Origin of the sequence: Leadbetterella sp. DM7 (assembly GCF_040829825.2) — a bacterium.
In the GTDB taxonomy this organism is placed as follows: Bacteria; Bacteroidota; Bacteroidia; order Cytophagales; family Spirosomataceae; genus Leadbetterella.
In genome coordinates this window covers 1-230,686 of sequence record NZ_JBFOLH020000006.1, presented here as the reverse complement: position 1 = coordinate 230,686, position 230,686 = coordinate 1, and the positions used below count along the sequence as shown (strand labels likewise).

The window sequence follows — 230,686 nt, the reverse complement described above, 5'->3', positions numbered from 1 at the left end:
AGGCCTGCCCCAGAATCCGAAAATCACCTATTTAAGCTGGTCACCTGACGAAACAAAGATCTCCTTTACCCATACCGCCGCCGGTGGCGTGGAGCTGTGGATCCTGGACCTGGCCACCGCCACTGCCAGGAAGATCGGTACAGGTTACCTGAACGGCAACATGGGCAATCCCGTGAGCTGGTACAGAGACAGCAAAAACCTCCTGGTAAAATACCTGCCCGCAAAAAGAAAGGCGCTGATCGATACCCGGGTAAGCCTGCCCACCGGACCGATCGTTTCTACAGCGGAAGGGAAAGCATCGCAAAACCGTACCTACCAGGATCTGCTGAAAAACCCGGCCGATGAAGCCAACTTTGAAACCCTTATCACATCAGAGATCTACAAGGTAGACCTGACCGGGAAAAAAACACCTTTCCTGCCTGCCGGTCTTTATACCGATGAATCTTTTTCTCCTGACGGAAACTACGTGATGATCTCCGTACTCGGAAAACCGTTCTCCTACGTGGTTCCTTACAACCGTTTCCCAAGCAAATCAATTGTTTATGATAAAAACGGGAAGCAGGTTAAAGTCGTTAACGACGAGCCCCTGAACGAGGTTCTGCCGAAAGGTTTCATGGCCGTAAAAGCCGGAAAAAGAAACATGAACTGGCGGGCCGACGAACCGGCTACCCTGGTCTATGTGGAAGCCCTTGACGGCGGCGACCCGGCGAAAAAAGTGGACTACCGCGATGAAGTGTTTACCTGGAAAGCCCCCTTTAGCCAGCCTGCCGTTTCGCTTGTAAAAACGCAGCAACGTTATTCGGGCATCCTCTGGGGGAATGAGAAGCTGGCCATACTGAACGACCAGTGGTACGATACCCGCAGCACCCGCCGGTTTGTTTTTGACCCTTCTTCCAAAGCAGAACCCCGGCTCATTTCTGACCGGAACTCCCAGGATATCTATTCCAACCCGGGTAGCTTTGAAACCATCCGGAACCCGTACGGCCGGTATGTGCTGGCTATAGAAAACGGGAAAAGCTTCCTGGTCGGACCGGGACACACCAAAGAAGGACAATTCCCCTTCATTGATGAACTGGATTGGTCTACCCTGAAAACCAACCGTCTTTACCAGTCTTCGTACACCGATAAGCTGGAAGACATCCAGTCTATCCAGGATTTCAAAACCGGCGAGGTGCTGGTCATGATCCAGTCGGCTACCGATTACCCGAATTATTTCCTGCGTAATATTAAAACCAAGACAGAGCCGGTTCAGATCACGCATTTCAAAAATCCTTTTGAAAGCATCAGTAAGCTGCAGAAAGAAGTGATCAGGTACAAAAGAAAAGACGGTGTGGATCTCTCGGGAACCCTGTACCTGCCCGCCAATTACGACAAAACCAAAAAGGAGAAATTACCTTTGCTGATCTGGGCATATCCGCAGGAGTTTGTGGATAAAAACAGCGCCGGGCAAACGGCTCTTAACCCTAACCAGTTCACGTTCCCTTCTTACGGTTCATTTGTATTCTGGGCCACGAAAGGATATGCCGTACTGAATGACGCCGCCTTCCCTATTGTGGGTGAAAACGGTAAAGAGCCCAACGATACCTTCGTGGAGCAGCTGGTAGCCAACGCCGAAGCAGCCATCAAAGCGGTAGATGACCTGGGTTATATTGATACCAAACGCGTAGCCGTGGGCGGTCACTCGTACGGAGCATTTATGACGGCTAACCTCTTAACCCATTCCAAACTTTTCGCAGCAGGTATAGCCCGGAGCGGTGCCTATAACCGTACGCTTACCCCGTTCGGATTCCAGCGCGAGCAACGCAATTACTGGGACGTTCCCGGGGTGTATAACACCATGTCGCCGTTTATGAACGCCGAAAAAATGAAAACACCGATCCTGCTGGTTCACGGTGAGGCCGATAACAACCCGGGAACCTTCACGCTGCAAACCGAAAGGTACTTCCAGGCATTGAAAGGGCTGGGCGCACCTGCCCGCATGGTGATCCTTCCTAAAGAAAGCCATGGCTATGCCGCCAAAGAGAATATTCTTCACCTGCTGTGGGAACAGGATCAGTTCCTGGAGAAATATTTGAAAAAATAAGGTGATCTTTTAAGAATATGTTTAAATTTTGTTCCGGGAATTTATTTCGCTTAAAAAAATTCGCAAAATAAAGCCAAACGACAAGATTTAAACATATTCTTACTAGATTTGGACATGAAACAGAAAAAAATGCAGGAAGAAAACCAGATCAATATCGAACTTACGGAAGATGTTGCTGAGGGTGTCTATGCTAATCTGGCCATGATTGCCCACTCCAACAGTGAGTTTGTGGTAGACTTTATCCGGCTTATGCCGGGCATTCCGAAAGCCAAGGTAAAGTCGAGGATCATTCTTACCCCGGAACATGCCCAGCGCCTGTTACATGCCCTGGAAGATAACATCCGGAAGTACGAGGATACTTTCGGAGAAATCCGCCAGTCAGGTGAACCGGTGCCGTTTCCCATGAATTTCGGGGGGCCTATCGGAGAAGCATGAAACTTTTAACACTACAGATTGCCTGTACTACCGAACGGGCAATCTGTCTTTTATAGCCTTATGACCCGGTTCTTTCAAAAAGAAATAAAGCTGAAGCCTCAGAAAAGAGGTTTTCACCTGATCACTGACCAGGTGCTGAATGCCATACCCGAGCTATCGGAGATCACGATCGGCATTCTGCATGTCTTTATTAAACATACTTCTGCCAGCATCACCATTAACGAAAATTTTGACCCTACAGTAAGAGGAGATTTCGAAAGGCATTTTAACGCCACCGTTCCTGAAAATGCCCCTTATTACCAGCACAATTACGAAGGGGCAGATGACATGCCCGGCCACTTAAAATCATCTCTGCTTGGAAACAGCCTGCAGATTCCTGTAACGGCCGGTAAGCTTAACCTCGGGAAATGGCAGGGCATTTACCTGGGTGAGCACCGCAATTACGACACAGGCAGGAAGCTGGTGATTACGGCCTGGGGAGAATGCTGAATACACTTTCTCAGAACAAAGAAATATCTTTTACACACCGGAAGCCTACATGAACCAGGCTGGTTTCAGGCGAAGAAGAGGCTATTCCACCGATCTTAAAACCGTGGCAGACCATCGGGTCGCATAAAAAAGAGCCTCCGCGCTGGTTTTTCTCTCCGGGCCGGCTCTGCGAGTCGTCGCTGCACCACTGCCACACATTTCCGCCCATATCGGTAAGCCCCAACGCATTTTTCCCGAAATAGCCTACCGGAGAGGTGGCCAGGAACCCGTCTTCTACTGTATTGTGTACGGGGAATGTCCCCTGCCAGAAATTGGCTTTAAAAACACCGTCTTCCAGGAAATCGTCGCCCCAGGTATAGGTGTTTGCATATTCTTTATGGCCGTTTTTTTCGGCCAGGATGAACTCTTCACTGGTGGGCAGCCGTTTACCGGCCCAGCGGCAGTAGGCCTGCGCATCGTTCCACGAAACCTGGGTTACGGGGTGATCGTCTGCCGCTTTGCCGGCCCCAGGTCCGAACGGGTATTCCCAGTACGCGCCCTTCACCAGGTGCCACTGGCCCGTTGTAAAATCAAAGACCCCTCCGTCTCCGAACTTCTCAGCCTCTGTGGTATACGAAGTAGCCTGTACAAACTTCCGGAAGTCTGCCACCGTAACCGGTGAAACATCCATCCGGAAGCTGTCATTGACCCGTACCATGCCTTCTTCTTCCTGCGGTTTACACGCAGCCGTTAAAAGAAGCACGAACAGCAGGGCTGTATTTCGTTTCAAAAAAATCACCGGTATTATAGCTCCCTGATCCGGATATTCTTAAACCATACCGAATCTCCGTGGCCCTGAAGCGAGATTTTGCCTTTATTGTGCGGAGTGGCATAAGGCCAGCTCTTGAACTTACTTTTGGCAATATCTTCTTTCCATTTATCGCCGGCATACTCGTAATCGGCCACTTTCTTACCGTTCAGCCAGTGCTCTACCCTGTTGTTCTGTATTTTGATCTTTCCTTTATTCCATTCCCCGGCCGGTTTTACCGCTGTCAGGTCCAGTGGCGCATATACGTCGTAATTTCCGCCCGTTTTATGCACATCTTTGGGTGTTCCGGGGTAATTCACATCGTCTATGATCTGGTATTCCGGTCCGTATATGTACGGTTGCTCTTTTTCGTTTTTCTTATCGAGCACCTTGTAGATAATACCACTGTTTCCTTTAGGAGCCACTTTAAATTCAAATTCCAGCTCAAAATTACCGTATTCTTTTTTCGTCACCAGGTCACCCTCCTTACCGTCGGTGGTAAGCTCACCATTCACAATATTCCAGCCGGCTGTACTGTTACCGTCATTGATCTTCCACGAGTACCACTGGTTGAGGTCTTTCCCGTCAAAGAGTTTGACCCATTTGTTTTTTTGTGAAAACCCCGTATTTGCGGCTAGCATAGCCAATAAAAACATTACAATTCTCATAGTTTTTTGGTTTTTTATTCTTCAAATTTAAACGTAATCGCAGGTTTATGCATGAGTTTCTCCAAAGATTTTTTAGGCAGGGTGACCGTAGTGGTCTGGCCTTCTGTTTTCCATTTCACAGGCAAATTGCCGTCCAGGATGTACATTTTACTGCCCTGGCGCGGGGCATTTCCTTCCCATTGTACGGTTTCGGTTAACGGTTCTTTATTGAGCCGGATGGCATATCGGCGCTGATCTTCTTTTGCCCGTGTAAAATAAAAATTGCCCGAGCGGTAGGTATTCACCGTTCTTGTGGCATAAATAGCTTCTCCGTTTGTTTCCAGCCATTTCCCGATCTCCTGCAGCCTCTCAACCTGTACGGGTAAAAACTCTCCTTCAGCGGTTGGCCCTACTCCCAACAGGAGGTTCCCACCTTTGGCCACAATTTCTACCAGGGTGTGAATAACCCGTTCCGAAGATTTGAACCGGTCGTTCGGCACATAGCTCCAGGCGCCTCCGAGCGTAATGCAGCTCTCCCAGGGATCGTCCTGCTTTTCAGCGGGTATCCCCTGTTCGGGGGTACGGTAATTTTCATACTCACCGTGTACGGTGCGGTCTACAATCAGTATGCCTTCCTGGTTTTTGCGGGCTATTTCCGCTACTTGGGGCATATCTATTTCCTGGTCAAACTCGGGAATGGGCGCCCCCCAGCTTAACACTTCGGCATTAACCGTGCTTCTGGGCCGCACCCAGCCGCCGTCCAGCCACAGGATATCCACTTTCCCGTATTCCGAGGTCAGCTCATTGATCTGGTTATGGGTAAATTCCCTGAACTTATTCCACCGCCACGGATTTTTGCGTATATCGTAATTCACATTCCGGTCAGGTGTGGCGTACTTATCCCACCAGAAATACTGCGAATGCCAGTCGGGCTTCGAAAAGTAAGCCCCTATCAGCATACCCTCTTTCCGGAAAGCGTCAAAAACGTACCGGGCTACATTGGCCCGCGGATCTCCTTTAAACGGCCCGGCCGTGATCTTATAATCGCTGTATTTGGTGTCAAACATATTGAAGCCGTCGTGGTGCTTGGTGGTGAAAACCAGGTATTTCATCCCCGCGGCTTTAGCGGCAGTGGCCCATTGTTCCGGGTTAAATTTTACCGGGTTGAACTTCTCGCTCAAACCCCAGTACCATCGCTTATAATCATCGTACCGCACGGTGCTGTCGCGGTTTATCCAGTCTTCGTTGCAGATACTCCAGCTCTCAATAATGCCCGGCACAGCGTAAATGCCCCAGTGAATGATCATGCCGAACTTCTGGTCCCGCCAGTTTTCCAGGTTAGCGGCTACTTTGGGGTCTGTAGGGTAATGGTATTCGGCAGAGGTAGGGTGTAAGGTATTCTGTGCGAATACCGGTACTGATAAAAGAAAGAATAAAAAGAATCGGTTGGTTAATTTCATCGGTTATCCGGCTGGTACTTTATTAAAACATAATAATAACAGAATTTTTTATGATTCAGTACCTTATACAATGATTTTCTGACAGGATAAGCACCGCGATTTAAAATTTTGCGCCGTTGTCTATTAAATAATATTGGCTATATTGCGTTGATTAATACGTGCTGTTGTTAATTATTACCTGATTATCCCTTTTTAAGTGAGAATTCTTTTCTTTTCTTTTCTTCTGTTTCCGGCAGTAGCATTTTCGCAATGGAACTATAAAAGCCGGTATACACAGGGATATTATGCCGAATTCGGTGGTCCCAGCCGGGGTGCTTCATTCAATTACAGCCGGGTGTTGTACGAACAGCCGAAGGGCTTCCTGGCTTCGTCTGCCGGCCTGGCCTATATCTGGGGTTACGCCACCATACGGGGGCAGTCTAACCCCGGGGGCTTCCAGAACAGCGGACTGGGCATACCCCTTTCCCTTACGTATAATTACAGCCTGGGCAACATCGATGAACGGTTGAAAAACCGCATCACCCGGAAATGCATTACCCGGCCGCCCCGGTATTATTTTGACTGGTTTGCAGAGGCCGGCGGCGCACTTACCCCTTCTTTTTTCAATAAGGCTTCCAATGAAAAAAACCGGATCGTTTATTCGGGTATCCTGGGCTTACGCATACAGCTGAAGATCAGCCGGCCGTACAAAGACAACGACCTCGTTATTTTTGCAAGGGGAGGGATATCTCCTTTTTACGATAAAAAAACCTTTCATTTTACCCAGTTGGGATCACTTTACGGGTCACTGGGCATAGGCATTTAAGACCGGATTATATTTTCATCGGGAATCACGTTTTTACCGGTAAGCTTCAGGTAAAGCTGTGCCAGCACCACCACATCTTCGCGGCAATATTCGATGATCTTTTCCGTGTTTTTATGTACATAATACTGCGTATTCACTTCTGAGCCGTTCATGGTGCTTTTGCTGCCCGGAATACCCAATACCGCGGCCAGGAGATCCAGCGAAGTATAGTGCTTATAATCGCCGAATTTCCACATTTCCAGGGTATCCAGGTGGGGAATTTCCCAGGGTTTCTTGCCTGAAATATTCAAAACCCGGGGTAACGGAATACCATTGATCAGCATTCGCCGGCACAAAAAAGGAAAATCAAACTCTTTTCCGTTATGGGCACATACGATAAGATTTTTCCCGGCCGGGTGCTTTTCTACCAGGTCGCTGAACGCAGCAAGCAGGTCTTTTTCCTGCTCTGCATACAGCGATTTCACTTTCAATTTTGTTCCGTTTTCATAGAAGCCGCCCACCCCTATGCAAAGCACTTTGCCGAATTCAGCGTAAATGGCTGCCCGCTCAAAATACAGGTCTTCGTACGGCTCATCACGCCTGAAAAAAGAAGATTTCTTTTCCCAGTGGGCTTTGAGCCGCTCAGGTAACGACTCAAAGTCTGCCGTAAGAGAAACGGTCTCAATATCCAGGAATAAGATGTTTACCATAGCGAAGCGTGGAAAAATAACCTGTTCTTACAGGCCGTGGCGGGCTGAAATCTCCAGCATCCGGTCAATAGACTGCCGGGCAGCCCGGATGGTCTCTTCCGGCAGAATAATCTCCGGGGTTTCGTCTTTCATGCACCAGTACAGCTTTTCAAGGGTATTCAGCTTCATGTACGGGCAGTCAGCACAAGAGGTACACTGGGTTCCGTTACGTTCTGTAGCCGCCACATGGAAGATCTTATCCGGCGATGCCTTCTGCATCTGGTGCAGAATACCGGTTTCTGTAGCCACTATAAACTCCTTCTCCGGGCTGTTTATCGTATATTTCAGTAAGCCTGTGGTTGAGCCCACGTAATCTGCATGCTCCAGAACCGCGTTAACGCTCTCCGGGTGGGCGATCAGCTTGGCATTGGGGTGTTGGTCTATCATCTCCTGTATAAGCCGCGCAGAGAAGGTTTCATGCACTATACAGGCCCCGTCCCAGAGAATCATGTTCCGGCCGGTTACCTTGTTCAGGTAAGCTCCCAGGTTTTTATCCGGGGCAAAAATGATCTGCTGGTCTTTCGGGATGCTCTCCACAATTTTTACGGCGTTTGTGCTGGTACAAACAATATCGGTAAGGGTTTTGAGCTCTGCCGAACAGTTCACATACGAAATCACAAGGGCATCAGGGTACTGCTCTTTAAAGGCTTTAAATTTATCGGCAGGTGCCGATTGTTCCAGCGAGCAGCCCGCATGTATATCCGGCAGCACCACCTTCTTTTGCGGGGAAAGTATCTTGGCGGTTTCAGCCATAAACCGCACCCCGGCAAATACAATCATATCGGCCTCTGTTTTTGCCGCTTCCTGCGATAACCCCAGGCTGTCACCGATATAATCGGCTATGTCCTGTATATCAGCTGTCTGATAATAATGTGCAAGAATAACCGCATTCTTTTCTTTCTTTAAACGTTGTATTTCTTCTACCAGCTCGTTCTCTTTCATAACTACTTTCTTTAAATAATTCTGCCCTTACCTGTTTGATCCTTTTTTTCAGCTATAGTTTATATTCTGACGTTTTTATTCTGCCAGGTCACATACAGACCCGTTCATTATTGCCTTGCACAAGCCCTTTAAAACCCTGCTCACCTACCCCACCCTCAACTTTTCACTAAAGTTATCTACTCGCCACTCTTTACCCGGAACTCTCCACTCAAAACTACCCTACCCCAGCTAGCTACCCTTAACTCTCCTGCCCCGAACTCTTCCCCGGGAACTAGCTCCCTAATTCACATAATCCCCCCTCAGCTCCCTGAACCGTATCCTTGCCTGGGCATTGAATATGCTTCCCGGAAATTCCGTCAGAACCCGCCGGTAAAGCTCCATGGCTTTCTGCTTGTCTTTCAGGTTTTCATCGGTAACCCTCGCCAGCAAAAACAGCGCATCATCGGCCAGGATATCCCCGGCATACTTTTCCACAATGGTATTCAGGTCATTCACCGCTTCCGGTATCCGGTTTACCTTCAGCAGGGTATTGGCCCTTAGCCATAAGATTTCGTCGGCCAGGGCATGTGCATTGTACTCTTTATACAGCGTATCCAGCACCCGGATGCTCTCTTCGTACTTGTTCTGAAAGATCAGCAGGTCTACTTTTGAAAAACGGGCCAGGGCCGTTTCTGAAGTATCCAGGCCCGTGTTATCTTCAATCAGCAGGCTGAGCTGCATGGCATCGTTGGAAATCTCTTTTGACGTAGCTTTTTTCAGGATATCCAGGATGTCTTTTGAAAGCGCAAACTGCCCGGTATAATACTGAAGCTTGGCATTTTTCAGGCGCGCAATTTCTCCCAGGTTGTCTTCTTTCTGCGATTTTTCCACCTGCATATACAGCAGGGTGGATTCCCAGGGCTCGTCTTTGAGCAAATAAATATCGCCCATGTCCAGCTTGCACTGGTCTCTGAACCGCGGATTGTTATTCATAGACCGGATGGCCATTTCCAGCGTACTTATCGCCCCGCTGTAATCATGAAGATAGAAAGCCTGCAGCAGGGCCATATTCCGCATGGCTTCTGCCGTTTTAATGTTATTGCCCAGGTCGGCTATCAAACGTTTGTATTGTTCAATCAGGTCTGTTATTGCTTCATCTTCAATAGGATATGAATTTTTAACAACTTCTTCCTTGCTCTTGATCATCCAGGTTCTTGCATACGGATACAATTCACCGTCAGGGTATTCATCCATAATATACTGGTACATCCTGGCTGAGTTTTTATAGTCTTTCGACTGGTAGCTCTGGTAAGCCAGCTCAAACACTTTACTGCCTCCCTGGTTCAGTCTCTTATCCAGTGAGCGGGCCTGGATAAACGCCCGTGAGAAATCGCCTTTCTGGGCAAACCACCAGATCAGGATCTCCGAATAAAAGGTTTCATTGGGTTCATTCTGTATCCTGGTAAAAAGAAGGGTCTCTATGAATTTTATTTCATCTTCTGTTACAAAGGCATCCTGGATAGTCGCCTTCACATAATCCGGGTTACCGTTTCTCCGGCCGTAACTCAGCACCTCCTCTATCATCTTATCCTTCATATTCAGCAGGTTATACGTTCTGGCCAGCCAGGTATCCAGCTTATACGGGTTCTTTGTTACCTCACGGTCTTTCAGGATCAGCTTAACCAGCAGCTCCAGCTTCTGGTTCCTGTAAAAGAAATTCATCAGCTCCAGAACCTTCATTTCCGAACCGGCAGCTTCATCAATAAGCTTGTCAAATTCACGCATGGCCTGCTCTTTTCGTCCGCTGTTCTCATACACCTCGGCCAGGTCTGCACGGTAAGAAATGGTATTTCCATAGCGGCTGATCTGTGTCTTGATAAACTTTTCAGCAGTGTCGTAATCCCGAAGCTTAAAAAGAACAGCCACATAGTCCATGTGGATCAGCGAAGCATATTTCTTATCGTCGCTGAGCTTTTTATATATTTCTGCCGCCTTATCATATTCTCCCTGCTTATAATAGGTATAAGCCAGCTCAAGGTCCTGCGCGCTGCAGAAATGGAAACCCAGGAGCAGGATGATCACCGGTTTTATTATTTGCCTGAGCATGATAATATTAATAATTTAATCTATTTAATTTTAATCTATTGTTTTATACTATAGGTGTTGATTTGTGGAAACTTTTCAGGCATGTGGTTAAAAGGGTGAACGTGTGTATAAGTTTTAACGATATTAACATTTAATTGTTTGAAATTCAATCTTTGCTCTCTTTTTGTGGATTAATTTTATTCCTGTTTCAGATGTTCACTTGCTTCTGAATAATTCGACTGCTTTCTGTGTATTTGGCTGAGTTATTCAGACAGGTCCGGGAGATGACCACAAGCTACCCGGCCAATTGTGGATTCGCGGGCATTATCCCCGGTCTTTTACACAAGAAAAACACAGGGTTGTCCACAGGCTTATTCAATTTTTAATGTTCTGAATTCATAATTGGCTCTTACCCGGAGCGGCTCTTTGGTGGTCACTATTTTTTCAGGCAGGATGAGCTTTTCCAGGTCACCGGGATCCCATATGCCGTTATCGTTGGTATCGTAAATAACGGTTATATGGTATGTGCCGGGCACTATGTTTTCGAAGAGAAAACGACCTGTGAAACGTTGCCGGGCGAATTCTTTATTTCGCTGTTCACTTTGCAATATGGCTATTTTCGGAAGTTCCGAGTCTCCCGTTTCGCCTTCCAGCAAACCGGTCTGATCGGGCTGCAGAACGGGGTTTTTGAATATCGTTACCGTGTTGATATCGCCCAGGTAGTTTTCAAATATATTGGCAGGGAGAGTGAGCTCGGTTTCTCGCTGTGCCTGGGTCTTTACTTTTATATTAATATGTTGATTATCAATTAATTGTATGTTTATTTTTTCTTTTTCCAGGGTGTCTGTCAGGAAACGGATACGGCCGGTATCCACCCTTACCAGGGGTTTATCGAAGAAGAGCTCATAGCTGATACTGGAGGTAAGTTCCTGCCCGTTTTTAATGTTGCTGCCAACGGCTAAGGTAGCCGGCTTCCTTTTTTTGTTTCTTTCTTCCTTGAAATATATTTTCTGGCGTAGGGTATCGGTTACCAGTAACGAATCCTGAAGTAAAATAACCGTTTTGACCGTATCCGGGAGGGTTTCTTTCAGTTTGTAAAAGTCAAGATGATTCCCGGCCAGCTGGTAAGACAAGGCGGTGGTATCGTCCAGGTTTTCGTAGCTTACCCTGGCTTTAAAAGCATTTTTATCCAGCTGAACCACAAACTCGTTTTCTCTTGAAATAGCTCTTTTGATTTTGTTGCGGGAATGGTCTGCCGGGTATACTTCTATTTCCGGGAGGTTGACGTTTGACTCCAGATGAAGACTATCAGGCAGGAAGCCCAGGAATTCTTCTTTCTGATCATAACGCAGGTTGTTGTTTTTGTCGGTAAAGGCCAGCAGGAAATATTTGTTGTTTTTCACGTTCTCCAGCATGAATTTTCCTGACGAGTCTGTTTTGACAAAGTACAATGGTTTTTTCTTGGAAAATGGCAGGGTATCAGCAGGGTACAGGCCTACGGTTACGTCAAGCTTAGGCTCTTTTGTAAACAGGTCGGTTACCAGGCCGGTGAGCTGTAAAGAATCCAGTTCATTTCCTGTACTGATAACCAGCTTCAGATTTCTGGCCGGGTTTCTTTCGGTGAGATCTTTTATCCCGTTTCTGAAGTTGAGTGTATAGGTGGTGTTCTCGGCGAGTGGCTTGTCAAATTTCAGGGTTACTGTATTATTTTTTACTTTGGTTTCATAGGCACTTCCCGGATCAGGTACAATAAATAGTTCATTTTGCAGGGAGGAAGCATCCACCAGCTCATCGAAGGTCAGCTTGAACTCCTGGCCTTTGAAATTCCGGGTTTTATTTTCAGGGAAAGAAGAAACCAGCTCGGGTGGTGTTTTATCGTTCTGACCTCCGGTGGGAGGTACAATTTGTGCACACGAAAGCACAATAAAGCTTAGCAACAGAAAGCAGGTCAATTTCATCAGGTCATGAGAAGTGCTGATGGGTTTTAACCGGCTTGTCCTGGAAGTTTTCATATAGATCGTATATGGGTTTAAATTTAAATGAGTTTTAACGGCCAAGGTATAACATCAGTACTGAAATATCCGCCGGTGATACTCCGCTAATGCGGGAGGCCTGACCCAGGTTCATGGGCTTCACCGACGATAATTTCTGCCTTGCTTCAATAGAAAGCGACTTTAGAGCTGTATAGTTGAAATCGGGATTTAATTTGATTTCATCCAGTCGCGACATTTTTTCGGCCAGCAGCAATTCTTTTTCTATGTATTTTTCATATTTGATTTTGATTTCCGCCTGCTCTTTCTGGTCTTTTGTATACCCCGTAATAACAGAATCAAAGATTTCATCGTTACCCGATAACGCGGCAATGCTTAATTCAGGGCGTTTAAGGAGGTTATAGAAAGTACTTTTTTCTTTGATTGGGGCAGAGCTTATCCGGGTTAAATACGGGTTGATTTCTTCAGGAGCTACCTTGGTTTGCTCCATTTTCCGGATCAGTTCTTCTGATTTTTTAATCTTCTCTTCTACCTTTTTCAGCCTTTCATCTGAAGCCAGGCCTATTTCATATCCTTTTGGAGTCAAACGTATATCGGCGTTATCCTGCCGTAAGATCGTTCTGAATTCAGCACGGGAGGTAAACATCCGGTACGGTTCATCTGTTCCTTTATTTACCAGGTCGTCAATGAGAACACCAATGTAGGCTTCATCTCTTTTAAGGTAAAATTCACTTAGCTCATGGGCTTTTCTGTGGGCATTTATACCTGCTATTAGCCCCTGGGCGCCGGCTTCTTCGTACCCGGTAGTACCGTTAATTTGCCCGGCAAAGAACAGGTTTTCTACCAAACGGGTTTCAAGGGTAAGCTTTAATTGGGTGGGCGGAAAGTAATCGTACTCAATGGCATATCCGGGGCGTAGCATTTTTACATTTTCAAAACCCGGTATTTTGGTGATGGCCGCATATTGAATATCCTCTGGCAAAGAGGTTGAAAAGCCGTTTACATACATTTCTATAGTAGTACGCCCCTCGGGCTCCAGGAAGATCTGGTGGTTGTCTTTCTCGGCAAAGCGGTTGATTTTATCTTCTACCGATGGACAATACCGTGGGCCCAGGCCTTTAATTCTCCCGTTAAACATGGGTGATTTATCAAAGCCTTTACGGAGCTCTTCGTGTACAGCCGTATTGGTGTAACTGATCCAGCAGGAATTTTGTTTTATTAAATGAGGAGTATCGGTATACGAGAACTTTTCAGGGTTTTCATCGCCCAACTGCTCCTGCATGGCCTCATAATTGATGGTTCTTCCATCTACCCGGGGGGGTGTTCCGGTTTTCATTCTACCCGATTCAAAGCCCAGGGATACCAGCTTTTCGGTTATTCCAAAAGCAGCTGACTCCCCTGTCCTGCCCCCGCCGAAGTTCTTTTCACCAATATGTATACGCCCGTTAAGAAATGTACCGTTGGTCAATACTACGGTTTTAGCTTTTATTTCTAACCCGAGCGATGTTTTAATGCCTGTGGCCTGTCCGTTTTCAACCAGGATATCGGTTACCATTTCCTGCCAGAATGAAACATTTGAATTTTTCTCAAGCTTATCCCGCCAATTAAGGGCAAACTCCATCCGGTCTGACTGGCACCTGGGCGACCACATGGCAGGACCTTTCGAGCGGTTCAGCATTCGAAACTGGATCATGGTTTCATCGGAAACGATACCCGACATACCACCGAGGGCATCTATTTCACGCACAATTTGTCCTTTAGCCACGCCGCCCATTGCCGGGTTACACGACATTTGAGCAATGGTTTGAAGATTCATGGTAACCAAAAGAACCTGTGAACCCATTACAGCCGCCGCATGAGCAGCTTCACACCCGGCATGGCCGGCCCCTACCACAATTACATCGTATTTACTAAACATACACTTTGATGTTTCACGTGAAACATAAGTCTGAATGTTTCACGTGAAACTTTTAATTTATCCTTTTAAAATAGTTATCCGTTTGGTTTTTATAGAAAGGAGTAAAATTGGGCGGGGTAGTCCGGAGTAGCTCTACCTGCTTTTCTTTCTCCTTTTTGAATTTTTCCAGGTCCGGCGGACTGGGTTTATTAAATTTAGTGGCCGTACGCGATTGTCGTGTAGGGTCCATCTCCTGTTCTTTTATAGCTTTATCGGCTTCCAGCAGCCGCGTTTCTATACCGCGTTGGCGGCGTTTTAATTCAGGGCTGATCCGCTTATTGACCAGGTCTTCCTCCGATTTTTCCATCTCTTTTTGGATATCCTTCAGTTCATTTCCGAGCTTTTTACCGGCTTCGGTACCGTTCATCTTTTCCTGCATTTCCTGGAGTTGTTTCCTGAGTTTGGCCTGCTCGTTAACAATCTTCGCAATCTCCTCTGATATTTCTTTTTGGGTTTTTCCTTCGCTCCCTATCCCCTGCAAGCGCTCGTTGATCATTTTTTGTTTCTTGCCAAACTCACCCGATTCGTTGCCCGGCTTCTCCCCTTCTCCTGATCCTGATGAAGACATTTGCTGCTGCATTTGCTTGAATACATCACTCAACATAAGCGCCAGGTTATTCATAGAGGTCATGCTCGACTGTTGTTTGGAGGCTGCATTCGGAAGCTTACGTTCACGGATCAGCTTAACCGATTCATCAATATTGTTCTTCATAGAGGTAACTTCCTTGGTAACCATAGCCTCCAGCTGCATTACCCTGCCGGCCAGGGCAAAAAGAGAATCCTCAATAATCTTGGCATCATTTGAGATATTCAGCTGCTCTTGGGAGAGCGGTATGAACCGGGGGTCTGATACGGCTATCGTGCGGAAGTTCTTCATGATCCGCTCCTGATCATGAGATATTTTTATCAGGTTTTCCAGTATTTCACGCAGTGCATTCATATCTACATGTGCCTGCTGCATTTCAGCTGACTGCATTTGCTCTTCGAGTGCATCTGCCATTTTCTTCATTTTCTGCGCTGCATTCTTTTGCGATTTTGCCGCTGAATCGTTTTTCTTCTGTTGCAGGTTAGATTTAGCGCTTTTCTGTTCCTGGCTGATATCTTTTTGTTCTTCTTCGCGGGCATCAAATGATTTGTTCAGCTCGTTACTTTGCTTTTCAATATCTTCCAGTTTTTTAGAAAGATTTTCAAATTCTTTGTTCAGCTGGTCCTGCTCTTTTTCGAGGTTCTGGCTTTCTTCTTTCCCGGCTTTTTCGGAAAGCTCTTCCTGTTTTTCGCTCATATCGCGAAGATTTTTTACGGTTTCCTCTATTTTCTGCTTGCGTTGAAGATCTTTAAACAGGTTAAGCGTTCTGTCGAGCTCTTTGTCCAGGTTGCGTTGCTGACGGTTATACTTTTCCAGCTGATCGAGCGATTTTTCGTCCAGGCTCTTCTCCAGCATTCTTTTTAGCTCTTCCAGCACTTTGGAGTCTTCGTTCTTCATCAGCTCATTGAGCATCTTTTGAAGCATTTCCATTTTATCGGTCAGCTTCGGATCCAGCCGGTCAAAACGATTTTGTTTTTCCAGCAGCTCCTGTAGCTGATCTTTTAAAGACTGTAATTCTTTGTTTAATTCTTCTTTCTTGTTTAAGAGGCGTTCCAGGTCTTTTTTATCCTGAAAGTCGGTTTCTTTCTTTTTCTTTAATTCGTTTTCAAGGGTATTCAGGTCTTTTTTAAAGTCTTTCGACTTTTTCACCAGCTCTTCAAATTTGTCGTGGGTTTTATTCACTTCTTTTTCCACATCCTGTGCATATTCTTCTACAGTAGGCATACGGAAGGTTAAAAGAGAAGATTTGGTCGATTTTTTTCCGTTAACCCCGTCATTGTCGGTAACGATGAGGTAGTATTCCAGCTGATCGTTTTTCTGAAGGCCAAGTACATCGAGGTCAACCTGGTAAAAGAAGGTTTGCGATAAAGAAGTTTTATTAAAGGGTATAGGGATAAGCTTAAAGTTTTTCTCATTGGTTTTCCGGTAAGCAAACCGGAAATCAGAAATACCGTAGTCGTCAGAGATGGTCCCACCTATCCCGATATAGTTATACAGGGAAGAATCAGAAATCTGTTCAAAGTTGATTTGTGGATATCTGTCGGGGATAACGTTAATAAAGTAATTGATAGGGTCGGCATTGCTGGAGTTGGCATTCTTCAATACGATCTCATACGCCGTAGTTCCGGATATTTTTTTCTGATAGTTGTAATCAGAGAATAAACCTTTTTCCACATTAATCTTTTCAGTGCTGTCAAAGACCATCTCGAAGCTGTCGGTTTCATTGGTTTTGAAAACCCAACGGATCAGTGTGCCTTCCGGAACCACCAGGTTACCCACATTGTCAAACTCTTCTGATGGTTTACCCAGGTAAGGCGGGTATTTGAGCGAAACGCTGAACGACAAAAGATTGGGCCGTGAAACCAGGTTTATCCGGAAAGAATTAGAAGTATACCCGCCGGCAAGGAAATGGAAATCGGTGCTTTCCTGGATGTGGCTGAACGTATAGTCGAACGTACGCTCGTCAGAAATATTCATCTTGTATTTACGGCCATTGGAGACCAGGAAAACTTCTTCGGGAAGCGAGTTACCGATCAGGCGGAGATCCAGCTTGAAATCTTCGTGCTGAATAGCATCCAGGTTTTTATTGAGTATTTCAAATTGGAAAGGGGCCGGCTCGGCAAAAGTTTTATTGAATTTTACGATCCGTTCGGTACTGCTGAAAAATTTGGGGGCGATAGCTGAAATCAGGAGCACCAGTGCTAGAGGCGGAATAGCATATTTCAGGTACTTCCGGTTCTCCCGAAGGTTAATGGCATCTGCGAAGCGAACCAGGCGAAGCTCTTCTGTTTTTTGGGCAATACCCGCTTCTAACAGCGCGTTTTCTGTAGAAGACAACCGTGAGAGCTGCAGAGTATTCAAGAGTTTGTCTTTTACATCCGGAAAGAACCGTCCGATCTGTACAGCGGCTTCTTCATCACTGATAGGTTGATTAATATGGAACAGGTGAAACGCCGGTTTCAGGATATATTGTGTAAGAGTATACGCCGATACGCCGATAAAGCCCAGTAATAGAACCAGGCGGAAGGCCGTTCCGAAACGACCGAAGTATTCCAGTGAATTCACTACAAGAAATGCACCTATAATGAGAGCCATGCTGATCAATAACCCTTTAATCAGCTGGTTCTTGTACAATTTTCTCTTATAATCGGCTATTTTATCCAGTATCGATAGTACGGCGCTGTTCATAACATTTAAAGGTTTAAATCAAGCGATACCGGGCAGTGGTCAGACAGGAATACATCCGCATGTATCTGAACGTTTTGCAGGGCATCGGCCTCCATATTTGCTGCAAATATATAATCTATCCGCCAACCCAGGTTTTTTGCACGTGAACCTGCACGGTACGACCACCAGGTGTAATGATGCGGATCTTTCACCTTATGCCGGAAAGTGTCTACAAAGCCGGCTTCAATGAATTTGCCTACCCATGCCCGCTCTTCAGGCAGAAACCCGGAAGTTCTGGCATTGGATTTCGGATTGTGAATATCGATATCGGTATGACAGATATTCACATCTCCGCAGATCAGGAGAGGCAACCCTTCTTTTTTCAACTCTCCGGCATAGGTATAAAAGTCGTCGAGGAAATTGTATTTTACACCCTGGCGTACGTCACCGGTGGTGCCGGAAGGGAAATAGGCCGAAACCAGCTGGAAATGATCATAGCGGGCCAGGAGAATCCGGCCTTCAGCATCGTATAGCTCCTTACCAGATCCTGTAACTATCTGATTAGCAGGTTTCTTTGATAAAATAGCTACGCCAGAGTACCCCCTTTTTACGGCCGGATACCAGTAACAATGAAAGCCCAGTTCGTCAAAAACAGGTTCAACAAGCTGAGTTTCAGCCAGTTTAATTTCCTGCAGACATAGGATATCCGGGTTTTCGCGGATCAGCCATTCCCTCAAACCCTTATTGAGGGCAGAACGAACTCCGTTCACATTGAACGTTATAATTTTCATACGTATAAAATAATCCCGGTCTTATTGTTCCGTTGCTTACAGGTGTACCCCCACCTCTTCCCTGAAATAACGGATCACATAATGCTTTAAAAGGGTCTCCTGGCTCATCAGGTCTATCGGGGGTATTTCACGGATTTGTTTCCAATGCGGCCAGCCCTCTTCATCTTTGCCTTCCAGCGTATAAAAACCACCGAGGCTCAGCACCTTGCAAATGGCAATATGCATGAGGTCCTGCTTTTGCTCCTTATCAAACCGTAACGCACCTTTGCCCAGCTCCTGTACTCCTATCAGGAAAAGAACTCCGTTCAGATCTTTGGGCTTTTTACCGGTAGTTTGTTCTAGAAAACGAACTAAATTGCCCCATATTTCCTTATCATCTAACGACATACGACTTATGAAAAAATTATTAATTACCTTTTGCAGGTATCTGCTCGACTTCGCGTATCCCCGCATCTGTGTTGCCTGCGAAAAGCAGATCAGCGACACGGAGACAGTTCTCTGTTTTGAATGCCAATGGACTTTACCGCGAAATACTAACCTACTGATACATAACGAATCTCCCGAAAATAAGTTCTGGGGAAGGCTGAAAACCGGTGGTATCTACTCATTTCTTAGCTTTACCAAGGGCGGAAAAGTGCAGAATATCCTGCACGCCCTGAAATACCGGAACCAGCCCGACCTGGGGGTTTTCCTGGGAAAACTGTGTGGAAAAGCCCTCCAGGAGCAGCAATTGTTTACAGATGCCCATTACCTTATCCCGGTGCCCTTGCACCGCTCACGGCAAAGAGAACGGGGCTATAACCAGGCAGAACGTATAGCTGCAGGTATCGGTGAAATACTTCAGATACCCGTTTGGCACGACCTGCTGATCAGGAACAGGTCTACCCGTACCCAAACCAAAACCGGGGGCCGCCTGAACCGCTACAGGAACCTTCAGGGGGTGTTCGGTATGGTTCCGGGAGCACCTGAACTGCTGAAGAACAAAACCGTGATCCTGGTAGACGATGTGCTCACCACCGGTGCCACGCTGGAGGTAGCTGCTACCGCCCTGCAGGAAGCCGGGATAAAAGAACTGTTTATCGTTACGCTTGCGGCCGTTAAAAGAAACGGCTGAAGAAGTACCGGCTACGGTTGCAGACCCATACTTTTGCTCAGAATAAAAATTCCTATATTTGAAAAAAATATAAAATTTGAAGCCTTTTTATACCGAAACCCGGGTGCGCTGGTCTGACCTGGATGCCAACCGGCACCTGGCCAACGCCTCTTACATGAATTTTACCTCCTATGCCCGTATGGCTTACCTGCGTCAACTAGGCATCAGCATAGCCGATTTAGCCCGGTATAACCTCGGCCCGGCCGTTCTGAGAGAAGAATTTTCCTTCTTCAGGGAAGGCTACGATAACGAAGAAGTGATCATTACCGCAGAACAGACCGCTATATCGGAAAGGGGCGAAATATTTGAATTTACGCATAACCTGTACAAAAAGGCCGACGGTACCCACATGGCGTATTCCCGTATCCTGGGCGTATGGTTCTCTATGGACAAGCGTAAAATCACACCTCCCCCGGCTGAAATGCTCGATAAGCTGAAGGCAGGTACAGACATTACGCGGCTGAGAGCCTTATCGGCAGATGATTTAAAAGCTCTCCCCGTGAAACCTCAGAATATAGTTATTTCCGACCTTCTTTAAACGGCAGATGGAAAACGACCGGGAACTCCAGGAAGAAATTTCAAAAGCGCTTCACGTGCTGTCCGGGAAGTTTGGCAATTCGTATGCTGCGGGGGTGAAATTGTTTAAATCCGGCCAGGTCCAGCTTCTTTCACAGGGGAAAGGATTCTTTGAAGTAGAGGTCAGGGATACGTTTGATGATTTCGTGGTTTCGTACCGGTCAGGCACAAAACCGGAGTGCTCCTGCAAGGCCGTGGAAGGGTGTTCTCACCGGGTGGCGGGTCTTATGCAGATCGAAGAGAAATTAAACGCCCTGAAGCCCCATTATAACGAGGAAGGGAAAGCCTATACCCGGGAAGGAATGATCAAACGGGTGCTGGCAGAAAGAAGGGAACGGGCCTCAAAAGCAAAATACAGGCTGGTTCCGGCCGATAACCGGTACGGCGAGCACCGGCTGATAACACCCCAGGGGGCATCGTATAAGATAACTTTCCGCGATTTTGAACGGCAGGAAGGTTATTGCAATTGCTCAGATTTTGCTACCAATAAGCTGGGCACCTGCAAGCACCTGATGTATGCTTTTGCCCACTTTAAGGCTGAAAATACGCAGCAGCCCTACCCTTTTGTAGAGATCTTCACAGATCCGCTTAACGATTACCTCATTACCTGGTACTATCCGCATGCCTTACCTGAGCCGGTGCGGGCCCTTATACGGCTTTATTTCGGCCCGGAGAAGCATATTTCACCCCAAAGAACCCTCATGTTCTTCGGGTTTGTGAAAGAGGCGGCAAAATACAAGCAGATCCTGGTGCGACAGGAGGTGCTGGATAAAATAGAACGTGAATTTGACCGGCATGTGCTTGAACAAAAGCAGGAAAATACCCGGCTTAATTATTCCCTGATCAAAGCAGATCTCTACCCCTACCAGAAGGAAGGAATAGCCTTTGCTACTTTCCGGAAAGGCGTTATCATAGCCGATGAGATGGGCCTCGGGAAAACCCTGCAGGCCATTGGAACGGCCCTGTTCAAGAAAAAAATATTCGGGTTCAAAAAAACACTGGTGATCTGCCCGGCTTCGCTGAAAGCGCAGTGGAAAGAGGAAATAGAAAAATTTACGAAGGAAAAGGCAGAGCTGATAGAAGGCCCGCCGGCCCAACGGGCAAAAAGCTACACCGGATCAGAAGCCTTTTTCCTGATTATAACCTACGAGACCGTACTGCGCGATACGGAGGCCATTGATAAAGCCGGGGTGGATTTTATTATCCTCGACGAAGCCCAGCGCATCAAAAACTTTGAAACACTCACAGCAAATGCCATTAAATCATTACGGAAAAACCATAGCCTGGTCATTACCGGAACCCCGATTGAAAATAAGCTGGCCGATATTTACTCCATTGCCGGCTTCATAGATCCCGGCTTGCTGGCACCCCTGTGGGAGTTTTCGTACCAGCATTGCTATTTTGACCTGCAGAACGAAAACCGGATCACCGGCTATTATAACCTGCAGCTCCTGAAAGAAAAGCTGAAGCCCGTGCTGATCCGGAGGGAAAAGAAAGAGGTGCTTGACCAGCTGAATAAGCTCACAGTTATTGATATTCCGGTAGAAATGCATCCTGTTCAGGCCGATTATCATGCCTCCTTTGCCCGGGCCGTTTCCTCCCTCTTATCCAAAAAGTTTAAAACACCCTTTGACTGGCAGATGCTTACCCACCACCTGCAGAATATGCGCATGGTGTGCGATTCCACTTTTCTGGTGGATAAAGATTCTGAACATTCTCCTAAACTGACCGAACTGGAAGAAATATTGCTTGAAAAGCTGGATATTCATCATAACCGGCGAAAAATTATTATTTTCTCGGAGTGGACAACCATGCTGGCCATCATCGGCCGTATGTTAGCAAGAAACGGGATAGGTTTTACCGAACTTACAGGAAATGTGCCGGTAAAAGAGCGGAAAAGGGTGATTCGGGAGTTTGAAGAAAACCCGGATTGCAGGATATTTTTATCGTCAGAGGCAGGCGGCACAGGCCTGAACCTCCAGGTAGCCGATACCATCATTAATTTTGAATTGCCGTGGAATCCTTCGAAGAAAAACCAGCGCATAGGCCGGATAGATCGCCTGGGGCAGAAAAGCGCTAATCTTACGGTGATTAACCTGATGATGCGCAATTCCATAGAAATGAAAGTAGCTTCGGGGTTACTGGTAAAGCAGGACCTGTTTGACAGTGTGCTGAATGCCGGCAGCTTTACCGATGAGGTTGATTTTTCAGAAAAAGGCCGGGCGCATTTTTTACAGATGCTCGAAGAATCGATGGGCGAATTTACGGCCGGACCGCCCCCACCGGATACACCGGAGCCCGTTGCCGCACCGGACGTTCTGCCGCCTCAGCCACCCGATGAGACCCGCCTGACCGAGCTGGAAGCGGTCATGAACAAGGGCATGGAGTTTCTTTCCGGGCTCTATAAATTAAGTACAGGCAAAGACCTTAACCCGGAGGGAAACCGGATAGCCATCGACAAAGAAACGGGAGAAGTGGTAATGCGGTTCCGGGTAAATGGGTAGCCTGCTCTTTAAAACAGGTTCAGCTGCCCGTTCCGGATAAACCCGCTGGTGTCAAAATCGGGTAGTTTCCGGTCTTTGAGGTAGCGTTGAACCGACAGCTGGTGGAGATTACGGATGTGTTCGGCAAACCGGCCCTCTCCCCGCATACGGACACCAAAACGCGAGTCGTTCAGCTGTCCGCCGTGACAATCGGCAATCTGGTGCAACACCTTGTCTGCTTTTTCAGGAAAAGCCTTGCGTATCCAATCCTCAAAAATACCGGCAATGGCCCCGTTCAGGCGAACTACCGTATACCCGGCAGCCAGCACACCGGCATGGGCAGCCGCCTCGATCAGCCGGGGGATCTCGTGATCGTTCAGCCCGGGGATAATGGGTGCCGTCATTACTCCGGTAGGGATACCTGCGTTGGAGAGGGTTTCCAGTGTGCGGAGCCGTTTGGCCCCGGTAGCTGTACGCGGTTCCAATGCCAGGCGCAGCTTTTCATTAAGGGTGGTGACCGAAAGAAACACATGCACCAGGCCGTGGCGGTGGAGCTCCTGCAGGAGGTCGAGATCGCGCAGGACCAGTGCGTTTTTGGTGAGTATGCCTACCGGATTTCTGTAACGGAGGCAGGTTTCCAGTATTTTCCGGGTAATCCCGTACTTCTTTTCACCGGGTTGGTAGCAATCGGTATTTCCGGATAAATGGATGGGCTGGCAGACCCAGTTCTTCGATTTGAACTTTGCTTCCAGCAGGTCAGCTGCATTTTTTTTGACCATGATCCGGCTTTCAAAATCTATGCCTGCAGAAAAACCCCAGTACTCGTGTGAATTGCGGGCATAGCAGTAAATGCAGCCGTGCTCACAGCCCTGGTAAGGATTCATGTACTGTACGCCGTACATATCCGGGCTTTTGGTGAAATTGACCACCTTCCGGGCATTTTCTTCGTAAAAAATAGTTTTTATCCGGGCCGGGGGGAAATCTTCGTCGTAATAATCCTCCGCTTCATACCGGTTGGCCATGAATTTATTGTGCGTGTTGATCTGGGCTCCCCTACCCTCGGTTTTGGTTTTTGACAAGTTCATGGTATGTATTTTTCTGAACGAAATTACAGTACCTGCACGGTTGTCAGCCCAAAAACACGGATAAGAATTGTAGCAAAATTTTACACCGGTTAAAAGCGGCGCACACGCGGATGGGAACGGCGTTGTGACGAAGAGGATTGTACGGGGGAAGCCTGCACAGGCTTTTTGATCTGGAGGTATTTAAATTCCATATAGATACTTTCGTAATCGGCTAAAATCCCTCCTACCCGTCCCATTTCCCGGGTATATTCATTACGACTATCCATATCCTTAAGATACCCGTTTCGGGTAGCATAACTTTCTAAATCATCCAGGTAGGCCACAACATCGTCATACGTTTTGCGATCAGTGATTTCCGTTAGGTTTTCAAATTTCTTTTCCATATTTCAAATATGCTTTATATCTCTTATTTTGGTATATTCTGAATGGGTGCCACAGAATTTTATTCTGAAATAATGGTCAGCAAAAACAATGACAACGATGATCCGGTACCGGTTTCCCTTAATATTAAACACATAACGGCCGTTTCCTACATAATCAGCTGACGGGAAAACCCGTTTAAGCGCATTGTGGTTTCTGAAGGTGTTGTTTTCTATCTGCCTCACCCATTTATTGACAGGAGCCTGAGTATCTGCATGCCTGGCCACAAAGGCGTCTAAGACATATTTGCCGGTTATTTTCATCGTTGTGTGTAGAATGCCGTACCTCCCGTTTTGCGAAGTACATTTCAATTTATATCCCTGTGGAATCGGGTATACGCAACAAAAGTAAAGAATACTTCCGGGTTACGCCGCAGGTCCGGAAATTTCTTATCTGCAGGCAAGAAATGCAACCGGGAGCGTGTAAAAGAAACCGGCCTTCATGTTTCCCTCTTCAGGCGTATAATTATTCCCCTGAAATCATGTAAATTTGAAAATTGCATTGAACCTACTCAGGAATACGTTTTAAAATGGCAGCCATGCGAAAATACCTGGTCTTGATTTTACTCTTCAGCAGCTTTTGTTCCTTTGCGCAGCAAAAAACCTACTGTAATCCCATGAACCTGGATTACGGGTATACGCCCATTCCCAATTTCAGCGAATGGGGCCGGCACCGGGCCACTGCTGACCCGGTCATTGTCAATTACAAAAATGACTATTACCTGTTCAGCACCAACCAATGGGGCTACTGGTGGAGCCCCGACCTGCTCAACTGGAACTTCATTTCCCGGAAATTCCTGCGTCCCTGGAACGGCGATGTGTACGATGAGCTGTGTGCGCCCGCCGTGGGTATCCTGGGAGACACCATGATTGTGATGGGCTCTACCTACACCGATAATTTTACCATCTGGATGAGCACCGATCCCAAAAGCAACAACTGGAAACCGCTGGTCGACTCCTTTTCGCTGGGAGGCTGGGATCCCTCCTTCTTTACCGATGACGACGGCCGGGTTTACATGTACAACGGCTCAAGCAACCGTTTCCCCATGTACGGGATAGAATTGACCCGGAACGGGCTGAAACCCATAGGGACCCGTAAAGAAATGTACCTGCTGGAACCCTGGCGCTATGGCTGGCAGCGATTTGGGGAGCACCTCGACAATACCTTTCTCGACCCCTTCATTGAGGGTTCGCACATGACCCGGCACAACGGGAAATACTACCTGCAATACGGAGCGCCGGGAACCGAATTCAGCGGCTATGCCGACGGCCTGCTGGTAGGTGATCACCCGCTGGGGCCTTTCCAGGCCCAGTCTGACCCCTTAAGCTACAAGCTGGGCGGTTTTGTGCGCGGCGCCGGGCATGGCGCTACTTTCCGGGATAACGATCAGAACTACTGGCACGTCAGCACCATGGTGATATCGGTAAAAAATACCTTTGAACGCCGACTGGGCCTGTGGCCTACCGGCTTTGACCACGACGGCGTGATGTGGTGCAACACCGCATACGGCGATTACCCGACTTACCTGCCCTCTGCCCCCGAACGGAAAACCGCCCTTCAGCCCCGCTGGATGCTCCTGAACTACCAGAAGCCCGTGCAGGTATCGTCTACCCTGGGTGGCTACCTGCCCAACAATGCAGTAGATGAAAACATAAAAACCTATTGGAGCGCCACGTCAGGCAATAAGGGCGAATGGATTCAGACCGACCTCGGCAATGTGTCGGTGGTGAATGCCGTACAGATCAATTATGCCGACCAGGACGTAGACCAGGATCGGCTCGGCAAACGTACCGGCCAGTACCACCGGTATATCCTCTACTATTCGGCAGACGGCAAAAAATGGAAAATACTGGTCGATAAAAGCAAAAACACCACTGACGTACCCCATGATTACGTAGAGCTGCCCGAACCGGTGGAAGCACGCTACCTGAAGCTGGAGAACATACACATGCCCACCGGGAAATTTGCCATCAGCGGTTTCCGGGTATTTGGGAATGGAAAAGGCGCAAAACCGGAAAAAGTGAAACAATTTATGGTTTTGCGTACGGAAAAAGACAAGCGTTCGGCGTTTATAAAATGGAGCCCGGCGGAAGGAGCCTATGCCTATACGATCTATTACGGAACCCACCCGGATAAACTCTATAATTCGGTTATGGTGCACAGTAACAATGAATATTGGTTTAAGTCGATGGACAGCCGGAAGGCCTATTATTTTACGATAGAAGCCGTCAACGAAAACGGGATTTCAGATCCGTACGAAATCCTGAAAGTAGAATAAATACGGCCAAACCCCGGAACCAGCGCCCTGGCACTGATCACTCGGCACTCGGCACTAATCACTCGGAACTCGGAACTGATCACTCGGAACTAAAATATGAATTTGTCAGGCAGGAAAGTATCACTGGTTTTAGGCTCAGGCGGCGCCCGGGGCCTCACGCACATCGGGGCCATCCGGGCGCTCGAAGAAAAAGGAGCCGTTATTGATGAGATCGTAGGATCTTCCATTGGCGCCCTCATAGGCGGGATCTACGCCAAAGGAGAGCTTAAGGCATTTGAAGACTGGGTAACCACCCTTAGCAATTACGATGTGCTGGGCCTCCTGGATTTCACTTTGCAAAGCACTGGCTGGGTAAAAGGCGAAAGAATCCTGAACAAGGTGAAAAAGCTGATACCCGATATACACATTGAAGAATTACCCGTTCCTTTTACGGCCGTGACCACCAACCTTACCCGCGAGTGTGATTGCTGCATCAGCTCAGGCAGCATGTATGAGGCAATACGGGCTTCTATCGCCATTCCGGGCGTTCTGACGGCCGTTCACCAGCAGGAAGATAAAATGGTAGACGGAGGGGTTTTAAACCCGCTACCGTTAAAATATGTGCGAAAAAAGAACAATATTATGGTGGCCGTTAACCTCGAAGGACCGCCGGAGCGGGGAACTGAAATTTTTAAGGATAATTCCATGATTTCGGTTCTTCAGCACTCGTATTACGTAATGCGAAATCAGATCACTCTCCTGACCATTGATTTGTATCAGCCGGATTTTGTAGTGAATATTCCGAAAGACATCAGTGGAATATGGGACTATGACAAGGCCACCTATCTCATCGAAAAGGGGAAAGAGCTGACCCTGAAAACCCTGGATAGCGTTTAAGCGGCAAAAGAGAAAAATTCGTAGATTTGAAACACTAACCTGCTGGCAACTATGCACCTTACTCCTGTTGAGATCGTGGAAAACATCAGCCGCGAAGATTTTGTTAAGAACTACTATCATCCGCAAAAGCCCGTATTGCTGAAAGGGCTTACAGACCACTGGAATAAAAAATGGACTTTCGATCATATCAAAACCCTGGCCGGTAACCAGGTGGTTCCGCTGTACAGCAACGCCCGCACCAAAGGCAATAAAAGCACCTATGAGCCGGTAACCACCATGAATTTCGGCGAATACATTGACCTGATGCGGCAGGGGCCCACAGATCTGCGCATTTTCTTTTATACCATCAAAGACCACTGCCCCGCGCTGCTCAACGACTTTGAATATCCCGGTATAGGGCTGAAATATTTCAAACGCCTGCCTGCCCTGTTTTTCGGCGGGAGCAACAGCAAGGTCTTTGCCCATTACGACATTGACCTGCCCGATAACCTGCATATCCATTTTGAAGGGCACAAGCGGGTGCTTCTCTTTGGGCCGGAGCAGAGCACAGCCCTCTACAAGGTGCCTTTTTCCATCCATAACGCAGAAGGAATAGACTTGGATCAGCCCGACTACGTAAAATTCCCGGCCCTGAAACAGGTCAGGGGCTTTGAAGCATGCATGGAGCACGGCGATGCCCTGTACATGCCCAGCCGGTGGTGGCACTATATTGTGTACCGCGACCCCGGCTTTTCCATGACGCTCCGCTCGTTTCCGCAGACGGCCGGAGGAAAGCTCGGCATGATGTACAATGTATTTTTTATGCGGCTGATCGATAACTTTATGCGAAGAATACAGGGCCAGAAATGGATTGATTATAAAAATGAGTGGGCACTGAGAAGAACAAACAAAAAACTGGGCTTAACCTGAAACCGGGATGCATAAAAATACATTTTTCGTAAAAATATTCTTTTTACTTCTTTTAGGGAATGTGCCTGTCTTGGCACAAAACCCGGTCGACTGGCTCGTACAGCCGGTACTGCAAAAAGCAGAAATCGTAAAAAATCACCGCGATATCATTATCCGGAACGGCCTGGCCGAGCGGGCATTCCGGCTCTCCCCCAATGTGGCCTGTTACGATTACAAAAACCTATCTTCCGGCCAGCAGCTGCTCAGAGCCGTAAAGCCGGAAGCAAAAATTACGGTAAACGGGAAAGAATACGCTGTGGGCGGGCTTCGGGGCCAAAAAGAAAATGCCTATCTTTTGCCGGCCTGGTTAGATTCTATGACGGCCGGCCCGGAAGATTTTATCTATGACAGCTATTCGGTTTCTGACGTGGCACCGTTCCTCCACTGGAAAGCCACTACCTGGATCTCAGAAAAAAAACAGCCCTCCGGGAAAGTATTGACCCTCAAATTCAGACCGGGTGCCGGCGAGCTGGAAGGCCTGCAGGTAGCCGTCCATTATGAGATTTATGACGGCCTTCCGCTGATCGTAAAATGGGTATCGGTAGAGAATACCTCTTCGAAACGTTTTCTGCTTAACCGGGTCGTTAACGAGGTGCTGGGCACCGTAGAAGAAGAAAGCGCTGTGGTAGGCAAACCTGAAGATATGCTGAAGCAGCACGGTTTGTATATCGAGACCAACTATGCCTTTAACAATGCCATGAAGTACCGGCTGAGCGATCAGACCACCCATTGGAAAACCGACTCCGCCTATACTTCCCAGGTCAACTACAACTACGAAACACCCTGCCTGCTGGAAGTGTACCCCAACCAGGATCCGAACGAAATGCTTGAACCCGGTGAAATTTTTAAATCGGTCCGTACCCATGAGCTCCTGATGGACAGCTACGACCGGCAGCGCCGGGGCCTGATGATCAAAAAAATGTACCGTACGGTAGCACCCTGGACCATGCAAAATCCCATTTTCATGCATCTCGTCAGTAAAAATGATCGGGAGGTCATACAGGCCGTTGACCAGTGTGCCGCTACCGGCTATGAGGCTATTATACTGAGCTTTGGTTCGCATCTGGATATGGAAGACAGTTCAAAAGCGAACATTTCAAAATGGAAGGCCCTGGCCGATTACGCCCATAAGAAAAATATTCTGCTGGGCGGGTACTCGCTGTTCAGCAGCCGCAGGATCAGCGATGAGCACGATGTGATTGACCCTCAGACCGGTAAGCCCGGAGGCGCGCTCTTTGGAAATGCCCCCTGCTTTGGCAGCCAGTGGGGACTGGAATACCGCGATAAAATCAAATACTTCTTTGAAAAAACAGGCTTTGATATCTGGGAAAACGACGGTCCCTACCCCGGCGATGTCTGCGCTTCGGTCACTCATCCCGGTCACCACGGCCCGGGCGATTCGCAATGGAAACAGATGGAAATCCAGAAAGAGCTTTACCACTGGTTAAACGAGCGCGGCGTTTACATCAATGCGCCCGACTGGTATTTTTTAGACGGAACACATAAAATTGCGATCGGTTACCGGGAAGTCAACTTTTCGCTCTCCCGTGAGCAGCAGCGCATCCTGAACCGCCAGAACATTTATGACGGCACCCAGGAGAAGTCAGCCTCCATGAGCTGGGGCTTTGTGCCGCTCACCCGCTACCAGGGCGGAGGCCCGGAGGCCATCCTGGAACCCCTGAGCGGGCACCTGAAAGATTATGAACAGCTCATGGTGCAATATTACGGTGCCGGAGTGCAGGCCTGTTACCGCGGGCCCAGGCTGTACGATACCGAAGAAACCCGGAAAATGGTGGCCCATACCCTTGACTGGTACAAGCAATACCGCCACATCCTGAATTCAGATATGATCCACCTACGGCGGGCAGACGGCCGCGACTGGGACGGGTTCATTCATGTAAACCCCGCCTTAAAAGAAAAAGGGTTGCTGATGCTGTACAATCCCCTGAAAGAAAAAATAACAAGAACCATCAGGGTTCCGCTTTACTACACGGGTCTGACCGGCCAGGCCGTTTTTAAAGAAAAAGGCCAAAACCCCAGGGTGCTGCAGCTGGACCGGAAGTTTGAAGTGGAGCTGACGTTTACCATAGAACCCGAAGACTATACCTGGTTTTTGGTCATGTAGGAATACACCCGTGCAGGGAGTGCTGAAGCATAAGGGTTTTACCGCTGCAGCTGTTCAATTCTTTCCAGGAGCTGGCAGATCACCTCCAGCCCCGGAATGTTTATCTCCAGGTCATAATGCCAGGTAACCAGCTTCTCAAAATGAGCCAGCTTATCGTAATGCAGGTACACGGTATTTTCTTCGATGACGGTTTCAATCAGCCCCGAGTCAACCAGGTCGTCAAAAAACGCCCTGTCAATCTTGTAAACCCGTACACACTCTTCTCTTGAAATACGCTCCATCTTACTGCATATTTTTAAGTTGTTCGAACAATTTCTTCTGCTCATCGGTCAGTGACTCGGGGAGCTGCACCTTGTAGGTGATCAGGAGATTACCGTATTTATCCTTCTCTTTGTATACCGGCAGGCCCTTATCTTTCACCCGCACCGTGGTACCGTTCTGGGTCAGCGGGTTTACCGTTAGCCGGATATCACCGTAAGGAGTAGAAACGGTTTTTTGTCCGCCCAGTATAGCCGTATACAGGTCAAGCTCTGCCTCGGCCTTCAGGTCGTGGCCGCTGACCTGGTAAGGCGTATTGTTGGTGATGCCGAAGGTGATGTACAGGTCGCCTTTAGGCCCGCCGTTATAGCCCTCGCCACCGTAACCCGCCAGCTTAATCTGCAGGCCGTCATAGGCGCCCGCCGGCACGGTGATCCGGATTTTCTTCCCGTTAACTTCAAATGTCTGCTTATGTTCGGTAAGAACATCGGTGAGCGAGAGGTTCAGCGTGGCATGAATATCCTGCCCTTTGAACTTCCCGCCAGCCCGGCCCTGCCGGTAAGAGCCGAAATCAAAGCCTTCATCGCCGCCGAACATAGAGCCGAAGAAATCAGAATAATCAGATGCATTGCCGCCGGAATAAGTGCTTTTGCCTCTTGAGCCGGCAGACTGCTGCCGGGTCCGCTGGGCTTCTTCGTATGCCTCACCGTTCTTCCAGTTTTCGCCGTATTTGTCGTACTTTGCCCGGGTCTCGGGGTTGCTCAGCACCTCGTTGGCCTCATTGATGGCCTTGAATTTTTTCTCGGCTTCCTTGTCATTAGGGTTCAGGTCAGGGTGGTATTTCCGCGCCAGCTTCCGGTAGGCTTTTTTGATGTCTTCCGTGCCTGCAGTCTTACTTACCCCTAACAGCTCATAATAATCTGTAAAAGGCATGTGTTCTGGTTTTTTATTAAAGAACGAAATTAAAGAAAAAAGAGATCAATTTAAAGCAGAAGATTTTTTACGGGAGCAGGAAAAAAAATTTCAGAAAAAATGACAGGTAATGTGGGGTAAAAGCGCTCAACTTTGTCTCATACGTATAACAACCTTAACTGCCGGATAAATGTACGAAAAGTACAGTAGGAAAAGCGGGGAAGAGAACCCGTCGGAAAAGCTGAGAATATCTTCGGAAAACGAGGAGGATTCCGGCAAGGGGATTGTCCTGGACGAAGAAAGTTATTTAAGGAGGCTGTTTAAAATGTCTCCCGAAAAAGGATTTGACCTGCTGTTCCGGAAATACTACGGACAGCTGTGCAGCCACTGCGTGCGTTTTGTTCATTCCAAAGCTTTTGCAGAAGATATTGTATCAGAGATCTTTGTGAACTTCTGGCAGAAAAAAGTATATGAGCATATCGACACCTCCTTTAAAGCGTATTTGTATAAAAGTGTCCGGTTCCGGTCGTATAACTTCCTGAAAAAAGAATTTTTAAGGGAAACCAATGAGATCCGGGACGTTGACTTTGCCCGCAAAAGCCCTGTAGACAAGCCTGATGATATCCTGTTCTATCATGAGCTTGCCAACCGCCTGGACAAAATCATCAGGAGCCTTCCCGCTCAATCCAGAAAAGCCTTCCAGATGTCCAGGCTGGAAGGAATGAAATACAGTGAAATAGCCCGTGAAATGAACATTACCATCAGTGCCGTTGAAAGATTGATAAGCCGGGCACTCGATAAGATAAGAACAGAGCTGCGATCTGATTCCACACAAAACCAGTGACCATGAACAGAACTTTTGATTAATAATAAACGCATCGTGAACAAAAAATTAGTTTTTGATTACCTGAATGACAACCTGACGTCTATTCAGCAGAAAAGCCTGGAGCAGTGGCTGAAAGACCCCGCTAACGAAGAGGAGTTTTACAGCTACCTCAATGAGTATGAAAATGAGAACATGCAGTATAATGTGGATGTGGAGGAGAAGCTCCGGGAAGTAAAGGAAAGGTTAAGCAGCACCTCCCCGGAAGAGGAGGAAACATTGAAATCAAAACGGCTTGCCGGCAGAAGGCGGGTGATCTCATTTACCGCCGCGGCCAGCCTGCTGCTGGTGCTGGGCCTCCTGTGGGCCCGGAAAAAATTTAGTGCCGAACAGGTTTATGCACAAGCCGGAGCGCTTGCCGCTGCCGTGGAAGACCCCATAGAGAAAGTGAACACCACCGGGTTCCCGTATACCGTGGTGCTGCCGGATAACAGCTCGGTGATCCTGCAGCCCGAGGGGAAAATAAGCTACTCGCCGGAAGATTTCAAAAACGGTAAGCGGGTGGTTTACTTTGAAGGAACAGGGTTCTTTGAAGTGTCTAAAAACCCGGAGTCTCCCTTTACCGTCAATACAAACGACTTCAGCACCCGGGTGCTGGGCACCAGCTTCACCTTAAAAACCGCCAAAAATTCACAGGAAAACGAAATTGTGGTGAAAACCGGCAAAGTGGCCGTCTTTAAGGCCGATAAGGGTAACGGCACAGCGCCCGGGGAGCCGGTGATGCTTTCGGCCAACCAGAAGCTGCAGTTCTCCAGGGGCTCTACCCTGGTACCGGTGATGATCAGTAAAAAGGATCTGGAGCAACCGGCTGAATCGCTGTCTTTTGAGTTTGACGAAAGACCGGTAAGCGAGGTATTCGAGATCCTGTCTTCAGCCTATCATGTGGAAATAGATTTTGAAATGGAAGAAATGAAAAACTGCAAATTAACCGCATTTCTTTCCGATGAGCCCCTCTATGAAAAGATCAGGCTGATTTGTTTTGCCCTGGACGCACGATTTGAAATTAATAACAAAGTGATAATAATAACCTCAAACGGATGCTGATGGAAAGACTCTAACTTGCAAACCAAAAAAGAAGCCCGCCCCGGCAAGGACAGGCTTCCGTTCAGGCTCAATGGAAATTGGCGTTTCTGGGATTGAGCCCGGCTTTAATTAAAACCAAGTGTTAATTAAAAACTATGTAAAATTATGAAGAAAAAACTACAATCGCGTAGTCTAATACGATGTCTCATGCGAGTAACACTAATTCAATTTATTTTATCTGTTACCGTGATAAGCTTAAGCTTTGCGGAAGAGGCCCATTCCCAAAAGCTTTTAATGAAGCGCCTCGACTTTAAAGTGCAGGAGCAAAGCCTGAAAAACACTATCCGGGAGCTGGAAAAAATATCGGATTCAAGGTTTATTTACAGTAACAGCCTGATCAATACAGATAAGAAAATATCGCTGGAATTGTCGGGTGTGCTGTTTAAAGATGTTCTCAATAAAATTTTCGATCCCCTGGATATCACCTATACCATCTCGGGTAACCAGGTGGTGCTTCAGAAAAAGAAAGGGGTTTTCAAATCGTTAAAAGGGAAATTCGGCGACAATCTTTTACTGGAACGGGAAGACATAAAAATAACCGGGACGGTCAAAGATGAAAAAGGAGACCCCTTAGCCGGGGTAAGCGTAGTGCTGAAAGGTACGGCAAAAGGGTTGATTACAGACATGAACGGGAGCTTCGAGATGGCAGTACCCGGTCCGGAATCAGTACTGCAGTTCAGGATAATAGGATATAACAACTATGAGCTGACGGTAGGAAACAGAACCCACCTGGAGGTGGTCATGGAGCTGGATTCCAAGAGCCTTGAAGAACTGGTGGTGGTGGGTTACGGTACCGTAAAAAAACGTGACCTGACAGGTTCAGTGGCCCAGGTCAAGGGAGCTGACATTACCGCTTTCCCTGTATCTGATCCCGTGCAGGCCCTACAGGGCCGTACACCCGGTGTACAGATCATCACCAATACCGGTGCTCCTGACGGCGACTTCCAGGTGCGTATCCGGGGTGTTAACTCCATCCGGGGCGGTAACGGCCCGCTGTATATCGTTGACGGTATTCCTTTCAGCAATTACACCGTTAACCAGTACGATATCGAATCCATAGAAATATTGAAAGATGCATCGGCTACTGCCATCTATGGATCGCGTGGAGCTAACGGGGTGATCCTGATTACCACCAAACGGGGGAAAGAGGGGAAAGCCAACATCAATTACAGCATTGATTACGGTATCCAGAAACCCATTAAAAAGCTGGATCTCATGGACGCCCAGCAGTGGGCCCGGTTCTACAACGAATACCTGGTGAATGCCAAAATCCTGACCGAAGCGCCTTTCAGCGATGCCGATATTGCGGCCATGGGCAAAGGAGTGGACTGGCAAAACGAAGTATTCCAGCCCGCGCCCATCCAGAACCATAACCTGTCGGTATCCGGCGGTACCGATAAAATCAAATACCATATAGCGGGTTCGGCATTTAAACGCGACGGGCTGGTGCACAACAGCATGATGGACAAATACAACCTTCGTACTACGCTCGATGTAAAAGCACATGAAATGCTGGACATTTCCATGCAGATGGGCTACACGTTTGTAGACCGCATGAACCAGGCCGACGGCGGAGGTAACGGGGGTTCTTCCATGCTGGCAGCCGCTTACTCGGCTCCTCCTACGTTTTCTCCGTACAATGAGCAGGGAAAATACCGTGACCTCCGCTCTCTCTATACCTGGTCTTCCCACGAGCTGAAAAACCCCCTGATGATGGCCTATGAATCAAAATACAAAACGGCCCAGAACCTGAGCAATATCAACGCTTCGGCCAATTTCAAACCGTTTAAAGGGCTTTCGTTGAGGTCATCGGTAGGTCTGGAAAACTCGGATTCCCGGTATGACGGGTACACCAATTCCAACTACATCTACCAGAGCAACAGTGCTTCGGTGAGCAACAACCGGTATACCAACTTCACGAACGAAAACATCCTCAGCTACCAGGCCGATATCGCCAGGGTGCACAGCCTGAACGTGATGGCCGGGTATACCATTCAGTCCAGCACCAGCAAGTCAATTGCCGCTTCGGGCAATACTTTCCTGTCAGACGTGCCCGAAACCAATGCCTTGCAAACAGCGGGGATCATCAACACGCCTACTACCGGGTTTAGCCGGTGGGTGCTGATGTCTTACCTGGGGCGTTTGAACTACTCCTTCAAAGACAGGTATCTGCTCACTACCAGCATTCGTGCCGATGGTTCGAGCCGTTATTCGCCGGGTCAGCGCTGGGGATATTTCCCGTCGGCAGCCATAGCCTGGCGGGTGTCGTCCGAGCCGTTCATGGAAGATGTTTCGAAAATATCGGATCTGAAGATCCGGGCCAGCTATGGTGAAACCGGCTCAACCGCCATCAGCCCTTACGGTACGCAAAACCTTCTGTCGGCAGGGAAAGCCGCCACAGGCGCGGGCAATTACACGTATTTTGCGCCGGGCACCACGTATCCGGGCTCGCTGAAGTGGGAAACAACCACGCAGATCGACGGGGGTATTGACCTGGCCATGTTTAAGAACCGTATCCGTTTCACCGCTGACTATTATTATAAATATACAACGGACCTGCTGAATGCGGTTTATCTGCCTACCTCATCCGGTTATACCTCATCGGTACGGAACATTGGCCGTATGGATAACAAAGGAATTGAGCTGATGATTGAAGGAGATATCATCAGGGGTAATGATGTTCAGCTGAGCGCCTCATTTAATATCTCGCACAACAAAAACACGGTAGTCAAGCTGGAGGGCGGCGAGGATATCCTGGGTACTGTATACAACAACTACGGTTCGGGAACCATCACCGTCATCCGGGAAGGACAGCCCCTGGGCGCATTCTACCTCTTTAAAGATGCAGGCATTAATGAGACCGGCCAGTTGTCGTATGTTAACCTGGACGGAAGCGTGGATGCCAACGGAAATGCTACATATACCGATGCCGACCGTTACATTGCGGGCAATCCTTTCCCTGATTTCTTCTACGGGTTTACCGTAGACCTGCGATACAAAAAGTGGGCGCTGAATATGCTGTGGCAGGGAACCCAGGGGAACGACGTCTTCAACCTGAGCGAAATGCGTAACCTGTCGTATTCGCAGGGCATGAACGTTTCCAGCGAGGTGTACGGAAACAGCTGGAGAGAAGGCCAGGACAACTCCCATGTGAAATATCCTAAAATTCAGCAAACGGGAACCCTGCGTTTTTCAGACCGTTTCCTGGAAGACGGATCGTATCTCCGGTTGAAAAACATCAGTATTGCGTACCACATCCCGGTGCCGAAAAGCATGAACTGGTTAAAAGCGGCAAGTGTTTATGTGGCGGCCCAGAACTACCTGACGTTCACCAAATACACCGGTGTTGATCCGGAAGTAAGTTCAAAAGGAGGAGATATTGACGGGGCAATAGACCACCTGTCTTATCCGAACAGTAAAACGCTTACCATAGGCTCCAGAATTCAGTTCTGATGAAGTACTCTATTTAAAAGTTAACAAGATGAAATACACGAAAATATTTACTATCGCGATTTTATGCGGACTGTTGGGCAGCTGCACGGATATGCTGGAAGAAAGAGACTTCACTTATGCCGTAGCCAGCTCCACGTTCTACAATACGGTAGATGAAGCCAATGCTGCGGTAATGGCGCCGCTTGACATCATGCGCACCGCTTATGGCGACGACTGGTTTGCTACCCAGGAGATCAATACCGAATACGTCTATCCGAAAGGAGTGTATGCAAATTATGCCTACAGGGAATATAACGGGTTCATTAATGCAACGCATGTCAGCCGGTCGGCAACCAACTGGCAGAGGATCTGGCGTGCCATCATGTTTTGCAATACGGCCATCGGCCGGCTGCCTGAAGCCAATGCCATGACCATCGAACAGATCTCCGCCTACCTGGCCGAATTGCGCTTCTTACGCGCATACAACTATTTTAACCTTGTTCGCAGCTGGGGCGGGGTGCCGCTGCGTACCGAAGCGAATCTTACCGAATGGGACCTGCCGAAATCAACCCCGGCCGAAATCTATACATTCCTGGTGAATGACCTGAAATTTGCGGTAGAAAATTGTCCGGCTACGCCGCGGATCATCGGCACACCCGGGAAAAATGCAGCAAAGGCCCTGTTAGCAGAGGTATATATGTATACCAAGGAGTATGCGGAGGCGCTGAGATTATCAGGGGAAGTAATGAACACCAATGCATATAGCCTGGTGGCCGTAACCGGCTCGCGTGATTTTGACAAGGTATTCGGGTATGACCTGGTAACTTCTGCAGAAGAAGTGTTTTACCTCAAAACCTCGCGTACCGACGGTAAAATGTGGACTTACCTGGGCTACACTGCCCATCCGAACTATACCATTGAAGGCAAGAAAATGCTGAACGGTAACGGTTACTGGACACACTATACCGATGTGCGCAATACGTTTATTGCCGGGTGGGATCCCAAAGATTTCCGTAAAGGGCTTAACGTGGGGGTCTTTGACCTGGGCGCAGCCTACGGAGGCACAAACGGGGCCCTGCTGACAAAGTACTGGGATCCCAACGCTTCGGGTTATGCAGGTAATGTGTCCATTCCCCTCATCCGTTATACCGATGTGCTCTTCACCTTCGCAGAAGCCAGTGCACGTGTGGCCGGTGCGCCAACGGCAGAATCGATCGAAGCCATAAACAAGATGCGCAGACGGGCTTACGGCAAGCCTGCCAACGGGGCAGATGCTACGCTGGATTATAAGCTTTCCGATTACAGCACGCTTCCGTCGTTTATTGACCTGCTGATCAAAGAATCGAGATACGAACGCATGAACGAAGCCAAGCAGTGGAACTTCACTGTTCGGTTAGGAAGAGACAAAGTGCAGGCGCTGATCAACCAGAAGAGACTGGACGGAGCCCCGCTTCCCATCAATGAAAAGCACTGGTTGTTCAACATTCCCGATAGCGAATTTGCGTATAACAAGGCCCTGAACCAGGCAACGGACCAGAACCCTGGCTATTCAAACTGAGATATAAGAACCGGTCTGTCTGAAGACCGGTTCTCTTCCTGAACCTAAATAAAAAATACAATGAAATTAACGATAAAATCAGTACTCTGTTTGTTGATTCTGCTTTCCGTTGTGCAAGCCTATGCGCAGGAAAAGCAACCCATACGGCTGAAAGTAGGGACCTATAATGTAGGGCATTTTAACCAGGGGGTTACCGGAGGTTTCCAGGGGCGCCATTTTAAGGCCGAAGCACTGAAATGGAGGGCCTGGGTAAGCAGCCAGAGCCTGGATATCTTGGGGGTGAACGAGTGGAACAAAGGCTTTGATAAAGACAGCACGCTCAATGCCGAAGATGAAATACTGAAGCCGTTTTATAATTACCGGTACTTCGGAGAGGCCCATACCTGGATTTTTAACGGCATCAACAGCCATTACAAGCTGAAAAATATCCGCCAGAAAAACTGGTTTGGAGAATACTACGCCATCGTAGGCGACCTGGTCATTGACGGTACCACCATCACGATTCTGTCTACCCATATGCCCTGGCAGCAGCAATGGCATAAGGAGTCGCTGGAGCTGCTGATAAAAGAGCTCAAAAATTACGAGTATTTTATATGCATGGGTGACATTAATGCCATAGATGAAGAGCAGCTCCGGTTTATGTCAGAGGGCTTTAACATCGCCAACGGCGGCAACCAGGGCTGGTTCCTGACCGCGCCCTCGGGCAAGCTGAACGGGAAGAAAGACGGGCTGAGCATAGACAACATCATCACCAGCAAAAACATCAAGATTATGAACGTCTCTGCGCCGTATACGGGCCTGAATGACCAGGATCACCTGCCCATCACCGCTGACCTGATCATTACACGATAAACGGTATACAGGATGCGGTACGCTCTGATCTTCCTGGTATTGCTGCTGGCGACAGAAACGGCCCGGTCGCAAAAAAGCGATAAGCGGCCTAATATAATCGTCATTTTAGCCGATGACATGGGGTATGGCGACCTGGGGTGCTACGGGCACCCCACCATCTCTACCCCCGAGCTGGACAAAATGGCCGCCGAAGGAATGCGGCTTACCCAATGCTATGCCGGAGCCGCCGTTTGTACACCCAGCCGGGCAGCCCTGCTGACCGGGCGTTTCCCGGTCCGGACCGGTGTTTACGGCAAAGGAGATGTATTTCGCCAGAACTCGGCTACTGGGCTTCCCCATAAGGAAATTACCATAGCCGAGATGCTGAAGGAAAAAGGATACGCCACGGCCATCATCGGCAAATGGCACCTGGGCAGTGTGAAAGAATACCTGCCCGTGAGGCAGGGGTTTGATTACTGGTTCGGAACGCCGTACTCTAACGATATGGGACGGGTCTTTACGACCCGGATCGACCCTGACCAGCCTTTTCCGGCCGGGCCCAGGGCCGGTGCGCCTGAGCTTCCGCTGTTCAGAAACGATGAAATAATAGAATATGAACCCGATCAGAGATACCTCACCAAACGGTACACCGAAGAAGTAATAAAGTTCATCAGGGATCATAAAAACCAACCGTTTTTTACCTACTACGCCAGTAACTTTCCCCATACACCTTTGTACGCGTCCCCTGATTTTGAAGGCAAAAGCAAAAGAGGAATTTACGGCGATGTGGTATCTGAGCTGGACTGGAGCGTGGGGCAGATCATACAGGAGCTGAAAAACCAGGGAATTGAGGACAACACGCTGGTGATCTTCACCAGCGATAACGGGCCCTGGTTAACGCAAAAAGACCACGGGGGCTCTGCCGGCCTGCTTTTTGAAGGCAAAAATTCAACCTATGAAGGCGGCATGAGAGTACCCGGCATTGCCTGGTGGCCGGGCAGGATAAAGGCTAACGTCACCAGCACGGCCCTGTTCAGTGCCCTGGATATTTTCCCGACAATAGCCCGGATCACCGGTTCAAAAATACCCGGGAACCTGGAGCTGGACGGAATGGATCAGAGTGAGCTCCTGCTGGGTACCCGCACAAGCATAAGAACGGAGATATTTTACTATATCAATGAAACCCTGCAGGCCGTCAGGCAGGGCCGGTGGAAGGCGCATTTCGTTACGCATGCGTCTTACTCTCCCGAGCCTCCCAGGGTGCTGGATGTGCCCCTGCTTTACGACATCGAGGCAGACCCCGGTGAAAAGTATGACCTGGCCCGGCACAAGCCCGAAATCGTCAAAGCGCTTACGGAGCTGTACAATCAGGCAAAAAATGCAATTCCGCTGCCTGAGCCCGAGATAGAGAAAAAGCTTCCGGGCCGGTAAGAAGCCGGCGAAGTACAAACTGCGCAACTTCCTTTTCCTAATTTCAGCATCGGCGGGAAAAATAACGTATCTTTGCAGGGAAATGAACGCGCGCGATTTCCTAAAAATTTATACACAAGACAGTTTTGTGCAAAACCTGGCCATTGCACTAAACAGGGAGTCGCATGTCCGTACGGAAGGGTTGACCGGAAGCCTCAGCAGCATTCTTACCGCCGCAGTTTTTGAAAATGCACCCCGTTATACCCTGATCGTAAGAGAAGACCGGGAGGAGGCGCTGTATTTCTTCAATGATCTTCAGAATATTTACGGTTTTGATGCGCCGCAGATCGCGTATTTTCCGGCATCGTTTAAACGGGAAGCCGGAGAAGTGGAAAATGCCAATGTTATTCAGCGTTCCTCGCTCCTGACCCGCTTCCAGAATCCCGATCCGCTTCTTATCGTTACCTACCCGGAAGCGCTTTCCGAAAAAGTGGTCAGCCGGAAAACGCTGGTAGCCCATACGCTGAAAGTAAAGGTGGGTGACACGCTTGACCTGAATTTTGTGACCGAGCTGCTGGTCTCCTATAATTTTGAAAAAACCGACTTTGTATACGAGCCGGGGCAATTTGCGGTGCGCGGAGGTATCCTGGATGTCTTCTCGTATTCGGCAGATGTGCCCTACCGGATAGAGCTCTTCGGCGATGAGGTGGAAAGCATCCGGGCCTTTGAGGCCGAATCGCAGCTCTCTACCCAGAAAACCGGGCAGATCAGCATTACCCCGAACCTGCAGGAGCGGCTGGCGGTAGAAGAAACCGTTCCGTTTTTTCACTTCCTTCCGCAAGACTCCCTCGTGGTTTTCAGCGACCTGAGCTTTATTCTTGACCGCGTGCAAAGCCACTACCGGCGTATAGAGCGGGCCTATGAAGAAAGCGGCAGCGGAGACATTAACCTCTCGCTGCGGCCCGAAGACTCCCACCTCGATGAAAAGGGAGTAAAAAAAGGGGTGCTGAGCTACAAAACCCTTGAGCTGGGCAAAAAAGGATACTTTAAGGATACACAGGTATTTTCCTTTGAATCCAAACCCCAGCCCTCGTTCAACAAAGACTTTAACCTGCTTAACCAAGACCTGACCGAGAACCAGGCCCTGGGATATACGGTTTTCATTGCCTCTGACTCGTTGAAGCAGCTGAACCGCCTCGAAACCATTTTTGCGGAGATCAACCCGCGCTTTAAATTCAACCCGCTTTCGGCCAACCTGCGAGACGGCTTCATCGATGTGCAGAACAAGCTGCTGGTATATACCGACCACCAGATTTTTGAACGGCTGAACCGTTACCGGGAAAAAGACCACTTCTCCAAATCCAAAGCCCTCACGCTGAAAGAGCTCAAATCGCTGCAGCCCGGCGACTACGTAACCCATGTGGATTACGGTATAGGCCGCTTTGCGGGTATGGAGACCATTGATGTTAACGGGAAAAAGCAGGAAGCCGTACGGCTCGTGTACCGCGATAACGACCTGCTCTATGTGAACATTCACAGCCTGCACAAGATAGCCCGGTATTCGGGGAAAGAAGGCGATCCGCCTGCCATGAGCAAGCTGGGATCGGGCGAGTGGGAAACCCGGAAATCAAAAGTCAAGCGCCAGGTAAAAGACATTGCCAAAGAGCTGATCGCCCTGTATGCCAAGCGGCGCGAAGCCCCCGGCTTTGCATTTTCGAAAGACAACTACATGCAGATAGAGCTGGAGTCGTCATTCATGTACGAAGATACCCCGGACCAGGCCACCGCCACCGGCAAGGTGAAAGACGACATGGAGAAGCCGTATCCTATGGACCGCCTGGTATGCGGAGATGTGGGCTTCGGGAAAACCGAAGTGGCCATCCGCGCAGCCTTTAAAGCAGCGGCAGACGGCAAGCAGGTGGCCGTGCTGGTGCCTACCACCATCCTGGCCCTGCAGCACTACAGGACCTTTTCAGAACGCCTCGCACAGATGCCGGTGACCGTAGACTACCTGAACCGCTTCAAATCGGCCAAAGATACCACCCAAACCCTCAAAGAAGTAAAAGAAGGCAAAACAGATATCCTGATCGGAACCCAGAAGCTGCTGAGCAAATCGCTGGTATTCAAAGACCTGGGCCTGCTGATCATTGACGAAGAGCAGAAATTCGGGGTGAAGGCCAAAGACCGGATCAAAGAGCTGAAGCTGAATGTGGATGTGCTGACGCTTACGGCCACGCCTATTCCGCGTACGCTGCACTTCTCGCTCATGGGCGCGCGTGACCTTTCGGTGATTGCCACACCACCGCCTAACCGCCAGCCCGTGGAAACGCGTGTGGATACCTTCAAAGAAGAGCTGATCCGTGATGCCATCAGCTACGAGCTGGGCAGGGGCGGACAGGTATTTTTTGTCCATAACCGGGTAAGTGATATCGATACAATAGCTAATATTATCTATCGCCTGGTGCCCGAAGCCCGGATAGGCGTGGCCCACGGCCAGATGGAGGGCGAGAAGCTGGAGAAAGTAATGATCCGTTTCATTGAAAACGAAACCAACATCCTGATCTCTACCAACATCATTGAATCAGGCCTGGATATTCCCAACGCCAATACCATCATCATCAACCAGGCCCACATGTTCGGCCTCTCTGACCTGCACCAGATGCGGGGCAGGGTAGGGCGGTCCAACAAAAAAGCCTTTTGCTACCTGCTGACCCCGCCGCTCTCAGGGCTCACCACCGATGCCCGGAAGAGAATGCAGACCATCGAGCAGTTTTCAGACCTGGGCGACGGCTTTAAAGTGGCTATGCGCGACCTCGACATCCGGGGAGCGGGTAACCTGCTGGGCTCGGAGCAAAGCGGCTTTATCAATGACCTGGGCTATGACATGTACCACAAAATACTGGATGAAGCCGTTTCAGAGCTCAAAGAAAACGAATTCCGCAGCCTGTTTGAAGAAGAGCTGAGCCAGAAAGTATATAAAATAGAAGACTGCCAGATTGAAACCGACCTGCAGATCCTGATCCCGGAAACGTACATCAGCAACATCTCCGAACGGCTTTCGGTATACAATACCATTGATACCCTGAAAACCGAAGCAGAGCTGGAAAACCTGCAGTCTTCGCTGACCGACCGCTTCGGACCGCTGCCACAGGAGGTGGAAGAGTTATTTAAAATAGTCAGAATCAGGTGGAAAGCCGAATTTATCGGTTTTGAAAAATTAGTTCTGAAAAATAATAAACTCAAAGGCTATTTCGTTTCAGAAAAGCATCAGGAATACTACCAGACCGATAAGTTTGGCAAAATTCTTGATTTCATAAAATTGTATCCGAAGCAGGCCGGCCTGAAACAGGTCAAAGACCGCCTGGTTTTCGAAGTGAGTGAAGTGAAGGCCATTCAGCAGATAGATGCCTTATTTGACAGGATCAGGGCGCATATTGAAAGCTGACAGCTTTTGTTTCAGATATTTGGTTTATTTTTGCGAATTCGTGTATTAAAAATAATTTATAATGAAGAGAATAACTTTAAGTGTAGCTTTCCTGGCACTTACTCTTTTTGTTGCATCCTCGTGCAGCAGCGGTAAAAAATCTTCGAATGATCCGGGTAAAAGAAGCCGGACCACCGGTGCGGCGTATGCCAAAAAAGAAGGCGAGGGCTTCAAGGTTGCTGACTTTAAAGGCCAGCCTGCAGGTCCCAATATGGTATTTATTGAAGGCGGCCGCTTTGTGATGGGTACCCTGGAAGAAGACGTTACCTATGCACGTGACAATATTGACCGTACCGTTACCGTGGGGTCTTTCTATATGGACGAAACGGAAATCTCCAACCTCGATTACCTGGAATACCTGTACGCCATCAGCAAAGACTCTACCCGTGAATTCTATGCATCGGCGCTTCCCGATACTACCGTATGGGCCAATGAAATGTCGTTTAACGACCAGTATGTAGACCAGTATCTCCGTTATCCCGGGTTCAGAAGCTACCCGGTGGTAGGGGTGTCATGGGTGCAGGCCAACGACTACTGCAAGTGGAGATCAGCTGTGGTAAATAACGAGATGTATGCCAAATACGGGGACAAAGGCAGCAAGAAAGGACTTTCTTTCGGCAAAAAGAAAAAAGAAGATGCCGCTACCGCCGAAGCTGCGCCTAAAGTAACCGGAAGGGTGCCGATAGAAACCGGCATTAACCTGCCTGACTTCCGCCTGCCTACTGAAGCCGAATGGGAATACGCTGCCAAAGCAACGATCGGTACGCAAACGGTGGATGAAAACTACGATAACCGTATTTATCCGTGGGACGGCTCTTCCATGAGACGTTCAAAAGGAAAAGCAAGAGGAGAAATGATGGCCAACTACAAAAGAGGCCGGGGTGACTACGCCGGTGTGGCCGGACGCCTGAACGACAAATACCAGATCACCGCTCCGGTATACGAATATTACCCGAACGACTTCGGGCTGTACCACATGGCAGGAAACGTGAACGAATGGGTCTATGACCTGTACCGTCCGAACTCCTACCGTGACTTCAACGATCTTAACCCGATCAGGAGAAGCGACTACCAGGATGAAGAGAAAAACTATGACTCTAAAAACAATAACTCCCTCATCGATAACCGCGTCAGGGTATACAAAGGCGGTTCATGGAATGATGTGGCGTACTGGCTTTCGCCGGGAACACGTCGCTTCCTGGATCAGGATTCCTCTACGGCAACCATCGGTTTCCGTTGCGCCATGATCTCTGTGGGAGAGCCGGGTAAGAGAAAGTTATAAGCCGGAGTTTTAATACACAAAAAAGGCTTGCGTATGCATTACGCAAGCCTTTTTTATGGCAATGACACGTTCCCGGAACAATCATCTACTGCTTATCCGTACTCCTGAAATGCATTTTTTCTATCCCGAAACTCCGTTCAACCACCTCTTTCTCCAGGTCCAGGATTCCCTTCAGCGATACGTAATCGATCTTGTGGGCATCATCACCCGGTTTATGGTAATCGTCGTGCCCGCCGGTATGGAAAAACAAAACCGGGATGTCTTTCTCGTAAAAAGAAGTCTGGTCTGACCCGCCCCGGCCTTCGTAGCCGGTATAATGACGGATGTGCCGCGACGTATCGATCTGCTTAAAAATGGTTTCAAACTCGGGAGCCGTTCCGTAGCCGATGATCGCCACGCCGTTATCTGGATTGAACCGTCCGATCATATCCATATTCAGCATAAAATGTACGGTGCTCAGCGGAAGGGTAGGGTGGGCGGCAAAATAACGCGAGCCCACCAGCCCAAGCTCTTCTGCCCCGAAAGCAATGAAAAGAAAATTCACCGGCTCCTTTGCCTTATTTTGAGAAAAAACCCGGGCCAGCTCCAACAGGCCCGCTACGCCTGAAGCATTGTCGTCGGCTCCGTTATGAATCCGGCCGTAACCGGTAGAATCTTTTGAACTACCTTGCTTTCCTTCTCCCAGGTGATCGTAATGTGCGCCGATGATAACGGTTTTATCTGCCCCGTTATCCAGGAATCCGATCACATTACGCGATGGCCGGATACTATCCTGAACCACCACCCGCCTGACCTTCGCTTCGAAATCCTGGTAATACCCCTGTGTACCCAGGGGCTTCAGGCCGTAAGATTTAAATGCCTTCTGAACATACTTTGCGGCTTTATCCGCTTCTTTGCTTCCCGTGCCGCGGCCCTTCATTTTATCATCGGCCAGGTAATAAATATGTTTTTTGAGACGGGGTATTTCTATCTCCTGGGCAAACGATGGAAGGCTTAATACCAGAAACAGGATAAGGGCGGCGGGTTTCGTCATTTGTACTTGATTTGATGGCGAAAGATAAAAATGCAGGCGCAATAATGAAAATATATCGGTAGCCGGATTTTTATTTACAGGCTGGGATAACGTTTTGTTTTTGACCTCCGCAAACGATACCGGACTATATTTTATTTAGTTTTTCGACATATTTATATATAAAATCGAATAAATGACTAAATAAATATTCTGTATTTTAGTGATTTGCAGAATAAAATTTAGTTGTATAGGTGTTATTTACACGTTGCTTTATTATATATTCGCCCCTGAATTATTAAACCGAACCTCTTTAACGATGAAATCTTTGGAAGAAAAAATTGCGGATATTTTCCCGGAAGACGGCAGGATACCCGAACAGTTTCAGCTGGAACCCCTGCATCAGAAAGAATACCTGATGGGAGGACAGATGATTCAGTGGTCAGGCCCCGTCCAGGAAGTCCATTCCCCTATTTATGTTAAAAAAGGCGATTCTTTTGAAAGCCTCCTGATCGGAAGCTACCCCATTGCTACGGAAAAAGAAGCCATGGAAGCGCTGGAGGCAGCCCTGAAAGCCTACGATAACGGCCGGGGCGAATGGCCCACCATGAGCGTGAGCGAAAGAATCACCTGCATGGAGAATTTTGTACGGAAAATGCTGGAAAAGAAATCGCAGATCGTCACCCTTCTGATGTACGAGATCGGTAAGTCGCTGGGCGATTCCATAAAAGAATTTGACCGTACGGTAGAATATATTTACGATACCATTGACTGTCTCAAAGATATTGACCGTAATTCCTCGCGCTTTAAAATAGAGCAGGGGATCATCGGGCAGATCCGTCGCTCGCCCTTCGGTGTGGTGCTGTGCATGGGCCCGTTCAACTACCCGTTAAACGAAACCTACACCATGCTGATTCCGGCCATTCTCATGGGCAATACCATTCTCTTCAAGCCGCCCAAGCACGGTACGCTCCTGCATTATCCTATGCTGGAAGCCTTCAGGGAGTGTTTTCCGAAAGGCGTGGTGAATACCATTTACGGAAGGGGCGCTAACGTGGTGCCTCCGCTGATGCATACCGGTAAGATCAATGTGCTCACATTGATCGGTTCCAGTAAAGTGGCCAGTGACCTGAAAAAGATGCATCCTAAGCTGAACCGCCTGCGTGCCGTGCTGGGGCTGGATGCCAAAAATGCGGGGATTGTACTCAAAAACGCCGATGTGGAACTGGCGGTGAAAGAATGTATCCTGGGGTCGCTTTCTTTCAACGGCCAGCGCTGTACGGCCATTAAGATCATCTGGGTGCACCGTTCCATCGCGAAGCGCTTCCTGAACCTGTTTACGGAAGAGCTGGAAAAACTGAAATACGGCATGCCGTGGGATGCCGGCGTGCAGCTGACGCCCCTTCCGGAACCCGGAAAGCCGGCCTACCTGGCCGAATGCATCCGCGATGCCCGGGCTAACGGGGCGGAAGTGATGAACAAAGGTGGCGGAACCACCGTCAACTCTTTCGTTTACCCGGCGGTGCTTTACCCGGTAAACAGCAAAATGAAAGTGTACAGCGAGGAGCAGTTTGGCCCGTTGATCCCCATAGTGCCCTTTGATGATATGGAAGAGCCCATTCAATATATCATTGACTCTTCTCACGGCCAGCAGGTGAGCATTTTCGGCTCTAACCCGGACCAGATTGCCAACCTGATTGACCCGCTGGTGAACCAGGTCAGCCGGGTGAACATCAATGCCCAGTGCCAGCGCGGACCGGACACTTTCCCGTTCACCGGGCGCAAGGATTCGGCCGAAGGAACCCTCTCGGTGGAAGACGCGCTACGCGCCTTCTCCATCCGTACCGTAGTAGCCACCAAAGATACGGAGGTGAATAAAGCTATTTTCAACTGGATCGTAGAAGGGCACAGCTCGCATTTCCTGTCTACGAAGTACGTATTTTGATTTTTCAGGGCGCAGATGACGCAGATTATAAGCTGTGTCATCTGCCTGTACTATTTGACTTTGGCCCGGATTTGCTTATACGTCTCCTGCGCGTACCAGATCACGTACCGCGAAGTATCTTTTTCAACCGTATTCACATAGGTCCGGAAAGCAGCGGGCGTGGATAGTTCCAGGGGATACTTGTACAAGTATGCCGTTCTGAAAGACAAATCATCGGCCTTCCATCAGGTAAAGAGGGAAAAGAGTACTTTCGGCGTGCGCTTCTTCTATATATTTCTGAAGCTTTTTGTACACAGAGCTCTTTTTGTTTATCAGGTTTCGCGTTTCACCGGGATCTGTTTCCAGGTTGTATAACTCGTAAGTGGTTTTTTCAGTAGTTTTGACCTGGAGCTTCACCAGTTTCCATTTCCCGGAGCGCACGGCCTGCCGTCCGCCGCCTTCGTGAAACTCCCAGTACAGGTACGTATGGCGGGCCTGGCGGCCTTTCCCGGTAAGCGTGGGCAGAAGCGAAAGCCCGTCGGTATAACGGGCTGAAGGAGCCCTGGCCAGGTCGGTAAAAGTGGGGAGGAGATCCCAGAAAGCCGCAATGTGGTCAGTTACGCGTGCCTGCCGGATTTGCTTCGGCCAGTGTGCAATGAAAGGAGCCCGCACACCGCCCTCATACAGGTCTCTTTTCTGGCCGCGGAAACCGGCCGTGCTGTTAAAAAAGGCCGGATCAGCCCCGCCTTCCGAATGCGCACCGTTATCACTGGTGAAAATAATGAGCGTATTGTCCAGCAGGTTCAGCTCCGTTAGCTTCTGTACCACTTCTCCTACATAATGATCCATTCGCTCTACCATAGCCGCATACGTAGCGCGTGGCTTCGGAACGGAAGCGTACCCCGGTACGGTGGCCTCTGGCCCGTAATCGTTCCCCTTGTACACGGTTTCCTCAAAGCGATTCTCATACTTGCGGTAAAATTCATCTTCCGGCCCGGTCAGCTCTGCATGGGGCAGAACGGTTGGAATAAACAGGAAAAAAGGTTTGTTTTGGTTCTTTTCCACAAATTCCAGCGTTTTTTCCTGGATCAGCGCCGGGGCATAGAGAACCTTATTGGTCAGGTCGTTGCCTTCCAGTGGCACTTCCCGGTTATTGTGCCAGAGATGGGTAGGGTAGTACCGATGCGACTGCCGCTGGCAGTTGTACCCGAAAAACTCATCAAATCCTTTGCGGTTAGGGTCACCCGTGGTGCCCGTCATTCCTAGCCCCCATTTCCCGAAAGCACCGGTGGTGTAACCGGCGCTTTTCAAAAGCATAGCCAGTGTCTGAACGGAATCAGCCAGCGGTTCCTGGCCCTCCGGCATGATCTCCTTATTGCCCCGTATATACGTGTGCCCGGTATGCTGGCCCGTCAGCAGGGCCGAACGCGATGGTGCACACACCGAAGTACCCGAATAAAACTGCGTGAACTTTAAGCCGCCTGCAGCCAGCCGGTCGATGTTCGGTGTTTGGATGATCTTCTGTCCGTACGTGCCGATATCGCCGATTCCGAGGTCATCGGCCAGGATAAGAACAATATTGGGTTTCTTCTGCTGCGCGGAGGCAGGAAAAGAGAGAAGGAGGCAGAGTCCGGCAAAAATGAATCGCATAAACGGGCAGAAATGATACTGTAAATATGCCGGAAGAGGGGCACATTTGCAAAAAAAGGAGGGCGGTTTGATGGATGGGGTAGATTTGAAAACTATTCATCACTGCCGCCCCAGCAGCACCCCGCTCACATTCCAGAAGCTGAAGCTGCTTCCTTCTCTCGGGCCCTGCGGAATCTTCACCCGGATGCTGTGCTTACCGGCCTTCAGATCACCCAGGTCAATGAACACCGGGTTGGTTACTGTAGCCGGGCACCAGTTGGAGCGGCTCAGATCGGAAGAAGAAAGCCCCGAAGCAAAATTTCCCGATACCGGGTTGGATAGCCGGTAAGAGCCGCAGTCCTGCCGCCAGGGTGTAAAGCTGTGCACCTGCAGGTTATCCAGGAAGATCCGGTTGACCTTCGGCACAAACTCATCACCGTTTCCCCAGCCACCGTGGCCGGTGGTGATGTAACGCAGTTTGGCATCTTTCAAATCGCGATCCAGGGTAAATTCAACCCGGAGACCTTTTTCATCCGCAAAAAAAGTAGCGTAATTCTGCCCGCCCATTTCCATCACATTAACGGTATTGAATACCGGCAGCGCATAATTGAAATTCCCGTAAGGCGAGCTTCCGTTATGCACCGTAATTTCCAGGCTCACCTCGTGGCCGCCTTTATCGTAATTGCCGATATACGTACCTACATACACTTCCTTATTGCTTAGCTCGCTTCGCAAATCGGATATTTCCTGGCGAAAAGGCGTAAATTCAAGCCATTCCTTCCCTTTGATCGTATTGTAATTAAAATGGTGGATGCCGAAAGAAGTAAAAAACCGCATCAGCTCTATGTTCGGCAGGTAGTTTTCAGTAAGGGTCATGCCCTGGTACTCAGCCCCCGAAGTATCCTTCAGCAGGGGCAGGGTCCGGATCCCATCCCTGAGCCCGTCAAAAAAATTCTTTTCCCGGCCTTCCGGGATCACAAATACGGAGCCGGTTCGGTCATAGGCGTCACCGTTTGAACGCTGCTTCAACTCCACAAACACCTGTTGCCGGTCTCCTATTTCCGGGAACTTCACCTTTTTAACAATAAGCGTTCCGTTCGCAAAACGCAGCACACCTTCTTTAGACCGGGTTTCTTCGTTCCAGTTGATCAGCTCATGATCAAAAACCGGGATGGTGGTAAAACGGCTTTTCCAGATCAGGTCGCGATAGGAGAGGAGGTCATAATTTTCTGCGGCTATTATTTTAGGAAAAGCGGCATTTTTCTCGATTTTTTGTGCCCGGACTATCGTATTCCCGTTGCGTATGGTTTCCAGCACCGTTCCCAGGTCAATGCCTAAGGCAGAAGGTGCGGCGTAGTACGGCAGCGCAGTAGTGTACCAGATTTCAATGGTATTTGAGTTAATAACGGTTTTGGCTTTCCGGCAGGAATAGCCCAGGATTTCCCGCCTATCGGGTAACAATTCATACCGGGCGCTGAGGGTATCTTCGGCCGACAGGGCCTGGCTGTCTGACAGGTAGGAGAAATAGATAAGCTTCCGGTTTTCAGGGTTAAAAAACGTTTGCTCTGCCGGGAAAGGCGCCGTGCCCCGGAGAATATTTTCTGTAGTGATCAATGTAGCGTTGTTACGGGCAAAAACCACAGTAGCGTTCCGGTCATCGGCAGGCTGATCGTTGAATATCCGGGCATACGTGATTTTTACGGTTTCAGCGTTTTTCTGCGCCAGGGCCCACGGGCCTGCAGCAAATGAAAACAGGATACAGAAAAATAACTTCATGGTAAAGTGATAGGTGTTTCAAAGTATAAAGGTAGTTTTTTGCCGCAGTATTGAACAGGAGTGACAGAACAAAATTACCTTTGTGAATGAATTAGAAGATTTCTTTCTTCATTTGGGCAGGTTTTCTATCTTGCCCCTTTAACAGGATATACAGGTTCAATACTATGATCAACAATTCAGAAACACGATTTTTGGAAGGCCCGCGGGCCCGATGGAAAGAGTTCCGGTACGCGCTAGACGTATTCGTGGAATTTATCAGGGGGTTCAGAACCCTGCACTTTGTAGGGCCCTGCGTTACGGTTTTCGGTTCGGCCCGTTTTGACGAAAACAACATTCACTACCAGGAAGCCCGCCAGCTGGCAGCCAAGGTCTCTACCCTTGGCTTCACCATCATGACAGGCGGCGGGCCCGGCATCATGGAGGCCGCCAACCGCGGGGCCAAAGATGCCGGTGGTGCATCTGTGGCATGCAACATCGAGCTGCCGCACGAGCAGCGGGCCAACCCCTACCTGGACAAATATGTGGATTTCAAATATTTCTTTGTCAGGAAAACCCTGCTGATCAAATATTCGTATGCCTTTATCATTTGCGCAGGCGGCTTCGGTACCCTGGATGAATTCTTTGAGGCGCTGACCCTCATCCAGACCGGGAAAATTGAGCAGTTTCCGGTAGTGGTGTTCGGTTCGGAATACCATCATCACATCATTGAGCATGTTCGGATGATGGTTAGGGAAAAGACCATCTCCCTGAAAGACCCCGATCTTTTCCTGGTAACCGACTCCATAGACGAGGCGGTAGAATTTATCCGCAACAAAACCGACGGTAACTTCGGGCTGCGTTTACGCCCGAGAATTCTCCTGGGCGAAACGGCGATACCGTAGATAAGGGCACGAAGGAGCCCCCTTGTCAGGCTCAGCCTGGCTGGGCGGCCCCGTCGAAGCCCAAGTGATTAAATGGAAGAATGTGACTAAGGCCGAATTCCGAAAACAACACAGCCGTTGGTACCCTTTAAGCCCCGTTATAAGCTGGTGTAGCCGCCGTCGACGGTGTAATAGCTGCCTGTGACGAAAGAAGATCGTTCGCTGGCCAGGAAGAGGAACACCTCGGCCACTTCTTCGGGTTCACCCAGTCGACCGATGGGGTGCAGGGCTACCAGTCCGTCGAGGGCCTCCTGCGGCAATGCGCTTTGTACCAAGGGGGTTTTTATAAATCCGGGCCCTACTGAATTGATGCGTATGCCTTTGGCCGAATACTCAATAGCCGCTGTTTTGGTCAGGCCCACCACACCGTGCTTGGCCGCCACGTAAGCGGCGCTATGGGCGAAACCCACCGATCCCAAAATTGAAGCCACGTTAATGATCGAGCCCTTCCCGGAAGTTTTTTCAATAGCGGGTATCTGGTAGCGCATACCGTAAAATACGCCGTTCAGGTTAATATTGATCACCTTTTGCCATTCCTGTACATCGTACTCACCTACTGTGGCTATTGCTCCGCCAATGCCGGCGTTGTTCACGGCAATATCCAACCGGCCGTAGACCTCCAGGGCAATATCGGCAATCTCTTTGTTATCTTCGGCCTTAGACGAATCGGCCGTTACACCCACGGCTTCTGCCCCCAGCGCCTTCACCTCTCCCACCACCTGCACCAGGTGATCTTCATTGATGTCGGTTAAAACCAGCTTTGCTCCGTTGCGGGCAAACAGCAGCGCGGTGCTCTTCCCGATGCCCGAACCGGCGCCGGTAATGATGGCTACTTTGTTTTCTAATTCTTTCATGTTTCTCTGAGATTTGTACGCTGCAAAGAAATAGCTATTTTCAGGGAAGAAATATGATAATACACAGGAGAGAAACTGACTTTTCTTAGTATAATAACTTCAATAAATCACAGACAACAAAAATATTGTCAACACAGTTTGACAATGAAAACATTGTTTTTTACCTTTGACAATAAAATCCTTGTCAAAGATGAGCTGGAAAAGAGCAAACACAATTACCGGGCCTACAGCAGAGGGCTCGAAATACTTCAAAAGAGATAAAGTAGAAAGGAGAATATGGCGGAAAATCATGGATAATCACCATGTGCTTTTTCTGGCCCCAAGAAGAGTGGGCAAAAGTTCGATCGTAATCGAAATGGCTCGTACAGCTCCTGAAGGTTATGCATGTATATGGCAGAATATCCAATCCGATAACTCTATCCCCATTTTTTATAAAAGAATGTGCGATATGATTAAAGAGTCTCTGGATATTTATTCAAAAACAACAAGTTCGTTGAGGGAGTTTGTGAAGGGAATCAAAATCACGAAAGTATCTAAAGACGGAGTTTCTATTGATACGGTAGAGATTGATTATAGAGAACAATTTTTCAACCTGCTGGAAAAAGTAAAGGAGACCGAAGTAAAGGTGGTTTTGTTTCTGGATGAGTTTCCCGATGTGGTTTGGAATATATTTAAGCATGAGGGAGAAGCCGCAGCAGAAAAGCTCCTGGCAGATATAAGGTCTTTGGACGATGAAAAATTTAAGAGGAATTTTATTTTGGTGCTATTAGGGTCCGTGGGGCTTTCTCACATTGTTAAGAAAATCACCGGGAGAGATGATAGGGTCAATAATCTGCATAAAGAATATCTCTATGCATTAAATGACCAAGAGGCAAAAGAGCTTTTGAGGCAACTTACTAAAGGTGCCACCATGCAGGTGGATGCGCAGGCTGAGGCCTACTTGTTAAACAAAATGGGACATCATATTCCTTATTTTATTCAATTATTGGTGGAGGAGTGCGATGAACTTTTAGAAGAAGATGAAATCCCGCACCTGGATAGTCGTACAATAGATAAAGCGTATAGCAGGCTTTTGCAAAAAAACGAACGTTTTACCGATTGGGATTCCAGGTTATCGAAGTATTTCCCGGAAAAATATCCCTTTTTACTGGAGGTATTGAGAGAATGTGCTTATCAAAACACGTTAACCATCCAGGAGATTTTTAATATTTCGAAAAAGCATCAAAACGACTTAGAGTTTAAAAAAGACCTGGATGATATACTTGTAGCAGACGGCTATCTTTTTGAAGAAGGCGGAAGATACAGATTTAATTCCCCGTTACTAAGAGATTGGTGGAAAAACAGACACCCGAAATTACTATGAAAGATTACGTGATCAGATATCAAAATGCTAACCAGTCGATGGACGAAGTGGTTGAAAACTTTATAGTCCGTAAAAAAGAATATGAAGATACAATCAATTCTATCCAATCTGCGAAAGAAGGAGATTCGTTTTCGCACTTGGTTTTTGTAGGGAGGAGAGGAAGTGGAAAGTCCACGTTGTTAAGACGTATTCAGGCGGGTATTCTTCATAGCGACTCACTTTCTTTGCGCTATGAGGTAGTAAACCTCAGTGAGGAGCAGTCGGGGGTTTACCGCTTTTTTGACCTTTGGGACTATGTTATCCGTGACCTCAACTCACAAGGCTACTCTATACAAGAGCCGGATTTTCGGCTATATAAAGAAAATCTGAAAACCTATAGTAAAGACCTGCACGCGCTTATCATAAACGCATTAAGAAGCCGGAACAAAAGGCTGATTCTTTTAATAGATAATATTGACCGTATTTTTGATAATATCGGAGAAGATGTGGCTCTGTTTAGAGAGTTGCTCATGAACTTCAAAGAAATCAGGATTATAGGTGGTAGTACGGTAATGTCAGAACATTTTTGGCGATACGACATGCCGTTTTATGAGTATTTTACTATTAAAAGGCTGGAACCCCTGTCTCTTCCCGAAATAGAATTGCTTTTACAGTTTTGGAGTGAAAAAAAAGGGCTTTCTGAAATAAAAGACTACCTGAAACTATATCCGGGCAAAATACAAAGTATTCGTATGCTAACAGACGGGTTACCCCGCACTATGCTTATTTTTATCGATATGCTTCTGGATAGAAAAGAACAAAACGGCTATCAATATTTACAGAGAGTAGTGGACAATGCTACACCAATTTATCAGGAAAGGTTATCGGGTTTATCTCCTTCTCAAAGGAAAGTGGTAACCGAGTTAGCCTTCAATTGGGATGCGGCTTCCGTAGAAGAATTGGTGGATAAATGTAAAATGGAAAGCAAACTTATTTCTGCCATTTTAAATCAACTGGTAGGTCTTAGGTTTGTGGAGAAAATAAAAGGTGAAACTAAAAACCTGTATTATAGACTAGAAGAACGATTTTTTAACCTTTGGTTAAACATGACCCAAGGAGGGCTACAACAGAGATATGAGGCTAAAGCTTTATGTAGTTTTCTGGAAAGCTGGTATGATAAAACAGAACTGGAAGGGCTGACAAAAGAGTTTTCGGGTTTGTTGTTAAAAAAGCAATTGAACTCTGACTTTGCAGAGTCTTTAGGCTATGCCTTACTCAAAAGCAAAGTAATAGAATCAGAAAGCAAGCAGGATTTGGTATTGGGGTTAAGAAAATACGAGGCTAAAATCACGAACGAAGATTTGGCAATTATCTTTGAAGATTTTGACAAAAGTATTGGAATTGCCTTTGAAAATAAAGATTATGAGAGAGCGATAGAATTGTTAAAAATATCAGACATTGATGAAGGCGAAAAGTTTTTTTTGTTAGGTAATTGTTATTTTAATCAAGAACAATTTGATGTATCACAAAAATATTACCTATTAGCCATTGAAATAGGGCATGTAGGTGCTGTAAATAACCTTGCTATTCTTTACAGAGAACAAGGGAAATTTGACTTGTCAGAAAAATATTTTTTATCAACGATTGAAAAAGGAGAGATAAAGGGGTTATTTAATTTGGCGGTTCTTTATTATGCCCAAGGGAAGTATGATTTATCAGAAAAGTATTATCTGTCTGCCATCGAAAAAGGTGATGTGCAGGCTTTGTTTAATTTGGCTAATCTTTACAGTGAACTAGGGGAATACGATTTAACAGAAAAGTATTATCTATTAGCTATTAATAAAGGAGAGGTGAAAGCATTAAATAATCTAGCGATTCACTATTATGTCCAAGGGGAATGCAATTTATGTGAGAAATATTTTTTGAAGGCTATCGAGAAAGGGGATATAGATGCTTTGGACAATCTAGCTAAGTTTTATTACATGATAAATGATACTATGTCATTACAAAAGCACTTAGACAGCTATGATGTTTCCATTTTTAAAGATGATATTTTAGTTTATTATTTGTATCTCGGGAAAATAGAACAGTTCAAAGAAAAATATAATGAACTTCAAGACCAATGGATTTCTCATTATATACTGGTTCATTTACTAGTTCACCATCAAAGCGTGCTTGTCCATGAGTACTTTGAGGGTAATACAGAAGCCAAAGAAAAGTACAAACCCCTGTTTTATACTGTGCTATATCTATTAAATGATAAAAATACGATCAAAATGCCGCCGGAAATAGAAGAGAATGTAAAAGACATCCTTAAAGAGATTAGCAAAAAACAAGAGTACTATTATCCGAAAGGGTAAGTCCATAATAAATTTCTCAAAATCATTTGTTTATAAAAAAGTAACTCCCTACCTTTGCAGTCCATTTTAGGCGATGAGTCTGCTTTGGCGAAGTTTTTCTTGTCCTCTTGACCTGTTTTCAGCAGGTTACGCTTCCCCTGAGAGTGCAGGATAAACTTTGGAGAATCGAATGATCATCCTGATGACGCTTTCTGATTGTGACTTAGGAAGGGCCTGCGCGGGACTGAGTTCGTTAGTTCGTATTTCTCAAATCTTAAAATTTCAAGAAAAATGGCGAAAGAAATCGCAGGCTACTTAAAACTTCAGGCCAAAGGCGGACAGGCAAACCCTGCACCTCCTATCGGTCCTGCTTTAGGTTCTAAGGGTATTAACATCATGGAGTTCTGCAAGCAGTTTAATGCCAGAACCCAGGATAAAATGGGACAGGTGGTTCCTGTGTTGATTACATACTACACAGACAAATCATTTGATTTCGTTATCAAAACCCCTCCTACTGCAGTACTTTTATTGGATGCATCAAAAGCAAAGAAAGGATCAGACCAGCCTAACCGGAACAAGGTAGGTTCGGTTAGCTGGGACCAGGTAAAAACAATTGCCGAAACCAAAATGCCTGACCTGAACTGCTTTACCGTTGAGGCTGCCATGAGAATGGTAGAAGGTACAGCCAATAACATGGGTCTGAACATTACAGGAGACAGGCCGTTTTAATTTAAACAAATCAATGGGAGTTTCGGTCTTGAATCGGAACGTTAATTACCAAATTTATGGCTAGAATAAGCAAAAAAAGAAAAGAGGCCCTTACCAAGTTTGACAGCGAGAAATCGTACAGCCTGGAAGAAGCCGCAGGTATTCTGAAACAAATCTCGTATACCAAATTTGACGCTTCGATTGATATCGACGTAAGATTAGGTGTAGACCCCCGTAAAGCGGACCAGATGGTTCGTGGTGTTGTAGCATTGCCGCACGGTACCGGTAAGCAGGTAAGAGTACTCGTACTTTGTACGCCTGATAAAGCCGAAGAAGCCAAAGCAGCAGGTGCTGACCACGTAGGTCTGGACGATTACATTCAGAAGATCGAAAAAGAAGGATGGACCGACATTGACGTGATCATTACCATGCCTACCGTAATGGCGAAGCTGGGTAGACTGGGTAAAGTACTGGGCCCCCGTGGTCTGATGCCTAACCCTAAGTCAGGAACAGTAACGCTTGACGTGGCAAAAGCGGTGCAGGAAGTGAAAGCCGGTAAAATCGACTTTAAAGTAGATAAAACGGGGATCATTCACGCCGGTATCGGTAAAGTATCTTTCGATGCCAAGAAAATCGCTGAAAATGCTAACGAGCTGGTTCAGACTTTGATCAAACTTAAGCCTTCATCGGCGAAAGGTACGTACGTAAAGGGTATTTCATTGTCCAGTACAATGAGTCCTGGTATTCAGATTGATAAATCAACAATTATAGGACTGTAATCATGACAAGAGAAGAGAAAGCACTTATCATTCAGGAGCTGAGCGAAAAGTTTGCTGCCAACCCTTACTTCTATATTACAGACGCTAGCGGTCTTTCGGTGGCCAAAACCAACCAGTTAAGACGCAAGTGTTTTGAAAACGGTATAGAGTATGTGGTAGTAAAAAATACGCTGATTGAGAAAGCTCTTGCAAGCCTCGACACAGATTACACGTCGTTCAACGAGTCGGTTCTGAAAGGATTCTCAGGGATCATGTTCCATCCGGAAAGCGGAAAGGCAGCAGCTACCCTGATCAAAGAGTTCCTGAAGGACAACAAAGAGTCGATTAAGCTGAAAGGAGCGTCGGTAGACGGCGGGCTGTTTATTGGTCACGACCAGCTGGAAGCCCTCTCGAAACTGAAGTCGAAAGCCGAAATGGTTGGCGAAGTAATCGGACTGCTGCAGTCTCCTGCGAAAAATGTACTGGGTGCATTGCAGAGCGGTGGTCAAAACCTGGCAGGTATTCTTAAAACTCTTTCAGAGAAAGAAGCCGCCTGAAATTAATTTTTTAACCGGGGTAAGCCCCAATTTATTCATTTTAAACTATCTAAATTTTTATAAAAATGGCAGATATTAAAGCGTTCGCCGAGCAATTAGTAAACTTAACAGTTAAAGAAGTAAATGAACTGGCTGCTATCCTTAAGGATGAGTACGGTATCGAGCCTGCTGCTGCAGGTGCAGTAATGGTAGCTGGTCCTGCTGCTGGCGGGGAAGCTCCTGCTGCAGAAGAAAAAACTTCATTTGATGTGATCCTGAAATCAGGTGGTGCTAACAAACTTCAGGTAGTGAAACTGGTTAAAGACCTGACCGGTCTTGGCCTGAAAGAAGCGAAAGAAGTAGTTGATTCAGCTCCGAAGCCTCTGAAAGAAGGTATCGCTAAAGATGAGGCTGATGCCCTTAAAAAGCAACTGGAAGAAGCCGGTGCTGAAGTGGAAATCAAATAATTGGCGCTTAGCGAAGACAAAAGGCACCGTCCGGAAGGGCGGTGCTTTTTTTGTGGTCGTAATCCTGCAATTGATTTCAGGCAAACGAGATAGCCATGACGGGTGAGTTCACAGCTAAAATAAAAAAACAGGAGAATGATTTGATTATTCGAAAATAATAGTATAAATTTGCTTATGTAAAAGTAAAAAAGTATACTCATATGAAAACGCCTAAACCCTACAACATCCCTTCTGCAGATCCATACGGTGGCTTCGTGGGTGAAGCCCCCACCATGTATATGGCCGCCGGCCGGCCGCTGTCCCTGAGCGGTATGACACCTCTGCAAAAGATGCAGATCAGTAAAAAAGGGGTGTCTAAAAACTACCTGGAGCAGTTCAAGAAAGCTACCGCCCTGGGTTATGATGACCTGGCCGGGGCTTTGGCCGTTACCCGGGCCACCCTCATTAATAAGAAAGGAGAGGAGAAGTTTAACACGCCGCTGAGTGAAAGGATCGTCTCCCTGGCAGACCTGTACGCCTACGGGTATGAGGTATTTGAAGACACAGAAGCCTTTAACCAATGGATGCAGGCCCCTAACCAGGCCCTGGGCGGGCTTACCCCGCTGAGCATCACCGATAGCCTTTACGGTCGCGAAGAGGTCAAGAGCCTCATCGGGCGTATTGCCTACGGTGTATATTCATAACGTTCACTAACCTTTTAATTAACGGTGTCAGGCAGATGGCTATGGATAAATTTTGGAAGAATATAAAATTATACAGCTAATCCGGAATCCGAAGGATTCGAATATTTATAGCCATACGGATTACAAAAGACCCATTCGACCCCGAAGGGGTCGCATAGGAAACGTAATGATATCACGGGCTATAAACATTTGACCCCTTCGGGGCCTGTTTCATCTATGAAAGTTTACCGCATCAGTAAAACCGAATACGCCCATGATCTCACCGGTACAGGCGCCAGGCTTTTTGGCGGCCGCTGGAATCACATCAACGTACCTTGTATTTATACGGCTGGCAGCGCCTCGCTGGCCGTGCTCGAATATTCGGTCAATGTAAATGTGGCGTTTGTGCCCCGCCACCTGAGCCTGGCGGTTTTTGAAATAGAAGATCAGTCTGTTTATCACCCCCGGGAGCTTCCGGCCGACTGGGCGGCAGTTCCTGCACCGCTTTCTGCCAAAGACCTGGGCAGCGGGCTCCTGCACGATAACATTTCCGTGATCCGGGTACCTTCTGTGGTCATTCCTGCAGAATACAACTACCTGCTGAACCCTTCTGCCGCAGGAAAGGCCTTCCGGCTGCTGGAAGTACAGGAGTTCTGTTACGATATGCGCATCAAAAGCTGATCCCGTAAACCAGGGCCCCGCCATTGTTCTGCCGGCCGCTCAGACAAAAAGATGCCCCCTGCTGATATTCTAATCCCATTTTAATGCGAAATACCCCCTTTTAAACGTTTATAAGATGATGCAGGAAAAAATTCTGTGTCTGTTTAGAAATTTAGGCCCATAATTTGCATATCTACGAAAATTTTATTAATTTTGCACTCTTTTGGTGCAAAGTAAGAAGACAACAGCCTGGTAGCGTACCCAACAACTTCAGAGTCAGCAGCAAACTGTTCACCGTTTTAGTTGTTTACCAGTAACTGTTCACTTTTCACTTTCACTGACTTGCCCGAGACACTTCCGCCTTTCGTAGGGGCAGATGAAAAGGGGTCCTCACTGCGATTTTTTTCGGGTAGTTTCTGACTGCCGACAAGTTCTTTAATCACTTAAAACAATTTAAAACCTTGAAATTGACAGAAACCGGAAGGAAGTCCTTTGCAAGTGTTCAGCCCGCGTTGGAATATCCCGATTTCCTGGATATCCAGTTGCAATCATTCACCGAGTTTTTCCAGATCGATACACCCGCTGAAAGCCGCAGGGCAGAAGGCCTGTATCAGACCTTTATGGATAACTTCCCGATTGCCGACTCGCGCGAGAACTATGTGCTTGAGTTTGTGGATTACACCATAGACCAGCCCAAGTACTCTGTAGATGAATGTATCGACAGAGGTTTAACGTATTCAGTGCCATTAAAAGCCAAATTGAAGCTGACCTGTAATGACGCTGACAATGAAGATTTCGAAACTATAGAGCAGGAAGTATTCTTAGGAAACATTCCTTATATGACCTCCAGGGGGTCTTTCGTGATCAACGGAGCAGAAAGGGTGATCGTATCCCAGCTGCACCGTTCTCCGGGTGTTTTCTTCTCCATGAGCAAGCATACCAACGGCACGAAGCTTTATTCGGCCCGGGTGATCCCGATGAAAGGATCCTGGATCGAGTTCTCTACCGACGTCAATAACGTGATGTATGCGTACATCGACCGGAAGAAGAAATTCCCCGTAACCACGCTGCTGCGTTCTATTGGTTTCGGTACCGATAAAGAAATCCTTGACCTGTTCGGTCTTTCCGAAGAAATCCAGGCTACCCGCGAAAACCTGAAAAAGGTAGTGGGCAGAAGACTGGCCGCAAGGGTGCTGAAAACCTGGACGGAAGACTTCGTGGACGAAGATACCGGCGAGGTAGTATCCATTGACCGGAACGAAGTACTGCTGGAAAGAGATTCCCTGATTACGGAAAATGATATTGAGCTGATTCTCGAAACCGAATTGAAATCGGTAATTCTTCACCGGGAAGACGCCAACGTATCCGAATACAACATTATCTATAACACGCTGCAGAAAGACAGCTCTAACTCGGAAAAAGAAGCCGTAGAGCAGATCTACCGTCAGCTTCGTAACACCGAGGCGCCGGATGAAGCTACCGCACGGGAGATCATCCAGGGGCTGTTCTTCTCCGATAAGCGTTATGACCTCGGAGAAGTGGGCCGTTACCGGGTGAACACCAAGCTGAACCTGGATACGCCGCTCGAAACCCGCGTACTTTCGAAAGAAGACATTATCTCTATCGTGAAGTACCTGATCGGGCTGATCAACTCCAAGGCTGTGGTGGATGATATTGACCACCTGTCGAACCGTCGTGTGCGTACCGTAGGCGAGCAGCTCTCCGGCCAGTTCGGCGTGGGTCTGGCCCGTATGGCCCGGACCATCAAAGAAAGAATGAACGTTCGCGATAACGAAGACTTCAAGCCGGTAGACCTCATCAACGCCCGTACGCTGTCTTCGGTGATCAACTCGTTCTTCGGAACCAACCAGCTTTCGCAGTTCATGGACCAGACCAACCCGCTGGCAGAGATCACGCACAAGCGTCGTCTTTCGGCCCTGGGACCCGGCGGTCTTTCCCGCGAGAGAGCCGGTTTTGAGGTGCGTGACGTTCACTACACCCACTACGGTCGTCTGTGTACCATTGAAACACCTGAAGGTCCGAACATCGGTCTGATTTCCTCGCTGTGTACCTATGCGAAGATCAACTCGATGGGCTTTATCGAAACACCGTACAATAAAATTGAAAACGGTAAGCTGACCGGCGACATCGAATACCTGACCGCGGAAGAAGAAGACGGCAAGAACATTGCCATGGCTACTGCTGACGTGAAAGATAACGGAACCTTCACCGTAGACCTGCTGAAATGCCGTTACGAAGGCGACTTCCCGATGAAGGCGCCGGATGAGATCGAATATATGGATATTGCTCCTAACCAGATCGTATCCATTGCCGCTTCCATGATTCCGTTCCTGGAGCACGATGATGCCAACCGGGCCCTGATGGGATCAAACATGCAGCGCCAGGCCGTGCCTCTGCTGCGCCCCGAAGCGCCTATTGTAGGTACCGGGCTGGAAGGTAAGCTGGCCCGTGATTCCAGAACGCTGATCGTGGCCGAAGGAGACGGGGTGATCGACTACGTGGATGCCGAGAAGATCGTGGTGAACTACGACTGGACAGACAACCAGAAGCTGGTAAGCTTTGATACCAACTTCACCACCTATAACCTGATCAAGTTCCGCAGAACCAACCAGGATACCTGCATTAACCTGCGCCCGATTGTTCTGAAAGGACAGCGTGTGAAAAAAGGACAGATCCTGGTGGAAGGTTACGCTACACAAGGTGGCGAGCTGGCCCTGGGACGTAACCTGCAGGTGGCCTTCATGCCATGGCAGGGATATAACTTTGAGGATGCCATCGTGATCTCTGAGCGTGTGGTACGCGAAGATATCTTTACGTCTATCCACATTGAGGAGTTTGACCTGGAAGTTCGCGATACCAAGCGCGGGGAAGAAGAGCTGACCTCTGAAATCCCGAACGTATCGGAAGAAGCCGTGAAAAACCTGGATGAGAACGGTATCGTAAGAACCGGTACCCACATCAAGGAAGGCGACATCCTGATCGGTAAGATCACACCTAAAGGAGAATCCGATCCTACGCCGGAAGAAAAGCTGCTGCGGGCCATCTTCGGTGACAAAGCCGGTGATGTGAAAGATGCTTCCAAAAAAGCACCGCCGTCGTTAAGAGGGGTAATCATTGACACCAAGCTGTTCTCCCGTCCTTCGAAAGAAGAAAGAGTGAAGCACAAGGAAGAAGTGAAGCGCCTGATGGTGAAGCACAGTAAAGATCTTTCTGCGCTGAAAGAAGTGATGATCGACAAGATGGTGACGCTTCTCGATGGTAAAACATCGAACGGTGTAAAACATAAGTTTGGTGAAGAGCTGATCTCGAAAGGAGTGAAGTTCAACAAATCCAATATCTCGAATAACCTTTTCCCGGACAAGAACCCGTTTGTGGACGAAAGTACCTATAACGTACCGGAAGAAGCCAACCTGCTTGGCGATATCATCCTGGAAGGCTGGACCAATGATGCGGAGACCAACAGCATGCTGGTATCTCTGGTGAAAAACTACCTCACCCGTCGTTCTGAAATCATCGGGGTTTTCAAGAGAGAGAAATTTGTACTGGAAGTGGGCGATGAGCTGCCTGCCGGTATCGTGAAGCTGGCCAAAGTGTATATCGCCAAGAAGCGTAAGCTGAAAGTGGGTGATAAGATGGCGGGTCGTCACGGTAACAAAGGGGTGGTAGCCCGGATCGTAAGAGACGAAGACATGCCGTTCCTGGAAGACGGTAGCACCATGGACATCGTGCTGAACCCACTGGGGGTACCTTCCCGGATGAACATCGGGCAGCTGTACGAGGTATGTCTTGGCTGGGCCGGTAAAAAGCTGGGCCGCAAGTATGCTACTCCCATCTTTGACGGTGCTTCAAGTGCAGAAGTGGATGCCGAGCTGAAAGAAGCCGGCCTGGCAGAATTTGGCCGTACTTACCTGTACAACGGTCTGACCGGTGAGCGTTTTGACCAGCCGACTACCGTGGGTATCATGTACATGCTGAAGCTGGGTCACCTGGTAGACGACAAAATGCACGCCCGTTCTATCGGACCTTACTCGCTCATTACACAGCAGCCGCTGGGTGGTAAAGCGCAGTTCGGTGGTCAGCGTTTCGGAGAAATGGAGGTGTGGGCACTGGAAGCCTTCGGTGCATCGCATGTGCTTCGTGAGATCCTGACCCTGAAGTCGGATGACGTACTGGGAAGAGCCAAAGCATACGAGGCCATCGTGAAAGGCGAGAACCTGCCGAAAGCCAGCATCCCGGAATCGTTTAACGTACTGGTGCATGAACTGAGAGGACTTGCATTGGAGATCACTCTTAATTAATTATAATCATTTTCAAACAGAGCATAGAAAATGTCATTAAAGAAAAATAAAAAGCTGAACAGTGACTTTAACAGCATAACCATAAGCCTGGCCTCTCCGGAATCCATCCTGGAGGGCTCTTATGGGGAGGTTACCCAGCCCGAAACCATCAACTACAGAACCTACAAGCCCGAAATGGGCGGCCTGTTCTGTGAGCGGATCTTCGGGCCGGTAAAAGACTGGGAATGTCACTGCGGTAAGTATAAAAGAATCCGGTACAAAGGCATCATCTGCGACCGTTGCGGTGTGGAAGTGACCGAGAAGAAAGTTCGCCGGGAGCGTATGGGCCACATTGAGCTGGTGGTACCCGTGGCGCATATCTGGTACTTCAAGTCGCTTCCCAACAAAATAGGTTACCTGCTCGGTCTGTCTTCCAAAAAGCTGGACCAGGTGATCTACTACGAACGCTACGTGGTAATCCAGCCGGGAATCAAAGCCGATGACGGACTGGCCCAGATGGACTTCCTGACAGAAGAAGAATACCTGGATGTATTGGATAAGCTGCCAAGAGAAAACCAGATGCTTCCGGATGAAGATCCGCAGAAATTCATCGCTAAAATGGGAGCCGAGGCGCTCTATATGCTGTTGTCAAGGCTGAAGCTGGATGAGCTCTCGTATGAGCTGCGTCACCAGGCCGCTACCGATAACTCGCAGCAGAGAAAAGCCGAAGCCCTCAAGCGCCTGAAAGTAGTGGAATCTTTCCGCGATGCCAAAACCCGTATCGAGAACAATCCGGAATGGATGGTGATCCGTATGGTACCGGTGATCCCGCCTGAGCTTCGTCCTTTGGTTCCGTTGGATGGCGGCCGTTTTGCTACCTCTGACCTGAACGACCTGTACAGAAGAGTGATCATCCGGAACAACCGTCTGAAAAGACTGCTGGAGATCAAGGCACCTGAGGTGATCCTGAGAAACGAGAAGCGGATGCTCCAGGAAGCGGTAGACTCGCTGTTTGATAACTCAAGAAAAGTGAACGCGGTAAGATCAGACGGTAACCGCGCCCTGAAATCGCTTTCCGATATGCTGAAAGGAAAGCAGGGACGTTTCCGTCAGAACCTGCTGGGTAAAAGGGTAGACTACTCCGGCCGTTCGGTGATCGTGGTAGGCCCTGAGCTGAAGCTGCACGAATGTGGTCTGCCAAAAGATATGGCCGCCGAGCTCTTCAAGCCGTTTATTATCCGTAAGCTGATCGAAAGAGGTATTGTTAAAACTGTAAAATCAGCCAAGAAAATAGTAGACCGGAAAGACGCCGTGATCTGGGATATCCTGGAAAACGTACTGAAAGGCCACCCTGTGCTGCTTAACCGGGCTCCTACACTCCACCGTCTGGGTATCCAGGCGTTCCAGCCCAAGCTGGTGGAAGGGAAAGCCATTCAGCTTCACCCGCTGGTGTGTACGGCCTTTAACGCTGACTTTGACGGTGACCAGATGGCCGTTCACGTGCCGCTTGGTCAGGAAGCCATCATGGAGGCGTCTATCCTGATGCTTTCATCGCATAACATCCTGAACCCGGCTAACGGGGCGCCTATTACCGTACCTTCTCAGGACATGGTGCTGGGTCTGTACTATGTGACCAAAGGCAAGCGTTCTACGCCGGAAGAGCCAATCGCCGGTGAAGATAAAGTATTCTACAACGCCGAAGAGGTGATCATTGCCCTGAACGAAGGCCGCCTTTCCAAGCACGCCTTTATCAAGGTGAAAACCAAAGTGAAAGATGAAAACGGCGAGCTGGTAGAGAAAATGATCGATACCGTAGCCGGTAGGGTGCTGTTCAACCAGTTCGTACCGGAGAAAGTAGGTTATATCAACGAGCTGCTGACCAAGAAAAAGCTTCAGGGCATCATCGGTAAGGTATTTAAGGAAGTATCCTTTGCCCGTACCGCGCAGTTCCTGGACGATATCAAGGAGCTTGGATTCCAGTCGGCCTTCCGTGGTGGTCTGTCCATCGGTCTGGGTGATATCATGATTCCTGAAGAAAAGCAGGGACTGATTGATAACGCCCGTGAAGAAGTGGAAGAAGTACAGAACAACTACATGTTCGGTATCATTACCGAGCGGGAACGTTATAACCAGATCATCGACATCTGGACCCGGGTGAACACCCGCCTGAGAGAAACGCTGCTTCGTCAGCTGGAAAACGATCGCCAGGGCTTTAACCCGGTTTACATGATGATGCACTCCGGTGCAAGGGGTTCTCAGGAGCAGATCCGTCAGCTGGGCGGTATGCGGGGTCTGATGGCCAAACCACAGAAAAACATTGCAGGTTCTGTGGGTGAGATCATCGAAAACCCGATCCTTTCCAACTTTAAAGAAGGTCTGGATGTGCTGGAATACTTCATCTCTACCCACGGTGCCCGGAAAGGTCTTGCCGATACCGCCCTTAAAACGGCCGATGCCGGTTACCTGACCCGTCGTCTTCACGATGTGGCCCAGGATGTGGTGGTGAACGAAGAAGACTGCGGTACCCTGAGAGGAATTAACGTATCTGCCCTGAAAGAAAACGATGACATCATCGAGCCGCTTTCAGAGCGTATCCTGGGTAGAACTTCCGTGCACGACATCATTGATCCGCTGACCAAAGAGCTGATCATTGCCGCCGGAGAAGAGATCACCGAGGAAATTGCAGAAAGAATAGACAATACGTCAATAGAAACCATCGAGATCCGTTCAGCGCTGACCTGCGAAACCAAAGTAGGGGTTTGTGCCAAGTGTTACGGACGTAACCTGGCCTCCGGCCGGATGGTGGATGTAGGTGAAGCCGTAGGTGTGATTGCATCGCAGTCGATCGGTGAGCCGGGTACACAGCTGACCCTGCGTACGTTCCACACCGGTGGTACAGCCATGAACGTATCGGTAGAAGCGAACCTGAAGGCGAAATTTGCCGGTAAGATCAGCTTTGAAGATGTACGGACAGTGCCGTTTACTAACAAGGAAGGCGAAGAGAGCACGATTGTGATCGGTCGTAGAGGGGAAATCCGGATCGTTGACCCGGCTACTAACCAGCTGCTGATTGCCAATAATATCCCTTACGGTTCTACCCTGTTGGTAAAAGACGGAGAGATCGTGGAAAAAGGAGCGCCGCTGTGTAACTGGGATCAGTTTAACGCCGTGATCATGACCGAATTTGACGGGGTAGTGGAATACGACTCCATCGAAGAAGGTATCACGTATCGCGAAGAAGCCGATGAGCAAACCGGTTTCCGCGATAAGGTGATCACCGACTCCAAAGACCGGGCGAAAAACCCTGCCCTGATCATCAAGTCGCTGGAAGATGAAACCAAGGAATATAACCTGCCTGTAAGTGCCCGTCTGATGGTGGAAAACGGACAGGAGGTGAAAGCCGGACAGATCCTGGCCAAGATACCGAGAGCGATCAACATGAACCGCGACATCACCGGTGGTCTTCCAAGGGTAACCGAGCTGTTCGAAGCCCGGAACCCGTCGAACCCGGCCGTGGTTTCGGAGATCGACGGTGTGGTTTCTTACGGTAGCATCAAGCGGGGTAACCGTGAGATTTTCGTGGAGGCCAAAGACGGTACCAAAATGAAATACATGGTATCCCTGTCGAAGCTGATCCTGGTGCAGGAAGGTGACTTTATCCGTGCGGGTGAGCCGCTTTCAGACGGTGCCATCACACCGGCCGATATCCTGCGTATCAAAGGACCTACCGCGGTGCAGGAATACCTGGTGAACGAAACCCAGGCCGTGTATCGTCAGCAGGGTGTGAAGATCTCCGACAAGCACATTGAGGTGATCGTACGCCAGATGATGCAGAAAGTAGACGTGATCGATGCCGGAGATACCATGTTCCTGGAAATGCAGGCGGTTGACAAGTGGCTGTTCCGTGAAGAAAACGACAAGATATTTGACAAGAAGGTGGTAGTAGATGCCGGTGCATCTGAAAACTACAAACCAGGTCAGATCATCTCTACCCGTGAATTCAAGGACGAAAACGGCCGCCTGAAGCGCGAAGACAAGAAACAAATGACCGTACGGGATGCACAGTCTGCGGTATCGCAGGTGATCCTGCAGGGGATTACCACGGCGTCACTGGGTACCGAGTCGTTCGTTTCTGCCGCATCGTTCCAGGAAACTACCAAGGTACTGTCTGAAGCTGCCGTTAAAGGTAAGCGCGACGACCTGGCCGGTCTGAAGGAAAACGTGATCGTAGGTCACCTGATCCCTGCCGGTACCGGGCGCAGAAAATACCAGAATATCCAGGTGAATTCTATCGAGGAGCTCCAGGCCGCCAGCGCTGCCCGGATTTCTGAGCCCAGAAAACGCGAATACGTGGATTAAATTTCGCGCACGTACGGGCGCAAATTTTGCGCCCCACGAACGCATATCCCTAAACGCCCGGCCTTAGGCCGGGCGTTTTTTAAAGATATAAATGCAGTACGGGACTTTACATAAAACCGTGCTGTTTTCACCAAACGCCAAAAGAGTTTCGGCAAAAATAGTCCAATGATGCCCTCCGTCGTTTAAATTTGTCCTATGGCAGCACGTCGGATATCGGTAGATGAATTCTTCAGGCTGGGATTGCACTACCCGGTTATTGATGTACGGAGTCCGTCAGAATACCTTCAGGCGCATTATCCCGGCGCGGTCTCTGTTCCTCTTTTTACCGATGAGGAAAGGAAGATAGTGGGTACTACCTATAAGCAGCAAAGCCGGGAGCTGGCCATCAAGGCCGGGCTTGATTTTTTCGGACCCAAAATGAGACCCATGGTAGAGCAGGTGGAGAACCTCCCGGACGAAAAAGGAACCCGGCAGGTAATAGTGCATTGCTGGAGAGGCGGCATGCGAAGCGAGGCTGTTTCCTGGCTGCTGGGGCTTTACGGCTTTGACGTGCTGACCTTAGACGGCGGCTACAAAGCCTACCGGAACCGGGTGCTGGACATCCTGGCGCGGCCGCATTCATTACGGATTTTAAGCGGCTACACCGGCAGCGGGAAAACAGGAATCTTAAAAGAGCTGGAGCGGTCAGGCCAGCCGGTGCTTGACCTGGAAGCTCTTGCCGGTCACCGGGGCTCGGCCTTTGGAGGCCTGGGAATGGCCCCGCAATGCAGCAACGAGCAATTTGAGAACCGCCTGGCCGGGGCACTTTTTGAGCTTTCCGGGAAAACCTTTGAAGACCCGGCCATCTGGGTGGAAAGCGAGAGCAGCCGTATAGGAAATGTAGATATCCATTATAGCTTCTTCAGGCAAATGAAAGCGGCACCGCGGGTGGATATCGGTATTTCTTCTGAAAACCGGCTGTCGTATATTGAGCAGGAATACGGGAAGTACGACACCGGGCAGCTGATCAAAGGAGTAGAAAGGATCCGGAAACGTCTGGGAGGCCTGGAAGCACAGAGAGCTGTGGCCTTTCTGCAGAATAACGATATCCGCAACGCATTCTCTATTCTTTTAACCTATTACGACCGGTGGTACGACAAAGGCATGGCCGTATTTCAACCCGAAAGCCTTCATATTGAACTGCCCGGTACCGATGCCGAAACCAACGCCCGGATAATCCTGGAAAAAATACAATGCACGAAGAAATAAAACTTACCCAATATGCCCATGGAGCCGGATGCGGATGCAAAATAGCACCGCAGGTCCTGGATGAAATACTTAAAAGTAATTCTGTACAAAATACATTTGATGAGCTGATGGTAGGCAACGGCACCCGCGATGATGCCGCCGTATACCGGCTTAGCCCTACCGATGCGCTCATTGCCACTACCGATTTTTTTACGCCTATTGTTAATGATCCGGTTATTTTCGGAAAAGTAGCCGCCGCCAACGCCATCAGCGATGTCTATGCAATGGGCGGCAGGCCGCTGCTGGCGCTGGCTATTCTGGGCTGGCCGGTAGACAAGCTCCCGGCGGCTCTGGCACAGCAGGTGCTGGAGGGCGCAAGAAGCATATGCAGTGAAGCGGGCATTCCCCTGGCCGGCGGCCACAGCATTGACAGCCCCGAGCCCATTTTCGGGTTATCGGTGAATGGTATGGTGAAGACGAAACACCTCAAGCAAAATAACCGGGCACAGGAAGGTGACCTCCTGCTGCTGACCAAACCCCTGGGAGTGGGAGTATTGGCCACCGCTGCCAAACGCGACCTGATCACGGCCGAAGACGAAGAGCTGCTTTACCGGCAACTGATACAGCTAAACAGCATTGGGGCTGACCTCGGCCTTTCCGACGCCGTTCATGCCATGACCGACGTCACGGGCTTCGGCCTCAGCGGACACCTCATTGAAATGGCCGAAGGCTCGGGCCTTTCGGCTGTGCTGGAATATACCAGGATTCCTAAGCTGGAAGCAGCAAAGAAATACCTCCGGCAGAATGTTATTCCCGATGCTACTTACCGGAACTGGAAAAGCTATCATCAGAAGATAGCCTTTGAGGCGTCAGTGGATGCCATGGAATCTTTCCAGCTTTTGCAGGATCCTCAGACGAATGGCGGGCTGCTCATAGCCGTGAGTCCGGACGGCCTGGCGGAAGTCCGGCAGATACTGGAAGAAAAAGAATATTCTGCCTTCACGGAGCCTATAGGAAAGCTGGTGCCTGCTGCAGAAAAAACCGTTATATACCTGTAGAAAACCAATTGTATACTATGAAAGGAAAAATACTCCTCCTTATAGCGCTGAGCGGCCTGACCTTTTGGGCCTTCAGAACCCGGCCCGACTCCCGCCCCAACATCGTCTTCATCATGTCGGATGATCACGCGTACCAGGCCATATCGGCCTACAATCCGCGACTGACCCATACGCCGAACATTGACCGGATTGCCCAAAACGGGATGCTCTTTACCAATGCCTGTGTCACCAACTCCATCTGCTCGCCTTCGCGCGCGGTGATCCTGACCGGCAAGCACTCCCATATTAACGGGAAGATCGACAATTACTTCCCTTTTGATACCACCAACATTACTTTTCCGCAGATTCTGCAGGCCAACGGCTACCAGACGGCCATGTTTGGAAAGCTCCATTTTGGCAATAACCCCAAAGGCTTTGATGAATTCAAGATTCTCCCTGATCAGGGAGACTATTACAACCCCGACTTTATTACCAAAAAGCAGGGCAACCAGAAATTTACCGGTTATGTAACCGACCTGATCACTGAATTTACCCTGAACTGGCTCAAAAAAGAACGCGATCCGGAAAAACCCTTCTTCCTGGCCTACCTGCACAAGGCACCGCACCGCGAATGGCTGCCTGCGGAAAGGCATTACGAAGAATACCTGAAAAAAGAATTTCCCGAACCCGAAACCCTCTTTGATGACTACGAAGGCCGGGGCCGGGCCAGCAAAGAGGCCGAAATGAACCTGCTTACCCATATGAACTGGGCTGGCGACTCCAAGATTTTCCCGGAGAATATGGATAAGCTGGGCATCAAAGAGAGCCATCCGTACGACAAAGGCAATTACAACTACGTAGTGGGGAGAATGAACCCCGAACAACGGAAAAAATGGGACGCCGCCTACGGGAAAATGAACGAGCAGTTTATCAAAGATTTTCCCAAAATGACCGAAAGAGATAAAATGAAATGGCGCTATCAACGCTACATGCAGGACTACCTGGGTACCATTGCAGCGGTAGATGAAGGAGTAGGGAAGGTGCTCGACTTTCTCAAAGAAAACGGGCTGGATAAAAACACGATCATTGTGTACACCTCTGACCAGGGCTTTTACCTGGGTGAGCACGGCTGGTACGACAAACGGTTTATTTTTGACGAATCATTCAAAACCCCGCTGCTGGTACAATGGAACGGCGTGATCCGGCCCGGATCAAAAAACTCAAACATGGTACAGAACCTCGATTTCGCCCAGACGTTCCTGGATGCCGCCGGCATAAAAGCCCCCGCCGATATGCAGGGCGAAAGCCTGGTGCCCCTTTTTAAAGGAAAAGGAAAGAACTTCAGGGATGCCGCCTACTACCATTATTACGAATACCCCAGCGTGCACATGGTCAAGCGGCATTACGGTATCGTTACCGAGAAATATAAGCTGGTGCATTTTTACTACGATATTGACGAATGGGAGCTCTACGACCGTACCCTCGATAAAAACGAAATGAAAAACGTATACAACGATCCGGCGTATGCGCAGGTCAGGGAGGAATTGCATAAAAAGCTGGATGCCCTGCGGAAGAAATACAAAGATTCGGAAGAGCTGGATAAGATGTATATCCAGAAGTACCGGGATAAAGGATACATTAAAGAATAAGGTGTTGGCCCTTGCCGGATAAAGGCGTATCTTCGCGGCTTTTACAAATGGCAGCAATGAATCGCGACAAAGTGAATAAGGGAGTCCTGATGACCGTATTGGGAGTGGTGTTTATGGCTATCAACATGAGAGCGCCGCTCACCTCCATAAGCCCGGTAGTGAATGAGATCATCAGTCGCTTAAGCCTGAATAACCTGGAAGCCGGGCTGATCACCACGCTGCCTCTGCTGGCCTTTGGCTGTCTTTCTATTTTTATTCCCCGGCTGGCCTCCGGCCTTGGGCTTGAACGGGTGCTTTGGTATTCCATGCCCGTGCTCGTGATAGGGCTGCTGGCCCGTGCTTCGGGAAACGTGGGCCTGCTGTTTGTGGGAGCCGCACTCATCGGTGTAGCCATTACCGTAGGCAATGTGCTGATGCCGGCTTTTATCAAGCTTCGCTTCCCGGAAAAAATGGGTTTAATGACAGGTATAAACGCCCTTTCCATGAATGTTGCAGGGGTGCTGGCCTCCGGGTTCAGTGTACAGATCGGCCTATTGACCGGTCTGGGGTGGAAAGGCTCCATCGGGGTATGGGTTATCCCGGCCATTATCGGCTTCGTAGTGTGGATACCCCAGCTCCGGCCCCGTGATAAAGCGGTCCAGGCAGCTGCCGGAGGATTCTCTGAGCTGTTAAGATCACCCCTGGCCTGGTACATTACCATTTTTATGGGCCTGCAATCGTGCCTGTTCTATGTATTTGTGGCGTGGCTTCCGGTAGTACTGCAGGAGTGGGGGATGACCGAAGAGCAGGCCGGGTGGACGTTCTCCTACATCCAGATGACCCAGCTGCCCATTACCCTCCTGGGGCCGGTGATCACCGCCAGGATAAAAAAGCACACCAACCTTATCCTGTTTACCACGGCCGTAATGCTTATCGGTGTTTTGGGGCTGGTCTTTTTCAAAACCACTTATGTGATTCCTTCGGTGATTTGCATCGGTATAGGCACCGGGCTGGCCTTCAGTATTGTACTGATGTTCTTTGTACTGAAAACGCAAACCCCTCAGAAAGCCGCCCAGCTGTCGGGTATGGCCCAGTCGTTCGGTTACCTGATTGCCGCTGCCTCACCCCCGCTTTTTGGATGGATATACGACCAGACCTCCGACTGGACCTACTCTTTGCTGTTGCTGATACCGATCACCCTGGGCATGTGCCTGGTGGCACTTTTAAGCGCGAAAATCAGGCCGTTTCCTACAGCCCCAGGCTCCTGAGAAATGCTTCCCGATAATTCTGGCCTATCGGTACTTCGTGCCTGTCCAGGAATACACGGTTGCCTTCGATATGGGTGATCCTGCTCCGGTTAATGATAAAGGAGCGGTGCGTTCTTTCAAAGCCGGTATCGGGTAAAAGGGCTTCAAAGGCCGAAAAGGTAACCGGCGATTTTAAGGTTTGATCTCCCGTACAAACCAGGGTATAATTCCCGTTGGCCTCGGCATAAATAATATCGCTGAACCTGACCTGGAAAATTTTACCTTCTGATTTCAGAAATACGCCCGGATCCTCCTCTGCAACGGGCCGGACCACCGGGTTCTCCCTCACTTTGTCGAGCGCCAGGATAAAACGTTCCAGTGAAAAGGGCTTGACAAGGTAGTCGGTCACTTCCAGGTCAAACGCATCTACCGCATATTCCTTATAGGCAGTGGTCAGGATCACCCGGGGTTTTGACCGCAGCGTTTTCAGGAAAGATATGCCGTCAAGCAAGGGCATGTTGATATCCAGGAAAAGAAGGTCTATCTTTTCGGTCTCCAGCAGGCGCCTGGCCTCTAACGCATTGCTGCAGCTTCCGGCTATCTGCAGGTCGGGGAAATGTGAACAATACGTCTTCAGTATTTCCCGGGCAATGGGTTCATCATCTACGATCAAACACTTCATTTCAGGATGTTTTTAACTGTAAAAGCACTTTATAGGTACGGGCTGTTTCTTCGATGCTCAATTCGTGGCGATCAGTATAGAGCAGGTTTAACCTTCTTTTGGCATTTTCCAGCCCCAGGCCGCTGTTTTTGTTCAGGTCATTCTGTTTGACCTGTGAAACGTCAAATGTATTAAATATGGAAAACAGGATGTTATTTTCCCATACTTTGAGATTAATATCGATCTGTATAACCGGATCTGCCGTGTTTTTGGAATGCTTGAAGGCGTTTTCCACAAATACAATCAATAACATGGGTGCAATGTTCACCTGGGTAGACTCTTCCAGCGTTACGGACAGCTGAAGACGCCCTTCCAGGCGTATTTTTTCGAACTCTATGTAATTTTTGATGTAATTTATCTCTTCATTCAACGGAACAAATGTACTGCCGCTCTGGTAAACCGAATGCCGGAGCAGCTCCGACAGCTTGAGCAACAAGCCCGGCAGCTTTTCGTCTTTTGCCAGCGAAAGCCCGTACAGGTTGTTCAGGGTATTAAATAAGAAATGCGGACTGAGCTGCGATTGCAGAAGCTGAAGCTCACTCTGGCTGACCAGGGCCATTGACTCGGTATCCTTTACTTTATTTTCAGAAACCAGCCGGAAGGCCGTGCCTGCCAGCGCCAGGGAAATAGCCAGGATAAAGGCCATGAAAATGATCAGGAAGGCATTGGCCGTTTCAAAGGGAGAATGCCGGCTGTAGCGGATCAGGCCGATCCAGGCCATCACCACCGCTACCAGGGCCAGTGCCCCGCGCACAGCGGTTTGCTGCGGAATTTCCCGCGCATCTTTAAAATACAGAACCCCTATGCTATGCCCGATATACAGCCCCAGGTAAAATAAAATAACCGTACCCGTAGCCACCGACTCCTCCTCTGCAATACCCAGGGGGACAAAGATCATATTGAAGATGTTCCAGAGCGGGATGCTCAGGAGCACAAGCCATAACCCGTATTTTTTTAAAAGCCTTACCATATTTCCTGTTTTACGTACAAAGTTCAGCCCGGCGTACACTTACAGAAAACAAAGATGATGAAAACCGGGAAAAGACGGGCAGAAATCCGTTTTTTAATGACGGGCGCAGCATTTGGGTGGCCGGTTAAGCAGGTAAACCCCCCTTTGCCGTAGCTCCCGGCTCCCCGTCATTAAATTTCTGTTATTGGTCATTCATTCCCGGGTGTCTGTCAGGTGAATTTTCCCGTAAATCTTCATCAACGGAGATTTGAAGAAAAATTCAAACCAATGAAAAAGATAATACTGCTATTATTGTTTACAGGAAACGTTTTCGCCCAGACCATCTCCGGGAATGTGATTAACCGGCAAAATGAACCCGTCACCGGGGCAACGGTGACGCTGTACGCCGACAGCCTGCTGGTGCAGGGAAAATTTACCGATTCTTCAGGCCTGTTTCGCTTTGATCAGCTGAATGCGGACCGGAAATACATCGTAAAAATAACGTACATAGGATACAAGCCCTACCGCTCCGGGCCGGTTGAAGCGTCCTATACTTTCAATAACCTGGTGCTTGAAGAGTCGGGAGAAACTGCTTTAAATGAAGTGGTGGTGCAGGGCCGGAAGCCCATGATCGAAAACGAAATAGACCGCACCATCGTGAATGTGGAGGCCATGCCCGGCGGAAATACAGGCAGCGCCTACAGCCTCCTGGAGAAAACGCCGGGGGTAAACGTGCGGGACAACTCCGTTTCGCTGAACGGAAAATCAGGAGTAGCCGTATTTATTAACGGCCGGCCTACCAACCTGGCCGGCCGCGACCTGGAAAACTACCTGAAGTCGCTGGCGGCCGCCGATATTGAAAAAATTGAGCTGATCGATAACCCGCCGGCCCGGTATGACGCCGCCGGAGGCGCCATCATTAACCTGAAGCTGCGGCAAAACCGGAATATCGGGTGGGCCGGAAGCCTGAATGCCTCGCACGGAACCGGGAAATACTGGCGGAATTTTGACGGCGTAAGCCTGAATTACAACCAGGGCAAAATATATACGTATGTTTCCGGCGGATACTTCAACGAGACGTATGAAGAGAAAGAGTGGAGAGACACCCGCTTCCTGGATGAAAACGTAACGGTAAGCACAGCGATAAGAAACCTTAGCCAAAGCAGGGGGTTTAACGTTCATGGAGGCCTCGATTATTTCCTGTCAGACAAAACCACAGTAGGAGTTTTCTACAGGAACAGCCGGCCGTTTTCGCCCTCTGAAAGAACGATTGTCAACCGTGAAGCAGCCTTGGCATATAGTGTGATCAACCCGAACGAAGAAAACAAAACCTTTGACGGGGCATCGGCCTACATCAGTCAGAAATTCAACGGCAAAGGCCGTGAGCTGTCGCTGGAAGTAAACCAGGTGCGCTACCTGATGGACGGCACCCAGCGCTTTAACAGCAGCGAGCCGTTTGAATATGTGCTGGATACCCGCATCAGGACCCGCTCTGTCAATATCGACTACGTGCATCCCATAAAAGGAGGAAACCTGGAAGCCGGCATGAAGAGCAGCTTTATGAACAACAATAACAATAACCGGTATTTTGATATTGCGGAGAGCGGGCCGGTTATTGACTGGCCGAAGACCAACCATTTCCTCTACAAAGAAAACATCAATGCAGCCTATGTAAGCGGCAGCAAAAGATTCAGGCGCTGGGACCTGAAAGCCGGTATCCGGGTAGAAACCACCCGGGCCGAGGGCCTGCAGCTGGGCAATGAAGCGGTAGAGCGCTCGGGCTTTGAGCGTTCATACGTGAATGTATTTCATAACTTCATCCTGAGCTATAAGCTCGATTCTGCCGGCACCCGGGTGCTTACCTTCCTGACCCAGAAACGGCTGGTGCGCCCGTATTACCTCTACCTCAACCCGTTTATGCAATACCGCGACCCGTACAACTATGCTACGGGGAATCCTGAGCTCAACCCACAGCTGCAGAACCGGTACGAGATCAATTTCAGAACCGGGGGAAAATACGAGATCGCGGCCCATTACAATCCGTTTACAGACGTTATTCTGCCCACAACCGAAACCATTGATAACAAATTTTACACCAAATACGACAACATCGCCAAAGGGTATATGTATATGACCAGCGTAGGCCTGCACAGCAGGCTGGCTAAATGGTGGAACGTAAATTATACCGTTCGGGCGACCCACATGGGCTTAAGAGGAAAAATATACGTGGAAAACCTGGATTACAGCATAAATGTGGCCCGTATAGAGCTCAATAACCACTTTACCCTGGCCAGGAACCTGACCGCCTCTTCCTATATCAACTACGCCAGCAAAGACCTGAACGGCCAGGTGGTTACCAAAGCCCGGTATATGGTAAACCTCGGTTTCCAATATAAATTCCTGAAAGAAAAAGCCAGCCTGAACGTATCGGTAGATGATCTCTTCCATTCCTGGAAAAACCGTAGCTGGAGCACCAATGTCACCAATGCCTACATCACCTCCCTGAGCTATTTCGATTCACGGCGGGTAGGCGTATCGTTAAATTACCGGTTGGGTAACAACAAGGAAATGAAGAAAGGGAAATCAAGCAATGCCAATGATGACCGTATATAAAAGAGACCTGTTCAGGTAACTAACTTATACCCGAGACCCCGGATGTTCAGAATAGAAACAGCGGGGTCTTTTTTGAATTTCTTTCTCAGCCGGGAAATGTAGGCATCCATATTCCGGGTGCTGAAGAAATCATCATCTCCCCAGAGCCGGAGCAGCACCTTTTTCCGGTCCAGCACCTCGCCCCGGCTCCTTACCAGCTCTTTCAGCAGCTCGTTTTCTTTATACGATAGGTTTTCGGTTTCGTTTTGGAAAGAAAGCTCCTGCCTGACAGGGTTAAAGATGTAGCGGCCTACCTGTATATTCTCAGAAACCGCAGGTTCGGGAACCCGGTTCAGGAGCTCTTTTATCCGGAGCAGCAATTCCTCGAAATGGAAGGGCTTCCGGAGATAATCGTTGCCTCCGGCTCCATATCCTTTGATAAGATCTTCTTTCCCGGTTTTGGCGGTCAGGAACAGGATCGGCGTATCGGGGTCATGTTTCCTGATTTCCCCGGCTACATCCCATCCGCTAAGTTTGGGCATCATCACATCCAGGATATACAGGTCAAAAGCTTCCGTATGGACCTGCTTTATGGCTTCCAGTCCGTTTTCGGCTGTTTTAACGGCAAAGCCTTTGCGTTTCAGGCTGTCGGCAATAACCCCGGCAAGCGAAAGCTCGTCTTCGGCGATCAGGATTTTTTTCATTTCGGAAAAATCAATGTAAAAATGCTTCCGTGCGGTAAATTATCTTTTAACTCCACCTTTCCACCCAGTAGCTTCATGGCCTGTTTCACATAGCTCAGTCCTATACCGTAACCCCGCTGGTCATGGATATCGTGCGTAGGAACGCGGAAAAAACGTTCAAAGACCTTTTCTTTATAGGCATCCGGTATGCCCGGCCCGTTATCTGCCACCGAGATTTTCAGGATCTGCTTCTCCTGAACGGCAGAAATAATTACCTGCTTGCCGGTGCCGGTATGGTACCGGGCGGCGTTATCGGTTAAGTTCCGGAGAACCTTTCCCAGCAGCTTTGGATCGGTAGGCAGGGTTAATGACGGACCCACTTCGTTTATAATCTCGAGGTCACCGCTGCTGTTCTTCCGGGTTTCGTCTATCAACGCCCGCAGCGGGGTAGGCTGTATTTGCGGAGAGAGCTGCCCCACCCGCGCTTCGGTAAGTATCTCGGTCGTGAGCATATCCAGCGACTCCGTATTCCGGAGTATAATATCCAGGTAGCTTTGCCGCTCTTCCCGGCCCAGGTCAAACGCTTTCATGGCTTCTGCGGTTAGCTGGATGGTAGCCAGCGGCGTTTTCAGCTCATGGGTGATGTTGGTCACCAGCTGGTCTTTCTGCTCGTTCAGCTTTTGCTGGGAAAGCAGGATTTTCAGCATATAGCCCAGGGTAAGAACCGATATCACCACCAGCAGAAAAGACCCCGTCAATGCCACGGCCTGCCTGCGCATGATGTATGAATACGGGCTTTTAAAGAAGGCCTGTACATACCGGGGCTCAGCTGCCCTGTTAAGAGTTATGTTTATTTTCTGGGTAGAAATACGGTTGGGTTCCGGTTGGGCAGGATTTAGCTCAAAGGGTTCATAAATGTAATTTTCGGCCAGGTACCTGCGGTATATTCTCTCGGCTTCCGACAACGGAACCGGTGTTTTTAAGTATCGCTCATGAAGAAAATTGCCGATATTGATGGTGTAATACCATACCGACCCTTTCTTCAATTCGCGTTCCACGTCACCGGTAAATACCCGGATGAACCGTTGTTTAGCTTCCGGGGTGATCGAGTCTATTCTTTCGGAAATGCTTTCCTTGCTGAAGCTGGTGCGGTGATTCCCGTACATAGAAGTATCTATGTCTGCAATCGTAAAAATGGTCATTTTGTTTTTCTCGCTCCACCTGCACGTTATCTTTACCCGGGACTCGTCATTCATGTAGGCCGTCAGCTCCTTAATGACCGCGGCTCTTTTCCATTCAAAAGACTGCTCTACCGACTGCTTCAGTCCTTCATTGATCTTTCGCCGGAAAATCTCCTCCTCTGCCCTGTACCCCGAAATAAGCGAATACAGCTGCAGCCCCACAATGGCCAGCAGGGTAAGGCAAAGAAGGACGATGGCCGTAAGAATGCTCTTTTTCACGGGTAAAATAATTAATCAAAAATAGGACTTTGAAAATGCATTAACCCCATTCTTTCACACTAATTCACACTAATTTCTGCTGTTTAACCCATTGGCGGCTCCCCCTGGCATAAGTTTGCCTGAAAAAAAAGAAATGAAAAAAAGTATCATGTATTTAACCGTTTGGTGCCTGGGCTTAGGCCTCTCCCGGGCCCAGCAAATAAAGATGACGGCAGATTTCGGGGCACAGAACAAAATTATCAACCAGCTGCTCGATTTTCAGAACATTGCTATTGAAAACTTTAAGTTTAAAGGAGAAGCCTTAAAAGGGAAAGTGCCGGTGATTGTTTTAAAGGAGTTTGAAAAAGGCGAGCCGGTAAAAACGGATACTCTTCTTAACGGGTTTAACAACAGGGAGTACATGGAAATCGACAGCTCAGTGTATACGTTTCGCTTTTTTGCCGAGCTGGATAACGAGAACCGGAAATTCCGTACCTGGATCCGCCATTACAGTTACGGCGCGGGAAAAAGGCAATACGTACTGCGCAAAGACCGGTTCGGATATGCAATGAAAGATTTTTTCGGAAACAAAAAAGAGCTGACCTGGGATGTCAGCGAGCCTATCCCGTTACTGGCCATGATCACACCGCATGAGCAGGCCAATGGCTGGGGCTCTTATTGCGAAGTAGTGCAGGCCGATGTGAAGCCGGAAGACCTCGGCAGGCATTTCGGAATTCCGCACTACTATTTGATCACCCTTTGGTTTTTATAAACCATACAGCGCCCTGAAGCCGGTTTTCAGGGCGCTGTTCTGAGATTTTTGCCGTCAGAAACATGCAGCCTCCTGAAGAGCAGCCCGGAAATAATGGTGGTCACCCCCATCACCAGGAAGGTATAGCGGAATGCCGTATGAATGCTCTGCCCGTGGAGGGCTCCCTCGAAAGACCGCAATACGATCAGCCCGAATGAAATACCGAAGCCGATGGCCAGCTGCTGGTTAACCGAGATCAGTGAATTTCCGCTGCTGTTCTGGTATTCACGCAGGTCGGCAATAGAAATGGTGTTCATGGAAGTAAACTGGATTGAGTTGAAGAAACCCAGTAGCGCTACAATAGGTAAAAACCATATAATGGGCGTGTTTTCTCCCGGAATAGCGAATAAACAAATGATTACCCCGATAATGGCCGTATTGGCCATAAGCGTGGTGCGGTAGCCGAACCGGTTTAAAATGGCAATGACAAATGACTTTCCGAAAATGGCCGTCAGCGCCATGGGTGCAATCAGCCAGCCTGAAACCACGGCCGATTTTCCGTAAGCCACCTGGATCAGCAGCGGGACCAGCAGGCCGATAGAGCTGATGCCCAGCCGGGTGGCCAGGTTGCCTAAGATACCCAGCCGGAAGGTCCGCACCTGGAACAGGCTGAAAGGAAAAATAGGGTTATTGTCGGTATGCGAATGTTTGAAATAGAAAAACACCAGCACAAAGCCCAGGATGACCATCAGGAGCACGGGCGTCACATTATGCGCATCGGTAAACAATTCGGCAGAGATAGATAGGAGCAATGACGCAGCTGCAAAGATCAGGAACCCCTTAAAGTCAAAATCAATGACCTGCGAACGGTAATCGGGCATATACTTTAAACCCATGGCCAGTCCCACCAGGCTGATGGGCACATTGATCAGGAAAATCCAGTGCCAGGAGAGGTAGTCTACCATATAACCGCCTACCAGGGGCCCCAAAATAGGCCCGATCAGGGCGGGGATGATGGCAAAGTTCATGGCTTTGACCAACTCATTTTTGGGAAAAGCCTTGATCAGCGCCAGCTTGGCCACGGGCGTCATCAGGCTGCCCCCAACCCCCTGAACCACCCGCGCAATGACCAGCTGGGTAAGGTTGGAAGAGAAGCCGCAGAAAACCGACCCGGAGGCAAAAAGCACCAGGGCAAAAATAAAAATACGGCGGGTGCCGTATTTGTCTGCCAGGAAACCGCTTACCGGCATAAACAAGGCCAACGTAAGCACATAGGCAATGATGGCGTTTTGCATGTTCAGTGAAGACTCGCCGAAATCACGGGCAATGGCCGGTAACGAGGTATTTAAAATGGTGGAGTCCAGCATCTGCATAAAGATGGCAATAGACAACACCATAGGGAGATATCTTTTTACGGTTTCTTTTTCTGTCATGTTTTGCGTCAGGGGGTTTATTTCCGGTACTCAGCTCCTGAACTTATCGTATACCCGCCGGTTGAACTCGGTACATACCTTGGTCTTTTCCAGCTTTTCCTCCAGCAGGCGGCGCCCGTTTTCAGGAAGCCGGTTGTACAGGTCGGGGTCGTTCATGACCTTCAGCACGCCTTGTGCGTAGGCATGGGCATCTAGGGCGGTTACTTCGGCAGCGCCGTAGTCTTCCAGCAGGGGCGAAAGGCCGGTCTGGTCAGAGACCACGGCCGGCAGTCCGTACATCAGGGTTTCCAGCACCGCCAGCGAGAAGCCCTCAGAATAAGTGGGGAGCACAAAAATACCGGCTTTGCTGAAAAGATCTTTTTTGGCTTCGCCGGTGACAGTTCCCAATATCTTCACGTGATTTTCCAGTCCGTTTTGCGCGGTGAACTCCCGGATATAATCCAGCATGCCGTCATCGGGGCCGGCAATCAGCAGCCGGGCATCCGGCCGGGCTTTCACAATTTTTTTAAAGGCAGGCATCAGGATATCAAATCCCTTCTTATGGTGCAGCCGCCCGATATACAGCAGCTCGTTGCGGTTTCTTTTATCAGGCGGGGTAGGAATCACTTCATGAATGTCGGTTCCGTTGGGAATGACCTCCAGGTTATCCGGGCGATGCCCCAGGTAATCGGCTACATCTTTTACCTCACCGGCATGATTCACATGAATCAGCCTTACATTATGCAGGAAATTCTTCTGAAACCATTTGGAGTACACCAGCCGCTTGTAGTATACCAGGCCTTTAAAGGTGTAGGGGTGGAGGCTTCCGTGGATAGTGACCACCGTTTTATGGTGCAAATGCAGCTTATCTACCAGCATTTCGCCGTAATTCCACAGGCAGTGCAGGTGGTAAACGTCAATGTCTTTATCGTGAGCCTGCACATAATTATACAGGTCAGAGCTGTATAGCGGAATCACCCGGGTTACCATCTCGGGCTTAAAAGTAACCAGCTCCACACCCGGCGGAACCGGGTAACGGGAGTGCCCCTGCAATTCGGTAGACAAAATCCTTACTTCATCGCCCTTTTCGGTCTGAAAAGAAGCCAGGTCGGAAACAAACTTCGAAGTACCGCCGTTTTCGTAAGAATAGGTGAGAATATGGCAGATGGTCATCAGTAAAACGTTTATGCCGTAAAATTACAACTAATTTTCAATACCGTTTAGCGTAACTTACGGTGAAGGTACCGGAGGAGCCCCGTTAACCGGAGCCCGTTGCAGGCCCCTCTTCTTATTTAACGCTCCGATGCCCCGAAACGTATATCAGAACTGGAATCCCAGCCTGAGCTGCAGCCTCTTTATATTCCGTGTTTCTTCCGTGAAATTTTCCTTGTCATAGGCGGTGGTAATGCGGTAATACTGGTATTTGTACCCGAAATTCAGCAGGAAGGCAGAGCCCGAGCGGGTTGGAAATACAAAACCTACGGCCGGGTTGACCATCAGTCCGCCTTTTTTCGATACCCCCTCTTCGCCGTCGAGCCACAACGTACCCGTGCCCAGGTCAAGAGAGGCCTGGAATTTGGAAAGGGTGGGCCCCTTCTCAAACAGGATCTGGCGGATTCCGGCTGCCACCGGCATAATAAGCGCACCCTGGTACGCATCCAGGCCGGTGGTCAGTCCCAGGGCTGTACGGGGCTTTACACGCCAGCCGTTAAAGGTCTGAACGCTTAAAGTGCCTGTGTTGCCCCGGGTGTACGTGGGAATATAGGTAGTCGGGTAATAGCTCGACAGATAAGAAGGCCAGTAATTGCCCGGCCCCGTATAGCTTCTGCCGGCCAGTAACGCTATTTCGGTCTGGTTGACAAACTTTGAAGTCTTTACTTCCCGTTCCTGCGCGCTGGCAGAAAACGCCAGGAAAAGCAATATCACATATATCTTCTTCATTTTTTAGCAATTTTACTTAAGAGTTGTAACTGGGAAGGGTTGGCATTGCTGTACTGGTAGAAACCGTCGTCGCCAATGACCAGGAGGATGTCCCCGCTCAGCTGGATCACATCAAAAGCGTGGTGATCGGTGATGTGCTGCAGCTCTTTGATGGAATTCTCATTGGTAATGTCAAATGATTTCAACCCGTAAGTTCCTTCGCAGAGGGTGAGGGTCTTCCCGCTTACGGAAAGGCCGTGGGGCTGCTGCATCGGGTAGGCCTTGACCAGGAAAGGAGCCTGCAGATTGGTGATATTGATGATCTGAAGCTGGTTCTGAGCTGCACCGCAGGGACCTGAGCGCAGCGTTACGTAGGCGCGGTCGTTCTCGGCCACTACCGGGTCACAGGCGCGGGCATGGGAGAAGATGCTCATGCGTTCCGGCTTTTCGGGGTTTTGATTGTCATAGATATACATGCCCGTATTTGAGCCGATGAACAGCAGGTCACGATACGGGAAAATGGTTTCTATACCGGAGCCCAGGTTGATCTTGCCGGTAGAATCAGGCATAGCCGGGTTGCTGATATCAAAAACCATCAGGTCAGTATCGGTTACAGTGTACAGGAAATGATCATACAGCGTAAACCGGGCCATAGAGCCGCCCTGGCCGGCCACATCTCCGCCCGGAGAACCCTGCGAACCGGAAGACCCGGAATTGAGGCTCAGCTGGTCATAGCTGCCTCCCATGCCAATGAACCGGGGCTCGTCATTGCCGCAGTTGGTTTTGTAGCTTTCGGTTCGTACTTCTTTGGTGTAATCGGTGATGGTTTGGGTGCGGGAGTCATAATACCACGATCGCCCGTTCCAGATTCCCCGGTTGAACATCCCGGTTTTCCGGCCGGTTTCTTTTATATGCAGGGGATCGCTCAGGTCCAGCGACACCAGGTCCATGTAGCTGTCGGCATACAGCATCTCGTTCTTCACCACAAAATCCAGCACCCCTGGGATTTTAATGAACGACACCGGCCGGGGAGATCGGGGATCGGAATTATCAATCACGTGTATACCCTTTTTCACTTCACCGATCAGCAGGTACTGCTTATAGGCATAAATCTTACCGGGTTCTTTGAGGTCTTGCGGCTCAGCGCTGGCAATGCCGTTCCTGACCGTTTCGTACCCCACTGTAAAAGGTATCCACACGGTGTAGGTCCGCGTTTGCGTACATTCATCTGAACAGCTCCACTGCAGAGCGGCCAGTATCAGAAAAGGTAAAATTTTTCGCAACATAGTTATATCGGGATTACAGATCGTATCGGAAAGACCCCTTTTCAGCGGGAAAGGTTGGAATGCCGTCAAAAATTTCTTCCTCTCCCTCCAAAATGTTCGTATTTTTAATGCCGAAAACGGGAAGAGAGCAATGGCTTTACACTGGGCAGACCTGGAGAAGAATTTTAAGGGGGAGATCCGTACCGATAAGGTAACCAAAATACTGTACGCTACAGACGCGTCGGCTTACCGCGAAATTCCGCTGGGAGTGGTTTTCCCGGCGGATGAGAAAGACGTGGAGGCGCTGATCCGTTTTGCGCACGGCTACCGCGTTACCCTGATTCCCCGTACGGCCGGAACCTCCCTGGCCGGCCAGGTGGTAGGAAGGGGGATCGTGGTGGATGTTTCCCGTACGTTTACCCGTATCCTGGAAGTCAACCCCGAAGCATCGTGGGTACGCCTGCAGCCGGCGGTGGTCAGAGATGAGCTGAACATGTACCTGAAGCCTTATGGGCTGTATTACGGGCCGGAAACGTCTACGGCCAACCGGGCCATGATCGGCGGTATGGTGGGCAATAACTCGTGCGGGTCCAATTCGGTTGTATACGGGAGTGCCCGTGAACACCTCCTGGAGGTCAGCGGCTATCTTAGCGACGGCAGCTTTGTTACCTTTAAAGACCTTCCCAAAGCAGAATTTATTCAGAAGATCAGGAGCATTCACGAAAAGAAGCAAAGCGCCTGGTCACTCGAAGACCGGATATATGTCCATATATTCCGGACACTCAATAACCTGGACAACCAGGACAGCATCCGGTCGGAGTTTCCCAAGCGCACCATCACCCGGCGAAATACGGGGTACGCCATTGACGAGCTCCTGGAAACCGAGGTATTTACCGAAGGCAGCCGTGAAACATTCAACTTCTGCAAGCTGATAGCCGGTTCAGAGGGCACGCTTATGTTTATTACCGAGCTGAAGATCCACGTGAACGCCCTGCCTCCGAAGTACAGTGGGGTGGTAGCCGTTCATTGTCATACGGTAGATGAGTCGCTGCGGGCCAATCTTATTGCTTTGAAATACCGGCCCGGTGCGGTAGAGCTGATCGACCATTATATCCTGGAATGTACGAAATCCAACAGGGAGCAGTCGGCCAACCGCTTCTTTGTGAACGGCGATCCCGGTGCTATTCTCTGCGTGGAGCTGACAGGAGATAACGAAGAGGAAATCTACAGCGTAGCCGCAGCATTGGAAGCAGAAATGAGAGAATCGGGCTTCGGCTATGATTTCCCGCTGATCCTTGGTGACGATGTGAAAAGGATCTGGTCGCTGCGCAAAGCCGGCCTGGGGCTGCTCTCTAACCTGCCGGGCGACGAAAAGGCCGTAGCCGTTATTGAAGATACAGCCGTAGATGTACACGACCTTCCTGAATTCATCATTGAATTTAACCGTATTCTGGATAAAAACGGAATGTTTTGCGTACATTATGCACATGCCGCCACCGGCGAGCTCCACCTGCGCCCTATTATTAACCTGAAAACCCATGAAGGCAAAGCGCAGTTCCGGCTCATTGCGGAGGAGATTTCGGCCCTGGTGAAAAAATACAGGGGGTCGCTCTCGGGCGAGCACGGCGACGGCCGCCTGCGGGGAGAGTTTATCAAAGAACAGATAGGGGAGCATAACTACGGGCTTATTAAAGAGCTCAAAGACGTATGGGATAAGGAAAACATATTCAATGCCGGGAAAATAGTAGATACTCCGCCCATGGACGAGTTCCTGCGTTATTTCCCGGGTCAGAAAACACCGGAATTCAAAACGGCGTTCCGTTTTAAAGACCAGGATATCCTGCAGCACGCTGAACAGTGTAACGGTTCGGGCGACTGCCGGAAAAGTCACCTGAGCGGGGGCACCATGTGTCCGTCGTATATGGCCACCAAAAATGAAAGGGATACCACCCGCGCCCGGGCCAATATTCTGCGCGAAACCCTGACCCGCTCAGATAAGATGAACCGTTTTGACTCGGAAGAGGTCAAAGAGGTGCTGGATCTTTGCCTGGCCTGCAAGGCCTGTAAGGCCGAATGCCCCTCGAACGTGGATATGGCCAAGCTGAAAATGGAATTCCTGCACCAATACTATAAAGATAACGGGGTGCCCCTCCGTTCGTGGCTTGTGGGAAACTACCCCCGGTTGAATAAGCTGGCGGCCCTGCTGCCCGGCGCCTACAATTTTATCTTTAAAAATACAGGGTTGCGAAAAATGGCTAACCGCCTGGTGGGTTTCCACCCTGAACGAACCATGCCTCTGCTGTCAGATACTACGCTGAAAGCCTGGTTCAAAAAAGAATACGGCAGGCAGGCAGGCCATACTGACCGGCAGGTATACCTCTTTATAGACGAGTTTACCAACTATAACGATGTGGAGATCGGCAAAAAGGCCGTACAGCTGCTGGTGAAGCTCGGGTTCTCCGTAAGGGTGGAAGAGCATGCCGACTCGGGCCGCTCGTACCTTTCCAAAGGGTTGCTGACAAAGGCCAGGGAGCTGGCAGATGCCAATGTGCAGCTGTTTGGAGATAGAGTTGGAGCCGTTGAGCCATTGGATACAATGCCCCGCCCGCTAATCGGAATAGAGCCCAGCGCCATTCTCACCTTCCGCGATGAATACCCCGACCTGGTGAGCGGGCACCTGGCCGGGCGTGCGGCTGAGCTGGCTAAGCATGTATTTACCTTTGAAGAATTCATTGGCGGGCTGGTAGACCGGAAAGAGCTTGACGCCTCGCTGTTCACCGATGAAAAACGATTGATAAAGCTGCACGGACACTGTCAGCAGAAGGCGGTGAGCTCCATGATTCCCGCAAAAAAAATGCTGGGGCTCCCCAAAAACTATGAAGTACAACTGATTCCCAGCGGATGCTGCGGTATGGCCGGTTCTTTCGGGTATGAAAAAGAGCATTACGACCTGTCGATGAAAATAGGAGAGCTGGTGCTGTTCCCCACCGTACGCCAGCAACCCGAAGACGTGATCATTGCTGCTGCGGGAACTTCCTGCCGCCACCAGATTCACGACGGCACCCATCGCCGCGCCCTCCATCCCGTCGAAATTTTATGGGATGCCCTGAAATAACCGGGGCTTTTTTGCATGTAAAATACAGCTGATTTCTGAGTTCCGGCCGCCCGGCCGGACCGTTCCTGCGTTTTGAATAGCCTGACCCCGTGAAAACACCCCCTTTTTAATAGGAGAATAAAAAGAAAACGTATAAACTTTCGAATAAAAATAGGAAATTCGGCCAATATTGAAAATTTGGCACATGCTTTGTAATGGACATACACATCCTGACGAACAGGATATATAAAAAAACAAGTTAAAACAATAAATGGGTAAAACCAAATAAGATCGATGAAAAAGACAATTTTAGCCGCCGTAACACTAATTTCTGTAGTTTTTGTAGGAACCGCAAATGCGCAGACAACAGCCGATGTGACTGTAAACATTAAACTTCAACCTGTTTATACGTTAGTAGTAAACCCAGGACAAAATACAATTAATTTGGTTTATACCACAAAAAATGATTATGCTAATGGGGTTAGTTCGCTAGCACAAGCGAACCACTTAACTGTCTTTAGCACGGGAGGTTTTGTTATAAATGCAAAGACCGGGGGTGATTTTACAAACGCTAAAGACGCTGAAGTAATCGAAGCCTCAACGGTTTCTGTTGTAGCAACTGATGGGTCAGCAGCACCAGTAGGAGGCGATCTCACTTATACAAAGCAAAACCTTTCCAATAGTGATAAACAGATTATCAAAAGTACAAAAGGAGGTAGAGATAAAAACTTTAACATTACATATGAGGGTGCAGGTGATGACGCATACATTAATATGTTCAGTAAAGGACGTGACGCAAGTGAAAATGTCTACAAGGCTACAGTTACCTATACTATCGTAGCTGATTAATAAAATAATTTTCGTAGTTTTGTAAGATAAGGGTGTTGTGGGCTGGGCTTGCAGCACCCTTTTATCTTAAAAACAGCAATGAAAACGAGCTTTTTAACATTTTGTCTCCTATGGGGAAGTGTTATTTTCTGTAATGCACAAACCGGTATTTCGGTCTCTCCTCCGCGTGTTTATTTTGAAACAGCCCCGGGCCAGACGGCTGTTGAAAAGGTGAGTATAACCAATGCCAGCAAGAGTACGGTATTAGACTTGTCGATAAGCCTGGCCGATTGGGCTTATAACGAAAACGGTGATAATCTTATCCTCCCGGCTGACTCTCTGTCAAATTCTTTTGCTAAATGGGTAACTATCAGTGAAGGATCTTATTTTTCACTAAAGCCAGAAGAGACACGGGATCTGACGATAAATGTCAATATCCCGGCTATAGTAGACCCGAAGACAACTGTCTATACGGCATTACTTTTTGTAACTCAAATGAATCCTGTAGACGATGTGAACGCTCAAGGGTCGCAGATTAAACTCAGCGTGCGCTCTGGTATCAAATTGTACTGCCGACCTACCGGTCTGGCTAAAGTCAAAAAGCTGGAGATTACGGACCTGAAATTTGACTCTAAGGAAGGTGGACTAGCATTAGCATTTCAAAACCAGGGTAATGTATGGACCGATGGCGTAATTTATACAGATCTGCTGAATACAGGTACCGGGAAATCAGTAAAAATAGAGGAAGCTGGTTTCAGAACCCTGCCCGGTGATAAACGGGTAGTAAAAATTCCTCTTCCCAAAGATTTGGCGAAAGGAAATTATACGGCCACCATTATGATGGACTTTGGAAGTGATTCAGAAATGGAAGCAGCCGAATTGAAATTTACGTATGAATAAGCGTTGGATAGTGTTATTTGGTTTTTTGGCATTAACAGTAACAGTTAAAGCACAAAGGCTCACTGGAGACAGGCAAGGGTATATTACAATTAGTAATTATAGTGGTAATAGCAGACAGGCTGTAATATGGCTTGTTTTGGATGGGCAGAATGTGGTTAATATGCCTAATTGGAGAATTACAGCAAAGATAACCAGCCAGATACCCATTGACGGAAAAGTTTTCCCGGCTGACAAAGTAAGCTTACAACCAAGCTATACTTCAGGGACTGCAAACCCACCTCCGGTACCAAGTGTATCTCAAATTGGTTTTTACCCTAATGTTATTCTTAATACATATGAGCAGGATTTGGTAACTCAGTCTTCTGCGCCATTATATAATGATACACAGAACAAATACTATCAATGGTATTTTTATTTTGATTGGACTATTCTGGGGGGAAGTTATTTGGGAACACTTAAAAAATGGGGCGAGTACAAGTTCACTATTGAATTCCGCTTTTATAACAATAATAATCAGTTGGTGGGCACCTTACCTTTAGAACACACCGTACAAATTGCTGAGCTCTCCGGCACGCCTCCGAACCAGAATAACTTTAGTCTTACCGTGAACGGGGGAGCCCGTAACGGTGTCCTCACCCTGCAATCGCGCTCCGATTACGAAAACGGAACCAGTGTTACGTATAATAACGGACTCACGGTAAATACCAATGCGGCTTACCAGGTGATGGTGAATGCCAGCTCCGGTACGCCTCATTTTTCGTATAACGGGAACAACATTGACCTTGACGTGCTCAAGGTACAGCTTTCAGGCGGTGGATCGGGAGTTACGGAGCTTAACCCGGTGATTCTTTCTACCAGTGCGCAACGCATAGCCAAAGGAAATTCTACGGGCAACAGTAACCTGGATTTTAATGTGGGGTATTCCATTAACATGGCCCAGAAAGATAAACTGCTCTACGCCTATAAAGATAACCAGCAAGCAGAAACGAACTATACCACCACGCTGCAGTATACCATTTTGGCGCAATGAAAAAAACCGGGTTAAAGTACATAGGGATCCTGCTGCTGGCTGCAGCATTTGCCGCCCCCTTCTTGTGGGAGTGGCAGGGGAACTCTTTACCGCAGCCCGAAGCGCCCCGGCAGGAGGTCCCTGAAGAGCCGGTCGCTCAGCCCGTCGATTCCGTCATACACGAAAATACCGATTTACCGGAAGCGATCCCGGTGCCCCGGGTAACGGTTCCTGAAGCCGTTATGCCGGCAAAAAAAGATCCTCCAACGCAAGATATAGATCCTGAAAATCAAATAGAACAGGATGAAAATATTCTGAAATCTGCTATTTCAGGAAATGAAATAACCCGGCCGGTAACACCGGTAGATACGGCCGAAGCCATTGCCTCAGAGATCCCGGTAGCTATACCGGAAGAAGTACCGGGAGAGGTGCCGCCGGCGCTTCCGCCCCTGGCCCGTGTAGAGGCCGATATGCCTGCCGTACTGGACTATTCGGGCAGCAAAATTGTACGGACCTCCCTCCGCTTCGTCAACCGGTCGGAAAGGAAATTTACCGGCGACCTGGTGGTGAAAGTACCGCCGGGGGTCAGGAGCATTTCCGGGGAGCGGATTAATGTAACCATGAATAGCGGGGATACCCTGTTTGTGCCCGCCGTGTTTATGATAGGCGGTACGGTACCGGCAGGAGAAAACCGGATCGACTATACGCTGAAAGACCAATACAACCGGGAAGTGGAAAAAGGAAGTACCCGTATCCCGGTAACAGAAAACGTTAATCTGCAGCTAAGCCTGGACCAGCCCTTCCTGATGATCACAAACATGGCCGACTCGGTGGCCCTGGGGGCACGGGTTCACAACCGGGGCAATACCGATCAGCCCGTTACCGTGGTGATAGGTGTGCCGCTTAACCGGGGCGGGAAATCATTTTATGAGCTCAGAGGCCTGGTAAGGGCCGGCCGCGACAGCCTGTTTGTATTGAAGGTGCTGCCGTCAGATATTCAATGGAACGAAAGCAGCGTGGCGTATGTCAACATCAGCGGCCTGTATGGTCCCGGTAAACAGACATTCGGGAGTGTGAGCCTGGGTGTGCAAAGCGTGATCTCGTCGCGCCGGTTTGTAGACAATACCTGGTCAGCTCCATTATTGTACGACAACACGTACATTCCGGGAGATATTACACTCAGTTACCGGCAATTTGGCCAGAGTACTATGTACCAGGTGATGGGAGGTGGTCATATTGATTTGCCTGTTGGCAACCTGGCCCTGCAGGGACTTGTATACAAAATAGAAGGCCAGGACGAGCTGATGGCCCTTAATACCCAACTGGCTTACCGGTATAACCGTAGCAGCCTGGCCGTGGGCAATATCAATGAACCCCTGGAATATTCTAGTTTCGGTAGGGGGGTAAAAGCGGTAGTTTCAGATAAATCCGGAAAGAATACCGTTAAAGTGGGAGTGGTAGATAACCAGTTTAACCTCTTCAGCGCACATCCCTTATTTGAAAACGGCTACAGCATGTTTGTTAAAGATTATATCGGTGCGCCTGATGCCAAAGATAACGTGATGCTGGATTATATGTTCAGGGAAGACCGCTGGGAACAGGCCAGGCATCACCTGGCCGGTGGCGAATGGCAGTGGAAAAAGGGTGACGACTGGCGGTTTTTGGTTCGATCGCACGGAGCATTATCAGACTATACCGGTAAAAACGGGCTGGTACCTTCCGGTTCTGCCGAGTTACAATACAACGGTTCGGTCAATAAAAATTCGCTTTCCGGCAATTTCTACTATAGCTCGTCCTATTTCCCGGGTAACCGGAGGGGGACCATTAACCTGCAGCAAAGCTTTAACCGGCAGCTGAAAGGCGGGGCCGCTTTCCGGGCTAATGCATTCTATGCAGATTTCGCTCCCCGGTCGTATCACTACACCATGAACGTGGAAACCAGTAACGGCAGGGTAGAAGGTGTTTATACCTTCCCCCGTACCGGGAAAACCGGCCTGGGCCTGGGCTACCAATACCAGGCAGAAAGCGGGAACATGGCCTACCTGGCCAACAGCGACCTGGTCAAAGACCGGGCCGTTACCTATGCGCACAGGATGGTAGAAAACCTGAACTGGAGAAACGGGAAACACTACGTGAACCTCGGGCTGGAAAACGGGGTGGTGAAGCTCTTTAACCGCGATAGCTGGGAGCCCCAGGGAAGAGCCCAGCTTTTCTACAGCTTCGGTCGTTTTAACCTGAATTCCACCTACCAGCACGGTGGTTACTACCTGAGTGAGCAGAACTTTGCTCAGCAAATGAACAAGGTGACCCGGCGATTAATGACCAATGTTTCCTGGAACCAGGACTACCTGAATCATGACCTGACAGTGAACACGGGTCTTAATTACAGCCGCGACTTTATCATGGGCTCTACCTGGTCAGCCTCGCTGAATTCCCGTTATCGCGTAAATCACCGCTATTCGGTATTTCTGAACAGCGTGGTGTACAGCTATTCGTATTCTAAAAATATATCCCTCAGTACCTATAACAGCACCATGTACAGTGTGGAAGGAGGCGTGACCCTTGATCTCCACCAGGCAAAACCGGCTACCGGTAAGAAAAGCAAGCTGACCGTTACTGTGTTCCACGATAAAAATGGCAACAATGTGCGGGATTCGGATGAAAGCCCGGCCACAGATTATATGATCTTCCTGGGCGATAAAGTATTTATAACCGATGAGAACGGACGGTTTACCTATTCATCCCTGCCTTTCGGTACCTATACCGTTAAAGCCGGGGCACAGGCGGGCTGGTTCCATACAGAAACCCCTATACTGGTAAACGGATTTAGGGAAACGGTAGAAATTCCGCTCAAACAGGCCGGTTCTGTACGGGGAAGCATCCGGTACAGCTACGATGAGCGAACCGCCAAAGACTTTGTACCTGTATTGGGTGGGCTGAGTGTACGGATTCTCCGCGACGGAGTGCCCGTGCAACGGGCCGTGACCGACAATGACGGCCGGTTTATGGCATTTTTGCCTAACGGGACATACACTGCGGAGCTGGAAACCGGTGCATTGGACGCCAACGCCTATATACAGAACAAAATGCAGGCATTTATAGTAGAAGCAGGCCAGATCTCCAGCCTGGAACCTTTCACGGTAGAAATCCGAAGCAAAAAGATCAATATCCGTCAATTCGTACAAAACACGCCATAAATAAGAAAAATGGGATTATTTCATTCTGAAATACCTGTTTTATCAAACAGGTAGTCTTGGAGAGAAGGGGGTATCTACTCGGAACTCTCTACTCGGAACTACCATACCCTAAACTTCCACCAATTAATCACTTTCCTGAATAAACTCGGCCGGTTGTTCCGTCGGATAAACCGGGTGATCGCTGTACTTGGCCGGATATCCGGGTCGAGGCGCAGGGCTCCTTCTTCAAAGTCCAGTTCCTGGCGAAGGGTAGCAGCAACCGGGTTGGAACCGGAACCGTCATCGCCGATAGTCCGTATTTTGGAACGTAGGGGAATAAGGCAATACCCTCCGTATTTTACATGGTGGTAGGTCCAGCGTACGGCCCACGAGTTGATCATGCCTTTTTGCTGTTTGATAATCATGGGGAGAATATCCTCTCCTGCGTCTTTCAGCTGATCCTGTCTTTCTGTACTATTCATAAATTCAGGAAAATCGCTGACCTGCCAGTCCGTTTTTCCCCAGCGGTCTTTCCAGGTACCCCAACCCAGGGAAGAAGCCCGGAGAACCAGGGCCGTGTCATCGGGGTAATCTTGTACAGCGCCTATGCCAAAACTATATCCTGAAACAGAGAAAACGAGCGGATTTTCTTCAAAAATATGGAGTGCCTCATTCATATAAACCAGGAAGTCGGCTGTACACAGCAGATCATCTTCCATCACAATCACCTTCCCGTGCGTATTGACTACTTCAGTAACTCCTTCAATCACCGACCGGGCCAGCCCCTTATTTTTGGGTGCGGCTACTACCCTAACCGACCGGAACCCGCTGACAGTGGCCAGGTAGGCTCTTACGGCTTCTATCTGTGGTTCGTCTGCCTCCTTCCGCGGGCCGTCAGAAAATACAATCAGCTCTGATTGCGCTGCCAGCGAATTGGCCGCCAGTGCCTCTACGGTCCTCTGCAGGTGATCGGGCCGGTTATAACAGAAAATTACAATGGGTGCAAGTGTCATCATCAACATTTACCTTATCTCACAAATATAAACACAGATCGTAGTGAACTTTGTGAAAACTACTTCGTGGTCTTTGTGTAAAATAAAACTTTTCACAAAGACCACAGAAAAAAGGCACAAAGTACACCAGGAAAAAAGAACGGCATCATGAGATTTACAGCCCCTCACGAGCGTTTCCTCCAAAGGGCCGCCCCCCGCTCCTTCACCAGCAAAACCACCCCGTTCAGATCGGGAGAAACCCGGGTAAACAGTACTCCGCCTCCGAAAATAAAGACAATGGCCAGGCCCTTCGCCATGATCTCCAGGAGATTCGGCACCAGGCCGCCGCCTTCGTGCCAGTCCAGCAGCAGCGTGCTGCCGTAGGCTAAGAGGGCCAGCCCGGCTACAATCAGTGTGTTCCTGCTGAACGGTTGCATATCGAGCTTTCGCCAGATAAAAAGGTATTTGGCCAGGTTATAGAGCAGGGTAGAAATAAATATGGCTGCAGCAGCTCCGTTATAGCCGATCACCGGGATCAGCAGGATATTGGTAATGGTGAGTACCGCAAAACGCAAAAGAAACATCAGGAAATCTACCCGGTAATAAGCCGAATTTTTAAGGAGCTCCGAATTTAGCCCGGTAGCCATGTCAAACACGTTAGCCAGCCCGATCAGCAGCACCACGTATTTCCCGGCCCGGTACTTGTCGGGGTTGGGAATAATCTCAAAAATAGAATCGATATTACACCATACCCCCAGGAAGAGAAAAAGCCCGATGATACCCAGGTTCAGGGCAGATTTGCTATAAATGGTCTTTACCTCCGTAGTATTGCCTTCGGCCCAGGCACGCGCCAGAACGGGGTCACTGATAGAAGCAATGGTATTGCGGGGAATGGATATCACCAGGGCAATATTCAGGGCAATGGTAAAAATGGCGGTATGGGTGAGCCCGTCGTTAAACATGGGCAGGATAAGCTTTTCCAGGTGAGGCAGCGCAGTAGCGGCAGCACCGCCGGCCATGGTCCACAGGCCGTATTTCACAATCTCCGGGAAAACGGGCGACTTCACCACGGTCCAGTCCCATACCAGGAACAGGCGTCCAAGCTGCCGGATATACAAGAGAAGCAGCAAAAGCGCGATGACAAAAATAACCGCCAGTCCTGCTACCATTTGTGAAAGGCTGAACCACCCGAGATAATACCCGATCACCAGGAACGAGTTGGCTAATTTCATGTAAATTTCGCGTACCACTGCAGGAACCACCACCTTAAGATGTGCCCGGCAGTAGGCTTCCAGCACGGTCTGGTAGAGTGTGGAAAAGGTCAGAACGGGCAGAACCCAGGAAAAGGTGATCAGGGCGGGAGATTCCCGGTAAAGATCCTCAAACAAGCCCCTGAAGCCGTAAAAAGCCAGCAGGAATACCAGGAAGCCGGCCAGGGGTATCAGCAGCAGAAATGTAAGAATACCGTGATGCTTTTTCTCCTCATTGGCGAAGCGGTTAAAAAACCGTACGGCCACATGCGGGATGCCGAGGTTAATGAAGCCGGCCGCCACCACCGGGAAGCTGAGCAGGATAGCATACAGGCCGTATTCTTCGGTGGTCAGTAGCTTATTGTACAGGAACAGCACGTTGATGGTTCCTATAACCACACCCACATAATTCACGATGGAGGTTTTGAGGCTTTCACGGATGATGACTCCCATAAAATGATCAGGGTTTTACGGCTATCCGGCCGGTATAATCAATACGGTTCAAAAGCAGCTTTTTATCGGCAAAATATTCATCTACCGCTTTCCTGCAGCCTTCCCAATGGCCGTAATCGTCTATGATCAGGATCCCGTCTTTCTGAAGCAGCGGGTACAGGTGAACCAGCTCATGCAGGGTACTTTCATACCAGTCGGTGTCTAAGCGCAGCAATGCAATTTTTTCCGGGGAGGTGCCCGGCAAAGTGTCTTCCACCTTTCCTTTCACAAAAACCAGGTTTTCCCGGGGATAACCGGTAGAAAACAGGTTTTGGGTCACATCTTCTATCCCGGCCAGGCACCAGACCGACGTTTCTTTCCGGTCTTTGCTTTGTTCCAGCATTTCAGCGGCGTTCCGGCCTGTAAAATCCCTGTCGGCTTCCGTAGGGTCTGACATCCCTTCAAAGGTATCATACAGGTAAATTTTCCGGTGGGTAGCACCCAGGTGAGCCAGGGTATGAGCAATCAGCATGGAGCTTCCGCCCCGCCACACGCCACACTCCACGAAGTCGCCGGGGATATCGTTTTTAATGGCGTATTTAACCGCAGTATACAGGCTGTACATCCGCTCAATGCTGGTCATGGTATACGGTTTGGATTTCCTGAAAACAGACAGGAAATCAGCATCGTCTGTAAAATCTTCGTCTTTGGGTATTCGCTGTACCCGGTAGCCGAAGGGTTTTAAAAGCTTGGATATCATGGTGTGACCGGTTGAAATATTTTTCTGAATGTTGCCGTTTGTCTTTCCGTGCTGTAATTGGCCAGCATATGCCTGCGCCCGGCTTCTCCCATTTGCCGGGCCAGAAGCGGGTCTTGCGCCAGCCTGATCATATAAGAGGCCATCTCCTCCCAGTCGCCTTCTGCTACCAGGAAACCGGTTTCCCCGTGTATTACCGCTTCTTTTATTCCTGCATGAGCGGTACTTATTACGGGTAAGCCGCTGCTGGAAGCCTCAAGGATCGTGTTAGGGGTACCTTCCATATCGCCATCCTCCGCAGTCAGCGAATGCTGCACATACGCCCGGGCATGCTGCAGGGCTTCTGCCACTTCTGACGGGCTTTTCTTTCCCTGAAACGCTACCCGCTCAGAAATATGAAGCTCTTTGGCCAGGGCACGGGCCGGCTCCAGCAGGCCTCCGTCCCCGATTAAGATAAGCCGCGCATCGGCCGCTTCCTGCAGTACCCGTTGAAATGAACGAAGCAGCAGCAGCGGGTTCTTTTTGGCCGTAAAGCGGCCCACAAAAACAAATACCGGCCCGGTCTCGGCCGGATTACCCTGGCGGAAAAGGCCGGCATCTACGGCATAAGGATTGAGCCAGACCCTGCTCTCATCTGCTCCCAGCTCCAGCAGGCTGGCCTTCATATCGCCTGAAACCGCAATAAGGGCAGAAGCTGTGGTGAACAGGCGGCTATAGGCTGCACGGAATTTCAGAAGGGTATCGTAATGATGCGCATCAAAACCATGAAAATGCACCACCAGCGGGATACCCGCAGCCCTGCAGGCTTCCATCACGCTGACACCCATAGGACCATAGTTGGCCAGCACCCCTTCGATCTTGTTTTTACGGAAATATTTTTCCAGCTGCCGGGTGTACCAGGTATGATAAAGGGCCGGTGCCAGGTTGCGGAAAGTACCTCTGAAAAAACGGATATAAAAGGGAAAAGGTAAAAATGAGCGGCCTGAATCTTCTTCCAGGGTAGGATACCAGCCTTCGTACAGCACCTTTACCGGCTGTAAAAGCCGGATCTGCCGGTCAATGAAGGTCTCCGAATAAGCCTTATGATTGGGTTTGAGGATACAGAGGCGCATATCAGAGCGGTTTTTCTGCTACCAGGATGTACGTACAGGCGTCAGCGTCCCGGCTGGCCTGTGAGCTGAGCTGGTCCAGCAGCCAGATCTGGGGCTGAAAAAAAAGCGCAAACAGGGGCCGGGTGAACCGGGGAAATTTGAACAGGAGACCGTCCTGCAGCAATTGCATACCCATAGCTGCCCGGCCGAGGATGCCTGAAAAATAGTTGATCTCAAAACCGGCTTCCGACACCACCTTCCGGAGGCCGGAGGAGGTCCATCGCCAGTAATCGGTAGGATCCGGGTGGTACATCCAGTAGCCGTGGGTGCTCAGCACAAGCTTACCGCCTTTTTTCAGAATCCGGAAAGACTCACTGAGGTACAGGGCCGGATTGACCACGTGCTCCAGCACCTGCGTGGAAAGCACCACATCCACGCTTTCGTCAGGCAGCCCGATATTGCCTTCCGGCGAAACAGGAATGTCTGCCCCCGGGTTTTCGGCCAGATCCAGTCCGATATATTGCTTAATATGCGGCCGGATGATCGGCTCATAGGGCTTATTCCCGCAGCCGTAGTCGGCCAGAACGCACTCCCGGAAATTGAAATACTGCCCGAAAACAAATTCAATCTTTTTCCGGAGCTGAATCAGATAATGGTATCTAACGCCCATCCGGCCCAGAAGCCTGGGGTACAGCCGCTCTATACCTGCCTCCCTTTCGTTCATAATGCTGGCACTTTTCCGCAAAAGTACCACTTTAACCATTAAGGATACGGAATTTATACATTCTTTTCTTCCCGGAGTTTGCCGGAAATCAGCAGGAAGGCACGTAAAAACAACGATTATATGCGGACATGTCAAGGTATTCTCCTAATTTTGTGCACTTTTACAAAAACTTAAAATTTAGAATAAAGCAATGGCACAGTCATTAGCCGACAGAATCAATAATCTCGAAGAATCATCTACCCTTCTGATGTCCAAAAAGTCGAGAGAACTGGCTGCTCAGGGACACAAAGTGATCAACTTGTCGATCGGAGAGCCCGACTTCAAGACACCAAAGCATATCTGTGAGGCAGCGAAAGATGCCATTGACAAAGGTTTTCATTCCTACACCCCGGTAGCGGGTATCCCGGAACTGCGCAAAGCAATTGCCGAAAAGTTCAGACGCGATAACCACATCGACTGGAACCCGGAGAACGTTATTGTTTCTACAGGCGCCAAGCATTCGCTGGCCAACGTGATCCAGGTGCTGGTGAACCCCGGTGATGAAGTGGTTATCCTGGCCCCCTACTGGGTAAGCTACTCGGAAATGGTAAAGCTGGCCGAAGGGAAATCGGTAATTGTGGAAGGAGCGTTTGAAAACGATTTTAAAGTAACTCCTGAACAGCTGGAACAAGCCATCACACCGAAAACGAAGGTGATCATGTTTGCTTCGCCCAATAACCCCACGGGAGCCGTTTACAGCGAAGAAGAATTAAGAGCGATAGCCAAAGTAGTAGAAAAGCACCCCGATGTTTTTGTGCTGGCCGATGAAATCTACGAATACATCAATTTCCGGGAAGAAGGACACTTCAGCATAGGTTCGATACCGGAAATAAAAGACCGGGTCATCACGGTGAACGGTATGGCCAAAGGGTTTGCCATGACCGGGTGGAGGATCGGGTATATCGGTGCCGCCAAATGGATCGTTGACGGGGTGGAAAAGCTTCAGGGACAGGTAACCTCCGGAACCAACCATATTGCCCAGCGGGCTTCTGTGGTGGCCTGGGATGACCTGAGTGTAACCGCTACCATGCGGAATGCCTACCTGGAGCGGAGAAATATTGTGGTAGGCCTGCTGAAAGAAATTCCGGGCTTTAAAGTAAATGTACCGGAAGGCGCCTTCTATGCGTTCCCGGATGTAAGCTATTATTTCGGAAAATCAGACGGCAGCACGGTAATCCGGAACTCGGATGACCTGGCCCTGTGGCTGCTGGAAAAAGCCCATGTGGCTACCGTAGCGGGATCCGGCTTCGGCGCCCCCAATTGTATCCGTATCTCCACGGCCGCTTCGGAAGACTCCCTGCGCGAAGCCATCGGCAGAATTAAAGAGGCGGTAGCTACCCTGAAATAAATGGAGGAAGAATATGCATACCACCGCCCGGTGATGCTGGCAGAATGCCTGGAGGGTCTGAATATCCGGCCCGGGGGCATTTATGTAGACGTCACTTTCGGCGGCGGCGGGCATTCGCGGGAAATACTGAAGCACCTTACCTCCGGTCATCTTTATGGATTTGACCAGGACGAAGACGCCCGCATCCAGTCGGAGAAAATAACCTCCGGAAACTTTACGTTTATCCGGGCCAACTTCCGGAATATCCGGAAATACCTTAAAGTATACGGGGTGAACCAGGTAGACGGCATCCTGGCCGACCTGGGCATCTCCTCCCACCAGATCGATACGGCTGAACGGGGTTTTTCCACCCGGTTTGAGGGGGAGCTCGATATGCGGATGAACCGCTCGGGCGACCTGACGGCAAAAGATATCGTAAACGAATACACAGAAGAGCAGCTGCACCGGATTTTCGGCATGTATGGCGAGCTGAAAAACGCCCGTACCGTAGCCCGGAACATCGTGAATGCCCGTACGGGTTCGCCCCTGGTAACCATCTCTGACCTGAAAAAAGTACTGGGCCCGGTGGCGCCGAGGGGCAAAGAAAATAAATTTTTTGCCCAGGTATTCCAGGCCCTCCGGATAGAGGTAAATGAAGAGATGCAGGCCCTGGAAGAATTCCTGCTGCAGGTGCCCGGGCTGCTGAATGCCGGCGGCAGGCTGGTGGTGATGTCGTACCATTCGCTCGAAGACCGGCCGGTGAAAAACTTCATCCGCAGCGGAAAATTTTACGGGGAAGTGGAGAAAGACATTTTTGGCAACGAGCTTAAACCGTTGCAGGCGGTAACCCGTAAGGCCGTTGAGGCCGGCGCCGATGAAATTGCACGCAACCCGAGGGCGCGCAGCGCCCGGCTCAGAATAGCAGAGAAGCCGGCGTAAAAAATCCGGAAATTTCCCGCCCCTGAATTTTTAGCGCAGACCCCTGTTGCAGTTGAGATTTTTATTTCTAATTTTGGGTAGTGCTTACCTAAAATATCAATTATCATGAATCAGTTTCGTCACCGGAAGTCGAAGGAGGCTGCCCGGCCCCAGAAGCGAAAACGCTGGTTAAGTTCTGCTGCAGACTGGATTACCCTTAAATTAGGACTGGAAGAGCGCCTGACGCCCGTAGCCCTGGCCCGTATCCTGTGGGTAGGCATGCTAGCCGTGGTGTATATTTATTTCCAGCATAATTTTGACCGCCTGATCCGGAACACGGAAAAAGCCGAAAAAGTACTGGAAGAAAAACGGGCCATGTATATCTCGCACAAAGCCAATTATCTTTTTGCCAGCAAGCAATCGGAAATAGAGAAAAAGCTGGAAGGAAAAGGCTTTACCAACGCGCAGTCGCCGATCAAAATATCCATGCAAAATCCGAAATAACCATGGCCGGAACCAGTAAAATAAAAGACACCTTTATCAGGAGGTCATGGAAAGTATGGGGTACGCTCCTGCTGCTTTCCATGCTTATTGTATTTAAGATCATTCGTTTCCAGACCACCCAAAAGGAAGAGCTCATGAACCTGGTGCGGGATACTCAGATGAAAGAACGGGTGATTGACGCCAAGCGGGGAAATATCTATGCCTCTGACGGATTTTCCATCCTGGCCACCTCCACGCCCGAGTACCGCATGGTGCTGGATCCTACCGTGGCACGGCCCCAGGCTTTTAAAACGGCGGTCAGCTCCCTGGCAGAAAAGCTGGCCGGGTATTTCAAAGATAAAAGTGCGGCGGCTTACAAAGAAAAGATCGTGAATGCCCGGAATGCGGGTCTCCGGTATATCGTATTAAACAATAGGCGCCTGACCTATAAAGAAAAGGCGGAGCTGGAAAAATTTCCCCTGTTTGACATGGGGCCGGCCAGGGGCGGAGGCTTTTTCGAAGAAAAAGAAATACGGTTTCATCCCTATCACAGCCTGGCAGAACGCACCATCGGCAACCTGGATAAAAAAGACATCCGGAGCGGGGCTACGGGTATTGAAGCTGAATTTGACACGTACCTGAGGGGTATAGACGGTAAGGGTTTCTACGAAAGGCTTCCCGGCGGGTATATGAAGCCGGTTGACCTTGAATCGGATATCGCCGCTACGCCCGGCCTGGATGTGGTCACGACCCTCGATGTGAATTTCCAGGATATTGCAGAGAGCGCATTGCGGACCCAGGTAAATAAAACTCAGGCCCGCTACGGGAGCGTGGTGCTGATGGAAATTGAAACGGGAGAAGTCAAGGCCATTGCCAACCTGACCCGCCACCTGGATACCGACGGACAGGCATACTTCAGTGATGATATCAATTATGCCGTTACCAGCGGCACAGACCCCGGCTCTACCTTTAAGCTGGCGTCTATGCTGGCCATGATGGAAAAATCGGGCCTGAAGCCCGGTGATTTTGCCGTAACCTGTAACGGGGAGCTCCGGCACAATAACGTGGCGTTTACCTGCTCACACCGGCACGGCGACCTGACCGTGCAGGAAGTTTTTGAAAAATCATGTAACATAGGCGTATACGCGCTTATGAAGCGAACCTTTGGCTTTTCGAAATCAGACGATTTTTACGCCTACCTTCAGAAATTTAACCTGGATAAGCCTACCGGCTTTCAGCTAAGGGGAGAGCCGGCACCGCTGATCAAAAATGCGGCGAGTAAAACCTTCAGCGGTACAACCATTCCGTGGATGGCCATCGGGTATGAATCGCGCATTACCCCTTTGCAGATGCTGGCCTTCTACAATGCCGTGGCAAACGGCGGGTACTGGGTGCAGCCCATGCTGGTGAAGGAAGTACGTTCGGGGAATACGCCGGTGCACACTTTCCAGGCCCGGCGGATGTCTACCCCGATTGCTTCGAAAAGCTCCATTGAAATGGCCCGGAAAATGATGGAGGGAGTGGTCAAAAACGGTACCGCCCGGAACATCAACTACGGGGAGTGTACCGTTGCCGGGAAAACAGGTACGGCTCAGAAAAGAATAGACGGCACGTACCGGAAAGGCCTGTACTACACTTCGTTTATCGGGTACTTCCCGGCCGATAAGCCGCGGTACAGCTGTGTTGTGGTCATTGATGAGCCGTTAGGCCAGAATGTATACGGGGGCGACGTTTGTGCACCGGTCTTCAAGACCATTGCCGATAAGATCTACGCCTACGATATGGGAATGCACAAGACCCGGATCGTTGAAGCCGAAGCCGGCAAGGCAGCCGGGAAGCTGGCAGCCGGCAGGGCTACAGACCAGGCCGTGATAGCCCGTAAGCTGAATTTTAACAACCGGCCCACAGGCGACGGGTGGATCAGGCCTGCCATAGTAGGGAAAGACTCGGTGGTTTGGGTAAGCCGGCAGGTAGACGCCGACCTCCATAACCTTATTGGCCTCACCCTACGGGATGCCCTGCCCGTACTGGAGAACAAAAACTACACGGTTCACCATACCGGCTTTGGCCGGATCGCCGATGTGCAGCTGGAAGGCCGCCGGGTTAATCTTGTATTACGATAATTTTATGAAAAGGCTGATCGATTTCCATGATTTTTTCCGGGAAAAGACATTAAAGAACCGGCGATTCAAACATCACGACATCCAACCCCTGATAGCAGGTTGCGGCTTTAAAAATGAGAGCGTGGGCTGCTCTTTTGAGGGGCGGGATATCCGGAAAATAACGGTAGGAAGCGGAAAGGCGAAAATTCTGCTGTGGTCGCAAATGCACGGCGATGAAGCAACGGCCACCATGGCGATTTTCGATATCCTGAATTTTTTGCGGTCCGGTGAGCCGGAATTCGCCTCTTTGCGGGAGACTATCCTCTCCGGGCTGGAGCTCCACTTTGTGCCCATGCTTAACCCGGATGGCGCCGAAAGGTTTCAGCGCAGAACAGCCCAGGAAATCGACATGAACCGCGATGCCCGCGCATTGCAATGCCCTGAAAGCCGCATTCTGAAGGGGCTGGTCTTTGACCTGCGCCCTGCGTTTGCGTTTAATCTCCATGATCAGCAGGTGTATTATGCCGTGGGAGATACGCCGGTACAAACCACTGTGGCCTTCCTGGCAACGGCCTATGACCCGGAGCGGCAATGGAACGGGGTCAGAACCCGCTCCATGCAGGTGATCTGTAAAATGAACGAAGAGCTGCAGCAGATCATCCCGGGCCGGGTAGCCCGGTTTTCAGACGAATTTGAACCCCGGGCCTTCGGAGATAATATCCAGCAGTGGGGGAGCAGCCTGATCCTGGTAGAGTCGGGCTCCTACCCGCAGGATCCCGAAAAGCAATATGTGAGGGCGTTAAACTTTCACGCCATACTGCAGGCGCTGTATGCAATTGCGCAGGAAAGCTATACCGGGTACCGCCTGGAAGAATACGAGGCTATCCCGGTCAATAACCGGGTATTCCTGGACCTGAAGATCAGTAACGTGACCATTCCGCACCCGATGGGCAACTATACGGCAGACCTGGGAATACTCCGCACAGAAAAAAATACGCGCGGAGCAAAGAATTTTACCGTTGACAGCGTTATAGAAGAAATAGGCGATCTTTCTGTTTTTCCCGGCATAGACGAATGGGATGCCGGGGGCGGGAAATTAAGGCCGGTGGGGGATTTCCCCGCACTGACGGAAAAATATAAACGTACCCCCGGGAAACTGCAAATAGGCGAAAAAGCTACTTTTGTGATAGACCACGGCAGAACACAGACCCTTGTACTGAATGGTAAAATTGTTTAAGCTCACCCTCTTCTTTGTTCTTTTGGCTACAGCTGCGCAGGCGCAGGAACGTTCTGTCTACGGCCGGGTGGTAGACAGCACAAGGCATGAAGGCATTAACGGGTTGATTATACAGAATACAATTTCCGGCCAGATGGTCAATACCAACAAGACCGGCGATTTTTTCATACGGGCCCAGCCCGGAGACTCCATCGTGGTGATGGACATCGGCTATGAAAGGATAGGTACCGTCTATGACGGCAAAAACCGCTACCCGGTAATTGCCACGCAGCGACAGCCCGTTATGCTGAAAGAGGTGGTCATCACCGACAGGCGTCGCCAGGACCTTCAAACCGAAATCGACGAGTTTCTGCGGAACCCTCAGAGTGGCGGGGCCATCCGGGAGGAGATCATTGGTAACCTGCTCTCTCCTGCCACCAGCCAGCCGGGCCTCGGCATATCGATTGACGGCCTCTATGAGCTCTGGGGAAAGAAGGGAAAGCTTGACCGGAAAGTAGCCGACCTGAAATACAACGATATCAAAGAATTTTACGTGGATCTGAAATACAACCGCAAGCTGGTGGCGCAGATCACCCACCTCGAAGACCACGAGATCGATGATTTTATGGCTTTCTGCCGGCCGGGCGATGATTTTATTCTCCGGGCAAACGACTATGACCTGACCGGGAAAATCCTCCAATGCCTGAAAGACTACAGAACTTCAAGGATTTTCAGGAAGGTGAAGTGATTTTCACCGGCTTTTCGGCGCTCATAAATGATCAGATCTACTACACCGTCATAGGACATGATACCGTATTCCCGGCCATTGGCTTTCAGAAAAATATTGTAAAAAGGAGAAATTACGTATTTCTGCAGGGGGTTCCGGTAGGGTGCCCAACGCGCATTGTCGATTTCGGCATCGTGATATACGGCAGAATCGAGGCGGCTGTAGAGCGTTCGGGCATAGGTGCTGTCTACACTCCGGAGGCGCATTAAAGAGCGCCATACCACGTTATAACGGGAGGAATATTGAAAGAGCTTGTCCGGGTGGTCTTTCCCGGCCAGCCAGGCAATGTAACTGGCTTCATCTTCTGACGCAAAACCCATCTGGTGGGCAATTTCATGCAGGGCCACGGCCGGCAGGTCAGTAGGGGTGTTTACCCGGTTTACATTGGCCTCACCACTCCAGAAAGTATAAATACCGCTGGTCCCCATAAAAGCCAGCAGCGGGCTGGCGGCCGCCATTTTAACCACCGGGGAACGGGGCTTGAAAAAAGGCGCATAGGTAGCAGATGCTTTTTCAAGGAGAACGGCAGGGTTAACCGAATAAACGGCGCTGTCGGTCAGTGCGCTGCGGGTACGGTTGGTTTGCTCTACCAGGTCTTCGCACAGGGCCTTCAGCTCTTCTACGGTGGCCGGCGAGGTATCATACTGCAGCAGCAGGCTGACCGGCTGGCGGTAATACAGCAGGCCCCAGGTAAGCGTATAAAAAAAGAAAACGGGGGAGGCCCATGCCAGCAGGGAAAGAAGGGTGTCTTTAAAAGACTTTTCCCTGCGGATGATCTGCAGGGTATTTCTGACCAGGAGAAAAAGCAATATGCCGGCCAGGAGATAAATGAGCACCAGGCCGAATGAAAAGGGAAACCACGAGGTAACCCGCCGGAGCAGGCCTGAAAGAGGACGAAAAATATGAGGAACAAATACGCTTTCTATCCACTGTGTCCGGGTGCGCAGGAAACGGAACAGCAAAAGCTGCAGGAGAAGGGTAATGAGCCCCAGGGTTCGCAGGGAGAGTTTTTGCATAGAAAGGTTTTTTAAATTAAAAACGAAAAGTTAAAAGTGAAAAGAATGTTCCATAACTTTTCACTTTTAACTTTTCGTTTTTCACTCTATATAACCCGAAGTTTATAAATTACCGGATTGGGATACCCTCACAACCTCTGCCGCCGCCGGGGTAGAATCCGCAGATCAGCACCCCGTCTTCTCCGTTCTGGAAAGCGGTGTTGATAATGTCTTTTACTTCTTTAGAGGATTTAACCTGCTGGTTTCTCACCGAAGTAATGATAAATCCTTTTTCAAAATTCGTGTTCTCCGAGAGCAGCCCGCCGTCACGGATCCCCTTGATCCGTACACCGTTCCTGATATTGTAATCTTTCAGGTCGGCAGCGCTCAGGTCTTCCAGGTCCATACCCATCTTACCAAAGGCACCCGATAGTTCCGGATCTTTCTTGATCAGGTCCTCTCCTCCCGCATTGTTTCTGAGGGTTACGGTAATGTTCTTGGTAGAACCGTTCCTGTCAATGGTCAGGTTCACCTTTTCACCGGGGCGCTTGCGGCCGATCAACTCACGGAATTTGGCTTCCGAACGGGTATCAATACCGTCGGCCTGCAGAATAACGTCTCCTTTCTTCACGCCGGCAGCTTTGGCTGCCCCGTTATCCGGAACGGCATTCACATAAATCCCCTGCTCCTTCTTAACATTAAATTCGCGGGCATTTTTGCTGTTTAATTCTACCGGCTCAATACCTACGTAGCCCCGTTGCACATCACCGTACTTAATGATATCTGCAGATACTTTCTTTACAATGCCCGATGGTACGGCAAAGGCATACCCCGCATACGCTCCGTTAGGAGAAGCAATGGCGGTATTGATACCAATGAGCTGCCCGTTCAGGTTTACCAGGGCGCCCCCGCTGTTACCGGGGTTGACTGCCGCATCGGTCTGGATGAAAGATTCTATAGGATTGATAGACGGTTCCTGGTCCTGCTCCCTGCTGAAGGGGTTACGGCGTTGATTTCTGCCCAGGATATTGATGTTCCGGCCAATGGCAGAGATGATCCCGGCGGTAACGGTTGATTCGAGGTTGAACGGGTTACCCACCGCCAGCACCCATTCACCGATCTTCACTTCGTCAGAATTGCCGAAAGTAATGGCCGGCAGGTTTTTCTCTTCAATCTTGATCACGGCAATATCGGTTGAAGGGTCGCTGCCGATCACTTTGGCCGTGTATGATTTTTTGTTGAAGGTGATTACTTCAAGAGAAGTGGTTCCTTCAATGACGTGATTGTTGGTAACAATATACCCGTCGTCTGAAATAATTACCCCCGATCCTGAAGATTCCTGGTTTTGCTGACGGGGAGTGCCGAAGACATCTTCGTCATAGCCGAAAAACTGCTCGAAGATCGAGTTCGGCCTCCGGTTACTGTACTGGCGGGTGGTGATGGCTTTGATGTGAACCACAGACGGCGCTGAGGTTTCAGCGGCATACGTAAAATCGCCCGGTTTCCCTGCCGGAAGGTTGGTAAAAGAAACCATACTGTCGCCTGACTTGCTGTCAGCGCTTTTAAAAATGACTTCGTTCCCGCTCAGCCGGGTAAAGGCACGTACGCCAAAAAGGGTTACTAAGGTAGACAGCACCGCTATCAGTACTATCTTCAGGTTATTGCTTAATTTCATAATTGTAAATACTTTATACTTGTTTAACAGGCTGTGTTATATCAACCCCGTTACTTACGTTTATCTAACGCAAATCTATCACAGAAAATTTACAGGGGTCAAACGTTCTTAACAAAATTTAAGAAAAAGTTAACCACATAGGCACATAGGTCTAAATGTAAAGCAACCATTTTTTACTTAAACGTATGTGCCCTATGTGGTTAAAAATCAGTTCACCGAGATCAGTCGTGGCTCCTTCACTTTCGCTTCTTCTTTTTTGGGAAGAGCCAGGTTCAGAACGCCGTTTTCATAAGTGGCGGAGATCTGGTCGGTATCTACTGTTCTGGGCAGGCGGAAAGACCGGCTGAACGAGCTGTAGCTGAATTCTTTCCGGATATAACTTTCTTTTTGCTCCTCATTTTCAGATTGGGATACCGAAGAAACCTCTAATACCCTGTCGCGGACTTCGATCTTGAAATCGTCTTTTGTAAAGCCCGGGATAGCCAGCTCTATCGTATACGCATTATCGGTCTCTTTGATGTTGGCTGAAGGGCTCAGTACAGAAGAAGAACTGTAAGCGTTATTGAATAACTCGTTGAACAATGAATCGTAATTTCTTACCAGCGTTTTCATATTTGTTATAATTTTGATTGTATCCCATCCTGAACAAACCGGATACCACAGCGAAAAAGAAGACAAAAAGGCGCAAATGCTCCGAAGTCGTCGGACAATAAATGACAAAATGACAGAAACAAAACCGATGCCGAATAAAATGACGGCCTCTGAGACACATCTCCCGCACAAAAAACACACGCCCTCATTCTGTCCCCGCCCCCCAAAGAGAATCTTTTTCGCCCGTCCCTTGTTTAAAAAAGAAAAACAAAAAGCATGTTTATTGAATTTAAGGATTTGCCGGAAAGCGCCAGGATATGGGTGTACCAGGCTGACCGTAATTTAAGCGAAACAGAAGAGGCGCGGGTGCTTGATTTTCTTAAGACGGCTGTAGACGCCTGGGTGACCCACGGAATGCCTATGCGCGGATCTGCCAAAATACTTTTTAACCGGATGATCGTTCTGGCAGCGGATACCGCTTTCCAGGCCCCGTCGGGCTGTTCTATCGACTCTTCCACCGGCTGGCTGCACGAGCTGGGCCGGGACATGAACATTAATTTCTTTGATCGCTCAATTGGATATTTTGAAGATGAAGTACTGAAATTCTTTTCGGTTTTTGATGCGAAAAAACAGGTTTCAGCAGGCGTAATTCAGCCGGATACCCGGGTGATCAACCTGCAGGTTAATGTGAAACATGAGCTGGACAGTTCGCTGGTGGTTCCGGCATCCGAAAGCTTCTTAAGCCGCTATTTTTCAAAGGTAGAAAGCTGATTAATCCTGCCGGACCCTGTATTTTTCCGGATTCAACCGGTTTCAGGTAAAAATATTCGGCTTGCATAATATTTTTTAATCAAAAGCGTTGAAATAATTGGATTTTTTCGGGTTGATCCATAACTTTATTTTTATTTGGTAATGAATGAATATTGACGCAGGAATGGATTTTCGTTTATCAGAAGAGCATGCAAGCATAAGAGACGCTGCCCGCGATTTTGCCCGGACGGTTTTGTTGCCCGGAGTGATTGAGCGGGATATCGAATGCCGGTTTCCCCGGGAAGAGGTCAGGAAGCTGGGCGAGCTGGGTTTTATGGGAATGATGGTCGACCCGAAATACGGCGGCAGCGGACTGGATACCCTGAGCTATGTGCTGGCCATAGAAGAGATTGCCAAAGTAGATGCTTCGGCAGCCGTAGTCATGTCGGTGAACAACTCGCTGGTGTGTTACGGGCTGGATAAATACGGCACAGAAGAGCAGAAGGAAAAATACCTGAAGCCGCTGGCATCGGGAGAGAAGATCGGGGCTTTTTGCCTTTCAGAGCCCGAAGCCGGTTCAGATGCCACTTCGCAACGCACCACTGCAGAAGATAGCGGTGACCATTACCGGGTAAACGGGATCAAAAACTGGATAACCAACGGCGGATCTGCAGAGATTTACCTGGTTATAGCCCAAACCCACCCTGAGCTGAAGCATAAAGGCATTAACACACTCATTGTTGAAAAAGGGCAAAAAGGATTTGAGATCGGGAAAAAAGAAGACAAGATGGGCATACGGGCCTCTGATACCCATTCGCTGAACTTTAATGATGTAGCCGTTGTTAAAGAGAACCGCATCGGCGCAGACGGCTTTGGCTTTAAGTTTGCCATGTCTACGCTTAACGGGGGTAGGATAGGCATTGCAGCACAGGCTTTAGGCATTGCTGCCGGAGCGTTTGAGCGCTCCGTGCACTATGCAAAAGAACGTAAGGCATTCGGGAAGCCCATTGCCGAACACCAGGCCATACAATTCAAGCTGGCCGAAATGAAAACCCGCATCAGTGCGGCCCGATGGATGGTCTATAAGGCGGCCCGTGATAAAGACCAGGGCCTGGATTATGTGGAATCGGCGGCTATGGCAAAGCTGTATGCTTCAGAAGTGGCCATGTGGGCAACCACAGAAGCGGTGCAGATTCACGGAGGATACGGCTACGTCAGGGAATATCATGTGGAACGGATGATGCGCGATGCCAAGATCACCCAGATTTACGAGGGCACCTCTGAAATACAGAAGCTGGTTATTGCACGGGAGATTTTGAAGGAATAAGCATAAAATTTTGAATAATCAGCAATTATACCGGGGTTAAACAGGGGAAAGCTGAAAAAAATACAGAAAAGGGCAAATTTTATTTTATCAAATTCCCGTAGAGATATTTTTTTATCAGGAAATTATACCTATAACCCAATAGATTATACTATTTTTACGGGATTTTAAACTCGCTGACCCGGTTACTACTATATACTTAAAATAAGAATATGGAAGATTATAACAAAATAATTGAATCCTTAGGTGTAAAATTCGGAAAGGCCAGGCATATCAATATTCTGCAGCCTATTAAGATCAGGAATTTTTATGATGTTGAGAACACCCTTTTGGTCTTATACAACGGGGATGTTAAAATAGAAGGAATAGATGAAAAGGTAAAGCCCGGTGATATCCTGTTTATCCCGGGAGGGAAGCCCTGTACCATTACCTACGGGTCAGGCGAAGCCCGCCCTATTTCGTATGAAGAGTTCATGACACAACGCGACGTGTACTTTGAACCCATGACCGACCCGGAGGAGATCGGTATCGTGAAGAACTCGTTCGGGCTGGTGGCTTTTGAAGCCAAGGTATTTGATTCCGTGAACTTCTTCTCTTCACTGGATATCCCGCCTTTCTTTATTCCTCAGAATGCCAAGCTGGCCCAGCTTATCAAAGAGATACTGGTAGAAGATTTTACTGACCAGGCCGGCCGCGGCCGGGTGATCTCCATCAAAACGGAGGAGGCGGTGATCGAGCTGGTGCGTCATATCCTGAGAAACCAGCTTTTTGTAGAGCAGCTGGCTACCAACAGCACGTATTTCAAAGATCCGCGCCTGATCGATATCTTTACGTATATTAAAAATAACCTGGCAGGAGATCTTTCCAATAAGCAGCTGGCCAATGTGGCCAATGTTTCGGAAGATTACGTGGGCCAGTATTTCAAAATACTCACCGGCATTAACCCGCAGGATTACATCGAATACCAGCGGATGGAAGAAGCCGTTAACCTGCTGAGAACCACCAAGAAGAGCATCCGTGCCATTGGCGGGGAAGTAGGGTACAAAGACACGGCCTACTTCTGTCGCCGCTTTAAAATGATGTTTGGTATCCCGGCAGGAAAAATGAGGAGAAGAGATTCTCTGATGATATAGCACACCCGGGAACCGGCATTACACCGCCTTCAGGCTGATATCCAGGCTTTTTACCGAATGGGTGAGGTAGCCCATAGATACGTAGTCTACCCCGGTTTCAGCATACTCCCTGACATTTTCAGGTGTAATGCCGCCGGAAGCTTCTACCGGGAAACGCCCGTCAATAAGCTTCAGGGCCTCGCGGATCTGCTCATAGCTGAAATTATCCAGCATAATACGTACCACGCCGCCTACGGCCAGTACTTCTTTCAGCTCTTCCAGGTTCCTGACCTCAATTTCTATAGGGATATCCAGGTTGTGCTCTTTTACGTACCTTTGAGCCGCAGTAAGGGCATTTTCTATGCTGCCGGCATAGTCTACGTGGTTATCCTTGATCAGGATCATATCAAAAAGCCCGAAGCGGTGATTGACCCCGCCACCGATTTTCACGGCCCATTTTTCCAGTAAACGGATCCCCGGAGTGGTTTTCCGCGTATCGAGCACCTTACAATGGGTGCCTTCCAGCTGCTGAACAATAGAGCGGGTTACGGTGGCTATGCCGCTCATGCGCTGCATGCAGTTCAGCACCAGTCGCTCAGCGGTGAGAATAGAGCGGTCAGGACCCGCCACGTACATGGCCACATCGCCCGGTTTGACCGGGGTGCCGTCTTGCAGCAGCACCTCGGTTTTCAGCCGGGGATCTACCGTTTGGAATATAAGCTCCGCCAGCTCTACCCCGGCCAGTATGCCTGTATCTTTTATCAATACCCGCGCTTTGCCCCGGGCCGTTTCGGGAATGGTGGAAAGAGAAGTATGGTCGCCCTCGCGTACATCTTCCTGCAGGGCATTGTGAATAAAGGCCAGGAGGTCCTCCTTTTTGATTTCCATAATAATTAAGCTAAGAGCCGTGAGCTTTGAGCTAAGAACTTGTATTTATCAGCACGCCGATTGTGCGGACTGGTAATTTCTCACAGCTCATAGCTTACCGCTATTTTAACGTTTAAACGATTTAAAGAGGCTCCATATCTTCATCATGACCACCCCGAAAACAGCTTCCTTAAAGATCCGGGTAGACATTTTGGACTGGCCTTTTGTGCGGTCGGTGAAGACGATCGGCACCTCAACAATTCTGAATTTATAAAGATAAGCATTAAATTTCATTTCTATCTGGAACGCATAGCCTACAAAGCGGATCTTCTGCAGCGGAATGACCGAAAGAACTTCCCGCGAATAACAGATAAAGCCGCCGGTAGGGTCCATAATGGGCATGCCGGTGATCAGGCGTACATAAATACCAGCAAAATAAGACATCAGCACCCGGCTCATGGGCCAGTTGATGACATTCACCCCCCGGATATACCGCGAGCCTATGGCTACGTCATACTCCTCATTGCGGCAGGCGGCCAGCAGCCTGACCAGGTCTTCCGGGTTATGGGAAAAATCAGCATCCATCTCGAAAATATAATCAAAATCACGTTCCAGAGCCCATTTAAACCCGTGAATGTAGGCCGTTCCGAGGCCTAGCTTTCCGTTTCTTTCTTCAAGGTGCAGCACGGCAGGATATTCTTCCTGGAGCTTTTTTACAATATGGGCCGTGCCGTCAGGGGAGCCGTCGTCTACGATGAGCACCTGGAAAGCTTCGGCTAACCCGAAGACCTTCCGGATAATGGCTTCAATGTTTTCACATTCGTTGTAAGTGGGAATAATAACAAGATTTTTCATTTTACAGATTCTTTGGGCAGCTGCTCTTCCTGGGCCTTCGCCAGCGTTTCTGAGGCATTTTCCAGGATTTCCAGCATTTGCTTTTTATGCGACAGGTAGTAATCATAATTCTCAAAGTAGGTGGTGGAGTCGGTTTTATGTTTTTTAAATACCTGGTGCTGAAGATAGCGGAAAGCTATTTTAGAAGAGTCTGAGCTGCGGAGAAGGAAGTTATCTACCTTACTTTCCAGTAATTTAAGGTCAACGATGATGGCGGCCATCTCGTCTTTCGAAAGCTTTTCTTTCGGCCGGGAATTACAGCCCCAGACCAAAGTTAGTAAAATTATTCCTATTTTTATACCAGTGTTTCTCAACGGGAGGCAATTTACGGCAGCAAATTTACGTAACCTGTCGTTTTAAGAAGTTTTATTTTACTTAATATTCCTTAAAAGAGTTGAAAGAAATCATCAACAAGCTCAATAAGTATGAAATAAAGATCCGTAAGGCGGTGAACTCTCACCTTAATGGTAATTTCAGCTCGATTTTTAAGGGCACCGGACTGGAATTCAGTGACCTCCGCACCTACCAGTACGGCGATGACGTGCGGGCTATAGACTGGGTGGCATCGGCCAAGGGGCAGGGAACGTACGTGAAGATTTTTAAGGAAGAAAAAGAACAGACCGTTTTTTTTATGCTGGATGTCAGCGGGTCGCAGGAGGTAGGGAAGAAGGGGAATCTTAAGCTCGATACCGCCCGCGAGCTTTGCGGCGTACTCACACTGGCGGCTATCAAAGAAACCAGCCAGGTAGGTGTTTATTGCTTTTCAGACGAGAAAGAGGCCTATATTAAGCCGGATGCCGGCATGAAGCAGGCGTATAATATTATATCCCGGATTTATAAGCTCAGCCCGGCTTCGCTGAAAACCAACCTGGCCGCAGCCATTTCTTTTACCCTGAATATTTTAAAGAAAAAGAGCGTGGTGATCCTGATCTCCGATTTCCTGGATACCCGCTATGAGCATAATCTCAAGGCCCTGGCCCGGAAGCACGACCTGGTGGTATTGCACGTGTATGATAAAAGAGAGATCACGCTTCCTGACCTGGGCATTATCCCGGTGATGGATAAGGAAAGCGGGAATGTGGCATGGGTCAATACCAATTCCCGGACTTTTAAGCGGCAGCTCCGGGAAACGTTCGAAGAAAACCGGCAGAAGCTGCAGAAATTTTGTGTACAGAACAGGGCCAACTACCTCGACATTGAGTCGGGATCTGATTACGTGGCCAGTTTAATTCAGTTATTCCGGGTGAGAAAATGAGGAGGATATTGCTATTCTGCATGTGGAGCCTGTCTGTGGCAGCGCAAAAGCCCAGGGCCGTTTTTTTTGAAGATTCGGTTACGGTGGGGAAAGAAACCCGGATGGCCATGTCGTACCTGCATTCCAGCAAATCCGACATTGTTTTTCCCGATTCGAGCTTTGATTTCTCCCCGTTCCGTTACGTCTCATCCGAACTCTATGAAACCCGTACGGTGGAAGGGAAAAGCCTCGACAGTGTGATTTATACCCTGGTTACCTATGACCTGGATTCGGTTCTTTTTGTGAAGCCGTACATCCGGAATCTCCGGACGGGCGAAACCATCTATGCCGACCCGGCAAAAGTTTACCTGAAATTCAGCATTACCGGTGAGAATATCCGGGAGCCCCGGGTAAAGGAAACCGTCAATGTGTTCCGGGTCAGGAAAGAGGTGAACCTGCCCAAGATAACGTATTATGTACTGGGTTTCCTGGCGCTGGGCTTCCTGGTCATCGCCTTTTTTGGCGACTGGCTCCGGAAAAAATACCGCCTCTGGAAGTTTGATCGCACGCACCAGCGTTTCCTGTCTGACTTCCGGAAAATGGCGATGTCGCCCAAGAGCCTGGGCAACAACGAAAGAGCCCTGAAAGAATGGAAGATCTACCTGGAAGAGCTGGAGAATGAACCGGTTTCTACCATGTCTACCTCAGAGCTGGGAAAGCTTTATGAAAACGAAAGGCTGGAGTCGGCGCTGAAAATGTTTGACTCGGCTATTTTCGGGGGAGTGATCAGTGAAGATATGCCTCTGGCCTACCGTGTGCTGCAGGATTTTTCTGTAAAAAGATACCGGCAGATCCGGAAAACAGGGATTAAAGGCTGAAAAACAGGAAGTGAATTGTTTTGAATAACTGCTTTAATCCCCAATAAACCCTATGATCGTTAGGAATTTCATGGGAATTTATTTTAAATTGCGCCGGAAAAAATATTCAATCCTAAAATTAATGATATGGAAAAAAGTATATGGCGAACCAAGCCGATTAGTGCCTATGAGGCGGACATGAAGAAAAGTACCCTGCGACGGGTGCTGGGTAAATGGAGTTTAACGGCTATCGGAATTGGCGCCATTATAGGGGGCGGGATATTCGTATTAACAGGTACGGCCGCTTACTATCACGCAGGACCTGCCCTGGCATTGTCATTCGTGGTGGCAGGTGTTGCCTGTATTTTTGCTGCTCTCTGCTATGCTGAATTTGCTTCCATGCTGCCGGTTGAAGGGTCAGCCTATGCCTATGCTTACGGTACGGTAGGAGAAGTTTTTGCCTGGCTCATTGGCTGGGGGCTGGTGCTTGAATATATGATGGGCGCTATGACGGTGGCCGTGAGCTGGTCGGGCTATTTCAACAAGATGCTCAAAATGTTCGGAATGCACCTGCCGGCCAACCTCGTATCCGACCCGATTTCGTACGGGGGTGAAGGGTTTGCCTTTAACCTGCCGGCGTTTATCATTGTGCTGATCGTTACTTTTATCCTGGCAAAGGGTACCAAAGAAGCCGCCAGCACCAATAACCTGATTGTGATCCTGAAAACCTCGGTGGTGTTATTTATCATCGTGGTAGGAGCCTTCTATATCAATATGGATAACCTGACTCCGTTCATTCCGGAAGAAACCACCATCATCGGGCCGCACGGTGAACCCGAGGTAGCGTACGGCTTCAAGGGAATTATCATGGGTGCCGCCGCCGTGTTTTTTGCCTACATCGGCTTTGACGCGGTTTCTACCCAGGCGGCAGAAGCTATCGATCCTAAAAAAGATATTCCTTTTGCCATCATTGCTTCTCTCCTGATCTGTACTGCGCTGTATATCCTGATGTCTGTGGTACTGACCGGGATGATGAACTTTAATGAATTCGGAAACATTCCTGACGGTCTGACCGCCCCTGTGGCCGTGGCCTTTGAACATGCCACGGGCATGACCTGGGCGGTGATCCTGATTACCGTAGCCGCTACCATCGGCCTGATCTCGGTACTCCTGGTGATGATGCTGGGCCAGTCAAGAATCTTTATGGGCATGGCCAAAGACGGCCTGCTTCCGCCGATATTTAAAGAGGTGAACCCGAACACCAAAACACCGGTTAAAAACACGGTGATCATCGGGATTATTGTAGCTTTTGTGGCCGCGTCCACACCTATCAGCACCCTGGTGCACATGTGTAGCTTCGGAACGCTGTTTGCCTTCTCTATGGTATGTTTTGCCGTATGGCGGCTGCGCTATACCGAGCCTGAGCTTAAGAGAGGCTTCAGAACGCCTGCCTTGCCGTTAATTGCCACGCTGGGTATTGCTACCAACATTTACCTGATCATGAACCTGGAGCGCTCGGCCATTTATATGGCTATAGGCTGGCTGACCCTGGGATTCCTGGTGTACTTCCTTTACGGGCGCAGCAACTCGGTGCTCAATAACGGGGGGTACGACAAGATAGAAGAATAAGAAAGCAGAAAATACATCAGAGGTGGGCCCGTAAGGGTCCGCCTCTTTCTTTTTGCAGGGGGATATCCGGCTTTTAAACGTTTCATATACCTTTAATTCAAAAAGTTTTTTATTTTTGCCCGCTTGAAAATTATTCAAAGAGAATAGACCTCTCTCTTTCTGATTTATAATTACTCTGCCATGGGTCGGGGAGAACAAAATCAATTGAAAAAATGAAAGTAGCGGTAGTGGGAGCCACCGGCCTGGTTGGTGGGGAGATCCTGAAAGTTCTGGAAGAAAGAAATTTTCCGGTCACTGAAATTATTCCGGTAGCCTCGGAAAGAAGCATCGGGAAAAAGATTACTTTTAAAGGCAAAGAATACACGGTAGTGGGCTATGATGAGGCAATAGCACAAAAACCTGACGTGGCCATTTTTTCTGCCGGGGGCAGCACCTCACTGGCGGTTGCACCGAAATTTGCGGAGGCAGGCATTACCGTGGTCGATAACTCTTCGGCCTGGAGAATGGACCCGGACAAGAAGCTGATTGTTCCGGAAGTAAATGCAGATGTGCTCACCCGGGAAGACAAGATCATTGCCAACCCGAACTGTTCTACCATTCAGATGGTGGTAGTGATGAAGCCCCTGCACGATAAATACAAAATAAAAAGGGTAGTGGTTTCTACCTACCAGTCGGTAACGGGTACAGGAAAAGCCGCCGTAGATCAGCTTTTTGCCGAAAGAGCGGGAGATGAGTCGGTACCCAAGGTATATCCGTATAAAATAGACCTGAATGTGCTTCCGCATATTGATGTATTCCAGGAAAACGGCTACACCAAGGAAGAAATGAAGATGATTAAGGAGACCAACAAGATCATGGGAGATGACAGTATCCGGGTAACGGCCACTACTGTGCGTATCCCTACTGTTGGAGGGCACTCGGAAGCCGTGAATATTGAATTTGAAAACGACTTTGATCTGGATACCGTACGCGGGCTGCTGGCCGCTACGGAAGGAGTGATCGTACAGGATGACCCGGCCAACCTGGTGTATCCTATGCCTATTCATGCCCACGGGAAAAATGAAGTTTTTGTCGGCCGGATCCGCAGGGATGAGTCGCAACCGAATACGCTGAATCTCTGGATTGTGGCAGATAACCTGCGCAAAGGGGCGGCCACGAATGCGGTTCAGATAGCTGAATACCTTTCAAAGAAAGGACTGATTTAAGCGGGTGACCGGGAAATCAATCACACCCGGTTCTCGACTACGCTCGAACTGACAAGTGGCGTCTGTTCCTGTCAGTTCGAGCGTAGTCAAGAACCCAACGGAGTCGGGAACCGAGTACCATTATTACTCAAATAGCTTCCCCTGTACAAATTCAGGCCGGATCTCCTTCCCCAGAAGCGGGAACCGGGCAAGCTCCTGGTAGTGTCTCTGGTTCTCCCGCCTGCGAAGAAAAACAAACTCTTTTACCAGGAACAGGTCTTCAAACCGGCGGTCTTTCCATTTTTCCCACACGGCGGTACCCATTTCTTCCGACAAATCTTTAAAGAGCGTCAGGTGATGAATGCCCGGGGTATTGACCGGTGTGCGGGCAATGCTTTTGAGCTCATTTTTCCGGGCGCCTATGCGGGCCAGCTCCCTGGGCGCCGGCTTCACCTGGATATACAAAGTATGTACAAAAGAGCCGAAGTTGGTTAGCGGCAGGGTGAAAGGATTGATCTGGGAAACAAATTTCTGTAAAAGAGGAAGAATGCGGTGCTCGTAGCTTTCGTACTGAACAAAATCAAGAACAGTAACATGAGGATTATAGAAGGGATTAGCGATCATATTGATCTCGCTATGAATGGTATCTCGCAGCTTTTCAATTCTGAAAGACACTTTCTTTTCCGGTTCAATCAATAGTAAGTAGGAAGCCCTTCTTTGTGAATTATCCATAAACTATTGGTAAGTAATGGGTGCTCAGCCGACCAAAGATATGTGAAATATCCCGATATTCCATATCCGGAAAATAATTTTTAAAGCATCGATCTAACCGGAAGAACCTTTCCCCGTAAGGGGTTTTTCGTATTTTTGCTGGCCAAATCAAACAGCTAATGGACGCAATAGAACTAGTAAAGACGTATTATGCGTATTTCAACCACGGGGATTGGGAAGGAATGAGGTCGCTCCTGGATGAAAACATAAGACACGAGCCCAACCAGGGAACACCCAGAACGGGTATTGCCCTTTTTAAGGAATTCCAGGAGCACATGGATAAGTGCTATGAAGAAACGCTTACCGATATGGTATTCTTCGGGGAGCCGGAGGGGCGCAAAGTGGCCGTCGAATTTGTAGTAAACGGTACTTACAAGGTGACCGACGAAGGGCTTCCTGAGGCTACAGGCCAGACGTACGTGCTGCCGGCAGCGGCTTTCCTGGAAGTAAATAACGGGAAGATCACGCGCATTACCACCTACTATAACCTGCCGCTATGGGAATCACTGGTGGGGAACTGATCTGCCGGTCTTTCCGGGGAGCAGAGATCGGCAGGGTAGCCGATGCCCTGGCAGCGCTGAGAATAGCGGTTTTCCGCGATTACCCGTACCTGTATGACGGAAGTCCCGAATACGAAAAGGAATACCTGCAAACCTATATAAAAAGCGAAAGATCCTTTCTTTTTTCGGTGTACGAAGGAGAAAAAATGGTGGGAGCGACTACCTGTATCCCTCTCGCAGAGGAGACCGCCGACGTGCAGGAGCCCTTTCTCCGGAAAGGGAGGGATATTCACCGTATTTTCTATTTCGGAGAGAGCATCCTGTTACGAGAGTACAGGGGACTGGGCCTGGGAAACCGTTTTTTTGAAGAAAGGGAGGCGCATGCGGCCTCTTTTCCCGGAACAGATGCGGTTTGCTTCTGTGCGGTGAAACGCCCGGCTGATCATCCGCTCCGGCCGGAACACTATCAGCCGCTGGACCTTTTCTGGGGCAAAAGGGGCTACGCCAAAGCTGCGGATATGGTCAGCTATTTTGAATGGAAAGACCTGGGAGAGGATACTTCTTCTGCCAAGCCGATGGAATACTGGTTTAAAAAGATATGAGAATAGCAGCAGCCAACTATCCGGTAAAATATCATGCATCTCTTTTGGCATGGGAAGCCCACGCCGGCCGCTGGCTCCGGGAGCTAAACGGGAAAAACGTAGATATCGCCGTTTTCCCGGAATACGGCTCTGTGGAGCTGGTCAGCCTGCTGAGCCCGGAATTGCAACAGGACGCTTACGCCCAGATAAGGGCAATAGAAGAGTTTCACGACGCTTTCCTGGAATTATACGCTACACTTGCCCGGCAACATGAAATGATAGTGGTGGCACCGGGTTTCCCGGTCAGCGAGAGAGGCAAAGTGATTAACCGGGCGTACGTATTTTCACCTGCCGGCCTGGCCGGTTACCAGGATAAGCTTTTCATGACTCCCTTTGAAAGCAGGGAATGGGGCGTTTCAGCGGGAGAGCCGCAGCTGACCCTTTTTCAGATGGAAAGAGGAAGCTTCGGAATACAGATCTGCTATGATTCGGAATTCGGGATAGGGGCGCATGCGCTGGCGCAGGCGGGGGCCGGCGTTATCCTGGTTCCCAGCTGTACCGAAACCCTCCGCGGAGCTACCCGGGTGCATCTGGGAGCGCGCGCCCGTGCCCTGGAAAACCAGTGCTATACGATTGTTTCCCAAACCATGGGAGAGGCGCTGTGGACACCGGCTGTAGATTACAATTACGGCTATTGCGGAGCGTATTCTACCCCGGATACCGGCCTGCCCGAGCTGGGGATCCTGCAAACCGGCCCCCATCAGCAGGCAGGGTGGATGATCCAGGACTTTGATCTGAGCCTCCTGGATAAAGTAAGGGAAGAAGGCGCAGTGCTGAATTTCCATGACGCAGCAGGCGTTACCCAGCTGCTGAACGGGGAGCCGCTGAAGGTGAATAAAGTAAGAATCTGATGAAGTTAAAAGTTAAAAACGAAAAGTTAAAAGTTGCGGAATTAATATATACTCATGTTCCACAACTTTTCACTTTTCGTTTTTAACTTATACCTTACCTTCCTCTCCCCTCACGGGTATTCTTCACCCCCGGCTTTCTTTTGAAATCATGCCGCTGGCCTTTGCTTTCTTCCAGCTTTTTAAGTTGCTCAGGAGTAAGCACAGCAGCATATTTCTTCTTCAATTCTGCTCTTTCCACCTTCATTTTCTCGCGCCTTTCTGCTGCTAAAGCCTGGTGCTTACGGGCTTCTGAGAGGTTAATGTCGTACATTTTTTTGTACTGGTCGTCGTTGAGGCCCAATGTTTCTTTCATACGGCTGGTGCGCTGTTCGGCTATTTTCTCCGGAGTAGGTCGCTCGCCGTTTCTTACAGGCCGCTTATCCTGGGCAAACGCTCCGAAAGAAACTAAACCGGCCAATACAAACATCAATGCATTCTTTTTCATAATTTCAATTGTTTAAATTAAAAAACTGATTTTCGGTAATAAGAATCGAAAAAGAGGAGAGGGTTTAAGGGCTTTAAGGTTATTTAACGTTATTAAATATTGTTTAACATGGTCAGGCACCCGTTTTTCAGCGTATTATGGGTCGTATTTATAAGCTTGTTTTCCAGTTACTTATGGGGGCAGCCTGTCGTTATTAAAGGGGCAATTGTACGGGGAGATCCGGCGGTTAAGGAGGTAGCGCTGGTCTTCACCGGGCATGAATATGCTGAGGGTGGAAGGGAGATCCGCGAAGCGTTAAAAGCTTCCGGCACACCCGCTTCCTTCTTTTTTACCGGCGATTTTTACCGGAGTTACCCCGGCCTGGTAAAGATGCTGAGAAAAGACGGGCATTATCTCGGGGCCCACTCAGACCGGCACCTGCTGTACTGCTCCTGGGAGAAAAGAGACAGCCTGCTGGTTTCGCAGGAAGATTTTCAAAAAGATCTGAAGAAGAATTTCCGGGAGATGGAGAAAAGGGGTATCCGGAAAAATGAAGCGCTTTTCTTTTTGCCTCCCTATGAATGGTACAACGAAACTATTGCAGACTGGGCGAATACAGAGGGGCTGCAATTGGTGAATTTCACGTCAGGCACCCTGTCGAACGCCGATTACACCACGCCTTCCATGCCCAATTACCGGAGCTCGGAAATAATCCTGGAAAGTATAAGAAAACAGGAGCGGGAAAAAGGGATGAACGGGTTCATCCTGCTGCTGCACATAGGCACCGGTCCAGAACGGACCGATAAATTCTATCACCGGCTCCCGGATCTGCTCCGGGAATTAAAAGCGAAAGGCTACCGGTTGGTACGGATAGACGAGCTGCTGAAACAGTGAGGCGTGTGGACAAAGATCACGCAAACACACCCGGCTTATGCAGGGTATATTTTTGGGCCTGTGTAAACCGGGTGCGTTTGCGTTCTGATTAATCGATCTTGAATTCAGAATCGGCGATCTGCGAATTAAGCTTAATGGAAGTCAGCTTTTTATCGATGGTCATGCCCATGGTTTCCTGCACCAGGTGCGTGGCAAATTTTACGCCCGGTCCGAAGTCTTTATATTCTTTGTAAAGAACATTGGCCGAGCCGCTGGGTCCTTCTACCTGCTGCTTTAGCTTCAGGCCCGAATTCACCGAATAATACTCTTTCATGGTGGTGATGCCCGGGATACCGGCTACCGAAATAACGTAGCAATCTTCATTCTCGTGCTGCTCACTACCAGAGAGGGTGAGGGTTATTTCGTCAGAGAAATACAGGGTTTCCGGGAATATCAGCGCCTGGGCCAGGAGGGCCTTAGAGGCCGATTCGTCCAGGAATTGCGAATTTCCCATTTGCGATACTTTCGCCTGCTTTCCGTCAAAAACAATTTTTGCCAGCTCCACTCCGCTCTGGTCTACAACGGAAGAGTACATGTTGGGAATTTTCTTGGATTCGATATTCTCCATGCTTTGCCCCATCACTTCTGTGGTAGAAACAGCATAAAAATCTTTCACTTTATCCATATTGGTTCTTCCGCCAATGGCCTCAAAATATTTCTCCAGTACCTGCTTCGGTGTGATGTCCTGCGCAAAAGTTGCCGTGGAGAAGAAAAGCACAATCAGTAATTTTTTCATTTCGCGTATGTATTAGAATTAAAGAATAAAATACAAATTAAACAGAATATAAACGTATTATCCCCATATTTTGGATTAAAGGGGAATTAAATCGCATGGACAGCAGGAATAAAATTATACAAATGAATGAAAGGGTTAATGCATCAATTAGTTAATAAGAAGTGGAATCATCGGAAATTCTCATACTTGTTAATTATAGTTATTACAATGCTTTTGTGGTGGTATTTTTTTTACAGAAATCTTTACAGAATATTTTTAATTTGTTCGAATTCATCAGCTTTTTGTGTGCCCAAATAAACTATTTTTCCGTTCTTTTTTTCAATTACAATAGCGGTATTCCCACTGGTTGAATAGAGTGTCTTATTTCCACTTATTCTAAATCCATAACCACCAAAATCCGAAATAGGGTCATATGTTTTGACATAGATATTTTTAATGTCATTAAAAAGTATTTCTTTTTTGGGGAAAATATAAAAGAACTTAAAAGAAATTTTCTCCTTTGTGATGCTAATGGAAAATTTAGCGGTGGCTATAGAAATAAAAACGACCAAAAGGAGAGGAAGGGAGACCATTGAGAAAATATCAATGGTTTCATTTTTAATAAGATACATTAATCCCGCAATTAATATACCGATCACTACATAAACCACATAAATTAACTTATTTTGGCGGAAGTACTGATTTTCTTGAAAAAGAACTTTTGAATCCATATCTCTTGCTTAAATTCTATATAACAGATAGCAGGTAGTAACTCCAATAAGCGTCAGACAAAGAATAAACAAATAGCTCTTATAATCGTTTCGGATCAGTTTTTTAGAGTTTTTCATTCTATTTAAGGATCTATCGTATCAAATATATGCGTTAGACAAAGACTTAGCGAAGTATGGAGCCAATTTTTTATCTTTGAAACCGTTTACAATAATAATTTATAAACCGTAATGTACAGAACCCTGTTTTTGCTCCTGTTTTCCCTGTCTGCATCTGCCCAGGTTATTCCACCGGCTGAACCCGTACCGGAAGAAACACCCGTGGAGCTGGAGAAACCCCGGCCGGAATGGAAAGACAAAATGCATTACGGCGGAAATATCTGGCTGGGTTTCTGGGGAACCCTCTACGTGGAGGCTACGCCCATGATAGGGTGGGATATCTCGGAAAAGGGAACAGTGGCCGGCCTTGGAGCGTCTATCATGTATTACGGTGCCGATAAGATGTATGGCGGCGGACTGTCTGTGGGCCCCAAGGTGTTTGTGCGGCAGGCCATATGGCGAACGCTTTTTGCCCATGCTGAATATGAGCTGATGAATTCATCGCCGTATAATTTCTATGATGTAGATCCCACCACTATCCAGGGGCTTAACCCGAAGAACAAATGGGGCGGAACGGGATACATTGGTGCGGGCTTTTACCAGAACGGCATGAGAACCCAGGGCGGCGGCTTTATCTCCGTGCTCTATAACCTCAATGCCCCCAATTCAGGCTATATTAACCGCCAGTCTATCGGTGACGGCCGCCTGGTGCTGCGCATCGGATTTTTTATCTGATATCCATTCGCCTCTGTAATCTTTGTGCAATCTGCTTTGTGTTCTTTGTGAAAAAAACAGATTGCACAAAGAACACAAAGCAGATTGCACAAAGAACACGGAGAAAAAGGAGCTATAATATCACTGTCCGGTTCCCGTAAATAAAGACGCGGTCGGCAAAAACCAGCTTTAGCGCTTTCATCAGTACGCGGGTTTCCACATCCCGGCCGTCGCGGGCCATATCGATGGCCGAATACCGGTGGTCTACATCTTTGGTGTCCTGGGCAATGATAGGGCCCTGGTCCAGGTCGTTGTTCACAAAATGCGCAGTAGCCCCGATAATCTTTACTCCCCGCTCATGTGCCTGCCGGTACGGGTTGGCGCCGATAAACGCCGGTAAGAAAGAATGGTGAATGTTGATGATCTTGCCCGGGTAATGGGTTACAAACCCGGGCGAGAGAATACGCATGTACTTGGCCAGTACCAGGTATTCGGGAGAATAGATTCCGAGGGTTTTTAAAATGGCCGCCTCATGCTCTTCCCGCGTTTTCCCTTCGGCATCAATATAATGAAAGGGTATGCCGAATTTAGATACAAACGGCTGCAGCACATTGTGGTTGCTGATCACCGCCAGCACATTGGCATTGATCTCGCTGAACATATACCGCACCAGGATTTCCGACAGGCAATGGTGCTCTTTGGTGCAGAAGACCACGATGTTCTTTTTCTTCAGGATATCCAGGCGGAATTTCACCTGTTCATCCGGAATCCGCTGCCGGAGCTCCGACAGGATCTTCTCCCGGTCAAGGTCGGTGCCGTTCTCAAACTCGGTGCGCATGTAAAAGCGTTTGTCCGGGCTTACGTACTCGGTCTGCTTTAAAATATTGCAGCGATTATTGAACAATACGGCGGTGACATGGTAAATCAGTCCCCGGGCATCGGGCCCCTCGATGAGAAGAATGTGCTTTGCCATGTTATTTTTTCCGGAAAAAGGTAGTGATCACTACGCCCTCAAACCCGAAATGCTCCCGGATCTGGTTCTGTAAGAAACGCTGGTAGGATTCTTTGACATACTGGGGCAGGTTACAGAAAAAGATAAAGGTAGGCGACGGCGTGGGCAGCTGCACAATATATTTGATCTTTACCGTCTTTCCTTTGATAGACGGTGGCGGCGTGCGCTCTATAATGGGCAGAAGCACATCGTTAAGCCGGGAGGTCGGGATCTGCTGCGTCTTATTGGCGTACACCTCCATGGCGGCTTCCACCACCTGGAAGATACGCTGCTTATTCAGTGCCGAAGCAAAGACCACCGGCATATAATTCATGGGGGCAATTCTTTCGAGGATCTCCTTTTTCAGGACATCGGCCGTCTTGGAGTCTTTCTCTACGGCATCCCACTTATTGATCATCAGCACAATCCCTTTTTTGGCATTGTGGGCCTGGGCAATGATGCTGATATCCTGGGCTTCGAGGCCCCGCGTGGCATCCAGCAGGATGATACATACATCGGATTTGTCGAGAGCCTTGATGGAGCGAAGCACCGAATAAAACTCCAGGTCTTCGTTGACTTTTGCTTTTTTACGGATTCCGGCGGTATCGGTCAGTATAAAATCTTTTCCGAACATCGTATAACGCGTATCGATGGCATCGCGGGTGGTACCGGCAATGTCAGTAACAATGCTCCGGTCTTTACCTAAAAGAGCGTTCAGGAAGGAAGATTTTCCGGCATTGGGCCGTCCCAGGATAGAGATCCTCGGAACGCCCTCTTCATGGGCTTCTTCCCTGTTGTCTTCCAGGTGTTCAATCACCTTGTCGAGAAGGTCACCCGTGCCTGAACCGTCAACCGCCGAAATAGGGTACACCTCTCCGGGAAGTCCCATGCTGTAAAACTCAGAGGCGGTCAGGTTGGCCCTTTCAAAGGTTTCAGCCTTGTTGGCCACTACAAACAGGGGTTTTTTAGACCGGCGAAGCACATTGGCAAATTCTTCATCCAGCTCGGTGAGTCCTTCTTTGGCGTCAACCACAAAAAGAACTACAGTGGCCTCTTCCAATGCCAGCTCTACCTGGCTCCGGATGGCCTCTTCAAAGGTATCATCCGAACCCACTACATACCCGCCGGTATCAATTACGGTAAAATGCTTGTCGAGCCAGAACGCGTTGCCGTAATGCCGGTCGCGCGTAACGCCCGGCTGGTTGTCGGTGATGGCAACCCGCTCTTCTATCAGGCGGTTAAAAAGGGTGGATTTTCCTACGTTCGGTCTGCCTACTATTGCTACTATATTGGCCATAATTTCTTTCTTTATATTCTTTCGCGTACCACTGCGGTTGCGAAAAAGGTCACAAAATTACTAAAAAAATCGTAAAGTAGTTGATTTTAAACAAATAATGAGTTCCAGGAAATAAACAGGATAGCCAGAACGGCCAGCCCGAGGCCGGCCAGGTTCAGGCGGCTCAGCTTTTCCCTGAAAAACACCACCGACACCAGCGCAGACACCAGGATCACCCCCATATTGTACAGGGGGTACACAAAAGCTCCGCTGCTTCCATAGTGGTTGAGGGCCAGGATCAGGAAGTAAAAAGACAGGAAGTTGGGAATGCCCAGCGTAACGGCAGCCACCAGGTTTTTGGGCCGGAAAGCATCCTGCCTTTTTACCAGCCGGTATACCCATACGGCAAGGCCGGAAATTACCGCACCCAGCACCATGATCAGCATGACCGGTACGGCTCCCGGGCTGTTTTTTATAAGATGGATCTGGAGGTAATTGATGGCGGTATTGGTTATGCCGTATAAGAGGAAAACCGCCAGGGCCAGGCCGCCGCTTTGCAGGAAGCCGGTGCCGGTTTTCCCGCTATCGGCCTTCCAGGAAGCAATGGCTACCGCTACCAGCCCCAGGGCCAGGCCCACGTAATTCACCGGGCCGAAAGACATGGAATCTGATCCGAAAACAAAAAGGCTGAACAATACGGGAATCACCAGTGAAATGTTATTGGCCAGGGAGGTGAGGGTCATACCGATGCGTTGGGTGGCCGTACCGCTCAGCAGGAAAGTGAGGATAAAGCCGAGGCCCAGGGCCAGGCAGTACCAGGTCCAGCTCTGGGAAAAATCGGGCCGGAAAGTTTCTCCTTTTTCCAGGAGAAGATACCCCAGCAGAAAACAGACCGGGTAGTTAAAAACAATGGCCTGGAAGGTATTGATACCGTACCGCGGAAACAGCCGGAAGTTAACCAGCAGGCCTACCGAGAGCACAATGCTGAGAATTAGATAGATCATCAGGGGTTGATTTAATGATGTTGGAAACCTGATCCGGAAGAAAAACAAAAACCTGCTGAAAAATGTTCAGGTGTAAAAATGGCCTGTTTAGCCCGATAAGCGAAGTATCTTACCGTAATCCTTTTTACCTTTGCAACGCTGAGGCTTCCTGTACCCTCCCGGCGGAGGGCTGATCGGGAGCTCAGAATTCGGTACCCGGAACTCCGTACTTTTACACATGAAGATATATTTACGCATATTGGGTTTCGCGGGAAACCTGAAAAACTTTATCGTTCCTTTCGCTTTCTTCTCATTGATTGCCGGGGTTTTCGGGGTATTGAACCTGGCCCTGCTGAAACCCCTGCTGGATGTGCTCTTTGAGCAGGTGAGCCCGGAGAAGATGCAGGAGATCCTGCAAAGCCACCCCAAATGGTACGACCTGATCGGGCATTTTTACAAAGGTTTTGCTGAAAATGCCATCGAAAACGGCAAGCTGGCTACCCTCCGCTTCGTGGTTTTCGCGGTTATCATTGCCAGCCTGGTCAATAACCTGGCGAGGTACCTGAGCATCAGGGTGCTGGAAAAGTTTAAAACGTCGATGATCGCCAACCTGCGGAACCGGGTTTTTTCGCATACCCTGAGCCTGCACCTGGGATTCTTTACCAACGAAAGAAAAGGGGAGCTGATGTCGCGTATTACCGGCGACGTGCAGGAGGTGGAGAACTCCATAGCCAGTTCGTTCTCGGCGGTGATCAAAGAAAGCATCTCGCTGATATCCTTTATTGTGGCCCTGGTGGCCCTTTCGTGGAAACTTTCGCTTTTTGCCCTGTTGCTGGTGCCTGTGATCTCGGGCTTCCTGGCGTATATGATCAAAAAGCTGCGTACCAACGCTACCGACAGCCAGCAACGGCTGAGTAACATTGTGAGCGTAATGGAGGAGGCCTTCGGAAATATGCGGGTGGTGAAGGCGTTCCGGGCTGAAAAATTTGTGTCGGATAAATTTTCGAATGAAAATGAGCAATACCGCCGGGCAGTATACGGCTATTCCAAGAAAAGAGAGCTGGCCAGTCCCTTCTCCGAATTTTCGGGTGTAACGGCGGTGGCGGGCCTCCTGTATTTCGGGGGAGCCATGATCCTGAACCAGACAGGTGGCCTGGAAGCGTCTGATTTTATCACCTTTATTGCCCTGTTTTCGCAGATCACCCGGCCGGCAAAAGAGATATCGAACGCTTTCGGACAGGCCCAGCGGGGCATTGTGGCGGGTGCGCGAATCCTGGAGCTGATGGACAGGCAGGTAGAAATACCGGAAGGGACCCGGGAAATGACGTTTGACCGTGAAATTGTCTTTGATCATGTGCATTTTTCATACAATACCGAACGGGAAATCCTGAAAGACATTAATTTCCGCATTCCTAAAGGGCATACTGTGGCCCTGGTGGGGGCTTCAGGAGGCGGGAAATCTACCCTGGCCGACCTGCTGATCCGTTTTTATGACGTTACCGCCGGAAGCATAACCATAGACGGGGTTGATATCCGCGAACTGAAGCAGGATAGCCTGCGGAGCCGGATGGGAGTGGTGACCCAGGAGCCCATGCTGTTCAATGATACCATTGCCAGCAATATTGCCTTTGGACGCGAAGTGTCTGAGGAAGAAATTATCCGTGCCGCCCGGATCGCCAATGCACACGACTTCATCACGGCCCAGCCCCAGGGCTACCACACCAATATCGGGGATCGGGGTACCCGCTTGTCGGGCGGACAAAAGCAGCGCCTGTCCATAGCGCGGGCCATTGTTCAGAACCCGCCTGTTCTTATCCTGGATGAGGCCACCTCCGCCCTGGATACGGAATCAGAGAAACTGGTGCAGGAGGCCTTAACCAGCCTGATGAAGAACCGGACCACCCTGGTGGTGGCTCACCGTTTGAGCACCATTCAGAATGCCGATACGATTGTGGTGATCAATAACGGGGAAGTGGTGGAATCAGGAACCCACGATAAGCTGATGAGCATGAATAACGGCTATTACCGGAAACTGGCCGGAATGCAGGAGCTGTAATGAGGGAGTACCGGGGAATATTTTTCCGCATACTCAAAATTTCGGGCAAAATTTACAATTTATCATCACGGAAAGAGTTTTTTAGGATATTTTTACAACAAAAACCAGGTTGAAAATGTATTCTGGAAAGAAATGGGTATGGGGATTGCTGGTGAGCTTTGGAATAGGGCTCAGTTCCTGCGAAACATTGACCGAAGTTTCAAAGATCAAAGACGGCACTGACGGAACAGGTACCGGTACTTTACACCCGTCGAATAACGGGCAGAGTAACGAAACGGTCAATAACTGGATTTACGACAACATGTACGCCTACTACCTGTGGGGCGACCAGATGGCCGCGAAGACCGCTACCAGTCTGGGCAAGGTTCCTGATGAGTATTTTGAATCGCTGCTCTACCGGTACGGTACCGTAGACCGCTTTTCATGGATTGAAGAAGATGCACAGGCACTGGTAGAAAGCCTTCAGGGTGTAACCAAATCAGCGGGGTTCAGCTACACGCCTTTCCTGGCGGCGGCCGGTTCCAAAGACGTGGTTTTTGCCGTACGTTACAGCATCAAAGACTCTCCGGCGGCCCTGGCGGGGATCACCCGCGGAGATATTATCACCAAAGTCAACGGAACAACCATTGATACGCTTAATTACCAGAGCATACTTTCTTCCGAAAACCTGGTGCTTACGCTGGGTGAGCGCTCGGGTACCGGCATTGTATCTACCGGCAAGACCGTTTCCCTGACCAAGAATGTGATCCAGAATTTCCCGGTTCATTTCAACAAGATCATTGAGGCAGGAGGAAAGAAGGTGGGGTACATTGTATATAACCAGTTTATTCCGGGAATTACCACCAACGGGGTTACCAATGCCCAGTTTGATAATGAGCTTCGTACGATTTTCGGTGAGTTCAAGGCACAGGGTGTAAGTGAGCTGGTGCTGGATCTCCGGTTTAACGGCGGGGGTTATATCAGCTCATCGGATGTGCTGAGTGCGCTGATCGTCAAAAATCTCAAGCCCGGAACGCTCATGAGCAAACAGATATGGAGCACCAATGCCAGGGCTATCTTCAACGAGCCCGAGTCGTCTTATGAAAGCTACTGGCGCAATGAGCCCAATAACCTGGGAAATAATCTTAACCGGGTGTTCATCCTTACCTCAGGCGGTACGGCTTCGGCCAGCGAGCTGGTGATCAATAACCTGAAGCCGTTTATGGAGGTGATCCTGGTGGGCGGAAATACCTACGGGAAAGATGTGGGTTCTATTACCATTGACGACTCCAAAAACAAATACCGCTGGAAATGGGGGCTTCAGCCGATTGTTCTGAGAACCGTGAACGCATTGGGACAGGCCGATTACGGTACCAAATCGGGCTTTACCCCCGATTACCCCGTTACCGATAACATCCTGCCGTACAAGGCTTTTGGAGACCCTTCTGAAACGCTGCTGAAAGTGGCGCTGGATAAGATTGCAGGAGCTTCAACTACGGCGTCGGCAAGAACAGCGGCCAGCCTTGCCCTGCCTGCGCTGGGCCAGGGTGGAGGCTTTGATAATCCGCGGAATAATATAAGGGATATGTATGTAGACAAGCATTGAAAATAAAACTGTATTTCATTGTTCTGACAATAAATATTATTGGTAACTTGCAAACCATTAAACATTTTTGAGATGGCAACACAAACATTGAGCTTCAATATTACCAAGACCGAAAAAAGCAGAATAGATCAGCTGGATCCTCAGAAAATTGTTTTCGGGTCCCTGTTTACCGACCACATGCTGGTAGCGGACTATGTCAACGGAGAATGGCAGACCCCGCAGATTCTTCCGTACGGTAAAATGGAGTTTACACCTGCCCTGGCTTCCCTGCATTACGGTCAGTCTATTTTTGAAGGCATGAAGGCTTTTAAATCAGAAGCAGATGAAGTGTTTATGTTCAGACCATTGGAAAATTTCAAGCGTTTTAATATTTCGGCAGAACGGATGAGCATGCCGGCCGTTCCGGAAGAAATTTTCATAGGAGGACTGGAAGAGCTGTTGCGTCTGGATGCGGCATGGGTACCGAAAGGAGGCGATAACTCACTGTACCTTCGTCCGTTTATGTTTGCCACCGATGAGTACCTCGGGGTGCGCACGGCGCTTAACTACCGCTTTATGATTATTATGAGCCCTGCCGGCTCGTACTATACAGAGGCACCGAAAGTAAAAGTGGAAAAAGAGTTTATCCGGGCGGCGCCCGGTGGTGTGGGCTTTGCCAAATGTGCGGGTAATTATGCCGCTTCCCTGTATCCGGCCAGGCTGGCTGCAGAGGAGGGATACACTCAATTGCTCTGGACTGACGCCATTGAGCATAAATATTTTGAGGAATCGGGTACCATGAACGTGATGTTTGTAAAAGACGGCAGGATCATCACGCCGGCTGTCAGCAGCACAATTCTGAAAGGGACCACCCGTGAAGCCCTTCTTCGCATTGCAGAAGACAAAGGGTATGCGGTGGAAGAGAGAAAGGTATCGGTAGAAGAGATCATTGAAGGGCTGCGTAACGGCTCGGTTACCGAAGTTTTCGGTGTGGGAACCGCCGTGGTGGTGTCGCCTTTTTCTGCCGTAGGGTATGAAGGAGAAGACCTGCCCCTGCCTAAAGTAACCGAATCATCGGTTTCGCAGGTGCTTAAAACGGCATTGAACAATATCCGGACCGGTAAAGAAGAAGATAAGTACGGTTGGGTATGGCGGGTGTAAACCTGATCTTTTTAGTTATATTTGTAAGGCTACCTCAAAGGGGTAGCCTTAACTTTTTGTGAGCTATGCGAATTCTGCTTTTACTGCTTTTGTTTTTTCAGGCCAGCGCGGGAGAAAAGGTTTACCTGAGGGTTAACCAGGTAGGTTATTTGCCGGAAGACCCTAAAATAGCCCTGCTGTTTTCCAAAGCGCCGGTCAGACAGAAAGTTGACCTGGTGGAGGCAGAGACGGGCCGGGTGGTTGCCTCTCCCGGTCTTAAGAGGGTTACAAACGGCAACTGGGGTGTTTTTGATTACTATTACGAAGCAGATTTTTCCGGCATAACCCATACAGGTCAATATTACCTGGTCACTTCAGAGAGTAAGGAGCGGTCTTCTTTGTTTACAATAGATAAAGCAGCCTACCGTGGGTACCAGGAAACCCTTCTCACCTTTATGCGGCAGCAAAGATGCGGTTATAACCCGGCCCTGGATGTCTACTGCCATCAGAAAGATGGCTACAGCTTTTACGGGCCGGTGAAAGATACCACGCTGGTAGATGTGAGCGGCGGGTGGCACGATGCCGGCGATCAGCTGAAATACCTGATTACGTCAAGCTACGCCACGGCACATATGCTGAAGACCTGGGAGCTGTACCCTGAAAAATTCAAAGACGTCGTGGATGCATTCGGGAAACCGGGGCCGAACGGTATTCCCGATATTCTTGATGAAGCCAAATGGGGCCTCGACTGGCTTCTGAAAATGCACCCCACACCTGCGTCGTTAATTCACCAGGTAGCCGATGACCGGGATCACAAGGGCTACAAAATGCCCGATAACGATAATTCGGATTACGGGTGGGGGCCCAACAGCTACCGGCCGGCTTATTTTGCCAACGGTAAGCCCCAGGGCCTGAACAAATACCAGTCGTCTGCCACAGGAGTAGCCAACCTGGCGGGGCGCTGTGCGGCTGCTTTTGCCATTGCCGCCCGTATCTGGAAGTACGATGAAGCATTTGCGCAAAGGTGTAAAGAAGCGGCCCGCAGCGTATATGCCCTGGGCCGGGAAAAGGAAGGGTACCAGCAGGGCAATTCCTACAGCGCTCCTTACCGGTACAATGAAGATACCTGGAACGATGACATGGAATGGGGCGCAGCTGAAATGTACCTGCTTTTCCGTGAGCCCCGGTACCTGGAGCAGGCCCGTGAATATGCACTGAAGAGCAATACGGTCGACTCCTGGACCGTGAAAGATACAACAGATCACTACCGGCTTTATCCTTTCCTGAATTTCGGGCATTTTGTGCTGCACGGACTGGTGGATAAAGATTTCCGTAAGGTGCTCGAATCGTACTATGCCGAGGGCATTGAGTATACCCTGGCCCGGGCGGGCAAAAACCCGTATACAATCGGGGTGCCGTTCATCTGGTGCTCCAATAACCTGGCTACCAGCCTGGCCGGGCAGATTATCTTATACCGGAAAATGACAGGGGCCGACAAGGGTGGAGGAAACCGGCCCGGGTCGCGCCGGAAGGGCTCACCGGATAAATACGACCATTACCTGGCCTTGCAACGTGACTGGCTGTTTGGGCGGAACCCGTGGGGGACGTCTATGTTCAGCGGTATACCGGCCGGCGGAGAGTTCCCGCAGGAAGTACATACCAGCCTGTACGTGCTTAAAAAGATGGAAATTCCGGGCGGGCTTGTTGACGGCCCGGTATATGCCTCTATTTACAACAACCTGATCGGCATTCACCTGGTGCAGCCGGATGAGTTTGCAGAGGTACAGAATAATTTTGTGACCTATCACGATGATACGGGAGATTACAGCACCAATGAACCTACTATGGACGGAACCGCCGGCTCACTGCTCATGATGGCCCATTTCAGTGATTAGTGAGTTTACGGTAGTTTTTTGCGGAGAACATCTCCGTTCATTCGTGAATTCGCTGTTCATCAGCGTATATTTGCGGAATGTTTGAACATTCTTTTTTTACGGAAAGACCTGCTGAGCTGGACCGGTTTCTCGGTTGGCTGAACAAAAACCCGGCAATTGTGATCACATTCCACCAGAATCCTGACGGTGATGCGTACGGATCTTCGCTGGGACTGAAGTTTTTCCTGGAAAGCAGAGGGCTTACCCGGATCACGCTCATAAGTCCCACCGAGCCCGCAGAGTACCTGAAATGGATGCCGGGAGCAGAAGAGGTGAAGGTCTGGCAGGAACCGGGCACAGAAGCGCTTGTTGCCAGTGCAGACGTGATTTTCTGCCTGGATTTCTCTTCGTCATCCCGTTTGAAAGATATGAAGGAGGCGGTATTGAATGCCCCTGCTCCTAAAGTTATTATTGATCATCACGAGCAGCCCGAACCTTTCGGGGAGCTCTATTACTGGAAGGTGAAAGCATCTTCTACCTGTGAGCTGGTGTTTGACCTGATCACCGACCTGAGAGAAACACATCACATCAGCCGCGATGGGGCCGTATGCCTTTACACGGGCCTGCTTACCGATACCGGCTCTTTCCGGTTTGACTCTACTACGCCGGCTGTACACCGTATAGCCGCTGAGCTGCTGGAGAAAGGCGTAAACCCGTCAGCGGTGCACCGCAGCCTTTTTGATAATAACCCCTATGAGAAACTACAGTTCCTGGGGTATGTGCTGAGCAATAAGCTTGTTTTCCTGCCCGATTACCGCGTAGCCTATATGGCTGTTTCAGGAGAAGAGCTGAAGCGTTTCAACTCCCGTAACGGCGATACGGAGGGCCTGGTGAACCAGGGGCTGACCATCCGGAATGCCGTGATGTCAGTGCTTTTTACCGAGAAAGAAGACCAGATCCGGATATCCTTCCGCTCGGTACATGACCTGTCGGTGGCTGATTTTGCCCGGGAATATTTCGAAGGTGGCGGACACAAAAATGCGGCAGGGGGGAGAAGTCAATTATCTTTGAATGAAACTGTTGAAAAATTCCTAACTTTGCTCCCCAAAATAAAAAATGAGCTGCTGAGGCAGCCCATGTGAAACCAATTACGTAAATATAATCAATCAAAGAATGAAATTAAAATTATCGGCCCTGGTACTTCTTACCGCAGGAATAATCTCCTGCAACCAATATAAAGTAACCACTACGGAAGACGGCGACCGGCTACAGGTTCATGAAAAAGGAAAGTCAGGAAAACTGGCCAAAGACGGAGATATTATCAAGTTTGACCTGGTCATTAAAACAGCGGCAGACTCGGTGATCAAAGATTCATACGCAGAAGGAACCCCGTTTACCGTGCCTATTCAGAAAGGATATTTTAAGGGCTCTTTTGAAAATGCCCTGTATCATATAGGGGAAGGAGACAGCACTACCGTATTGGTTAGCGCAGACACCCTGTTTAAAATGATGGGTCAGCCCGTGCCACCGGAGATCGGTGTGGGGACAGACATCCGGTTCATTGTAAAGATGCACCAGATCCAGAGCATGGATGACTACAAAAAAGAAGCGGAAGAGCGTAAAGCCAACGAGCCTAAGGTGATACAGGAATACGTGGCAAAAAATATGAAAGGCGCTCAGAAAATGGCCGAAGGAGATATTTATCACGTGCAAACTGCGCCCGGTTCAGGTGACCTGGTACAGGACGGAGACGTGGTAAAAGTAAAATACGTAGGAAAATTTACCAACGGCGAAAAATTTGATTATTCGAAAGGCGATGAAACCATAACGGTGAAAGTTGGCGACCATGGTGTAATACCGGGATGGGAAATTGCGTTAAAGACTATGAAAAAAGGCGGAAAGAGTACGATTATTATTCCTTCTGCCCTGGGATATGGCGAACAGGGTGCAGGCCCTATCGCGCCTAACACTCCGCTTGTCTTTGACATAGAAGTGGTTGATGTGGTAAAAAAGTAAGTTAAAATGATAAGAAAAAGTTTATTAGCGGTTGTTGCAGCAGTAGGGTTGACCTCGTGTTTAAAAGATCCTGTAGACTCTGAAACCACGATGCTGGGAAAAGAGCAGGAAAAAATCATGGACGAGTATGTAGCGTCTAACGGGTTGACAGCGAAGAAAGAGGTGTTATACGATGCCAACGGGAATTACTTCCCGATTTATTCCATGATCGAAACCAAAGGCGATACCATTAACAAATTTACCAACAATGAAGCGGTTTGGGTAGCCTATACGATCAGAACCCTGGAAAACCGGGTAGTAGAGACAAAAGCAGCCACCGATTCTGTTTTGATCTATGAAAACGGATATTCCGGGAAGATCCTGGGCCTGTCAGTGGGGTCAACCATATTTATGGGCAAGGGCGGTAAAGGCCGCTTCCTGATTCCTTCCACGCTGGGTTACGGTACCAATCCTCCCGGTGGTGTGGAATACAATGCTATCCTGATGGTAGACATCGAAGTGATAGACCGCCTGAGTGAATCGCAGCAAATTCAGTGGTACATTAAAAAGAATAAGCTCACGAACGTTGAAACGACCAGCTCCGGGCTGATGATCAGTAAAACGGTGGTGACTACCGACAGCCTGATTACCGGTACAACGGCAACTGTCAAATTCTCCGGGCATTTTGTGAATGGTTTCGAGTTTCAGAAAGAGTCAACCGGTACCAATATGGTTCTGTCACAATACATTTCCGGATTTTCAGAAGCTGTAAAGCTGATGCGGAAGGGAGAGAAGGCCATTGCTATTCTGCCTTCAAAAATAGCTTACGGTGAAAACGGGGGCGGAACAATGCCTGTTTTTATGCCTCTGGTCTTTAAGCTGGAGCTGTTGGATAACAATTGATGAAAAAGTCCGGCTCTTAAGCCGGACTTTTTATTTTATATCCTTTTCAGGATCTCTTCTCCTATTTCCACGGTTCCGAGAATTTTGCCGGCCGGTGTGTTTTCATCTGCAATATCACCGGTACGGAAGCCCGCTTTCAATACCTCATCTACGGCACGGATTATCGCCTGTGATTCTTCTTTCAGGCCGAAAGAAATATCCAGTAATAACGCTGCTGAAAGCACGGAGGCCATGGGGTTGGCCAGGTTTTTCCCGGTGATATCGTGAGCTGATCCGTGGATCGGTTCGTAAACGCCGGTGCTTTCTCCTACAGAGGCAGAGGCCAACATACCCATTGAACCGGCTATCTGCGAAGCCTCATCCGTAAGAATATCGCCGAACAGGTTGCCCAGAACCACTACGTCAAAGCGCCGGGGATCTTTGATCAATAGCATGGCTGCGGCATCAATGAACTGGTGTTCTACGGTTACTTCCGGGTAGTCTTTTGCCACTTCCTGGATCACCTCCCGCCAGAGCCTGCTCGACTCCAGCACGTTGGCCTTATCGACAGACATAAGCTTTTTACCGCGGGTCATGGCGGCATCAAAAGCCTTACGGGCTATTCTTTCCACCTCGTATTTGTGGTAGATCATCAGGTCAGAGGCTGAGTCGTCAGTGCGCTTCTTTTCCCCGAAATATACATCGCCGGTCAGCTCTCTGAAGAAGAGAATGTCTGATCCTTTCAGAATTTCAGGCTTGATGCTGGATGAGCTCAAAAGTTCGTCAAATAACTTGATCGGGCGTAAATTAGCGAAGAGTCCGAGCTCTTTACGCATCTTTAAAAGGCCCTGCTCCGGCCGTACTTTGGCATTCGGGTCGTTATCGTACTTGGCATGGCCCACGGCTCCGAAAAGGATGGCGTCAGAGGCCCGCATTTTGATCAGTGTTTCTTCGGGAAGCGGATCGCCGGTAGCTTCAATGGCCACGTGACCGATCAGCGCTTCATCATAGGTGAACTCATGGCCGTATTTCCCGGCGATCTTTTCCAGTGCCTTTTTTCCTACCCGGGTCACTTCCTGGCCGATTCCATCGCCCGGTACTACCAGTATATGTTTTTTCATTTTTTGGTTATGTTTTTTGGTTATTGCTTTGCTACTCCCCGGGGCTTTGCCCCGGGTTAGGGTATTGCGCCCCTTCGGGGCTGGCCACTATCTACCCGGCACTATCCTATATGGATCAGGTTCAGCATCTTTTGCGTAGCCTCTATTGCCGATACGGTCTGATCAGAGTCGAGACCACGGGTTTTGGTGCTTTTGCCGTTAATGTCCCACGTGATAATGGTTTCACAAAGGGCATCTGTTTTTCCGCCGGGCGGTATCCGTACCAAATAGTCAAGAAGTGCGGGCAGGTCGATTCCCTTTTTGCGGAGCGCCTTTTTAAGGGCATTCATGAAGGCATCGTACTGTCCGTCACCCTGGGCATTCTGCTCAAAAACTTCCCCGGCTACCTGGATCTGCAGGGTGGCTGAGGGCTGAAGTCCGCGCGAGTGAGTCAGCACATAATTCAGGATCTTCACATTCTCCGTAATGGTGTTCCTGTCCAGTACATCAGAGATGATATAGGGCAGGTCTTCTTTGGTTACGGTTTCTTTGCGGTCGCCCAGGGCAATGATCTTCGCCGTTACTTTCTTCAGGTCTTCATCGTTGAGCTTAATTCCCAACTCCTGCAGGTTCTTTTCAATATTGGCTTTCCCGGAGGTTTTCCCCAGCGCATACGATGTTTTACGGCCGAAACGCTCGGGGTTAAGATCGCTGACATACAGGTTTTTCTTCTTGTCGCCGTCAGCATGCACCCCGGCGGTCTGGGTAAAGACATTTTCACCTACAATGGGCCTGTTTTCGGCGATCCGGATTCCCGAAAAGCTCTCTACGATCCTCGAAATAGAATACAGGGATTCCTCCACAACAGAGGTGGTCACCTCGGGCAGGAAGTCATTGATGACGGCTACCACACTGGCCAGGGGGGCGTTTCCGGTACGTTCTCCCAGCCCGTTAACGGTGAGGTGAATACCGTGGATCCCGGCTTTCAGCGCATTCAGCACATTGGCGGTGGCCAGGTCGTAATCGTTGTGCCCGTGAAAGTCAAAGTGTATCCGGGGATAGCGGCTGACGATCTCCCGTACATACGAAAAGGTTTCATCGGGCGTCAGTATTCCCAAAGTATCCGGTAAGAGGATACGCTTGACAGGTTGCTGTGCCAGGAAATCGAGAAAATCAAAGACGTAATCGCGGGAGCTGCGCATGCCGTTGCTCCAGTCTTCGAGGTACACGTTTACGGCTATCTGCCTTTTTTGTGCTTCCGAGATCACAAAAGCAATATCTTCAAAATGCTGCTCCGGTGTCTTCCCCAGCTGGTGGGTGAGGTGGTTCAGCGAACCTTTGGTCAGCAGGTTCATGACCCGGGCGCCTGCTTCTTCCATCCATTGAATAGAGGCCAGGCCGTCTACAAAGGTCAACACTTCTATTTTATCCAGGAAGCCGTTTTCCTGTGCCCAGGCGGTAATGGCCTGCACGGCGCGGAGCTCTCCTTCAGAAACCCGTGCTGAGGCCACTTCCAGGCGGTCTGCTTTTACATCCTGCAGGAGAAGCTTGGCTATGGATAATTTTTCGGAAGCGGAGAAAGACACGCCGCTCGTTTGCTCGCCGTCGCGGAGCGTCGTGTCCATTACTTCTATTTTTCTCACCGTTAAATGCGTGTTTTTTCAAAAATGCCGATCTCTTCTTTAAGCGATAACAGGTAATCGATATCGTCATAACCGTTCAGCAGGTTATTTTTCTTGTACCCGTTGATCTGGAAGCTTTCGCTTTCGCCGGTGGCCAGCAGGGTTACCTTTTGCTCAGGGAGGTTCACCTCCACTTGGGTGGCAGGGTCAGCTTCTATGGCTTTGAAGATCCTGTCCAGGAATTCAGGGCTGACTGTTACCGGCAGGATACCGATGTTCAGTGAATTTCCTTTAAAAATATCGGCAAAGAAGCTGGAGATCACGCAGCGGAAGCCGTAGTCGTAAATGGCCCAGGCCGCATGCTCACGGCTTGAGCCCGATCCGAAGTTTCTGCCGGCTACCAGGATCTTACCCGAATATGTAGGATTGTTCAGAACAAAATCTTCTTTCGGGGTATTGTCGCTGTTGTATCTCCAGTCACGGAAAAGGTTGTCGCCGAATCCTTCCCGCTTGGTGGCTTTCAGGAAACGTGCGGGTATAATCTGGTCTGTGTCTACGTTTTCCAGCGGAAGCGGCACACAGGAAGAGGTTAATATGTTAAAACTGTCGTAGGCCATCTTTTTAAGTGAATAGTTAAAAGTGAAAAACTAATGGTCGGGAAGCGTTAATCCCGGAGCAGCTCCCGGGGATCTGTCACTACACCCGATACCGCTGCTGCAGCTGCCACCAGGGGAGAGGCCAGCAGGGTTCTTGCATTCGGTCCCTGGCGACCCTCAAAATTCCGGTTAGAGGTAGATACCGCCAGCTTCCCCGAAGGAATTTTGTCATCGTTCATGGCCAGGCAGGCAGAACATCCCGGTTGACGAAGCTCAAACCCGGCTTCTGTAAGAATGCTGTATATGCCTTCCTCGTGAATCTGTTTTTCCACAATATGAGAGCCGGGTACCAGCCATGCCGTGATATGGTCTGCTTTTTTGCGGCCTTTGACAATAGAAGCAAACGCCCGGAAATCTTCAATACGTCCATTGGTGCAGCTTCCCAGGAAAACATAGTCTACTTCCTTGCCCAGCATGCTTTCGCCTTCGTTGAAGCCCATGTAGTTCAATGATTTTTTATAGCTGGCTTCGCCATCTTTCACTTCTGAAGCATCCGGGATGCTTCTTGTTATTCCTATACCCATGCCCGGGTTGGTGCCGTAAGTGATCTGCGGTTCAATGTCTTCGGCCCGGTAGTTCAGCTCCAGGTCAAATGCTGCGTCTTCATCGGTCTTTAACTGCTTCCATTGCTCCACATAATTATCCCACTCGGTACCTTTAGGGGCCTTTTCCCGGCCTTTCAGCCAGTTGAAAGTGGTTTCGTCAGGAGCAATCATACCGCCTCGGGCGCCCATTTCAATCGACATGTTGCATACGGTCATCCGGCCTTCCATGCTCATGTTTTCAAAAACCTCGCCGGCGTATTCGGCAAAATAGCCGGTAGCGCCTGAGGCCGAGATCTGGGAAATGATATAGAGCACCACGTCTTTGGGCGTAACGCCCCGGCCCAGTTTACCGTTAATGGTAATGCGCATTTTTTTAGGCTTCGGCTGCATGATGCATTGTGATGCCAGCACCATTTCCACTTCTGATGTACCGATACCAAAAGCAATACAGCCGAATGCACCGTGGGTGGAGGTATGGGAATCACCGCATACAATGGTCATTCCCGGCAGGGTGATGCCGTTTTCCGGCCCTACTACGTGTACAATTCCGTTTTTGTTGTGCCCGAGGCCCCAATGCGAAATTCCGTATTTGGCCGTGTTGTTTTCCAGGGCCTTCAGCTGATTGGCCGAAAGCGGATCGCCTACAGGCAAATGCTGATTTACGGTAGGAGTGTTGTGATCGGCGGTGGCAAATGTCCGTTGCGGATACATTACACCGATTCCTCTGTTTTCCAGTCCGAGAAACGCCACGGGGCTGGTCACCTCGTGGATAAAGTGACGGTCGATGAACAGAACATCAGGGCCGTCTTCTACGTGCTTAATTACGTGACTGTCCCAAACTTTGTCGAAAAGCGTCTTTTGTGCCATATAACTACCAGGGTTGTTTAAAACAATACGCCAAAATTGACGTAAATATTACACTTCTTCAATAAGAGTGCGGTTCAAATAATAACGAAAAAAGTCCATTTGTCTTGTTTGGGCTTTATTTAAATTCTTTCTAACCGGTACAGCTATATGACCGTTGAACCCTAACTGCTTGCATATTGCCCGGAATAGTGTATTTTCGGGAAACTAATTTTAAACCCCATATAGCGTATGTTTACTTTTCTTCTTATTGTACTTCTTTTTACGGCAGTTCTGTTTATTCATTTTGCTACCCGGCTTAAAGTTTTTGAGTGGATTTATGACCAGGAAGGCGGCCGGCGGCTTAAAGTGAACTATAAATTACTTGTGGGTACGGTTATTGCGTTTTTTATCCTTCTTTTTCAGCCGTATGACCTGATCCGGATCAATGCAGGAGCCGTTGGGCTCAAAGAATCGCTGATCGGGGATAACCGGGGCATAGGTTCCGTGAAGCTGGTGTCGGGATTCCAGATATACAATAAATATTTTGAACGGGTATACGAGATAGAAACCGATCAGAAGAATGTGCACTACGAAACGCTGGGCGTGATTGTCAAAGGCGGCTTCAGCTGCAAGATCAAGCCCACCTTCAATTATAAGGTGAAGCCGGAAAACGCCAACCAGCTTTTTGTGGAATTGCGCCAGACCTTTAAGCAGGGCGGACTGAAAGCCGTAGAAACCACCTGGCTGGAAACCGCTATTTTAGGCGGAGTGAACGATGTATCGAACCGTTTTGCGGTTGATTCTATTTTCAACCACCGCGAGGCTTTTGAGCAGCAGATCGGGCTGGAGGTCAATAAGCGGGTAGGAAAATATTTTGAAGTGACGCAGCTGCGCACCAATATCCTGCCGCCTGAGTCGCTGCAGAAGTCAATAGAAGGGAAAACCAAGGCTATCCAGGAAGCAGAAGAGTTTGAATACAGGGCCAAACGGGCCGTGGCAGAGAACAAGGAAAAGGTGGCCCGGGCGCAGGGCGACTATGAGGCGGCGTTGCTCGAAGCGAAAACCAAAGAAGCGCTCTCCCAGCCCAAGATGCTTGAGCTGTACCGGGCAGAGACTGAGCGCACCTGGGCAGCCAAAGGGGTGAGCCCGTATGGGTCGAATAATACGATTATTGTGGGGAAGCCGGATCAGAACCTGCTGCTGAACCTGAAGAAATAGAGTCGGGAACCGGGCATAGAAATTCTAAGAAAAAAGCTGAATCATAACCTATTGCCCAGCTGTACAATCAGGTAAACCACCGGCACCAGGTACAGCACAAATAAACCGATATAAAATGCATACAGGGCTGTTCTCACGGCTTTCCGTTTCATGACGGCCTGGTTTCCCAGCAGGAAAGGCACGATGGTGGCCAGCAGGCCGGGGAAAATATAAATGGCCTTCATGAACACGAAGGTCCGGCCTATAAGGGAGAAAAGTACGGAGAACCCGAGAAACCCGGCGATATAAAGGAGGTAGATCCAGGACTCATCCGATTTCAGGGGATTTTTAAAGAGATTCCGGAGCAGCAGGAAAAGCCCCGTGAACAGGATAAATGTTGGAATAATGCCTACGGCGAGCGAAATGCGGCCTATGGCGGTGACCATGCCGTTGTCGGTTCGCCACTGCGGCGGCCAGTTGTCAAACCCCAGGAAATAATACCGGGCGTACACCTGCGAAAAATGGGAATGGACATGCTTAAACCGGAACTGGCCGCTATAAGACACATGCGGGTTCCGGATAAGATCAAAGTAATGAAATTTGAAAAAACCGGAATAAATGGAACGAATACCCGGTATGTAAACCATATCCAGGTGATAGAGGTGGGGCAGCTCGTAGGTTGGCGTGTTGTAGGTAAAGAGCTTGCCGGTTTCCCGGTAGTCACGCACGTACCCGTTGAAGAAAAGAAATGTGCAGGCGCTGAACAGCAGCCCGAGCAGGGCGGTTCCGAGGTATCCTTTCCGGAGCGACAGGCTGTAATTTTTATGAAGAACAGAAAGAACCACCAGTACGATAAGCGACGCAATGAAGAATACGCCGAAGTTAAGCTTGGCCATGGATCCCAGTACCAGTGAGCCGATAACCAACACGGCATATTTTAATGACGGGCGCTTAAACAGCTTAAGAATAGCAAAAAGGTTAACCGTTCCGAGCAGGATAATCAGGGCATCGTTAGTGGCCTGTCCTGAAATAGCAATGAAGCGCGGGTTTAATGCAAAAAAAGCAAAAACAAAGATCTTCAGCGTTTCAGGAAAATGAAGCGGGCGGATAAACCGGAGAAAAAGATACACGGTAGTACAACCGGCCAGCGCGCTGAAAAGCTGTGCCGAAACGTGCTGGTAATAGGGGGTGGTGATGCCCAATAGGTTCCAGGTCTGCGCAACCAGGAAATGGTACAGTTTCGGGTGGTAACACTGCCAGCATTGGGTAGATTTCGGCAGGATACCGAACCGGGCAATCAGCTCAATCACGGTAAAGTGGTCGTCATTGGCATAGCCGTTATTCACCACGGCCAACGCCAGGATCAGCAGCCATGAAAGGCCGAGAATTATTTTATACCAGATTGTTTTGTCCTGAAGTTGCCGTTGCATAATTGAAACAATAATCCGCCAAAGATATCGAATTTTCTTTAAACCGGCTTTCTACAGGAAAATCAGGGCTTAACCAGGTCGTATACCCTTACGTAATCTACCTCGAACAGGGCAGGGAAAGCCTGCTCATCTACGCCCTGCTGGCCGCCCCAGTTGCCGCCTACGGCCAGGTTGATCAGCCAGTGAAATTTCTTGTCAAAGGGCCAGGATTTAAAATCCCGCTTTTCATTGGCAAAGCTGAAGATCTGTTCATCATTGACATAGCCCCGGATGTAATCAGGCGTCCAGTCTACCCGGTAGAGCTGGAATTCGGTGGTAGCGTTCTCAATTTTCTTTTTGGCGGTTTTCTGGGTGCCGATGGAGTGGTGATAATCTTTGGTATGCGTGCTGATATGCACCACATCGGGATCGTATCCAACATGTTCCAGGATGTCGATCTCCCCGGAATTGGGCCAGTCGCCATAGGCCCATTCGGTAGGGAGCATCCATACCGCAGGCCAGGTTCCGCGGCCGGCCGGTACTTTGGCTCTCACCTCAAACCGGCCGTACAGGAAATCGGCCTTGCCTTTGCTGACCAGCCGTGCAGAGGTATATTCCAGGCCATCCATTTTTTCTTTGCGAGCCGTGATCTTCAGCGTTCCGTTGGAAACATACGCATTTTCTTTACGGGCTTCGGTATAATATTGCAGCTCGTTATTTCCCCAGCCGTTATACGGTGAACCCACGTCGTAGCTCCATCTGGAAGGATCCGGGAGGCCTTCTCCGTTAAATTCATCTGACCACGACGGCGTCTTGCTAAAGGTATACTCCACCGGTTTGGGCAAGGTGTTTTCAGCAGGTGCACAGGTAACCAGCAGGGGTAAAGCGAAAATTGCTTTTTTCAACAGATTACGGGTATCGCTCATAATTAATCAGGAATGAATTATCTGTAAATATAAAAACTTGCCAGAAAAAACGTTGTGCTCTTTGTGAAATATTAAATTTGCACAAAGAACACAAAGAAAAGAACACAGCGTAAGCGTAAAAGGATTACACTTTAGGCGGTAGCAGTTTATACATCACCGGTGTTACAATCCGCGTCAGCACAAGCGAAGAGATCAGTCCGCCGATAATCACCAGGGCAAGAGGTGAATACAGTGGTGAGTGCTCCAGCACCAGGGGCATAAGCCCGCCTATAGCCGTCAAAGTGGTCAGAACAATCGGAATAAATCGCGTTTTTCCGGCTTTTTCTATGGCTTCGTCAATGCTCAGGTTTTCTTCTTTACGCAGGTAATTGGTATAGTCGACCAGCAGGATAGAATTTTTTACTTCTATGCCTGCCAGGGCGATGATCCCTACCACGGCCGTAAACGACATCGTATTGCCGGTCAGGAATAAAATACCCACCGCACCGATTACTCCGAGCGGAATAACCGATAAAACAATAAAAGAAGATTTGAAGGTTCTGAATTCAAGGATCAGCACCGCCAGGATACCGAAAATAGTGATGATGATGATGGTGCCCAGCCCGCCGAAGGTCTGGGCCTTTTGTTCTTCCTCACCCGCCAGCTCGTAGCTGTAACCCGCCGGGAATTTCATCTGCGATAGCTTTTCGTTGAACCGGTTCAGGGTTTCTGCGGTGGTATAGCCTTCTTTAACGAAAGAAGATACCGAAGTATACCGTTCCTGGTTATAATGCTGTATCCGGTTGGCCGAGCTCTCAAACGCTATGGTGGCCAGCTGGCTTAAAGGAATCTGCGCCCCGTTGGCCGAAGGAATGTAGATCCGGTCAAACACATCGGCGCTTACGGTTTTTCCCCGTGGCAGCGATAGCACGATCTCGTTGTTTTCGCCGTTTTCGTCCCTGAAATTTCCCAGCGGGAAACCGGAAATGGCCATCCGGATGTGCCGGTCGATTTCTACCGTGGGAATTCCCAGCAGGCCGGCCTTATCTGTGTTTACTTTGATCCGCAGATCGGTAGACTTGTTGCTGATAGGATTATTGACATAAATGGTGCCTTCGGTATCTTTATAGAGCTTCTCTACCCGGTCGGCCAGTATTTTCAGCGAGTCGAGGTTCTCCCCGAAGACCCGTATGGTGAGCGGCGCTTCTACCGGGGCTCCCTGCTCAAACTCGAGGGCTTTGATCCGGGCACCGGGATACCGGTCCAGCTTATCCCGCAATTCATTGATGTAGGCTGTACGTTCAGGAACTTCCGTACCCTCGCGGAGTTGTACAAAAATCTGCGCGAAATTTGTGGAGGTGCCTCCGCGCGGAATAATGTTGTAATAGATCCGGGGGTTGTCTTTCCCGGTATTGGAGGCATAGTTCCTGACCAGCTCGCTTTGAGAAAGCAACCCTTCGGTATAGCGTACCGCCGCATCGGTCTCGGAAAGAGAAGTGCCCAGCGGGGTTTCAATATTGATCAGGAATTGCGGTTTTTCAGACTTCGGAAATACCGTTATGCCGATGACCCGGATCAGCAGCACGCTGCCTGTAAACATCACTACCGCTACGGCCAGGGTTTTGAAGGGGTTCAGCAGTGACCAGTGCAGGATCTTCTGGTAGGAGCCGTCAATGGCCCTGTTCATATACTGCAATACGATATTGCCGTGCTCTTTCTCTTCTCTTGGCATAAGCAGGCTCGCCAGGAAAGGCACAATGGTGAGGGAGACAAACAGCGAGGCCAGCACGGTCGTGATCACGGCCATGGGCAGACTCCGGATGAAATCGCCGGAGGCTTCCGGTAAAAAGGTAAGCGGCAGGAAAGCCAGGATCAGCGTAGCCGTACACCCCAGCACGGCCATGGAGATCTGTTTGGTGCCTTCTATGGCAGCGTCCTTCCTGGAATACCCTTCGCGCAGGTATCGCGAAATGTTTTCCACCACCACAATAGAGTCATCAACCAGCAGGCCCAGCGAGATGATCAGCCCTACCACCGAGAGCTGGTTAATGGAATAACCCATGAGATCTATCCCGGCCAGGCCAATGGCGAGCGACAAAGGAATAGAGATCATAACGATCAGTGAGGCCCGGATGCCCAGTGGAATAAGGGTGATCAGCACCAGGAAAATGGCTATGCCAAAGTCGCGGGCAAGTCCCAGCAGCCGTTTAGACACGCTCCTGGCCTGGTCAAAGCTTTTTTCGAGCGTGATGTGGGGCGGCAGGGTTTCAGAGAAAGACGCAATGATCGGGCTGATTTTGGCGTCGATTTCAAAAATGTTGGTGCCGTATTTCTGGCTGGCTGTCAGGAAAATCCCCCGTTTACCGTTCAAACGGGCCAGGTAGTTGTTTTCTTCGTAGTCGTAGTATACTTCGGCAATGTCTTTCAGGTAGGTGATATTCTGACCTGATGAGCTGACCACCGTATTCCGGATCTCGTCAAGGGAACCGTATGAACCTGACGTTTTTACGTTGATTCTCCGGTTGCCGATCTCGATGGCCCCGGCCGGGATATTCATGTTTTCAGACGGGATGATCGACATCAGACGGGAAAGCGGGATTTTAAAGCCGGCCATGCGATCGGTATTGAGGTCGATCCGTACCTGCCGGGCCGGAACCGCATGAATATCGATATCTTTGATTCCCCTGACCTTTTTAAGCTTGTCTTTCAGGGCTTCGGCCTGTTGATTCAGGTCATAGTAGGAAGCCGACTCGGAAAGCAGCGCACACTGGATGATATTGACAGTTTCCGGGGTGGATTTTATCACATCAATAGAATAGATATCCTGCGGAAGCTTGGTACGCAAGGCATTGATTTCGCGCAGCACCTCGTTGTTTTTCTCTTTCTCATCGGCCCGGAAATCGAACTCTACTACAATGCTGGCTACACCGTCAGCGGCATAGGAAACCACTTTTTTTATCTCTCCCAGTGAAGATACCTTATCTTCAATAGGGTCTACCACCAGCTCTTCCATGTCTTCCGGGCTGGTGCCGGGATACACCACCACAATGGAGTTAAACGTGGCCCGCATGGCCGGGTCTTCGGCCTTGGGCATGTTCAGCAGCGAGGTAATGCCCAGCGCCATGATCATGATAAAAATGATAATGGTGAACTGGTGGTTCTTTACTGAGAATTCCGTGATTTTCATGGCTTATTGATGGTTACCGGGTCTCCGTCTGAAACAAATCCGCTGCCGGTGGTAATAACGATATCCCCTGCTTGTAAACCCGAAGAAACCGCTACGTACGTATCGTATACTTTCCCGATTGAAACCTGTCTTTTGAGTGCTTTTCCTCCTGAATAAATGTAAACGTCTGCCTGATTGCCCTGTGCATTGACCAGCGCTTCAACAGGAATGGCCAGGGTAGAGGCTGATTTTTGGGTATGAACCGACATGCGCGCTACAAATCCTGAAATGAGTCTTTTGCCGTTAGGGGCCATTTCTACTTCCACGGCATAGGTGCCGGTAGCCGGCGTAATCATCTGGGCAATCTGGGTAACCCGGCCTTCAAAGGTCTCGCCGGGATAAGCATCAAGGGTGACTTCGGCGCGGTCGCCTAAAGCAACTTTTACGATGTCGCGGTCGGTCAGGCCTGCATTGACCACATAAGCCTGTTCACCTGTACCCAGGATAAACATGGGGGCGAACGGCCCGATCAGCTCTCCCTGCTCGGCCAGCTTCATCAGGATACGGCCCGAAACCGGGGCATAAATCCGCGAAAGCTTCTGGTTGAATTGTACAGCATCCAGGGTTTGTGTAGCGATCTCCAGCCCGCTTTTGGCATCGTTGAGCACGGTAAGCGTGGCGGCTTCTTCGCGGTACAGCTTTTCGGCCCGGTCATGATCGCGCTTAGCCTTTTCATAGCCGATTCTGGCCTGGTTTACCTGGGCGTCAATTTCTGAGAGGTCGAGCTCGGCCAGCAGCTGCCCGGCTTTTACGTACTGCCCTTCGCTGACATATGACTTCCGGATCATTCCGCCCGTTTTAAAGGCCAGCTTGATCTCGGATTTGGAAGTAAGCATGCCTGAAGAGCTCACGGTTTCGTGAAAAGTATGGTTTTCCACGGTGACCGTCTTCACGGCCGGGGCCGGCTTTTCGGTGGTTGCTTTGGCGTTTTCCTTCCCGGAGCTGCAAGCGCCGGCTATCACCGCCAATACTACAATTATCCTTTTCATGGATGTAAAAATTAAAATCAATATTCTCGTTTAATAAATTCGTACATACGGCCCCGGACTTCGTCCAGGGGCTATTTAGGTTATGTCCCTTTGGAACGGGGCTGATTCAAAGTAGGCTATCTGCATCCACGTATGGCCATTCTTTGCCTGGCACTTTCCACTACCATCCCGCGCCTTTTTTCAGTTCTGCATATTTTAACCATACCTCCAGCTTTCCCAGTGAATGAGAAAGCTGGGCAATCAGCCGGTCGTTTTGGGCTTTGTGTACTTCCAGCGGAATTGCCGCTCCGTTTTTGTAGCGGCTGTTGACCAGCTGGAAGATTTTTTCGGTTCTGGCCAGGTCGCGCTCTTTGCTCCCCAGCGCCGACAGGGCGGTTTCCAGCTCATGGAAGCTGCGGTAAACCTGCATTTCCACCTGTTTTTTGGCCTCTTCGGTTTTCGTGCGCAGGATCTCGCCGGAAATCCGGGTCTGCTGTATTTTTATTTTCTTTTCACCGGCATGGAAGATCGGCCAGTTCAGTCCTATCTGCCCGACCATGTAGGCCTGGTCTCTGAAAGTGTACCCAAATCCCTGGAAACCGGTGTTGGCACCCATGAAAACCTGGGGGAGAACCGCGTTTTTCTCCTGCATACGGAGGAGGGTCTGCGTGGTTTTAAGCCCGGCGTTCAATTGTTCAAATTCCGGCCGGTTGCGGAAGGCCGTTTCGGTATATTCTTCCAACGACAACTTAGGAGGAAGTGAATGAAAGAATGCGGTATCGGCCAGAACGGGCTCTTCCAGCTTCCTGTTGAGTAAAAAATTAAAATACGCCTGTGCCAGCCGGGTGTTTTTCTCTGCCACTGCCTTTTCCTGCTGTACTTTGCTTAGCTCATATTCAGAAGAAAGCAGTATGTCTTTCAGGGCTTCTTCGTGCTGTACCAGTGTTTGGTTCAGGCGGAGGTAGCTCTCCAGTAATTTTTCGGAATTTTCGTAGATCTGAACAGCCTCCAGGCTCTGGAGATATTGGTAATAGGCGGCCTCCATGGCATGGCGGAGCTCGTATTCCAGGAATTTTCTTTTGGCTTCCTCCGTAACCAGCAGGTCTTTTTGGAGGGCCACATTATAACGGATGTCGGTATTGAAGAGAGGTACTTTGATTTCCAGCTTGGTATCATGGAAATTCATAGGGGCCAGCTGTTCGCTGGCGTTTTCCACCTGCGGAAAGGCATCGCTGTCGGTCAGCTTATTCAACGTGCTGTAAACGGGGTTCAGGAGGTCTCCGATCGGGATCTGTATTTTCCGGCCACCGAAAGCTACCGAGTAGCTGGGTGAGAAATTCACCTGGGGGAAATAATTGGTTCGGGCGATATCTATCCCTTTTAAAGCTTTTTCGATCTCTAAATTCTGCTGCTTTAACGCTAAGTTACCGGCAATACCTTCTTCAAGATAGGTTTGCAGAATCTGCGATTGGGCGTGAGCGGAAAGAGCGGACCCAACAGTGAGTAATAGGAGTAATAGCTTTTTCATACGTATAAGTTTTAGCTGTGCGCTTTAACCAATGCCCCATGAATAAAGTGAAGCATCGCCCGGCGAAGAGCGCCTGTCGCTCCGTTATAAGGCTCAAGGCTCATAGCTCTAAGCTCACAGCTGATTAATATTTTTCCAGCATCCGGATCAGGCTGTCAAGCCCGCCCTGTATCCGGGTGTCGCGTTCAATTTCATCAAACATGGTACATCTTTTCCGGAGGTAAATGGTTACCAGTCCGTGTACGGTGGCCCAGATCATCATGGATAATTCCGAAACATCTGCTCCTTTAAAATGGCCTGCGGCCTGGCATTGGGCAATGAGCGCTTCGAGCGCCATATACACACCTTTGCCGTCTTCCCACACATCCTCCCGGATTTCCAGGGTTTCCATGGGGGCTGTCAGCAGGAACATCAGCTCGTACAGCTCGGGGTTTGCAAAAGCAAACGCCAGGTACTCCCGCCCCAGGGTGATCAGTCTTTCAAAAGGGTCTGCCAGGTGCGCCACCTTCTCAAAGGTTTTGGCAAACTCCACAAAGGCCTCCTGGTGCAGGGCAAACAGCAACTCATTTTTGTCTTTAAAATAAAGATATATGGTAGCCGGGCTGTATTCAATGTCTTCGGCGATCCCCCGGATAGAGGTTTTTTCATACCCCAGATCCAGGAAGAGCTTTTTGGCCGATTCCAGAATACGTCTTCTCATCTCTTCTTTTTCTCTTTCTTTTCTGTCTGATATACCCATTACCCAAGATTATTAACGATGCAAATATAATGAACAGTGTTTATTAAATTAAAATTGATTATTATTTTTTTGGTGTTTATGTATTTTTACACCAGTGGGTTAAAGAAAAAGCCGCCTGATTTAAGAATCAGGCGGCCTGTATTATTTAAGATTTGCCGGAATTTATTCCCATCCGCCACCCAGGGCCTTGTACAGGCTAACCGTGGCGGTCATTTGCTGCATCTTGGTTTCCACGAGCTCAAAACGGGTTTCCAACGCTTCTCTTTGAGTAAGCAGCACTTCCAGGTAATCTGCCCTTGCATTTTTAAAGAGGTTGTTGGAGATGGTGATCGACTTCGTGAGGGCGTCCATTTCCTGCGCTTTCAGCTGGTATGTGCTATCCAGGTTTTTGATTTTTGAAACCTGGTTCACCACTTCGATGTACGCGCTGAGGATGGTTCTTTCGTAATCAAAAACCGACTGGATCTGCCGGGCATTGGCGTTGTTATATTCGGCTGTGATGGCGCGCTTGTTAATTAAAGGGCCTACCATTTCGCCTGCTATATTGGCCAGGATCGACTGGGGTTTTACCAGGTAAACCGGGTTAAAGGCCTGCAGGCCTACCCCGGCGGTCAACCCCAGGGAAGGATAGAAACGGGCTTTGGCAACCAGCACATCCAGCTTATTGGCGGCCAGCTCCAGCTCGGCCTGCCTGATGTCCGGCCGGTTTTGAAGCAGCTCGGCGGGCAGACCCCGGTGAACTATTTCCGGTGTCAGGTCTTCAAAAGCACCCGAGCTGCGTTCTACATGTTGCGGATACCTTCCCAGCAGGAAGTTGATCCGGTTTTCGGCTTCCACGATCTTCTGCTGCACTTCGTACTGCATGGCCCCCGTTTTCAGCAGCTGGGCTTCAAAACGCTTTACGGCCAGCTCATTGGAGCGGGTGGAAGCTTTAAGAAGCCTGGCTACGGTAAGCGCGTCGTTCTGGATGGAAATGTATTGATTGATAATTTCCAGTTGCTTATCCAGCGCCAGCAGCTCATAATACGAATTGGCAATTTCCGCTACGAGGTTAGTAACCATGAAATTTTTGCCTTCGGTGGTAGCCAGGTACCGTTTTACCGATGATTTCGTGGCATTTCTGAGCTTATGCCAGATATCCACCTCCCAGGTGGCAAAAGCACCCACCATGAAGTCGGGCATGGGGTCGGGAATTTCTTTGCCGGGCTTCATTTCGGCATGCTCTTCCAGGGCGCCCTGTGAAGTATAACGGGCACCTTTGTCGAGGCCCATTCCGCCTCTGAGGTTCACAAACGGAAGGTATTCTCCTTTCCGGGCCTGGATTTCATTTTTGGAAATCTCAATTTCGCGGAGCATGATGTTGAGCTCCTGGTTATTGACCAGGGCGGTGTCTATCAACGCCTGCAGGTGTTCGTCTCTGAAAAATTCCTGCCACTTCAGCTTTCCCGAATTTTGTGCCGGCAAACCGGCTTCCGGGTAGGCTTCCGGCAGGTTTACATTTTCAGATTTCTGCGTTAAAACGGGCGTTTTACAAGCCAGTATGTTGAGAAATACGCAGCTTAATACGGCGTATTTAACGGTTCTCATCTTATTCATTATCAAACAAATGTTCTGTTAAAGGTCCTTCCAGCTCGTCCTGGATTATTTTTTTGCCATCGGCCATTTTGCCGAAAATATAATACAGCCCCGGAATGATGATAACTCCGAAAATGGTTCCTGAAAGCATACCTCCCATGGCCGATGAGCCGATGGTGCGGTTACCGATGGCCCCTGCTCCGTGAGAAATTACTAAGGGAACCAAGCCGGCCACAAAGGCAAAAGAGGTCATCAGGATGGGCCGGAAACGCACTTTGGCCCCTTCTATGGCGGCATCAAGGATACTGTAGCCGGCCTGTCGCTTCTGCACTGCAAACTCTACGATCAGCACGGCGTTTTTACCGAGCAGACCCACCAGCATAATTACACCCACCTGTGCGTAAATATCGTTGGCCAGCCCCATGGCTTTAAGCATAAAAAAGGAGCCGAAAATACCCACCGGCAGCGAGAGAACCACAGCAAGAGGTATGATAAAGCTCTCGTATTGGGCGGCCAGAACCATGTAAACAAACATCAGCACCACGGCAAATACGTATATCGATTCATTGCCGCGCAGGGCTTCATCGTACGAGAGCCCCTCCCAGGCAATGTCATACCCGGAAGGCAGGGTTTTGACGGCCGTTTCTTTGATGGCGGCAATGGCATCGGCAGTGGTATAGCCGTCGGCCGGAAGCCCCCGGATGGAAGCGGAGTTATACATGTTGTACCGGGTGATTTCATTCGGTCCCTGCGTTTTCTTCAGTGACATAAAGGCCGAATAAGGAACCATTTCGTCGCGGTCATTTTTTACATACAGGTTCAGCAGGTCGGTCGGGAAACGCCTGAACTCAGGCCCTGACTGCACATATACCTTGAAAAACTGCCCGAACCGGATGAATCCCTGGTCATAGTTACTACCGATGAGGAGGTTGAGGTTTTCCATGGCCCGGCCTATGGAAACTCCTTTTTGCATGGCAGCCTTGCTGTCGAAAACCAGCTCATACTGGGGGTAGTTGGCGGCGAAGAAGCTGAAAATACCGGTCAGCTCTTTCCGTTTGCTCAGGTTATCGATGAATTCTTTGTTGACTTTATCAAAGTCATGGTAATCGGTAGAGGCGTTTTCGTCCAGTAGCCGCAGGGAGAACCCGCCCGAAGAACCGAAGCCCGGTATGGCCGGCGGTTCAAAATATTCGATGGTGGCCGGCATATTTTTGGATTTTTCTTCCAGCTCTGCCATGATCTCGTTAACCGATTTGTGCCTTTGTGACCAGTTCTTCAGGTTAATAAGACAGGTTCCGGCATTAGAACCCCGGCCCTCGGTCATGATCTCAAACCCGGCCAGTGAGGTTACAGACTCTACCCCGTCTACTTTTTCGCATATTTTCTGAAGCTCACGGGATATCTGGTTGGTTTTTTCCAGCGTAGAGCCGGGAGGCGTCTGGATGATCGCATAAATGGTTCCCTGGTCTTCGCCCGGAATAAACCCGCCCGGAAGAAATTTGTTCTGAACAAAAATTCCGGCGCAGAAGATCAGCAATATCGCCCAGGTCACAGACTTCCGGTTGACTATTTTCTTCAACAGGTCGGTATAGCGGTCTGTAAGCCGGCCAAAAAGCACATTGAAGCTGTCTATAAAGCGGGAAAAGAAGCTTTCTTTTTTCTCGTGATGATTTTTAAACATCATGGCTGACAGCACGGGGGTAAGGGTAAGGGCTACCACTGCCGAAATGATGTTGGAGCTGGCCATGGTAATGGAAAACTGGCGGTAGAAGGTACCTACCGGGCCTGTCATAAACGAAATAGGGAGAAATACGGCTATTTTTACCAGTGTAATGGCCACAATAGCCCCCCCGATCTCTTCCATAACCACTTTTACGGCTTTATAGGGAGTCAGCCGTTCTTCGGCCATCTTGGCATGAACGGCCTCTACCACCACAATGGCATCATCTACCACAATACCGATCGATAAAACCAGGGCGAAGAGTGTTACAAGGTTAATAGACATCCCGAACATCTGGATCACGAAAAACGCCCCGATGAGTGATACCGGAACGGCCAGGATAGGAATTAGGGTAGACCGCCAGTCGCCCAGGAACAGGAACACCACCGCAGCTACCAGGATGAAGGCGTCACGCAGGGTATGAATTACCTGTTCAATAGAAGCATCCAGGAACTGCGATACGTCATAGCTGATTTTATAATCTACGCCCGGCGGGAAAGACTGCTTCATTTTGGCCAGCTCGCCTTTTACCTCGGCGATAACGTCGTTGGCATTGCTGCCGTAGGTTTGCTTGAGCATGATAGACGACGCCGGATGCCCGTCGAGGTTGGAGTAGATATCGGTAAACTCGGTACCCAGATCTACTTTGGCAATGTCTTTCAGGAGCACGGTTTCACCGTCAGGCTTGGCCCGCACAATAACGTTTTCGTATTCTTTGGGTTCGTTGTATTGCCCTTTGTAGGTGAGCACATATTCCAGCGACTGGGCCTGGATACCCGAGCTTTGCCCCAGACGCCCCGGCCGGCCTATGATACTCTGCTCAGACAGGGCTTCCATGACTTCTTCGCCCGAAATGTTGTAGGCCCGCATGCGGTCAGGGTTAAGCCAGATACGCATGGCATACCGGCGTGTACCCAGGATATCGGCCTTGGCGATACCCTTGATACGGCTGATCTTGGGAATCATGTTTACCGCTGCATAATTGTGCAGAAACTTCTCATCCATGCTTTCGTTGGTGCTGTAGAGGTTTACGTACATCAGCATGCTGGGCTGGATAGGCATAACAATAACGCCTTCGTTCTGAACCAGCTTCGGAAGCATGGTCATGGCCTGGTCTACCCGGTTTTTGACCAGTACCATGGCTTCATTGGGATTTGTTCCGGGTTCAAAAACCACGTTAATGGTAGCCTCGCCGGCACTCGTGGCGTCGGTGGCCATGTATCGCATGCCCTGCACCCCGTTAATGGCGTTTTCGAGGGTGATCAGCGACGATTTTACGAGCACATCAGCGCTGGCACCGGGATACGCCAGCGTTACACTGATGGTAGTGGGGGCAATTTGCGGGAACTGCGAAATAGGCAGCTGCTTAATGGCCAGCATCCCCACAAAAACAATGATGACCGATAGTACAATGGAGAGTACCGGCCTGTGAATTATTTTGCTAAACATTATTTTATTCTGCGTAAAGGTTTAAACTGGATAATGCCTGCGATGGAGAAATCGTTTTAAATTTGATTTTTTCGTTTTCTCTCACCATTTTCACTCCTTCCAGCAGGATTTTATCGTCCTTGCTGAGGCCGGTAGCCACTGCGTACAGGTGAGGCAGCTCTGCGCTCACGGATATTTCGCGGGCGTGCACCTTGCTGTCGCTTCCCACTACAAAAACATAGCGCTTGTCAAGTACCTCAAAGGTGGCTTTCTGCGGAATCAGCAGGGCATTATGTACTGGTGTGGTGATGACGATACTCCCCGTCTGACCAAAGCGGAGGAGCCCTTTGGGGTTGGGAAAAGTAGCCCTGAACGGAATATTACCGGTTTCGTTATCAAAGTCGGCTTCAATGGTTTCTACCACACCGGTATGATCAAAAAGATCACCGTTGGCCATCCGGAGGTCAACGTGGCTTAAGATTCCCTTGTTTGACTTATCCATGAAAGTCAGGTACTCGGTTTCAGGTACGTTAAAATATACCCACATTTTGCTGTTGTCGGAAAGTTCCGTTAACAGTTCACCTTCTTCCACATAGCTGCCCAAACGTACTTTGAAGCTGTTCAGGATCCCGTCAAACGGGGCACGGATCTCGGTAAAGGCCAGGTGTGTTTTCATCAGGTCGAGGTCGGCTTTGGCCTTGTTGTATTTGGCTTTGGCCATAGCCAGCTCATTGGGTGAAACAACGTCGGTTTCTACCAGTGTCTTGGTGTTTTTCAGCTCAATATCTGCATATTCTGCTTCTGCCTGCGCTTTTTCTACTTCTGCCTCGTAAAGGTTGGGCATGATCTTGAAAAGCAATTGCCCTTTTGTTACGTGCTGCCCCTCGTCTACATAAATTTTTTGCAGATAGCCTTTTTCCTGGGCCCGGAGCTCAATGTGATTAATGGAACGGATCTGGCAAACGTAGTCTTTGGTCAGCGTGGTGTCAGCAATAGCCGGAGTAGTGACCAGGAATTCTTTTTCTTCTTCCCGGGCTTCTTTTTGTGGTTTACAGCTCGTAGATAACCATACGAACGAAACACTCATCAAAATGAGATTTCTCTTTGACATAAAGATAAAAAAAATTAAAAATGAACAATTTAGGAGTTAAAGGAGGGTAAAATCCGGTCAGGAGCCCGCCTTTATCGTGCTTACGAAAATGGTAAAAGAAGAATCCGGATTATCACAGACGGAGAATGCGGATGGCCAGGTAAATGGCTTCGCTGAAATGGGTAATTAAAGCGGGCTTATGCAGAGACAGCCGCTCACTTAATAAATTTAAAAAGGAGTTTGAATGATTTTTGAAGGCAAGCCAGGCAAAAGAAGAATCTCCGGCCAGGTCTTTCTGGAAAGAATTCGGGGCTTGCTCGACAATTTCATAAACCGGCTTTTCGGAAGAGTTATGCTGTCCTTTGCCGAAATAATGATGATGTTTAGTGACCGAATGAGCGGTATGAACAGAAAGGCGGGTGGTATCGTTACCTGCCTTGTGCGGTGACACCTGGTACACCCCACAGAACAAGACGATTAACGGCAGAAAAAGATATTTTCTTGTCAGCTCTTTCATTTGCGGGCAAAACTAGGAAAAACATAAGCGGATTAGAAAACGATGTTCGTTAAAATTTCCTAAATTTTTCCAGGAATAAAAATATTTCTATTTCTTCACGATTCTGTCCGGTTTTCTCTCCGGTTTTTGAATACGTACCGCCCGGGTACCGGTACGACAAACGAATCTTTTGCAATAATTTAATATACCTTCGTTAATAGTGTAAATGATTAAGGGTAAATTCACCGCGTAATAGTAAAAACAGATATGGGAAGTGTGACCGAGGGCGTAACCTCGTTTTTCAGGGATCTGCTGAGCTTTGAAATGGGTAAAAGTGAGTACGACTATAATCCCTCTGTAAAAGATCAGAAATCAGATAGTGATATAGAGCGGTCTGACTTTATCAGTCGTGACCTCAGCTGGATGAAATTTAATGAGAGGGTGCTGGACCAGGTACGGAACCCGGATCTCAATATTTTTGAAAAATTCAAATTCCTGGCCATCACCGGCTCTAACCTGGATGAATTCCTGACCGTGCGGATAGGGAGCCTGTACAATTACCTGGATTTCGGGAAACCCCGGCTGGATTATTCGGGCCTCCGTGAAAATGCGTTCCGGAAAGCCCTCCTGAACCAGATCAAAAAGTTCTCAGACGAACGTAACCGGCTTTTCAGGGAAGAGCTTAAGCCTCTGTTTGAGGCCAACGAATTCAGGATAGTGGAATTCAGGGAGCTCACCAAAGAGCAGCGCCAGGAAGTCAATCATTTCTTTGATACCATGGTGTACCCCATGCTGACGCCCATGGTGTACGATCATACACATACGTTCCCGATTTTATTGCCGAGAAGCCTGGTGCTGGGCGTGGTGTCAGTAGATACCCAAACCACGCTCTTTACGGAAACGGAAGATATGCGGAAGCTGTCTTTTGTACAGATCCCGTCCAACCTGCCGAAATTCTACGAATTTGAGGACGAGGGCATGGTGCTTTTCCTGCCCATTGAAGAGGTGGTACGGAACAATATTCATAAAATCTACAAAAACGTAAAAATAGAATCGGCAGATCTTTTCAGGATTATCCGTAACGGCGACTTTGAGATTGAAGATGACGAGCTTGACGAAGATTTTGTCAATGAGATGAAGGAGAAGATCCGGGCACGCCAGGCCGGCCGGGTGGTATATATGGTTATTGAAAGCTCGCCCTCGGAATACATGATGGATATTCTGAAGAAGAAGTGGGATATTGACAAGTACAACATCCAGATCAACAATGAGCTGATGGACTATACCCGCCTGTGGCAGATTGTGAACCATGAAGACTTCAGGGGCTTTTTGCCGAAGTCACCCAGCTCCATTCCTCCCGTTAACTACAACAAGGATCAGTCGATTTTTGAAAATATCAAAGAGCACGATATCCTGCTGCACCATCCGTACAACAGCTTTGAGCCGGTGTTGACCCTGATTGAAAAGGCGGCAGAAGACCCGAATGTGCTGGCCATCAAGCTGACCATCTACCGGCTGGCAAAAAATTCGAGGATCACGGCGGCCCTGCTGCGGGCAGCAGAAAACGGGAAGCACGTTTCGGCCCTCTTTGAGATCAAGGCGCGGTTTGACGAGGAGAATAACATCCGCGAAGCAGAAAAGCTTCAGCGGGCCGGATGTTTTGTGATCTATGGCATAGGCTGGCTGAAAACCCATACCAAGCTGATGCTGATTGTAAGGAAAGAAGGCCAGCAGGTGATGCAGTATGCCCACCTGGCCAGCGGCAACTATAACGAAGATACCACCAAGCTTTATACCGATATCAGCCTGCTGACGGCCAACGAAGATTACACGCACGACATCGCCGAGTTTTTCAATGCCATTACCGGGCATTCCCAGCCAGAGGCGTATATCAACCTGATCACTTCACCCAAAGATATGCGCAGGGCCATGGTGGCCATGATCAAGCGGGAGGCCGACCATGCTGCTAAGGGAAAACCCTCCGGCATTTGCCTGAAGGTGAACTCGCTGGAAGATAAAGAAGTGATTGAAGAGCTGTATGCAGCGTCACAGGCAGGGGTCAGGATTGAGTTGATCGTACGGGGAATATGCTGCTTAAGACCGGGAAGAACCGGCCTGAGTGAGAATATAAAGGTACGCTCGCTGGTAGGAAGCTACCTGGAACATGCGCGGATACTCTATTTTCACAATGCCGGGGAACCTGAATTGTACGTAGGAAGTGCCGATATTATGGTGCGCAGCTTTGACAAGCGGATCGAGTCGCTGTTCAAGGTAACCAATGAGCGCCTGCAGGGGCAGCTGACCCATATTCTCAAAGCCAACCTGGAAGACAATTACAATGCGTATGAATTGCTGGAGAACGGCGACTATGCCAAGGTGGTAAACAATGGCGAAGACGTGTTGAATGTACACCGGTACTTCTTTGAAAAAGACCAGCAGGATATCATTACCGATAAATTATTCTGAGCCATGAGAAGACATGCATCCATATTTTGGGTATTTTTGTTAGTAAGTATTGCGGCCTGTTCGCAAAAGACCAAAAGTAAAGAAATGAACAAAGAGCATTTAGAAACCGCTGTGCTGGCCGGAGGTTGTTTCTGGTGTACAGAGGCGGTTTTTCAACAATTAAAAGGTGTAGATCATGTAGAATCGGGGTATGCAGGCGGAAATGTAGCCAACCCCAGCTATGAGCAGGTGTGTACCGGTACTACCGGGCATGCTGAAGTGATAAAAATCTGGTATGACCCTCAGCTGGTTAATTTCGAAGGACTGCTGGAGGTGTTTTTTAAAACCCATGACCCCACCTCGCTGAACCGGCAGGGAAATGACGTGGGTACCCAATACCGGTCGGCTATTTTTTACCGGAATGAAAAAGAGAAGGAGATTGCCGCCGGTATCATCCGTGACCTGGACAAGTCCGGGTATTATTCCGATAAGATCGTGACCACGCTGGAGCCGCTGAAGGCCTATTATGCGGCAGAAAACTATCACCAGGATTATTTCAGGCTGAAAGGAGACCAGAACCCCTACTGCCAGGTAGTGATAAAGCCCAAGCTGGAAAAATTTGAAAAGGTATTTAAAGACAGGATCAAAAATTAACTATGTCTACGATATTCGGTAAGATCGTTTCCGGGGAGATACCGGCCCATAAGATTGCAGAAAATGAAGAATTCCTGGCTTTCCTCGATGCTTTTCCCTGCCGGGAGGGCCACACGCTGGTGATTCCGAAAAAGGAGACCGACTACCTGTTTGACCTGGACGATGAAGCCTACGGCAAGCTTTTTGCCTTTGCCAAAACCCTGGAGCCGGCTATCAAGAAGGCCGTTCCCTGCACCAAAGTAGGCCTGGCGGTGGTGGGCCTGGAAGTACCTCATGTGCATGTGCACCTGATCCCGATGGATCATATCTCCGATATGGATTTTACATCCAAGCTGAAGGTATCGCAGGAAGAGCTGGCGGCTACGGCGGAGCGGATTAGATCTTCTTTGTAAGTATAAACAAAGTCAATATAAATCTAAAACGCTTAGGTTTTGTAGTTTATAAAAGTCCGAAACGTTGTGCGTAATCAGTACTAAGTCGTTTTCAATTGCTGTGGCGGCAATTATTGCATCCGGTATTTTTATACTCCTTGATTTTCGAATTGCGATTGTTCTGGAAACAACATTTTCACTAAGACCAAGAATCCTTGAGGCTTGTATAAAAGGGATAAACTTGTCTGTTTTTACTTTTGATTGTCCTAATAATTCGATCTGTGTAATAACTGAAATTATTGGTCCTTTGTCAATTATTTCATCCATAAAGTTTAACCCATCCTCGGGCAACTTTTCTGCCATATAATCTATGATAGCATTTGTATCAATCAAATACCTCTTTCCCACTCAGTTCTGGAATTTTTAATGTGCCGGCTTAAATCATCGGCGCTTTTACTGTCAAGACTGCCTCTCAGGGTTTCAGACAATTTCCTGGAAACACCTTTACGGGTGGCAGTTACTAATTTTATCACAGCCATTGCCTCTAAGTCTTTCAGCAAAGACAATGCTTTAGGATGTTTTAGCTCTATTGTGATCGTTTCCATACAATTCGTTTTTTAAACTAACAAAACACTAAAAGGAAAGATTCAGTTATATACATTAATTACGAATTCGTCACAGTGGTGTCCGGTAAACGGAGATGGAAAGCATACTCGGGTTAAAGTTAATACTTTCCTTAGCGCTTACCCGGCTTTTTCTTCTCCACAATATAAATAAGTACCATAAACACGGCACATAAAAGCCCCTGCAGCAACAGCGACCGTACAATCTGGCTGTTATCGACAAAAGAGTAGCCCCATATCATGACGGCAGCTACACCCAGGTAGAAAAGTACCCGCCCGGTTTCGTACGGAATAGGATAGTATTTCTCACCCAGTACATAGCACGAAGCCACCATCAGGAAAGACGATACAGCAAACGAAATGGCACACCCCATAAACCCGAGATGGGGGATCAGGAGTATATTCAGCAGTACCGTAATCACCATGGCTCCCACGGTAATGTAGGTACCAAAATAGGTTTTATCGCTGAGCTTAAACCAGATGGTCAGGTTGCCATAGAGGCCGATGAACAGGTTGGCCAGCAGCAACATGGGCACCACAAAAATGCCCTGCCGGTAATTCTCGCCCAGGATAAGACCGATCCAGTTCAGGTTCAGGCTTACACCCAGCCAGATAACAATACAGGCTATGGTAAACCATTTGGTGCTGAGGGCGATCATCCGGGGAGAATTCCTGTCGTCCATTTTAGCAAAAAACAGGGGCTCTGCCGCATACCGGTAGGCCTGCACCACCAGCGTCATAAAAATAGACAGCTTATACACATTGGTATAGATCCCGAAAGCCGTATCCACGTCCGGGAAAGCGGGATAGAATCCTTCGGGAAGAAACCTCCTGAAAAGCAGGCGGTCAGCGGTAAGGTTGATCGAACCAGCCAGTCCCATGATCATCAGGGGCCAGGCGTATTCCAGCACCACCTTCAGCTTGTCCCACACCCATACCAGCCGGAAGCCCACAAATTCTTTCCAGAGCAGCAGCAGGGTAAGCAGGCTGGCCACGTAATTGGCATAAATAATGAAATCAGGGCCTTTTTCAACGCTGTAAAAAGTAGAAATAAACGGCTTATGCTCAGGCAGGAAGCGGTCAGTTACAATACCGTGACAGAAATAGATAAAGAAAAGGGTGACCAGGATATTGATAAAGATGTTGGCCAGCTTGAGGGCCACAAATTTCTTCGCCTGGTTATTGGCCCTCAGCTTGACAAAAGCAATGGCGCAGATGGCATCGGTGAGCAGCACTATGGCCAGCAGCGTAATCAGGTGCTCCGAATGGGGGAAGTTCATGGCCCGGGCAAGCGGGGTTGCAAATGCAATGATCAGGCCCGAAAGCGTAGCCCCGAAAACAATGATGAAGCTCAGGATAAGATTGAAATATTCAGCCTGGTTCTCTTTCTTGGAAGCATACCGGAAAAAGGCGGTTTCCATTCCGAACGTAAAGAGAATATTCAAGGGGATCATGTAGGTGTAAAACAGGCCGTTTTCAGCGAGCATCTCCGGTTGATTGAACGCCCGGGTGTGGATAGCCACCATGAGCCAGTTCAGCAGCCTGCCCACGATGGTGCTCATTCCATACAGCACGGCATCGCCGGCTAACTTCTTCAGAAAACTCATTGACCTGTTTTTGCGGCAATTTTCAGAAAAATAGCGGATTTTTCAAAACGGCTAAGGTTTGAAAAATATTTTTAATGAAGCTTTGGGCAGATTGAAAATAAACAACTACCTTTGCAGCCCGAATAAGACAGGTATATTTTTGCGGGCGTGGCGGAACTGGTAGACGTGCCAGACTTAGGATCTGGTGCCGCAAGGCGTGGGGGTTCGATTCCCTCCGCCCGTACTCTGACCCTTCAACCGTCTTGGTTGAAGGGTTTTTAAATTTTAAACGTCAGTTAAATGCAGACAAAATTCGATAAAGTATCTTCTACGCTCGGCCACCTGCAGGTGGAAATCAGCGAGGCGGATTACAAACCTTCAGTTGAGAAAAAAATCAGGGAATACGCGAAAACAGCACAGGTAAAGGGTTTCCGGCCCGGTCACGTGCCCATTCCTTATATTAAAAACCTGTACGGGAAGAGCATCCTGGTGGATGAGGTGATCCGGGTGGCCAGCCAGGCCGTAAACGACCAGATCAAAGAGCAGAACCTGAACGTGGTAGGTGAACCCAAGCCGAAAGAAGACTCCTACAATATAGACTGGCATGCCCGGAAAGATTTCAAATTCGACTACGAGATCGGGTTTGCTTCTGACTTTACGGTAGACCTGGAGAAAATCCCGGCGATCATTCAATACGATATCGAACCTTCTGAAGAGCAGGTGAACAATTCTATTGAAGACCTGAAAAAACGTTTTGGTGTAGACAAAGAACCCGAAGTTTCGGAAGAGGGCGACCTGATCTTCGGGAAGCTCAGCCAGGAGTCTACCGAATTCTTCTTCCAGTCGGGAATCCCTACTGATAAGGTAAAAGCTGATGCCAAAGCTCAGTTTATCGGGGTAAAAAGCGGCGATAAGCTGAAATTTGATATCCAGTCCATTTTTGAAACCGTTAAAGAGCTGGGCTTTGCTACCGGGAAGTCGGACGAAGAAGCCGGGCAGCTGGAAGGCGAGTTCGAATTTGAAGTAGAGCGGATCAGCCGGGTAGAACCTTCCGAATTGAACCAGGAGTTCTTCGACAAGGTGCTGGGCAAGGATAAGGCCAAAGATGAAAAAGAATTTACCGAGCAAGTAAAAAGCATTATCAAAGAGAATTACAGCCGGGAATCAGAGTTCCTGTTTGATTTTGATGTAGAGAAAGCCCTCCTGGAAAGTGTTTCTATCGAGCTTCCTGAAGAATTCCTGAAAGCCTATTTGCTGGAAGTCAATGAAGGAAAAGCCACTGAAGAAGACCTGGAAAGAGAATTCCCTGCTATTCTGAGGGGAATCAAGCTCGATTTCATTCGTTCACAGGTAGCCCGGGATAACGAGGTGAAAGTAGAGTACAGCGATGTTCTCGAAGAGGTGAAGAGCGAGATCCGGGGTTATTTCGGCGGACAGGGCGGTTTTGAAGGCATGGAAGAGTTCATCGATAACATGGCCAAAAAACAGCTGGAAGGCAATAAAGATAACACAAGAAAGTATCTTGACCGGGCCTTCGGTCGCAAAGTGCTGGGCTTCATAAAAGAAAAAGTGAAGAAAGATACCCGTCCGGTATCGGTTGAAAAATTCAACGAGATCGCTTCGGAATCGTATAAGAATTAATTCCCGCAAAAGGGAGAGAAAATCGGGTAAGGGGTATCTCCTGCCCGATTTTTGCATTTCGAAACTTTTATAGGGCGTTTCATTGTTTTCTTTAAATATTATAAAGATTAATCATACTATGAACTTCGGAGAAGAATTTAGAAAATATGCAGTGCATCATGCCGGTATCAGCGGCCTGACCTTTGATGATTACATGAAGCACAACATCAACAACATGACACCCAATATCATTGAGGAACGCCCGATGCGCTTTGCGGCCATTGATGTTTTTTCAAGGCTGATCATGGACAGGATCATCTTCCTGGGTACCGGTGTAGACGACCAGGTAGCCAATATTGTGGTGGCCCAGCTGCTGTTTCTTGAATCAGTAGATGCCAAAAAAGATATTCTCATGTATATCAACAGCCCGGGAGGTTCGGTATATGCCGGCCTGGGAATGTACGATACCATGCAATATGTTCGTCCGGAAGTAGGCACGATCTGTACTTCACTGGCAGCTTCTATGGGTGCGGTTCTGCTGGCAGGCGGGGCAGCCGGCAAGCGTACGGCCCTGCCGCATGCGCGGATAATGATTCATCAGCCCAGCGGCGGTGCCCAGGGGCAGTCGAGAGATATGGAAATTACCGTTAAGCAGATCATTGAAATCCGGAAAGAACTGTACGAGATCCTGGCGCACCATACCGGCAAAACCTATGAAGAGATCGACCGGGATTCTGACCGCGACTACTGGATGAAAGCCGAAGAAGCCAAGGCCTACGGCCTGATTGACGAAGTGCTTTACCGGGATAAAAACTAAACCCGCAGGGGTAAATTATGGCAAAAACAAAAGATCAGACCTGCTCGTTCTGCGGCAGGAGTAAGAATGAGGTGGAGATCCTGCTGTCAGGTCAGAGCGGAAATATCTGCAACAATTGTATTGAGCAGGGATATGAGATGATCCAGCGGGAGATTTACGGGATAGACCCGGCCAAACCGAAAAAGAAAGGCCAGCCGGTTCCGGAATTTGAGCTGAGACCGCCGCAGGAGCTGAAAAAATACCTCGATAAATTTATTATCGGGCAGGACGAAGCCAAAAAGGTGCTTACCGTAGCGGTATATAACCACTACAAGCGCCTGATGCAGCCGGCCACGGATGACGACGTAAATATTGAAAAATCGAACATCATTATGGTGGGGGAGACGGGAACCGGTAAAACTTACCTGGCCCGTACCATTGCCCGCATGCTGCAGGTGCCTTTTGCCATTGCCGATGCCACCGTTCTGACGGAGGCCGGATATGTGGGCGAAGACATTGAAAGTATCCTGACACGCCTGCTTCAGGCAGCTGACTACAATGTGGAGCAGGCGCAGAGAGGCATTGTGTATATTGATGAGATCGATAAGATTGCGCGGAAATCGGATAACCCGTCTATCACCCGGGATGTCAGCGGAGAAGGGGTGCAGCAGGGGCTTCTGAAGCTCCTTGAAGGCTCGATAGTGGGCGTTCCGCCGCAGGGAGGCCGTAAGCATCCCGACCAGCAGCTGGTGCAGGTAAATACCGAGAACATTCTCTTTATCTGTGGCGGGGCGTTTGACGGAATTGCCCGGCATATTGCCAAGCGCATCAATACATCGCCCATCGGCTTCCGGCAGGACGGGAAAGGCGTGGACCTGAACAAGGAAGAAAGCCTGATGCGCTACGTGACGCAGCAGGACCTGAAGTCGTTCGGGCTGATCCCTGAGTTGATCGGTCGTCTGCCGTTGCTGACCTACCTGAATCCCTTAGACCGGAATACGCTGAAGCGTATCCTTACCGAACCGCAGAACGCCCTGGTGAAGCAATACCAGAAGCTGTTTAAAATGGAAAATATCGAGCTGGTTTTTGAGGAGGCGGCATTGGACTATATCGTAGACCAGGCCGTTAAGTTTAACCTGGGCGCCCGCGGGCTTCGTTCCATCTGCGAAGCCATCCTGACAGATGCCATGTTTGAGCTGCCATCGGATAAAGCGGTAAAACACTTCAGCGTAACCGAAGATTACGCCCGCTCAAAATTTGAGCATTCGTCGCTATATGAAATTAAAAAGGATGCTGCTTAGGCATCCTTTATTTCAGTTCCACATGAAAGTTGACTTTTGCGCCCAATGCTTCAAACACTTTGAGGAGTGTGGTGAACCGGGCATCGGTAGTGCTGTTTTCAATTTTGGAAATTTGAGCCTTTTTCACACCTATCAGGTTTCCTAACTCTTCCTGGGTAAGGTTACGTTCCTGCCTGACTTGTTTAATGGTCTGCCCCAACAGATCGAGGCGTAATTCATTTTCAAAGACATCCCGTTTCTTTGTCCCTTTTTTGCCGATGTATTGATCGGTCAGCTCTTCTAAAGTGTACGTCTTCATTTGTCGTTAAAATATTTCTGTCTTATTTTTTCAGCTTTCTCAATCTCATTTTTGTGAATTTTGCCTGTTTTTTTAATCAGACCATGACTTGAAATTACGACGGTGTGGGTACTGTCGGTTTTGTCCCAAAATGCAAAAAGCCGGTAATAAGTCTTATTGTACTTTGTCCTGAATTCCCAGATTTCGTCTTGTAGTTTTTTGAAAAGATCCTTGTCATTTACGCTACGGGATTTCCAGATGTTATACAGGATTTTTCCTCTTGTTTTTTCGTCAAGGCAATCCAGGAATTGCTTTGCGTCTTCTAAAAACTGAACCCGAAATCTGTAATTGTCCATATAAGTTGCATGTGTAAAACAAAATTACAGGTTTCTTATTTAGGAAACAATTTTCCGGAGATAAATTTTGCGGAAGAATTGAGGAGAAGCAATTAAAACCTTATAGGTATAAATATATTTACTTCCTGTATTTTCTGTAAATTTCCAGTACTTTCTGCTTTGGCAGTGCCTCCACGGTTCCTGATGCTCCCTTCACGGTCTCCGCCATGAAAAGAGAATTTAAAAGTGCTTCTTCCGTGGCTTCAATGACGGCCAGGAACAGGGGAGAAACCTCATCGTTCCGTAATTCGGATACTTCGTATTTTGGAGAAGCAGAAGAATGGGGTACCCGCAATCCGGTAGCTGTAGAAAATGCAATGATATAGTCGCCACTGCCGTTTGAGGCTATGCCGCCCGTCTTGCCCAGGCCAAGGACAGCTCTTTTGGCGAGCCGCTCAAGATTACGGGAGGTCAGCGGGGCATCGGTAGCTACCACAATCATGCAGGAGCCATCTGCCGGGTCATTCAGCTGGTCGTGCAGGAAATGCTTTCCCAGCTCCTGCCCTACAGGCACACCGTTTACATACAGCACACCGCCGTAATTGCTTTGAACCAGTACGCCTACCGTATAGCCGCCCGACTTTCCGGGCAACACTCTTGAAGCCGTGCCGATTCCTCCTTTCCATCCGAAACAAACCGTACCGTTACCCGCCCCTACGTTGCCCTCCTGCACCGGTCCGTCCGAAGCCGCCGACAGGGCCTCCAGTACATCCTGTTTCCTGACATGCCTTCCGGCAATATCATTAAGATAACCGTCATTGGTTTCGCCTACCACAAAATTCGCCGACTTCACCTTTTCGTTTCCCTTCTGAGACAGGGTATAATCAATGAGCGCGTCAGCTGCTACGGGTACCGACAGGGTATTGGTTAGTATAACGGGCGTTTCCAGGTTTCCCAGCTCCTGCACCTGGCTGATGCCCGTCAACTTGCCAAAACCATTGGCAATATAAACTGCTGCGGGTACTTTTTCCTGGAATATATTTCCCGGGTGCGGAAGAATAGCTGTGACACCGGTATGGATATTATCGCCCTGTGTCAGCGTTTTGTGCCCTACCTTTACGCCGGGCACATCGGTAATGGCATTGTATTTTCCGGAAGGGAGCACACCCACCCGTATACCCAGGTCGCTTACCCGTTGTGCCGGGAGGGAAAGAGGAAGGAGTACAAAAAAGCACAATCTGAGGAAATTTCCGGTATTCATAAAAAGAGGGTATAAAAGAAAAAGGCAAGATAAACCAAAATAGAGTGATTTTCAAGAAGCTGTTTGGGGGCTTACACAAAATGCTTTATTTTCGTAGGAAATCAACCCTGGATATGAAACGCAAACTATTGCTCTTCTCTTTACTGATCTCTGTAAGTGCTTTTGCTCAGGATAAATGGCAGATGATACCCGGCAAGCCGACAACCCCGTGGGCAGAAAAAGTCAACCCTGAAAAACCCCTGGATGAATATCCCCGGCCGCAGCTGGTAAGGGATGGCTGGCAAAACCTGAACGGGTTATGGGAATACGCCATTGTGCCGGTGAACGCCCGGCCACAGGCATTTGAAGGAAAAATCCTGGTGCCTTTTGCCGTAGAATCGGCACTTTCAGGTGTAGGCCGGAGAGTAGGAAAAGACAGCACGCTTTGGTATAAGACCACGATAAATATCGATAAATCGATCCGGGACAAGGAGGTAATCCTGCATTTCGGGGCGGTAGACTGGAAAACCGAGGTATTTATTAACGGCCAGCCGGCAGGTACGCATGAAGGAGGCTATGATCCGTTTTCGTTTTCCATCACGCCGTTCCTGAAAAAAGGAAACAAGCAGGAGGTGCTGATTTCGGTGTGGGATCCTTCCGATAAAGGCCCACAGCCTAACGGCAAGCAGGTAAACCAACCCAACGGTATCTGGTATACGCCCGTTACCGGCATCTGGCAGACCGTGTGGCTGGAAGGCGTACCGAAGAGCTATATCAGGAGCACCCGAAATACGCCGGATATCGACCGGAAAACCGTATCTGTGCTTGCCGAAACATCGGGTACAGAAGCCGGAGATATGGTAAAAGTGGAGGCGTGGGATGGAAACACGAAGGTAGCGGAACAAGAGGTAGCTGCGGGCCGGGAAGCAGAATTAATAACCATCCATAATGCAAAGCTGTGGTCACCTGCCCAACCGTTTTTGTATGACCTGAAAATTTCGCTGATCCGTAAAGGAAAAGTAATCGATGAGGTGCGGTCTTATTTTGCCATGCGCAGGCTGTCGGTGAAAGCCAATGAAAACGGGCTGCAACGGATGGTGCTGAACAATGAGTTCCTGTTCCAGTACGGTCCGCTGGATCAGGGCTGGTGGCCTGACGGACTTTACACCGCACCTACTGACGAAGCCCTCAGGTTTGACGTGGTAAAAACCAGGGAAATGGGCTTTAATATGATCAGGAAGCACATCAAAGTAGAGCCGGCCCGCTGGTATTACCATTGTGATCGCGAGGGGATCCTGGTTTGGCAGGATATGCCCAGCGGAGACCTGGGCGGAAACGCGTGGGACATGCGCCTGGGCAATATCAGCGGAAGGAAGCTGGAGAAAGACCGCACGACAGTTTCAGAAGCCATTTACCGGAAAGAATGGAAAAATATCATGGATGCCCTGTATAATTTCCCGTGTATTGTGGTGTGGGTGCCGTTCAATGAAGCCTGGGGCCAGTTTAAGACCCGGGAGATAGCAGAGTGGACCAAAGAGCATGATCCCACCCGCCTGGTGAACAGTGCCAGTGGCGGAAACTTTTACCCTGTGGGAGATATCCTGGACATTCACCATTATCCCGAACCCCAGATGCCTGATCCGCAGTATTTCGGTAAAGACCGGGTGCTGGTGCTGGGAGAATTCGGCGGCCTGGGCCTGCCTCTCGAAGGCCATACCTGGCAGGATAAGAACAACTGGGGCTACCAGAGCTTTAAGAATAGGGAAGATCTCAAAAAACGCTATACCGAATTTATGGAATCGCTGAAGGTACTGATCAGCAAAGGGCTTTCTGCCGCAGTGTATACCCAGACTACAGATGTGGAAATAGAAACAAACGGGCTGATGACCTACGACCGCAGGGTGGTCAAAATACCGGAAGCCGAGCTGAAAGCACTGCATAGTGAATTTTATAAGCTGAAATAGCCATGAAAAAAATAGTAAGTTTTTTCTTATTCCTGTCGGCAGGCCTGGCTTTACAGGCTCAGGAGTCTTTAAAAATTACCCATCTGCCCTACATCCAGGGGCTAACAGGCGCTCCTGTATCCCTGAACCACCTGAAACCGGGTACCCGGTACCGTTGAATAAAGCAGGGGTTCAGGTGATGCTTGCCGGCCATTTGCACCGGCAGGTGATCCGGAAGCAGGACAGCGCGGTTCACTTTCCTGTCATTGTCAATTCCAATAATAATGTTCTCAGGGTAGACCTGAATGAAACCAAAGGAACCATCAAAATAATTGACCCCGCAGGAAAAACAATTGAGGAGATCCTGCTGACGCCGGCCCGGTAGAAGCCCGTTTAAAAGATTTCTACCGCAGGTTGAACGTCAGGCGTCTGCCAGCTTCGTCAAAAAAGAATTCGCCGTTATCATACTTCAATTCTCCTGAAACAAAGGTTTTCACAATGGTAGAACCAAAGGTTTTTCCCTCAAACGGTGACCAGCCGCAACGGTACTGAAGCGACTCTCCCGTTACGGTGAAGGGCTTGTGCAGGTCAGCCAGCACCAGGTCGGCCCAGTACCCCTCGCGGATATACCCCCGCTCCCTGACCCTGAAGCAATCGGCCGGGGCATGGGCCATTTTTTCTACTACCTTCTCCAGGCTGATCTTTCCCTGCAGGTAAAAATCCAGCATGATCTGCAGGCTGTGCTGCACCAGCGGAACACCCGAAGGGGCGGTCCAGTAATCGGTGCTTTTCTCCTCCAGGGTATGCGGGGCGTGATCGGTGGCAACAATGTCCAGGCGGTCATCAAGCAGCCCCTGCATCAGCTTGTCGCGGTGATTGTGCTTAATGGCCGGGTTGCATTTGATCAGGTTACCGAAATGCCGGTAATCTTCGGCATCAAAATACAGGTGATGGACGCACACTTCTGAGGTGATCCTTTTTTGGGAAAGGGGCAGGGAGTTGTCAAACAGCTCCAGCTCTTCGCCCGTGGAAATATGGAGAATATGCAGCCGGGTACCGTTTTTCTTTGCCAGGTCAACGGCAAATGAAGAAGACTTATAGCAGGCCTCCTCGTTCCTGATCAGGGCGTGAATATCGTAGGGCGGGGTTTTTCCTTCGTAAAGTGCTTTGTAATGGGCCAGGTTGGTCTTTACGGTAGCTTCGTCTTCGCAGTGGGTGGCGATCAGCCCTTCAAAATTTCCGAAGAAACGGTTCAGCGTATCTTCATTATCCACCAGCATATTGCCGGTAGAGCTTCCCATAAAAAGCTTAAGACCGCATACCTTGGCCAGGTCGGTTTTCATGGCCTCTTCATAATTATCGTTAGAGCCGCCCATGAAAAAGGAATAGTTGGTCCAGGAGGTTTTTTCGGCCAGGGCATATTTTTGTTCCAGCAGCTCTTGTGTGAGGGTATTCGGAACGGTATTGGGCATCTCCATAAAGCTGGTGGTACCTCCGGCCAGGGCTGCTTTTGACTCGGTAGCAATACAGGCCTTATGCGTAAGACCGGGCTCCCGAAAGTGCACCTGGTCATCAATCACCCCCGGCAGCAGGTACAGCCCTTCGGCATTGATCTCTTTATGGTTGGTTAGCTTGTCCACCACCGGATCAATTCTTTCAATCCGGCCGCTCTGGATGAGTACATCCTGGTAAGAGATGGTTCCTTCATTGACAATAGCCGCATTTCTGATAATATAATTTTTCATCGGTATAAATTGGTTCTGCGCAGGCGGCCTACGCTATTTTCTTCTGTTCCTCTTTTGCCACGGTAATGAGCCACAGGTACTCGGCATATTTCAGGCATTGCTTATAGTAATTCCGGGCATTGGCATTGTCTCCTTCGTGCACGGCAATCCTGGCCAGGCCAAGATAGGCAAAAGCCACATATTCTTTGGTATACCGGTCATTGTATTTTACTTTAAGAGCTTTCTGGTAGGCGGCTTTTGCCTGTGAAAAGTTCTTATACTTGTGTTCCTGTATATATCCGTCAAACATATGGTACGAGAGGGCGGCCACCGGATTAGTATTCGACTGCAGGGCTTCGTTAAGCTTTTCGGCCTCATCAAATTTCAGGTTGAGCAGCAGCGTTTCGATATGGCCGGCCCGTAAAATGAAATTCTGGGGATAATCTTTAAAAACTTCAGACGAGAAATACAGGGCTTTCCCGAAATTAGCTTCGTATTTGATGTAGATATCCCGCAGGTACATACCGGCTTCGGTACGGCTGAAAACCGAGCTCCGGAACGATTTTTCCAGCTCGGCCAGTCCCTGCGCTTTATTCCCCGAATCAAAAAAGACCATAATGGGTTTTACAATGGGCTTGGTTTCCGGGTATCTCTCGCGGTAATAATTATAGAGGCCGTTGGCAAACAGGAACTCGGCGTTGCTGTTCTTGTATTTTTTCCCTTCCTTAAAATACCGGAGGGCCTTACGGGCCTCCTGGGTAGCGTTGATAAAGCTGCCTTTGTAATTTTCTGCAAGGGCCAGGAAACCGTGTCCCGCCAGCAGGAAGAAAGTACATTCCATTTTGTAGGCCGGTATCTCATAATACCGGTGGCTGGCCTCCACGCATTTGTTCAGCTCAGCCAGGTAAGAATTCAAAGCGGCCGGCTGCTGGTCAATGGGAATGTTCTTCCATTGAATTTGCAGGGCGTTCAGTAAAAATTTCACGGGATGATCTGCATATTTGGCTTTCACCGGTGCAAATTCAGCCTCCGCCTGGGCAGGCTGCAGGTTGTAGAGGTAATCCAGCCCTTTAAGCACCTGGGCTGTGCTTTGCCGGTCATCCAGGAACTGGGCATAACCGGTGATATACAACAGGCTGAAAAAGAGCAGCAGGGATATTTTTTTCACGGTAATCATTTTTTTATGGCCCGGAGAACCTCTCTTTTGTGGGGAGGCCCGGGGTGCTTTTCAACGGTGAAGCCGGCAGATCGCAGGTTCTTCTGTACCGAACTTTTGGAGCAATATGTAGTAATAACCCCGCCGTTGCACATCATGTTCCCTATCCGGACGAATATATCTGCTGACCAGAGCTCAGGCTGCGCATCGGGGGAGAAGGCATCAAAATAAACCAGGTGAAAGAGGGTGTCACTGTGAAAATCTTCCAGCCGGGCCTTCTTCTTAATAACGTTGAAACCTGGAGAAATGGTGTGCGGCACCTCCCACGGCAGTTCCTGCAGAGTGCAGAGTTCAGGCGGCAGCATTTGGTAGTCGGAAGGAGCCAGCGGGTAGGCTTCAATGCCTGTATAATTTACCGGGATCTGCCCCCTGGCAACCTTTTGCTGCGTCAGCCAGGCATTCAGACCCGTTCCGAAGCCCACCTCCAGGATATTCAGCTCATGAAATACGGTAGCGGCATACGTCAGCCCCAGCTCTATGAATACCCGCTCCGACTCCGTTCTGGCGCCGTGTATGGAATGGTAGGTCTGACCGTATTTTTCCGAATAGAAAGTTACCGAACCGTCCGATGTTTCCCGAATACCCAAATCTGTTTTTAATTTAACCCTGATCCGGGTACAAAGATACAAATAAAGGTATACGGGAAACTGAAACCGGCGGGGGATTGTTTTAATCTGAAAAAGTCGAATAATTGCAATCTGAAATTAAAAAGCTGCCCTTTGGGCAGGTCGCCAACTTTCCGAAGCTGTTTCTGGATTATGTAAGCCGTCGGGAGGAGTTGAAGCCGCTTTATGGCCATTTTCCCGATATAGAAGGGTTCAGAGCTCAGGTAAAAGCGAAGAAATTTACGCACCGGGCTGTTCTTACGGCAGCTTTGAAGCGCCAGTATGCCGGTATGGAAAACCTGCCCCGACTGGACCTCCTCCTGCAGGAAAATACCTTTACCGTTACCACCGGCCACCAGCTCAATATCTTTACCGGCCCCCTGTATGTGATTTATAAAATTGTAAGCACCATTAACCTGGCCGCTCAGTTAAAGGCGGCTATGCCGGAGTATAATTTTGTGCCGGTATACTGGATGGCCACCGAAGACCATGACTTTGAAGAAATCGCCTCGTTTCATCTTTTTGGTCAGAAATATACCTGGGAAACGGATCAGAAAGGAGCGGTAGGCGAAATGGATCCGGAAGGAATCAGCAGGATCTTTGACGAGCTGAAAGATAAACCGGAGGTCTTCCGGCAGGCCTATGCTGAAAACGATACGCTGGCAGGCGCGGTGCGCCGGTATATGCATGCCCTTTTCGGGGAGCACGGCCTGGTATGTGTAGACGGGAATGACCACGAGCTCAAACGCCTCTTTGCACCGGCAATGTGGGATGAGCTGCAGAACCATTCTGTAAAAAAAGCGCTGGATGCCAGCAGCGCTGAGCTGGAAAAGCTGGGGTATAAGCCACAGATCAACGGCCGCGATATCAACCTGTTTTATAAAGACTCAGGCCTGCGGGAAAGAATTGAATTTAACGGTGACCGCTATACGGTGGTGGATACGGCTATCAGCTTCACCCCCGGTGAAATGAAGGCCCTGCTCGATGAAAGCCCCGAGAAGATCAGCCCGAACGTAGCCATGCGGCCGCTTTACGAGGAAATGATCCTGCCGAACCTGGCTTACCTTGGTGGCCCCTCTGAACTGGCTTACTGGCTGCAGCTGAAGGGTATTTTTGAACATTACAATGTGGCGTTTCCTGTGCTGCTTCCCCGCAATATGGCCCTGGTGGTTAACGGAAGCCTGAAAAAGCGGATGGACAAGCTGGGTGTAAGCGTGGAAGAGCTTTATCTTGACGATGCCGCCCTCCGGAAAACCTATGTGGAAAAGCATTCGGAAAACAGCCTCAGCCTGAAAACCGAAGAGGATGCAATTGCAGCAGCCTTTGCAGCCATTGTTTCAAAAGCCCGGGAAGTAGACCCCACGCTCGAAGGAGTCATTGAGGCGGAAAAAACCAAGGCCCTGAAAAGCCTGAATCACCTCGAAGCCCGTATCAAAAAGGCCGAAGAACGCAAATTCGATACTGCTATAAGCCAGCTGACCGGCCTCAAAGAGAAGCTTTTCCCCGGCGGAAGCCAGCAGGAGCGAAAAGATAATTTCCTGAACTTTTTCCTGAATGACCCGGCATTTATCGATAAGCTGTTTGCCGTGTTTGATCCGCTGGATTTACGGTTCAATGTGATTTATATATAGAACAGTATTTACGGATAAGATTTTCCATTTTCAGAATCAAATATCGGAAACTGCTCCAAAAGCAAGTTTTTCTTTCTTTGTGTAATGCTGTTTTCCATAAATTGCTTTAAATTGCCTCAAACTTGGCAGTATGAACAGACGACAAGCAATAAGCCTCGGTGCCGCTGCAGCGGTAGCCATTCCGGCGGGACTGGTTTGGTGGAATAAATCAAAAATCGGGGATTCAACCTTATTCAATGAAAACAGGCAGGCCATTCTGGCAGCAGCCGTAGAAGCCATCATTCCTGAAACGGGTACTCCGGGTGCGAAGTCGCTGGGAGTAGACCTTTTTGTGGCCAAAATGCTCACCGATTGCTATGACCCGGAGGCGCAGACACTATTCGGTGATGGGCTGGTAGAGCTCGATAAGCAATCCAAAAAAATGTTTTCCAAAGCATTTAAGCTGACCACTCCTGCCGAAAGGCTGGAAGTTTTAAAGTCTTTCCCCGAAGATGACAAATTCATCAGCCTGTTAAAGGGCCTGACCGTGCGGGGCTACAATTCTTCCGAATATGTAATGACGAATATCCGTCAGTTTGAATTCATTCCCGGCCGTTACATAGGCTGTGTAAACCTTAATGAAAATGCCTAATATCAATATAGACTCTGTAAAAGACCGCACCTTTGACGCCATTGTTATAGGCTCAGGGATCAGCGGTGGCTGGGCAGCCAAAGAATTTTGCGAAAAAGGACTGAAAACACTGGTGCTGGAAAGAGGCCGGGAGGTAAAGCACATTACCGACTATCCTACCACCAATATGATGCCCTGGGAGTTTGAACACCGGAACCAGCTGACACGCGAGGTGAAAGAAGCCAACCCTATCGCCAGCCGTTGCTACGCCTTTTACGAAGGTACCGAGCATTTCTTTGTCAAAGATAATGAACATCCGTACATCCAGGAAAAGCCTTTCGACTGGCTGCGGGGATACCAGACCGGCGGGAAGTCGCTGCTGTGGGCCCGGCAAACCCAGCGCTGGTCTGATTTTGATTTTGAAGGACCGGCCCGTGACGGCTTCTCCGTAGACTGGCCCATCCGTTATGCCGATATTGCGCCCTGGTACAGCTATGTGGAGCGCTTTGCCGGGATTTCAGGCAACCGCGACGGGCTGAAGAACCTGCCCGACGGCGAGTTCCTGCCCGCACATGAAATGAACTGTGTGGAGTCGTACTTCCAGCAGCAGGTCAGCAAGCATTACAAAGACCGGAATATTATCCAGGGGCGTTGTGCCCACCTGACCGATAACCGCCAGATTTACCTGGATCAGAACCGTTCAAAATGCATGCACCGCACCATCTGTGAGCGGGGCTGTCCGTATGGCGGGTATTTCAGCAGCAACTCGTCTACGCTTCCGGCAGCAGAAAGAACCGGCAACATGACCCTGCGCCCGCATTCAGTGGTACATTCTATCATTTACGATGAAAAGCTGGGCAAGGCCAGCGGGGTGAAGGTTATTGATGCCAACACCAAAGAAGAAATTGATTTCTTTGCCAAAGTCATTTTCCTGAATGCCGCAGCGCTGAACTCCAACCTGATCCTGCTGAACAGTACCTCTTCCCGTTTTCCTAACGGGCTCGGTAACGACAGCGGCCTGCTGGGTAAATACGTGGCATTTCATAATTACAACCGGACCATTTCGGCCGAATACGAGGGCTTCCTGGATAAAACCACAGACGGCAGAAGGCCGAATTCTCCGTATGTTCCGCGTTTCCGGAATGTGGAAAAGCAGGAAACCGACTTCCTGAGAGGGTATGCGGCCGGTTTCCAGGCCTCGAGAAGCCCCTACTACGGCGGTGAAGGCTGGGGAGAAGAATTGAAAAACGGCCTGGATACCCGGAAGTACAACGATTACTGGTCGGTTGGCTCACACATGATGGGCGAGACCATTCCGAAAGAAAGCAATTACGTGGCCCTGGATTCCGCCCAAAAAGATGCCTGGGGAATTCCGCTGCTCAGAATTTCCATCGATTACGATGAGAACGATAAAAAAATGGAGCAGGATTACATGGATCAATTTACCGAAATGTTTGAAAAAGCGGGTTTCAAAAACATTAAAACCCATGAATCCAAGCGAAACCCCGGCAATGATATCCATGAAATGGGCGGCGTACGGATGGGCCATGACCCCAAAACCTCGCTCCTCGATAAATGGCATGCGCTGCACCACTGCCAGAATGTATTTGTGACCGATGGTGCCTCTATGACCTCTACTTCTACGCAGAACCCTTCACTGACGTATATGGCCTTCACGGCCCGGGCAGTAGATTATGCCGTTAACCGGATGAAGAAAGGAGAACTGTAAACAACCGCTCGTTTACGGGCAGCTGGTGTAGCCCGGATGGTGCAACGGGTACGAAGTAAAATTATAGCGTAGCCCGTCAGTAATGCATGATCCGGGTTTAACTTTGTGTTATGGAAAACACAGCGCTTTTCATTGATGTGGTTCTGCCCGTGCCTGTTCCGCAGTTTTTTACCTACCGGTTGCCGCGGGAGATTGCCCCCCTGGTGAAAACGGGGGCGCGTGTGGTGGTAGAATTTGGTAAATCACGGGTAGTGACGGCCTTGGTGGTCAGGCTGCACGATACGCCGCCTGAGAAATACCCGGCCAAATACATCCGGGAGCTGCTGGATACCGAACCGGTGGTCACCGGCTACCAGCTCTGGCTTTTTCAATGGGTGGCAGAATACTACATGTGCACGGCGGGCGAAGTGCTGAATGTGGCCCTGCCCTCCGGGCTGAAGATCAGCTCGCAGTCAAAAATTCAATACAACCCTGATTTCAATCATCACGAGCTTCTGAATGAGCTGGAACGATCGTTCCTGGATGTGCTCATCCGCGAAGACTCGCTCTCCTACGAAGAATCGGCGCGCCTGATCGGCGATAATGACCTGGCGAAATTCATCAAAGGCCTGGTGGCCAAACATGCGGTGGTGCTCTACGAGGAGGTCAGTGAGCGATACCGGCCCAAACGGGTCAGGATGATCCGCCTGGCCGGGGAATACGAATCGGATGAAAATGTTTTGTTGCTGGTAGAAAGCCTGGGGAAAGCCCGGAAGCAGCAGGAAGCCCTGCTAAAATACCTCAGCCTGATTCCTGTGGAAGAGCTGCCTTACCGCAACCGGGAAGGCGTGGAGAAGTCCGTTTTCAAAGAGCAGGGAATTTCAGATGCAGCGCTGAACAGCCTGCTGGAAAAAGGAATTTTTGAACAGTTTGAGGTACGGGTGTCGCGGTTTGGCAATGAAAGCGGGGGAGGTGAAATCATGCTTTCAGAGGTCCAGCAGCGGGCGTCAGATGAAATCATGGCCCGCTTTAACGAGAGAGATGTAGTGCTGTTTCACGGCATTACCGGGAGCGGCAAGACCGAGATATACATTGATATCATCAAAAAAGCGCTGGACTCGGGTACGGAAGTGCTCTTCCTTCTCCCGGAGATTGCACTGACCACCCAGATTGTACGCCGGCTGAAACGGGTTTTCGGCGATACCATGGGCGTATACCATTCTAAATTTTCAGACAATGAACGGGTAGAAGTATGGCGGGGGGTGCTGGAAAAGAAATTCCGCTTTGTGGTGGGCGTAAGGTCGTCGGTCTTTCTGCCGTTTTCTGACCTGGGCCTCATCATTGTTGACGAAGAGCACGAGGCCTCTTATAAGCAGTTTGACCCGGCACCCCGTTATCACGCCCGTGATGTGGCCATTATGCTGGCCGGGAAAATGCATGCTAAAGTATTGCTGGGATCGGCCACACCGTCTATTGAGTCGTATTACCAGGCGCAGAGCGGGAAATACGGGCTGGTTACCCTTTCCGAGCGTTTCGGAGATGCACAGCTTCCCGATATACAGCTGGTAAACCTCCGGGTAGAACGGGAAAGCAAAACCCTGCAGAAAGAATTCAGCTCGGTACTCCTGGAGGGGATACGGGAAAACCTGGAGCGAAAAAAGCAGAGCATCATCTTTCAGAACCGCCGGGGATACGCCCCCTATGTAAACTGCCCCGAATGCAACTGGATACCGCATTGCAACCAATGCTCGGTAACGCTGACCCATCATTTGCATGAAAAAACCATGGTGTGCCACTATTGCGGCTATACCGAACCTGTACCCCGGGTATGCCCGGCCTGCGGCTCGCCCCGGGTCAGATCGGTGGGAGTGGGAACCGAGCGTATCGAAGATGACCTGCATGAGCTTTTTCCCGAAGCCCGTATCCTGCGGATGGATCTGGACACCACCCGTACCAAAAATGCATACGAGCACATTATCGGGGAATTTGAAGGGGGCGACGTGGACATCCTGGTGGGAACCCAGATGGTCTCCAAGGGGCTGGACTTTGACCGCGTAAGCCTGGTGGGTGTGTTCAATGCCGATAAGATGATCCACTTCCCTGATTTCCGGGCGGCAGAAAGGGCCTTTCAGCTGATTACGCAGGTAAGCGGCCGGGCCGGCCGGCGGGAAGAAAAAGGAAAGGTGCTCATACAGACGAATAACCCGCAGAACCGCGTTTTACAATATGTACTGGCCCATGATTATACAGGCTTTTACGAAACCGAGCTCCGGGAGCGTGAGGGGTATAATTATCCGCCCTTCTCCCGGATCATAGAAATTACCGTAAAAGATGCTGACCAGGTGCTGGCGCACCAGGCGGCAGAACACCTGGCGGAAGTACTGAAAAGCTTCCTGGGCCCGCAGCGCGTGATGGGGCCTGAGAAGGCGCTGGTAGAGCGTATCCGTAACAAATACCTGTTTGTGATCTGGCTGAAGCTGGAAAAAGACAAGATGAATATTCAGGCCACCAAGCGGTATCTTCAAAAAGAAATTGTAAATTTGATTACCGGTAAGAAATTCAAATCCGTACACGTGGTGGTGAATGTAGATGCGATTTAAACTAAAAACATCCTGCTTATGAGCTTAAAGACATCAATTTCCGACTTTCTGAAAATAGACGAGCTCAAAGATAATCTCCTGAAGATTGCTGAGTCTAAATTTGAATTAAAGAAGCTTGAACTGCTGGCCAAGGTAGAAAAGCTGCTGGCCAAGATAGTCATGAATGTGCTGGTAGCCATTTTTATATTTATCATTTTTCTCCTTCTGAACATCCTGGCTGCCGCTATCATTAATTACTATACCCGAAGCTACTGGATAGGCTATGCCTGCATTACAGGGCTGTATAGTTTGCTGTTTGTCCTGTTCCATTTCTGCAAGCCGTGGGTTTCGCGCAAAATAGAAGCGCTGATTGCCGACATCATGGTGGAAGAACAGTTTTAATGCAGGAATTGCCGTGTGCTTACCCGGCGCCTGAAAAAAAAAATTGAGTCCGTTGTAACCTTTCTCTTTTTACCCGGTTTTTCTAAACAGAATACCCGAAGGAAACTCCTATGACAGATGAGCAGGCCATGATGGCCGTAGCAGGCGGAGATTTAGACAAGGCCGCCGTTCTTTACGAGCGGTACAAACGCCCTGTGCTGGGATATTTCTGCCGGAGTTCTGTGAACAGGGATAGTTCGGAAGACCTGATGCAGCAGGTTTTTTACCGGATCATCCATTACCGGAAAAGCTTTGCAGAAAACTATGTGTTCCGGCCCTGGCTTTTCAGGATAGCCCGGAACGTGCTCCAGGATTTCCTGCAGAAAAACCGGTATATGTTTTCCGGGCTCGATACGGAGATAGAAGATGAGAGCAGTGCTTATGACGGGGAGCAGGAATACCAGCTGAAGCGGGCGCTGGAGAAGCTTCCGCCGGAATATAAGGAGGTGATCCTTCTCAGCCGGTACGAAGAGCTGAAATACGATGAAATCGCAGAAATACTGCAGATCAGCGTATCACTGGTGAAAGTGAGGGTACACCGGGGACTAAAGATTTTACGGGAAATTTATTTTCAAATGGAATGAAGAATGTAGAAGAAATTTTTGCGGACTACCTGGAAGGGAAACTCTCCGAAAAAGAGCTGCTCAGCTTCTTTTCGGAGAACCCGGAAGCCCAACAGGAATTTGAAGAGCTGAAGCAGCTTTTCAATGAATTGCCCGAAGCTGTACAGCCGGAAGTGTCCGGAGAGGCCAATGACCACTTCTATGCTTTCCTGGAAGGAGAAAAAAGCAAGGCAACTCCGCGTTTCCGGGTTTCTTTCGGGGAGATTCTCCGCTATGCAGCCATGATCCTGGCGGTGGCAGGGGCATACTATTTCGGCAGCCGGAAACCGGAGAAAGAGATCGTTACCGTAGAGAAACCCATCTACATCACCCTGCGCGACACCGTCCGGGTGAAAGAGGAGGCCGAAGGCCACGGGCAGGAAAAAGCAGCACGGAAACAACCGGCCGTGATGGAGGAGCTGGCCAATATCAGGAAAGAAGTAGGCGAGATCAACGAGGTGCAGCATAAAATGATCCTGGCTATGTTACGCCAGGAGTCGGCGGCTTCCCGCCTGGAAGCCATCAATTACAGCTATAACCTGGATGCGGCCGACGGGGCATTGATGGATGCGCTTTTTCAGACCCTTGAAAAAGACCCCAGTGTGAATGTGCGCCTGGCAGCACTGGATGCCGTGGGCCGCTTTGAACTGAGCCCGACCATGCGGGAGAACCTCGTGCTGACACTGGCCGAGCAGCGTGATCCTTCCTTACAAATGGCATTAATAACGAAACTGATAGAACTCAGAGAGGTGAAGGCGCTGCCGGTCTTTGCCGGTATTATCAATAACCCTGATGTGTCTGAAAACATCAGGGACCGGGCAGAATTTGGTATAAAAGTTTTAAACATGTAAAAAAATTATGAAAAAGCTGATTTTAGTATCGTGGGCTTTAATGGCCGCTCATTTTTCCGGAGCACAGGAAAAGAAACAGTACGAAGTAAAGAACTTTAAAGGGCTGGTGAATATCACAGGGCCTTCTTCAGGCCTGGTGATTGAAGGCTATGCCGGAAACAGCGTGATCATTGAAGCCGAAGGCGGAGAAGGGAAAGTGCCGGAGAAAGCGGCCGGACTGCGGATGGTAACCGCCGGAGGAGTGGATAATACCGGTATCTCTGCCCGGGTAGAGGAAGAAACCGTTAAAGTGGTTACATCGATCAATGAGAAAGGAGAGGAAAAAGAAGAAGAGATCAGGGTACTGACAATCAATATCCCGAATGCCAACAAGCTCTTCAAAAACTATGTTATAAAAGTGCCGCACGGCGTAATGACCCGGTTCAGAGAAAGCCATATGGGCTATTGGGGCGGGAAAGAGCCCATGCAGGTACGGTCTTTTGAAGGTGAGCTGGAGGTAAGCTGCACCGGATGTAACATGAATATTTCGGATTTTTCAGGAAATATTATAGCCAATAACTCTTCTTATGGCGGCACCACGCATATTGAATTTTCAAAACTGGCCCAGGATAAGATCAGCTCTATCAATACCGACGGCGATGTGGAAGTGATCCTGCCGGCAAGTACCAAAGCCAATCTTACCATGAACTCGACAAGAGGAAATGCATACACGGATTTTGAGTTGAAGAAAGTGGAAAAGAAAACAGGAAATGACCGGCTTGATGCCGTGATTGTTAACGGATTATCCAGCTTTTCATCTTCCGGAGATGCAATAAGTGTAGGACAGGGTAATATTAATTTCCGCAGTGACGAAGGCGTGACGGTGGTGGGCCAGCGCGCACGGGTCAATGAAAAACTGGCACTTGCTTCGGTGTCTGCCACCCGGAGGAGAAACCTGGACCGCTACGATTATACCATTAACGATGGCGGGGTTTACTTCAGCATCACCAGCTTTAGCGGGAATGTTTACCTGAAGAAGAAATAAGAAATCTTATCCGGACCGGATAGAATCTGCAGGAAGGTGCCTGAAAAGGAACGGTTCACCGCTCCTTTTCAGGCACCTTCCTGCACCTAAAAAAATAGTTATCATTTGGGTTTTTTACGATCATTTCCGTATCTTTAGCCGTCAATGAAACTCTAAACACATGAAAAAGATCCTTACTATCGCGTTTTCTGCTCTGCTTTCGTGTGCTGCCTTTGCACAGGGTGAATTCACTTTTTCGCCGGAAAAGCCCAAACCGGGCGATGCCATCACCATCAGCTACAAGCCGTCGGCCGTGGTTCCGGTCAAAATCTCAGGAATGGAATTCAAAGGCCTGTTTCCCGACGACCTGGATTTTCAGGCTAAGCGTACTGCCGGGAAATATACCGCTACCTTCAAAACGGATACCTCTGCCACGCTGGTTTACTTCACGGTAACGGCAGGCGGAGCCACCGACAATAACCAGGGCAACGGGTATACCATTGAGCTGTATGAAAACGGTAAACCGCGGAAAAATGCCAATATCGCCAAATCGTACTTTTACCAGTATTACGGTGAAGAATCGGGTATAACAGGCGATAAGGAACGGGCACTGGCGGCCCTGGAACGGGAGCTGCAATTTCACCCCGATAACCGGAGCGCAAAGCTGAATGTATTCCGGATGAAGCTGGCCGACGATAAAGAGAAAGGAGGTGCGGCCATTCAGCAGGAAATTGATGCATTTAAGCCGGCCGGCCTGAAAACCGAAGCCGACTACACTTACCTGTCGCAATTGTACAGCATGGTTAAGCAGGCCGACAACGTAAAAGCTTTGGCAGAAGAAAGGAAAACCCGGTTCCCGGAGGGCACGTGGGTAGCCCAGGAAATGATCACGAAGTTTGCGAATGAAAAAGACCTGGCGAAGAAAAAGGAGCTGTACGAACAGATCATCGCCAATATAGAGACCCTTCCGAACTTCAAAAGCAGCAAGGCGTCTGTTCCCAACCTGAAAAGCAACCTTTTGAGTGCCTATATGGCAGCCAAAGACTGGGATGGCCTGCAGAATGCCATTACAACGTTACCGTTTGATGATAAAGTAAGGCTGGCATCGCTCTACAACAATACTGCCTGGAAGATGTATGAAGATGGAACCGATCTTCCTAAAGCAGAAGAATTTGCCCGGTTTGCCACCTCTTACGCCAAAGAGGAATGGGATAAGGCGGTAGCCGCCGGACAGTCGGAAAAGAAAATAAAGCCGAAAAAAAGCACCTATGCCATGTATGCAGACACGTATGGTGCTGTTCTTTTCAAATCAGGGAAGTATGAAGAGGGCTATAAATATGCAAAAGATGCGGCCATTACCGTAGCCGAAGGGGGTAATCCCGCCTATAACGGTATGTACGCCCAGTTGGCCGAAAAAATATTGCCGTACAGTGAATATAAACCCCAGCTGGAAAAGTTTGTGGTAGACGGGAAATCGGGCTCGGAAATTAAAGAGGTACTGAAAAGAGCTTACGTAAAAGAAAAAAATTCGGAAGAAGGCTTTGACGCGTATATCGCCTCACTGGAGGTAGAAGCAAAAGAGAAAATGCGGGAAGAGCTGATGAAAAAACAGCAGAACAAACCGGCACCGGTATTTGCTCTGCTGAACCTCGACGGGTCAGAAGTAAAGCTGGAAGAGCTGAAGGGCAAAACCGTGATTGTTGATTTCTGGGCTACCTGGTGCGGACCGTGCATCGCGTCTTTCCCCGGGATGAAAAAAGCACAGGAAAAATACAAGGACGATCCCAATGTAAAATTTGTATTTATCAACGCCTGGGAAAACGGGAAGGACATCAAGAAAGAAGTAGCTGCGTTTATTGAAAAAGGAGCTTATCCGTTTGAGGTATTGCTTGACCTGGACAATAAAGTAATCGACTCGTACGGGGTTAGCGGTATCCCCACCAAATTTGTTCTTGATAAGAAAGGAAATATCCGGTTCACTTCTATCGGCTTCAGCGGCAGTGCCGATAAGCTGGTAGATGAGCTCTCGCTGATGATTGAAATGGCCGGAACGGAATAAAATTAAAAATTCAGGAGAAGGAGCCCGGAAAGAACGCAAATACATTTTGTGTCTTTTCCGGGCTTTTTTATTCAGGAGGTTCAAAGCCGTTGGGCGGGTAATCCCCTTTGTTGTTGCCGCTGATAGCCGGAATATCAATACTTTTTCGTAGTTTTGTTTAATAGTCTATCCTGAATTATCGTATGAACCCGTCTGCTGAGACCAACCCTGATTTTTTTAAATCCAAAGTTTTAGGCCACCCGTCCGGTTTATTTGTCTTGTTTTTTACAGAAATGTGGGAGCGCTTCTCGTTTTACGGGATGCGGGCGCTGCTCGTACTTTTCCTGACGTCTACCATAGGCGACGGCGGCTGGGACTGGAGCCGGGAACAGGCCATGGCCCTTTTCGGCTCTTATGTGGGCCTCGTGTACCTGTCTACCATGCTGGGCGGCTATTTTGCCGATAATATCATCGGTTACCGGCTGGCGGTGGTGGTAGGTGCTTTCCTGATGACCCTGGGCCATGCTTCTATGGCGGCAGAAACCCCGTTCTTTACCTATACAGGCCTTATTTTACTGGTTTTTGGTAACGGGTTTTTCAAGCCTAACATGACCTCTATCCTGTCAGAGATTTACAAAGACCACCCGGAAAAGAAAGACGGGGCCTATACCATATTCTATATGGGCGTGAACTCGGGCTCGTTTTTCGGAATCCTGCTGTGCGGGTACCTGGGAGAACAGGTAGGCTGGAGCCTGGGATTTGGCCTGGCCGGTATTTTTATGTTCTTCGGACTCCTGCAGTTCTGGTTTTCCCAGGATATTTTTGGAAATATAGGTTTAAAGCCTAAAAAAGCCACGCAGGGAGAAAATGTACAGAAAGCCGTAACAGATGAAGACAAGCGTAACCCGTTTACGGCGTTTCAGCTGGTGCTGATCGGTGTTATGATCCTTCTCGGGCTGCTCTGGATCGTCTTTGAACCGGTAAAGATTATTTCGAAAGGGGCTGTTGATATCTTCGATTTCAGCGTACTCGGGTTTTCAGGCAACAACTTCACCATTTTACTGGCCCTTGCGCTTTTCCTGGTATTGCTGCTCATCCGGATTCCCCGGTATTCGCGGGTTATTCGTGACCGTATGATTGCCGTTACCTTTTTTGCTTTTCTTGCCGCCTTCTTCTGGGCTATTTTTGAGCAGGCTCCGGGTACGCTCACCATTTTTGCAAGAGACTATACCCACCGCATGCTGGAAGGAAATGCCGGGCTTATTTTTAAGCTGGCCAATGCGTCTCTCACGGTTATTCCGCTGGGCATTATAACCTGGGTGTTGTTTAAGCTTTTCGGGCAAACTTTCCGGCATTATACGCTGGCCAATGTAATTCTCGGCTCCAGCTTTGTTATTGTGTGGGGAATTGCCCTCTGGATGCTCAAAAACCAGTTTTCCCGGGAAACCCTCGAAGTGCCCGCTTCCTGGTTCAGTACGCTGAATTCGCTGTTTGTGATCAGCCTGGCTCCGCTTTTTACGAAATTCTGGGACAGCCGTTTCAATCCGCCGGCCAACTACAAATACGGCCTGGGCATGTTGCTGCTGGCCATCGGGGCAGCCTGTATTGCCTTTGGGGCCGGTTCTATTGAAGTAGGTGCCCGCACCGCCTCGGTAAGCATGATCTGGCTGATCCTGGTGTATCTTTTCTTTACCATGGGTGAGCTCTGTATCTCTCCGGTGGGCCTGTCGTATGTAAGTAAGCTGGTACCTGCCCGTATGATCGCCGTGATGTTCGGTATCTGGTACCTGGCCGTAGCCATCGGCATGAAAGCCGCGGCCAAATTCGGTGAAAGCATTGACCGTGTAGCCGATGAAAAAGGCATCAGCTATTTCTTCTGGATGCTGGCCTCCATTGCTTTTGGTGCTGCTGTTCTGGCCGTTATTTCACGGCCGGTCATTAAAAAGCTGATGCATGGGGTAAGATAAACCTAATATGCCTCTCGACTACGCTCGAACTGACAAGTGGCGCCGGTTCCTGTCAGTTCGAGCGAAGACGAGAACCGAAAGCGAAGACGAAAACCCGTTCTCTTACCGGATCAGTGTAACGTATCCCTTGTATTCCTTAGTGCTGCCCTTCGGATCCAGCCGCTCAAAGTTGACCGTAACTACGTAGTAATACGTTCCGGAGGCCAGCTCGCGCCCGTTATTGTCTTTTCCGTCCCATTCCATATCGGCTGAAAGAATACTTCTGACCCGTTGTCCGTGCGCCCCGTAGATCTCCATTTTTGCATCTTTGATGAATGCCGGGCAGTTCATGGGGGTGAAAGTATCGTTCTTCCCGTCGCCGTTGGGTGAAAATACATTCGGAAACGATAATTTTTCGCAGTTATCAAAGCAGACCCGGCCACTGAGCGCGCTTTCCAGCCCCAATGAATTAACGGCCGCGATATAGTAGCATCCGGCAAAACCTTCTGTACGGTTCTTCCGGTGCGTAAATGTGTTCAGCCCGGATGCCTGCACGGTAGCAATAAGCGAAGGCTCGGTGAGCTCATACCGCCCGAAATAAATGTTGTAGCTGATGATGTCGTTCCGGCAGGGGCCTGAGGCTCCGTCAGTGGGGTTATTCCAGGTGATGGTATTGACAAAGGTACTTTCATCACAGAAATCACTGTTCTGATATTGCTCGCAGGTGATGGTGCCCGAGGCATTGATTTCGGGTGTACACGGAGGCGACTGATCCAGCGGGGTGGCACATTTTACCTGTGAATAGTTCGGTAATATGCCCAGCTGGCTGAATGCCTCGTATTCTCCTTGGGTCAGAACCCGGTAGCAATAGGTTTCCCCGTTAATGAGCCCGGTGCTGATGTCTCCGTCGCCTTTTTCCGTATCGGCACCGGTGTCGGTATAGGTAAACGAATTGGCATCGGTCACCTCCAGCTTATGGATCAGGTTAAACCGGTCAGAAGCATCCTGACGGTAAATGTAATGCGTATGATTTTCGTTGCTCCAGGGGGTGTTGGCTTCCCAGGTCAGCGGCACAGCCTGGTTGGCGGTACGGGCAGACAACAACACCGATGAAGCCGGAGGGGATGAGGCCCTTAACTTGCTGCTTTCGGTATAGATCTCCACCTTGTAACGGTATACTTTTTCTTCCGTATTCAGGTTCTGATCCAGGAAATACGTATCGGTGGTATCGGTGAAGCTTGTAGTTTTCGTATGGATCTGGGTGAAATTTTCCCCGCCGATCCCTTCGGCCCGGTACAGCTTGTATACCCGTTCAGCAGGAAGGGTGTTCAGATCCACATTCAGAGGCAAAGACCATTTTACTTCTATTTTCCCGGCCGAACGCGACGTTTCGGTCACAGAAACGCGGGTGATGACACTGGTGCCCGGCTTTACATCTGAGCCGATACAGAATTCTACGGAAGGAGCGCTCCGGATGGAGATAAAATTGTTTTCTGCAATTTCAGTCACTAGGCGGTAGCTGTAGATTTCTCCTTCGGCAGCCGTGCCGTCGAGGAACGTGCTGTCTTTGGTGGTCACCTCGCCGATCAGCTGGTAACCCCAGCCCGCGGGCATGCCGGAGGTACAGGTACCCGGGTTTAACCCGCTGCAGCCGCTTTTCCGGTACACCAGGATTTTACCGTTATCATTGCACGCCGTCAGCGGCTTCCACGAGAGGCGGTTGCCGTTATCAGCGGCTTCGGCTACCAGTGCTTTGGGCCGGGGCGGTAAAACACGGATGTTCAATGATTTCAGATCTACCAGTGAGGTGGTAAACCTGCCGGGGTTATCTTCTACCTTAAATACAATGTTATAGGCCTGTTCACGGGCGTGGAGGCAGTTGGTCTGCCATTCAAAGCGACCGGTCACTTTTCCTGCAGCCGGGGTGCTTGAGAATTTTGCCGGCTCAGGCGGAATATAGCTGAACGGTCGTCCGGCCGGGTCTTTATTATACACACCGCCTGAGCTGGTAAGCTTCAGCTGCTGGCTGATGTTGGCATCCTGGGCCAGTACCTCAAATTCTACTTTTTCACCGGCTTCAACACAGATATCGGCCGGGAGGGTAAGAACCGGGGCTATATTATCGGTCTCTACCACAATGATCTGCATATCGCGCACGATCTCACCGATCTTGACATAGCCGCCGTCGTATCCTTTCCGCCATTCTTCAATCACAAAGGCCACATTGTATTGCCCGGCCTGCCTGGGGGCATCCCAGACAAGGTCACCGGTTCTGGGGTTGATGGTAAACGTGGCCGGGCCGGTTCCCGCCTGGTTTAGTACAGGAGGCGGACCCACGGTATTCGGTTCAAGGTATTCCGGGATAAAAACGCCCAGACCCGTGGTAGTACCTGTAGGAGCAACCTGGTCTTTTCGCGGAATGGTCAGCTTGTAGGAAAGTGAGTCGCCGTCAATATCAAACGCCCCGGGATTATGGATAAATTTCTGGCCTACGGCGGCAGAGTCTATGGGTATATTCAGCAGCAGGGGAGTACTGTTGTACCCCACATTGGAATTGATCAGGATAGAGGTCTGCACGTAGAAGCTGATGCTTTGAGAGCCGGTAGGTGCGGGCAGGTTAATGGTATTCTCATTTCGGTTAACAATGCTTACTCCTATGGTATAATACCCGGCAGCCGGGAAAGTGTAGGTGGTGTCATACACGTTTCTGGATGTAGCCTGGTTGATCATGACCCGCTCTTTACGGCGTGCCGTGATTTTTTCCACGCGCGATGTGGAGAAGCCGAGATTGAAGGTTACGGCCTCTTCCATGTCATTGGCCATCCGCCCTAAGATTTCATCGGCATAGGTAACCAGCGTTATACGGTACGTCAGCTGGGTACCCGGTAACCTTGTAGCCGTGATCTCTCCTGCCCGGATATGCGTTGCAAAAGCAAATACAGGACAGAGGAGGAGAAAGAAAAGGATGTAGTTTTTCTTCATGAATTACCGACACTTATGTGCTAAAGATAAAACTTTAACGCTGACGGATTCCAATTATTCTTAATGAAATCCGGAATAAAACGCAGAACCTGTTCAAAATTTGCCTTTCGGGCCTATTTTGCGGCCATGCGTATGGCTCCGTCGAGGCGGATAACCTCACCGTTCAGCATGGGGTTCTCAATGATATGCTTTACCAGCCGGGCATATTCTTCCGGTTTCCCGAGCCGTGAAGGAAACGGAACCTGTGCCCCGAGAGAATCCCTGACCTCCTGCGTGTAGGCGGCCAGGAGCGGGGTTTCAAAAATGCCGGGGGCAACCGCCATTACCCGTATACCCGTACGGGCCAGCTCGCGGGCAATGGGGAGCGTCATGGCTACAATACCGCCCTTAGAGGCAGAATAGGCTGCCTGGCCTATCTGGCCTTCGAAGGCCGCTACCGAAGCCGTATTGATGATCACGCCCCTTTCTCCTTCCTCATTGGGGGTGTTATGCTGCATCTTGTCGGCGGCCAGGCGCAGGGTATTGAAGCTGCCGGTCAGGTTTACTGCGATGATTCTTTGAAAAAAGGCCAGGTCATGCACCCCGTTTTTGCCGAGAACCCGCCTGGCCGGTCCCAGGCCGGCACAGTTGATCAGGCCGTGGATAGCGCCGAACCGAGCCGTTCCGTGGTTGAGGGCCGCAATGACTTCTTCTTCATTTGTAATGTCGGCTTTCACAAAAAGAGCTGCGATGCCCAGGGTATCCGGCAGGGCTTTCCCCGAATCGGCATTGAGATCAGCAATGACTGCATTTCCCCCGTTTTCAACGATCATTCTGACCGTTGCCTCGCCCAACCCGGAAGCCCCGCCCGAGACAAAGAAGGTGTTGTTCTTTATTTGCATTTTTTATCTGGTTGATGTTTAGGCTAAAGCGGTTCCTGTCAGTTCGAGCGTAGTCGAGAACTGCAAGCGTAGTCAAGAACCGAATACACGGTTAAACCCCCAAACCTTTAATTCACCGTAGCGCCGCTCCACACCTCTTTGTGCGGCTGGATGAGAGAAAGGCTTCCGTCTTTATCTTCGGCCATCAGGATCATTCCCTGCGACTCAACACCCATCATCGCTCTCGGAGCCAGGTTAGCAATAAAGGTAACCTGCCTTCCTACCATTTCTTCGGGAGAGAAATGCTCTGCAATTCCACTCAGGATGGTCCTTTTTTCAAAACCGTCGTCCACTAAAAACTTCAGCAGCTTTTTGCTTTTCTTCATCGGCTCCGCTTCCAGGATAGTGCCGATGCGGATGTCCATCCGGGCAAAATCATCAAACTGGATCACCGGTTTCAATGCCGGTACGGTTTTTCCTTCAAGTTCGTTCAATTTTTTAGAATTTAATAATTTTTGTACCTGCGCCTCAATGGCTGCGTCTTCAATCTTTTCAAACAGGAGCCCGTCCTGCAACACTTCCGTACCGGCAGGAACCAGGCTGGCCTGGCCGGCATCGGCCCATACGGGGGAGTCGCCGGCAAGAGCCCAACGACTGCTGCTTAACTGAGTATAGATTTTTTTCGCTGTAAACGGGAGAAAAGGCTCTGAAACTATAGCTAATGTGGCCGTGATCTGCGTAGCAATATTCAGGATAGTCGCTACCCTTTCCGGATTTTCTTTCCACACTTTCCAGGGCTCGGTATCGGCCAGGTATTTGTTTCCCAGGCGAGCCACTTCCATCATGCCGGCCAGTGCTTCCCTGAACTTATAGTGCTGAAGCGAGCCGGCAATTTGTGCGGGAAGCTCCGCCAGGGCTTTCAGGGTATCGGTATCTACGGTTTCCAGCGACCCTTTCTCCGGCACTTTGCCTTCAAAATACTTTTGGGTAAGCACTACGGTACGGTTCACGAAATTTCCGTAAATGCCCACCAGTTCCGAATTATTCTTGGTCTGGAAGTCTTTCCAGGTGAAGTCGTTGTCTTTGGTTTCCGGGGCATTGGCGGTCAGCACATACCGCAGCACGTCCTGCTTGCCGGGAAATTCCTCCAGGTATTCGTGCAGCCATACCGCCCAGTTGCGCGAGGTGGAGATCTTGTCGTTTTCCAGGTTCATGAACTCGTTAGCCGGAACATTGTCAGCCAGGATATAGCTTCCCTCTGCCATACACATGGCCGGGAAAATGATGCAGTGGAAAACAATGTTATCCTTCCCGATAAAATTAATGAGCTTTGTGTCCGGGTTTTTCCAGTAATCCTCCCAGTTTTTGCCGGCTTTCTCCGCCCATTCCTTGGTCATGGAAATATAGCCGATGGGCGCATCAAACCATACATAAAGCACCTTGCCCTCGGCACCTTCCACCGGTACTTTTACGCCCCAGTCGAGGTCGCGGGTCATGGCACGTGGCTGCAGGCCCTGCTTGAGCCACGACTGGCACTGGCCGAACACGTTGGTCTTCCATTCGGTATGTGAATTCACATATTTTTCAATCTGCGGCTGCATTTTATCCAGGGGCAGGTACCAGTTTTTGGTTTCCTTCATCACGGGCTTGGAGCCTGAAATAGTAGACCGCGGATTGATCAGCTCGGTAGGAGACAGGGAAGAACCGCATTTTTCGCACTGGTCACCGTAAGCACCGTCGTTATGACAAACGGGGCATTCGCCCACAATATAGCGGTCTGCCAGGAACTGGTTGGCGGTTTCATCAAAGTACTGTTCGGTAGCGATTTCATCAAAATATCCCTTGTCGTACATCGTCCGGAAGAACTCCTGTGAAGTTTCGTGGTGAACCGGGTTAGTAGTGCGCGAATAGATGTCGAAAGAGATACCAAAATCTTCAAACGACTGCTTAATGATGGAATAGTATTTATCGACCACCTCCTGGGGTGTAATGCCCTCTTTTTTGGCTTTTATGGTAATAGGCACACCGTGTTCATCGGTACCGCTGATAAAAGCCACGTCCTGGCCTTTTGAGCGGAGATAACGTACGAAAATGTCGGCCGGGATGTAGCATCCGGCCAGGTGACCTATATGAATGGGGCCGTTTGCATAAATTAAAGCGGCCGTAACGGTGTATCGCATCGGAAGGTTGTTTAAAAAATGCAAAGTTAGGATTTTATGCGTACTTTTGAAATAGCCATGAGCAGTGAGCTATGAGCTATGAGAAATATACGGTACGTTGTAAAGGCTCACAGCGGTTCGCCGCCCGGCTCAAGGCTCATAGCTCACTGCTAAAAATTACAGAGGAAATATAATACCATAACCTATGCGCCTATCTATTCAAAACCTGAGTAAAACCTATAAAAACGGTGTAAAAGCCCTTGACGATGTGTCCCTTGAAATAGGCGCCGGAATGTTCGGACTTCTGGGGCCCAACGGTGCCGGGAAATCCAGCCTTATGCGTACGGTGGCCACCCTGCAGAAGCCTGATTCCGGCCGTATATCGTTTGGTGAGATTGATGTCCTGAAAGATCAGCTCAGCTTACGCAAAGTGCTGGGATACCTGCCCCAGGAGTTTGGGGTGTACCCTAATTTTTCGGCAGAGGACCTGCTCGACTATTTTGCCCGGCTCAAAGGGGTAAGCCTGAAAGCCGACCGGAAAAAGCTGATCCAGGAAGTGCTGGAGATTACTAACCTCTGGGAGGTGCGGAAGAAAAGCGTCAGCGGGTATTCAGGCGGTATGAAGCAGCGTTTTGGAATTGCCCAGCTGCTGCTGAATAACCCGAAGCTCATTATTGTGGATGAGCCTACGGCCGGTCTTGACCCTGCCGAACGCCATCGTTTCCTGAATGTTCTGCGTGAAATAGGCGCCAATCATACCGTTATTTTCTCTACCCATATTGTAGATGATGTGCGCGAGCTTTGTCATGAGATCGGCATACTGAACGGGGGCAGAATCCTGTTTCGCGGAACCCCGTCTGAAGGAGAGGCCGCACTGAAAGGAAAGATATGGATGCGGATCATCGAGCGGGAGGATACCGATGCGTTTATGAAGAACTTTAAGGTGTTATCTTCCAATTATAACCCGGATAATACCCTGAATATACGGGTGTACAGCGAGGAGCAGCCTAACGAGACCTTCGTGCCGGCTACCCCCAGCCTGGAAGATGTATATTTTGTAGCACTCAAAAACGATACGATCTGATGCTGGGAACGATATTTTCTTTTGAAACGAAACGATGGTTCAGCCAGCCGTCTTTCTATATTTATTTTGCCGTCTTCTTCCTGATCGGTTTCCTGGTCATGGCCTCTGCGCTGGGCTATTTCGATGCCTTTACCGTGACCACTACATCCAATACGTATTACAATTCGCCCCTGGCGGTAAACAGCCTGATCAACGGATTCTCGCAATTGCTTAACTTTATTATCCCTACCGTGATCGGTGCCACGGTCTACCGCGACTATAAGTATAACGTGCACAGCGTGCTTTATTCCTACCCGTTCAGTAAGCGCGACTACCTGGCCGGCAAGTTCCTGAGCGGCATGCTGATCACCATCATTATCTCCCTGGGTATCGGACTGGCCTTTATCGTCGCTTCCGTGCTGCCCTTCGCTAACCAGGAGCTGATGGGACCTTTCCGCCTGTGGGCTTTTATCCAGAGCTATGTTCTTTTTGTGATTCCGAATATCTTTTTTATCGGGGCTATTATCTTTCTCCTGGTCACCCTCACCCGTAACGTTTATATTGGTTTCATCTTTATCCTTATCCTGCTCATCCTGCAGATCGTTATCGGCAACCTGACCGAAAACATGGACGATAAGTTTATTGCCGCCCTTATTGAGCCTTACGGACAGGAAGCGCTGAGCTACGTGAGCAAATACTGGTCTATTGAAGAGCAAAACGTCAATGATATTCCTTTCAGCAAAGCTATTGTGCTGAACCGGCTGATCTGGGTGGGAACCGGCATACTGGCTTTGGTCATTACCTGGGTGACCTTCTCGTTTTCCCAGTCTCCCGTAAGCCTTTTGCGGCAAAAAGCCCCGGAGCGGTCGGTAAAAGATAATTTCCGGAGCGTATTCCGGATCAACCTGCCGGAGGTAACCTTTAATTTTTCTTTTGCACAAAATCTCAAAACGGCTTTCAGCCTGGCGCGTACAGAATTCCGGTCTATTGTGAAAAACTGGGTATTTATTTCTATTGTGGCGGTGCTGATGCTGTTCGTGTTTGTGAACGGATATACCCTCGGAGAAAATGTTTTCGGTACAAAGACCTACCCGGTAACCATAAAGGTACTGGAAACCATCAGCGGGGTCTTTGTGCTTTTCGGCCAGATTCTTATTTTTCTCTTTGCCGGGGTTGTGCTGAATTCGGCTGCTACCCACCGGATGAATTTCCTGGTAGACTCCACCCCGGTTCCTGATTGGGTGCTTCTGCTGTCTAAGTTCCTGGCCCTTCTGGCCATGTGTGCGGTACTTATGGTGAGTGGTATGATTGCCGGTATGCTGGTTCAGGCGTATTATGGCTATTACCATTTTGAGCCCGGGCTGTATATCAAATCACTTTTGGGCTTCCGGATGCTCCACTTTGTGGTGTTGATCATTTTTGCCCTGTTCATCCAGTCTTTCTTTAAAAATTACTTACTGGGTTTCATCGTGATCCTGGTAGCATTGATGATACCGAGCGGGCTTTCTAAGATCGGCATTGAATTACCTGTTTTTCATTTCAATTACTCGCCCGGTGCCGGGTATTCGGATATGAATGGGTTCGGCTCCTACCGCCAGAGTATCATTTTCCGGGTTTACTGGCTGCTTTTCTGCGGTGTTTTATACGGTTTAACCCTCCTGTTCTGGAGAAGGGGCATTATTTCCGGGGTAAAAGACAGGTTGCAAACCGCTTTATTGCGCTTTAAGCGCCCGGTGGCGGTTCCTATGCTGATTTCACTGGCGGCATTTACAGCATTGGGCTGCGCGCTCTATTATCGTTTGGCCGTGGCCCAGCCGTTCTACACCAGCCGGGAGGAAGAGCAGCATCGTATAAACTATGAGAAAGAGTACAAGCGATATGCCGCTACTCCCCAACCCAGGATTACCGGTGTGAAGGTGGAAATGAATATTTTCCCGAAGGAAAGAAATTATAATGCCATTGCGTATTATACGATGGTGAATAAGACAGGCCAGGCTATTGATTCTCTGATTGTAGACTATGGAGAAAACCTGCGCAGCATTCATTTTGATATTCCGAATAAGCAGGTATGGAATGATACCTCGCTGAATTTCAGTATTTATACCCTGGAGCGTCCTTTGCAGCCGGGAGATACGCTGCAGGTAAAGATCCTTTCTGAAAACGTACGGAATCACTGGCTGGCAGATGAGTCACCGGTGCTTGAAAACGGTACATTTATTAATAATTTTGAGCTTTTCCCCGGTTTTGGCTACCAGGAGTCTACAGAGATTGTGGATAACGATGTACGTAAGAAATATGGCCTGAAAGACCGGGAGAGAATGGCAGAACCTACCGATATGCAGGCTCGCCGGAATAATTACATTTCCAATAATGCCGACTGGATGAGTTTTGAAGCTACCGTCAGCACCTCGGAAGACCAGATTGCTATAGCGCCGGGATACCTTCAAAAGGAGTGGACAGAAAACGGAAGAAAGTATTTTCATTATAAAATGGATAAGCCTATTCTGAATTTCTACGCCTTTAATTCAGCACGCTACGATGTCAGGAAAGAAGAATACAAAGGGGTTAGCATGGAAATCTACTACCAGAAGGGGCATGAGTACAACCTCGACCGGATGATGAGCTCCCTGAAGCATTCGCTGGACTATTATACAGAGAACTTCAGCCCTTACCAGCACCGGCAGGTCCGGATCGTGGAATTCCCGCGTACTCAAGGCAGCTTTGCCCAGTCGTTTCCCAATACCATCCCTTATTCAGAGAGTGTAGGATTTATTGCCTGGGTAGATGAAGATAAGCCCAATGCCGTGGATTACCCGTATTCGGTTACGGCTCATGAGCTGGCACACCAATGGTGGGCCCACCAGGTGATCGGTGCCCATGTGAAAGGGGCTACGCTCATGTCAGAGTCGCTGGCCGAGTACAGCTCGCTGCGCGTGCTGGAAAAACGTTACGGGAAGTTCCAGATGCGGAAGTTTCTCAAAGATGCGCTGGATAAGTACCTGCTGGGACGGGCTGCCGAATGGAAAAGCGAAAACGCGCTGATGTATAACGAGAACCAGCAGTATATTCATTATAACAAAGGGTCGCTGGTGCTTTATGCCATGAGTGATTACCTCGGCGAAAAGAATTTCAATCGTATCCTGAAAGGGTACATTGAAGATGTGGCCTTCCAGGAGCCGCCGTATACCACCTCTCTCGAGTTTGTAGATCATATCCGGCGGGGTACGCCTGACAGCCTGCAATACCTTATCAAAGACATGTTTGAAACCATCACCCTGTACAACAATAAGGTGGATAAGGTGACATCGAAGGAGCTGCCCAACGGGAAGTATCAGGTAGATATTGACTTTAAAGTAGCCAAATACCGCACAGATAAGAAGGGAAAACGGATATATGAAGATATGGATGGAAAAACCCTGACCGACGGAGCCGGTAAAAAAGCCCTGAAGTCTTTACCGCTGGCCGATTATATCGAAGTCGGTGTGTTTGGTGAGAAGAAGAAAAAGGGCAATTACGAATACGATAACGAGATTTACCTGAAGCGGTATAAGATCAGTAAGATATCGAACCGGGTTTCGGTGATTGTCGATGAAAAGCCGGTGGAGGTGGGTGTGGATCCGTACAATAAGCTGATCGATACGGACTCTAATGATAACCGGCGGGGAATTTGATTAACTATAGAAGACATTAAAGGCACGTAAGTTAAATGAGGCGTATAGTAGCGTCGTAAGTTCATCGCAGAAGATCAGATGAGGGTGTAGTGCTTTATTTCTATGAAGGTGTGGAAGAGGGTGCGGCCAGCGGTTTTTTGAAATCCGTTTTGCTGCATGGTTTTTTCGATGGGGGGCAATGTTTTTACGCGTACATCTGCTACTATACGGAAAAAGAAATACATGGTTTGCAGCAGTATTTTCTGCCAGAAAGAAGGTTTTTCTGTATAATCTACAACAATAACCTGTCCTTTTTTATCCAGGAAAGGCTTGAGAGAGACTATAAGCTTTTCTGCGTCTTCCGGGAGAAAATTATCCAGTAAGAAGGGGAACAGCATCACGTCATAAAGATGGTCCGGTTGGAAGTCAAAAATATCCCGGTGAATAAAACGGGTAGTGGGAGTAGCTTTGGGTCGGGCCAGCCGGAGCATTTCTGCGGAGATCTCCACAAAATCTACCGGGCCGTTCCATGCCTGTAAGTGTTTCAGGATTTCGCCATCGCCCCCGCCGGCGATCAGTAAGCGTGAATCGGATGAAACCGCCTCAAGGGCCAGGCGCTGTGCCCGGATCAGCGTATCCCCGAACACAATCCTGCTCAGGGGCTGGTACCAGGGGGCGATGGGGGCGTAGTTCATAATTTCATCGTGGAAGCAGGAAAAGTGAACAACTAAAAGTTAAAAGTGAAAAGTTAAGGAACATTCTTATATATAAAATACTAAATGTACCACAGCTTTTAACTTTTAGTTTTTAACTTTTAACTTTATAAAGTTATCTCCAGCACCTCCACTTCCACCACTCCTCCCGGAGCCTGGATTTCGGCCTTTTCTCCGGCCGCTTTGCCCAGCAGTCCTTTGGCAAAAGGCGAATTGATAGAGATTTTCCCCTGTTTCAGGTCGGCTTCTTCTTCTGCTACCAGCGTGTATTTCATGGTAGCCTTGTTTTTCAGATTTTTGATCTTAACTGTCGTCATCAACGATACCTTGGAGGTATCTATAGTGGTCTCGTCTAAAATACGGGCTTTGGCAAAGAGCTCTTCGAGCTTTGCAATTTCAGTTTCCAGCAGGGCCTGGGCATCTTTTGCGGCATCGTATTCTGCATTTTCAGACAGGTCGCCCTTGTCTTTGGCTTCCGCCAATGCCTTTGAAACCTCTCTTCTTCCTTTTGTTTTAAGGTCGTTTAATTTATTTTTTAAATTATCATATCCCTCTTGTGTATAATATTGGTATGACATGATTATCGCTATTTAAATGGTTAACGTAGTAAAAAAAATTACCCACCGTTTGCCGGGGGTAGAAAAAAAAAGAACGGTTTTAAACCGTTCCTGAAAATATATTTCATTTCAGAAACTGCTTTCTATGTCTGGCCAGATTTTTTAATATCGTTTCTTCTCATCAGCTAAAAACTTTTATGCAAAGATATAAACTATTCTTTACGTGTCAAGTAAAACCGGATATATGTTAAAGCCCCGCTAAAGGAACCGGGGTCTTTCTAATAAAACGTGCCTGGAATAAATTAGTTCCGCTGGGAAGTAAAATCGGGCATCTTAATACCACTGAAATCCGGATTCGAGAATCCGGATCCGGATGCTGTCACCGCTTTCTACATTTTCAGGGTAATAAATTAAAAATTGAGTATGCCCTTCCATTGTTGACATGGAGGGGTTATAGGAAAACTTCACAGAATCGGAATACATGTGCTCATTGTCTCTGAGAATATAATTGCAGTCGGAAATAAGGTAATGACCGCCATTTCTTCCACCAGACCCGGTAAGAATACGGCACTTTCCTTTAATATACCCGTCTACTGTGATCCGGAAATAGCTTTTGCTTCTTTGAAAGGAATAGATTACGGTATAAGGCTTGCTGGCATCTATGACGTATTCTTTTGTAATGTCAGGCCGCAGGAAACAGCCGCTGAGACATAAGCTTAAAGCGATAAGGGCAAATAACCGGACCATTGCGTATGGTGTGATTTGAAGTGTTGGAAAAGAGGGTTTTGTTACTGACAGGAAAATGCGAACAAAAAGTGTGTGTTTCATACCCAGTAAAAAAGTGATAGTTGATTTATTCGCGTAAAAATGTAGACAATTCACTGATTACCCAAAAGTTTCGGTATTAATTTATTTTACGGTACCGCTCTTTTAATCAGACCCGGTTGAGCCCCTGTTTAAATTATATTGTTTAAATTTGTCATCATTTTTTAAAACTTAAAAGTCTGAAATGTATGGCACAATATGATGTGGTGATTTTAGGTAGCGGTCCCGGCGGATATGTAACGGCTATCCGGGCGTCACAGTTGGGGTTAAAAGTGGCAGTGGTGGAGAAAGAGAATTTAGGAGGAGTTTGCCTTAACTGGGGATGTATCCCTACCAAAGCGCTATTAAAATCAGCCCAGGTTTTTCAATATATTCAGCATGCCGAAGATTACGGTATTAAAGTAGGCGAGGCCAATGCTGACTTTTCTGCGGTAATTGCACGTTCAAGAGGCGTGGCCGAAGGCATGAGCAAAGGTGTGCAGTTCCTGATGAAAAAGAATAAGATCGATGTGATCGACGGCTTTGGGACAGTAAAGCCGGGCAAGAAGATCGAGGTAAAAGGCAAAGACGGTAAAACCAGCGTTGTGGAAGGCAAGCACATTATTATTGCTACCGGTGCACGGGCCCGCCAGCTGCCTAATGTGCCGATAGACGGAGAAAAGGTGATTGACTACCGCAAAGCCATGGTGCTGGAGAAGCAACCCAAATCTATGGTGGTGATCGGTTCCGGTGCCATTGGGGTAGAATTTGCCTACGTCTATGCCAGCATGGGTACCCGGGTGACCATCGTGGAATTCATGCCGAATATTGTGCCGGTAGAAGACGAAGACGTTTCCAAAGAGCTGGCCAAGCAGTATAAGAAGCTGGGCGTGGAAATCCATACCGGTTCCAGTGTGGAGAAAGTAGATATTTCCGGAAAAGGATGTGTGTCTACCGTGAAAACACCGAAGGGAGAGATCACCATTGAATCGGATATCGTGCTTTCTGCCGCCGGTATCCAGGCCAATATTGAAGGGATAGGCCTGGAAGAAACAGGCATTGCTACCGATAAAGGAAAGATACTGGTAGACAAATATTACCAGACCAATGTGCCGGGATATTACGCTATTGGCGATGTAGTGCCCGGACAGGCCCTGGCGCACGTGGCCTCTGCCGAAGGGATCATTTGTGTAGAGAAGATTGCCGGGCATCATCCGCAGCCGCTGAACTACGGCAATATCCCCGGATGTACCTATTGTACGCCGGAAATTGCTTCGGTAGGCTTAACCGAAAAAGCAGCGAAAGAAAAAGGCTACGAGATCAAAGTGGGCAAATTCCCGTTCTCGGCTTCCGGAAAAGCGAAAGCCGCCGGTGCGCCTGAAGGTTTTGTGAAAGTAATCTATGATGCGAAGTACGGTGAATGGCTGGGCTGTCACATGATCGGTACCAATGTAACGGAAATGATTGCCGAAGCGGTGGTGGCCCGTAACCTGGAAACCACCGGCATGGAAGTGCTGAAATCGGTTCACCCGCATCCTACCATGTCAGAAGCCATTATGGAAGCTACCGCGGCCGCTTATGGCGAGGTGATCCATTTGTAAGAATTATTATACCTGTCTCTCCGGGTTCCTTGCGCCGTTCCTTTGTGTTCTTTGTGTAAAAAATATTTACACAAAGAACACAAAGGATTTTTCACAAAGTATACCGTGGTTGGATGGAGATTCAAGCCAGCAGGTACTTATCTTCCATCTCATGCGCAAAAACCTGTAAAACGCGGGCCAGCACCAAAAGAATCAGCGTTTTTGAAGCCTGTTTAAGGGAAATCCCGGCAATCCGTGAAAATTCACGGAGAGTAATGGTCTGGTTCTGGTCCAGGTATTTCATAAGGATATCCTCTTTCTCCCCGTAGCGAAACCGGTAGCTTTTTTCCTTAAGCCGTTCTTTCAGGATTTCGCGTACTTCCCGGCTGGCCTGGATGGAGCGGTCGGCATTCCTGATGTACACTTTACGATCTTCTTCTTTGCCGGTAGGGTTAAAGTAAACCAGGGCACCGGTGCTTTTTTTGATATGGTAGGCCAGCACCGGACGGCCGTTCTCGAGTATGATTTCTTCTTTGGAGTAATGAACACCGGGTGAAATATAGCGGGCAAACCCCTTTTCCATTACAAAGCTGTCCTCATCAGGAAATTTCAGGCCCGGCAGCTCCCCGTTATCGGCCACGCCCAGGAGAAGCGTTCCGCCGGAAGTATTGGCAAAGGCCACTACTTCGCGCATGATCTTGTCAGGATGGGTGGTTTTCAGCTTGAATTCCAGTTGGCTCCCTTCCCCCTCCCTGACCAGCCGTTTTAAGTCTCGTAATTCTAAACTTTTGGGAGTTCTCATCTCGAAACTGTTTATTCAAAACTAATAAAAAGCGCGGGATTATCCGCCGGAAATTTATTTTTTATTTTGCGCGTTAATGGTGCCGATCATGCCCTCCAGCTGGGCCCTTCTTTCTTCAGACGATTGGGGGTATTCGGGGTTCAGGTCTTTCAGGTTCTCCACCATGATCTTAGCCACCATCAGGCGCATATTCTTCTTGTCGTCGGCCGGTATAACATACCAGGGATTCCGTTTTGTGGCCGTAGCGTTGATCATGTCTTCATAGGCATTCATGTAATCGGCCCAGGATTCCCGTTCTTTGATATCTCCCTCTTCAAATTTCCAGTTTTTGGAAACGTCCTCTATCCGTTCAATGAGCCTTTCCGACTGCTCTTCTTTTGATACATTCAGAAAAAACTTGATCACCTTTATGCCGTTATTGTTGAGGTATTTCTCAAAGTTTTTGATGTCTTCGTACCGGTCCTCCCAGACTTTCTCCGTGATCAGCTCATCCGGGATGCGCTGCTGGGTGTGGAGGATCTCCGGGTGAACCTTGACCACCAGCACCTCCTCGTAATACGAGCGGTTAAAGACCTGGAGCGTGCCGCGTTCGGGCAACTGTTTAAAGCAGCGCCACAGGTAATCGTGGTTAAGCTCTTTGGCTGTGGGTCTTTTGAAGGAGTAGAATTTCATACCCAGGGGGTTCACGTTCTTAAAGACCGCCCGCATGGTGCCGTCTTTGCCCGCGGCATCCATGGCCTGGAAAACCACCAGCACCCCATATTTTGAATTGGCATACAGCTTGGTCTGGAGGTCGTCGAGATCATCCTGAAGCTCAGCCAGCATTTCAAGGTATTCTTCTTCCGAATCGTAAAAATCCTTGATTTTGGTTTTTGCTTTTTCAATGCTGAATTTCTTTTTGCCGTCTTCCCTGACCTCTTCTGCTTTAAATTTTTTCATAAGGCTGTTCCTGTTGATGGTTCAAGATAAGCGTTTTTTCGAAATAAAGGGTAAAAAAAAGCACCCCGCGTGAGGTGCCTTCTTTTTGTATCCTGCCTGTTAATATTCATCCTCGTTAAAGAAGAAGTCTTCTTTGGTAGGATAATCCGGCCAGATCTCTTCTATATTTTCGTACGGTTGCCCGTCATCTTCCAATTCAGATAAATTTTCTATGACCTCGTTAGGGGCTCCCGACCGGATCGAGAAGTCAATTAATTCGTCTTTAGTTGCTGGCCATGGGGCATCTTCTAGGTAGGAAACAAGCTCTAGTGTCCAATACATATTCCCATTAATTTTAAGTGAAACAATTCATTTTGAAACCGGCTGCAAAAGTAAAAAAAACTTTAATCTAAAACGCATTAAAGAGAAAAAATTGCTTTATTGAAAAAGTTAATTTACATCTTCGAAGCAGTGCGCTTTCTTTCAATTAATTAGATAAAAAATGAGGAGACAAAATAGTTCCGGCAAGCTGGAAATTTGTTGTTACAGTGTATTATCCTGCCGCAATGCAGAGGCCGGCGGGGCTGACCGGATCGAGCTTTGTGCCGGTATGCCCGAGGGCGGAATTACGCCCGGCTACGGTACGGTAAAAACGGCCCTGGAGCAGGTTTCTATCCCGGTGTATGTTATGATTCGTCCGCGGGGAGGCGATTTTTGCTTCAATGAAACCGAGAAAGCCGCCATGCTGGAAGATATAAAAATATTGAAAACCCTCCGGCCGGGAGGCTTCGTGATCGGGGCGCTGCTGCCTGACGGCCGCCTTGACCTGGACACCATCCACAGGCAGCTGGAGGCCATCGGCGACTACCCCGTTACGTTTCACCGGGCATTTGATATGTGCAGCGATCCTGACGGGGCGGTGAGTATCCTGGCGGGGCTGGGCATTGAGAATATTCTTACCTCGGGGCTTTACCAGAATGCCTGGGAAGGGCTCGATAACCTGGCCAGGTTCAGTCAAATAGCGGCAGGGAAGATCAATATCATGGCCGGAAGCGGGGTGAACCCGGGCAATATCCTGCAGATCGCCGAAACCGGCGTGAATGCATTCCACTTCTCGGCAAAACGAACCATTGCCAGCCCTATGATTTTCCGGAACGGGCGGATCCACATGGGCGGAGATAAATCGGTTGATGAGTTTGCTACATACGAAGCCGATACCGACCTGGTCAGGCAGGCCAAAAGCCTTATTGAAACAAGATCAGCAGGCTGACCGTGTGGGTTTTCAGGCTTTTTACGTGTTCCAGGAAATGCAGGTTGCTGTTTTTCCGGGTCATGTCAAAGAGCCCGTGGGAGAAGTGCAGCTCAGGGGTGACTTTAAAATAAGCCCTGAAAATTTCCAGGCCCACGCCATACTCCAGCATGAGGTCATTGGTGCGCAGGGAAGAGTTAATGATCGACCTGTTGGAGCCCCGCCGGCCTATGGCATTGGTTTCAAAGGCCCACCGGGTTCCGCCGAAAATGTACATGCGGGAGTTGTTCCGGCGCTCGGATTTGTATTTGACATGGAAAGGAACCTCCAGCCAGGCCTTGTCTACCTGGGTTTCTTCGCGTGTTTGCATGGCGCCGGGTCGCCCTGTTACATAAACAACATTTCTTTTTTGAACCGAAATGTTCAGCGGCGAAAAGCGGATGTCAAAGTAATCGTCTATGAAATAATTGATCATGGCACCTGCCCGTATGGCCGTGGTATTCGGAGAGGTGACGGAGTAGGTTGTACCCAGCGGATCCTGCGTGTTGGCGGCTGAAAGGAAGGAAGATTTGTACTTTACATCGTAATGCGTGGAACCAAAGCCAATGTAATAGCCGAACCGCAAGGGTTTGGCATCGTAATTGGGCTGATAACGGGTTTTTACCTGGGCCTCAGCTCCGAGGGCCGTAAGGATAAAAAGAAAGCACGTTATTTCTTTCCTATATAAACTGAACATATACCAAATGTAAGCGGAACGGCCCTGCATTCTTTGAACCCTGCCTCTCTGTACACCTTCAGGAAGTCTTCCCCGTCAGGGAATGCCTTCACCGATTCAGGCAGGTACGTATAGGCCGAACGGTCTTTAGAGATCAGCTTGCCGATCAGAGGTAAAATTTTTGTAGAGTAGAACCAATAGGCTTGTTTAAAAAAGTAATTCTTCGGCTTGGAGAACTCTACCACCATGCAGGTGCCGCCGGGCTTCAGTACCCGGTTCATATCTGACAGCCCTTTCAGCAGGTTTTCGAAATTCCTCACACCGAACGAAACGATGACGGTGTCAAAAGTATTGTCATCAAAGAGCAATTTTTCTGAATCGCCCAGCTGCATTTCTATCTTTTCTTCCAGGCCCAGCTTCTTTATTTTTGCCCGGCCTTCTTCCAGCATCCCTTTCGAAATATCTACCCCGATAATTTTACCGGGCTTCAGGATCCGGTTAGCCTCAATGGCCAGGTCTCCGGTACCCGTGGCTATGTCGAGCACCAGGTCATTCCGGTTATTTTTGAGCATCGACAGCGCCCTTTTCCGCCAGTAGATGTCTACCCCGCCGCTTAAAACGTGATTAAGCAGATCATATTTACCCGCTACATTGTCAAACATTTCCGTTACCTGCTCTTTTTTAGAGCCTGAGCTTTCTTTGTAGGGAACTATGCTACTCATGATAATAAACTTTTATTGATTTGCCTGATGAGGCCGGGGCCTTCGTATATAAAGCCGGAATAGAGCTGGATAAGTCCCGCTCCGGCGTCCAGTTTTTCGCGGGCATCGGCAGGTGAATGTATACCGCCCACCCCGATAACCGGTATATTGCTCCTGCTCCGGATATAGCGGATGACTTCGGTGGACCGCTCCCGCAGCGGCCGGCCGGATAGTCCGCCTGCACCCGTTTTTTCCACTGTTTCCCGTGAAGTATCGAGGTGTTCCCGCGATAGGGTGGTGTTGGTAGCAATAATGCCGGCTATACCGGATAAGGTCACTATTTCCACGATATCGTCCAGCTGGGAATCGGTTAGGTCCGGGGCAATTTTCAGGAAAACCGGCTTTTTTATTTCCTGGTTTTCTTTTTGCAGGGCCATCAGTATTTCCAGCAGCGGGCCCTTTTCCTGGAGGTCGCGCAGGCCGGGTGTATTGGGCGACGAAACGTTAACCACGAAATAATCTACCAGGTGGCGTAAGACCCGGAAGGTTACCAGGTAGTCGTTCAGGGCCAGCGCATTATCGGTGATTTTGTTTTTCCCCAGGTTCCCGCCTACGGGGATGTCCGATTTCCGTTTCCGGAGATTTTCGGCCAGCTGTTCTACCCCTTCGTTGTTGAAGCCCATGCGGTTGATCAGCGCCGAATCTTTTTTCAGGCGGAACAGCCGCGGCCTGGGGTTGCCGTCCTGCGGTTTGGGGGTAACGGTGCCTACTTCCACAAACCCGAAGCCCAGGGCGGCCAGCTCGTCAATCCATTTGCCGTTTTTATCGAAGCCGGCGGCCAGGCCTACCGGGTTTTTAAAGGTCAATCCGGCAAATGAAGTTACCAGCCGCGGATCATTCACATGAAAAAGTGCCTTTAACAGGGCTTTTCCGCCGGGAAACCGGTAAATGAAGCGGAGACAACCCATGGTAAAATAATGGATTTTTTCCGGGTCAAACCGGGAAAGGATCGGGAAGATGACGGTTTTGTACAAATTCGGAAATTTTCGCAAAATTAAGCGGAATAATCAGGTTTGCCAAGTAAATCATTCATCGTCTGCTTCTTCAGGCGGCAGGTAGAAGGCCGGAAGGCGGATGTTGTATTTTACGGCAAGAATTCTCAGGATCACAATGATGCCGATACAGATAAAGGTGGTGAACTGGGAATGGAGCCCGACCGCCTTGATACCGAAATAAACGGCAGCGCCCAGGATGCAGGCAGTGGCATACAGCTCTTTCCGGAAGATCAGCGGCACATGATTGAGGAGCACATCACGGATCACCCCCCCAAAGCAGGCTGTGATGGTGCCCAGGGTGATGCAGAGCGGGATATTAAAGCCTTTGGCTTCGGCTATCTCCGCACCTGCTATGGTGAAGAGTCCGATACCCATGGCATCAAACAGGAAGAGGGTGGTGGGCAGCTTACGGATGTATTTATGGAAAAACAGGGTAGCTACGGCCGTGCAGAAAATGAGCAGGAGGATACGTTCGCTTGCCAGCCAGCCCACGGGCAGGTTGCCGATCAGCACATCACGAAGCGTACCGCCACCGATAGAGGTAACAAAAGCAATAACAAGCACTCCGAAGGCGTCCAGGTTTTTATTCATGGCCATGGTAGCTCCCGAAATGGCGAAAGAGACGGTTCCCAGCACATTGATGATTTTTAGCAGGTCAACTTCAGGCATTTTTCCCGGTTTTACTGCAAAATAGCCGGAAGCGGAGCAATATTGCAAGCACAGCCCCGGGAAAGTTTACAGGATCAGCTTGAAGCCCTCACCGTGCAGGTTGAGTATGCGCACCCGTTCATCGGCTTTCAGGTGCTTGCGCAGCTTGGTGATGTATACGTCCATGCTCCGGGCGTTGAAGTAAGAATCGTCGCCCCAGATGAGCTTAAGGGCGTAGCTCCGGCTAACGGTCTGCTGGGCATTCTGGCAGAGCAGCTTCAGCAGGGCGGTTTCTTTGGTGGTGAGGTGAACCGTGCCGTCGTCAGAGGTCAGGGTCCGGGTATCGGTATCCAGGGTGAATTTGCCGATAGAGAAAGTGGTTGGTTCAGGTTTTATTTCTCCTGAAGTGGTCCTTTTTAAGATTGCCCGTATACGAAACAGCAGCTCTTCCATCACAAAGGGCTTGGTGAGGTAGTCGTCGGCTCCCAGCTCAAACCCCTTGAGCGTATCTTCTTTCATGGATTTTGCCGTAAGGAAAATAACGGGAATGTGCGGGTCTTTCAGGCGGATCTCCCGGGCCAGCGAGAAGCCGTCTTTTTTGGGCATCATCACATCCAGGATACAAAGGGAAAAGGTACCCGAAAGGAAAAAATGGAGTGCTTCTTCCCCGTTGACGGCCAGGGTAACTTCAAAGCCCTTCGCCTCCAGGTATTCTTTCAGGAGCTCTCCCAGGTTGGGGTCGTCTTCGGCTAATAAAAGAGGTGTCATACGGTATTCAGGGGCAGATATATGGAAAAGACCGATCCCTCACCGGGCGTAGATTTCAGCTGAACCGATCCCTTATGCATTTCCACCATATTTTTTACATAGCTTAATCCCAGTCCGAAACCTTTTACATCGTGCACATCACCGGTGGGCACCCGGTAAAATTTTTCGAAAACGCGCCCGGTTTCGGCCGCCGGGATACCGATGCCGTCATCGGCAATGTCAATGCGTATGCGATGGTCACCGGGGTTTGATGTTTGTATCTTTAAATGTACGGTTTCTTTTGAATATTTTAAAGCGTTGTCGAGGAGATTGTAAAAAATGTTGGTCAGGTGTACCCGGTCACCGGTGACGCGGGTTTCGGTAGCGTCAGGGTCAAGCCGGAAATGTACCCTTTCATCGCTTAGCTGCACTTCCATATTGGTGATTACGGTGTCGAGCAGCTCGTGCAGGTCGAGCTCCTCATAGCTCAGGGCAATCTGCTTCTGCTCCAGGCGGGCCATTTGCAATACCTTGTCGATCTGCGAGGCCAGGCGCTGGTTTTCTTCACCGATAATGCCCAGGTAACGGTTGATCTTTTCTTCTGTTTTGACCACGCCTTTGTCGCGGATCACTTCCAGGGCCAGTGAAATGCTGGAAACCGGCGTTTTCAGCTCGTGGGTCATGTTGTTGATGAAGTCGTTTTTGACCTTGGCCAGCCGCCTTTCTGAAATAAGGCTGTTGGCCGAGTAGTAGAAGATACCGCCTACCAGCATGACCAATACCGTGGAAACGGTAAACAGGCCGATAAGATTTTTATAAATAAAGTTCTCTCTTTCGGGAAAAATAACATATAAAAAACGATTGTTCCGGAAAGAATCACCCGGAAACAGGCGAATTTTATAGCTATCGGAAAGCAAAGGATGATTGACGGAAGTCAACACCAGCTGCCCTTTGTCTTCTACGGCATATTGAAAGGGAAGCTTTATGCCCATGTTTTGCAGCTCATCGGTGAGCAGGGTATCCAGCATCAGGTGGCCCATGCGGTCGGGAATGCTCCTTTCTCCCAGCAGCAGGTCCTGTACAATGCCTTTGATCAGGTCAAGGTTGATGGCTCCGGCATAGAATTCTTCGGAGATGGTTTCGCTGAGGCCGGCAGAATCCAGCCAGTCGTTCATCTGGCGGATCTCGTTGTAACGGGCTTCGAGCGGTTCGCTGCTTTTGATAAAGCTCTTCAGGTTCTCGTTTTCACGGCGCAGCTTTTCATTGATATATTCAGCGGCTTTTACCCTGTTTTCAGGAATCTTTTCGCCCATATTATCTATTTTCTTGTTAAACTCCCGGAAGAAAGTTTCGTTATAGATGCTGTTGAGCAGGATGTCGTGCTCCAGTATTTTTTTCCGGAGAAGGGCATCGTTGATTTTCCCGGAGGCTTCCGAGAGGGTAATAAGCTTGTTCTGGTCACGGCGGGCCAGGCGCTGGTGGGCCACATAAAGCATTTCTTCCTGCTCTATTTTCCGCACGGTTTCCATGAGGGCGGTTTTGACGTTCCGGTCAAATTGTTCTTTTTGAACCTGGATCGCATTTTTTATCCAATAGCCCTGCAACGCCACGAGGGCCCCCATGGCGAAGATCATGAAAATAATAAGTGAGCGGTTTTTCTTCACGCGTTCCGAAAGAAGGTAATTCTTCAAAATTAACGCACGTTCAGCTTACCCGGTGTGCGTTTAACTTTTTTTAACGGCCAGCCCGGGTCCGGTACCGCATTTCTTCGCGGGTGCCCGGCCTGTGTGAGATGATAGTTAGTTATCCGAGGTCGCTGGCCAGCAGCTCGGCCAGGTCATATACCCGGATTTCGTGCTCTTTCTCTTTGAATTTTACGCCGTCAGAAAGCATGGTCATGCAAAACGGACAAGCTACGGCAATGGTGTCTGCCCGGGTCTCGAGCGCGTCTTCCGTACGTTCCACGTTGATGTCTTTGTTTCCTTTTTCGGGCTCTTTGAACATTTGTCCGCCACCGGCGCCGCAGCACAGCCCCCGGGTACGGCAGCGTTTCATTTCGACCAGTTCGGCATCCAAGGCCTGTATCACCTCGCGGGGCGCTTCGTAGATATCATTGGCCCGGCCCAGGTAGCAGGAGTCGTGGTACGTGATCTTGTGCCCTTTGAATGCCCCGCCTGTGACTTTCAGCCGGCCCGAGTTGATCAGCTGCTGCAGGTATTCCGAATGGTGGATGACCTCGTAGTTTCCACCCAGTTCCGGGTATTCATTTTTAAGCGTGTTGAAGCAATGCGGGCAGGCCGTTACGATCTTTTTTATGCCGTAACCGTTCAGTACCTGGATGTTCTGCTGCGCCAGCATCTGGAAGGTGAATTCGTTTCCTGCTCTCCGGGCCGGGTCTCCCGTACACGATTCTTCCGTGCCCAGAACCGCAAAGCGGATATCAAGGTGATTCAGTATCTTAACAAAAGCACGGGTTACTTTTTTGTAGCGGTCGTCAAACGAACCGGCGCAACCCACCCAGAAAAGAATCTCCGGCTGTTCACCGTTCATGGCCATTTCGGCCATCGTTTTTATCGGGTATTCCATGTTCTGAACTTTAATAATCAAAAATAGTATGCATGCATAACATTAACAACAGGAGAGAGTGGAATTCTAAGGGGGGCAGGGGCTTATGCCTGGGTTTTTATTCCGTAAACTATTTCTAATCAGGCGACAATGCGAAATTTTGATTATTGTTTAGATAGGTTCTAAATTTTCTGCCGGGAAGCAATTTTTTTCATAACGCTGTAAAAACTTCGTGCAAAGCCGTAAAATTTTAAGCTTCTACTTCTCCATGAGCTTCAGGAGAATGGTGCGCTGATGCCGGGGATTGTGATTGTCGTCAGAGATCAGGTACAGGGTACGCCGGCCGTTCACGGATTCTCCCCAGGTCATTCCTTCCATATTATCGGGTTTGAGCGGGAGGCCGAGGAAACGGGTGTCGGGATCCCAATTGAACACCTCTCTCTTTTCCGGCACTTTTCCCGACATATCGGCTTCAAAAAGCTTAATGTAGGCGTAGCGCCCGTTAAAGCATCGTTCCAGCACCAGCAGCTTGTCTTTTTCACCCGGTATGGTCAGTATTTCCGAAATACCGTTCCCGAGCGATGACCCGGCCGGTTGCTGGGCACTCAGGCAGCTTCGCTTATCCAAAGGATAGGTGTAGGTTACCGCTTTTTCTTTTTCGCGTTGGGGCCACCTGATCATAATTGTAGAATCAGGACCGGCCTCAAAGCTATACCAGAGATCGTCACCTATAGCCAGGCCTTCAATGCCCCGGTTGAGGGTGGTAAAGGGGCTGGTGATCATGCTGTATTCTGCTGCGGTCACCGGTGAATAGGCAGAGTCCAGGTAGCCGATGCCGGTAGACTCGTCGTTTTCAAATGCATACCAGATCCGTTGGCCGTCCCGGCGCAGGGCCTCCGCATTTTTAACCCCGAAAAAACGGAGTGTGCTGTGAATATTTCCCAGGGTATCCATCCGGAAGAGCCAGGAATACTGGTTGTCAGGCTCTAAACCGGGAGCCTGCCGGTCAGATACCAGGAGAAGCTGGCCGGGGCCGGCCATTTCCAGTCCGGAGATTCCCCCGAATTGCAGGTTAGAAGGGAAGCTATGCCATTGGGTAGAGTCGATCACGAAAAGAGAATCGGCTTTGATGATTTCGAATGCCTTAACCGATTGCCCCGAAGCCCCAAAGGAAACCAAAAACACGAGTAAAAAGAATAGTCTCATAAGATCGTATATGCTTTCGTATGATTAATCGGTCAGCAGGGCGACGCCTTACAAACCCAGCTCCTTTTTCAGGAACTGCCCCGTATAGCTTCCCTTCATCATTGCCACTTTTTCCGGTGTACCTTCGGCAATTACTTTGCCTCCGCCGTTACCGCCTTCGGGCCCCATATCGATAATATGGTCGGCCACTTTTACCACATCCAGGTTATGCTCAATGATCAGGATGGTATTTCCTTTGTCTGCCAGCTTCTGAAGCACATCCAGCAGCTTCCGGATGTCCTGGAAGTGCAACCCGGTGGTAGGCTCGTCGAGAATGTACAGGGTTTTGCCCGTATCTTTTTTAGACAGCTCTTCCGACAGCTTTACCCGCTGGGCTTCTCCGCCCGAGAGCGTGGTGGCGTGCTGCCCCAGGGTGATGTATCCCAGGCCCACATCGTTCAGAATCTGTACCTTGCGGTTGATCTTCGGCTGGTTTTCAAAGAAAGGAATGGCTTCGGCTACGGTCATATCTAACACATCTGAAATAGACTTTCCTTTGAAGCGGATCTCCAGGGTTTCCCGGTTGAAGCGCTTTCCTTTGCAGGTTTCGCAGGGCACGTGCACATCAGGAAGAAATTCCATTTCTATTTTTTTCATCCCGGCGCCTTCACAGGTTTCGCAACGCCCGCCTTTGACATTGAACGAGAACCGGCCCGGCTTGTACCCCCGTATCTTAGACTCGGGCAGTTCTGCAAAGAGCGTACGTATATCTGAAAACATGCCGGTGTAGGTGGCCGGGTTGCTCCGGGGGGTACGTCCTATGGGCGACTGGTCTACTTCAATCACCTTATCGATATGCTCCAGTCCCGTTACTTCTTTATAGGAAAGCGGCTCCCGTTTTGCCCGGAAAAAATGCCGGTTCAGAATAGGGAACAGCGTTTCATGAATAAGTGAGCTTTTGCCACTGCCGCTGACACCCGTTACACAGGTAATGGTGCCTAAAGGTATTTTAAGGTTAACGTTTTTCAGGTTGTGCCCTTTGGCCCCTTTGATCGTGATCGATTCGCCTGAGCCGGTGCGCCGTTTAGCCGGTACTTCAATGCTGACGCGTTCGCTTAGGTAGTCGGCGGTTATTCCGCCGTTGGCAATAAACGCTTTCGGGGCTCCCTGGCTGACTACCCGGCCGCCATGACGCCCGGCGCCCGGCCCGATGTCAATGATGTAGTCAGATTCGAGCATCATGTCTTTGTCGTGCTCCACAATCAGTACCGTATTTCCCAGGTCACGCAGGTCTTTGAGGGCCTTGATCAGCTTAACGTTATCGCGCTGGTGCAGGCCGATAGAGGGCTCATCCATGATGTAAAGCACGCCTACCAGCTGGGTGCCGATCTGGGTGGCGAGGCGTATACGCTGGGCTTCGCCTCCTGAAAGGGTTTTCAAGGGCCGGTTCAGGGTAAGGTAATTCAGCCCGATGCCGTACAGGAAACCCAGCCTTTTCCGGATCTCCTTCAGGATTTCGGTAGCAATGAGGCGTTGCTTCTGACTCATGCGGTCTTCTACGCTTTCAAACCAGGCAGTGAGGTCTGAAATATCCATTTCCGAAAGTTCAGCGATATTTTTCCCGGCAATAAGAAAATGAAGCGACTCTTTCTTTAAGCGTTGCCCGTGGCATTCCGGGCATTCTTTGATGATCAGGAAATCTTTGATCCAGTCCTGGATCTTGTCGCTGTCTGACTCCTGCTGGTTTTTCAGGAAGGTAATAATCCCTTCAAATTTGGTATTCCAGTCGGTGCCGGGATATTTCTTGGAAGCCACGGCTATGGGCTCTTCACTCCCGTAGAGAATGATGTCGAGCACATCGCGCGGGATCTTCTGTATGGGTATGCTTAAAGAAGATTTATGGGTTTTGAGCAGGGCTTCGATCTGCTTGAAGATCCAGAGGTCGCGGTATTCTCCCAGCGGAGCGATACCTCCCCGTAGAATAGACAGCGAGGGGTCGGGAATGATGGATTCTTCGGTGATTTCCTCGATCTGTCCCAGGCCTTTACACACAGGACAGGCGCCATAGGGTGTATTGAACGAGAAAGAGTTCGGAGAGGGGTCTTCGTAGCTGATCCCCGATTCCGGATCCATAAGATTCTGGGAGAAATACTGTACCTCCCCGTTTTCATCCAGCAGGAGCAGCGAACCTCCGCCCAGCTTCAGGGCTGTTCCCACCGACTGGCTGATGCGGTACCGGTCTTCTTTTTTGGGCACGATACGGTCAACCACCACTTCGATATCGTGAATCTTGTAGCGGTCGGTCTGCATTTTCGGGGTGATGTCCTGTACTTCACCGTCTATCCGCACTTTGGCATAACCCATCTTGGAAATCTGGACGAAAAGTTCGCGATAATGGCCTTTTCTTCCCTTAACCATGGGGGCCAGTATGCTCAGCTTTTTGCCTTCGTAATGGGTCAGGATCTGCTCAATGATCTGGTCCTGGGTTTGCTTTACCATGGGCTTTCCCGTAACGTAGCTTACGGCCTCGCCGGCGCGGGCATAAAGCAGGCGCAGGAAGTCGTAGATCTCGGTAGTGGTGCCTACGGTAGAACGGGGGTTCTTGGAGGTGGTCTTCTGCTCAATGCTGATTACCGGCGAGAGCCCGTTGATCTTGTCTACGTCAGGCCGCTCCATATCGCCGATAAAGCTGCGGGCATACGAGGAGAAGCTCTCCATATAGCGCCGCTGGCCTTCGGCATAAATCGTATCAAATGCCAGTGAAGATTTCCCGCTGCCACTGATGCCGGTAATCACTACAAGCTGATTCCGGGGAATGGCCACATCTATGTTTTTCAGGTTGTGTTCCCGTGCACCGAACACTTCAATCTGCTCGTGCCCGGTCAGTTCAATATCGTTCAATGCCACCAAGGTTTTGATTAATCGGCGAAGTTACAAAAAATATAGCGGTAAGCAGCGTTTGGATTAAATAAAAGCGGAGAAGCCCGGGAAGTCTTAAATTTTTAGTTTAATATTGTAAGCGGGGTATCTGATTTAGTCTTGCCGGGATAAAACTATTTCGCTTGTCCTGTCGTTATCTTTACTTTAATACTCTTTGACGCTATATGCGATTGGTCCTGGCGTGCTTTATCTGGCTGTTTTCTTTTTACCCTTCCTTTTCCCAGGATACTTTTACACTCAGTGGTACGGTTAAAGACGCTTCTGATGGTGAAGCGCTGATCGGGGTGAATGTATATGCCCGCGGGCAGAAGGTGGGTGTGAGCACCAATGTATACGGTTTTTATTCCATTACCCTTCCTAAAGGCACGCACAGCCTGGTCATTACGTATGTCGGGTATCACAAAATAGAGCAGGAAGTGGTATTAAACGCTAACACTACCCTGAACCTGGAGCTTAAATCAGAAGGAAATGTACTGGAGGAGGTGGTGGTTACCTCTGAGCGGGAAGATCACAACGTGAAAAGCGTGGAGATGTCGGTCAATAAGGTGGAAATGAGAACCATCCGGAAGATGCCGGCGCTGCTGGGTGAGGTAGACGTGATTCGCAGCATACAATTTCTGCCGGGAGTGAGCTCAGTGGGAGAAGGCTCTTCAGGCTTTAACGTGCGGGGCGGCGCCATAGACCAGAACCTGGTGCTGCTGGATGAAGCCCCGGTGTACAATTCTTCGCACCTGATGGGTTTTTTTTCTATTTTTAACCCGGATGTGGTCAAGGATGTCAAGCTGATCAAAGGCGGGGTGCCATCCATTTATGGCGGCCGGGTGTCTTCTATCCTGGATGTACGGATGAAAGAGGGGAACAACAAGAAAACGGAGTTCTCCGGCGGTATCGGCACTATATTTTCCCGGTTTACCCTGGAGGGGCCGATCGTGAAAGACAAAGGCTCTTTCGTAGTAGCCCTGCGGAGGTCGTACATCGATATCCTGGCCAAGCCGCTGCTGAAAGACGACCTGAAAGGGGTGAAATTTTATTTCTACGACTTTACGGCAAAAGGGAATTATAAGATCAACGATAAAAATACAGTATACCTTTCGGGCTATTTCGGACGGGACCTGTTCGGGGCCGACTTCGGGTTTGACTGGGGCAATGCTACCACCACGTTCCGGTGGAATCATATATTCAGCAATAAGCTGTTCCTGAATACTACCGTCTTTTATTCCAATTACGATTATTCACTGGATTCTGACCTTAAAAATGAGAACAAAGAGGATGTTTTTCGCTGGAACTCGAACATTTTAAACTATAGCATCAAACCTGATTTTACCTGGTATCTGAATACCCGGAATACCATTACGTTTGGCGGGCAGACCATTCTCTATCATTTTAATCCGGGGAAAGCCCTGGTGGTTTCAGGGGGCGAAGGGCAGGATATCGGACTGAATTCAAAAAAGGCCCTGGAGTCGGCTGTTTATATAGGAAATGAGCAGAAAATCACCGATAAGCTGACATTTAACTATGGGTTGAGGTACTCGTTTTATGACTATTTCGGTACACCTGTAGCCTATATCTACGATGAGTCGGGGCCGGCAGGAGAGCGTAAGCCGCTGGCAGATACCGTGGCTTACCGGGGAAATGAGCGCATCAGCCGCTACGGGTATTTGGAGCCGAGATTTGCCGTAAATATCAGCCTGAACCGGAGCACATCGCTGAAAATAGGCTATAACCGCCTGGCCCAGTATATCCATTTGCTGTCGAATACCACGGCATCGTCGCCCCTGGATGTATGGACACCCAGCACCAACAATATCAGGCCCCAGCTTTCTGACCAGGTAGCGCTGGGTGTTTTTAAGAATTTCCGGGATAATGCCTATGAAACTTCGGTAGAAGTATACTATAAAACCCTGCAAAACCAGATAGATTACATCCGGAATGCGGATCTTTTGCTTAACCCGTATGTAGAAGGCGACCTGATGTACGGGAAAGGCCGGGCTTACGGCGCCGAGTTTTTTGTGAAGAAAAACAGGGGAAGCCTGAACGGCTGGATCAGCTATACCCTTTCAAGAACCGAACGGAAGGTAGACGGGCTGAACAATAACGAATGGTTTTTAAGCCGGATCGACAAGCTGCATAACCTGTCGGTGGTATCTATTTATGATATTTCCCGGAAATGGAACATCGGGGCTACTTTTACTTTCATGACCGGTACGCCGGCCAGCTTCCCCACCACCAAATATATCTGGCAGGGCATAGCTATACCGCATAATTACAGCGATGAACGGAATACCTACCGGATACCGGCAAGCCACCGGCTGGACCTGTCGGCCACCAAAAAGAATAAGCATGCGCTCTTCGGGCGGGGAGAAAGCGAATGGGTGTTTTCGGTGTACAACGTATATAACCGCAGGAACCCGTTCTCTGTTTATGTAAGGCAAAACCCTGACGACCCGTCGAAAACCGAAGCCGTAAGGTACTCGGTGTTTGCGTCTGTGCTGCCTTCTGTTACGTATAATTTTAAGTTTTAAGGTCGTAATGTGAATGACCCGGAATGTATTATACCCATGAGAAAACTACTGATACTCCCCGTTGCCCTGCTCCTCTTCAGTTGTGAAGATGTGATCGACATTGAGGTCAAAGACGGGAAACAGCAGCTGGTGGTAGACGCCTGGCTGACCGATGAGCCCCGTGAGCAGCAGGTGACCCTCACGCTTTCGCAGGCGTATTTTAACCAGGAAAGCCCCCAGCCGGCATTGGGGGCCGAAGTATACGTGGTGCGGGAAGACAGCACCCGGTTCCGGTTCACCGACACCGACAATGACGGAATTTACACCTATAATCCGCGTAACCGGAATTTTTTGCGGCTGAACGAGCGGGTTGTTCTTTATATCCGGTATAACAGCGAAGAGTACTACTCCGTTTCCCAGCTGAAGCGGGTGCCGGTCATTGATTCGCTCAAGTACCAGGCCATTACCTTACCGATCAAGCCGGCCGACAGCCCGAAATCGGGTTACCTGGCCCAGTTTTTTGCCAATGATTTTGAAGGAGAAGGTGACACCTACCTGGTAAGATCCTATAAAAATGATGTGCTGCGGGAACGCTCTAATGAGTATACGTTATCTTACGACGGGGGCCTGTCGCCGGGAAGCAAGTCTGACGGCATGCTTTTTCTCCAGCCGGTACGTATGGGTATCAATTCGGGACTTTTTGTAGACAAGGATAAGGTGACGGTAGAGCTGCATTCTATCCCGCTGGATGCCTATTATTTCCTGTCCCAGGTGCAGTCGCAGACCAATAACGGGGGCATCTTTGCCACTCCTCCGGCCAATATCCCATCCAATGTGTTCAACCTGGACCCGGAGTCGGCAGAGAAGCCGCTAGGCTTATTTTTTGTCTCCAAAGTGACCCGCTATACAGCGATCATTGATAAAAATAACGTAAAGTCTGAAGATTAACAGGGCTCAGCCGGTACCAGCTCGTTGCCGCGCAGTACGGGCACCACGTCGTACAGGTCTTTCTGAAGGCAGTATTTGATGTCTTTATTAATGCCCAGGCGCTGTAAGCGGCGGATGTGCGATGAGTTGGAAAGGTAAAGCGGCATATTGTCTTTAGAGGCATCGTAGGCCCGCATGGCCAGTATAGCGGCGTCTTCGGCTACAAAGTACTCTTCTTTCAGGGCATCTACCACGGCTCCGGCAAAGAGGGTGTCTTCGAGGTTGGGGCGGCCTTTCCAGCCGGCACACAGGACCAGCACATCGTAGGGCTGGTTTTTCAGGTAGTTAACTACAGCCTGCAGGTTCAGGAAAGCACCTACAATTACTTTTACGGCGTTTTTTTTGCTTTTGGTGATGGATAAGGTGCCGTTAGTGGTGGTCATGGCTATTTTTTCACCGATCAGGCGCTCATCCATGAAGCTGAAAGGCGAGTTGTCGAGCTCAAAACCTTCTACTTTTTCGGCATTCCGTTCGGCGGCAGCAATGTAGCCCCGTTTCTGATATTCGCTGCATTCTTCTATAGAAGCCACGGGGATGATGCTTTTTACCCCGTAGGCAAAGCCGGTAACCATACATGACGTAGCCCTGAAAATGTCTGTCACCACCACAATGGTGTTGTTGATGTTATGGTGATGCAGCAGGTCGGGAGTAAGGCAGACGTCGATGTTTTTCATACGGACTTTTTAAAATTTTTCGCAAAATTAGGGAATAATGTTTAAAAAGGAAATCCACACGGTTCTCGACTACGCTCGAACTGACAAGTGGCAGTCGCTGTTCGAACTGACGAGTGGGACTTGTCAGTTCGAGCGTAGTCGAGAACTAAGCGCTTCCCGTCAAGCCGGATCGCGTAGGTGAGAAGTTACAAGTGGCAGTCGTCCCTGTCAGTTCGAGCGTAGTCGAGAACCTGATACCCCTCACAGACGTAACCCCTCCAATAACGCAATATATTTTTCCACCCCGTCTATAATTTCATGAACATAAATAAATTCATCTGCCGTATGGGAGCGTGCCGAATCACCCGGGCCGATCTTGATGCTGGGGTAAGGAATCAGCGCCTGGTCTGAAAGAGTGGGCGAGCCGTAAGGTTTCATGCCGAGGGAGAGGCCCCGCTGAACAATAGGGTGATCAGGAGGAATCCCGGAAGGGTTCAGGCGTACCGACCGCGGCATTACCTCTGAGCTTACGTTTGCCCGGATGATCTCCAGGGTTTCCGTGAGCGTATAGGCGTCAGTAGCGCGCACGTCTACTACAAACCGGCAGGTGTCGGGCACCACATTGTGCTGGGTTCCGGCCTGGATAACCGTAACGTTCATTTTTATTGTACCCAGGGCTTCTGATACTTTTGGAAACCGGAACGTGCGGAACCATTCGATATCACGGATAGCCTGGTATATGGCATTGACACCTTCTTCCCGGGCGGCATGTCCGGCTATGCCGTGGGCAGTGCAGTCGAGCACCATCAGGCCTTTTTCAGCCACGGCCATGTCCATAAGGGTAGGTTCGCCCACAATGGCCAGGTCTATGGCCGGCAGGTATTTCAGCAGGAGCTCAATGCCGTTCCGGCCCGAGATCTCTTCTTCTGCGGTAGCCGCAAAAACCAGGTCATAGGGAAGGTCAGTGCGGTGGTAGAAATGGAGGAAAGCCGCCAGTAGCGCTACCAGCGGGCCGCCGGCATCGTTGCTGCCCAGGCCGTAGAGGCGGCCGTCTTCAATGGCCGGTGTAAACGGGTCACGCGTGTAGGAGGCGTTCGGCTTTACGGTATCGTGATGGGAGTTCAGCAGGATGACCGGCTTTTTACCGGAATAATGAAGATTCTTACACCAGATGTTGTTTTCAAGTACCTCAAAAGGGATACCGTACCCGGCAAAAAGCGAGGCAAACCGCTGGCGGGTACCGTCTTCTTCACGGCTCAGAGAGGGAGTCTCAATCAGCTCCTTTAGAAAATCAACCGGTGAAAAGTCTTTAATCATCATGCGGCAAAGGTATAAAAGTGTCTGCTGCGTTACAACCTTTTGGAATAAAAGCGGGTCTATATACCACAGGAAAACATGAACAAATAAAAAAAGAAACAAATGAAAAAGTGGTTAATGATTCTGATGATGGCAGGTTTAGGTGCCTGTGAGAAAAGTGAAGTGGTGAAGAGCGATGAGCTTACGGGAACCTGGAAGTGGGTGAGAAAGACCGGGGGAATTGCCGGGGTGAATGAAACGCCGAAAGAAGGAGAAGTGATCCTGCTGAAGCTGAATGCAGACAAAACCTACTCTACTATGCGAAATGACTCGCTGCTGGCCAGCGGTACCTATGCGCTTTCCGTGAAAGAATCCATATTGCTCAATAAAGAGACCGATTTCATCACTTTGGGTACCGGCGAGCCTGTGATGTATGAAGTGAAGAATAATGAGCTGCACCTGGCGGAGGATGTGTACGACGGGTTTAATTACGAATATGTGAGGAATTAACCCGGCTCAGGTTTGCTGATCGCAGATATTATCGGATCCGTCTGTTCTGACGCAGGATCCGGTATATTTTTTCTTCACTTTCGCCGGTGATGAACGGAGGGGATATCGATATTCATTTACTTGTACAATAGGACAGGGTGTTTCTTATCTGCAGATAAAAAATATTATTCCCTGTAATACAACCGGAAGGGATTTGTTATTTTTGTAGAGCACAACTATGAAAATAGCGAACAAACACATCCTCACCAGCTTTGCGAGAAAACACGCAGATGCCATTAAGCCGATCAATAAATGGATTCAGGTCATGGAAAGGTATGACTTTAGGAATCATAATGAACTGAAGATTTTTTTCCCGGCAGCAGATTATGTGGGTAATGAACGTTATGTGTTTAACATTAAAGGAAACCGGTACCGGCTGGTTGTTTTAGTTGTTTTTGCAGGGGATAAAGTGCAGGTTCGTTTTTGCGGAACCCATGCAGAATATGATAAAATAAAAGACATTGAAAATATTTGATCTATGGAAAAGCAATTTAAAAATCTTACTGAAATTACAGAGCGGCATACATATGATGCGGCGAGTAAGTACCTGGATGAAATAGTGGATTATGCTACCCGGAACGGGTATTTCAAAGATCCTGGAGCAGATAATGAATATACCAGAGAATTTGAACGTATAGCGGGCATGTGTGCCGATTATGAAAGTGTTTATATGGATTTGTCTCCTTTAAAGTTCAAAAAACCGCTGCCGATCTCCCGGAAACAGCCCTCCGGACATAGTTCTGCTTCACGCGAACGTCGCTCCTCTTTGTGTTAGCGGGCAAAGCAAAGATATAAACTCCGGGTTGCCACTGTTTAACCCGGATCAAAGACTCAATAAAGTGAATTAAAGGATTATTCCACGGAAAGTTGTACATGAAAATTATATTGTGTATGTTTGACACAAAATAAATTTCAACCTTATCTGATGAACCGACAGCTGATTTGCCTCTTTGTGGCAATACTGGGGTATCTGCCGGCCAGTTTCGCGGTAAAACCCGACTCGGTGTACATTTTTGCGTACGGTACCGAAAAAAACCAATACCATAACGGACTGCATTTCGCCTGGAGCGTTGACCGCAATACCTGGAATGCGATCGGCCCGGAACATAGTTTCCTGAAATGCGATTACGGGAGGTGGGGCTCCCAGAAAAAAATGTATGCACCCTATCTGTTCCGGGATGCACAGGGAAAATGGCACTGTGTGTGGGGGCTGAACGAAACAGATGGCGCCATAGGCCACGCCTCTTCAGATGACCTGGTGTACTGGGGGCGGCAATCGTATCCCCTCCTGGTACCGGGCAACACGGTTCTTCGTCCGGAAGTACAGCTTTCCGGCTCAGGTGCGGCCGGCTCAGGTGCGGCCGGTACGGGCATGAAGGTGATCTGGACCTCGGCTTCGGGCGATACGTTTGAGTCATTTACACCCGACCTCCGGCAGTACGGATCAGCAGAAAAAATCAGGGGCTTTGTTTCTGCCCGGGAAACGGTCCGGATTTCGGGGGAAGAACAGACAGGAACCGTTCACCGGGTTCCCCGCAGCCTCCTGGAGGGCTTGCTGGATGCCCGGAAAATTGCGGAAGCCGGGAGGGCCGGCAATAACGAACGCCTGATCATGGATAAGGAGCTTTTTAAGGAGCCGGTTACGGTTTCCATCGGAACCGATAAGCGAAACCGGAAGCCGATCAGTGATATGCTCATCGGGGTCTTTTTTGAAGACATTAACTATGCGGCAGACGGCGGCTTGTATGCCGAGCTGGTGCAGAACCGCGATTTTGAGTACGCCCTGAGCGATAAGGAAGGAAACGATAAAACCTGGAACAGCTATAAGGCCTGGTCGGTGGGAGGCAGTGATGTGTCTTTTACCGTAGATTCTCTGCGGCCTGTTCACCCGAATAACCCGCATTATGCCCGGCTCCGGGTGAAAAAGCAGGGTGCAGGACTGGTTAACGAAGGCTTTGACGGAATCTCGCTGACTGCAGGGGAAAAATACGACTTTTCCGTATTTGCACGAAACTCCGATGCGAAACGGGGAGCCCTGAAGGTCCGCCTGACCGGGGCATCGGGCGAGGTATACGGAGAGGCCGTAACCGGGAAGATCACGCGCGACTGGCAGAAGCAGGCCGCCGTAATTACAGCAGGCAAAACTGTAAACGGAGCCCGGCTGGAGGTGATCCCGCTGCAAACCGGCACCGTAGACCTGGATATGGTCTCACTTTTCCCGCAAAAGACCTTTAAAGGCAGGAAGAACGGTCTTCGGGCTGACCTGGCCCGGCACATTGCCGATATTAAGCCCCGGTTTGTACGTTTTCCGGGTGGTTGTGTGGCCCATGGCGACGGAATTGAAAATATCTACCGCTGGGAAAATACCATCGGCCCTCTGGAAGCGCGCAAGCCTATGCGGAACCTCTGGGGCTACCATCAGACCGCAGGCCTGGGGTATTTCGAATATTTCCAGTTTTGTGAAGACATCGGGGCTGCACCGGTACCCATTGTGGCTGCCGGCGTTCCCTGCCAGAATTCGGCCCATCACGGCTGCGCCCTGGGCGGCCAGCAGGGCGGTATTCCCCTGGAGCATATGGACGAATATGTGCAGTCGGTACTGAACCTGATCGAATACGCCAACGGCGATGTGCGGTCGGAATGGGGAAGCAAACGGGCTGCTGCCGGCCACCCGGAACCTTTCGGGCTGAAATACCTGGGCGTGGGCAACGAAGACCTGATCACCGATATTTTTGAAGAACGCTTTATGCTCATCTTTAACGCGGTGAAAGAAAAATACCCGGAGATCACCGTGATCGGCACTGTAGGGCCGTTTAACGAGGGAACCGATTATGTGGAGGGGTGGAAGCTGGCCTCGAAGGCAAAGATCCCTGTTGTGGATGAGCACTATTACCAGACACCCGGCTGGTACCTGAATAACCAGGATTTTTACGATATGTACGACCGTTCGGAGTCGAAAGTATACCTCGGCGAATACGCTGCCCACATACCCGGCCGGCATAACAACATAGAAACCGCACTAAGCGAAGCCCTTCACCTGGTGAATGTAGAGCGGAACGCAGATGTAGTGGTCATGACCTCTTATGCCCCCCTGCTGGCCAAAGAAGGCCATACGCAGTGGTCGCCTGACCTGATTTATTTCAACAATTCGGAAGTGAAGCCAACCGTAGGCTATTATGTGCAACAGCTTTTCGGGCAGAACTCCGGAACAACCTATATCCCGGCTTTTGTTAAAGGCAACCACGACCAGCGGAAAGTGGCCGTTTCAATGGTAGAAGACGGTGGATTCCTGGTGATCAAGCTGGTTAACCTGCTGCCCGTACCGGTAGCCGCAACGGTTGACCTGTCGGAATTACCCGTAACAGAGGGCCCGGCCCTGCTGACGGTGCTGAAAGGAGAGCCGGACGACAGAGCGGCCAAGCCTCAGCAGAGCACGCTTAACATCACCCGGAACCTTTCGTATTCGTTACCGGCTTATTCATTCTCGGTTATAAAAATCAAAAAGTTATGAAAAACCTTTTTCTTGTTTTACTGGCCGTGTGCTGTGCAGGCGGCGTGTCTGCCCAGGGGTATAAATCAGGGCCGGCAGAGAAAGACTTTACCGCTTACCTCTTCACTTATTTTAAAGGAAACAAGGTAGAAGATGAAGCCATCTGCTTTGCGGTGAGTACCGACGGGTACAATTACAAAGCATTGAATAACGGCATGCCGGTGATTAATTCGAAGAAGATCAGCTCTACCGGCGGCGTGCGTGACCCGCACCTGCTCCGGGCAGAAGACGGCAAAACGTTTTACATGGTGGTAACCGACATGACATCATCGAAAGGATGGGACTCTAACCGGGCCATGGTGCTGCTGAAATCCACAGACCTGGTCAACTGGAGCTCGTCGGTGGTCAATATCCGGGAAAAATATGCCGGACAGGAAGACCTCAAGCGGGTTTGGGCACCTCAGACCATTTACGATGCTGCTGCCGGTAAATACATGATCTATTGGTCAATGAAGCACGGCGATGGCCCGGACATTATTTACTATGCATACGCCAACCCCGAATTTACCGGCCTGGAAGGAGAGCCGCGGGTGCTTTTTAATCCTAAAAACGGGAAATCGTGCATAGATGGCGACATCATCAGTAAACACGGTCTGTATTATATGTTTTACAAAACCGAAGGGCACGGAAACGGCCTCCGGATGGCCATCACCGACTCTCTGGCGTCGGGCAAATGGATTGAACAGCCCGGGTACAAGCAACAGACCCGCGAAGCGGTAGAGGGCTCAAGCACGTTTAAGCTGATCAATTCTGATACCTACATCCTGATGTATGATGTATACATGAAAGGCAAATACCAGTTTACCGAGAGCCGTGACCTGGATGTATTCAAAGTGATAGACCAGGAGATTTCCATGGATTTTCATCCGCGGCACGGGTCGGTTATACCGATCACCACCCGTGAGTTGAAGCGCTTAACCGGCCAGTGGGGCCTTCCGGAAGGGATCACCATCCCGGAGAAGAACAACCCGGTGCTGGAAGGGTATTACGCAGATCCGGATATCCTGTATTCAGAAAAGAACGGGAAATATTACCTGTATCCTACCAGTGACGGTTTTGATTCCTGGTCAGGCTATTATTTTAAGGCCTTTTCTTCCGATAACCTGAAAGACTGGAAGGACGAAGGCGTGATCCTGGATCTGAAAAAAGAGGTGAGCTGGGCTGACCGCAACGCCTGGGCTCCGTGTATCATTGAAAAGAAAGTGAAGGGAAAATACAAGTATTACTATTATTTCTCTGCCGCCCAGAAGATCGGTGTAGCCGTGGCCGATGAGCCTGCAGGCCCTTTTAAAGACTCGGGTAAGGCGCTGATCGATTTCCGGCCGGAAGGTGTTAAAGGCGGCCAGGAAATAGACCCGGATGTATTTACGGATCCGAAAACCGGGAAAAGCTACCTGTATTGGGGTAACGGCTATATGGCTGTAGCCGAGCTGAATGACGATATGGTATCGATCAAAAAGAATACCCTGAAAGTGATCACCCCTGACGCTACCTTCCGGGAGGCCGCTTATGTGTTCTACCGCAACGGGCTGTATTATTTCCTGTGGTCAGAAGACGATACGAGAAGTGAGAACTACCGGGTAAGATACGCTACTTCCCGGTCACCGGCCGGCCCGCTGGATATTCCCAAAGATAATCTCATCCTGGTGAAGGATCCGGCCAAAGGAATTTACGGCACAGGGCATAATTCGGTTCTCCAGGTACCCGGGAAAGACGAATGGTATATCGTATATCACCGGTTCAGTAAGCCGAACGGCATCAAAATGGGCAGCCCGGCGGGGTTTCACCGCGAAGTGGCCATAGACCGGATGGAGTTTAATGCGGATGGGAGCATTAAGCCGGTGAAAGTAACAGATTAAGTTAAGTTAAAAGCGAAAAACTAAAAGTTAAAAGTTATGGAATGTCGATGCCTGAATACAGTTGACCGTATTTGCTTTTATTTAAATACGCTTTCAGTTCAGTTTTTTGTGGTTGCTGGAACTTGATATTTTAAAACAGTCTCATTGATTGGAGCCTTTTAGGACTTAA

General features: G+C 49.2%; 188 protein-coding genes and 1 tRNA gene (1 of these 189 cut by a window edge). 99 read left to right on the top strand and 90 right to left on the bottom strand.

The window, feature by feature from the left end; all coding sequences use genetic code 11:
* From AB2U10_RS09680 to AB2U10_RS09670, 3 genes are all read left to right on the top strand, one after another.
* A protein-coding gene (locus AB2U10_RS09680) for a S9 family peptidase (RefSeq protein ID WP_367913892.1) crosses the window boundary here: on the top strand, positions 1 to 2,083 show its 3' portion. Its footprint begins 326 nt before the window's first position; the window shows 2,083 of its 2,409 coding nt (coding positions 327–2,409); the start codon falls outside the window, past its left edge; its stop codon occupies positions 2,081 to 2,083.
* A gap of 114 nt (positions 2,084 to 2,197) precedes the next feature.
* A complete protein-coding gene (locus AB2U10_RS09675; protein WP_367913891.1) occupies positions 2,198 to 2,518 on the top strand; it encodes a DUF3467 domain-containing protein in 321 nt (106 codons plus the stop codon).
* Positions 2,519 to 2,578: 60 nt separating this feature from the next.
* Positions 2,579 to 3,007, top strand: a complete 429-nt coding sequence (locus tag AB2U10_RS09670) for a secondary thiamine-phosphate synthase enzyme YjbQ (protein WP_367913890.1) — start codon at positions 2,579 to 2,581, stop codon at positions 3,005 to 3,007.
* Positions 3,008 to 3,017: 10 nt separating this feature from the next.
* On the opposite strand, the gene AB2U10_RS09665 is transcribed toward AB2U10_RS09670, so the two are convergent.
* From AB2U10_RS09665 to AB2U10_RS09655, 3 genes are read right to left on the bottom strand one after another with little or no spacing between them, the layout of a single operon-like run.
* Complete coding sequence (locus AB2U10_RS09665) at positions 3,018 to 3,776, bottom strand: SUMF1/EgtB/PvdO family nonheme iron enzyme (RefSeq protein ID WP_367913889.1); 759 nt, start codon at positions 3,774 to 3,776, stop codon at positions 3,018 to 3,020.
* Between the two features lie 14 nt (positions 3,777 to 3,790).
* Entirely contained in the window at positions 3,791 to 4,462 is a 672-nt protein-coding gene (locus AB2U10_RS09660) for a 3-keto-disaccharide hydrolase (RefSeq protein WP_367913888.1), read from the bottom strand.
* 14 nt (positions 4,463 to 4,476) lie between these two features.
* A complete protein-coding gene (locus AB2U10_RS09655; RefSeq protein WP_367913887.1) occupies positions 4,477 to 5,901 on the bottom strand; it encodes an alpha-L-fucosidase in 1,425 nt (474 codons plus the stop codon).
* 196 nt (positions 5,902 to 6,097) lie between these two features.
* Here AB2U10_RS09655 and AB2U10_RS09650 point away from each other — a divergent pair, with 196 nt between their 5' ends.
* Positions 6,098 to 6,706 carry a hypothetical protein gene (locus AB2U10_RS09650; RefSeq protein ID WP_367913886.1) on the top strand — a complete coding sequence of 203 codons (609 nt, stop codon included), beginning with the start codon at positions 6,098 to 6,100 and terminating at the stop codon, positions 6,704 to 6,706.
* On the opposite strand, the gene AB2U10_RS09645 is transcribed toward AB2U10_RS09650, so the two are convergent.
* From AB2U10_RS09645 to AB2U10_RS09610, 8 genes are all read right to left on the bottom strand, one after another.
* A complete protein-coding gene (locus tag AB2U10_RS09645) occupies positions 6,703 to 7,395 on the bottom strand; it encodes a 3'-5' exonuclease (protein WP_367913885.1) in 693 nt (230 codons plus the stop codon). The two genes, AB2U10_RS09650 and AB2U10_RS09645, sit on opposite strands and share 4 nt — an antisense overlap.
* Before the next feature lie 27 nt (positions 7,396 to 7,422).
* Positions 7,423 to 8,376: a quinolinate synthase NadA gene (nadA, locus tag AB2U10_RS09640; protein WP_367913884.1), complete on the bottom strand. Its 954-nt coding sequence runs from the start codon at positions 8,374 to 8,376 to the stop codon at positions 7,423 to 7,425.
* A gap of 279 nt (positions 8,377 to 8,655) precedes the next feature.
* Positions 8,656 to 10,461, bottom strand: coding sequence for a tetratricopeptide repeat protein (locus tag AB2U10_RS09635; RefSeq protein WP_367913883.1), 1,806 nt, complete (start codon positions 10,459 to 10,461; stop codon positions 8,656 to 8,658).
* A 350-nt stretch (positions 10,462 to 10,811) separates the two neighbouring features.
* Positions 10,812 to 12,452 carry an Ig-like domain-containing domain gene (locus AB2U10_RS09630; RefSeq protein WP_367913882.1) on the bottom strand — a complete coding sequence of 547 codons (1,641 nt, stop codon included), beginning with the start codon at positions 12,450 to 12,452 and terminating at the stop codon, positions 10,812 to 10,814.
* 34 nt (positions 12,453 to 12,486) lie between these two features.
* On the bottom strand, positions 12,487 to 14,349 hold the full coding sequence (mnmG, locus tag AB2U10_RS09625; protein ID WP_367913881.1) for a tRNA uridine-5-carboxymethylaminomethyl(34) synthesis enzyme MnmG: 1,863 nt from the start codon (positions 14,347 to 14,349) through the stop codon (positions 12,487 to 12,489).
* Positions 14,350 to 14,401: 52 nt separating this feature from the next.
* Positions 14,402 to 17,662 carry an ATPase gene (locus AB2U10_RS09620; protein WP_367913880.1) on the bottom strand — a complete coding sequence of 1,087 codons (3,261 nt, stop codon included), beginning with the start codon at positions 17,660 to 17,662 and terminating at the stop codon, positions 14,402 to 14,404.
* A gap of 5 nt (positions 17,663 to 17,667) precedes the next feature.
* Positions 17,668 to 18,432 carry an exodeoxyribonuclease III gene (locus AB2U10_RS09615; RefSeq protein WP_367913879.1) on the bottom strand — a complete coding sequence of 255 codons (765 nt, stop codon included), beginning with the start codon at positions 18,430 to 18,432 and terminating at the stop codon, positions 17,668 to 17,670.
* A 36-nt stretch (positions 18,433 to 18,468) separates the two neighbouring features.
* Entirely contained in the window at positions 18,469 to 18,819 is a 351-nt protein-coding gene (locus AB2U10_RS09610; RefSeq protein WP_367913878.1) for a hypothetical protein, read from the bottom strand.
* Between the two features lie 7 nt (positions 18,820 to 18,826).
* Here AB2U10_RS09610 and AB2U10_RS09605 point away from each other — a divergent pair, with 7 nt between their 5' ends.
* From AB2U10_RS09605 to AB2U10_RS09595, 3 genes are all read left to right on the top strand, one after another.
* Positions 18,827 to 19,546, top strand: coding sequence for a ComF family protein (locus AB2U10_RS09605; RefSeq protein WP_367913877.1), 720 nt, complete (start codon positions 18,827 to 18,829; stop codon positions 19,544 to 19,546).
* Positions 19,547 to 19,622: 76 nt separating this feature from the next.
* The gene (locus AB2U10_RS09600; RefSeq protein ID WP_367913876.1) at positions 19,623 to 20,123 is read left to right on the top strand and encodes an acyl-CoA thioesterase; all 501 of its coding nucleotides are present in this window, start codon (positions 19,623 to 19,625) and stop codon (positions 20,121 to 20,123) included.
* A gap of 7 nt (positions 20,124 to 20,130) precedes the next feature.
* Positions 20,131 to 22,665 carry a DEAD/DEAH box helicase gene (locus tag AB2U10_RS09595; RefSeq protein WP_367913875.1) on the top strand — a complete coding sequence of 845 codons (2,535 nt, stop codon included), beginning with the start codon at positions 20,131 to 20,133 and terminating at the stop codon, positions 22,663 to 22,665.
* An 8-nt stretch (positions 22,666 to 22,673) separates the two neighbouring features.
* Here the strand turns inward: AB2U10_RS09595 and AB2U10_RS09590 are convergent, their stop codons facing one another.
* The 3 genes from AB2U10_RS09590 to AB2U10_RS09580 all read right to left on the bottom strand — a co-directional run bounded on the left by AB2U10_RS09590 (position 22,674) and on the right by AB2U10_RS09580 (position 24,412).
* Complete coding sequence (locus AB2U10_RS09590) at positions 22,674 to 23,729, bottom strand: PA0069 family radical SAM protein (RefSeq protein ID WP_367913874.1); 1,056 nt, start codon at positions 23,727 to 23,729, stop codon at positions 22,674 to 22,676.
* Positions 23,730 to 23,818: 89 nt separating this feature from the next.
* Complete coding sequence (locus AB2U10_RS09585; RefSeq protein WP_367913873.1) at positions 23,819 to 24,112, bottom strand: hypothetical protein; 294 nt, start codon at positions 24,110 to 24,112, stop codon at positions 23,819 to 23,821.
* A gap of 3 nt (positions 24,113 to 24,115) precedes the next feature.
* Complete coding sequence (locus AB2U10_RS09580; RefSeq protein ID WP_367913872.1) at positions 24,116 to 24,412, bottom strand: type II toxin-antitoxin system HigB family toxin; 297 nt, start codon at positions 24,410 to 24,412, stop codon at positions 24,116 to 24,118.
* A 275-nt stretch (positions 24,413 to 24,687) separates the two neighbouring features.
* On the opposite strand from AB2U10_RS09580, the gene AB2U10_RS09575 reads away from it, so the two are divergent.
* From AB2U10_RS09575 to AB2U10_RS09560, 4 genes are all read left to right on the top strand, one after another.
* A complete protein-coding gene (locus AB2U10_RS09575; RefSeq protein ID WP_367913871.1) occupies positions 24,688 to 26,427 on the top strand; it encodes a family 43 glycosylhydrolase in 1,740 nt (579 codons plus the stop codon).
* A 96-nt stretch (positions 26,428 to 26,523) separates the two neighbouring features.
* Complete coding sequence (locus tag AB2U10_RS09570) at positions 26,524 to 27,303, top strand: patatin-like phospholipase family protein (protein ID WP_367913870.1); 780 nt, start codon at positions 26,524 to 26,526, stop codon at positions 27,301 to 27,303.
* 51 nt (positions 27,304 to 27,354) lie between these two features.
* Entirely contained in the window at positions 27,355 to 28,212 is an 858-nt protein-coding gene (locus AB2U10_RS09565) for a cupin-like domain-containing protein (RefSeq protein ID WP_367913869.1), read from the top strand.
* Between the two features lie 7 nt (positions 28,213 to 28,219).
* Positions 28,220 to 30,376: an alpha-galactosidase gene (locus tag AB2U10_RS09560; RefSeq protein WP_367913868.1), complete on the top strand. Its 2,157-nt coding sequence runs from the start codon at positions 28,220 to 28,222 to the stop codon at positions 30,374 to 30,376.
* 38 nt (positions 30,377 to 30,414) lie between these two features.
* Here the strand turns inward: AB2U10_RS09560 and AB2U10_RS09555 are convergent, their stop codons facing one another.
* On the bottom strand, positions 30,415 to 30,657 hold the full coding sequence (locus AB2U10_RS09555) for a chaperone modulator CbpM (RefSeq protein ID WP_367913867.1): 243 nt from the start codon (positions 30,655 to 30,657) through the stop codon (positions 30,415 to 30,417).
* Between the two features lies 1 nt (position 30,658).
* Positions 30,659 to 31,567, bottom strand: a complete 909-nt coding sequence (locus AB2U10_RS09550; RefSeq protein WP_367913866.1) for a DnaJ C-terminal domain-containing protein — start codon at positions 31,565 to 31,567, stop codon at positions 30,659 to 30,661.
* Positions 31,568 to 31,736: 169 nt separating this feature from the next.
* Between AB2U10_RS09550 and AB2U10_RS09545 the strand changes: the two genes are divergently transcribed.
* The 8 genes from AB2U10_RS09545 (at position 31,737) to gldJ (ending at position 45,509) form a co-directional block, all read left to right on the top strand.
* Complete coding sequence (locus AB2U10_RS09545; RefSeq protein WP_367913865.1) at positions 31,737 to 32,390, top strand: RNA polymerase sigma-70 factor; 654 nt, start codon at positions 31,737 to 31,739, stop codon at positions 32,388 to 32,390.
* Positions 32,391 to 32,426: 36 nt separating this feature from the next.
* Positions 32,427 to 33,473: a FecR family protein gene (locus AB2U10_RS09540; RefSeq protein ID WP_367913864.1), complete on the top strand. Its 1,047-nt coding sequence runs from the start codon at positions 32,427 to 32,429 to the stop codon at positions 33,471 to 33,473.
* A 186-nt stretch (positions 33,474 to 33,659) separates the two neighbouring features.
* Complete coding sequence (locus AB2U10_RS09535) at positions 33,660 to 36,965, top strand: TonB-dependent receptor (protein WP_367913863.1); 3,306 nt, start codon at positions 33,660 to 33,662, stop codon at positions 36,963 to 36,965.
* A 28-nt stretch (positions 36,966 to 36,993) separates the two neighbouring features.
* On the top strand, positions 36,994 to 38,502 hold the full coding sequence (locus AB2U10_RS09530) for a RagB/SusD family nutrient uptake outer membrane protein (protein ID WP_367913862.1): 1,509 nt from the start codon (positions 36,994 to 36,996) through the stop codon (positions 38,500 to 38,502).
* 60 nt (positions 38,503 to 38,562) lie between these two features.
* Positions 38,563 to 39,354: an endonuclease/exonuclease/phosphatase family protein gene (locus AB2U10_RS09525; protein ID WP_367913861.1), complete on the top strand. Its 792-nt coding sequence runs from the start codon at positions 38,563 to 38,565 to the stop codon at positions 39,352 to 39,354.
* A gap of 12 nt (positions 39,355 to 39,366) precedes the next feature.
* Positions 39,367 to 40,764, top strand: a complete 1,398-nt coding sequence (locus AB2U10_RS09520; RefSeq protein WP_367913860.1) for a sulfatase family protein — start codon at positions 39,367 to 39,369, stop codon at positions 40,762 to 40,764.
* An 82-nt stretch (positions 40,765 to 40,846) separates the two neighbouring features.
* On the top strand, positions 40,847 to 44,188 hold the full coding sequence (gene mfd, locus AB2U10_RS09515; RefSeq protein WP_367913859.1) for a transcription-repair coupling factor: 3,342 nt from the start codon (positions 40,847 to 40,849) through the stop codon (positions 44,186 to 44,188).
* A gap of 61 nt (positions 44,189 to 44,249) precedes the next feature.
* Positions 44,250 to 45,509: a gliding motility lipoprotein GldJ gene (gene gldJ, locus AB2U10_RS09510; protein WP_367913858.1), complete on the top strand. Its 1,260-nt coding sequence runs from the start codon at positions 44,250 to 44,252 to the stop codon at positions 45,507 to 45,509.
* 85 nt (positions 45,510 to 45,594) lie between these two features.
* Here the strand turns inward: gldJ and AB2U10_RS09505 are convergent, their stop codons facing one another.
* Complete coding sequence (locus AB2U10_RS09505; protein ID WP_367913857.1) at positions 45,595 to 46,542, bottom strand: M20/M25/M40 family metallo-hydrolase; 948 nt, start codon at positions 46,540 to 46,542, stop codon at positions 45,595 to 45,597.
* Positions 46,543 to 46,837: 295 nt separating this feature from the next.
* On the opposite strand from AB2U10_RS09505, the gene AB2U10_RS09500 reads away from it, so the two are divergent.
* Positions 46,838 to 48,463 (top strand): NADP-dependent glyceraldehyde-3-phosphate dehydrogenase, encoded by a 1,626-nt coding sequence (locus AB2U10_RS09500; protein WP_367913856.1) that lies wholly within the window; start codon positions 46,838 to 46,840, stop codon positions 48,461 to 48,463.
* 50 nt (positions 48,464 to 48,513) lie between these two features.
* On the opposite strand, the gene AB2U10_RS09495 is transcribed toward AB2U10_RS09500, so the two are convergent.
* The 3 genes from AB2U10_RS09495 to AB2U10_RS09485 form a co-directional block, all read right to left on the bottom strand.
* Complete coding sequence (locus AB2U10_RS09495) at positions 48,514 to 48,651, bottom strand: hypothetical protein (protein WP_367913855.1); 138 nt, start codon at positions 48,649 to 48,651, stop codon at positions 48,514 to 48,516.
* A 22-nt stretch (positions 48,652 to 48,673) separates the two neighbouring features.
* On the bottom strand, positions 48,674 to 50,092 hold the full coding sequence (locus AB2U10_RS09490; RefSeq protein ID WP_367913854.1) for an arylsulfatase: 1,419 nt from the start codon (positions 50,090 to 50,092) through the stop codon (positions 48,674 to 48,676).
* Positions 50,093 to 50,191: 99 nt separating this feature from the next.
* A complete protein-coding gene (locus AB2U10_RS09485) occupies positions 50,192 to 51,847 on the bottom strand; it encodes a PNGase F N-terminal domain-containing protein (RefSeq protein WP_367913853.1) in 1,656 nt (551 codons plus the stop codon).
* 164 nt (positions 51,848 to 52,011) lie between these two features.
* Between AB2U10_RS09485 and AB2U10_RS09480 the strand changes: the two genes are divergently transcribed.
* A complete protein-coding gene (locus AB2U10_RS09480) occupies positions 52,012 to 52,728 on the top strand; it encodes an LOG family protein (RefSeq protein WP_367913852.1) in 717 nt (238 codons plus the stop codon).
* Between the two features lie 137 nt (positions 52,729 to 52,865).
* Here the strand turns inward: AB2U10_RS09480 and AB2U10_RS09475 are convergent, their stop codons facing one another.
* Complete coding sequence (locus AB2U10_RS09475; protein ID WP_367913851.1) at positions 52,866 to 53,621, bottom strand: SDR family NAD(P)-dependent oxidoreductase; 756 nt, start codon at positions 53,619 to 53,621, stop codon at positions 52,866 to 52,868.
* 190 nt (positions 53,622 to 53,811) lie between these two features.
* On the opposite strand from AB2U10_RS09475, the gene AB2U10_RS09470 reads away from it, so the two are divergent.
* The 14 genes from AB2U10_RS09470 (at position 53,812) to AB2U10_RS09405 (ending at position 74,910) form a co-directional block, all read left to right on the top strand.
* Positions 53,812 to 54,984 carry a hypothetical protein gene (locus tag AB2U10_RS09470; RefSeq protein ID WP_367913850.1) on the top strand — a complete coding sequence of 391 codons (1,173 nt, stop codon included), beginning with the start codon at positions 53,812 to 53,814 and terminating at the stop codon, positions 54,982 to 54,984.
* A complete protein-coding gene (locus AB2U10_RS09465; protein WP_367913849.1) occupies positions 54,981 to 57,323 on the top strand; it encodes a tetratricopeptide repeat protein in 2,343 nt (780 codons plus the stop codon). Before AB2U10_RS09470 ends, AB2U10_RS09465 begins: the two co-directional genes overlap by 4 nt.
* Positions 57,324 to 57,593: 270 nt before the next feature.
* Complete coding sequence (gene rplK / locus AB2U10_RS09460) at positions 57,594 to 58,031, top strand: 50S ribosomal protein L11 (protein ID WP_367913848.1); 438 nt, start codon at positions 57,594 to 57,596, stop codon at positions 58,029 to 58,031.
* A gap of 56 nt (positions 58,032 to 58,087) precedes the next feature.
* Complete coding sequence (rplA, locus tag AB2U10_RS09455) at positions 58,088 to 58,789, top strand: 50S ribosomal protein L1 (protein WP_367913847.1); 702 nt, start codon at positions 58,088 to 58,090, stop codon at positions 58,787 to 58,789.
* 2 nt (positions 58,790 to 58,791) lie between these two features.
* A complete protein-coding gene (rplJ, locus tag AB2U10_RS09450; RefSeq protein WP_367913846.1) occupies positions 58,792 to 59,325 on the top strand; it encodes a 50S ribosomal protein L10 in 534 nt (177 codons plus the stop codon).
* 65 nt (positions 59,326 to 59,390) lie between these two features.
* Positions 59,391 to 59,771 carry a 50S ribosomal protein L7/L12 gene (gene rplL, locus AB2U10_RS09445; protein WP_367913845.1) on the top strand — a complete coding sequence of 127 codons (381 nt, stop codon included), beginning with the start codon at positions 59,391 to 59,393 and terminating at the stop codon, positions 59,769 to 59,771.
* Positions 59,772 to 59,971: 200 nt separating this feature from the next.
* The gene (locus tag AB2U10_RS09440; RefSeq protein ID WP_367913844.1) at positions 59,972 to 60,454 is read left to right on the top strand and encodes an Xre family toxin-antitoxin system antitoxin; all 483 of its coding nucleotides are present in this window, start codon (positions 59,972 to 59,974) and stop codon (positions 60,452 to 60,454) included.
* 216 nt (positions 60,455 to 60,670) lie between these two features.
* Positions 60,671 to 61,114: an RES family NAD+ phosphorylase gene (locus AB2U10_RS09435; RefSeq protein ID WP_367913843.1), complete on the top strand. Its 444-nt coding sequence runs from the start codon at positions 60,671 to 60,673 to the stop codon at positions 61,112 to 61,114.
* 440 nt (positions 61,115 to 61,554) lie between these two features.
* Positions 61,555 to 65,412 carry a DNA-directed RNA polymerase subunit beta gene (gene rpoB, locus AB2U10_RS09430; protein ID WP_367913842.1) on the top strand — a complete coding sequence of 1,286 codons (3,858 nt, stop codon included), beginning with the start codon at positions 61,555 to 61,557 and terminating at the stop codon, positions 65,410 to 65,412.
* A 30-nt stretch (positions 65,413 to 65,442) separates the two neighbouring features.
* On the top strand, positions 65,443 to 69,750 hold the full coding sequence (rpoC, locus tag AB2U10_RS09425; protein ID WP_367913841.1) for a DNA-directed RNA polymerase subunit beta': 4,308 nt from the start codon (positions 65,443 to 65,445) through the stop codon (positions 69,748 to 69,750).
* 195 nt (positions 69,751 to 69,945) lie between these two features.
* Positions 69,946 to 70,998: a tRNA 2-selenouridine(34) synthase MnmH gene (mnmH, locus tag AB2U10_RS09420; RefSeq protein WP_367913840.1), complete on the top strand. Its 1,053-nt coding sequence runs from the start codon at positions 69,946 to 69,948 to the stop codon at positions 70,996 to 70,998.
* On the top strand, positions 70,983 to 72,035 hold the full coding sequence (gene selD, locus AB2U10_RS09415; RefSeq protein ID WP_367913839.1) for a selenide, water dikinase SelD: 1,053 nt from the start codon (positions 70,983 to 70,985) through the stop codon (positions 72,033 to 72,035). Before mnmH ends, selD begins: the two co-directional genes overlap by 16 nt.
* Positions 72,036 to 72,052: 17 nt before the next feature.
* The gene (locus AB2U10_RS09410) at positions 72,053 to 73,663 is read left to right on the top strand and encodes a sulfatase family protein (RefSeq protein WP_367913838.1); all 1,611 of its coding nucleotides are present in this window, start codon (positions 72,053 to 72,055) and stop codon (positions 73,661 to 73,663) included.
* 47 nt (positions 73,664 to 73,710) lie between these two features.
* Positions 73,711 to 74,910: a CynX/NimT family MFS transporter gene (locus tag AB2U10_RS09405; RefSeq protein WP_367913837.1), complete on the top strand. Its 1,200-nt coding sequence runs from the start codon at positions 73,711 to 73,713 to the stop codon at positions 74,908 to 74,910.
* On the opposite strand, the gene AB2U10_RS09400 is transcribed toward AB2U10_RS09405, so the two are convergent.
* A complete protein-coding gene (locus AB2U10_RS09400) occupies positions 74,891 to 75,571 on the bottom strand; it encodes a LytR/AlgR family response regulator transcription factor (protein WP_367913836.1) in 681 nt (226 codons plus the stop codon). The genes AB2U10_RS09405 and AB2U10_RS09400 overlap by 20 nt on opposite strands.
* Before the next feature lies 1 nt (position 75,572).
* The gene (locus AB2U10_RS09395) at positions 75,573 to 76,580 is read right to left on the bottom strand and encodes a sensor histidine kinase (protein WP_367913835.1); all 1,008 of its coding nucleotides are present in this window, start codon (positions 76,578 to 76,580) and stop codon (positions 75,573 to 75,575) included.
* A gap of 267 nt (positions 76,581 to 76,847) precedes the next feature.
* On the opposite strand from AB2U10_RS09395, the gene AB2U10_RS09390 reads away from it, so the two are divergent.
* Positions 76,848 to 79,172 (top strand): outer membrane beta-barrel protein, encoded by a 2,325-nt coding sequence (locus AB2U10_RS09390; RefSeq protein ID WP_367913834.1) that lies wholly within the window; start codon positions 76,848 to 76,850, stop codon positions 79,170 to 79,172.
* Positions 79,173 to 79,183: 11 nt separating this feature from the next.
* On the opposite strand, the gene AB2U10_RS09385 is transcribed toward AB2U10_RS09390, so the two are convergent.
* Both AB2U10_RS09385 and AB2U10_RS09380 read right to left on the bottom strand, forming a co-directional pair.
* Entirely contained in the window at positions 79,184 to 79,855 is a 672-nt protein-coding gene (locus tag AB2U10_RS09385; protein ID WP_367913833.1) for a response regulator transcription factor, read from the bottom strand.
* Positions 79,852 to 81,294 carry a sensor histidine kinase gene (locus tag AB2U10_RS09380; RefSeq protein WP_367913832.1) on the bottom strand — a complete coding sequence of 481 codons (1,443 nt, stop codon included), beginning with the start codon at positions 81,292 to 81,294 and terminating at the stop codon, positions 79,852 to 79,854. The genes AB2U10_RS09385 and AB2U10_RS09380 overlap by 4 nt, the downstream gene beginning before the upstream one ends.
* Before the next feature lie 148 nt (positions 81,295 to 81,442).
* Here AB2U10_RS09380 and AB2U10_RS09375 point away from each other — a divergent pair, with 148 nt between their 5' ends.
* Positions 81,443 to 82,045, top strand: a complete 603-nt coding sequence (locus tag AB2U10_RS09375; protein WP_367913831.1) for a hypothetical protein — start codon at positions 81,443 to 81,445, stop codon at positions 82,043 to 82,045.
* A 26-nt stretch (positions 82,046 to 82,071) separates the two neighbouring features.
* On the opposite strand, the gene AB2U10_RS09370 is transcribed toward AB2U10_RS09375, so the two are convergent.
* From AB2U10_RS09370 to AB2U10_RS09355, 4 genes are all read right to left on the bottom strand, one after another.
* The gene (locus AB2U10_RS09370; RefSeq protein ID WP_367913830.1) at positions 82,072 to 83,457 is read right to left on the bottom strand and encodes a DHA2 family efflux MFS transporter permease subunit; all 1,386 of its coding nucleotides are present in this window, start codon (positions 83,455 to 83,457) and stop codon (positions 82,072 to 82,074) included.
* A 30-nt stretch (positions 83,458 to 83,487) separates the two neighbouring features.
* Entirely contained in the window at positions 83,488 to 84,609 is a 1,122-nt protein-coding gene (locus AB2U10_RS09365; RefSeq protein ID WP_367913829.1) for a glycosyltransferase, read from the bottom strand.
* 147 nt (positions 84,610 to 84,756) lie between these two features.
* Positions 84,757 to 85,377 carry a hypothetical protein gene (locus AB2U10_RS09360; protein WP_367913828.1) on the bottom strand — a complete coding sequence of 207 codons (621 nt, stop codon included), beginning with the start codon at positions 85,375 to 85,377 and terminating at the stop codon, positions 84,757 to 84,759.
* Positions 85,374 to 86,642: an LVIVD repeat-containing protein gene (locus AB2U10_RS09355; protein WP_367913827.1), complete on the bottom strand. Its 1,269-nt coding sequence runs from the start codon at positions 86,640 to 86,642 to the stop codon at positions 85,374 to 85,376. Before AB2U10_RS09355 ends, AB2U10_RS09360 begins: the two co-directional genes overlap by 4 nt.
* 130 nt (positions 86,643 to 86,772) lie before the next feature.
* On the opposite strand from AB2U10_RS09355, the gene AB2U10_RS09350 reads away from it, so the two are divergent.
* The 5 genes from AB2U10_RS09350 to AB2U10_RS09330 all read left to right on the top strand — a co-directional run bounded on the left by AB2U10_RS09350 (position 86,773) and on the right by AB2U10_RS09330 (position 95,649).
* The gene (locus tag AB2U10_RS09350) at positions 86,773 to 89,736 is read left to right on the top strand and encodes an FAD-binding and (Fe-S)-binding domain-containing protein (protein WP_367913826.1); all 2,964 of its coding nucleotides are present in this window, start codon (positions 86,773 to 86,775) and stop codon (positions 89,734 to 89,736) included.
* 273 nt (positions 89,737 to 90,009) lie between these two features.
* Positions 90,010 to 90,564, top strand: a complete 555-nt coding sequence (locus AB2U10_RS09345) for a hypothetical protein (RefSeq protein WP_367913825.1) — start codon at positions 90,010 to 90,012, stop codon at positions 90,562 to 90,564.
* A 78-nt stretch (positions 90,565 to 90,642) separates the two neighbouring features.
* Positions 90,643 to 91,443 carry a fimbrial biogenesis chaperone gene (locus AB2U10_RS09340; RefSeq protein WP_367913824.1) on the top strand — a complete coding sequence of 267 codons (801 nt, stop codon included), beginning with the start codon at positions 90,643 to 90,645 and terminating at the stop codon, positions 91,441 to 91,443.
* A 445-nt stretch (positions 91,444 to 91,888) separates the two neighbouring features.
* Positions 91,889 to 92,473: a hypothetical protein gene (locus AB2U10_RS09335; RefSeq protein WP_367913823.1), complete on the top strand. Its 585-nt coding sequence runs from the start codon at positions 91,889 to 91,891 to the stop codon at positions 92,471 to 92,473.
* Complete coding sequence (locus AB2U10_RS09330; RefSeq protein WP_367913822.1) at positions 92,470 to 95,649, top strand: hypothetical protein; 3,180 nt, start codon at positions 92,470 to 92,472, stop codon at positions 95,647 to 95,649. Before AB2U10_RS09335 ends, AB2U10_RS09330 begins: the two co-directional genes overlap by 4 nt.
* Before the next feature lie 98 nt (positions 95,650 to 95,747).
* Here the strand turns inward: AB2U10_RS09330 and AB2U10_RS09325 are convergent, their stop codons facing one another.
* From AB2U10_RS09325 to AB2U10_RS09305, 5 genes are all read right to left on the bottom strand, one after another.
* Positions 95,748 to 96,644, bottom strand: coding sequence for a glycosyltransferase (locus AB2U10_RS09325; protein WP_367913821.1), 897 nt, complete (start codon positions 96,642 to 96,644; stop codon positions 95,748 to 95,750).
* Between the two features lie 161 nt (positions 96,645 to 96,805).
* On the bottom strand, positions 96,806 to 98,323 hold the full coding sequence (locus AB2U10_RS09320; protein ID WP_367913820.1) for an oligosaccharide flippase family protein: 1,518 nt from the start codon (positions 98,321 to 98,323) through the stop codon (positions 96,806 to 96,808).
* 7 nt (positions 98,324 to 98,330) lie between these two features.
* Positions 98,331 to 99,062: a TylF/MycF/NovP-related O-methyltransferase gene (locus tag AB2U10_RS09315; protein WP_367913819.1), complete on the bottom strand. Its 732-nt coding sequence runs from the start codon at positions 99,060 to 99,062 to the stop codon at positions 98,331 to 98,333.
* Positions 99,059 to 100,171 carry a glycosyltransferase gene (locus tag AB2U10_RS09310; protein WP_367913818.1) on the bottom strand — a complete coding sequence of 371 codons (1,113 nt, stop codon included), beginning with the start codon at positions 100,169 to 100,171 and terminating at the stop codon, positions 99,059 to 99,061. Before AB2U10_RS09310 ends, AB2U10_RS09315 begins: the two co-directional genes overlap by 4 nt.
* Position 100,172: 1 nt before the next feature.
* Positions 100,173 to 100,874 (bottom strand): class I SAM-dependent methyltransferase, encoded by a 702-nt coding sequence (locus AB2U10_RS09305; protein ID WP_493820422.1) that lies wholly within the window; start codon positions 100,872 to 100,874, stop codon positions 100,173 to 100,175.
* Between the two features lie 190 nt (positions 100,875 to 101,064).
* On the opposite strand from AB2U10_RS09305, the gene AB2U10_RS09300 reads away from it, so the two are divergent.
* The 6 genes from AB2U10_RS09300 to AB2U10_RS09275 all read left to right on the top strand — a co-directional run bounded on the left by AB2U10_RS09300 (position 101,065) and on the right by AB2U10_RS09275 (position 107,707).
* A complete protein-coding gene (locus tag AB2U10_RS09300) occupies positions 101,065 to 102,261 on the top strand; it encodes a pyridoxal phosphate-dependent aminotransferase (RefSeq protein WP_367913816.1) in 1,197 nt (398 codons plus the stop codon).
* Positions 102,262 to 103,179 (top strand): 16S rRNA (cytosine(1402)-N(4))-methyltransferase RsmH, encoded by a 918-nt coding sequence (gene rsmH, locus AB2U10_RS09295; protein WP_367913815.1) that lies wholly within the window; start codon positions 102,262 to 102,264, stop codon positions 103,177 to 103,179.
* Between the two features lie 105 nt (positions 103,180 to 103,284).
* The gene (locus AB2U10_RS09290; protein ID WP_367913814.1) at positions 103,285 to 103,662 is read left to right on the top strand and encodes an FtsL-like putative cell division protein; all 378 of its coding nucleotides are present in this window, start codon (positions 103,285 to 103,287) and stop codon (positions 103,660 to 103,662) included.
* 2 nt (positions 103,663 to 103,664) lie between these two features.
* Complete coding sequence (locus tag AB2U10_RS09285) at positions 103,665 to 105,764, top strand: peptidoglycan D,D-transpeptidase FtsI family protein (protein WP_367913813.1); 2,100 nt, start codon at positions 103,665 to 103,667, stop codon at positions 105,762 to 105,764.
* 4 nt (positions 105,765 to 105,768) lie between these two features.
* On the top strand, positions 105,769 to 106,980 hold the full coding sequence (locus AB2U10_RS09280) for a M14 family zinc carboxypeptidase (RefSeq protein WP_367913812.1): 1,212 nt from the start codon (positions 105,769 to 105,771) through the stop codon (positions 106,978 to 106,980).
* Complete coding sequence (locus AB2U10_RS09275; protein ID WP_367913811.1) at positions 106,964 to 107,707, top strand: hypothetical protein; 744 nt, start codon at positions 106,964 to 106,966, stop codon at positions 107,705 to 107,707. The genes AB2U10_RS09280 and AB2U10_RS09275 overlap by 17 nt, the downstream gene beginning before the upstream one ends.
* Here AB2U10_RS09275 and AB2U10_RS09270 read toward each other — a convergent pair.
* From AB2U10_RS09270 to AB2U10_RS09260, 3 genes are all read right to left on the bottom strand, one after another.
* The gene (locus AB2U10_RS09270) at positions 107,671 to 108,762 is read right to left on the bottom strand and encodes a DUF3810 domain-containing protein (RefSeq protein ID WP_367913810.1); all 1,092 of its coding nucleotides are present in this window, start codon (positions 108,760 to 108,762) and stop codon (positions 107,671 to 107,673) included. The two genes, AB2U10_RS09275 and AB2U10_RS09270, sit on opposite strands and share 37 nt — an antisense overlap.
* A gap of 109 nt (positions 108,763 to 108,871) precedes the next feature.
* Positions 108,872 to 110,416, bottom strand: coding sequence for a trypsin-like peptidase domain-containing protein (locus tag AB2U10_RS09265; RefSeq protein WP_367913809.1), 1,545 nt, complete (start codon positions 110,414 to 110,416; stop codon positions 108,872 to 108,874).
* A gap of 207 nt (positions 110,417 to 110,623) precedes the next feature.
* Positions 110,624 to 111,028 carry an Hsp20/alpha crystallin family protein gene (locus AB2U10_RS09260; RefSeq protein WP_367913808.1) on the bottom strand — a complete coding sequence of 135 codons (405 nt, stop codon included), beginning with the start codon at positions 111,026 to 111,028 and terminating at the stop codon, positions 110,624 to 110,626.
* A gap of 255 nt (positions 111,029 to 111,283) precedes the next feature.
* Here AB2U10_RS09260 and AB2U10_RS09255 point away from each other — a divergent pair, with 255 nt between their 5' ends.
* The 3 genes from AB2U10_RS09255 to AB2U10_RS09245 all read left to right on the top strand — a co-directional run bounded on the left by AB2U10_RS09255 (position 111,284) and on the right by AB2U10_RS09245 (position 114,214).
* Entirely contained in the window at positions 111,284 to 111,778 is a 495-nt protein-coding gene (locus AB2U10_RS09255; RefSeq protein WP_367913807.1) for a hypothetical protein, read from the top strand.
* 163 nt (positions 111,779 to 111,941) lie between these two features.
* On the top strand, positions 111,942 to 113,084 hold the full coding sequence (locus AB2U10_RS09250; RefSeq protein ID WP_493820447.1) for an acyl-CoA dehydrogenase: 1,143 nt from the start codon (positions 111,942 to 111,944) through the stop codon (positions 113,082 to 113,084).
* A 209-nt stretch (positions 113,085 to 113,293) separates the two neighbouring features.
* A complete protein-coding gene (locus AB2U10_RS09245; RefSeq protein ID WP_367913805.1) occupies positions 113,294 to 114,214 on the top strand; it encodes a helix-turn-helix domain-containing protein in 921 nt (306 codons plus the stop codon).
* 18 nt (positions 114,215 to 114,232) lie between these two features.
* Here the strand turns inward: AB2U10_RS09245 and nadC are convergent, their stop codons facing one another.
* The 3 genes from nadC to AB2U10_RS09230 form a co-directional block, all read right to left on the bottom strand.
* Complete coding sequence (gene nadC, locus AB2U10_RS09240) at positions 114,233 to 115,081, bottom strand: carboxylating nicotinate-nucleotide diphosphorylase (protein ID WP_367913804.1); 849 nt, start codon at positions 115,079 to 115,081, stop codon at positions 114,233 to 114,235.
* Positions 115,082 to 115,186: 105 nt separating this feature from the next.
* Positions 115,187 to 115,915, bottom strand: coding sequence for a polyprenol monophosphomannose synthase (locus AB2U10_RS09235; protein ID WP_367913803.1), 729 nt, complete (start codon positions 115,913 to 115,915; stop codon positions 115,187 to 115,189).
* Positions 115,912 to 116,226: a DUF4296 domain-containing protein gene (locus tag AB2U10_RS09230; protein ID WP_367913802.1), complete on the bottom strand. Its 315-nt coding sequence runs from the start codon at positions 116,224 to 116,226 to the stop codon at positions 115,912 to 115,914. The genes AB2U10_RS09235 and AB2U10_RS09230 overlap by 4 nt, the downstream gene beginning before the upstream one ends.
* A 122-nt stretch (positions 116,227 to 116,348) precedes the next feature.
* Between AB2U10_RS09230 and AB2U10_RS09225 the strand changes: the two genes are divergently transcribed.
* The 4 genes from AB2U10_RS09225 to AB2U10_RS09210 all read left to right on the top strand — a co-directional run bounded on the left by AB2U10_RS09225 (position 116,349) and on the right by AB2U10_RS09210 (position 120,879).
* Positions 116,349 to 117,209 carry a DUF58 domain-containing protein gene (locus tag AB2U10_RS09225; protein WP_367913801.1) on the top strand — a complete coding sequence of 287 codons (861 nt, stop codon included), beginning with the start codon at positions 116,349 to 116,351 and terminating at the stop codon, positions 117,207 to 117,209.
* Complete coding sequence (locus AB2U10_RS09220; protein WP_367913800.1) at positions 117,206 to 118,066, top strand: hypothetical protein; 861 nt, start codon at positions 117,206 to 117,208, stop codon at positions 118,064 to 118,066. The genes AB2U10_RS09225 and AB2U10_RS09220 overlap by 4 nt, the downstream gene beginning before the upstream one ends.
* Positions 118,067 to 118,192: 126 nt before the next feature.
* Entirely contained in the window at positions 118,193 to 119,674 is a 1,482-nt protein-coding gene (locus AB2U10_RS09215) for an APC family permease (protein ID WP_367913799.1), read from the top strand.
* A 212-nt stretch (positions 119,675 to 119,886) separates the two neighbouring features.
* On the top strand, positions 119,887 to 120,879 hold the full coding sequence (locus AB2U10_RS09210) for an aspartate-semialdehyde dehydrogenase (protein ID WP_367913798.1): 993 nt from the start codon (positions 119,887 to 119,889) through the stop codon (positions 120,877 to 120,879).
* 123 nt (positions 120,880 to 121,002) lie between these two features.
* Here the strand turns inward: AB2U10_RS09210 and AB2U10_RS09205 are convergent, their stop codons facing one another.
* Positions 121,003 to 121,590: a 2'-5' RNA ligase family protein gene (locus AB2U10_RS09205; RefSeq protein ID WP_367913797.1), complete on the bottom strand. Its 588-nt coding sequence runs from the start codon at positions 121,588 to 121,590 to the stop codon at positions 121,003 to 121,005.
* A 158-nt stretch (positions 121,591 to 121,748) separates the two neighbouring features.
* On the opposite strand from AB2U10_RS09205, the gene AB2U10_RS09200 reads away from it, so the two are divergent.
* The 3 genes from AB2U10_RS09200 to AB2U10_RS09190 are packed head-to-tail and all read left to right on the top strand — an operon-like array spanning position 121,749 to position 123,621.
* Positions 121,749 to 122,150 (top strand): nuclear transport factor 2 family protein, encoded by a 402-nt coding sequence (locus tag AB2U10_RS09200; protein ID WP_367913796.1) that lies wholly within the window; start codon positions 121,749 to 121,751, stop codon positions 122,148 to 122,150.
* Positions 122,126 to 122,731, top strand: a complete 606-nt coding sequence (locus AB2U10_RS09195) for a GNAT family N-acetyltransferase (RefSeq protein ID WP_367913795.1) — start codon at positions 122,126 to 122,128, stop codon at positions 122,729 to 122,731. Before AB2U10_RS09200 ends, AB2U10_RS09195 begins: the two co-directional genes overlap by 25 nt.
* Complete coding sequence (locus tag AB2U10_RS09190; protein ID WP_367913794.1) at positions 122,728 to 123,621, top strand: carbon-nitrogen hydrolase family protein; 894 nt, start codon at positions 122,728 to 122,730, stop codon at positions 123,619 to 123,621. Before AB2U10_RS09195 ends, AB2U10_RS09190 begins: the two co-directional genes overlap by 4 nt.
* Positions 123,622 to 123,715: 94 nt before the next feature.
* Here AB2U10_RS09190 and AB2U10_RS09185 read toward each other — a convergent pair whose 3' ends face one another.
* Positions 123,716 to 124,105: a DUF4890 domain-containing protein gene (locus AB2U10_RS09185; protein ID WP_367913793.1), complete on the bottom strand. Its 390-nt coding sequence runs from the start codon at positions 124,103 to 124,105 to the stop codon at positions 123,716 to 123,718.
* A 156-nt stretch (positions 124,106 to 124,261) separates the two neighbouring features.
* Between AB2U10_RS09185 and AB2U10_RS09180 the strand changes: the two genes are divergently transcribed.
* Positions 124,262 to 124,978 (top strand): polysaccharide deacetylase family protein, encoded by a 717-nt coding sequence (locus AB2U10_RS09180; protein WP_367913792.1) that lies wholly within the window; start codon positions 124,262 to 124,264, stop codon positions 124,976 to 124,978.
* An 88-nt stretch (positions 124,979 to 125,066) separates the two neighbouring features.
* On the opposite strand, the gene AB2U10_RS09175 is transcribed toward AB2U10_RS09180, so the two are convergent.
* Positions 125,067 to 125,753: a hypothetical protein gene (locus AB2U10_RS09175; protein WP_367913791.1), complete on the bottom strand. Its 687-nt coding sequence runs from the start codon at positions 125,751 to 125,753 to the stop codon at positions 125,067 to 125,069.
* Positions 125,754 to 125,995: 242 nt separating this feature from the next.
* The gene (locus AB2U10_RS09170) at positions 125,996 to 126,463 is read right to left on the bottom strand and encodes a hypothetical protein (RefSeq protein ID WP_367913790.1); all 468 of its coding nucleotides are present in this window, start codon (positions 126,461 to 126,463) and stop codon (positions 125,996 to 125,998) included.
* A gap of 228 nt (positions 126,464 to 126,691) precedes the next feature.
* Between AB2U10_RS09170 and AB2U10_RS09165 the strand changes: the two genes are divergently transcribed.
* Complete coding sequence (locus tag AB2U10_RS09165) at positions 126,692 to 127,294, top strand: hypothetical protein (protein ID WP_367913789.1); 603 nt, start codon at positions 126,692 to 126,694, stop codon at positions 127,292 to 127,294.
* 112 nt (positions 127,295 to 127,406) lie between these two features.
* On the opposite strand, the gene purU is transcribed toward AB2U10_RS09165, so the two are convergent.
* The 3 genes from purU to AB2U10_RS09150 form a co-directional block, all read right to left on the bottom strand.
* Complete coding sequence (purU, locus tag AB2U10_RS09160) at positions 127,407 to 128,246, bottom strand: formyltetrahydrofolate deformylase (protein WP_367913788.1); 840 nt, start codon at positions 128,244 to 128,246, stop codon at positions 127,407 to 127,409.
* A gap of 1 nt (position 128,247) precedes the next feature.
* The gene (gene der / locus AB2U10_RS09155) at positions 128,248 to 129,561 is read right to left on the bottom strand and encodes a ribosome biogenesis GTPase Der (RefSeq protein WP_367913787.1); all 1,314 of its coding nucleotides are present in this window, start codon (positions 129,559 to 129,561) and stop codon (positions 128,248 to 128,250) included.
* 86 nt (positions 129,562 to 129,647) lie between these two features.
* Positions 129,648 to 130,544: a DMT family transporter gene (locus AB2U10_RS09150; protein ID WP_367913786.1), complete on the bottom strand. Its 897-nt coding sequence runs from the start codon at positions 130,542 to 130,544 to the stop codon at positions 129,648 to 129,650.
* Positions 130,545 to 130,761: 217 nt separating this feature from the next.
* On the opposite strand from AB2U10_RS09150, the gene AB2U10_RS09145 reads away from it, so the two are divergent.
* The 7 genes from AB2U10_RS09145 (at position 130,762) to AB2U10_RS09115 (ending at position 140,055) form a co-directional block, all read left to right on the top strand.
* Positions 130,762 to 132,579, top strand: coding sequence for an ABC transporter ATP-binding protein (locus tag AB2U10_RS09145; RefSeq protein ID WP_367913785.1), 1,818 nt, complete (start codon positions 130,762 to 130,764; stop codon positions 132,577 to 132,579).
* Between the two features lie 115 nt (positions 132,580 to 132,694).
* Positions 132,695 to 134,164, top strand: coding sequence for a S41 family peptidase (locus AB2U10_RS09140; protein ID WP_367913784.1), 1,470 nt, complete (start codon positions 132,695 to 132,697; stop codon positions 134,162 to 134,164).
* 72 nt (positions 134,165 to 134,236) lie between these two features.
* Positions 134,237 to 135,304, top strand: a complete 1,068-nt coding sequence (locus AB2U10_RS09135; protein WP_367913783.1) for a branched-chain amino acid aminotransferase — start codon at positions 134,237 to 134,239, stop codon at positions 135,302 to 135,304.
* 65 nt (positions 135,305 to 135,369) lie between these two features.
* Positions 135,370 to 137,178, top strand: coding sequence for a glycoside hydrolase family 9 protein (locus AB2U10_RS09130; protein ID WP_367913782.1), 1,809 nt, complete (start codon positions 135,370 to 135,372; stop codon positions 137,176 to 137,178).
* 77 nt (positions 137,179 to 137,255) lie between these two features.
* Positions 137,256 to 138,299, top strand: coding sequence for a DHH family phosphoesterase (locus tag AB2U10_RS09125; protein ID WP_367913781.1), 1,044 nt, complete (start codon positions 137,256 to 137,258; stop codon positions 138,297 to 138,299).
* A 31-nt stretch (positions 138,300 to 138,330) separates the two neighbouring features.
* Entirely contained in the window at positions 138,331 to 139,173 is an 843-nt protein-coding gene (locus AB2U10_RS09120; protein WP_367913780.1) for an FKBP-type peptidyl-prolyl cis-trans isomerase, read from the top strand.
* Positions 139,174 to 139,179: 6 nt separating this feature from the next.
* Positions 139,180 to 140,055 carry an FKBP-type peptidyl-prolyl cis-trans isomerase gene (locus tag AB2U10_RS09115; RefSeq protein WP_367913779.1) on the top strand — a complete coding sequence of 292 codons (876 nt, stop codon included), beginning with the start codon at positions 139,180 to 139,182 and terminating at the stop codon, positions 140,053 to 140,055.
* A gap of 35 nt (positions 140,056 to 140,090) precedes the next feature.
* Here the strand turns inward: AB2U10_RS09115 and leuB are convergent, their stop codons facing one another.
* From leuB to leuC, 4 genes are all read right to left on the bottom strand, one after another.
* Positions 140,091 to 141,155, bottom strand: a complete 1,065-nt coding sequence (leuB, locus tag AB2U10_RS09110; protein ID WP_367913778.1) for a 3-isopropylmalate dehydrogenase — start codon at positions 141,153 to 141,155, stop codon at positions 140,091 to 140,093.
* A 101-nt stretch (positions 141,156 to 141,256) separates the two neighbouring features.
* Complete coding sequence (locus AB2U10_RS09105) at positions 141,257 to 142,759, bottom strand: hydroxymethylglutaryl-CoA lyase-like TIM-barrel protein (RefSeq protein WP_367913777.1); 1,503 nt, start codon at positions 142,757 to 142,759, stop codon at positions 141,257 to 141,259.
* A 20-nt stretch (positions 142,760 to 142,779) separates the two neighbouring features.
* Positions 142,780 to 143,373 carry a 3-isopropylmalate dehydratase small subunit gene (gene leuD, locus AB2U10_RS09100; protein ID WP_367913776.1) on the bottom strand — a complete coding sequence of 198 codons (594 nt, stop codon included), beginning with the start codon at positions 143,371 to 143,373 and terminating at the stop codon, positions 142,780 to 142,782.
* Positions 143,374 to 143,420: 47 nt separating this feature from the next.
* Positions 143,421 to 144,824 carry a 3-isopropylmalate dehydratase large subunit gene (leuC, locus tag AB2U10_RS09095; RefSeq protein WP_367913775.1) on the bottom strand — a complete coding sequence of 468 codons (1,404 nt, stop codon included), beginning with the start codon at positions 144,822 to 144,824 and terminating at the stop codon, positions 143,421 to 143,423.
* Between the two features lie 228 nt (positions 144,825 to 145,052).
* Here leuC and AB2U10_RS09090 point away from each other — a divergent pair, with 228 nt between their 5' ends.
* The gene (locus AB2U10_RS09090) at positions 145,053 to 146,021 is read left to right on the top strand and encodes an SPFH domain-containing protein (RefSeq protein WP_367913774.1); all 969 of its coding nucleotides are present in this window, start codon (positions 145,053 to 145,055) and stop codon (positions 146,019 to 146,021) included.
* 41 nt (positions 146,022 to 146,062) lie between these two features.
* Here the strand turns inward: AB2U10_RS09090 and AB2U10_RS09085 are convergent, their stop codons facing one another.
* From AB2U10_RS09085 to AB2U10_RS09040, 10 genes are all read right to left on the bottom strand, one after another.
* A complete protein-coding gene (locus tag AB2U10_RS09085; RefSeq protein WP_367913773.1) occupies positions 146,063 to 147,430 on the bottom strand; it encodes a phospholipid carrier-dependent glycosyltransferase in 1,368 nt (455 codons plus the stop codon).
* A 62-nt stretch (positions 147,431 to 147,492) separates the two neighbouring features.
* A complete protein-coding gene (locus AB2U10_RS09080; RefSeq protein WP_367913772.1) occupies positions 147,493 to 148,314 on the bottom strand; it encodes a glycoside hydrolase family 16 protein in 822 nt (273 codons plus the stop codon).
* 145 nt (positions 148,315 to 148,459) lie between these two features.
* The gene (locus tag AB2U10_RS09075) at positions 148,460 to 151,501 is read right to left on the bottom strand and encodes an efflux RND transporter permease subunit (protein WP_367913771.1); all 3,042 of its coding nucleotides are present in this window, start codon (positions 151,499 to 151,501) and stop codon (positions 148,460 to 148,462) included.
* Positions 151,498 to 152,529 (bottom strand): efflux RND transporter periplasmic adaptor subunit, encoded by a 1,032-nt coding sequence (locus AB2U10_RS09070; protein WP_367913770.1) that lies wholly within the window; start codon positions 152,527 to 152,529, stop codon positions 151,498 to 151,500. The genes AB2U10_RS09075 and AB2U10_RS09070 overlap by 4 nt, the downstream gene beginning before the upstream one ends.
* Positions 152,530 to 152,689: 160 nt before the next feature.
* Positions 152,690 to 154,036 (bottom strand): TolC family protein, encoded by a 1,347-nt coding sequence (locus AB2U10_RS09065; protein WP_367913769.1) that lies wholly within the window; start codon positions 154,034 to 154,036, stop codon positions 152,690 to 152,692.
* A 124-nt stretch (positions 154,037 to 154,160) separates the two neighbouring features.
* Positions 154,161 to 154,736 (bottom strand): TetR/AcrR family transcriptional regulator, encoded by a 576-nt coding sequence (locus tag AB2U10_RS09060; protein WP_367913768.1) that lies wholly within the window; start codon positions 154,734 to 154,736, stop codon positions 154,161 to 154,163.
* Positions 154,737 to 154,937: 201 nt separating this feature from the next.
* Complete coding sequence (locus AB2U10_RS09055; protein ID WP_367913767.1) at positions 154,938 to 156,371, bottom strand: TolC family protein; 1,434 nt, start codon at positions 156,369 to 156,371, stop codon at positions 154,938 to 154,940.
* Positions 156,364 to 159,519 (bottom strand): efflux RND transporter permease subunit, encoded by a 3,156-nt coding sequence (locus AB2U10_RS09050; RefSeq protein ID WP_367913766.1) that lies wholly within the window; start codon positions 159,517 to 159,519, stop codon positions 156,364 to 156,366. Before AB2U10_RS09050 ends, AB2U10_RS09055 begins: the two co-directional genes overlap by 8 nt.
* Before the next feature lie 4 nt (positions 159,520 to 159,523).
* A complete protein-coding gene (locus AB2U10_RS09045; RefSeq protein WP_367913765.1) occupies positions 159,524 to 160,609 on the bottom strand; it encodes an efflux RND transporter periplasmic adaptor subunit in 1,086 nt (361 codons plus the stop codon).
* Between the two features lie 112 nt (positions 160,610 to 160,721).
* Positions 160,722 to 161,105, bottom strand: coding sequence for a hypothetical protein (locus tag AB2U10_RS09040; protein WP_367913764.1), 384 nt, complete (start codon positions 161,103 to 161,105; stop codon positions 160,722 to 160,724).
* Between the two features lie 246 nt (positions 161,106 to 161,351).
* Between AB2U10_RS09040 and ppk1 the strand changes: the two genes are divergently transcribed.
* The 3 genes from ppk1 (at position 161,352) to AB2U10_RS09025 (ending at position 164,575) form a co-directional block, all read left to right on the top strand.
* Positions 161,352 to 163,550 (top strand): polyphosphate kinase 1, encoded by a 2,199-nt coding sequence (gene ppk1 / locus AB2U10_RS09035; RefSeq protein ID WP_367913763.1) that lies wholly within the window; start codon positions 161,352 to 161,354, stop codon positions 163,548 to 163,550.
* 84 nt (positions 163,551 to 163,634) lie between these two features.
* Positions 163,635 to 164,183 carry a peptide-methionine (S)-S-oxide reductase MsrA gene (gene msrA, locus AB2U10_RS09030; protein WP_367913762.1) on the top strand — a complete coding sequence of 183 codons (549 nt, stop codon included), beginning with the start codon at positions 163,635 to 163,637 and terminating at the stop codon, positions 164,181 to 164,183.
* 2 nt (positions 164,184 to 164,185) lie between these two features.
* Positions 164,186 to 164,575, top strand: coding sequence for an HIT family protein (locus AB2U10_RS09025; RefSeq protein WP_367913761.1), 390 nt, complete (start codon positions 164,186 to 164,188; stop codon positions 164,573 to 164,575).
* 12 nt (positions 164,576 to 164,587) lie between these two features.
* Here AB2U10_RS09025 and AB2U10_RS09020 read toward each other — a convergent pair whose 3' ends face one another.
* From AB2U10_RS09020 to AB2U10_RS09010, 3 genes are all read right to left on the bottom strand, one after another.
* Complete coding sequence (locus tag AB2U10_RS09020) at positions 164,588 to 164,962, bottom strand: type II toxin-antitoxin system VapC family toxin (RefSeq protein WP_367913760.1); 375 nt, start codon at positions 164,960 to 164,962, stop codon at positions 164,588 to 164,590.
* Positions 164,944 to 165,159 carry a hypothetical protein gene (locus AB2U10_RS09015; protein WP_367913759.1) on the bottom strand — a complete coding sequence of 72 codons (216 nt, stop codon included), beginning with the start codon at positions 165,157 to 165,159 and terminating at the stop codon, positions 164,944 to 164,946. Before AB2U10_RS09015 ends, AB2U10_RS09020 begins: the two co-directional genes overlap by 19 nt.
* 131 nt (positions 165,160 to 165,290) lie before the next feature.
* A complete protein-coding gene (locus AB2U10_RS09010; protein WP_367913758.1) occupies positions 165,291 to 166,784 on the bottom strand; it encodes an oligosaccharide flippase family protein in 1,494 nt (497 codons plus the stop codon).
* Between the two features lie 141 nt (positions 166,785 to 166,925).
* Between AB2U10_RS09010 and AB2U10_RS09005 the strand changes: the two genes are divergently transcribed.
* From AB2U10_RS09005 to clpX, 4 genes are all read left to right on the top strand, one after another.
* Positions 166,926 to 167,007: transfer RNA gene (locus AB2U10_RS09005), tRNA-Leu, on the top strand.
* A gap of 56 nt (positions 167,008 to 167,063) precedes the next feature.
* Positions 167,064 to 168,404 carry a trigger factor gene (locus tag AB2U10_RS09000; RefSeq protein WP_367913757.1) on the top strand — a complete coding sequence of 447 codons (1,341 nt, stop codon included), beginning with the start codon at positions 167,064 to 167,066 and terminating at the stop codon, positions 168,402 to 168,404.
* A 118-nt stretch (positions 168,405 to 168,522) separates the two neighbouring features.
* Positions 168,523 to 169,200 carry a ClpP family protease gene (locus AB2U10_RS08995; RefSeq protein WP_367913756.1) on the top strand — a complete coding sequence of 226 codons (678 nt, stop codon included), beginning with the start codon at positions 168,523 to 168,525 and terminating at the stop codon, positions 169,198 to 169,200.
* Between the two features lie 17 nt (positions 169,201 to 169,217).
* Positions 169,218 to 170,480: an ATP-dependent Clp protease ATP-binding subunit ClpX gene (gene clpX, locus AB2U10_RS08990; RefSeq protein WP_367913755.1), complete on the top strand. Its 1,263-nt coding sequence runs from the start codon at positions 169,218 to 169,220 to the stop codon at positions 170,478 to 170,480.
* Positions 170,481 to 170,487: 7 nt separating this feature from the next.
* Here clpX and AB2U10_RS08985 read toward each other — a convergent pair whose 3' ends face one another.
* The 3 genes from AB2U10_RS08985 to AB2U10_RS08975 form a co-directional block, all read right to left on the bottom strand.
* Complete coding sequence (locus AB2U10_RS08985; RefSeq protein WP_367913754.1) at positions 170,488 to 170,778, bottom strand: helix-turn-helix domain-containing protein; 291 nt, start codon at positions 170,776 to 170,778, stop codon at positions 170,488 to 170,490.
* Positions 170,775 to 171,113 (bottom strand): type II toxin-antitoxin system RelE/ParE family toxin, encoded by a 339-nt coding sequence (locus tag AB2U10_RS08980; RefSeq protein ID WP_367913753.1) that lies wholly within the window; start codon positions 171,111 to 171,113, stop codon positions 170,775 to 170,777. Before AB2U10_RS08980 ends, AB2U10_RS08985 begins: the two co-directional genes overlap by 4 nt.
* 118 nt (positions 171,114 to 171,231) lie before the next feature.
* A complete protein-coding gene (locus tag AB2U10_RS08975; RefSeq protein WP_367913752.1) occupies positions 171,232 to 172,353 on the bottom strand; it encodes a DmpA family aminopeptidase in 1,122 nt (373 codons plus the stop codon).
* Between the two features lie 113 nt (positions 172,354 to 172,466).
* Between AB2U10_RS08975 and AB2U10_RS08970 the strand changes: the two genes are divergently transcribed.
* The 3 genes from AB2U10_RS08970 to AB2U10_RS08960 are packed head-to-tail and all read left to right on the top strand — an operon-like array spanning position 172,467 to position 174,660.
* Positions 172,467 to 174,296: a glycoside hydrolase family 2 protein gene (locus AB2U10_RS08970; protein ID WP_367913751.1), complete on the top strand. Its 1,830-nt coding sequence runs from the start codon at positions 172,467 to 172,469 to the stop codon at positions 174,294 to 174,296.
* Positions 174,297 to 174,298: 2 nt separating this feature from the next.
* Positions 174,299 to 174,454 (top strand): hypothetical protein, encoded by a 156-nt coding sequence (locus AB2U10_RS08965; RefSeq protein ID WP_367913750.1) that lies wholly within the window; start codon positions 174,299 to 174,301, stop codon positions 174,452 to 174,454.
* Complete coding sequence (locus AB2U10_RS08960; protein ID WP_367913749.1) at positions 174,451 to 174,660, top strand: hypothetical protein; 210 nt, start codon at positions 174,451 to 174,453, stop codon at positions 174,658 to 174,660. The genes AB2U10_RS08965 and AB2U10_RS08960 overlap by 4 nt, the downstream gene beginning before the upstream one ends.
* A 19-nt stretch (positions 174,661 to 174,679) precedes the next feature.
* On the opposite strand, the gene AB2U10_RS08955 is transcribed toward AB2U10_RS08960, so the two are convergent.
* Genes AB2U10_RS08955 through mnmC2 form a run of 3 tightly spaced genes read right to left on the bottom strand, consistent with a single transcriptional unit; the run spans position 174,680 to position 177,802 of the window.
* Positions 174,680 to 176,020, bottom strand: coding sequence for a dihydroorotase (locus AB2U10_RS08955; protein ID WP_367913748.1), 1,341 nt, complete (start codon positions 176,018 to 176,020; stop codon positions 174,680 to 174,682).
* Between the two features lie 28 nt (positions 176,021 to 176,048).
* Positions 176,049 to 177,167, bottom strand: a complete 1,119-nt coding sequence (locus AB2U10_RS08950) for a tetratricopeptide repeat protein (protein ID WP_367913747.1) — start codon at positions 177,165 to 177,167, stop codon at positions 176,049 to 176,051.
* A gap of 5 nt (positions 177,168 to 177,172) precedes the next feature.
* A complete protein-coding gene (gene mnmC2 / locus AB2U10_RS08945) occupies positions 177,173 to 177,802 on the bottom strand; it encodes a tRNA (5-methylaminomethyl-2-thiouridine)(34)-methyltransferase MnmC2 (RefSeq protein WP_367913746.1) in 630 nt (209 codons plus the stop codon).
* 104 nt (positions 177,803 to 177,906) lie between these two features.
* Here mnmC2 and bshC point away from each other — a divergent pair, with 104 nt between their 5' ends.
* From bshC to AB2U10_RS08895, 10 genes are all read left to right on the top strand, one after another.
* A complete protein-coding gene (gene bshC / locus AB2U10_RS08940; RefSeq protein WP_367913745.1) occupies positions 177,907 to 179,451 on the top strand; it encodes a bacillithiol biosynthesis cysteine-adding enzyme BshC in 1,545 nt (514 codons plus the stop codon).
* A 130-nt stretch (positions 179,452 to 179,581) separates the two neighbouring features.
* The gene (locus AB2U10_RS08935) at positions 179,582 to 180,082 is read left to right on the top strand and encodes a gluconate 2-dehydrogenase subunit 3 family protein (protein WP_367913744.1); all 501 of its coding nucleotides are present in this window, start codon (positions 179,582 to 179,584) and stop codon (positions 180,080 to 180,082) included.
* Complete coding sequence (locus AB2U10_RS08930) at positions 180,075 to 181,790, top strand: GMC oxidoreductase (RefSeq protein ID WP_367913743.1); 1,716 nt, start codon at positions 180,075 to 180,077, stop codon at positions 181,788 to 181,790. Before AB2U10_RS08935 ends, AB2U10_RS08930 begins: the two co-directional genes overlap by 8 nt.
* A 110-nt stretch (positions 181,791 to 181,900) precedes the next feature.
* The gene (priA, locus tag AB2U10_RS08925) at positions 181,901 to 184,369 is read left to right on the top strand and encodes a replication restart helicase PriA (protein WP_367913742.1); all 2,469 of its coding nucleotides are present in this window, start codon (positions 181,901 to 181,903) and stop codon (positions 184,367 to 184,369) included.
* 18 nt (positions 184,370 to 184,387) lie between these two features.
* Positions 184,388 to 184,750, top strand: coding sequence for a hypothetical protein (locus AB2U10_RS08920; protein WP_367913741.1), 363 nt, complete (start codon positions 184,388 to 184,390; stop codon positions 184,748 to 184,750).
* A 110-nt stretch (positions 184,751 to 184,860) separates the two neighbouring features.
* The gene (locus tag AB2U10_RS08915; RefSeq protein WP_367913740.1) at positions 184,861 to 185,373 is read left to right on the top strand and encodes an RNA polymerase sigma factor; all 513 of its coding nucleotides are present in this window, start codon (positions 184,861 to 184,863) and stop codon (positions 185,371 to 185,373) included.
* A complete protein-coding gene (locus AB2U10_RS08910) occupies positions 185,370 to 186,242 on the top strand; it encodes a HEAT repeat domain-containing protein (RefSeq protein WP_367913739.1) in 873 nt (290 codons plus the stop codon). Before AB2U10_RS08915 ends, AB2U10_RS08910 begins: the two co-directional genes overlap by 4 nt.
* 7 nt (positions 186,243 to 186,249) lie before the next feature.
* Positions 186,250 to 187,266, top strand: coding sequence for a DUF4097 family beta strand repeat-containing protein (locus AB2U10_RS08905; RefSeq protein WP_367913738.1), 1,017 nt, complete (start codon positions 186,250 to 186,252; stop codon positions 187,264 to 187,266).
* Positions 187,267 to 187,426: 160 nt separating this feature from the next.
* Positions 187,427 to 189,304 carry a TlpA family protein disulfide reductase gene (locus AB2U10_RS08900; RefSeq protein WP_367913737.1) on the top strand — a complete coding sequence of 626 codons (1,878 nt, stop codon included), beginning with the start codon at positions 187,427 to 187,429 and terminating at the stop codon, positions 189,302 to 189,304.
* 182 nt (positions 189,305 to 189,486) lie between these two features.
* Positions 189,487 to 191,250, top strand: a complete 1,764-nt coding sequence (locus AB2U10_RS08895; protein ID WP_367913736.1) for a peptide MFS transporter — start codon at positions 189,487 to 189,489, stop codon at positions 191,248 to 191,250.
* Positions 191,251 to 191,352: 102 nt separating this feature from the next.
* Here AB2U10_RS08895 and AB2U10_RS08890 read toward each other — a convergent pair whose 3' ends face one another.
* The 3 genes from AB2U10_RS08890 to metG form a co-directional block, all read right to left on the bottom strand.
* Entirely contained in the window at positions 191,353 to 194,211 is a 2,859-nt protein-coding gene (locus AB2U10_RS08890) for a T9SS type B sorting domain-containing protein (RefSeq protein WP_367913735.1), read from the bottom strand.
* 113 nt (positions 194,212 to 194,324) lie between these two features.
* Positions 194,325 to 195,092, bottom strand: a complete 768-nt coding sequence (locus tag AB2U10_RS08885; protein ID WP_367913734.1) for a 3-hydroxyacyl-CoA dehydrogenase — start codon at positions 195,090 to 195,092, stop codon at positions 194,325 to 194,327.
* Between the two features lie 107 nt (positions 195,093 to 195,199).
* Positions 195,200 to 197,251 carry a methionine--tRNA ligase gene (gene metG / locus AB2U10_RS08880; RefSeq protein ID WP_367913733.1) on the bottom strand — a complete coding sequence of 684 codons (2,052 nt, stop codon included), beginning with the start codon at positions 197,249 to 197,251 and terminating at the stop codon, positions 195,200 to 195,202.
* A 184-nt stretch (positions 197,252 to 197,435) separates the two neighbouring features.
* Here metG and AB2U10_RS08875 point away from each other — a divergent pair, with 184 nt between their 5' ends.
* A complete protein-coding gene (locus tag AB2U10_RS08875) occupies positions 197,436 to 198,314 on the top strand; it encodes an ABC transporter ATP-binding protein (protein ID WP_367913732.1) in 879 nt (292 codons plus the stop codon).
* A complete protein-coding gene (locus tag AB2U10_RS08870; protein WP_367913731.1) occupies positions 198,314 to 201,964 on the top strand; it encodes an ABC transporter permease/M1 family aminopeptidase in 3,651 nt (1,216 codons plus the stop codon). The genes AB2U10_RS08875 and AB2U10_RS08870 overlap by 1 nt, the downstream gene beginning before the upstream one ends.
* Before the next feature lie 74 nt (positions 201,965 to 202,038).
* On the opposite strand, the gene AB2U10_RS08865 is transcribed toward AB2U10_RS08870, so the two are convergent.
* The 3 genes from AB2U10_RS08865 to AB2U10_RS08855 form a co-directional block, all read right to left on the bottom strand.
* Positions 202,039 to 202,638, bottom strand: coding sequence for a class I SAM-dependent methyltransferase (locus AB2U10_RS08865; protein WP_367913730.1), 600 nt, complete (start codon positions 202,636 to 202,638; stop codon positions 202,039 to 202,041).
* Positions 202,639 to 202,763: 125 nt separating this feature from the next.
* Positions 202,764 to 203,234, bottom strand: a complete 471-nt coding sequence (gene greA, locus AB2U10_RS08860; RefSeq protein WP_493820407.1) for a transcription elongation factor GreA — start codon at positions 203,232 to 203,234, stop codon at positions 202,764 to 202,766.
* Positions 203,235 to 203,546: 312 nt separating this feature from the next.
* Positions 203,547 to 203,960: a hypothetical protein gene (locus AB2U10_RS08855; RefSeq protein WP_367913729.1), complete on the bottom strand. Its 414-nt coding sequence runs from the start codon at positions 203,958 to 203,960 to the stop codon at positions 203,547 to 203,549.
* Positions 203,961 to 204,226: 266 nt separating this feature from the next.
* Here AB2U10_RS08855 and lpdA point away from each other — a divergent pair, with 266 nt between their 5' ends.
* Entirely contained in the window at positions 204,227 to 205,618 is a 1,392-nt protein-coding gene (lpdA, locus tag AB2U10_RS08850; RefSeq protein ID WP_367913728.1) for a dihydrolipoyl dehydrogenase, read from the top strand.
* 121 nt (positions 205,619 to 205,739) lie between these two features.
* On the opposite strand, the gene AB2U10_RS08845 is transcribed toward lpdA, so the two are convergent.
* From AB2U10_RS08845 to AB2U10_RS08835, 3 genes are all read right to left on the bottom strand, one after another.
* Complete coding sequence (locus AB2U10_RS08845) at positions 205,740 to 206,399, bottom strand: AlbA family DNA-binding domain-containing protein (RefSeq protein ID WP_367913727.1); 660 nt, start codon at positions 206,397 to 206,399, stop codon at positions 205,740 to 205,742.
* A gap of 54 nt (positions 206,400 to 206,453) precedes the next feature.
* Complete coding sequence (locus tag AB2U10_RS08840) at positions 206,454 to 207,338, bottom strand: PPK2 family polyphosphate kinase (protein WP_367913726.1); 885 nt, start codon at positions 207,336 to 207,338, stop codon at positions 206,454 to 206,456.
* A 99-nt stretch (positions 207,339 to 207,437) separates the two neighbouring features.
* A complete protein-coding gene (locus tag AB2U10_RS08835; RefSeq protein WP_013409416.1) occupies positions 207,438 to 207,659 on the bottom strand; it encodes a DUF2795 domain-containing protein in 222 nt (73 codons plus the stop codon).
* 160 nt (positions 207,660 to 207,819) lie between these two features.
* On the opposite strand from AB2U10_RS08835, the gene AB2U10_RS08830 reads away from it, so the two are divergent.
* Positions 207,820 to 208,587, top strand: a complete 768-nt coding sequence (locus AB2U10_RS08830; protein WP_367913725.1) for a copper homeostasis protein CutC — start codon at positions 207,820 to 207,822, stop codon at positions 208,585 to 208,587.
* Here the strand turns inward: AB2U10_RS08830 and porT are convergent.
* The 9 genes from porT to uvrA form a co-directional block, all read right to left on the bottom strand.
* The gene (gene porT / locus AB2U10_RS08825; RefSeq protein ID WP_367913724.1) at positions 208,562 to 209,302 is read right to left on the bottom strand and encodes a type IX secretion/gliding motility protein PorT/SprT; all 741 of its coding nucleotides are present in this window, start codon (positions 209,300 to 209,302) and stop codon (positions 208,562 to 208,564) included. The genes AB2U10_RS08830 and porT overlap by 26 nt on opposite strands.
* A complete protein-coding gene (gene ubiE, locus AB2U10_RS08820; RefSeq protein WP_367913723.1) occupies positions 209,275 to 210,003 on the bottom strand; it encodes a bifunctional demethylmenaquinone methyltransferase/2-methoxy-6-polyprenyl-1,4-benzoquinol methylase UbiE in 729 nt (242 codons plus the stop codon). Before ubiE ends, porT begins: the two co-directional genes overlap by 28 nt.
* Entirely contained in the window at positions 210,000 to 211,016 is a 1,017-nt protein-coding gene (locus tag AB2U10_RS08815) for a quinone-dependent dihydroorotate dehydrogenase (RefSeq protein WP_367913722.1), read from the bottom strand. Before AB2U10_RS08815 ends, ubiE begins: the two co-directional genes overlap by 4 nt.
* Before the next feature lie 51 nt (positions 211,017 to 211,067).
* Positions 211,068 to 211,706, bottom strand: coding sequence for a trimeric intracellular cation channel family protein (locus tag AB2U10_RS08810; RefSeq protein WP_367913721.1), 639 nt, complete (start codon positions 211,704 to 211,706; stop codon positions 211,068 to 211,070).
* Positions 211,707 to 211,772: 66 nt separating this feature from the next.
* A complete protein-coding gene (locus AB2U10_RS08805; RefSeq protein WP_367913720.1) occupies positions 211,773 to 212,453 on the bottom strand; it encodes a response regulator transcription factor in 681 nt (226 codons plus the stop codon).
* Positions 212,450 to 214,123, bottom strand: coding sequence for a sensor histidine kinase (locus AB2U10_RS08800; protein WP_367913719.1), 1,674 nt, complete (start codon positions 214,121 to 214,123; stop codon positions 212,450 to 212,452). The genes AB2U10_RS08805 and AB2U10_RS08800 overlap by 4 nt, the downstream gene beginning before the upstream one ends.
* Positions 214,124 to 214,235: 112 nt before the next feature.
* Positions 214,236 to 215,018 carry a (Fe-S)-binding protein gene (locus AB2U10_RS08795; protein WP_367913718.1) on the bottom strand — a complete coding sequence of 261 codons (783 nt, stop codon included), beginning with the start codon at positions 215,016 to 215,018 and terminating at the stop codon, positions 214,236 to 214,238.
* Positions 215,019 to 215,255: 237 nt separating this feature from the next.
* Entirely contained in the window at positions 215,256 to 216,203 is a 948-nt protein-coding gene (locus AB2U10_RS08790) for an esterase-like activity of phytase family protein (protein WP_367913717.1), read from the bottom strand.
* Between the two features lie 48 nt (positions 216,204 to 216,251).
* Positions 216,252 to 219,089 (bottom strand): excinuclease ABC subunit UvrA, encoded by a 2,838-nt coding sequence (gene uvrA, locus AB2U10_RS08785; protein WP_367913716.1) that lies wholly within the window; start codon positions 219,087 to 219,089, stop codon positions 216,252 to 216,254.
* A gap of 197 nt (positions 219,090 to 219,286) precedes the next feature.
* Between uvrA and AB2U10_RS08780 the strand changes: the two genes are divergently transcribed.
* Together AB2U10_RS08780 and AB2U10_RS08775 are read left to right on the top strand one after the other, a co-directional pair.
* Positions 219,287 to 221,644 (top strand): TonB-dependent receptor, encoded by a 2,358-nt coding sequence (locus AB2U10_RS08780; protein ID WP_367913715.1) that lies wholly within the window; start codon positions 219,287 to 219,289, stop codon positions 221,642 to 221,644.
* A gap of 36 nt (positions 221,645 to 221,680) precedes the next feature.
* Positions 221,681 to 222,571 (top strand): DUF4249 domain-containing protein, encoded by an 891-nt coding sequence (locus tag AB2U10_RS08775; protein WP_367913714.1) that lies wholly within the window; start codon positions 221,681 to 221,683, stop codon positions 222,569 to 222,571.
* Here AB2U10_RS08775 and AB2U10_RS08770 read toward each other — a convergent pair.
* Both AB2U10_RS08770 and AB2U10_RS08765 read right to left on the bottom strand, forming a co-directional pair.
* Positions 222,568 to 223,284 carry a 2-phosphosulfolactate phosphatase gene (locus AB2U10_RS08770; RefSeq protein ID WP_367913713.1) on the bottom strand — a complete coding sequence of 239 codons (717 nt, stop codon included), beginning with the start codon at positions 223,282 to 223,284 and terminating at the stop codon, positions 222,568 to 222,570. The genes AB2U10_RS08775 and AB2U10_RS08770 overlap by 4 nt on opposite strands.
* Before the next feature lie 240 nt (positions 223,285 to 223,524).
* The gene (locus tag AB2U10_RS08765) at positions 223,525 to 224,583 is read right to left on the bottom strand and encodes a M20 family metallo-hydrolase (RefSeq protein ID WP_367913712.1); all 1,059 of its coding nucleotides are present in this window, start codon (positions 224,581 to 224,583) and stop codon (positions 223,525 to 223,527) included.
* 99 nt (positions 224,584 to 224,682) lie between these two features.
* Between AB2U10_RS08765 and AB2U10_RS08760 the strand changes: the two genes are divergently transcribed.
* The 5 genes from AB2U10_RS08760 (at position 224,683) to AB2U10_RS08740 (ending at position 230,517) form a co-directional block, all read left to right on the top strand.
* Entirely contained in the window at positions 224,683 to 225,069 is a 387-nt protein-coding gene (locus AB2U10_RS08760; protein ID WP_367913711.1) for a hypothetical protein, read from the top strand.
* A gap of 217 nt (positions 225,070 to 225,286) precedes the next feature.
* Positions 225,287 to 225,583, top strand: coding sequence for a type II toxin-antitoxin system HigB family toxin (locus tag AB2U10_RS08755; protein ID WP_367913710.1), 297 nt, complete (start codon positions 225,287 to 225,289; stop codon positions 225,581 to 225,583).
* 3 nt (positions 225,584 to 225,586) lie between these two features.
* A complete protein-coding gene (locus AB2U10_RS08750; RefSeq protein ID WP_367913709.1) occupies positions 225,587 to 225,883 on the top strand; it encodes a hypothetical protein in 297 nt (98 codons plus the stop codon).
* 150 nt (positions 225,884 to 226,033) lie between these two features.
* On the top strand, positions 226,034 to 228,619 hold the full coding sequence (locus AB2U10_RS08745; RefSeq protein WP_367913708.1) for an alpha-L-arabinofuranosidase family protein: 2,586 nt from the start codon (positions 226,034 to 226,036) through the stop codon (positions 228,617 to 228,619).
* Positions 228,616 to 230,517, top strand: coding sequence for a glycoside hydrolase family 43 protein (locus tag AB2U10_RS08740; RefSeq protein ID WP_367913707.1), 1,902 nt, complete (start codon positions 228,616 to 228,618; stop codon positions 230,515 to 230,517). Before AB2U10_RS08745 ends, AB2U10_RS08740 begins: the two co-directional genes overlap by 4 nt.
* Positions 230,518 to 230,686 lie beyond the last annotated feature (169 nt).

Coding starts and splice junctions, on each gene's coding strand:
- AB2U10_RS09675 (WP_367913891.1), top strand. CDS start 2,198: ATGAAACAGAAAAAAATGCAGGAAGAAAACCAGATCAATATCGAACTT.
- AB2U10_RS09670 (WP_367913890.1), top strand. CDS start 2,579: ATGACCCGGTTCTTTCAAAAAGAAATAAAGCTGAAGCCTCAGAAAAGA.
- AB2U10_RS09660 (WP_367913888.1), bottom strand. CDS start 4,462: ATGAGAATTGTAATGTTTTTATTGGCTATGCTAGCCGCAAATACGGGG.
- AB2U10_RS09655 (WP_367913887.1), bottom strand. CDS start 5,901: ATGAAATTAACCAACCGATTCTTTTTATTCTTTCTTTTATCAGTACCG.
- AB2U10_RS09645 (WP_367913885.1), bottom strand. CDS start 7,395: ATGGTAAACATCTTATTCCTGGATATTGAGACCGTTTCTCTTACGGCA.
- nadA (WP_367913884.1), bottom strand. CDS start 8,376: ATGAAAGAGAACGAGCTGGTAGAAGAAATACAACGTTTAAAGAAAGAA.
- AB2U10_RS09635 (WP_367913883.1), bottom strand. CDS start 10,461: ATGCTCAGGCAAATAATAAAACCGGTGATCATCCTGCTCCTGGGTTTC.
- AB2U10_RS09630 (WP_367913882.1), bottom strand. CDS start 12,452: ATGAAAACTTCCAGGACAAGCCGGTTAAAACCCATCAGCACTTCTCAT.
- mnmG (WP_367913881.1), bottom strand. CDS start 14,349: ATGTTTAGTAAATACGATGTAATTGTGGTAGGGGCCGGCCATGCCGGG.
- AB2U10_RS09620 (WP_367913880.1), bottom strand. CDS start 17,662: ATGAACAGCGCCGTACTATCGATACTGGATAAAATAGCCGATTATAAG.
- AB2U10_RS09615 (WP_367913879.1), bottom strand. CDS start 18,432: ATGAAAATTATAACGTTCAATGTGAACGGAGTTCGTTCTGCCCTCAAT.
- AB2U10_RS09610 (WP_367913878.1), bottom strand. CDS start 18,819: ATGTCGTTAGATGATAAGGAAATATGGGGCAATTTAGTTCGTTTTCTA.
- AB2U10_RS09605 (WP_367913877.1), top strand. CDS start 18,827: ATGAAAAAATTATTAATTACCTTTTGCAGGTATCTGCTCGACTTCGCG.
- AB2U10_RS09595 (WP_367913875.1), top strand. CDS start 20,131: ATGGAAAACGACCGGGAACTCCAGGAAGAAATTTCAAAAGCGCTTCAC.
- AB2U10_RS09590 (WP_367913874.1), bottom strand. CDS start 23,729: ATGAACTTGTCAAAAACCAAAACCGAGGGTAGGGGAGCCCAGATCAAC.
- AB2U10_RS09585 (WP_367913873.1), bottom strand. CDS start 24,112: ATGGAAAAGAAATTTGAAAACCTAACGGAAATCACTGATCGCAAAACG.
- AB2U10_RS09580 (WP_367913872.1), bottom strand. CDS start 24,412: ATGAAAATAACCGGCAAATATGTCTTAGACGCCTTTGTGGCCAGGCAT.
- AB2U10_RS09575 (WP_367913871.1), top strand. CDS start 24,688: ATGCGAAAATACCTGGTCTTGATTTTACTCTTCAGCAGCTTTTGTTCC.
- AB2U10_RS09570 (WP_367913870.1), top strand. CDS start 26,524: ATGAATTTGTCAGGCAGGAAAGTATCACTGGTTTTAGGCTCAGGCGGC.
- AB2U10_RS09565 (WP_367913869.1), top strand. CDS start 27,355: ATGCACCTTACTCCTGTTGAGATCGTGGAAAACATCAGCCGCGAAGAT.
- AB2U10_RS09560 (WP_367913868.1), top strand. CDS start 28,220: ATGCATAAAAATACATTTTTCGTAAAAATATTCTTTTTACTTCTTTTA.
- AB2U10_RS09555 (WP_367913867.1), bottom strand. CDS start 30,657: ATGGAGCGTATTTCAAGAGAAGAGTGTGTACGGGTTTACAAGATTGAC.
- AB2U10_RS09550 (WP_367913866.1), bottom strand. CDS start 31,567: ATGCCTTTTACAGATTATTATGAGCTGTTAGGGGTAAGTAAGACTGCA.
- AB2U10_RS09545 (WP_367913865.1), top strand. CDS start 31,737: ATGTACGAAAAGTACAGTAGGAAAAGCGGGGAAGAGAACCCGTCGGAA.
- AB2U10_RS09535 (WP_367913863.1), top strand. CDS start 33,660: ATGCGAGTAACACTAATTCAATTTATTTTATCTGTTACCGTGATAAGC.
- AB2U10_RS09530 (WP_367913862.1), top strand. CDS start 36,994: ATGAAATACACGAAAATATTTACTATCGCGATTTTATGCGGACTGTTG.
- AB2U10_RS09525 (WP_367913861.1), top strand. CDS start 38,563: ATGAAATTAACGATAAAATCAGTACTCTGTTTGTTGATTCTGCTTTCC.
- AB2U10_RS09520 (WP_367913860.1), top strand. CDS start 39,367: ATGCGGTACGCTCTGATCTTCCTGGTATTGCTGCTGGCGACAGAAACG.
- mfd (WP_367913859.1), top strand. CDS start 40,847: ATGAACGCGCGCGATTTCCTAAAAATTTATACACAAGACAGTTTTGTG.
- gldJ (WP_367913858.1), top strand. CDS start 44,250: ATGAAGAGAATAACTTTAAGTGTAGCTTTCCTGGCACTTACTCTTTTT.
- AB2U10_RS09505 (WP_367913857.1), bottom strand. CDS start 46,542: ATGACGAAACCCGCCGCCCTTATCCTGTTTCTGGTATTAAGCCTTCCA.
- AB2U10_RS09500 (WP_367913856.1), top strand. CDS start 46,838: ATGAAATCTTTGGAAGAAAAAATTGCGGATATTTTCCCGGAAGACGGC.
- AB2U10_RS09490 (WP_367913854.1), bottom strand. CDS start 50,092: ATGCGATTCATTTTTGCCGGACTCTGCCTCCTTCTCTCTTTTCCTGCC.
- AB2U10_RS09485 (WP_367913853.1), bottom strand. CDS start 51,847: ATGAAGTTATTTTTCTGTATCCTGTTTTCATTTGCTGCAGGCCCGTGG.
- AB2U10_RS09480 (WP_367913852.1), top strand. CDS start 52,012: ATGATCAACAATTCAGAAACACGATTTTTGGAAGGCCCGCGGGCCCGA.
- AB2U10_RS09475 (WP_367913851.1), bottom strand. CDS start 53,621: ATGAAAGAATTAGAAAACAAAGTAGCCATCATTACCGGCGCCGGTTCG.
- AB2U10_RS09470 (WP_367913850.1), top strand. CDS start 53,812: ATGAGCTGGAAAAGAGCAAACACAATTACCGGGCCTACAGCAGAGGGC.
- AB2U10_RS09465 (WP_367913849.1), top strand. CDS start 54,981: ATGAAAGATTACGTGATCAGATATCAAAATGCTAACCAGTCGATGGAC.
- rplK (WP_367913848.1), top strand. CDS start 57,594: ATGGCGAAAGAAATCGCAGGCTACTTAAAACTTCAGGCCAAAGGCGGA.
- rplA (WP_367913847.1), top strand. CDS start 58,088: ATGGCTAGAATAAGCAAAAAAAGAAAAGAGGCCCTTACCAAGTTTGAC.
- rplJ (WP_367913846.1), top strand. CDS start 58,792: ATGACAAGAGAAGAGAAAGCACTTATCATTCAGGAGCTGAGCGAAAAG.
- rplL (WP_367913845.1), top strand. CDS start 59,391: ATGGCAGATATTAAAGCGTTCGCCGAGCAATTAGTAAACTTAACAGTT.
- AB2U10_RS09440 (WP_367913844.1), top strand. CDS start 59,972: ATGAAAACGCCTAAACCCTACAACATCCCTTCTGCAGATCCATACGGT.
- AB2U10_RS09435 (WP_367913843.1), top strand. CDS start 60,671: ATGAAAGTTTACCGCATCAGTAAAACCGAATACGCCCATGATCTCACC.
- rpoC (WP_367913841.1), top strand. CDS start 65,443: ATGTCATTAAAGAAAAATAAAAAGCTGAACAGTGACTTTAACAGCATA.
- mnmH (WP_367913840.1), top strand. CDS start 69,946: ATGGCAGCACGTCGGATATCGGTAGATGAATTCTTCAGGCTGGGATTG.
- selD (WP_367913839.1), top strand. CDS start 70,983: ATGCACGAAGAAATAAAACTTACCCAATATGCCCATGGAGCCGGATGC.
- AB2U10_RS09410 (WP_367913838.1), top strand. CDS start 72,053: ATGAAAGGAAAAATACTCCTCCTTATAGCGCTGAGCGGCCTGACCTTT.
- AB2U10_RS09405 (WP_367913837.1), top strand. CDS start 73,711: ATGGCAGCAATGAATCGCGACAAAGTGAATAAGGGAGTCCTGATGACC.
- AB2U10_RS09400 (WP_367913836.1), bottom strand. CDS start 75,571: ATGAAGTGTTTGATCGTAGATGATGAACCCATTGCCCGGGAAATACTG.
- AB2U10_RS09395 (WP_367913835.1), bottom strand. CDS start 76,580: ATGGTAAGGCTTTTAAAAAAATACGGGTTATGGCTTGTGCTCCTGAGC.
- AB2U10_RS09390 (WP_367913834.1), top strand. CDS start 76,848: ATGAAAAAGATAATACTGCTATTATTGTTTACAGGAAACGTTTTCGCC.
- AB2U10_RS09385 (WP_367913833.1), bottom strand. CDS start 79,855: ATGAAAAAAATCCTGATCGCCGAAGACGAGCTTTCGCTTGCCGGGGTT.
- AB2U10_RS09375 (WP_367913831.1), top strand. CDS start 81,443: ATGTATTTAACCGTTTGGTGCCTGGGCTTAGGCCTCTCCCGGGCCCAG.
- AB2U10_RS09370 (WP_367913830.1), bottom strand. CDS start 83,457: ATGACAGAAAAAGAAACCGTAAAAAGATATCTCCCTATGGTGTTGTCT.
- AB2U10_RS09365 (WP_367913829.1), bottom strand. CDS start 84,609: ATGACCATCTGCCATATTCTCACCTATTCTTACGAAAACGGCGGTACT.
- AB2U10_RS09360 (WP_367913828.1), bottom strand. CDS start 85,377: ATGAAGAAGATATATGTGATATTGCTTTTCCTGGCGTTTTCTGCCAGC.
- AB2U10_RS09355 (WP_367913827.1), bottom strand. CDS start 86,642: ATGTTGCGAAAAATTTTACCTTTTCTGATACTGGCCGCTCTGCAGTGG.
- AB2U10_RS09350 (WP_367913826.1), top strand. CDS start 86,773: ATGGCTTTACACTGGGCAGACCTGGAGAAGAATTTTAAGGGGGAGATC.
- AB2U10_RS09345 (WP_367913825.1), top strand. CDS start 90,010: ATGAAAAAGACAATTTTAGCCGCCGTAACACTAATTTCTGTAGTTTTT.
- AB2U10_RS09340 (WP_367913824.1), top strand. CDS start 90,643: ATGAAAACGAGCTTTTTAACATTTTGTCTCCTATGGGGAAGTGTTATT.
- AB2U10_RS09330 (WP_367913822.1), top strand. CDS start 92,470: ATGAAAAAAACCGGGTTAAAGTACATAGGGATCCTGCTGCTGGCTGCA.
- AB2U10_RS09325 (WP_367913821.1), bottom strand. CDS start 96,644: ATGATGACACTTGCACCCATTGTAATTTTCTGTTATAACCGGCCCGAT.
- AB2U10_RS09320 (WP_367913820.1), bottom strand. CDS start 98,323: ATGGGAGTCATCATCCGTGAAAGCCTCAAAACCTCCATCGTGAATTAT.
- AB2U10_RS09315 (WP_367913819.1), bottom strand. CDS start 99,062: ATGATATCCAAGCTTTTAAAACCCTTCGGCTACCGGGTACAGCGAATA.
- AB2U10_RS09310 (WP_367913818.1), bottom strand. CDS start 100,171: ATGCGCCTCTGTATCCTCAAACCCAATCATAAGGCTTATTCGGAGACC.
- AB2U10_RS09305 (WP_493820422.1), bottom strand. CDS start 100,874: ATGAACGAAAGGGAGGCAGGTATAGAGCGGCTGTACCCCAGGCTTCTG.
- AB2U10_RS09300 (WP_367913816.1), top strand. CDS start 101,065: ATGGCACAGTCATTAGCCGACAGAATCAATAATCTCGAAGAATCATCT.
- rsmH (WP_367913815.1), top strand. CDS start 102,262: ATGGAGGAAGAATATGCATACCACCGCCCGGTGATGCTGGCAGAATGC.
- AB2U10_RS09290 (WP_367913814.1), top strand. CDS start 103,285: ATGAATCAGTTTCGTCACCGGAAGTCGAAGGAGGCTGCCCGGCCCCAG.
- AB2U10_RS09285 (WP_367913813.1), top strand. CDS start 103,665: ATGGCCGGAACCAGTAAAATAAAAGACACCTTTATCAGGAGGTCATGG.
- AB2U10_RS09280 (WP_367913812.1), top strand. CDS start 105,769: ATGAAAAGGCTGATCGATTTCCATGATTTTTTCCGGGAAAAGACATTA.
- AB2U10_RS09275 (WP_367913811.1), top strand. CDS start 106,964: ATGGTAAAATTGTTTAAGCTCACCCTCTTCTTTGTTCTTTTGGCTACA.
- AB2U10_RS09270 (WP_367913810.1), bottom strand. CDS start 108,762: ATGCAAAAACTCTCCCTGCGAACCCTGGGGCTCATTACCCTTCTCCTG.
- AB2U10_RS09265 (WP_367913809.1), bottom strand. CDS start 110,416: ATGAAATTAAGCAATAACCTGAAGATAGTACTGATAGCGGTGCTGTCT.
- AB2U10_RS09260 (WP_367913808.1), bottom strand. CDS start 111,028: ATGAAAACGCTGGTAAGAAATTACGATTCATTGTTCAACGAGTTATTC.
- AB2U10_RS09255 (WP_367913807.1), top strand. CDS start 111,284: ATGTTTATTGAATTTAAGGATTTGCCGGAAAGCGCCAGGATATGGGTG.
- AB2U10_RS09250 (WP_493820447.1), top strand. CDS start 111,942: ATGGATTTTCGTTTATCAGAAGAGCATGCAAGCATAAGAGACGCTGCC.
- AB2U10_RS09245 (WP_367913805.1), top strand. CDS start 113,294: ATGGAAGATTATAACAAAATAATTGAATCCTTAGGTGTAAAATTCGGA.
- nadC (WP_367913804.1), bottom strand. CDS start 115,081: ATGGAAATCAAAAAGGAGGACCTCCTGGCCTTTATTCACAATGCCCTG.
- AB2U10_RS09235 (WP_367913803.1), bottom strand. CDS start 115,915: ATGAAAAATCTTGTTATTATTCCCACTTACAACGAATGTGAAAACATT.
- AB2U10_RS09220 (WP_367913800.1), top strand. CDS start 117,206: ATGAGGAGGATATTGCTATTCTGCATGTGGAGCCTGTCTGTGGCAGCG.
- AB2U10_RS09215 (WP_367913799.1), top strand. CDS start 118,193: ATGGAAAAAAGTATATGGCGAACCAAGCCGATTAGTGCCTATGAGGCG.
- AB2U10_RS09210 (WP_367913798.1), top strand. CDS start 119,887: ATGAAAGTAGCGGTAGTGGGAGCCACCGGCCTGGTTGGTGGGGAGATC.
- AB2U10_RS09205 (WP_367913797.1), bottom strand. CDS start 121,590: ATGGATAATTCACAAAGAAGGGCTTCCTACTTACTATTGATTGAACCG.
- AB2U10_RS09200 (WP_367913796.1), top strand. CDS start 121,749: ATGGACGCAATAGAACTAGTAAAGACGTATTATGCGTATTTCAACCAC.
- AB2U10_RS09195 (WP_367913795.1), top strand. CDS start 122,126: ATGGGAATCACTGGTGGGGAACTGATCTGCCGGTCTTTCCGGGGAGCA.
- AB2U10_RS09190 (WP_367913794.1), top strand. CDS start 122,728: ATGAGAATAGCAGCAGCCAACTATCCGGTAAAATATCATGCATCTCTT.
- AB2U10_RS09185 (WP_367913793.1), bottom strand. CDS start 124,105: ATGAAAAAGAATGCATTGATGTTTGTATTGGCCGGTTTAGTTTCTTTC.
- AB2U10_RS09175 (WP_367913791.1), bottom strand. CDS start 125,753: ATGAAAAAATTACTGATTGTGCTTTTCTTCTCCACGGCAACTTTTGCG.
- AB2U10_RS09170 (WP_367913790.1), bottom strand. CDS start 126,463: ATGGATTCAAAAGTTCTTTTTCAAGAAAATCAGTACTTCCGCCAAAAT.
- AB2U10_RS09165 (WP_367913789.1), top strand. CDS start 126,692: ATGTACAGAACCCTGTTTTTGCTCCTGTTTTCCCTGTCTGCATCTGCC.
- purU (WP_367913788.1), bottom strand. CDS start 128,246: ATGGCAAAGCACATTCTTCTCATCGAGGGGCCCGATGCCCGGGGACTG.
- der (WP_367913787.1), bottom strand. CDS start 129,561: ATGGCCAATATAGTAGCAATAGTAGGCAGACCGAACGTAGGAAAATCC.
- AB2U10_RS09150 (WP_367913786.1), bottom strand. CDS start 130,544: ATGATCTATCTAATTCTCAGCATTGTGCTCTCGGTAGGCCTGCTGGTT.
- AB2U10_RS09145 (WP_367913785.1), top strand. CDS start 130,762: ATGAAGATATATTTACGCATATTGGGTTTCGCGGGAAACCTGAAAAAC.
- AB2U10_RS09140 (WP_367913784.1), top strand. CDS start 132,695: ATGTATTCTGGAAAGAAATGGGTATGGGGATTGCTGGTGAGCTTTGGA.
- AB2U10_RS09135 (WP_367913783.1), top strand. CDS start 134,237: ATGGCAACACAAACATTGAGCTTCAATATTACCAAGACCGAAAAAAGC.
- AB2U10_RS09130 (WP_367913782.1), top strand. CDS start 135,370: ATGCGAATTCTGCTTTTACTGCTTTTGTTTTTTCAGGCCAGCGCGGGA.
- AB2U10_RS09125 (WP_367913781.1), top strand. CDS start 137,256: ATGTTTGAACATTCTTTTTTTACGGAAAGACCTGCTGAGCTGGACCGG.
- AB2U10_RS09120 (WP_367913780.1), top strand. CDS start 138,331: ATGAAATTAAAATTATCGGCCCTGGTACTTCTTACCGCAGGAATAATC.
- AB2U10_RS09115 (WP_367913779.1), top strand. CDS start 139,180: ATGATAAGAAAAAGTTTATTAGCGGTTGTTGCAGCAGTAGGGTTGACC.
- leuB (WP_367913778.1), bottom strand. CDS start 141,155: ATGAAAAAACATATACTGGTAGTACCGGGCGATGGAATCGGCCAGGAA.
- AB2U10_RS09105 (WP_367913777.1), bottom strand. CDS start 142,759: ATGGACACGACGCTCCGCGACGGCGAGCAAACGAGCGGCGTGTCTTTC.
- leuD (WP_367913776.1), bottom strand. CDS start 143,373: ATGGCCTACGACAGTTTTAACATATTAACCTCTTCCTGTGTGCCGCTT.
- leuC (WP_367913775.1), bottom strand. CDS start 144,824: ATGGCACAAAAGACGCTTTTCGACAAAGTTTGGGACAGTCACGTAATT.
- AB2U10_RS09090 (WP_367913774.1), top strand. CDS start 145,053: ATGTTTACTTTTCTTCTTATTGTACTTCTTTTTACGGCAGTTCTGTTT.
- AB2U10_RS09085 (WP_367913773.1), bottom strand. CDS start 147,430: ATGCAACGGCAACTTCAGGACAAAACAATCTGGTATAAAATAATTCTC.
- AB2U10_RS09075 (WP_367913771.1), bottom strand. CDS start 151,501: ATGAAAATCACGGAATTCTCAGTAAAGAACCACCAGTTCACCATTATC.
- AB2U10_RS09070 (WP_367913770.1), bottom strand. CDS start 152,529: ATGAAAAGGATAATTGTAGTATTGGCGGTGATAGCCGGCGCTTGCAGC.
- AB2U10_RS09065 (WP_367913769.1), bottom strand. CDS start 154,036: ATGAAAAAGCTATTACTCCTATTACTCACTGTTGGGTCCGCTCTTTCC.
- AB2U10_RS09060 (WP_367913768.1), bottom strand. CDS start 154,736: ATGAGAAGACGTATTCTGGAATCGGCCAAAAAGCTCTTCCTGGATCTG.
- AB2U10_RS09055 (WP_367913767.1), bottom strand. CDS start 156,371: ATGAATAAGATGAGAACCGTTAAATACGCCGTATTAAGCTGCGTATTT.
- AB2U10_RS09050 (WP_367913766.1), bottom strand. CDS start 159,519: ATGTTTAGCAAAATAATTCACAGGCCGGTACTCTCCATTGTACTATCG.
- AB2U10_RS09045 (WP_367913765.1), bottom strand. CDS start 160,609: ATGTCAAAGAGAAATCTCATTTTGATGAGTGTTTCGTTCGTATGGTTA.
- AB2U10_RS09040 (WP_367913764.1), bottom strand. CDS start 161,105: ATGAAAGAGCTGACAAGAAAATATCTTTTTCTGCCGTTAATCGTCTTG.
- ppk1 (WP_367913763.1), top strand. CDS start 161,352: ATGGGAAGTGTGACCGAGGGCGTAACCTCGTTTTTCAGGGATCTGCTG.
- msrA (WP_367913762.1), top strand. CDS start 163,635: ATGAACAAAGAGCATTTAGAAACCGCTGTGCTGGCCGGAGGTTGTTTC.
- AB2U10_RS09025 (WP_367913761.1), top strand. CDS start 164,186: ATGTCTACGATATTCGGTAAGATCGTTTCCGGGGAGATACCGGCCCAT.
- AB2U10_RS09015 (WP_367913759.1), bottom strand. CDS start 165,159: ATGGAAACGATCACAATAGAGCTAAAACATCCTAAAGCATTGTCTTTG.
- AB2U10_RS09010 (WP_367913758.1), bottom strand. CDS start 166,784: ATGAGTTTTCTGAAGAAGTTAGCCGGCGATGCCGTGCTGTATGGAATG.
- AB2U10_RS09000 (WP_367913757.1), top strand. CDS start 167,064: ATGCAGACAAAATTCGATAAAGTATCTTCTACGCTCGGCCACCTGCAG.
- AB2U10_RS08995 (WP_367913756.1), top strand. CDS start 168,523: ATGAACTTCGGAGAAGAATTTAGAAAATATGCAGTGCATCATGCCGGT.
- clpX (WP_367913755.1), top strand. CDS start 169,218: ATGGCAAAAACAAAAGATCAGACCTGCTCGTTCTGCGGCAGGAGTAAG.
- AB2U10_RS08985 (WP_367913754.1), bottom strand. CDS start 170,778: ATGAAGACGTACACTTTAGAAGAGCTGACCGATCAATACATCGGCAAA.
- AB2U10_RS08980 (WP_367913753.1), bottom strand. CDS start 171,113: ATGGACAATTACAGATTTCGGGTTCAGTTTTTAGAAGACGCAAAGCAA.
- AB2U10_RS08975 (WP_367913752.1), bottom strand. CDS start 172,353: ATGAATACCGGAAATTTCCTCAGATTGTGCTTTTTTGTACTCCTTCCT.
- AB2U10_RS08970 (WP_367913751.1), top strand. CDS start 172,467: ATGAAACGCAAACTATTGCTCTTCTCTTTACTGATCTCTGTAAGTGCT.
- AB2U10_RS08965 (WP_367913750.1), top strand. CDS start 174,299: ATGAAAAAAATAGTAAGTTTTTTCTTATTCCTGTCGGCAGGCCTGGCT.
- AB2U10_RS08955 (WP_367913748.1), bottom strand. CDS start 176,020: ATGAAAAATTATATTATCAGAAATGCGGCTATTGTCAATGAAGGAACC.
- AB2U10_RS08935 (WP_367913744.1), top strand. CDS start 179,582: ATGAACAGACGACAAGCAATAAGCCTCGGTGCCGCTGCAGCGGTAGCC.
- AB2U10_RS08930 (WP_367913743.1), top strand. CDS start 180,075: ATGCCTAATATCAATATAGACTCTGTAAAAGACCGCACCTTTGACGCC.
- priA (WP_367913742.1), top strand. CDS start 181,901: ATGGAAAACACAGCGCTTTTCATTGATGTGGTTCTGCCCGTGCCTGTT.
- AB2U10_RS08920 (WP_367913741.1), top strand. CDS start 184,388: ATGAGCTTAAAGACATCAATTTCCGACTTTCTGAAAATAGACGAGCTC.
- AB2U10_RS08915 (WP_367913740.1), top strand. CDS start 184,861: ATGACAGATGAGCAGGCCATGATGGCCGTAGCAGGCGGAGATTTAGAC.
- AB2U10_RS08910 (WP_367913739.1), top strand. CDS start 185,370: ATGAAGAATGTAGAAGAAATTTTTGCGGACTACCTGGAAGGGAAACTC.
- AB2U10_RS08905 (WP_367913738.1), top strand. CDS start 186,250: ATGAAAAAGCTGATTTTAGTATCGTGGGCTTTAATGGCCGCTCATTTT.
- AB2U10_RS08900 (WP_367913737.1), top strand. CDS start 187,427: ATGAAAAAGATCCTTACTATCGCGTTTTCTGCTCTGCTTTCGTGTGCT.
- AB2U10_RS08895 (WP_367913736.1), top strand. CDS start 189,487: ATGAACCCGTCTGCTGAGACCAACCCTGATTTTTTTAAATCCAAAGTT.
- AB2U10_RS08890 (WP_367913735.1), bottom strand. CDS start 194,211: ATGAAGAAAAACTACATCCTTTTCTTTCTCCTCCTCTGTCCTGTATTT.
- AB2U10_RS08885 (WP_367913734.1), bottom strand. CDS start 195,092: ATGCAAATAAAGAACAACACCTTCTTTGTCTCGGGCGGGGCTTCCGGG.
- metG (WP_367913733.1), bottom strand. CDS start 197,251: ATGCGATACACCGTTACGGCCGCTTTAATTTATGCAAACGGCCCCATT.
- AB2U10_RS08875 (WP_367913732.1), top strand. CDS start 197,436: ATGCGCCTATCTATTCAAAACCTGAGTAAAACCTATAAAAACGGTGTA.
- AB2U10_RS08870 (WP_367913731.1), top strand. CDS start 198,314: ATGCTGGGAACGATATTTTCTTTTGAAACGAAACGATGGTTCAGCCAG.
- AB2U10_RS08865 (WP_367913730.1), bottom strand. CDS start 202,638: ATGAACTACGCCCCCATCGCCCCCTGGTACCAGCCCCTGAGCAGGATT.
- greA (WP_493820407.1), bottom strand. CDS start 203,234: ATGTCATACCAATATTATACACAAGAGGGATATGATAATTTAAAAAAT.
- AB2U10_RS08855 (WP_367913729.1), bottom strand. CDS start 203,960: ATGGTCCGGTTATTTGCCCTTATCGCTTTAAGCTTATGTCTCAGCGGC.
- lpdA (WP_367913728.1), top strand. CDS start 204,227: ATGGCACAATATGATGTGGTGATTTTAGGTAGCGGTCCCGGCGGATAT.
- AB2U10_RS08845 (WP_367913727.1), bottom strand. CDS start 206,399: ATGAGAACTCCCAAAAGTTTAGAATTACGAGACTTAAAACGGCTGGTC.
- AB2U10_RS08840 (WP_367913726.1), bottom strand. CDS start 207,338: ATGAAAAAATTTAAAGCAGAAGAGGTCAGGGAAGACGGCAAAAAGAAA.
- AB2U10_RS08835 (WP_013409416.1), bottom strand. CDS start 207,659: ATGTATTGGACACTAGAGCTTGTTTCCTACCTAGAAGATGCCCCATGG.
- AB2U10_RS08830 (WP_367913725.1), top strand. CDS start 207,820: ATGAGGAGACAAAATAGTTCCGGCAAGCTGGAAATTTGTTGTTACAGT.
- porT (WP_367913724.1), bottom strand. CDS start 209,302: ATGTTCAGTTTATATAGGAAAGAAATAACGTGCTTTCTTTTTATCCTT.
- ubiE (WP_367913723.1), bottom strand. CDS start 210,003: ATGAGTAGCATAGTTCCCTACAAAGAAAGCTCAGGCTCTAAAAAAGAG.
- AB2U10_RS08810 (WP_367913721.1), bottom strand. CDS start 211,706: ATGCCTGAAGTTGACCTGCTAAAAATCATCAATGTGCTGGGAACCGTC.
- AB2U10_RS08805 (WP_367913720.1), bottom strand. CDS start 212,453: ATGACACCTCTTTTATTAGCCGAAGACGACCCCAACCTGGGAGAGCTC.
- AB2U10_RS08795 (WP_367913718.1), bottom strand. CDS start 215,018: ATGGAATACCCGATAAAAACGATGGCCGAAATGGCCATGAACGGTGAA.
- AB2U10_RS08790 (WP_367913717.1), bottom strand. CDS start 216,203: ATGAGACTATTCTTTTTACTCGTGTTTTTGGTTTCCTTTGGGGCTTCG.
- AB2U10_RS08780 (WP_367913715.1), top strand. CDS start 219,287: ATGCGATTGGTCCTGGCGTGCTTTATCTGGCTGTTTTCTTTTTACCCT.
- AB2U10_RS08775 (WP_367913714.1), top strand. CDS start 221,681: ATGAGAAAACTACTGATACTCCCCGTTGCCCTGCTCCTCTTCAGTTGT.
- AB2U10_RS08770 (WP_367913713.1), bottom strand. CDS start 223,284: ATGAAAAACATCGACGTCTGCCTTACTCCCGACCTGCTGCATCACCAT.
- AB2U10_RS08765 (WP_367913712.1), bottom strand. CDS start 224,583: ATGATGATTAAAGACTTTTCACCGGTTGATTTTCTAAAGGAGCTGATT.
- AB2U10_RS08760 (WP_367913711.1), top strand. CDS start 224,683: ATGAAAAAGTGGTTAATGATTCTGATGATGGCAGGTTTAGGTGCCTGT.
- AB2U10_RS08755 (WP_367913710.1), top strand. CDS start 225,287: ATGAAAATAGCGAACAAACACATCCTCACCAGCTTTGCGAGAAAACAC.
- AB2U10_RS08750 (WP_367913709.1), top strand. CDS start 225,587: ATGGAAAAGCAATTTAAAAATCTTACTGAAATTACAGAGCGGCATACA.
- AB2U10_RS08745 (WP_367913708.1), top strand. CDS start 226,034: ATGAACCGACAGCTGATTTGCCTCTTTGTGGCAATACTGGGGTATCTG.
- AB2U10_RS08740 (WP_367913707.1), top strand. CDS start 228,616: ATGAAAAACCTTTTTCTTGTTTTACTGGCCGTGTGCTGTGCAGGCGGC.